This window comes from Nocardioides okcheonensis (assembly GCF_020991065.1).
Taxonomy (GTDB): domain Bacteria; phylum Actinomycetota; class Actinomycetes; order Propionibacteriales; family Nocardioidaceae; genus Nocardioides; species Nocardioides okcheonensis.
The window spans coordinates 57,672-288,357 of sequence record NZ_CP087710.1 but is presented as its reverse complement, the minus strand read 5'-3'; the positions used below and the strand labels follow the sequence as shown (position 1 = coordinate 288,357).

General features: G+C 72.7%; 204 protein-coding genes, 4 tRNA genes and 1 pseudogene (2 of these 209 only partly in view). 96 read left to right on the top strand and 113 right to left on the bottom strand.

Translation table 11 applies throughout. The annotated features are described in order from the left end of the window. The 3 genes from LN652_RS01290 to LN652_RS01280 all read right to left on the bottom strand — a co-directional run. Positions 1-622, bottom strand: partial view of an RNA polymerase sigma factor gene (locus LN652_RS01290; RefSeq protein WP_407941514.1) — the start only. It extends 905 nt beyond the left edge of the window; only the first 622 of its 1,527 coding nucleotides appear in the window; the start codon lies at positions 620-622; the stop codon falls past the left edge of the window. Between the two features lie 96 nt (positions 623-718). Continuing rightward, positions 719-1,285 (bottom strand): HhH-GPD-type base excision DNA repair protein, encoded by a 567-nt coding sequence (locus tag LN652_RS01285; protein ID WP_230442912.1) that lies wholly within the window; start codon positions 1,283-1,285, stop codon positions 719-721. 50 nt (positions 1,286-1,335) lie between these two features. Continuing rightward, positions 1,336-1,737 carry a universal stress protein gene (locus LN652_RS01280; protein WP_230442911.1) on the bottom strand — a complete coding sequence of 134 codons (402 nt, stop codon included), beginning with the start codon at positions 1,735-1,737 and terminating at the stop codon, positions 1,336-1,338. 124 nt (positions 1,738-1,861) lie between these two features. Here LN652_RS01280 and LN652_RS01275 point away from each other — a divergent pair, with 124 nt between their 5' ends. Next, complete coding sequence (locus LN652_RS01275; RefSeq protein ID WP_230442910.1) at positions 1,862-2,314, top strand: hypothetical protein; 453 nt, start codon at positions 1,862-1,864, stop codon at positions 2,312-2,314. A gap of 18 nt (positions 2,315-2,332) precedes the next feature. On the opposite strand, the gene LN652_RS01270 is transcribed toward LN652_RS01275, so the two are convergent. After that, entirely contained in the window at positions 2,333-3,796 is a 1,464-nt protein-coding gene (locus tag LN652_RS01270) for a glutamate--cysteine ligase family protein (RefSeq protein ID WP_230442909.1), read from the bottom strand. A gap of 55 nt (positions 3,797-3,851) precedes the next feature. Further along, the gene (locus tag LN652_RS01265) at positions 3,852-4,886 is read right to left on the bottom strand and encodes a DUF4192 domain-containing protein (RefSeq protein ID WP_230442908.1); all 1,035 of its coding nucleotides are present in this window, start codon (positions 4,884-4,886) and stop codon (positions 3,852-3,854) included. Positions 4,887-5,044: 158 nt separating this feature from the next. Here LN652_RS01265 and LN652_RS01260 point away from each other — a divergent pair, with 158 nt between their 5' ends. Both LN652_RS01260 and LN652_RS01255 read left to right on the top strand, forming a co-directional pair. Continuing rightward, the gene (locus LN652_RS01260) at positions 5,045-6,349 is read left to right on the top strand and encodes a DNA polymerase IV (protein ID WP_230442907.1); all 1,305 of its coding nucleotides are present in this window, start codon (positions 5,045-5,047) and stop codon (positions 6,347-6,349) included. A 553-nt stretch (positions 6,350-6,902) separates the two neighbouring features. After that, positions 6,903-7,868 carry a sigma-70 family RNA polymerase sigma factor gene (locus tag LN652_RS01255; RefSeq protein WP_230442906.1) on the top strand — a complete coding sequence of 322 codons (966 nt, stop codon included), beginning with the start codon at positions 6,903-6,905 and terminating at the stop codon, positions 7,866-7,868. Between the two features lie 160 nt (positions 7,869-8,028). Here the strand turns inward: LN652_RS01255 and LN652_RS01250 are convergent, their stop codons facing one another. From LN652_RS01250 to LN652_RS01235, 4 genes are read right to left on the bottom strand one after another with little or no spacing between them, the layout of a single operon-like run. Beyond that, positions 8,029-9,342, bottom strand: coding sequence for a glycoside hydrolase family 3 N-terminal domain-containing protein (locus LN652_RS01250; protein WP_230442905.1), 1,314 nt, complete (start codon positions 9,340-9,342; stop codon positions 8,029-8,031). Between the two features lie 40 nt (positions 9,343-9,382). Beyond that, a complete protein-coding gene (gene coaE, locus LN652_RS01245; protein ID WP_230444799.1) occupies positions 9,383-9,973 on the bottom strand; it encodes a dephospho-CoA kinase in 591 nt (196 codons plus the stop codon). Between the two features lie 7 nt (positions 9,974-9,980). Continuing rightward, positions 9,981-11,267: an aminotransferase class I/II-fold pyridoxal phosphate-dependent enzyme gene (locus LN652_RS01240; protein ID WP_230442904.1), complete on the bottom strand. Its 1,287-nt coding sequence runs from the start codon at positions 11,265-11,267 to the stop codon at positions 9,981-9,983. A gap of 31 nt (positions 11,268-11,298) precedes the next feature. Further along, positions 11,299-12,249 (bottom strand): GlxA family transcriptional regulator, encoded by a 951-nt coding sequence (locus LN652_RS01235; protein ID WP_230442903.1) that lies wholly within the window; start codon positions 12,247-12,249, stop codon positions 11,299-11,301. 93 nt (positions 12,250-12,342) lie between these two features. Between LN652_RS01235 and LN652_RS01230 the strand changes: the two genes are divergently transcribed. Genes LN652_RS01230 through LN652_RS01220 form a run of 3 tightly spaced genes read left to right on the top strand, consistent with a single transcriptional unit; the run spans position 12,343 to position 16,150 of the window. Further along, positions 12,343-12,501 (top strand): hypothetical protein, encoded by a 159-nt coding sequence (locus LN652_RS01230; protein WP_230442902.1) that lies wholly within the window; start codon positions 12,343-12,345, stop codon positions 12,499-12,501. 29 nt (positions 12,502-12,530) lie between these two features. Beyond that, positions 12,531-13,871 (top strand): class I adenylate-forming enzyme family protein, encoded by a 1,341-nt coding sequence (locus tag LN652_RS01225; RefSeq protein ID WP_230442901.1) that lies wholly within the window; start codon positions 12,531-12,533, stop codon positions 13,869-13,871. A gap of 47 nt (positions 13,872-13,918) precedes the next feature. Continuing rightward, the gene (locus tag LN652_RS01220; protein ID WP_230442900.1) at positions 13,919-16,150 is read left to right on the top strand and encodes an aryl-sulfate sulfotransferase; all 2,232 of its coding nucleotides are present in this window, start codon (positions 13,919-13,921) and stop codon (positions 16,148-16,150) included. Positions 16,151-16,156: 6 nt separating this feature from the next. Here LN652_RS01220 and LN652_RS01215 read toward each other — a convergent pair whose 3' ends face one another. The 3 genes from LN652_RS01215 to LN652_RS01205 form a co-directional block, all read right to left on the bottom strand. Then, positions 16,157-16,999 carry a patatin-like phospholipase family protein gene (locus LN652_RS01215; protein ID WP_230442899.1) on the bottom strand — a complete coding sequence of 281 codons (843 nt, stop codon included), beginning with the start codon at positions 16,997-16,999 and terminating at the stop codon, positions 16,157-16,159. Positions 17,000-17,109: 110 nt separating this feature from the next. Then, on the bottom strand, positions 17,110-18,591 hold the full coding sequence (rpsA, locus tag LN652_RS01210) for a 30S ribosomal protein S1 (protein WP_230442898.1): 1,482 nt from the start codon (positions 18,589-18,591) through the stop codon (positions 17,110-17,112). 218 nt (positions 18,592-18,809) lie between these two features. Next, positions 18,810-19,697 (bottom strand): phosphotransferase, encoded by an 888-nt coding sequence (locus LN652_RS01205; protein WP_230444798.1) that lies wholly within the window; start codon positions 19,695-19,697, stop codon positions 18,810-18,812. Positions 19,698-19,855: 158 nt separating this feature from the next. Here LN652_RS01205 and LN652_RS01200 point away from each other — a divergent pair, with 158 nt between their 5' ends. Further along, positions 19,856-22,477, top strand: a complete 2,622-nt coding sequence (locus tag LN652_RS01200) for an Ig-like domain-containing protein (RefSeq protein WP_230442897.1) — start codon at positions 19,856-19,858, stop codon at positions 22,475-22,477. Between the two features lie 84 nt (positions 22,478-22,561). Continuing rightward, positions 22,562-23,380 (top strand): class I SAM-dependent methyltransferase, encoded by an 819-nt coding sequence (locus LN652_RS01195; protein ID WP_230442896.1) that lies wholly within the window; start codon positions 22,562-22,564, stop codon positions 23,378-23,380. Here the strand turns inward: LN652_RS01195 and LN652_RS01190 are convergent. Genes LN652_RS01190 through LN652_RS01175 form a run of 4 tightly spaced genes read right to left on the bottom strand, consistent with a single transcriptional unit; the run spans position 23,318 to position 28,660 of the window. Then, complete coding sequence (locus LN652_RS01190; protein WP_230442895.1) at positions 23,318-25,552, bottom strand: transglutaminase-like domain-containing protein; 2,235 nt, start codon at positions 25,550-25,552, stop codon at positions 23,318-23,320. The genes LN652_RS01195 and LN652_RS01190 overlap by 63 nt on opposite strands. Next, complete coding sequence (locus tag LN652_RS01185; protein WP_230442894.1) at positions 25,549-26,760, bottom strand: DUF58 domain-containing protein; 1,212 nt, start codon at positions 26,758-26,760, stop codon at positions 25,549-25,551. Before LN652_RS01185 ends, LN652_RS01190 begins: the two co-directional genes overlap by 4 nt. Then, positions 26,757-27,734, bottom strand: coding sequence for an AAA family ATPase (locus LN652_RS01180; protein ID WP_230442893.1), 978 nt, complete (start codon positions 27,732-27,734; stop codon positions 26,757-26,759). The genes LN652_RS01185 and LN652_RS01180 overlap by 4 nt, the downstream gene beginning before the upstream one ends. Before the next feature lie 38 nt (positions 27,735-27,772). Beyond that, complete coding sequence (locus LN652_RS01175; protein WP_230442892.1) at positions 27,773-28,660, bottom strand: DUF3068 domain-containing protein; 888 nt, start codon at positions 28,658-28,660, stop codon at positions 27,773-27,775. A gap of 130 nt (positions 28,661-28,790) precedes the next feature. On the opposite strand from LN652_RS01175, the gene LN652_RS01170 reads away from it, so the two are divergent. Then, on the top strand, positions 28,791-30,047 hold the full coding sequence (locus LN652_RS01170; protein WP_230442891.1) for an acyltransferase family protein: 1,257 nt from the start codon (positions 28,791-28,793) through the stop codon (positions 30,045-30,047). Here LN652_RS01170 and LN652_RS01165 read toward each other — a convergent pair. Together LN652_RS01165 and LN652_RS01160 are read right to left on the bottom strand one after the other, a co-directional pair. Continuing rightward, the gene (locus tag LN652_RS01165) at positions 30,023-31,714 is read right to left on the bottom strand and encodes a hypothetical protein (RefSeq protein ID WP_230442890.1); all 1,692 of its coding nucleotides are present in this window, start codon (positions 31,712-31,714) and stop codon (positions 30,023-30,025) included. The genes LN652_RS01170 and LN652_RS01165 overlap by 25 nt on opposite strands. A gap of 5 nt (positions 31,715-31,719) precedes the next feature. After that, positions 31,720-32,571 carry a 2OG-Fe(II) oxygenase gene (locus LN652_RS01160; protein ID WP_230442889.1) on the bottom strand — a complete coding sequence of 284 codons (852 nt, stop codon included), beginning with the start codon at positions 32,569-32,571 and terminating at the stop codon, positions 31,720-31,722. A 155-nt stretch (positions 32,572-32,726) separates the two neighbouring features. Between LN652_RS01160 and LN652_RS01155 the strand changes: the two genes are divergently transcribed. The 3 genes from LN652_RS01155 to LN652_RS01145 are packed head-to-tail and all read left to right on the top strand — an operon-like array spanning position 32,727 to position 37,319. Then, positions 32,727-34,196 (top strand): bifunctional glycosyltransferase/class I SAM-dependent methyltransferase, encoded by a 1,470-nt coding sequence (locus tag LN652_RS01155; protein WP_230442888.1) that lies wholly within the window; start codon positions 32,727-32,729, stop codon positions 34,194-34,196. Then, a complete protein-coding gene (locus LN652_RS01150; protein WP_230442887.1) occupies positions 34,193-36,205 on the top strand; it encodes a hypothetical protein in 2,013 nt (670 codons plus the stop codon). The genes LN652_RS01155 and LN652_RS01150 overlap by 4 nt, the downstream gene beginning before the upstream one ends. Positions 36,206-36,209: 4 nt before the next feature. Next, positions 36,210-37,319 carry a glycosyltransferase family 4 protein gene (locus tag LN652_RS01145; RefSeq protein ID WP_230442886.1) on the top strand — a complete coding sequence of 370 codons (1,110 nt, stop codon included), beginning with the start codon at positions 36,210-36,212 and terminating at the stop codon, positions 37,317-37,319. Here the strand turns inward: LN652_RS01145 and LN652_RS01140 are convergent. Together LN652_RS01140 and LN652_RS01135 are read right to left on the bottom strand one after the other, a co-directional pair. Further along, positions 37,307-37,480, bottom strand: coding sequence for a hypothetical protein (locus tag LN652_RS01140; RefSeq protein WP_230442885.1), 174 nt, complete (start codon positions 37,478-37,480; stop codon positions 37,307-37,309). The genes LN652_RS01145 and LN652_RS01140 overlap by 13 nt on opposite strands. A gap of 23 nt (positions 37,481-37,503) precedes the next feature. Next, positions 37,504-39,306 carry a hypothetical protein gene (locus LN652_RS01135; protein ID WP_230442884.1) on the bottom strand — a complete coding sequence of 601 codons (1,803 nt, stop codon included), beginning with the start codon at positions 39,304-39,306 and terminating at the stop codon, positions 37,504-37,506. A gap of 54 nt (positions 39,307-39,360) precedes the next feature. Between LN652_RS01135 and LN652_RS01130 the strand changes: the two genes are divergently transcribed. Genes LN652_RS01130 through LN652_RS01120 form a run of 3 tightly spaced genes read left to right on the top strand, consistent with a single transcriptional unit; the run spans position 39,361 to position 42,665 of the window. Beyond that, positions 39,361-40,068, top strand: coding sequence for a class I SAM-dependent methyltransferase (locus tag LN652_RS01130; protein WP_230442883.1), 708 nt, complete (start codon positions 39,361-39,363; stop codon positions 40,066-40,068). A 24-nt stretch (positions 40,069-40,092) separates the two neighbouring features. Next, on the top strand, positions 40,093-41,349 hold the full coding sequence (locus tag LN652_RS01125) for an oligosaccharide flippase family protein (RefSeq protein ID WP_407941513.1): 1,257 nt from the start codon (positions 40,093-40,095) through the stop codon (positions 41,347-41,349). After that, positions 41,346-42,665 carry a lipopolysaccharide biosynthesis protein gene (locus tag LN652_RS01120; RefSeq protein ID WP_230442881.1) on the top strand — a complete coding sequence of 440 codons (1,320 nt, stop codon included), beginning with the start codon at positions 41,346-41,348 and terminating at the stop codon, positions 42,663-42,665. Before LN652_RS01125 ends, LN652_RS01120 begins: the two co-directional genes overlap by 4 nt. Here LN652_RS01120 and polA read toward each other — a convergent pair. Beyond that, positions 42,624-45,341, bottom strand: coding sequence for a DNA polymerase I (gene polA, locus LN652_RS01115; RefSeq protein WP_230442880.1), 2,718 nt, complete (start codon positions 45,339-45,341; stop codon positions 42,624-42,626). The two genes, LN652_RS01120 and polA, sit on opposite strands and share 42 nt — an antisense overlap. Before the next feature lie 85 nt (positions 45,342-45,426). Between polA and LN652_RS01110 the strand changes: the two genes are divergently transcribed. Then, positions 45,427-45,882 (top strand): hotdog fold thioesterase, encoded by a 456-nt coding sequence (locus LN652_RS01110; protein WP_230442879.1) that lies wholly within the window; start codon positions 45,427-45,429, stop codon positions 45,880-45,882. 27 nt (positions 45,883-45,909) lie between these two features. Here LN652_RS01110 and LN652_RS01105 read toward each other — a convergent pair whose 3' ends face one another. The 7 genes from LN652_RS01105 to LN652_RS01075 form a co-directional block, all read right to left on the bottom strand. Next, on the bottom strand, positions 45,910-46,482 hold the full coding sequence (locus LN652_RS01105; RefSeq protein ID WP_230442878.1) for a GNAT family N-acetyltransferase: 573 nt from the start codon (positions 46,480-46,482) through the stop codon (positions 45,910-45,912). Positions 46,483-46,572: 90 nt separating this feature from the next. Continuing rightward, positions 46,573-47,283: an ABC transporter ATP-binding protein gene (locus LN652_RS01100; RefSeq protein ID WP_230442877.1), complete on the bottom strand. Its 711-nt coding sequence runs from the start codon at positions 47,281-47,283 to the stop codon at positions 46,573-46,575. Next, positions 47,273-48,217 (bottom strand): ABC transporter ATP-binding protein, encoded by a 945-nt coding sequence (locus tag LN652_RS01095; protein ID WP_230442876.1) that lies wholly within the window; start codon positions 48,215-48,217, stop codon positions 47,273-47,275. Before LN652_RS01095 ends, LN652_RS01100 begins: the two co-directional genes overlap by 11 nt. After that, entirely contained in the window at positions 48,210-49,349 is a 1,140-nt protein-coding gene (locus LN652_RS01090) for a branched-chain amino acid ABC transporter permease (RefSeq protein WP_230442875.1), read from the bottom strand. The genes LN652_RS01095 and LN652_RS01090 overlap by 8 nt, the downstream gene beginning before the upstream one ends. Further along, on the bottom strand, positions 49,346-50,317 hold the full coding sequence (locus tag LN652_RS01085; RefSeq protein WP_230442874.1) for a branched-chain amino acid ABC transporter permease: 972 nt from the start codon (positions 50,315-50,317) through the stop codon (positions 49,346-49,348). The genes LN652_RS01090 and LN652_RS01085 overlap by 4 nt, the downstream gene beginning before the upstream one ends. A 96-nt stretch (positions 50,318-50,413) precedes the next feature. Next, complete coding sequence (locus LN652_RS01080) at positions 50,414-51,571, bottom strand: branched-chain amino acid ABC transporter substrate-binding protein (protein ID WP_230442873.1); 1,158 nt, start codon at positions 51,569-51,571, stop codon at positions 50,414-50,416. 244 nt (positions 51,572-51,815) lie between these two features. Further along, complete coding sequence (locus tag LN652_RS01075) at positions 51,816-52,364, bottom strand: ANTAR domain-containing response regulator (RefSeq protein WP_230444797.1); 549 nt, start codon at positions 52,362-52,364, stop codon at positions 51,816-51,818. A gap of 118 nt (positions 52,365-52,482) precedes the next feature. On the opposite strand from LN652_RS01075, the gene LN652_RS01070 reads away from it, so the two are divergent. Continuing rightward, positions 52,483-52,565: transfer RNA gene (locus LN652_RS01070), tRNA-Leu, on the top strand. Positions 52,566-52,737: 172 nt separating this feature from the next. On the opposite strand, the gene pyk is transcribed toward LN652_RS01070, so the two are convergent. The 12 genes from pyk to LN652_RS01010 all read right to left on the bottom strand — a co-directional run bounded on the left by pyk (position 52,738) and on the right by LN652_RS01010 (position 66,991). Further along, on the bottom strand, positions 52,738-54,186 hold the full coding sequence (gene pyk, locus LN652_RS01065; protein WP_230442872.1) for a pyruvate kinase: 1,449 nt from the start codon (positions 54,184-54,186) through the stop codon (positions 52,738-52,740). 91 nt (positions 54,187-54,277) lie between these two features. Beyond that, the gene (locus LN652_RS01060) at positions 54,278-55,738 is read right to left on the bottom strand and encodes a glutamate synthase subunit beta (protein WP_230442871.1); all 1,461 of its coding nucleotides are present in this window, start codon (positions 55,736-55,738) and stop codon (positions 54,278-54,280) included. Then, the gene (gene gltB, locus LN652_RS01055) at positions 55,731-60,302 is read right to left on the bottom strand and encodes a glutamate synthase large subunit (RefSeq protein WP_230444796.1); all 4,572 of its coding nucleotides are present in this window, start codon (positions 60,300-60,302) and stop codon (positions 55,731-55,733) included. The genes LN652_RS01060 and gltB overlap by 8 nt, the downstream gene beginning before the upstream one ends. 146 nt (positions 60,303-60,448) lie before the next feature. Continuing rightward, positions 60,449-61,357 carry a prolipoprotein diacylglyceryl transferase gene (gene lgt, locus LN652_RS01050; protein ID WP_230442870.1) on the bottom strand — a complete coding sequence of 303 codons (909 nt, stop codon included), beginning with the start codon at positions 61,355-61,357 and terminating at the stop codon, positions 60,449-60,451. An 8-nt stretch (positions 61,358-61,365) separates the two neighbouring features. Further along, positions 61,366-61,971, bottom strand: coding sequence for an SCO family protein (locus tag LN652_RS01045; RefSeq protein ID WP_230442869.1), 606 nt, complete (start codon positions 61,969-61,971; stop codon positions 61,366-61,368). Beyond that, positions 61,964-62,764 carry a tryptophan synthase subunit alpha gene (trpA, locus tag LN652_RS01040; RefSeq protein WP_230442868.1) on the bottom strand — a complete coding sequence of 267 codons (801 nt, stop codon included), beginning with the start codon at positions 62,762-62,764 and terminating at the stop codon, positions 61,964-61,966. The genes LN652_RS01045 and trpA overlap by 8 nt, the downstream gene beginning before the upstream one ends. Further along, on the bottom strand, positions 62,764-63,963 hold the full coding sequence (gene trpB / locus LN652_RS01035) for a tryptophan synthase subunit beta (protein WP_230444795.1): 1,200 nt from the start codon (positions 63,961-63,963) through the stop codon (positions 62,764-62,766). The genes trpA and trpB overlap by 1 nt, the downstream gene beginning before the upstream one ends. An 83-nt stretch (positions 63,964-64,046) precedes the next feature. Continuing rightward, positions 64,047-64,844 carry an indole-3-glycerol phosphate synthase TrpC gene (gene trpC / locus LN652_RS01030; RefSeq protein ID WP_230442867.1) on the bottom strand — a complete coding sequence of 266 codons (798 nt, stop codon included), beginning with the start codon at positions 64,842-64,844 and terminating at the stop codon, positions 64,047-64,049. 90 nt (positions 64,845-64,934) lie between these two features. Beyond that, the gene (locus tag LN652_RS01025; RefSeq protein ID WP_230442866.1) at positions 64,935-65,135 is read right to left on the bottom strand and encodes an HGxxPAAW family protein; all 201 of its coding nucleotides are present in this window, start codon (positions 65,133-65,135) and stop codon (positions 64,935-64,937) included. Between the two features lie 41 nt (positions 65,136-65,176). Next, positions 65,177-65,797 (bottom strand): Trp biosynthesis-associated membrane protein, encoded by a 621-nt coding sequence (locus tag LN652_RS01020; protein ID WP_230442865.1) that lies wholly within the window; start codon positions 65,795-65,797, stop codon positions 65,177-65,179. Further along, positions 65,790-66,107 (bottom strand): phosphoribosyl-AMP cyclohydrolase, encoded by a 318-nt coding sequence (gene hisI, locus LN652_RS01015; RefSeq protein WP_230444794.1) that lies wholly within the window; start codon positions 66,105-66,107, stop codon positions 65,790-65,792. The genes LN652_RS01020 and hisI overlap by 8 nt, the downstream gene beginning before the upstream one ends. Positions 66,108-66,160: 53 nt before the next feature. Beyond that, positions 66,161-66,991: an aminotransferase class IV gene (locus LN652_RS01010; RefSeq protein WP_230442864.1), complete on the bottom strand. Its 831-nt coding sequence runs from the start codon at positions 66,989-66,991 to the stop codon at positions 66,161-66,163. Between the two features lie 116 nt (positions 66,992-67,107). Here LN652_RS01010 and LN652_RS01005 point away from each other — a divergent pair. From LN652_RS01005 to LN652_RS00995, 3 genes are all read left to right on the top strand, one after another. Further along, a tRNA-Gly gene (locus LN652_RS01005) sits at positions 67,108-67,180 on the top strand. 33 nt (positions 67,181-67,213) lie between these two features. After that, positions 67,214-67,284, top strand: a tRNA-Cys gene (locus LN652_RS01000). A 17-nt stretch (positions 67,285-67,301) separates the two neighbouring features. Beyond that, positions 67,302-67,376 (top strand) — tRNA-Val (locus LN652_RS00995). A 67-nt stretch (positions 67,377-67,443) separates the two neighbouring features. On the opposite strand, the gene LN652_RS00990 is transcribed toward LN652_RS00995, so the two are convergent. From LN652_RS00990 to LN652_RS00960, 7 genes are all read right to left on the bottom strand, one after another. Then, positions 67,444-68,520, bottom strand: a complete 1,077-nt coding sequence (locus LN652_RS00990) for a GDSL-type esterase/lipase family protein (protein ID WP_230442863.1) — start codon at positions 68,518-68,520, stop codon at positions 67,444-67,446. A 173-nt stretch (positions 68,521-68,693) separates the two neighbouring features. Beyond that, on the bottom strand, positions 68,694-70,250 hold the full coding sequence (locus LN652_RS00985) for a CHAP domain-containing protein (RefSeq protein WP_230442862.1): 1,557 nt from the start codon (positions 70,248-70,250) through the stop codon (positions 68,694-68,696). A gap of 439 nt (positions 70,251-70,689) precedes the next feature. Further along, complete coding sequence (locus LN652_RS00980) at positions 70,690-72,858, bottom strand: NACHT domain-containing protein (protein ID WP_230442861.1); 2,169 nt, start codon at positions 72,856-72,858, stop codon at positions 70,690-70,692. A 191-nt stretch (positions 72,859-73,049) separates the two neighbouring features. Continuing rightward, entirely contained in the window at positions 73,050-74,672 is a 1,623-nt protein-coding gene (locus LN652_RS00975) for a nuclease-related domain-containing DEAD/DEAH box helicase (RefSeq protein WP_230442860.1), read from the bottom strand. A 136-nt stretch (positions 74,673-74,808) separates the two neighbouring features. Beyond that, positions 74,809-75,432, bottom strand: a complete 624-nt coding sequence (locus LN652_RS00970; protein WP_230442859.1) for a hypothetical protein — start codon at positions 75,430-75,432, stop codon at positions 74,809-74,811. A gap of 15 nt (positions 75,433-75,447) precedes the next feature. Continuing rightward, positions 75,448-76,536 carry a potassium channel family protein gene (locus tag LN652_RS00965; RefSeq protein ID WP_230442858.1) on the bottom strand — a complete coding sequence of 363 codons (1,089 nt, stop codon included), beginning with the start codon at positions 76,534-76,536 and terminating at the stop codon, positions 75,448-75,450. Between the two features lie 2 nt (positions 76,537-76,538). Continuing rightward, complete coding sequence (locus LN652_RS00960) at positions 76,539-77,504, bottom strand: YihY/virulence factor BrkB family protein (protein ID WP_230442857.1); 966 nt, start codon at positions 77,502-77,504, stop codon at positions 76,539-76,541. Positions 77,505-77,580: 76 nt separating this feature from the next. Between LN652_RS00960 and LN652_RS00955 the strand changes: the two genes are divergently transcribed. Continuing rightward, entirely contained in the window at positions 77,581-79,224 is a 1,644-nt protein-coding gene (locus tag LN652_RS00955; RefSeq protein WP_230442856.1) for an acyl-CoA dehydrogenase family protein, read from the top strand. 116 nt (positions 79,225-79,340) lie between these two features. Then, positions 79,341-79,655: a hypothetical protein gene (locus LN652_RS00950; protein WP_230442855.1), complete on the top strand. Its 315-nt coding sequence runs from the start codon at positions 79,341-79,343 to the stop codon at positions 79,653-79,655. 19 nt (positions 79,656-79,674) lie between these two features. Here the strand turns inward: LN652_RS00950 and pgm are convergent, their stop codons facing one another. After that, positions 79,675-81,318: a phosphoglucomutase (alpha-D-glucose-1,6-bisphosphate-dependent) gene (gene pgm / locus LN652_RS00945; protein WP_230442854.1), complete on the bottom strand. Its 1,644-nt coding sequence runs from the start codon at positions 81,316-81,318 to the stop codon at positions 79,675-79,677. Between the two features lie 133 nt (positions 81,319-81,451). Here pgm and LN652_RS00940 point away from each other — a divergent pair, with 133 nt between their 5' ends. Genes LN652_RS00940 through LN652_RS00925 form a run of 4 tightly spaced genes read left to right on the top strand, consistent with a single transcriptional unit; the run spans position 81,452 to position 83,779 of the window. Then, entirely contained in the window at positions 81,452-81,802 is a 351-nt protein-coding gene (locus LN652_RS00940) for a YciI family protein (RefSeq protein ID WP_230442853.1), read from the top strand. An 11-nt stretch (positions 81,803-81,813) separates the two neighbouring features. After that, on the top strand, positions 81,814-82,176 hold the full coding sequence (locus LN652_RS00935) for a YciI family protein (RefSeq protein ID WP_230442852.1): 363 nt from the start codon (positions 81,814-81,816) through the stop codon (positions 82,174-82,176). After that, complete coding sequence (locus LN652_RS00930; protein WP_230442851.1) at positions 82,173-82,529, top strand: YciI family protein; 357 nt, start codon at positions 82,173-82,175, stop codon at positions 82,527-82,529. Before LN652_RS00935 ends, LN652_RS00930 begins: the two co-directional genes overlap by 4 nt. Positions 82,530-82,537: 8 nt before the next feature. Next, positions 82,538-83,779 (top strand): RNA polymerase sigma factor, encoded by a 1,242-nt coding sequence (locus tag LN652_RS00925; protein WP_230442850.1) that lies wholly within the window; start codon positions 82,538-82,540, stop codon positions 83,777-83,779. Between the two features lies 1 nt (position 83,780). On the opposite strand, the gene glgC is transcribed toward LN652_RS00925, so the two are convergent. Next, positions 83,781-85,034, bottom strand: a complete 1,254-nt coding sequence (gene glgC / locus LN652_RS00920; protein ID WP_230442849.1) for a glucose-1-phosphate adenylyltransferase — start codon at positions 85,032-85,034, stop codon at positions 83,781-83,783. Between the two features lie 72 nt (positions 85,035-85,106). Between glgC and glgA the strand changes: the two genes are divergently transcribed. Continuing rightward, positions 85,107-86,291: a glycogen synthase gene (gene glgA / locus LN652_RS00915; RefSeq protein WP_230442848.1), complete on the top strand. Its 1,185-nt coding sequence runs from the start codon at positions 85,107-85,109 to the stop codon at positions 86,289-86,291. Between the two features lie 173 nt (positions 86,292-86,464). After that, the gene (locus LN652_RS00910; protein ID WP_230442847.1) at positions 86,465-87,316 is read left to right on the top strand and encodes a DUF559 domain-containing protein; all 852 of its coding nucleotides are present in this window, start codon (positions 86,465-86,467) and stop codon (positions 87,314-87,316) included. An 87-nt stretch (positions 87,317-87,403) separates the two neighbouring features. Here the strand turns inward: LN652_RS00910 and LN652_RS00905 are convergent, their stop codons facing one another. Beyond that, the gene (locus LN652_RS00905) at positions 87,404-88,765 is read right to left on the bottom strand and encodes a cation:dicarboxylate symporter family transporter (RefSeq protein WP_230442846.1); all 1,362 of its coding nucleotides are present in this window, start codon (positions 88,763-88,765) and stop codon (positions 87,404-87,406) included. Positions 88,766-88,901: 136 nt separating this feature from the next. On the opposite strand from LN652_RS00905, the gene LN652_RS00900 reads away from it, so the two are divergent. Next, positions 88,902-90,503, top strand: a complete 1,602-nt coding sequence (locus LN652_RS00900; protein WP_230442845.1) for a sensor histidine kinase — start codon at positions 88,902-88,904, stop codon at positions 90,501-90,503. Beyond that, entirely contained in the window at positions 90,500-91,183 is a 684-nt protein-coding gene (locus tag LN652_RS00895) for a response regulator (RefSeq protein WP_230442844.1), read from the top strand. Before LN652_RS00900 ends, LN652_RS00895 begins: the two co-directional genes overlap by 4 nt. 40 nt (positions 91,184-91,223) lie before the next feature. Here LN652_RS00895 and LN652_RS00890 read toward each other — a convergent pair whose 3' ends face one another. Beyond that, a complete protein-coding gene (locus LN652_RS00890) occupies positions 91,224-92,660 on the bottom strand; it encodes a glycine hydroxymethyltransferase (RefSeq protein WP_230442843.1) in 1,437 nt (478 codons plus the stop codon). A 192-nt stretch (positions 92,661-92,852) separates the two neighbouring features. Here LN652_RS00890 and LN652_RS22085 point away from each other — a divergent pair, with 192 nt between their 5' ends. The 5 genes from LN652_RS22085 (at position 92,853) to LN652_RS00870 (ending at position 96,456) form a co-directional block, all read left to right on the top strand. After that, positions 92,853-92,942, top strand: a complete 90-nt coding sequence (locus LN652_RS22085) for a putative leader peptide (protein WP_372440565.1) — start codon at positions 92,853-92,855, stop codon at positions 92,940-92,942. A gap of 72 nt (positions 92,943-93,014) precedes the next feature. Then, on the top strand, positions 93,015-94,727 hold the full coding sequence (locus LN652_RS00885; protein ID WP_230442842.1) for a nitrite/sulfite reductase: 1,713 nt from the start codon (positions 93,015-93,017) through the stop codon (positions 94,725-94,727). Next, a complete protein-coding gene (locus LN652_RS00880) occupies positions 94,727-94,888 on the top strand; it encodes a hypothetical protein (protein WP_230442841.1) in 162 nt (53 codons plus the stop codon). The genes LN652_RS00885 and LN652_RS00880 overlap by 1 nt, the downstream gene beginning before the upstream one ends. Continuing rightward, positions 94,885-95,628: a phosphoadenylyl-sulfate reductase gene (locus LN652_RS00875; protein WP_230442840.1), complete on the top strand. Its 744-nt coding sequence runs from the start codon at positions 94,885-94,887 to the stop codon at positions 95,626-95,628. The genes LN652_RS00880 and LN652_RS00875 overlap by 4 nt, the downstream gene beginning before the upstream one ends. A gap of 84 nt (positions 95,629-95,712) precedes the next feature. Then, positions 95,713-96,456: a sirohydrochlorin chelatase gene (locus LN652_RS00870; protein WP_230442839.1), complete on the top strand. Its 744-nt coding sequence runs from the start codon at positions 95,713-95,715 to the stop codon at positions 96,454-96,456. A 163-nt stretch (positions 96,457-96,619) separates the two neighbouring features. Here the strand turns inward: LN652_RS00870 and LN652_RS00865 are convergent, their stop codons facing one another. The 3 genes from LN652_RS00865 to LN652_RS00855 all read right to left on the bottom strand — a co-directional run bounded on the left by LN652_RS00865 (position 96,620) and on the right by LN652_RS00855 (position 98,983). After that, a complete protein-coding gene (locus tag LN652_RS00865) occupies positions 96,620-96,988 on the bottom strand; it encodes a VOC family protein (protein ID WP_230442838.1) in 369 nt (122 codons plus the stop codon). 145 nt (positions 96,989-97,133) lie between these two features. Next, positions 97,134-97,829: a DNA alkylation repair protein gene (locus LN652_RS00860; RefSeq protein ID WP_230442837.1), complete on the bottom strand. Its 696-nt coding sequence runs from the start codon at positions 97,827-97,829 to the stop codon at positions 97,134-97,136. Positions 97,830-97,861: 32 nt separating this feature from the next. Then, complete coding sequence (locus LN652_RS00855) at positions 97,862-98,983, bottom strand: class I SAM-dependent methyltransferase (protein WP_230442836.1); 1,122 nt, start codon at positions 98,981-98,983, stop codon at positions 97,862-97,864. 98 nt (positions 98,984-99,081) lie between these two features. On the opposite strand from LN652_RS00855, the gene LN652_RS00850 reads away from it, so the two are divergent. After that, complete coding sequence (locus LN652_RS00850) at positions 99,082-101,193, top strand: alpha/beta hydrolase (RefSeq protein ID WP_230442835.1); 2,112 nt, start codon at positions 99,082-99,084, stop codon at positions 101,191-101,193. Here LN652_RS00850 and LN652_RS00845 read toward each other — a convergent pair. The 12 genes from LN652_RS00845 to LN652_RS00790 form a co-directional block, all read right to left on the bottom strand. After that, a complete protein-coding gene (locus LN652_RS00845) occupies positions 101,130-102,824 on the bottom strand; it encodes an ATP-binding protein (RefSeq protein WP_230442834.1) in 1,695 nt (564 codons plus the stop codon). The two genes, LN652_RS00850 and LN652_RS00845, sit on opposite strands and share 64 nt — an antisense overlap. After that, positions 102,824-104,302, bottom strand: coding sequence for a bacterial transcriptional activator domain-containing protein (locus tag LN652_RS00840; protein WP_230442833.1), 1,479 nt, complete (start codon positions 104,300-104,302; stop codon positions 102,824-102,826). Before LN652_RS00840 ends, LN652_RS00845 begins: the two co-directional genes overlap by 1 nt. Positions 104,303-104,335: 33 nt before the next feature. Beyond that, complete coding sequence (locus LN652_RS00835; RefSeq protein WP_230442832.1) at positions 104,336-104,722, bottom strand: DUF3037 domain-containing protein; 387 nt, start codon at positions 104,720-104,722, stop codon at positions 104,336-104,338. After that, entirely contained in the window at positions 104,719-105,507 is a 789-nt protein-coding gene (locus LN652_RS00830) for a HipA family kinase (RefSeq protein ID WP_230442831.1), read from the bottom strand. Before LN652_RS00830 ends, LN652_RS00835 begins: the two co-directional genes overlap by 4 nt. Further along, positions 105,504-106,358 (bottom strand): PPK2 family polyphosphate kinase, encoded by an 855-nt coding sequence (locus LN652_RS00825; protein ID WP_230442830.1) that lies wholly within the window; start codon positions 106,356-106,358, stop codon positions 105,504-105,506. The genes LN652_RS00830 and LN652_RS00825 overlap by 4 nt, the downstream gene beginning before the upstream one ends. Positions 106,359-106,388: 30 nt before the next feature. Next, positions 106,389-106,877 carry a phosphoribosyltransferase gene (locus LN652_RS00820; protein WP_230442829.1) on the bottom strand — a complete coding sequence of 163 codons (489 nt, stop codon included), beginning with the start codon at positions 106,875-106,877 and terminating at the stop codon, positions 106,389-106,391. A 56-nt stretch (positions 106,878-106,933) separates the two neighbouring features. Then, complete coding sequence (locus LN652_RS00815) at positions 106,934-107,674, bottom strand: regulatory protein RecX (protein ID WP_230442828.1); 741 nt, start codon at positions 107,672-107,674, stop codon at positions 106,934-106,936. After that, positions 107,664-108,716, bottom strand: a complete 1,053-nt coding sequence (recA, locus tag LN652_RS00810) for a recombinase RecA (RefSeq protein WP_230442827.1) — start codon at positions 108,714-108,716, stop codon at positions 107,664-107,666. Before recA ends, LN652_RS00815 begins: the two co-directional genes overlap by 11 nt. A gap of 195 nt (positions 108,717-108,911) precedes the next feature. Beyond that, a complete protein-coding gene (locus LN652_RS00805; protein WP_230442826.1) occupies positions 108,912-110,165 on the bottom strand; it encodes an MFS transporter in 1,254 nt (417 codons plus the stop codon). Continuing rightward, on the bottom strand, positions 110,162-110,356 hold the full coding sequence (locus tag LN652_RS00800) for a DUF3046 domain-containing protein (protein ID WP_230442825.1): 195 nt from the start codon (positions 110,354-110,356) through the stop codon (positions 110,162-110,164). Before LN652_RS00800 ends, LN652_RS00805 begins: the two co-directional genes overlap by 4 nt. Next, the gene (locus LN652_RS00795; protein ID WP_230442824.1) at positions 110,353-110,970 is read right to left on the bottom strand and encodes a class I SAM-dependent methyltransferase; all 618 of its coding nucleotides are present in this window, start codon (positions 110,968-110,970) and stop codon (positions 110,353-110,355) included. The genes LN652_RS00800 and LN652_RS00795 overlap by 4 nt, the downstream gene beginning before the upstream one ends. After that, a complete protein-coding gene (locus tag LN652_RS00790; RefSeq protein ID WP_230442823.1) occupies positions 110,967-111,512 on the bottom strand; it encodes a DinB family protein in 546 nt (181 codons plus the stop codon). The genes LN652_RS00795 and LN652_RS00790 overlap by 4 nt, the downstream gene beginning before the upstream one ends. Before the next feature lie 212 nt (positions 111,513-111,724). Here LN652_RS00790 and LN652_RS00785 point away from each other — a divergent pair, with 212 nt between their 5' ends. After that, entirely contained in the window at positions 111,725-112,033 is a 309-nt protein-coding gene (locus LN652_RS00785) for a GNAT family N-acetyltransferase (RefSeq protein ID WP_230442822.1), read from the top strand. Between the two features lie 7 nt (positions 112,034-112,040). Here the strand turns inward: LN652_RS00785 and LN652_RS00780 are convergent, their stop codons facing one another. The 5 genes from LN652_RS00780 to LN652_RS00760 all read right to left on the bottom strand — a co-directional run bounded on the left by LN652_RS00780 (position 112,041) and on the right by LN652_RS00760 (position 116,982). Next, a complete protein-coding gene (locus LN652_RS00780) occupies positions 112,041-113,669 on the bottom strand; it encodes an AMP-binding protein (protein WP_230442821.1) in 1,629 nt (542 codons plus the stop codon). 49 nt (positions 113,670-113,718) lie between these two features. Next, complete coding sequence (locus LN652_RS00775) at positions 113,719-114,294, bottom strand: hypothetical protein (protein ID WP_230442820.1); 576 nt, start codon at positions 114,292-114,294, stop codon at positions 113,719-113,721. Between the two features lie 132 nt (positions 114,295-114,426). After that, entirely contained in the window at positions 114,427-115,224 is a 798-nt protein-coding gene (locus LN652_RS00770) for an ABC transporter permease (RefSeq protein WP_230442819.1), read from the bottom strand. A 10-nt stretch (positions 115,225-115,234) separates the two neighbouring features. Further along, positions 115,235-116,056, bottom strand: a complete 822-nt coding sequence (locus LN652_RS00765) for an ABC transporter permease (protein WP_230442818.1) — start codon at positions 116,054-116,056, stop codon at positions 115,235-115,237. Continuing rightward, complete coding sequence (locus LN652_RS00760; RefSeq protein ID WP_456238072.1) at positions 116,056-116,982, bottom strand: ABC transporter ATP-binding protein; 927 nt, start codon at positions 116,980-116,982, stop codon at positions 116,056-116,058. Before LN652_RS00760 ends, LN652_RS00765 begins: the two co-directional genes overlap by 1 nt. Before the next feature lie 70 nt (positions 116,983-117,052). Here LN652_RS00760 and LN652_RS00755 point away from each other — a divergent pair, with 70 nt between their 5' ends. Then, the gene (locus tag LN652_RS00755) at positions 117,053-117,808 is read left to right on the top strand and encodes a YqjF family protein (RefSeq protein WP_230442816.1); all 756 of its coding nucleotides are present in this window, start codon (positions 117,053-117,055) and stop codon (positions 117,806-117,808) included. 2 nt (positions 117,809-117,810) lie between these two features. Here LN652_RS00755 and LN652_RS00750 read toward each other — a convergent pair whose 3' ends face one another. After that, the gene (locus LN652_RS00750; protein WP_230442815.1) at positions 117,811-118,974 is read right to left on the bottom strand and encodes a PQQ-dependent sugar dehydrogenase; all 1,164 of its coding nucleotides are present in this window, start codon (positions 118,972-118,974) and stop codon (positions 117,811-117,813) included. Between the two features lie 159 nt (positions 118,975-119,133). Here LN652_RS00750 and LN652_RS00745 point away from each other — a divergent pair, with 159 nt between their 5' ends. Genes LN652_RS00745 through LN652_RS00735 form a run of 3 tightly spaced genes read left to right on the top strand, consistent with a single transcriptional unit; the run spans position 119,134 to position 121,308 of the window. Continuing rightward, entirely contained in the window at positions 119,134-119,496 is a 363-nt protein-coding gene (locus LN652_RS00745) for a YciI family protein (protein ID WP_230442814.1), read from the top strand. A 23-nt stretch (positions 119,497-119,519) separates the two neighbouring features. Continuing rightward, the gene (locus tag LN652_RS00740; RefSeq protein WP_230442813.1) at positions 119,520-120,803 is read left to right on the top strand and encodes an RNA polymerase sigma factor; all 1,284 of its coding nucleotides are present in this window, start codon (positions 119,520-119,522) and stop codon (positions 120,801-120,803) included. Between the two features lie 19 nt (positions 120,804-120,822). After that, positions 120,823-121,308, top strand: a complete 486-nt coding sequence (locus LN652_RS00735) for a nucleoside deaminase (protein ID WP_230442812.1) — start codon at positions 120,823-120,825, stop codon at positions 121,306-121,308. 14 nt (positions 121,309-121,322) lie between these two features. Here the strand turns inward: LN652_RS00735 and LN652_RS00730 are convergent, their stop codons facing one another. Continuing rightward, entirely contained in the window at positions 121,323-121,661 is a 339-nt protein-coding gene (locus tag LN652_RS00730) for a hypothetical protein (protein ID WP_230442811.1), read from the bottom strand. On the opposite strand from LN652_RS00730, the gene LN652_RS00725 reads away from it, so the two are divergent. From LN652_RS00725 to LN652_RS00705, 5 genes are read left to right on the top strand one after another with little or no spacing between them, the layout of a single operon-like run. Next, the gene (locus LN652_RS00725; RefSeq protein WP_230442810.1) at positions 121,660-122,640 is read left to right on the top strand and encodes an NAD-dependent epimerase/dehydratase family protein; all 981 of its coding nucleotides are present in this window, start codon (positions 121,660-121,662) and stop codon (positions 122,638-122,640) included. The two genes, LN652_RS00730 and LN652_RS00725, sit on opposite strands and share 2 nt — an antisense overlap. After that, positions 122,637-123,086, top strand: coding sequence for an NAD(+)--rifampin ADP-ribosyltransferase (gene arr, locus LN652_RS00720; protein ID WP_230442809.1), 450 nt, complete (start codon positions 122,637-122,639; stop codon positions 123,084-123,086). The genes LN652_RS00725 and arr overlap by 4 nt, the downstream gene beginning before the upstream one ends. A 45-nt stretch (positions 123,087-123,131) precedes the next feature. Further along, positions 123,132-123,869, top strand: a complete 738-nt coding sequence (locus LN652_RS00715) for a DinB family protein (RefSeq protein WP_230442808.1) — start codon at positions 123,132-123,134, stop codon at positions 123,867-123,869. Further along, positions 123,866-124,210, top strand: coding sequence for an iron chaperone (locus LN652_RS00710; protein WP_230442807.1), 345 nt, complete (start codon positions 123,866-123,868; stop codon positions 124,208-124,210). Before LN652_RS00715 ends, LN652_RS00710 begins: the two co-directional genes overlap by 4 nt. A gap of 53 nt (positions 124,211-124,263) precedes the next feature. Further along, a complete protein-coding gene (locus tag LN652_RS00705) occupies positions 124,264-125,520 on the top strand; it encodes a sulfatase family protein (RefSeq protein WP_230442806.1) in 1,257 nt (418 codons plus the stop codon). Positions 125,521-125,540: 20 nt separating this feature from the next. Here LN652_RS00705 and LN652_RS00700 read toward each other — a convergent pair whose 3' ends face one another. Both LN652_RS00700 and LN652_RS00695 read right to left on the bottom strand, forming a co-directional pair. Beyond that, entirely contained in the window at positions 125,541-125,786 is a 246-nt protein-coding gene (locus tag LN652_RS00700) for a DUF1272 domain-containing protein (protein WP_230442805.1), read from the bottom strand. A gap of 37 nt (positions 125,787-125,823) precedes the next feature. Then, positions 125,824-126,387, bottom strand: a complete 564-nt coding sequence (locus LN652_RS00695) for a TerD family protein (protein WP_230442804.1) — start codon at positions 126,385-126,387, stop codon at positions 125,824-125,826. Between the two features lie 212 nt (positions 126,388-126,599). Between LN652_RS00695 and LN652_RS00690 the strand changes: the two genes are divergently transcribed. Both LN652_RS00690 and LN652_RS00685 read left to right on the top strand, forming a co-directional pair. Then, complete coding sequence (locus tag LN652_RS00690) at positions 126,600-131,174, top strand: ATP-dependent helicase (protein WP_230442803.1); 4,575 nt, start codon at positions 126,600-126,602, stop codon at positions 131,172-131,174. Next, complete coding sequence (locus tag LN652_RS00685; protein WP_230442802.1) at positions 131,167-131,958, top strand: DNA-formamidopyrimidine glycosylase family protein; 792 nt, start codon at positions 131,167-131,169, stop codon at positions 131,956-131,958. The genes LN652_RS00690 and LN652_RS00685 overlap by 8 nt, the downstream gene beginning before the upstream one ends. Before the next feature lie 7 nt (positions 131,959-131,965). On the opposite strand, the gene LN652_RS00680 is transcribed toward LN652_RS00685, so the two are convergent. Together LN652_RS00680 and LN652_RS00675 are read right to left on the bottom strand one after the other, a co-directional pair. Beyond that, positions 131,966-132,265 carry a helix-turn-helix domain-containing protein gene (locus LN652_RS00680; protein ID WP_230442801.1) on the bottom strand — a complete coding sequence of 100 codons (300 nt, stop codon included), beginning with the start codon at positions 132,263-132,265 and terminating at the stop codon, positions 131,966-131,968. An 11-nt stretch (positions 132,266-132,276) separates the two neighbouring features. Continuing rightward, on the bottom strand, positions 132,277-132,813 hold the full coding sequence (locus LN652_RS00675; RefSeq protein ID WP_230442800.1) for a CinA family protein: 537 nt from the start codon (positions 132,811-132,813) through the stop codon (positions 132,277-132,279). Positions 132,814-132,831: 18 nt separating this feature from the next. Between LN652_RS00675 and LN652_RS00670 the strand changes: the two genes are divergently transcribed. After that, complete coding sequence (locus LN652_RS00670) at positions 132,832-134,598, top strand: glycoside hydrolase family 15 protein (protein WP_230442799.1); 1,767 nt, start codon at positions 132,832-132,834, stop codon at positions 134,596-134,598. 43 nt (positions 134,599-134,641) lie between these two features. Here the strand turns inward: LN652_RS00670 and LN652_RS00665 are convergent, their stop codons facing one another. From LN652_RS00665 to rimO, 3 genes are all read right to left on the bottom strand, one after another. Next, positions 134,642-136,927: a bifunctional metallophosphatase/5'-nucleotidase gene (locus tag LN652_RS00665; RefSeq protein ID WP_230442798.1), complete on the bottom strand. Its 2,286-nt coding sequence runs from the start codon at positions 136,925-136,927 to the stop codon at positions 134,642-134,644. Positions 136,928-137,113: 186 nt separating this feature from the next. Then, entirely contained in the window at positions 137,114-137,734 is a 621-nt protein-coding gene (gene pgsA / locus LN652_RS00660; RefSeq protein WP_230442797.1) for a CDP-diacylglycerol--glycerol-3-phosphate 3-phosphatidyltransferase, read from the bottom strand. After that, positions 137,731-139,197, bottom strand: a complete 1,467-nt coding sequence (rimO, locus tag LN652_RS00655) for a 30S ribosomal protein S12 methylthiotransferase RimO (RefSeq protein ID WP_230444793.1) — start codon at positions 139,195-139,197, stop codon at positions 137,731-137,733. Before rimO ends, pgsA begins: the two co-directional genes overlap by 4 nt. 155 nt (positions 139,198-139,352) lie before the next feature. Here rimO and LN652_RS00650 point away from each other — a divergent pair, with 155 nt between their 5' ends. After that, complete coding sequence (locus LN652_RS00650; protein WP_230442796.1) at positions 139,353-140,888, top strand: APC family permease; 1,536 nt, start codon at positions 139,353-139,355, stop codon at positions 140,886-140,888. 4 nt (positions 140,889-140,892) lie between these two features. Then, positions 140,893-141,309 carry a universal stress protein gene (locus tag LN652_RS00645; RefSeq protein ID WP_230442795.1) on the top strand — a complete coding sequence of 139 codons (417 nt, stop codon included), beginning with the start codon at positions 140,893-140,895 and terminating at the stop codon, positions 141,307-141,309. A 47-nt stretch (positions 141,310-141,356) separates the two neighbouring features. On the opposite strand, the gene LN652_RS00640 is transcribed toward LN652_RS00645, so the two are convergent. After that, positions 141,357-143,012 carry a helix-turn-helix domain-containing protein gene (locus LN652_RS00640; protein ID WP_230442794.1) on the bottom strand — a complete coding sequence of 552 codons (1,656 nt, stop codon included), beginning with the start codon at positions 143,010-143,012 and terminating at the stop codon, positions 141,357-141,359. Then, positions 143,012-145,648 carry an FtsK/SpoIIIE family DNA translocase gene (locus tag LN652_RS00635; RefSeq protein WP_230442793.1) on the bottom strand — a complete coding sequence of 879 codons (2,637 nt, stop codon included), beginning with the start codon at positions 145,646-145,648 and terminating at the stop codon, positions 143,012-143,014. The genes LN652_RS00640 and LN652_RS00635 overlap by 1 nt, the downstream gene beginning before the upstream one ends. Positions 145,649-145,946: 298 nt before the next feature. On the opposite strand from LN652_RS00635, the gene LN652_RS00620 reads away from it, so the two are divergent. Both LN652_RS00620 and LN652_RS00615 read left to right on the top strand, forming a co-directional pair. Next, positions 145,947-149,258, top strand: coding sequence for a M4 family metallopeptidase (locus LN652_RS00620; protein ID WP_329958449.1), 3,312 nt, complete (start codon positions 145,947-145,949; stop codon positions 149,256-149,258). Positions 149,259-149,465: 207 nt separating this feature from the next. After that, positions 149,466-152,684: a M4 family metallopeptidase gene (locus LN652_RS00615; RefSeq protein ID WP_230442792.1), complete on the top strand. Its 3,219-nt coding sequence runs from the start codon at positions 149,466-149,468 to the stop codon at positions 152,682-152,684. Between the two features lie 89 nt (positions 152,685-152,773). Here the strand turns inward: LN652_RS00615 and LN652_RS00610 are convergent, their stop codons facing one another. After that, complete coding sequence (locus LN652_RS00610) at positions 152,774-153,643, bottom strand: M56 family metallopeptidase (RefSeq protein ID WP_230442791.1); 870 nt, start codon at positions 153,641-153,643, stop codon at positions 152,774-152,776. Positions 153,644-153,653: 10 nt separating this feature from the next. After that, positions 153,654-154,037, bottom strand: coding sequence for a BlaI/MecI/CopY family transcriptional regulator (locus LN652_RS00605; RefSeq protein ID WP_230442790.1), 384 nt, complete (start codon positions 154,035-154,037; stop codon positions 153,654-153,656). A 92-nt stretch (positions 154,038-154,129) separates the two neighbouring features. On the opposite strand from LN652_RS00605, the gene LN652_RS00600 reads away from it, so the two are divergent. The 4 genes and pseudogenes from LN652_RS00600 to LN652_RS00585 all read left to right on the top strand — a co-directional run bounded on the left by LN652_RS00600 (position 154,130) and on the right by LN652_RS00585 (position 159,993). Next, positions 154,130-155,575 carry a cytochrome ubiquinol oxidase subunit I gene (locus tag LN652_RS00600; protein ID WP_230442789.1) on the top strand — a complete coding sequence of 482 codons (1,446 nt, stop codon included), beginning with the start codon at positions 154,130-154,132 and terminating at the stop codon, positions 155,573-155,575. A gap of 49 nt (positions 155,576-155,624) precedes the next feature. Beyond that, complete coding sequence (gene cydB / locus LN652_RS00595; protein WP_230442788.1) at positions 155,625-156,647, top strand: cytochrome d ubiquinol oxidase subunit II; 1,023 nt, start codon at positions 155,625-155,627, stop codon at positions 156,645-156,647. After that, positions 156,566-158,179 (top strand): annotated as a pseudogene (cydD, locus tag LN652_RS00590) (thiol reductant ABC exporter subunit CydD); the annotation flags it as partial. The gene cydB and the pseudogene cydD, both read left to right, overlap by 82 nt. Positions 158,180-158,970: 791 nt before the next feature. Continuing rightward, complete coding sequence (locus LN652_RS00585; RefSeq protein ID WP_230442787.1) at positions 158,971-159,993, top strand: amino acid ABC transporter ATP-binding/permease protein; 1,023 nt, start codon at positions 158,971-158,973, stop codon at positions 159,991-159,993. On the opposite strand, the gene LN652_RS00580 is transcribed toward LN652_RS00585, so the two are convergent. From LN652_RS00580 to dapA, 3 genes are all read right to left on the bottom strand, one after another. Next, complete coding sequence (locus tag LN652_RS00580) at positions 159,953-161,746, bottom strand: GAF domain-containing sensor histidine kinase (protein ID WP_230442786.1); 1,794 nt, start codon at positions 161,744-161,746, stop codon at positions 159,953-159,955. The genes LN652_RS00585 and LN652_RS00580 overlap by 41 nt on opposite strands. Before the next feature lie 68 nt (positions 161,747-161,814). After that, entirely contained in the window at positions 161,815-163,500 is a 1,686-nt protein-coding gene (locus tag LN652_RS00575; protein ID WP_230442785.1) for a ribonuclease J, read from the bottom strand. Between the two features lie 25 nt (positions 163,501-163,525). Beyond that, entirely contained in the window at positions 163,526-164,416 is an 891-nt protein-coding gene (gene dapA / locus LN652_RS00570) for a 4-hydroxy-tetrahydrodipicolinate synthase (protein ID WP_230442784.1), read from the bottom strand. 183 nt (positions 164,417-164,599) lie between these two features. Between dapA and LN652_RS00565 the strand changes: the two genes are divergently transcribed. Beyond that, complete coding sequence (locus tag LN652_RS00565) at positions 164,600-165,400, top strand: nucleotidyltransferase domain-containing protein (RefSeq protein ID WP_230442783.1); 801 nt, start codon at positions 164,600-164,602, stop codon at positions 165,398-165,400. A gap of 3 nt (positions 165,401-165,403) precedes the next feature. Here the strand turns inward: LN652_RS00565 and LN652_RS00560 are convergent, their stop codons facing one another. The 9 genes from LN652_RS00560 to gcvT form a co-directional block, all read right to left on the bottom strand. Then, on the bottom strand, positions 165,404-167,122 hold the full coding sequence (locus tag LN652_RS00560) for a M12 family metallo-peptidase (protein WP_230442782.1): 1,719 nt from the start codon (positions 167,120-167,122) through the stop codon (positions 165,404-165,406). Positions 167,123-167,219: 97 nt separating this feature from the next. Beyond that, positions 167,220-167,633: an NUDIX hydrolase gene (locus LN652_RS00555; protein ID WP_230442781.1), complete on the bottom strand. Its 414-nt coding sequence runs from the start codon at positions 167,631-167,633 to the stop codon at positions 167,220-167,222. Positions 167,634-167,880: 247 nt separating this feature from the next. Beyond that, positions 167,881-168,240: a GntR family transcriptional regulator gene (locus LN652_RS00550; RefSeq protein WP_230442780.1), complete on the bottom strand. Its 360-nt coding sequence runs from the start codon at positions 168,238-168,240 to the stop codon at positions 167,881-167,883. After that, the gene (locus LN652_RS00545; protein WP_230442779.1) at positions 168,233-168,691 is read right to left on the bottom strand and encodes a dihydrofolate reductase; all 459 of its coding nucleotides are present in this window, start codon (positions 168,689-168,691) and stop codon (positions 168,233-168,235) included. The genes LN652_RS00550 and LN652_RS00545 overlap by 8 nt, the downstream gene beginning before the upstream one ends. A 22-nt stretch (positions 168,692-168,713) precedes the next feature. Next, complete coding sequence (locus tag LN652_RS00540) at positions 168,714-169,523, bottom strand: thymidylate synthase (protein WP_230442778.1); 810 nt, start codon at positions 169,521-169,523, stop codon at positions 168,714-168,716. Between the two features lie 20 nt (positions 169,524-169,543). Then, a complete protein-coding gene (locus LN652_RS00535) occupies positions 169,544-170,323 on the bottom strand; it encodes a class I SAM-dependent methyltransferase (protein ID WP_230442777.1) in 780 nt (259 codons plus the stop codon). 190 nt (positions 170,324-170,513) lie between these two features. Beyond that, positions 170,514-171,386 carry a hypothetical protein gene (locus LN652_RS00530; protein WP_230442776.1) on the bottom strand — a complete coding sequence of 291 codons (873 nt, stop codon included), beginning with the start codon at positions 171,384-171,386 and terminating at the stop codon, positions 170,514-170,516. Between the two features lie 57 nt (positions 171,387-171,443). Beyond that, positions 171,444-171,695, bottom strand: coding sequence for a hypothetical protein (locus tag LN652_RS00525; RefSeq protein WP_230442775.1), 252 nt, complete (start codon positions 171,693-171,695; stop codon positions 171,444-171,446). A 2-nt stretch (positions 171,696-171,697) separates the two neighbouring features. Next, complete coding sequence (gene gcvT, locus LN652_RS00520; RefSeq protein ID WP_230442774.1) at positions 171,698-172,807, bottom strand: glycine cleavage system aminomethyltransferase GcvT; 1,110 nt, start codon at positions 172,805-172,807, stop codon at positions 171,698-171,700. Positions 172,808-172,874: 67 nt separating this feature from the next. Here gcvT and LN652_RS00515 point away from each other — a divergent pair, with 67 nt between their 5' ends. After that, the gene (locus tag LN652_RS00515; protein ID WP_230442773.1) at positions 172,875-174,380 is read left to right on the top strand and encodes a leucyl aminopeptidase; all 1,506 of its coding nucleotides are present in this window, start codon (positions 172,875-172,877) and stop codon (positions 174,378-174,380) included. A gap of 10 nt (positions 174,381-174,390) precedes the next feature. On the opposite strand, the gene LN652_RS00510 is transcribed toward LN652_RS00515, so the two are convergent. Then, the gene (locus LN652_RS00510; protein ID WP_230442772.1) at positions 174,391-174,756 is read right to left on the bottom strand and encodes a hypothetical protein; all 366 of its coding nucleotides are present in this window, start codon (positions 174,754-174,756) and stop codon (positions 174,391-174,393) included. Positions 174,757-174,918: 162 nt separating this feature from the next. On the opposite strand from LN652_RS00510, the gene lpdA reads away from it, so the two are divergent. The 4 genes from lpdA to LN652_RS00490 all read left to right on the top strand — a co-directional run bounded on the left by lpdA (position 174,919) and on the right by LN652_RS00490 (position 183,025). Further along, a complete protein-coding gene (lpdA, locus tag LN652_RS00505; protein WP_230442771.1) occupies positions 174,919-176,307 on the top strand; it encodes a dihydrolipoyl dehydrogenase in 1,389 nt (462 codons plus the stop codon). 39 nt (positions 176,308-176,346) lie between these two features. Next, positions 176,347-178,233 carry a 2-oxoglutarate dehydrogenase, E2 component, dihydrolipoamide succinyltransferase gene (gene sucB / locus LN652_RS00500; RefSeq protein ID WP_230442770.1) on the top strand — a complete coding sequence of 629 codons (1,887 nt, stop codon included), beginning with the start codon at positions 176,347-176,349 and terminating at the stop codon, positions 178,231-178,233. Between the two features lie 346 nt (positions 178,234-178,579). Then, positions 178,580-182,089 (top strand): ATP-binding cassette domain-containing protein, encoded by a 3,510-nt coding sequence (locus tag LN652_RS00495; protein WP_230442769.1) that lies wholly within the window; start codon positions 178,580-178,582, stop codon positions 182,087-182,089. A gap of 45 nt (positions 182,090-182,134) precedes the next feature. Further along, positions 182,135-183,025, top strand: coding sequence for a TIGR01777 family oxidoreductase (locus tag LN652_RS00490; RefSeq protein WP_230442768.1), 891 nt, complete (start codon positions 182,135-182,137; stop codon positions 183,023-183,025). Here the strand turns inward: LN652_RS00490 and LN652_RS00485 are convergent. Next, the gene (locus LN652_RS00485; RefSeq protein ID WP_230442767.1) at positions 182,971-183,549 is read right to left on the bottom strand and encodes a hypothetical protein; all 579 of its coding nucleotides are present in this window, start codon (positions 183,547-183,549) and stop codon (positions 182,971-182,973) included. The genes LN652_RS00490 and LN652_RS00485 overlap by 55 nt on opposite strands. Before the next feature lie 73 nt (positions 183,550-183,622). Between LN652_RS00485 and lipB the strand changes: the two genes are divergently transcribed. Further along, positions 183,623-184,366: a lipoyl(octanoyl) transferase LipB gene (gene lipB / locus LN652_RS00480; RefSeq protein WP_230442766.1), complete on the top strand. Its 744-nt coding sequence runs from the start codon at positions 183,623-183,625 to the stop codon at positions 184,364-184,366. Between the two features lie 15 nt (positions 184,367-184,381). On the opposite strand, the gene LN652_RS00475 is transcribed toward lipB, so the two are convergent. Beyond that, entirely contained in the window at positions 184,382-185,014 is a 633-nt protein-coding gene (locus LN652_RS00475) for a MerR family transcriptional regulator (protein WP_230444791.1), read from the bottom strand. A gap of 79 nt (positions 185,015-185,093) precedes the next feature. Between LN652_RS00475 and LN652_RS00470 the strand changes: the two genes are divergently transcribed. The 6 genes from LN652_RS00470 (at position 185,094) to LN652_RS00445 (ending at position 191,140) form a co-directional block, all read left to right on the top strand. Next, the gene (locus LN652_RS00470) at positions 185,094-185,660 is read left to right on the top strand and encodes a DUF4188 domain-containing protein (protein ID WP_230442765.1); all 567 of its coding nucleotides are present in this window, start codon (positions 185,094-185,096) and stop codon (positions 185,658-185,660) included. A gap of 54 nt (positions 185,661-185,714) precedes the next feature. After that, positions 185,715-186,206, top strand: coding sequence for a (2Fe-2S)-binding protein (locus LN652_RS00465; protein ID WP_230442764.1), 492 nt, complete (start codon positions 185,715-185,717; stop codon positions 186,204-186,206). A 1-nt stretch (position 186,207) separates the two neighbouring features. After that, a complete protein-coding gene (locus LN652_RS00460) occupies positions 186,208-187,215 on the top strand; it encodes an FAD binding domain-containing protein (protein ID WP_230442763.1) in 1,008 nt (335 codons plus the stop codon). Beyond that, the gene (locus tag LN652_RS00455) at positions 187,212-189,368 is read left to right on the top strand and encodes a xanthine dehydrogenase family protein molybdopterin-binding subunit (RefSeq protein WP_230442762.1); all 2,157 of its coding nucleotides are present in this window, start codon (positions 187,212-187,214) and stop codon (positions 189,366-189,368) included. Before LN652_RS00460 ends, LN652_RS00455 begins: the two co-directional genes overlap by 4 nt. A gap of 75 nt (positions 189,369-189,443) precedes the next feature. Continuing rightward, positions 189,444-190,382 carry a lipoyl synthase gene (gene lipA / locus LN652_RS00450; protein WP_230442761.1) on the top strand — a complete coding sequence of 313 codons (939 nt, stop codon included), beginning with the start codon at positions 189,444-189,446 and terminating at the stop codon, positions 190,380-190,382. A 50-nt stretch (positions 190,383-190,432) separates the two neighbouring features. Continuing rightward, a complete protein-coding gene (locus LN652_RS00445; RefSeq protein ID WP_230442760.1) occupies positions 190,433-191,140 on the top strand; it encodes a DUF4191 domain-containing protein in 708 nt (235 codons plus the stop codon). A gap of 69 nt (positions 191,141-191,209) precedes the next feature. Here the strand turns inward: LN652_RS00445 and LN652_RS00440 are convergent, their stop codons facing one another. Next, positions 191,210-191,593 carry an RDD family protein gene (locus tag LN652_RS00440; RefSeq protein WP_230442759.1) on the bottom strand — a complete coding sequence of 128 codons (384 nt, stop codon included), beginning with the start codon at positions 191,591-191,593 and terminating at the stop codon, positions 191,210-191,212. 181 nt (positions 191,594-191,774) lie between these two features. Here LN652_RS00440 and glnA point away from each other — a divergent pair, with 181 nt between their 5' ends. The 8 genes from glnA (at position 191,775) to LN652_RS00400 (ending at position 202,471) form a co-directional block, all read left to right on the top strand. Continuing rightward, positions 191,775-193,196 carry a type I glutamate--ammonia ligase gene (gene glnA / locus LN652_RS00435; RefSeq protein ID WP_230442758.1) on the top strand — a complete coding sequence of 474 codons (1,422 nt, stop codon included), beginning with the start codon at positions 191,775-191,777 and terminating at the stop codon, positions 193,194-193,196. 580 nt (positions 193,197-193,776) lie between these two features. Then, positions 193,777-195,087 (top strand): ABC transporter substrate-binding protein, encoded by a 1,311-nt coding sequence (locus LN652_RS00430; protein ID WP_230442757.1) that lies wholly within the window; start codon positions 193,777-193,779, stop codon positions 195,085-195,087. A gap of 80 nt (positions 195,088-195,167) precedes the next feature. Further along, a complete protein-coding gene (locus LN652_RS00425) occupies positions 195,168-196,031 on the top strand; it encodes a carbohydrate ABC transporter permease (protein ID WP_230442756.1) in 864 nt (287 codons plus the stop codon). After that, complete coding sequence (locus tag LN652_RS00420; protein WP_230442755.1) at positions 196,028-196,867, top strand: carbohydrate ABC transporter permease; 840 nt, start codon at positions 196,028-196,030, stop codon at positions 196,865-196,867. Before LN652_RS00425 ends, LN652_RS00420 begins: the two co-directional genes overlap by 4 nt. A gap of 61 nt (positions 196,868-196,928) precedes the next feature. Then, entirely contained in the window at positions 196,929-197,972 is a 1,044-nt protein-coding gene (locus tag LN652_RS00415) for a LacI family DNA-binding transcriptional regulator (RefSeq protein WP_230442754.1), read from the top strand. A 15-nt stretch (positions 197,973-197,987) separates the two neighbouring features. Further along, positions 197,988-198,965, top strand: a complete 978-nt coding sequence (locus tag LN652_RS00410; protein ID WP_230442753.1) for a glycoside hydrolase family protein — start codon at positions 197,988-197,990, stop codon at positions 198,963-198,965. Positions 198,966-198,969: 4 nt separating this feature from the next. Continuing rightward, positions 198,970-200,310, top strand: a complete 1,341-nt coding sequence (locus LN652_RS00405; RefSeq protein WP_230442752.1) for a NosD domain-containing protein — start codon at positions 198,970-198,972, stop codon at positions 200,308-200,310. A gap of 205 nt (positions 200,311-200,515) precedes the next feature. Further along, entirely contained in the window at positions 200,516-202,471 is a 1,956-nt protein-coding gene (locus LN652_RS00400; protein WP_230442751.1) for an alkaline phosphatase D family protein, read from the top strand. Here LN652_RS00400 and LN652_RS00395 read toward each other — a convergent pair. After that, positions 202,461-202,604, bottom strand: coding sequence for a hypothetical protein (locus LN652_RS00395; RefSeq protein WP_230442750.1), 144 nt, complete (start codon positions 202,602-202,604; stop codon positions 202,461-202,463). The two genes, LN652_RS00400 and LN652_RS00395, sit on opposite strands and share 11 nt — an antisense overlap. Between LN652_RS00395 and LN652_RS00390 the strand changes: the two genes are divergently transcribed. The 4 genes from LN652_RS00390 to LN652_RS00375 all read left to right on the top strand — a co-directional run bounded on the left by LN652_RS00390 (position 202,603) and on the right by LN652_RS00375 (position 204,643). Continuing rightward, complete coding sequence (locus tag LN652_RS00390; protein ID WP_230442749.1) at positions 202,603-202,776, top strand: hypothetical protein; 174 nt, start codon at positions 202,603-202,605, stop codon at positions 202,774-202,776. The genes LN652_RS00395 and LN652_RS00390 overlap by 2 nt on opposite strands. 136 nt (positions 202,777-202,912) lie before the next feature. After that, on the top strand, positions 202,913-203,416 hold the full coding sequence (locus tag LN652_RS00385) for a hypothetical protein (protein WP_230442748.1): 504 nt from the start codon (positions 202,913-202,915) through the stop codon (positions 203,414-203,416). 206 nt (positions 203,417-203,622) lie between these two features. Continuing rightward, the gene (locus tag LN652_RS00380) at positions 203,623-203,769 is read left to right on the top strand and encodes a hypothetical protein (RefSeq protein WP_230442747.1); all 147 of its coding nucleotides are present in this window, start codon (positions 203,623-203,625) and stop codon (positions 203,767-203,769) included. A gap of 268 nt (positions 203,770-204,037) precedes the next feature. Beyond that, entirely contained in the window at positions 204,038-204,643 is a 606-nt protein-coding gene (locus LN652_RS00375; RefSeq protein WP_230442746.1) for a 4'-phosphopantetheinyl transferase family protein, read from the top strand. An 82-nt stretch (positions 204,644-204,725) separates the two neighbouring features. Here LN652_RS00375 and LN652_RS00370 read toward each other — a convergent pair whose 3' ends face one another. Together LN652_RS00370 and LN652_RS00365 are read right to left on the bottom strand one after the other, a co-directional pair. Next, entirely contained in the window at positions 204,726-206,033 is a 1,308-nt protein-coding gene (locus LN652_RS00370; RefSeq protein ID WP_230442745.1) for a M1 family metallopeptidase, read from the bottom strand. Further along, positions 206,033-209,932 (bottom strand): Pls/PosA family non-ribosomal peptide synthetase, encoded by a 3,900-nt coding sequence (locus LN652_RS00365; RefSeq protein ID WP_230442744.1) that lies wholly within the window; start codon positions 209,930-209,932, stop codon positions 206,033-206,035. Before LN652_RS00365 ends, LN652_RS00370 begins: the two co-directional genes overlap by 1 nt. A gap of 145 nt (positions 209,933-210,077) precedes the next feature. Here LN652_RS00365 and LN652_RS00360 point away from each other — a divergent pair, with 145 nt between their 5' ends. Further along, positions 210,078-211,823: a choice-of-anchor I family protein gene (locus LN652_RS00360; RefSeq protein WP_230442743.1), complete on the top strand. Its 1,746-nt coding sequence runs from the start codon at positions 210,078-210,080 to the stop codon at positions 211,821-211,823. A gap of 238 nt (positions 211,824-212,061) precedes the next feature. Here LN652_RS00360 and LN652_RS00355 read toward each other — a convergent pair whose 3' ends face one another. Continuing rightward, positions 212,062-212,700 (bottom strand): NAD(P)-dependent oxidoreductase, encoded by a 639-nt coding sequence (locus LN652_RS00355; RefSeq protein ID WP_230442742.1) that lies wholly within the window; start codon positions 212,698-212,700, stop codon positions 212,062-212,064. A gap of 42 nt (positions 212,701-212,742) precedes the next feature. Here LN652_RS00355 and LN652_RS00350 point away from each other — a divergent pair, with 42 nt between their 5' ends. Beyond that, entirely contained in the window at positions 212,743-213,204 is a 462-nt protein-coding gene (locus tag LN652_RS00350; RefSeq protein WP_268932212.1) for a MarR family winged helix-turn-helix transcriptional regulator, read from the top strand. A 130-nt stretch (positions 213,205-213,334) separates the two neighbouring features. Here LN652_RS00350 and LN652_RS00345 read toward each other — a convergent pair whose 3' ends face one another. The 4 genes from LN652_RS00345 to LN652_RS00330 form a co-directional block, all read right to left on the bottom strand. Beyond that, a complete protein-coding gene (locus LN652_RS00345) occupies positions 213,335-214,438 on the bottom strand; it encodes an NHL repeat-containing protein (RefSeq protein ID WP_230442740.1) in 1,104 nt (367 codons plus the stop codon). 318 nt (positions 214,439-214,756) lie between these two features. Then, positions 214,757-215,365 carry a DUF1684 domain-containing protein gene (locus tag LN652_RS00340; RefSeq protein WP_230442739.1) on the bottom strand — a complete coding sequence of 203 codons (609 nt, stop codon included), beginning with the start codon at positions 215,363-215,365 and terminating at the stop codon, positions 214,757-214,759. A 66-nt stretch (positions 215,366-215,431) separates the two neighbouring features. Beyond that, positions 215,432-215,914, bottom strand: coding sequence for an FBP domain-containing protein (locus LN652_RS00335; RefSeq protein ID WP_230442738.1), 483 nt, complete (start codon positions 215,912-215,914; stop codon positions 215,432-215,434). A gap of 78 nt (positions 215,915-215,992) precedes the next feature. Beyond that, positions 215,993-216,589 (bottom strand): TetR/AcrR family transcriptional regulator, encoded by a 597-nt coding sequence (locus tag LN652_RS00330; protein ID WP_230442737.1) that lies wholly within the window; start codon positions 216,587-216,589, stop codon positions 215,993-215,995. 102 nt (positions 216,590-216,691) lie between these two features. Here LN652_RS00330 and LN652_RS00325 point away from each other — a divergent pair, with 102 nt between their 5' ends. Continuing rightward, a complete protein-coding gene (locus LN652_RS00325; protein ID WP_230442736.1) occupies positions 216,692-217,630 on the top strand; it encodes a CPBP family intramembrane glutamic endopeptidase in 939 nt (312 codons plus the stop codon). Next, positions 217,627-218,277 (top strand): hypothetical protein, encoded by a 651-nt coding sequence (locus tag LN652_RS00320; protein ID WP_230442735.1) that lies wholly within the window; start codon positions 217,627-217,629, stop codon positions 218,275-218,277. Before LN652_RS00325 ends, LN652_RS00320 begins: the two co-directional genes overlap by 4 nt. A gap of 17 nt (positions 218,278-218,294) precedes the next feature. Here the strand turns inward: LN652_RS00320 and LN652_RS00315 are convergent, their stop codons facing one another. After that, entirely contained in the window at positions 218,295-218,900 is a 606-nt protein-coding gene (locus LN652_RS00315) for a TetR/AcrR family transcriptional regulator (RefSeq protein ID WP_230442734.1), read from the bottom strand. A 119-nt stretch (positions 218,901-219,019) separates the two neighbouring features. On the opposite strand from LN652_RS00315, the gene LN652_RS00310 reads away from it, so the two are divergent. From LN652_RS00310 to LN652_RS00290, 5 genes are read left to right on the top strand one after another with little or no spacing between them, the layout of a single operon-like run. Next, positions 219,020-220,225 carry an FAD-binding oxidoreductase gene (locus LN652_RS00310; protein ID WP_230442733.1) on the top strand — a complete coding sequence of 402 codons (1,206 nt, stop codon included), beginning with the start codon at positions 219,020-219,022 and terminating at the stop codon, positions 220,223-220,225. Then, complete coding sequence (locus LN652_RS00305; RefSeq protein WP_230442732.1) at positions 220,225-221,469, top strand: hypothetical protein; 1,245 nt, start codon at positions 220,225-220,227, stop codon at positions 221,467-221,469. Before LN652_RS00310 ends, LN652_RS00305 begins: the two co-directional genes overlap by 1 nt. Before the next feature lie 46 nt (positions 221,470-221,515). After that, positions 221,516-222,466, top strand: a complete 951-nt coding sequence (locus LN652_RS00300; protein ID WP_268932211.1) for a CPBP family intramembrane glutamic endopeptidase — start codon at positions 221,516-221,518, stop codon at positions 222,464-222,466. A gap of 30 nt (positions 222,467-222,496) precedes the next feature. Further along, positions 222,497-223,450 carry a class A beta-lactamase gene (gene bla / locus LN652_RS00295; protein WP_268932210.1) on the top strand — a complete coding sequence of 318 codons (954 nt, stop codon included), beginning with the start codon at positions 222,497-222,499 and terminating at the stop codon, positions 223,448-223,450. After that, a complete protein-coding gene (locus LN652_RS00290; RefSeq protein WP_230442731.1) occupies positions 223,447-223,899 on the top strand; it encodes a hypothetical protein in 453 nt (150 codons plus the stop codon). Before bla ends, LN652_RS00290 begins: the two co-directional genes overlap by 4 nt. Here LN652_RS00290 and LN652_RS00285 read toward each other — a convergent pair. Further along, the gene (locus LN652_RS00285) at positions 223,896-224,270 is read right to left on the bottom strand and encodes a winged helix-turn-helix transcriptional regulator (protein WP_230442730.1); all 375 of its coding nucleotides are present in this window, start codon (positions 224,268-224,270) and stop codon (positions 223,896-223,898) included. The two genes, LN652_RS00290 and LN652_RS00285, sit on opposite strands and share 4 nt — an antisense overlap. A gap of 78 nt (positions 224,271-224,348) precedes the next feature. Between LN652_RS00285 and LN652_RS00280 the strand changes: the two genes are divergently transcribed. Continuing rightward, positions 224,349-224,756 (top strand): RidA family protein, encoded by a 408-nt coding sequence (locus LN652_RS00280; RefSeq protein ID WP_230442729.1) that lies wholly within the window; start codon positions 224,349-224,351, stop codon positions 224,754-224,756. Then, on the top strand, positions 224,753-225,682 hold the full coding sequence (locus LN652_RS00275; RefSeq protein WP_230442728.1) for an alpha/beta hydrolase: 930 nt from the start codon (positions 224,753-224,755) through the stop codon (positions 225,680-225,682). The genes LN652_RS00280 and LN652_RS00275 overlap by 4 nt, the downstream gene beginning before the upstream one ends. A gap of 70 nt (positions 225,683-225,752) precedes the next feature. Here the strand turns inward: LN652_RS00275 and LN652_RS00270 are convergent, their stop codons facing one another. After that, complete coding sequence (locus tag LN652_RS00270) at positions 225,753-226,250, bottom strand: signal peptidase I (protein WP_230442727.1); 498 nt, start codon at positions 226,248-226,250, stop codon at positions 225,753-225,755. A gap of 209 nt (positions 226,251-226,459) precedes the next feature. Here LN652_RS00270 and LN652_RS00265 point away from each other — a divergent pair, with 209 nt between their 5' ends. Together LN652_RS00265 and LN652_RS00260 are read left to right on the top strand one after the other, a co-directional pair. Next, positions 226,460-227,092, top strand: coding sequence for a hypothetical protein (locus tag LN652_RS00265; RefSeq protein WP_230442726.1), 633 nt, complete (start codon positions 226,460-226,462; stop codon positions 227,090-227,092). Continuing rightward, positions 227,089-228,099 (top strand): hypothetical protein, encoded by a 1,011-nt coding sequence (locus tag LN652_RS00260; protein WP_230442725.1) that lies wholly within the window; start codon positions 227,089-227,091, stop codon positions 228,097-228,099. Before LN652_RS00265 ends, LN652_RS00260 begins: the two co-directional genes overlap by 4 nt. A 134-nt stretch (positions 228,100-228,233) precedes the next feature. Here LN652_RS00260 and heR read toward each other — a convergent pair whose 3' ends face one another. Beyond that, complete coding sequence (gene heR / locus LN652_RS00255; RefSeq protein WP_230442724.1) at positions 228,234-229,019, bottom strand: heliorhodopsin HeR; 786 nt, start codon at positions 229,017-229,019, stop codon at positions 228,234-228,236. A gap of 320 nt (positions 229,020-229,339) precedes the next feature. On the opposite strand from heR, the gene LN652_RS00250 reads away from it, so the two are divergent. After that, positions 229,340-229,636 (top strand): hypothetical protein, encoded by a 297-nt coding sequence (locus LN652_RS00250; RefSeq protein ID WP_230442723.1) that lies wholly within the window; start codon positions 229,340-229,342, stop codon positions 229,634-229,636. A 21-nt stretch (positions 229,637-229,657) separates the two neighbouring features. Here LN652_RS00250 and LN652_RS00245 read toward each other — a convergent pair whose 3' ends face one another. Then, positions 229,658-230,686, bottom strand: partial view of an excinuclease ABC subunit UvrA gene (locus LN652_RS00245; protein ID WP_230442722.1) — the 3' portion only. The gene runs 1,380 nt beyond the window's last position; the window shows 1,029 of its 2,409 coding nt (coding positions 1,381-2,409); its start codon lies beyond the right edge, outside the window — the gene reads right to left on this strand; its stop codon occupies positions 229,658-229,660.

The following is a 230,686-nucleotide window of genomic DNA, read 5'->3' as shown; positions in this document are numbered from 1 at the left end:
TCGCACCGGCGACCATGACCTGCTGCTCGGGCTCGTCGGTCTCGTCGGCCGCGGAGACGGTGAAGGCCTGCTTCTCGTCCTCCTTGATCGTGGGATCGGCGACGACGTCCTTCTCGAACTGGTCGTCGGGGATGTCCGGCAGGACCTTCTTGCCGTCGGCCCCCACGGCCGGCGCCTCGACGGCGCCGAGGTCGACGACCTCGTCGGCGTCGGTCGCCTTGGCAGCCTTCTTCGCCGGCGCCTTCTTGGCGGGCGCGGCCTTCTTGGCGGCGGCCTTCCTGGCCGGTGCCGCGGGCTCGGCCGTGGCCGACGCGGCGGAGGACGCGGCGGCCTTCTTGGCCGGCGCCTTCTTCGCCGCGGCGGAGGTGGACGCCCGCTTGCTCGTGGCGGCGACGGCGCGCAGGCTCGAGGCGTCGAGCTGCACCGTGATGCCGAGCTCGCCCAGGTGGACGAGCAGCGCCTTCAGGTGGCGAGGCTCGACCCCCGCCTCGTCACTGGCCCGTCGCACGTCCTGGGGGGACACGGTGCCGGTCGGGGCGCCGCCCTCGACCAGGGCGGTGATGGAGGGGTGCGACAGCACCTCGGCGGGGAGCAACTTGCGTGCGTGTGAGGACACGAACACCTCTCGTCAAGCAACTTCGGGGCGCGGCGAGGCCCGGAGACGTCAAGAGCCGCTCGGTCATTCTGCCACGAGGGTCCACGGAAGCGTGGATCGCCCTCACTGCGCGTCGCGTGCGGCCGCCTTCTTCGCCTTCTTGAAGTCGCGGACCTTCTGGAGGGAGTCGGCGTCGACGACGTCCGCGACCGACCGGTGCCCCTCGAGGGCGTAGTCGCCGACGGCGGCCTCCCACCCGTCGGGCCGCACGCCGAGCTGCTTGGCGAGCAGGGCCACGAAGATCTGGGCCTTCTGCTTGCCGAAGCCGGGCAGCGCCATCACCCGCTTGAGCAGGTCCTTGCCGTCGCGTGCCTCGGTCCAGAGCCGGGACGCGTCCCCGCCGTAGGTGTCCTCGACGATGCGCGCCAGCTCCTGCATCCGGACCGACATCGACCCCGGGAAGCGGTGGATCGCGGGCGGCGTGGAGGCCATCGCCGCGAACTCCTCGGGGTCGGCGGCCGCGATCGCGCCCGGCTCGACGGTGCCGAACCGGTCGAGGACCTTGGCCGGGCCGCGGAACGCGTGCTCCATCGGGTACTGCTGGTCGAGCATCATGCCCACCAGCAGCGCGAACGCGGAGTCGTCGAGGACCTTGTCGGCGGCCGGGTCACCGGTGATCTGGAAGCCCATGGGGCGATTGTGCCAGTCCGACGTCCCGCGCGGCCGCTAGCGGGTCGGCGTCACTGGGCCTTGACGGCGAGCACCGGGCACGGGGCGTCGAGCAGGACCCGCTGGGCGTTGCTGCCCAGGATCAGCTTGCCGACCGGCGAGCGACGTCGCAGGCCGATGACGAGGAGCTCGGCGTCGTTGGCCTCCGCGATGCTGATCAGGTCCTCGGCGGGCTCGAAGCCGCGCACCAGCTGGCGTACGTCGTGCTCGACGCCGGAGGCCTCGAGCTTCTCGCGGATCGACGCCATGTCGTCCTCGGCGGCGCGGGCCCTGACCCCGTCGAACTCCTGGCCGCCGCGGTGGGAGTTCACCACGACCAGCTTGCCGCCGCGCAGCTTCGCCTCGCTGATGCCGGCTGCGAGGGCAGCCTCGCCCTCCGGCTTCGGGACGTATCCGACGACAACGGTGCCCATGGGGTCTCCTCTCGCGGCCGCAGCCCCGTGTGGCTGGCCTGCTGGCACCGTAACGGAAACCGGCAGGGTCGGACAGCCTGTGGACAGGCGCGTCGGGGCGGCCCCCGTCCGGGAGGGTGGGACGGTGATCCGCACCGCCCTCCGGGCCCCGATCGACCGCGACACCCACGCGGCGCTGCGCGCTGCCGTGCTGGGGCTGGTCGACGCGCGACCCGGTCGCCGGTTCGACCCGGTCCTGCACGCGGGCCGCCCGGGTCTCGCCGTGCACCACCCGGACCCGGGACCCCCGACCGTGCGCGCGGCTCCCGGTGACGACCCCGGCGTGCGCGCCGACCTCGCGCTCGCGCTGCTGCGCCGGGCGCTGGCGCTGCACCCCCGGCCCCTCGTCTGGCTCACCCGGCCCGGCGAGCTCAGCGTCCACGACGACGACCTGCGCTGGCTCCACCCGACGTCGTGGGCCGCCGGCGCCCTCGGCCTGCCGGTCGGGCTCGTGGTCGTGACGCCCCGCGGCTGGTTCGACCCGGTGTCCGACGTCCGGCGGGAGTGGCGGCGGATCCGGCGACGCGCGGGCGGGTGAGCCCGGCCCGGTCCGGGCTCAGTCCCAGTCGTGGACCGGCTGGTTGCTGTGCATCCGCTCGCGGTAGTCGAGGAGCGTCGCCCGGAGCGCGTCGTAGCGGTCGGCTCCCCCGCGCTCGTGGACGCGCCCGACGAACCACGCGGCGCCACTGGTCTCCTTGAGGCAGCGCTGCTCGATGATGCCGAGGTACCGGTCGCTCTCCTCGCTCGGCACGCCGTAGGAGTCGAGACCGGCGCGCGCCATCGGCAGCAACCGCCTCAGCACCAGCTCGGTGGCCCGGACCTGGCCGATGCCCGGCCAGTAGACCTGGGCGTCGACGCCCATCTGGGCGGCGACCTGGAAGTTCTCCTCGGCCGCGGAGAACGACATCTGCGACCACAGCGGGCGCTCGTTCTCCGCGAGGTGGCGCACGAGGCCGAACCACAGCGCGGCGTTGGCGATCGTGTCGGCCACGGTCGGCCCGGCGGCGAGCAGGCGGTTCTCGACCCGCAGGTGCGGCACGCCGTCGGCGATGTCGTAGACGGGGCGGTTCCAGCGGTAGATCGTCCCGTTGTGCAGGCGCAGCTCGTGCAGCTGCGGGGTGCCGCCCCCGTCGAGGACCTCGAGCGGGTCCTCCTCGTCGGTGACCGGGAGGAGGGCCGGGAAGTAGCGGACGTTCTCCTCGAACAGGTCGAACACCGAGGTGATCCACCGCTCGCCGAACCACACCCGGGGGCGTACGCCCTGCGCCTTGAGCTCCTCGCTGCGCGTGTCGGTGGCCTGCTCGAAGAGCGGGATGCGCGTCTCGCGCCAGAGCTCCTTGCCGAGCAGGAACGGGGAGTTGGCCGAGACCGCGACCTGGATGCCGGCGATCGCCTGCGCGGCGTTCCAGTAGGCGGCGAACTGGTCGGGCGAGGTCTGCACGTGGAACTGGGTGCTCGTGCAGGCCGCCTCGGGCACGATCGAGTCCGCCGACGTGGTGAGCCGCTCGCGCCCCGAGATGCTGATCGTGATGTCCTCGCCGCGGGCGTTGAGGATCTGCTCGGACAGCAGCTTGTAGCGCGGGTTCGCGCTGAGCGCCGAGACGCCCATGTGCCCCTCCGCCAGGGTGGGGAGGATCCCGATCATCACCTGGTGGGCGCCCACCTCGGCGGCCTTCTCCTCGGCGTTGTTGAGGGAGCGACGCAGGCTGTCCTCGAAGGTGGACAGGCCGCCCTCGCGCAGCTTGGCCGGGGCGAGGTTGACCTCGATGTTGAACTGGCCGAGCTCGGTCTGGAAGTCGGGGTCGGCGAGCGCCTCGAGCACCTCGGCGTTCTTCAGCGCCGGGTCGCCGGCGTCGTCGATGAGGTTGAGCTCCATCTCGAGCCCGGTCATCGGGTCGTCGGTGTCGAAGCGGGACTCGCGCAGCATCCGGGCGAAGACGTCGAGGTTGCGACGGATCTTCTCGCGGTGGCGGGTCCGGTCAGCCCGGCTGAACTCCTGCTGATCGACTTCTTCTCCCATGACCGCACCCTAGTCAGGCCGACGGTCCGCCGGGAACGCCCGCGCGGGCGACGTCTCACGCGGCGGGGTCCCCCGACCCGTCCAGCGCCGGCCGGAGGCCCTCCCACGTGGCGGGGTCGACCGCTCCCTCCAGCAGCTGGGCGACGAGCCCGGCCAGCGAGTGGTCGGGGCGCCCCTCCCGGCTGCGGTCGACCGCGCACCAGGCCAGCGCGCCGTCGCCCAGGAGCCACGCCGCGAAGCCGAGGACGGCCGCCGGTCCGGCCACGTGCTCGACCGGGAGGCGACGCACGGCGTCGGACCACAGGTCGACCGCGGCGCGCGCCCGCTCGCGCGAGAGCCACACCCACGCCTCGTCGCGGAGCGGGCCGGAGGTGACGCTCACCGCGACCGCCGCCAGCTCGTCGGTCGAGAACGAGCGGTTGCCGGCGAGACGGCGGTGGCACAGCGCGCCCAGGGCACCGGGCGCGAGCGCGACCGCGTGCGGGACCCGGGCGGCGGTGAGCGCCGCCTCGTGCGGGTCCGGTGCGATCGTGGCGCGCAGCGCCTCGCGGCTGGGGTGGGTGACGCGTCCGTCGAGGACGCCCTGGGCGGTGAACCGGTGGTCGGCCAGGGTGAAGGGCACCCCCTGGTAGGCGTCGAGGGGCGCACCGGGGAGCACCGCGAACCAGTGGGAGTCGTGCACCCGCAGGACCTGGTGGACGGTGACCCCCTCGGCGACGAGCTCCTCGTGGAGCGCCCAGGCGGCCTCGTCGGCGACGGTCGTGTCGTCGTCGTAGACCACGAGGACCACCTCGCGGACGCGGTGGCGGCGCACGGGGCGCACCAGCGCCTCGACCACGTCGTCGACGTCGTCGGGGTCGTGCGGGAGGTCGACGCGGGCGTGCAGGCCGCCGGACGCGCCGACGCTCACCAGCACCACCGAGCGCTCGGGGACGAAACCGAGCGCGAGCGGGACGAAGGCGACGAGGTCCTCGGGCGTGCGGGCGCGCAGCCGGGTGGCCGGCGGGCGGTCCGGGTGCGGCGGGTGCAGCGGGTGCAGCGGCACGGGCGGCACCGGGCGCTGCTCGGGAGTGGAGGGTGTCGGTGTCATGGGGACCACGCTTCCCGCGCGCACCGACCTCCCACGCCTCCCGGGTCGGCGGCCTGTGGACGACGGCCCCCGGGGGCGACCTGTGGACGGCTGGCGGGCTGGGACACTGGTCCGGTGACGGCGCACTCCCCCACCGACGGCCCCGGGACCCGGGGCTGATGCGCGCCACCGCCTCCGTCCTCCACGTCGACCTCGACGCGTTCTTCGCCGCCGTGGAGCAGCGCGACAAGCCGTCGCTGCGGGGCAAGCCGGTGATCGTCGGGGGCACGGGCGGGCGGGGCGTGGTCGCCACGGCCTCCTACGAGGCACGCCGCTACGGCGTGGGCTCGGCCATGTCGGGGCGCGAGGCGCGGGCCCGCTGCCCGCACGCCGCCTTCCTCAGCGGCCGGTTCCACGCCTACCGCGCCACCAGCCGGCTGGTCATGGACGTCCTGCGTGACGTGTCGCCCCTGGTGGAGCCGCTCTCGCTGGACGAGGCGTTCGTCGACCTCGCGGCGGCCGGGCTGCCCGACCTGGAGGTGGCGACCGTGACGGAGGTGGGGGCGGAGCTGCGCCGTCGCATCCACGAGGTGACGGGCGGGCTGACGGCCACGGTCGGCATCGCCTCGTCGAAGTTCCTCGCCAAGGTGGCCAGCGAGCTCGACAAGCCCGACGGCATGACGGTGGTCGCGCCGGGCACCGAGCTCGACCTCCTGCGGCCGATGCGGGTGGGCGTGATCCCCGGGGTCGGGCCGGCGACGGCCGACCGGCTGCGCCGCGCCGGCATCCACACCATCGCCGAGCTCGAGCGCACCGGCGAGGACGAGCTGGTCGCGCTCCTCGGCAAGGCCCACGGGCACGGCCTGTGGCAGCTCGCCCGCGCCCGTGACGACCGCCCGGTCGTGTCCGAGCGCGAGGCCAAGTCGATCAGCGTCGAGGGCACCTACGACTCCGACCTCACCGACCGGCGGCTGATGGAGGGCCTGCTCACCCGGCAGGCCCGGGACGTGGGCGCACGGATGCGCAAGGGCGGGCACTCGGGTCGCACCGTGACGATCAAGGTGCGGCTGCACGACTTCACGACGCTGAGCCGGTCGAGCACGCTGTCCAGCCCGACCGACGACGGCGGCACCATCGCCCGGGTCGCCCGCTCGCTGCTCGCCGACCTCGACACCACCGGAGGCGTCCGGCTCCTCGGCGTCGGCGTCTCCGGCCTCGCCGACTGGGTCCAGGAGGACCTGTTCGGGGAGACGACCGCCGAGGAGGACGAGGTCGAGGTCGCGCTGCCCACGCCGCCGCGCCGGGCCTGGCCGCCCGGTGCTGACGTGGTCCACGACGAGATGGGTCCGGGCTGGGTCTGGGGGTCCGGGTCGGGCGTCGTCACCGTCCGCTTCGAGACCGCCGACACGCCACCCGGCCCGGTGCGCAGCTATCGGACCGACGACCCGGCCCTGCGCCGGGTCGAGCCGCCCGCCGACGACTGAGCGCTCCTCCGGGCGGGGCGGCTCCGGAACGAGGTGAGGGGCTCCCGGCGGTATGAGCGCCAGGAGCCCCTCGATTCGGCCGGGTGTGGTGACGTCCGGCCCACCGGACCCGGCACCGCGTCCCCGCCGACCCCGTCACCGGGCCTGCGCGGCGAGCGTGCTCGCCGGGTGGAACTCGTGCCGTCCGATCCGATCTCCGACCCCGCCGAAGCGGTGCCGGTAGCCAGAGTTCTATGCCCGTCGTCCCCGTCGGCACAAGGGTCCCGGCGCACAAACCTGGGGTCCCACAGGGTTGCCCACAGAACTCGTGCCGTCCTCCACAGCACGGCGCCGACCGTCCACAGGGCCCGGGACCATCGGCCACCGAGGACGACCCCGCACGACGTACCCCTGAGAAGTCCCTGAGAGTTCGTCGATCGTGCAACTCACGGGGTACCTGAGTCGTCAAGGCAGGTGAAGGCACCGGCAATCGGCAGGGAACACCGCGTCGAACACAGGTGTTGGAACAGGCGTGCGACACGGGGTGGTCGCACCGGAAGCAGGAGGACACACCATGAGCACCGCACAGGCCAACCGCAGCACGACCACGACCCGCGAGATCGAGGGCCGCGACAGCGTCGGGCTCTACCTCGACGAGATCGCCCGCACCCCCCTGCTCGACGCCGAGACCGAGGTCGAGCTCTCCAAGACCATCGAGGCCGGCCTGATGGCCCAGCACCTCCTCGACACCGGACGCATCGGCCGCCGCAAGGGCGGCGCCCCGATGAGCGCCAGCGAGGCCGAGCTCGAGTGGCTCGCCGAGCAGGGCCGCCTCGCGGTCGACCGGTTCATCGAGGCCAACCTCCGCCTGGTGGTGTCGATCGCCCGCAAGTACGGCCGCTCGCAGATGCCGATGCTCGACCTGATCCAGGAGGGCAACACCGGCCTGATCCGCGCGGTCGAGAAGTTCGACTACACCAAGGGCTACAAGTTCTCCACGTACGCCACCTGGTGGGTGCGGCAGGCGATCACCCGCGGCATCGCGCAGCAGGCCCGCGTCGTCCGGCTCCCCGTCCACGTCGTCGAGGAGCTCAACCAGGTCGGCAGCGCGCGACGCACGCTCGAGCGCCAGCTCGGCCGCGAGCCCGAGCCGCAGGAGATCGCGACCGAGCTCGGCATGGACCTCGACCGGGTCCTCGACCTGATGAGCTGGGGCCGCGACCACGTGTCGCTCGACACCCCGGTCGACGAGGACGGCGACACCTCGCTGGGCGACCTGATGGCCCAGGAGACCGCCCCGGGGCCCGACCTCAACGTCCTGGACGCCGAGGCCCGCCAGCGTCTCGACGACCTCGTCGGCATCCTCGACGAGCGCTCGGCCGACATCGTGCGGGCCCGCTACGGCCTCGCCGACGGCCGCCAGCACAAGCTCGCCGACATCGGTGCCCGCCACGGCATCTCCGCCGAGCGGGTCCGCCAGCTCGAGCGGGAGGCGCTGCAGAAGCTCCGCCGCGCCGGCGACCCCGACCTGGCTGCCTGACGGCGGGACCTAGGCCCCTCCACCCTTTCAGCGATCCCCGGTCAGCCGGGGATCGCTGAACTTGTCAGGGCGTGCACGGCCTGACAAGTTCAGCGAGAGCCTGACCGAGTGGCCGTCGCGGGCCTCACCGCGCCCGGCCGACCGTGTCGCAGCAGCCCGGTCAGTACGCCGCGGACTCCAGGTCCGCGCTCGCGGCCCGTGCCCGTTCGACCACGTCGGCGGGCACGGGCCGCTGTGCTGCCAGGCGGGCCTGCCACATCTGCACCGCGACCACCCGGGCCGCCGCCTCCTCGACCCGCTCGCGGGAGACCTCGCCCGACGCCAGCGCGTCGACCACGATCTGGTGGGTCGCGGCGTTGTCGACCGGCATCAGCAGCAGGTCGGCGCCCGCCTTCAGGGCCTGGAGGGCAGGGGTGGGGCGACCGGCGACGGCGCCCATGCCGAGGGAGTCCGTGATGGTCACGCCCTCGAAGCCGAGGTCGTCGCGGAGCATCGAGTAGACCTCGGGCGCCATGCTGGCCGGTACGCCCGGCGCGATGCTGGTCAGGTCGAGGTGGCTGAGCATCACCGCGGGCGCCGCGTGCTTGATCGCCGACTCGAAGGGCGGCAGGTCGTGCTCCTCGATCTCCGCGAGCGTCGAGTCCACCAGTGGCAGGGTGTCGTGGCTGTCGGTGGTCGCCGTGCCGTGACCCGGGAAGTGCTTCACGGTCGAGACCACGCCGGCGTCGTCGTAGCCCTTGACGGCCGCGCCGACGGCCTGCGCCGCGGCCTTCGGGTCCATCGACGGCGACCGGGCGCCGATGGTCGGGTCGGCGGCACCGATCGTGACGTCCGCGACCGGCGCGAAGACCCAGGTGAAGCCGAGGCTGCGCAGCTCGAGACCGGTGGCGAGCGCGGCCGCGCGGGTCACCCGGCGCCCGAGGCGCGCGTCGGCCTGGATCGCCATCCCGGAGGTCTGGAAGTGCGGGAAGTCGGTGGCGATGCCGCGCAGGTGGGAGACGTAGCCGCCCTCCTGGTCGACCCCGATGACGGGCGGGAACGCCCGGCCGTCGGCGGCGGACGCGTCCGTGATCGCCTTCGTCATCGCCCGCACTTGGTCACCGTCGGTGACGTTGTCGCCGGTGATCGAGATGCCGGCGAGGTGGAGGTCGCGCACCATCTGCGCGGGCACGGCCGGGTCGGTGCCGTGGAAGCGGCCGACGATGACCTGTCCGGCGAGCCTCTCGTCGCTCCAGCCGGCGACCATCTCCTGCGCCTGCTCCAGCTCGCCCGCGGTCGGGCCCCACGAGGTGGGGGCGTCGGGGTCGGCGCTCGGTGACGTGGTCGGCTCGCCGGCGCTGCGGGACGACGACGCGTCCGTGCGGGTCGGCGCCTCCGACGCCGGGTCCGAGGGGGCGGCGCCGAGGGTCGCACAACCACTGAGGAGCAGCAGTCCGGTCGCGGTCACGGCCAGGCGGGGGCGGAGCGAGAGCACTCCCGGAGGCTACCGGCCGCACCCCGACGGGGCGGAAACGTCAGGGGCGGGCCGCGAGCTCGGCGTGGAGCTCCTCCACCGCACGCCGCAGCTCCTCGGGCGTGCCGGTGTTGTCGAGGACGCGGGTGGCGATCGCGAGCCGCTCCTCGCGCCCGGCCTGGGCGGCGATCCGCGCCTCCGCCTCCTCACGGGTCCAGCCCCGGTCGCGCACCATCCGCTCGACCTGCACCTCGGTCGGGACGTCGACCACCACCACCTCGTCGAACGACCCGGCGCGGTCGCCCTCGGCGAGCAGGGGGATGTCGTGGACGACCAGCGCTCCCGCCGGTGCGGCAGCCTCGAGCTCGGCGCCCCGCTGGTGCACGAGGGGGTGGACGATCGACTCGAGCCGGCGGCGCGCGTCCGGGTCGGCGAACACGACGGCGCCCAGCGCGGCGCGGTCGAGGTCACCCTCCGGCGTCAGCACCTGGTCCCCGAACGCCTCCACCACCGCGGCGAGGCCGGGCGTGCCTCGCTCCACGACCTCGCGGGCGATCAGATCGGCGTCTACCACGACGGCGCCGAGGTCGCGCAGGATCGCCGACACGGTGCTCTTGCCGGACGCGATCCCGCCGGTCAGCCCGACCCGCAGCGCCACGTCAGGACGCCCGGGCGACGGCCCGCTCGGCAGCGGCGAGCAGCACGCACGTCGCGACGGCCTCCATCGCCCCGGTGACCTCCTCGACCGGCGGCATCGTCGGCGCGAGCCGGATGTTGGTGTCGTCGGGGTCGTGCTTGTGGGGGAACGACGACCCGGCGGGGGTGAGCGCGACGCCCGCGGCCTTCGCCAGCTCGACGACCCGGCTGGCCGTGCCCGGCACCACGTCGAGGTTCACGAAGTAGCCGCCGGCCGGGGTGTTCCAGGTGGCCACGCCGCGACCGCCCAGGCGCTCGGTGAGGACCCGGTCGACCTCGGCGAACTTCGGCGCGATGATCTCGCGGTGCTTCACCATGTGGTCGCGCACGCCCTGGGGCGAGCCGAAGAACTCCACGTGGCGCAGGTGGTTGACCTTGTCCGGGCCGATCGAGCCGTTGCCGAGGTGCCGGAGGTACCACGCGACGTTGTCGGTGGACGCGGCGAGGAAGGCGACGCCCGCGCCGGCGTAGGTGATCTTCGAGGTCGAGGCGAACATGATCGGCCGGTGCGGGTGCCCGGCGGCCGAGGCGAGGGTGAGCACGTCGGCGCTCTTCGCCTCGTCCTCGGTGAGGTGGTGCAGCGCGTAGGCGTTGTCCCAGAAGATCTTGAAGTCGGGCGCGGCGGTGGGCATCGAGGCGAGCCGGGCGGCGACCTCCTGGCTGACGACCGCGCCGGTCGGGTTGGCGTAGGTCGGCACGACCCACATGCCCTTGATGCTCGGGTCGTCGGCCACCAGCGCGGCGACGGCCTCGGCGTCCGGGCCGTCGTCGTGCATCGGCACCGTCACCATCTCGATGCCGAGGCTCTCCAGCAGCGTGAAGTGGCGGTCGTAGCCGGGGACGGGGCAGACGAAGCGGATCCGCTCCTCCCGGCCCCAGGGGCGCTCGGAGTCGACGGCACCGAAGAGCACGAGGTCGACGAGGCAGTCGCGCATCATGGTCAGGCTGGAGTTGCCACCGGCGACGACCTGCTCGGGCTCGACCCACAGCAGGTCGGCGAACATCTCCCGCAGCTCGGCGAGGCCCTCGAGGCCGCCGTAGTTGCGCACGTCCACGCCCGAGGCCGAGCGGGTCGTGCTGGGCAGCTGCAGCAGGCGGTCGGACAGGTCGAGCTGCTGGGCGGACGGCTTGCCACGGGTGAGGTCGAGTGCCAGGCCCTGGCCCTTCAGCTCCTCGTAGGCCGCGCGCTGCTCCTCCAGGAGCGCGGCGAGGTCGTCGGCGGACAGGTCGGCCAGCGGGGTCGCGTTCACGGTGCCAAGGCTACCGAGGAACGCGCGGGGGTCAGGCGGGCGTCTTGAAGCTGCGTCGGTACTCCTGCGGGCTGACCCCGCGCGAGCGGCCGAAGTGGTGGCGCAGCGTCGCCGCGTTGCCGAAGCCGACCTCGCCGGCGACCCAGTCGACGGAGTGGTCGGTCTGCTCGAGCAGCTCCTGCGCGGCGCGCACCCGCTCCCCCAGGATCCAGCTGTAGGGGGTCGTCCCCGTCTCCTCCTTGAAGCGCCGCGCGAACGTGCGCGCCGACATGTGCATCTGGCGCGCGAGCGTCTCGACGTCGAGCTCCTCGGCGAGGTGGGCGCTGATCCACGCCAGCAGCGGCGCGAGCGCCTCCGACTCGCACACCGGCACGGGCCGCTCGATGAACTGGGCCTGACCACCGTCGCGGTGGGGCGGGACCACCATCCGCCGGGCGGTCGTCGCGGCCACCTTCGCGCCGAAGTGCTGGCGCATGACGTGGAGCGCGGCGTCGAGGGCCGCGGCCGACCCGGCCCCGGTCACCACCGTGCCGTCCTGGACGTAGAGCACGTCCGGGTCCACGATCGCGCCCGGGAAGGTTGCGGCCAGCTCGGCGGCGTAGCGCCAGTGGGTGGTGCAGCGGCGCCCCTCGAGCAGGCCGGCGTCGCCGAGCATGAAGGTCGCCGAGCAGTGCGCGAAGATCATCGCGCCGCGCTCGTGGGTGGCGCGCAGCAGCTCCGACACCTCCGGTGACGTGCCGCGGTGGTCGCTCTTGGGGGCGAGGCAGACCAGGTCGGCGTCGGCCGCCTCGTCGAGCCCGTGCTCGACGACCAGGTCGAAGCCGGCGCGGGTGCGCAGCCGCCCGGGCCGGGGCGTGACCACGCGGAAGTCGAAGACCGGGTTGTCGTCCTCCGGGTGGTAGGGCTCGGCCCACACCTCGCACAACGCTCCGAGGCCGAACGGCTCGGGCTGCTCCTGCACGACGACGGCGACCTTCTTCATGCCGCCAGCGTCGCCGATCACTGGCAGGATGTCAACGAATGCTGGCGTTCCTGCCACTGGTGGCAGGAACGGGGCGAGCGGAGAATTACTGCCATGAACACGATCCTCGCCCTCCTGGTCCTCACCGCCCTCGTCCCCCTGCTCGTGGGGTACGCCCGTCACGACCGGTTCGCCGGCCCGTCCGTCACCACCCACCCCCACGACGAGCTCGGCCCGGTCGAGGAGCGCCGGCACCTCGTCCCCCGCGCCTGACGCCGCACGCGGGGCGGCACAATGCGGCCATGAGCCGACCCGCCCCCGCCCCCGGACCGGGGGGCGACCCCGCGGCCCTCGGCCCCGGCTCGCGCGTCGCGCTGCTGGTCCCGGGCTCGGCGGCCTACGTGGACCTCGTGATCGCGCTGCTCGCGGACGGGATCTTCCCGGTCCCGCTCGACCCCGCGCTCACCGAGGCCGAGCGGCGGCGGGTGCTCGCGCCCATCGCACCCGACCTCGTCGTCGACGAGGTGGAGCAGGTCGCCGACCTGCTGGCCGCGCGGACCGACCGCACGCGGTCGCTGCCCCGCGGGCGACCGATCCACTGCACCAGCGGCACCACCGGGACGCCGAAGGGCGTCTTCTCCGGGCTCCTGCCGGACGAGCAGGCCGCGGCGCTCGTGGCCGAGGAGCGCGACCTCTGGGGCTTCCGGGCCGACGACGTGAACCTGGTGCTCAGCCCGCTGCACCACTCCGCCCCGCTGCGCTTCGCGACCGGGACCCTGCTGGCGGGCGGACGCATCGTCGTCCCGGGCCGCTTCGACCCGGTCCGGGTGACCGCGGCGATCCGCGACGAGCGTCCGACGTCGATGTTCTGCGTGCCGACCCACCTGCAGCGGCTTCTCGCCCACTGGGACGAGGTCGGCGTCCCCGACCTCTCCTCGTTCCGCCTCGTCGCCCACGCCGGCGCGCCGTGCCCCGCCGCGGTCAAGGAGCGCCTCGTCGCGCTGTTCCCCGCCGGGTCGACCTGGGAGTTCTACGGCTCCACCGAGGGCCAGTTCACCGCCTGCCCCTCCGAGGAGTGGCGCGAGCGCCCCGGGACCGTCGGGCGCGCGCGCCCCGGGCGCACCCTCTCCACCGACGACGACGGCCGCATCTGGTGCGCGGTGCCCGAGCACGCGCGCTTCACCTATCTCGGGGCGCCGGAGCAGACCGCTGCCGCCTGGCGCGAGACCCCCGACGGACCCGCGTTCACCGTCGGCGACGCGGGCCGCCTCGACGAGGACGGCTACCTCTTCCTCGACGGCCGCCGCACCGACCTCATCATCTCCGGGGGCGTCAACGTCTACCCGCTCGAGGTGGAGAACGCGCTGCGCGAGGTGCCGGGCGTGGTCGACGTCGCGGTCCTCGGCGCGGACGACCCCGACTGGGGCCAGCGGGTCGTGGCCGCCGTCGTCGGCGACGTCGCCCCCGAGGCCCTGCGCGCCCACGCACGCGAGGTGCTCGCACCGGCCAAGCGGCCCAAGGACTACGTGCCGGTGGCGGAGCTGCCCCTCACCCCGACCGGCAAGGTGCGGCGCGACCGGCTGGCGGACCTGCTCGCCGACCGGCTGGTCGCGCCGCCGGACGGCGGGGCGTCGTCGACCTGATCGGCCGGACCGGCCCGCTCGGGCGAGGATCCGCATAGGGTCGCCGGGTGCCCCGTCTCGTGGTCCTCGCCCTGGTGTCCGCCTCGCTGTCGCTCCCGGCCCTCGGTGCCGGGAGGTCGGAGGCGGCGGCCGATCCCGTCCACGACGTCGTGGTGGGCGTCGTCTCGGACCCGGCTGCGGAGACCTGGCCGGCGTTCGACCCGGCGATCGAGAGGTTCGCCCTCCGGACGGGGTCGGCGAGCCCGCAGGTCACGGTGACGGCGACCTCGAGCGACGTCGACGCCAGGATCCTCGTCAACGGTCGGGAGGCGACCAACGGCGAGCCGCTGGTGCTCACGGACCTCGCCAGCGGCGACGAGGTCAACGTGCAGGTCGTCGACGACGCCGGGACGTCCAACCAGTCGTGGATCGTGCTTCCGCCCGGCTTCCCGCGGCTCACCGCCTCCGGCCCGCACCCGGACCTGGCCCCCGGAGCCGTGGCGCTCACCCTCGCGTCCTTCCTCGGCGGCAACTACAGCGCCGTGGTCGACGAGTGGGGCGTGCCCGTGCGAGCGGTCGCGGAGACCCTCAACGACCTCAAGCAGTCGGCGGCCGACCCGACCCACTACTCCACGGGCATCCCCGCCGCCGGGGGCGGCTGGCGGATCGCCGAGCTCGACGAGCAGTTCCGCGAGACCCGCTCCCACCAGCTCGCGTCGGCCCCGGCCGACACCACGGACTTCCACGACTCGGTGCTGCTGGCCGACGGCGGGGCGCTGCTGATGGGCTACTGGCCCGTCACCCGCGACGGCACCGTCCTCACCGACGCGGTCATCGAGCTGCAGGACGCCGCCGGCGAGGCCACGTGGAGCTGGAACAGCAAGGACCACGTCGACCCCGCCGAGGGCCTGGTCGACCGCTCGGCCGCGGACTACGCCCACATCAACTCCCTCCAGCTGCTGCCCGGCGGCGACGTGCTGGCGTCCTTCCGCAACCTGAGCCAGATCATGCGGATCGCCGGCAGCGACGGTGCCGGCCACGACGCCGGGGACGTCCTCTGGCGCTTCGGAGGGGTCCGCAACGACTTCACCTTCCTCGACGACCCCTACGGCGGACCCTGCGCCCAGCACGCCGCGACCCTGCTGCCCGACGGTCACCTCATGGTCTTCGACAACGGCGCGCGCCGCGACGAGTCGGGCCCGATCGCGCCGCAGACCGCCGACATGTGCCCCACGCCCGGCGACCCCTCCGGCCCGCGGGTGGCGCGACCGCAGAGCCGGGTGAGCGAGTACGAGCTCGACACCACGACGACGCCCCCGACCGCCCGGCTGGTCTGGAGCCACGTGCCCCAGGGGCGCTACGCGCCGTTCGCCGGCAACGCCCAGCCCCTCCCCGGCGGCAACGTGATGGTCGGCTGGTCGCAGTCCGAGGTGCCCCAGGGGCAGCAGGCACCCGTCGCCACCGAGGTCACCCGCTCCGGCGACGAGATCTGGTCGCTGTCAGCAGGCTCGTTCTTCTCCTACCGCGCCTTCAAGCTGGACGCACCCGACGCGACCGACCCGCGCATCGCCGTGACGTCGCCCGTCGACGGCCAGGAGGTCGCGCAGGGCGCCGAGCTCCCGGTCGAGGCATCGTGCGTCGACACCGGCGGCTCCAACCTCGCCACCTGCGCGCCGGACGCACCGCCGAGCACCGACGAGCCGGGAGAGCACGAGCTCGTCGTGCGCGCGACCGACCGGGCAGGCAACCAGGCGACCACCACGGTCACCTACGTCGTCACGCCCGGGGCGCCGGGCACTCCCTCCCCCACCACGGAGCCCACCACCTCGCCGACCGCGAGCCCGACGGCCACCCCCACCGCCACACCGGAGCCCACGCCGGGCCCGGCAGGGACCGCGAAGGCGGACCTGGTCGTCCGCGGCCCCTCGGGCAGGTGGACCGGGCGAGACACCTACCGCGCCCGCCGGCAGACGGTGACGGTCCGGTCCCGCGCCGGTTCGCGCGCGGTCGTGCGGTTCCGGGTCCGCAACGCCGGCGACGCCGCCGGGCGGGTGCTCCTGTCGGCGCGGGCGGAGCGCGGGGTCCCGGGCCGCTGGTACGTCGGTGGGCGCGACGTCACGGCGCGGGTGCGCAACGGCACCTTCCGGACCCCTCGGCTCCAGCCCGGCTCCGCGGCCCGCCTCCGCCTCGTCCTGCGGTGGCCGCCGTCGGCGCGCGTGCGACCGGGCCTCGTGCGCCTGGCCGCGTCCGCGGGCGACTCCCGCGACGTGGTGCGCGTCCGGGTGCGGCCCCGCGGCTGAGCGGGGTCAGGCCTCCCAGACCGCCCGGAGCTGCTCGACGAGGTCACCCGACTGCCGGAGGCCAGCCTCGGCGGCGGCCCGTCGCCGGGCGGGATCGAGCAGGTTCTTGCCGAACGCGGCCAGCGCGTCCGCGTCGGGCGTCACGACCGACCACGCCCGCGGCGCGATGCCCTCGAGCTGGGCCCGGATCGACGTGCGCCGGCTGAACGACCTCGGCAGCGGGGCGAGCACGACGACCCGTGCGGCACCGGCCGCCACGTCGACGTTGGCGGTCGACCGCATCCCCCCGTCCACGAAGGGACGGCCGCCGACCTCGACCGGCGGCCAGACCGTCGGCACCGCACAGCTCGCCGCCACGGCCGACACCAGGTCCACGCCGGAGTCCCGGGTGAAGACGGTGAAGTCCCCGCTGACCGCGTCGACGGCGGTGATCCGCAGGTCACGGTCGGGCCAGGCGTGGACCGGGAGCCGCGAGCGGATCACCGCCTCGCGGTCGACGCTGCCGGGCGGGTGGGCGGCGAGGGCCACCCGCCCGACGCGCGACAGCTTCTGCCGGTCGGTGCCGGGCAGGACGTAGGGCGGGACCAGCCGGAGCGCCGCGATCCGTGACATCCGCCCCCCGAGCTCGGCGTCCGGCGGTTCGAGCTGGGCGGCGTGGAGGTCGTCGAGGGGGATGCCGCTGCCGAGCTGGGCGCCGACCACGGACCCCGCCGACGTGCCGACCACCACGTCGGCGTCGGTGAGGTCGACGCCCTCGCGGGCGAGGCCGGCCAGGATGCCGAGCTCCCACGCGATGCCGGTGATGCCACCGCCGCCGAGGACGAGTGCCGAGCTGCCGCTGCCTGTCATGCGCCAGTTCTAGCGGACCCACCCTGACCGGGCACGTCCGCGGACGACGACGGCCCGCCGGGAGTCCCGGCGGGCCGTCGTGTCGTGCGGTCGATCAGCGGATCAGGCGATCAGGCCTGGCCGCCGGTCAGCTTCTCGCGGAGCGCCTGCAGCGCCTCGTCCGAGGCGAGCGAGCCGCCGGTGTCGCCACCGGTCTCGGCCGCGACGTCGCCGCCGGAGGAGTACGAGGTGGCCTCGCCGGCCTCGACCTCGGCCTGCTTGGCCTCCTCCTGCTGCTTGACGTGCTGCTCCCAGCGGGCGTGCGCCTTGGCGTACTGGTCCTCCCAGACCGCACGCTGCTCCTCGAAGCCCTCGAGCCACTCGCCCGTCTCGGGGTCGAAGCCCTCGGGGTAGACGTAGTTGCCCTGCTCGTCGTAGGTGGCGGTCATGCCGTAGAGGGTCGGGTCGAACTCCTCCACGTCGGCGGCCGCAGCGGTCTCGTTGGCCTGCTTGAGCGACAGCGAGATCCGGCGACGCTCGAGGTCGATGTCGATGATCTTGACCATGACGTCGTCGTTGACCTGGACGACCTGCTCGGGGATCTCGACGTGGCGCTCGGCCAGCTCGGAGATGTGCACCAGGCCCTCGATGCCCTCCTCGACGCGGACGAACGAACCGAAGGGCACCAGCTTGGTGACCTTGCCCGGGACGATCTGGCCGATCTGGTGGGTGCGGGCGAAGTGCTGCCACGGGTCCTCCTGCGTCGCCTTCAGCGACAGGGAGACACGCTCGCGGTCCATGTCGACGTCGAGGACCTCGACGGTGACCTCGTCGCCCACGGCGACGACCTCGGACGGGTGGTCGATGTGCTTCCAGGACAGCTCGGAGACGTGGACGAGGCCGTCGACGCCGCCGAGGTCCACGAACGCACCGAAGTTGACGATCGAGGACACGACACCCTTGCGGATCTGGCCCTTCTGGAGCTGGGTCAGGAAGCCGTGGCGGACCTCGGACTGGGTCTGCTCGAGCCAGGCGCGGCGCGACAGGACCACGTTGTTGCGGTTCTTGTCGAGCTCGATGATCTTGGCCTCGAGGGTCTGGCCGACGTAGGGCTGCAGGTCACGGACGCGACGCATCTCCACCAGCGAGGCGGGCAGGAAGCCGCGCAGGCCGATGTCGAGGATGAGACCACCCTTGACGACCTCGATGACGGTGCCCTCGACGACGCCGTCCTCCTCCTTGACCTGCTCGATCGTGCCCCAGGCGCGCTCGTACTGGGCGCGCTTCTTGGACAGGATCAGACGGCCTTCCTTGTCCTCCTTCTGGAGGACCAGGGCCTCGACCTTGTCGCCCACGGAAACGACCTCGTTGGGGTCGACGTCGTGCTTGATCGACAGCTCGCGCGAGGGGATGACGCCCTCGGTCTTGTAGCCGATGTCGAGGAGGACCTCGTCACGGTCCACCTTGACGATGGTGCCGTCGACGATGTCGCCGTCGTTGAAGTACTTGATGGTCGCGTCGATCGCCGCGAGGAAGTCCTCTTCGGACCCGATGTCGTTGATCGCCACCTGCGGGGCGTCGTAGTCCGGAAGAGTGGAGAGGGTGCTCGTCATGTGGAAGGAGGTTCCTTGGATGGATGGAGTCGTGCGGACGCACACAGCCGTCTGTTTCACTGGTCCTCCCGACGTGTGGACGTCGTGGGGACTCGGCGAGCCCGGGTCCGCTCGGTACGGGAACCGGGCAGACGACTGGCGCAGCTCGCAAGCCTACGCGCGTGCGCGGGCCGCCGTCCAACCGGCGTGACCCGCCCGGACGCGGCCCCGGACCACGCTCAGCGGGCGAACGGCCACGCGTGCAGGTCGCCCGTCGCGGCGACGGCCCGCAGGAGCACCTCCGCGCGGTCCGCGACGGGGCTCTCCCCCGCCCGCGCCGCGAGGTCGACCAGCGCCCACAGGTCGGCCGCGCGCGCCCCCTCCAGCAGCTCCTCGGGGCGCCCGCCGCGCAGGTCGGTCCACGCCGACAGCACGCCCTCGACGTAGGCCGGTCGACGGTCCAGCCGGACCAGGTTGCCGACGTCGGTCCAGGGGTGTCCGGCGTGGGCGAACTCCCAGTCGACCACCCCGGTGAGGTCGGGTCCCGAGGGATCGACGAGCACGTTCTTCGGGTTGAGGTCGCCGTGCACGACGCAGGCGCGACCGACCGTGTCGAGCAGGTCCTGCGCGCGGACCGCCACGTCCTCGAGGCGCCCGAGGTCGCGCTCGGACCACGCGCCGAGGCGCAGGGCCACCCACTCGACGAGCCCGTCGCCGGGCAGCGCGCCGAGCGCGAGGTCGGCGTCGAGGAACGCTCCGGGGCGCAGCGACGGCATCCCCGCCAGCGTGCCGGCGACCGCGCCGAGTGCCCGGCCGAGGCGCGCGGCGCCGTCGTCGTCGAGCCCGGCGAGGACGAGGTCGCCACGCTCCCCCGGCAGCCGACTGGTCACCAGCAGGCCCGGCTCCCCCGCGCCCGGACGCACCCGTCGGACCTCGAGCACCTCGGGCACCGGGACCAGGCCGCGCACCAGGCGCAGGACGGCCTCGTCGACCTCCGGCGGACGGTGCCCGCGGCCGTCCACGGGCGGGTAGATCCGGACCACGGCCCGCTCCCCCGCGACCTCGGCGGCGAAGGTCCTCCCGGAGTGGCCACCGGCCAGCGGCGTCAGCACGGCCCCGTCCTCCATCACCCGCCGATCGTGGCACGGCGCCGGCTGCTCCACCCCATCGGGTGAGGTCGGTCGTTACCTGCTCGCGGCCGTCTCGTTGCCTGAATGAGTAGCAAGCACCGTTTCGTTGCTCTCTCGTTGCTCAGGGGGAGCACCACACCAGGGGGAAACTGAAGATGCACGTACGCACACCACGGCGGTCCGCCGCGGCAGGGGTCGTCCTCGCGCTGCTGGCACCGACCGCACTCGTCACGCTCGCGCAACCGGCCACGGCGCAGCCGCTGCCGGCGACCTACGGCGCCACCGCCCACGGCGACATCGTCGACCTCGACGCCCAGGTGCTCGGGACCGGCTCGCTGGCGGGTGCCGTGATCGGCCACAGCCGCAGCACCGTCGCGAGCGACTCCGGGGGCGGCACGAGCGACGCCACGTCGGCCAACCTCGACGCCCAGCTGCTGTTCGGCGGCGTCCCCATCGCGCCGGACCGGGAGACCGCCACTGCCCCGCCGTCCAGCGACCCGCCCGAGCGCACCCTCGTCGACCTGCCGCTCGACCTGCTGGCAGGGGTCGACGCGGTCACCGGCGACGTGCAGGCGGCCTGGAACGGCGCGGCCTCCTGCGTCCCGGCCACCGGCGGTGAGCGCGTGCTGTCCGACGCGCGCACCGCCCTGGCCGGCGTCACGCTCCTCGACCTGCCCGCCCCGGTGGGCACGCTCGCCGAGGTGCAGGCGTCGCAGACCCGCAGCCGCACGGCGCTCGTCGACCGCGGCACCACGTCGGACGTGGTCGCGCGCACCACCACCACCGTCGGGGACATCGACCTGCTCGGCGGCCAGGTGACGGTCGACGTGACCAACCCGGTGGTGCTGCAGGCCCGGTCGGACGGCACGACCGGCAGTGCCGGCTTCGTGAGCCCGCCGACCATCACCGCCACGGTCGGCGGCACCCCGGTCGACATCCCGCTCAACGGCCAGCCGCAGCGCATCGACCTGCCGGGCGCGCTCGAGCCGCTCGTGGACCTCTCGATCACTGCGTTCACCCCGACCGACCAGTCGTCCGGCGCGACCGGCCGCGGCACCCTCGACGCGCTGCTCCGCATCGACCTCGACGTCCTCGGCCTGCTGCCGGGTGCTCCCGCGGCGGCCGACGTGTCGCTCGCGGTCGCGCCGATGTCGGTCGAGGCGAGCGCCCCGGCCGGCGGCGTCGAGTGCGGCGCGGACGACACCACCGCGCCGGAGGCACCGGTGATCACCGCGCCGGCGGACGGCTCCGTCACCGACGACGCGACGCCCGAGTTCTCCGGGACCGCCGAGCCGGGCTCGACCGTCGTCGTGCGCGACCCCGCGGGCACGGAGGTCTGCACCGACCAGGCCGACGGGGACGGCGCGTGGAGCTGCACCCCGACGACCGCGCTGCCGGACGGCGAGGCGACCTACACCGCCACCGCGACCGACGCCGCGGGCAACACCTCGGCGCCCGACTCGACCACCGTCACCATCGACACCACCGCCCCACAGGTCACCGTCTTCACCCCGGCCGACGGGTCGGCGACGACCGACCTCACCCCGGAGGTCACCGGCGTGGGCGAGCCCGGCGCCACGATCACCGTGCGCGAGGGTGGGACCACCGTGTGCACCACCACCGCCGACGGGGACGGCGCGTGGTCGTGCTCGGCCACCACCCCGCTGGTGCTCGGGCAGCACACGTTCACCGCGACGGCCAGGGACGCCGCAGGCAACACCGCCGAGGCCTCGACGACCTTCACCGTCGTCTTCGTCGGAGGCGGCGACACCACGGCCCCCGACGCGCCGGTCATCACCGCACCCGCCGACGGTGCGAGCACCCAGGACACCACCCCGCGCATCGGCGGGACCGGGGAGACCGGTGCCACCGTCATCGTGCGCGAGGGATCGACGGTGCTCTGCACCGCGGTCGTCACCGGCGACGGCACGTGGGCGTGCACCCCGGCCCGCGAGCTCGCGGTGGGCCAGCACGCCGTGACCGCGACCCAGGCCGACGCGTCGGGCAACACCAGCCCGGCCGACACCAGCACGTTCACCGTGGTGCGGGCTCCTGCTCCCCCGCCCGGCGACAGCGACGGCGACGGCGTCGACGACCAGCAGGAGGGCACGCTCGGCACCAACCCGAACGACGCCGACTCCGACGACGACGGGCTCGGCGACGGCGCCGAGGTCAACACCCACGGCACCAGCCCGCTCGACCCGGACTCCGACAACGACGGGCTCACCGACGGCGCCGAGGTCAACACCCACGGCACCGACCCCCGCGACGCCGACAGCGACGACGACGGCCTCAAGGACGGTCGCGAGGTCAGGGGGATGAAGATCCGGGAGCGCTTCGAGGTGTGCGGGCGCAAGGCCCGGTCCTCGATCACGGTCCGCACGGACCCGCTGCGCGCGGACACCGACCGCGACGGGATCTCGGACGGCCGCGAGGTCAAGGGCTACCGGATCAAGCAGCGGGTGACCCAGCGAGTCTCGCTGCGGGGCAAGGGCAAGACCCTGCGGACCGTCGTGATCGGCAAGACGCGCACCAACCCGCGGAAGTTGGACACCGACCGCGACGGGCTGAAGGACAAGGTCGAGAAGACCGGCAAGGCCAACAAGCGGCACGGGAAGGCGAAGACCGACCCGAGCAAGTGCGACACCGACCGCGGAGGCGTGAGCGACGGGCGCGAGGTGCGCGCGGGCTCCGACCCGAGCGACATCCGCTCGGGGCCGCGGGGCGCGATGTCGCGCAGGGACCGCAGCGACCGGCTGCCGGGCTCCATGGGCTGACCGACCCCCTGGAAGAGAGGTGGGGCACCGGGCGCTCGTCGCCCGGTGCCCCACCGCCCTGCGCCGGTGGCTACGCTCGTCGACGTGGAGGACCACCTGCCGCAGTCCGTGCGGGTCGAGAGGCGACCGGTCACCGAGCGCGAGTCACGGCTGGCCAACGGGCCCGACTGGGACCGCTACGCCGACGAGTACCAGGCCACCCACGGGGCGTTCCTCGGCGACGCCGGCTTCGTCTGGGGACCGGAGGGGCACACCGAGGACGAGCTCGGCATCCTCGGCGACGTCGCCGACCGCGACGTGCTCGAGGTGGGCAGCGGTGCCGGGCAGTGCTCCCGCTGGGTCCGCACCCGCGGCGGTCGCGCGTACGGCCTCGACCTCTCCCACCGCCAGCTCCAGCACTCGCTGCGACTCGACGAGGAGACCGGGACGGCCGTCCCCTCGGTGCGGGGCACCGCGACCGCCCTGCCCTTCGCCGACGGCTCGTTCGACGTCGTCTTCTGCTCCTTCGGCGCGCTCCAGTTCGTCAGCGACATCGACGACGCGCTGGGCGAGGTCGCCCGCGTGCTGCGTCCGGGCGGCCGGTTCGCCTTCTCGATCACCCACCCCACCCGCTGGATGTTCCCCGACGACCCGGGCCCGGCCGGCCTCACCGCCACGCAGTCCTACTGGGACCGCACGCCCTACGTCGAGATCGACGACGCTTCCGGGGTGGTGTCCTACGTCGAGCACCACCGGACGCTGGGCGACTGGGTCCGGCTGCTCGCCGGCCACCGCTTCACCCTGGCCGACCTCGTCGAGCCCGAGTGGCCCGAGGGGCACGACCGGGTGTGGGGCGGCTGGTCACAGGTGCGCGGCCGGCTGACGCCCGGCACCGCGATCTTCGTGGCGCACCTCGCCCGCTGACCCCCGCGGTGCCCGGCGCCTGGCCCGACCGGCGAGCAGGGAGGACGGGTTCAGGTGGGACCACGTACGCCGTCGCCGGCCCTCGCGGTCGAGCAGGCCGCGCCGCAGCGCCGCGCAGTCCTCCCAGAACCGGGCGCCGTCCCCCGGTGCCGCGGCGACGGGTGCGAAGACGACCGCATCGGCGCGCCGCGCGAGCTCGACGTCCACCCCGAGCGCCCGGGCCTGCGCCACCCGGCTCCAGCCCTCCGGCACCGGTCGGCCCAGGTCACGCGCCGTGTCCAGCACCTCCTGCCAGGCATCGACGTGGAGCGCCGTCGGGTCGGACCCCCGCCGCCGGCGCCGCCGCACCGCCTTCACCACCGGGACGGAGGCCCACAGCAGCAGCACCGCACCCGCCAGCACGGCCGCCGCGACACCGACGACCCACCACGGTCCGTGCTGCTCCTCGATGACCGCGTCGGGCGGCAGGTCGATGTCGGCACCCTTGGGGATCTTGATCTCGGAGTCGTCGACGTCGAGCTCGCGGGTGACCCACTCACCCGCCTCGACGACCTCGTCGCTGTCGTCCTCGGTGTAGGGGTGCACGCCGGTGTAGCGGCTCGGGTCGAGGGTGCGCCACGTGCCGTCGGCGAACTGGAGCTCGACCCACGACTCGACGTCGGACTGCAGGACCGTGCCGCCGCGGCCGGGTGCGGCCCCGACCACCACGCGGGCCGGGACACCGAGCCGCGCGGCGGCGAGGGCCGTCACCGCGGAGTACTGGAAGGGTGTCGCCACGATGTGCCTGGCGCCCATCAGCCGCAGGCCGAGGTCGACGGGTGACTGCGAGGAGGTCCCGCTGAGCCGGACCTCGCCGTTGAGCCGGAGGTAGCGCGCCACCAGCAGGACGCGACGCAACGGCGTCAGGTCGGCGCGGTCGAACGGCTCGAGGAACTGGTCGAGGAACGCGCCCTCGGGCTGGCGCTGGTCGTCGGTGGGCTCCATGGTCGCGTCGCCGGCGCCGAACCCGGTCGGCGGCGCGACGGCCGTGAAGGTGTAGTCGTCGCGCGGGTTCACCCCGCCGACCACCAGGGCGCTGGAGGAGGCCTGGTTGTAGCGGACGTCCGCGAGCTGGGTGCGCCCGTCGGTCGACTCGAGGCGGATCGTGGTGAGCTCACCGAACGTCGGCAGCCAGTCGCTCGTGTAGGCCGGCCGGACCCGCACCCGGACCTCGACCTCCTCGCCGTCGTGCAGCGGGTCGACCTGCGGCGAGATCCGGCGGAAGGTGCCGGACGGACCGGCTCCCGGCGACTCGTCGGCCGCCACCCACGCACCGGGCGTGTAGGCGTCGAGCGCGCCGAACCGCACCCGCGCGCCGTCGGGCAGCCCGCTCACCCTGAGCAGCGGCGCCCGTCCCGCCGAGGGCGCGACCAGCGAGTCGAGCGTGCGCGCCGCGACACCCTCGCCCGCGGGGTCGAGACGGGTCCGGTCGGTCTGGTCGTCGTCCGGCGTCAGCAGCCCCACCAGCCCCGACACCGAGGCCACCACGACCACCGCGACCAGCGTGCCCACCAGCCCGGACCGCACCGACCCGACGACGGCCTCGAGGCGACGGCTGCGTGCCGCGGCCCAGGTGAGCAGCACCACCGTGAGCACGATGCCGCGCAGAACGTAGTGGTCGGGCACCAGCACGGCCATCGGGATCGTGGCCGCCAGCCCGCCCAGCACGGCGACCACGGGGGCGAGCGGACGCCGGGTGGCGACCGCCAGCCAGGCGGCCGGGAGCGCGGTGAAGAAGCCGATCGCGTAGGGCAGCAGCATCACGCTGCCGGAGGCCTCCACGGGAGGGAGCGTGCTGACGAACAGGCGCGGGGCCGACCACGTGTCCCCCAGCACCCGGCTCATCGTGTCGACCGTCGGCACGACCCACGGCCCGGGACGCCGCAGGGCCGCCAGGGCGCCGAGTGGCGCGTAGGCGAGGACGGCGACGAGCGCGTAGAGCCACACGCCGTCCGCGGACCGCCGCAGCGTCCAGGCCAGGACGAGGAGGAACACCACCGGCACCAGCCCGGCCACGAGGTAGGCGCGCGACCAGAAGCTCTCGTCGAGGAGGGTCAGCACCAGCGCCATCGCGCCGACGACGACGAGCGCGTCGACGACGGTCGAGCGTCCGTCCTGCGGCCCCGAGGTCATCGTCGTCCCCTCGCCATCAGCTCCGGCAGCAACGCGAGCTCGGGCACGACGACCTGGTGCACGCCCGCCGCGTCGTCGGTCGCCGCCCGGCCCTCGCTGTCGGCGCGGACCACCAGCCAGTCGACGCCCTGGCCGAACCGGCCCGCGGCGGCGTGCAGGTCGGCGACGGTGCGCGCGGCCCCGGTCACCTGGACCACCAGGCCGGTGCCGCTGACCGCGCCCGCCGCCTCCGCGGCCAGCGGGAGGTAGCGGTCGTCGCGCGCGGTGACGAAACGGCAGCTCGCGTCGGTCATCTCGGCCGCGCTCCGCCCGCGGGCGACGTGCGGCCCGCACCGCAGGTAGGTGTCGAAGTCGTCACGCACGGCGCGCAGCGCGACCGAGGCCGCCACCGACACCGCCAGCTCGAAGTCGCGCAGCCGCCGGTAGGACCCGGCGCAGTCGTCGAGGAGGATGGTCACGTGACCGCGCCTGGTCTCGTGGTACTGGCGCACCAGCAGCTCGCCGGCCTTGGCCGAGCTGCGCCAGTGGACGTGGCGCAGGTCGTCACCGGGTGCGTACTCCCGCAGGGCGTGGAACGCCAGGTCGCTCATCGACAGCTGCTGGCTGGTCGCGCCGTCCAGGTCGTTGGTGAGGCCACCGGCGAACACCGAGAGCTCGACCACGCGGGGAGCGACGAACAGCTCGGTCGGGGTGCCGGACGACACCCGCCGGCTCACCAGCCCGACCGGGTCGGCCTTCTCGTGCGCGACCGGGCCGACGGCGTGCACCCCTCGCGGCAGGGCGGGCAGCGCGACGGACGCGGTGTGCTCGGCGTAGGGCCCGAGGAACGGGAGCCGCACCGCGACCTCGCGCGGACCGACCGGCACGACGACCTTCGGGAACAGCATCGGCACCGCTCCTGCGTGGACGCGCAGCTCGGCGCTCGCCGTCGCTCCGCCCTCGACCAGCCGGCTCGGGCGCAGGACGAGGGACGTGGACGGCGCACCGGGCAGTGCCTGCCAGGCCAGCCCGACGCCCACCAGGGCGATCGCCGCGACCCCGAGCTGCACGAACTCCTGCCAGTTGAGGGCGACGGCGACGGTGAGGGTGAGCACCCCCGTCAGGAGGACGCCCCGGCCGAGCGGCGTCACCAGCCGCGGCCACCTCCGCGCGGAGGCCACCAGCGGGGCGAGCCGGCCGCCGGGGCGGACCGGGCTGCGTCGGCTCACGCGCCGCTGCGGGGCACCGGGACCTGCGCGAGCAGGTCGTCGATGACCTGGTCCGGGGTCAGGCCGCCGAACGCGGCGCCCGACGACATGAGCAGGCGGTGCACCAGCACCGGGTGGGCCAGGGTGGCGACGTCCTCGGGCACGACGTGTCCGCGTCCCTCGGCGAGCGCCCACGCCTTGGCGGTGCGGACCCACGCGAGCGCGCCGCGGGTGGACAGCCCGATGCGGACGTCGGGGAGCTCACGCGACGCCTCGGCGAGGCGCCGGACGTAGGCGATGAGCGACCGGTCGACGTGGACCATGTCCGCGAGCTGCGACATCTGCTGGATCTCGGTCGTGCTGATGACCGGTCCGAGCCCCGCGGCCCGGTCGCGCACCTGCGACTCGGCCAGCAGCATCTCCGTGGACTCAGCGTCGGGGTGGCCGACGCTGGTGCGCATCAGGAACCGGTCGAGCTGCGCCTCCGGCAGCTGGTAGGTGCCGGCCTGCTCGATCGGGTTCTGGGTCGCGATCACCATGAACGGGCGGCGCACCTCGTGGGTCCGGCCGTCGACGGTGACGTGCCCCTCCTCCATCACCTCCAGCAGTGCCGACTGCGTCTTCGGCGAGGCGCGGTTGATCTCGTCCGCGAGGACCACGCTGTGGAAGATCGGACCGGGGTGGAAGGAGAACTCCCCGTGCGCCTGGTCGTAGACGGTCACGCCCGTGACGTCCGACGGCAGCAGGTCCGGCGTGAACTGGATGCGCGCGAACGAGCAGTCCAGCGACTTCGCCAGGGCGCGGGCCAGCATGGTCTTGCCGGTGCCGGGCAGGTCCTCCAGGAGGAGGTGCCCACCCGACACCAGGCAGGTCAGCGCGAGCCGGACGACGTGCCGCTTGCCGAGCACCGCCGACTCCATGTTGCGGGCCGCGCGGTCGAACGTCTCGGAGAACCACCGGACGTCGTCGGTGTGGACGGTCGCGATGTCAGGCATGCGGTGGCTGAGCTACCTCTCGGGGCCGTGCGGCGGGCTCAGGCGGCGGAGCGGCGACGCATGAGCTGCAGCGCGATGCCGATCAGCAGCGCGGGGATGCCGACGATCCAGCCGATCAGCGGGACGGTCTTGGTGACCAGGTCCAGCGCGCTGGCGTTGGACTTGGCGTCGTCGGCGTTGCCCGCGATCTGGTCCTCGGTGAAGCCGTAGTCGAGGATGAGGAACGGGTTGCCGTCGGAGTCGATGCGCTGCTGCTGCTCGGACTGGTTGATGATCGCCCCGGTGGTGGGGTCGATCCAGATCTCGCGCTGCACCGAGTAGGTGCCCTGCACGCCGTCGCTGAGCTCGATCGGGGCGTCGGAGACGTCGATGGCGTAGACGTAGGTCTCGAGCCCGTCGACGTCCTCCGTGCGGTCGTAGACGGCGTCGACCGCCTCGCCGGCGAAGCCGTCCCAGTACTGGTAGGTCTTCTTCTCCGCCTCGAAGGGCCACTTGTTGATCAGGCCCTGCTTGTCCTCGGCGCTCGGCGGGAGGTACTTCGGGTCGTCGACGGCGAGCGCCGTGCGGCGGTCGGTCGCGAAGTTGTCCGTGCTCGCCGAGACGAGGCGCTCCTCGGGGTCGTCGGCGCTGACGCACTCGTCGATGCCGCCCTCGTCCTTGACCAGGCAGCTGGAGTTCTGGAAGACGATCACGTCGGAGTCGGAGCGCTCGGAGTCGGCGCGCGTGACGCTGAAGGCCTTGACCGGGAACTCGGTGGTGCCACCGTTGCCGTCGGAGAGCTCCGCGGTCCCGTCGAGCAGGGTGAGGCTGTCCGTGTCGAGCGGCGTCTTCATCAGCCTCCCGGGGGCCCAGAACTGGGCCAGGATGGCCAGGGTGACCAAGAATCCACCCAGCACCGACAAACCGATGCCGAAGCCCTTGCGCATAGCGTTTTTCCTCCCGGTCGCCTCAAAGTCTGGGCGACTCTAGCAGCGAAGTGACTTCCCGGTAGCCAATCTGACACGCACTTTTTCGCACACTCCTCGCGACCCCTCGCGGCGGGGTTAGAGTCCGCGCATGTCGATCGTGAGGAGTGCCCGGCCGCGGGCGTCGCGCCCCGCAGCCCGGAGCGAGGTGGGCTCCGAACGGCTCCGCGCCATGGACAGCCTGCGCGGCCTCGCGATCGTCGTCGTCGTCCTCTCCCACGGCTGGATCCTCTGGCCGATCGAGTGGATCGACGCGCACGCGTGGGTGCGGCCGGTGTTCCGCAGCGGCAACTTCGCCGTCACCATCTTCTTCGTCGCGACCGGCTTCCTCGTCCACCGCTCGCTGGCCGCGCACGGCCTGGCGAACATGAACCCCGCGGTCGGGATCGTGCGCCGCGTCCTGCGCGTGGCGCCGGTCGTGCTGGTCGCGGTGCCCGCGGTGATCGTCGCGGGTGCACTGGTCGACGACCCCAACTCCAGCAGCACCAACGCGAGCACCACCTTCCACGTCTTCACCTACACCTGGAACTGGTACCTCCAGACCGACGCGATCGACTCCCGCTGGGACCTCGGGCACCTCTGGTACCTCTCGGTCGACATGCAGGCCTTCGTCGCCCTCACGCTGCTGCTCTACTTCGTGCGCCGGCGACCGGTCGCCCAGGTGGCCAGCCTCACCGGGCTCCTGCTGCTCCTCACGTGGTGGCGCATGCACGTCGCCGACCTCGAGTCGGTGATCAACGTCCTGCTCCGCACCACCGCTCGCATGGACGCCGTCGTCGTCGGGGTGCTGCTGGGCGTCGTGCTCACCTTCGTCCCGCCCGGGCGGTTCTCGCAACGGGCGCTCACCTGGACCGGGGGCGCCGCGCTCGTCGCGCTGGTGCCGCTCTTCTGGTACTGCTCCGACGACGCCCGCTTCCTCGGCTGGGGCGTCACCCTCCTCGAGCTCGACGTCGCCGTGCTGCTCGGGTCGATCGCCCTCGGCGGGCGGGTGCTGACGACGCCGCGGCTGTCCGCGCTCAGCTTCCTGGGCCGGCACTCACTGGTCATCTACGTCTGGCACTACCCGGCCTTCGCGGCCGTCGAGGCGCGCACCCGGTCGTGGGACTGGCCGCCGCGGGCCGCGGTCGCCCTGGTCGTGACCGCCGCCCTCTGCGTGGCCACCCACTACCTGCTCGAGCGGCACGTCGCGCGCCTGCTGCGACACCCGGCCTGGCTGCGGCTGCGGCCACGGACCCCCGTCGCCCCCGCCGCCGACCCGCGCCGGGACGACCTGGCTGCCGACGACCTCTCGGTGCCGGTCGCCGCCGCACCTGCGGACGGGGCTCAGGACACGAAGCAGAACGTGTAGGTGCCGCCCGCGTCGAAGGTGACGGCGAGGTCGGCGAGCTGCGCGGTCGTCGCGACGTAGGTCCACTCCTCGGGCGCTGCCCTCCACGTCACCGGGTCCGAGGTCAGGTCCTCGTCGGGACGCGAGAGCACGGTGGTCACCGAGCCGGCTGGTCCGCGGAAGCGGAAGCCGGCGCCGAGGTAGCTGGTGAGCACCAGGGTCGGCGTCGCGTTCGTCGCCTGGAACGTCCGGCAGCCCGCACGCCCGGTCACCGCCGGCGTGAAGGAGTCGGTGTCCAGGCGTGCCGGCGGGGCCAGCTCGACCTCGTCGCCGGTGACCGTGACGTAGTAGTTGCTCTCGGCCTCGAGCCGGTCCTGCTCGGACGGGTCGAGGTCGGGGAGCTCCGAGCGCAGGGCGGGGTCGGCCAGCCGGGCCAGGTCCTCGCCGCTGATGTAGGAGCCGCGGATGGCGTCGTTCAGCAGCTTCTCCCCTGCCTCCGACGCGAGGATCGTGCCAGCCAGTCGGGACCGGGTGATGTCGCCGATGTATTCCGTCTGCTGGGTTACGCGGTACTGACCGAGCGCCGCGTGCACTACCCCGAGGCACGCCACAACACCGACCAGCACGTACGCCTGTCGCCGGCCGTGGGCGTCCACCACCCGTGCGGCCGCCCGGACGGCGACGTCGAGGAGCAGCGCCAGCCCCGGGAGCAGGAGCGCCAGCACGACGTAGCGGTAGCGGCTGGTCGTCACCTGCTCCATGCCGTACGGCACCTGCGCGACCGCGCTGACCACCGCGTGGAACAGCGCAGCCACCAGGCCGGCGACGGCCGCCTGGACCAGGATCGGGCGGCGCCTTGCCGTGACGACGATCGCCATGACGACGCCAAGCATCAGTGCGGGGCCCGCGCCCCAGCCGCCGGAGACGTCCTCGAAGGGGGCCACGACCAGGGCGGCAGCCGCTCCGGGCACCTGCAGGACCTCCTCGCGGCTGAGCAGGATCCGGGTGGATCCGCGGCCCCACACGGCGTACCACGCGAGGAAGGCGACCGCCGGGACCGCGACCACCCGCAACATGGCGACGAATCCGCGCGACAGCGCGAAGACCCCGACCCACACCGCGGCCACCACACCGCCGAGGGAGATCGTCACCGCGACGAGCAGCAGCAGGCCCGCCACCAGGCACGCGCGCCCGTCGACGTCGCGGCGCACGAGCACGAGCATCGCGATCGCGCCGAGCAGCACCGACGACGTCAGGGCGACCGGTGCCTCGACCATGAACGCCTCGGACCCTGCGCCGTAGGTCAGCAGGACGAGCGCCGCGACGAGCGCAGCCACCCTGCCGGCGCCGAGGCGGCGCAGCAGCCGGTGCAGCACGACGACCAGGGCCAGGTGCACCAGCACCGTGAGGGCGAGGTAGGGCCAGTAGGCGGTGAGCCCGACGAGCTTGAACGGCAGCAGGTAGACCAGCACCAGGGTGAGCTGCCAGTGCGACGCGTGCGGCGCCATCAGGCTCTCGGTGCCGCCGGGCGCGCCGCCGCGCTCGACGTAGTAGTGGAGGAGGTCGCCGCTGAACCAGCCCCGGCCGCCCAGCCACAGCGCGACGCCCCCCTGCACGGCGAGTGCCGCGAGGAGGACCCACGAGTCCCAGCCGAGGTGCGGGGGCCGGCGTCGCCGCCGGCCCGCCACGCCGGTCACCTGCGCTTGCGCAGCTTCGAGAGCCGCCCGAGGACCTTGTGCGCGGCCTCGTCGGAGATCCCGAGGCGACGCTTGAGCCGGTCGTAGACGTCGAGCACGGTGCGGTCGGCGGCGATCGCGGCCTTGCGGGCGCGACCCTCGTCGGGGCGCGCCTGGTAGTTGGTCGACCGGCGCACCGGCGCGGCCTCCTCGGTGAAGTAGTACATCGCGAGGGAGCGGCGGGCCACGTCGGGCGGGCAGGTCAGCCCGTCCGGGTGGCCGTGGAAGGAGTCCGCGGTGGTGGTGAAGACCAGCATCCGGTTGCCGGCCGGCGTCACGGTGCCCTGGCACGCGGTCATCGCCGGGTCCCAGAGCTCGAGCTTGCCGCCCCAGTCGTCCTCCCACTCCTCGTTGAGGTAGAGCAGGATGTTGACCCGCCGCGCCCAGTTCTCGTGGGTGTGGTGGGTGGTGAAGTCGGCGTGGATGTTGAGGTGGCCGCCGCGCTTGGTCATGTGCAGCCCGCCCCCGTCCATCGTGTAGTCCGGGATCAGGTTCGCGATCCCGGTGAGGTCCTCGAGGTAGGCGACGAACTCGGCCGAGCAGAACTCCTGGGCGACCGCCTGCAGGCTCTCGGCCCACGTGTCGGGATCGGTGTTGCTGAACTTGGTCTCGTTGACGTGGAGGTAGCCCTTCCAGAACTCGTCGTCGATCCCCGGGAAGTCACGGACCGCGGCGGCGAACGCCTCCGGCCGGAGCACGTCGTCGAGGACGACGTGCGGGAAGGGTGTCGCGGACTGGTACTGCGCGGCCGTGGCGTCGCGGCCGGCGTCGAGGCGCGTCATGTCGACGAGCTGCAGGGCGGTCTCCATGGCGCGCATCATGCCACCACGACCGGCACCGCGAGGAGCACTCCCGAGGCTTCCCCAGAACCGCGCCTGCGGAGGCTACCGACGGGTTACACTCGGCCGGTTCGTGAGGCGCTCGTCACGTGGAGCGCCCGCCTGCACGCCTTGGAGGAGTGCCCGTGAAGTCTGCTGACGTGCCGGAGGTCACCGGCCAGGAGGCCCGCACCCCTCGCGTGGGCGTGCTCGTCGTCGCCTACAACGCCGCCTCGACCCTGGAGCGCACGCTCTCCCGCCTGCCGGAGTCGTTCGCCGCCTCGGTCGACCACGTGATGGTCTGCGACGACGCGAGCCAGGACGACACCTACGAGATCGGGCTGCGCTTCCGTGACACCGCGACCTTCCCGGTCACGGTGGTCAAGCACGAGCGCAACCTCGGCTACGGCGGCAACCAGAAGGCCGGCTACCGCTGGGCCATCGAGCACGGCCTCGACGTCGTGGTCCTCCTCCACGGGGACGGCCAGTACGCACCCGAGTGCATCGAGGACCTCGTCGCGCCGCTGGTGAGCGGCGAGGCCGACGCGGTCTTCGGCTCGCGCATGCTGGAGAAGGGCGGCGCCCGCTCCGGCGGCATGCCGGCCTACAAGTTCGTCGGCAACCGCATCCTCACCGGCTTCCAGAACGCCCTGACCGGGCAGCGCCTGTCGGAGTGGCACTCCGGCTACCGCGCCTACCGCACCGACTCGCTCAGCGACCTCGACCTCGCGTCGTACTCCGACGGCTTCGACTTCGACACCGAGATCATCCTCGGCCTCGTGCGCGCCCGGAAGCGGATCGTCGAGGTGCCGATCCCCACCTATTACGGCGACGAGATCTGCTACGTCAACGGCATGAAGTACGCCCGCGACGTCGCCGGCGACGTGCTGCGGCACTGGGCGAACGAGCGCGGCTTCGGCGGCGGCGTCGCCTCGACCGAGTCGGACCTCTACGAGCTCAAGGCCACCGGCTCCCACGGCGTGCTGCTCGAGTGGCTGTCCGGGCGCGAGCCGGCCAAGGTCCTCGACGCCGGCTGCTTCGACGGCCGGTTCGCCGACCTCGCCCGGCGCCAGGGCCACCACGTGACGGGCCTCGACCGCCAGAAGCTCGACGGCGTGGCCGACCGGGTCAACGCCTTCATCGAGGCCGACCTCAACCAGCCGCTGCCCGCCGCCATCCGCGCGGAGTACGACGTCGTGGTGGCCGGCGACATCCTCGAGCACGTGATGGAGCCCCAGCAGCTCCTCGACGACCTGGTCTCCAAGCTCGTCCCCGGCGGGGAGATCCTGGTGTCGGTCCCGAACTTCGGCCACTGGTACCCCCGCGGGCGGATCGCCGTCGGCAAGTTCGACTACGACCAGCGCGGTCCGCTGGACCGCGGCCACGTCCGCTTCTTCACCCGCACCACCATCGAGCGCCTCTTCGCCGAGTCCGGTCTGCGGGTCGTCGAGCGGCGCACCGTCGGCACCCCGTTCGACGCCGTCATCGACGGGCCCGGCACCCCGCCGGCGCGGCGCAAGGTGGTCAACGGCGTGACGCGGGCCGACCAGGTGATGGTCCGGGCGTGGCCCCGCCTCTTCGGCTACCAGTTCCTCTACCGACTGGAGGTGGCGTGACCGATCCCGACCACCAGCGCCGGGTCATCAGCACGTCAGCAGGGCTCACCATCGGTGGCATCGTCCACCTCCTCACCCTCTTCAACGTCTCACGCGATCTCGGGCGCACGGCCGCGTCCGGCTTCTTCTCGGGGGTCTACGAGCTCCAGGCACGCGCGTTCCTCGACGGGCGCATCGCCGTGCCCGACGGCAGCATGGCCATCGAGGGGTTCATCCGCGACGGCGTGACCTACATGTACTTCCCGCCGTTCCCGGCATTGCTGCGCCTGCCGGTCCTGATGACCACCCGCGAGTTCGACGGCAAGCTCACGCTCCTGTCGATGGCGCTGGCCTGGATCGTGTTCGTGGTCTGCACGACCAAGCTCGTGTGGTGGCTCCTCGCCCGCGTCAGCGGGTCGTCGCAGGTCTCACGCGGCCAGGCGTGGCTCGTCGGCGTCTTCCTCGCCGCCGCGAGCGGCGGCACCTTCATGACCTACGACGCCTCGCTCCCGTGGGTCTACCACGAGGTCTACGCCTGGGCGATCGCCGCGTCCGTGGGCGCGCTCTACTGGCTGCTGCGGGTCCTCACCGCACCCGGCTGGCACGAGGTGCGCTGGCTGGGAGCGTTCTGCCTGGCCGCGATCGGCACCCGCGCGACCGCGGGCTGGGCCCTGTGCCTCACCGTCATCGCGGTCGCCGCGTGGTTCGCGGTGCGGCGCACCACCCCCGCGCGGCGGCGCATGTGGTGGGGCATCCTGCTCGCCGGAGCCGTCCCGCTCACCGTGTCGATCCTCTACAACCTCCACAAGTTCGACCACGTCTACATGTTCCCGCTGCAGGACCAGGTCTGGACCCAGGTCAACGCGCACCGGCGCGAGGCGCTGGATGTCAACGGCGGCGCCATCACCGGCCTGCAGTTCTTCCCGACCGCCTTCCACGCCTACCTGTGGCCCACCGGGATCCGGTTCGTCGACTACTTCCCCTGGATCACCCTGCCCGCCCGGCCGCCGGAGGCCCTGGCCGGCGCGTTCGTCGACCAGGCCTACCGCACCGGCAGCGCCACCGCGTTCATGCCGTTGCTGATGCTGCTGCAGATCCTGTCGACGGTGGTGGTCTGCTCGCCGCGCGCCCCCGAGCGCGTGCGGGTGCTGCGGGTGCCGATGATCGCGGCGGTGCTCATCACCGGCGGCGTGATGGCCTACGGCTACTTCGCCGCGCGCTACGCCAGCGAGTTCGTGCCGGCCCTGGTCCTCGGCGGGGCCATCGGCACGGCGCTGATCGGCCACCACGTGCGGAGCCGTCTGACGTTCCGGGTCGTGGCGGTCGCGGCCACCGGGCTCGCGGCGTTCTCGGTCCTCGCGCAGCTCGCCATCGGCGTCAGCACCGCCTCGGTGGCCGCGCGCGGCCCCGACCTCGAGCGCTACCTCGAGTGGCAGCGCGCCGCGACCCCGACCGCCCAGGCCCGGCTGGTCACCTTCGCCGACTCCCTCGACGGCGGGCGCACCGACGAGCTCCGCGTCGTCGGCGACTGCGACGCCCTCTACCTCAACACCGGCGACGCCTACGAGCCGTGGACCACCGTCCAGGCGCGCGGGCGTGCCGTCCGGATCCGTCCGGACGGGCGGCTGCGACCGGGTCGCGTCCCCCTCTTCCGGATCGAGGGCACCCAGGACACCGTCCTGCTCGAGGTGACCGACGAGCGCGAGCTGCGGTTCGTGCTCACCGGCGCGGACGGCGAGTACGGCGCGAACCCGTTCGACTTCCCGCCGAGCGGCCACGCCGACCTCGACCTGCGCAACCAGACCCAGTTCGGCTACTACGAGATCTCCGCGATGCCGTCGGGGCCGGTCGGCTTCCTCCGCTCGACCGCCACCGATGACGACTGGTACACCCGACCCGCGCCGCTGGAGTGGATCGGCTCCGACCTCGCGGCCGAGCGGGTCGGCGTCAGCCTCGAGCAGCTCGAGGGCCTGGACATGCCCCTGTGCGAGGAGCTCGCCGGCGCTGCCCGCGCGCTCGCCGGGACCTGAGGCGATGCGCATCGCCATCCTCTCCTGGCGCGACACCACGCACCCCGACGGCGGTGGCTCGGAGGTGTTCGTCGAGTCGGTCGGACGCGAGCTCGCCCGCCGCGGGCACGACGTGACCCTGCTGTGTGCCCGGCACCCCGGCGCCGCCGGGCGCGAGGAGCGCGACGGCGTGCGCCTGCGACGCCTCGGCGGCCGGCTCACCGTCTACCCGGCCGGGCTGGCCTGGCTGCTGCGGCACCGGCGCGACGTCGACGTGGTGGTCGACGTCGTCAACGGGCTGCCCTTCGCCACCCCGCTGGTGAGGCGGCGCGGCGTCGTCGCGCTCGTGCACCACGTGCACGCCGAGCAGTGGCGCATCATCTACCCCGGCTGGGGTGGGCGGATCGGCTGGTTCGTCGAGAGCCGGGTCGTGCCGCTGCTCTACCGCTCGCGCCCCTTCCTCACCGTCTCCGACGCCTCGGCGCGCGACCTCGCCTCGCTCGGCGTCCCCGCCGCCTCCATCACCGTCGTGCGCAACGGCCTGTCCACCGCACCGCCGGCGCAGCCGCCGGCGGAGTCACCCGCGCCGCGCCTCGCCGTGCTCTCGCGGCTGGTGCCGCACAAGCGGATCGAGCACGCCTTCGACGTCGTGCGACGGCTCGCCGAGGACCTGCCCGACCTGCACCTCGACGTCGTCGGCGACGGGTGGTGGCACGACGAGCTGACCGCCGCGGCCGCCGCGGCCGGCGTCACGGACCGGGTCACCTTCCACGGCCACGTCACCGAGGCACGGCGCGACGAGATCGTCGGGCGGGCGTGGGTGATGCTGATGCCGTCGGTGAAGGAGGGCTGGTGCCTCGCGATCACCGAGTCGGGCGCCCAGGGCACGCCGAGCATCGCCTACGCCGGCGCGGGTGGCGTGACCGAGTCCGTCCGCGACGGCGCCACCGGGCTGCTCGTCGACGACCTCGACGAGATGGTCGAGGCGACCCGGAGGCTGCTGGCGGACGCCGAAGCGCGCCGACGCATGGGAGCGGCGGCGCGCGAGATGGCGGCCTCCCTCACCTGGGAGGCGTGCGCCGTGCGGGCCGAGCAGGTGCTGCTGGCGGCCGGCGCGGCCGATCAGTCGCCGTAGACGAGGATCTGCTGGCTGGCAGGGTTCTTGTCGGGGGCCGTCGTCTGGCTGTAGACGAGGCTGAAGAGACCGATCGCGGCGAGGATGCAGCCGATGAGGATCGGGAGGAACATGGCGATGAAGCCGCCGAGTGCCGATCCGGAGGTGCCCGTGCTGCTCACTGATCTGTCTCCCTCTGCCGAAGTTACCGAGCGTCAGGGTACATGACCGGGGGGTCCGCGTCTCGGACTCCGCGCGCCGACTTCCGGCGATCGCCGCCCCGCGGCCGCCGACGGCGTACGGCACCTGCCAGCAGGACGCCGATCGCGACCAGCAGCACCCCGAGCGCGACGGCGTGCGCCCCCAGCACCGCGAGCCTGCGGACGGTGGTGCCGGCGCGCGCGGCCGGCTCCGCGCCGGGGACCCGGAAGACCTCCACCACGGGCGTGCGGAGCACCGGCTCGAGCCCGGACGTGTCGACCGTCGCGGCGTCCGGGTCGTCGGGGTAGAGCACGACCCGGGTGACCCCGAGGTCGGGCAGCACCGCGGCGGGCGGTCCCTGGGCGAGGGCGGCTCCGATCTCGGCGGCCAGCGGGCTCTCCCCCGGCACCAGCACCGGGCCCACCTGGAGCGAGTCGCTGGTCACCACGTCGGCGTCGACCATCCGGGTCGCCGGGTCCGACGACGTGAGGACGCCCCCGTGCGCCCAGTCGAAGGAGCGGTAGGCGCGCCACGGCAGCGTGACCACGACCCCCGGCGTGCCGTCGAGCACCTCGGCCGCACGCCCCAGGTCGTCGGGGAGGCGCACCGGGGCGACCGTCGCCCACGTCCGCACGGTCGCGTCCGGCAGCAGCAGGACCGGCAGTAGCGCGACGACCACCACGCCCGCCCAGGCGCCCTCGACCCTGCCGAGCAGCGCCACCAGCCTGGCGGCGCACGCGCCGAACGCCGCCGAGGCGAGCACCACCACCGGGGCCAGCAGCTTCTGGGTGTCGCGCAGCAGTCCGGCGCCGGGCACGGTGTCGACGAGCCCGACCAGGCCGCTCTGCCCCCACGGCGTCGCGGCCAGCAGGGCCGTCCCCCCGAGCACGGCGGACAGCACGACCCACCGCACCGCGTCACCCGGCCCCCAGGCCCGGACCAGCAGCGGGACGCCGACGGCGAGCACGACCACGACGACCACGGCCGCCACCAGCGCGACCGCCGTCGCGCGGGTGGCCGGCTCGGACGCGCGGTCCCAGATCCCGCCCAGTCCCAGGAGCGCGACCACGGGGCCGAACCTCGACTCGGTGTCCGGCGCGAAGACCGCCACCCCCGACGCGTCGGAGGTGGAGCCGGCGGGGCCGGTGACGGCGGCGACCACCCACGGCAGCTGCAGCAGCACCCCGGCCGCCACGGCCGCGGTCGTGCGCCGCAGGTGCGGGAGGCACGCGACGGCGAGGCCGGCCACGGCGAGCAGGCGGCGGCGGCCGGCATCCGCGCGGCCACCGCGGTCCACGCGACAGCCAGCAGGTCGGCGGGTCGGCCCTCGGCCCGGAAGCGCATCGCGGCGGCCACCCAGCCACGGCAGCGCCGCGCACCCGAGCAGCAGGGCCCACTGCCCCAGCGCCAGCCGTTCGACGACGTAGGCGTTCCACACCGCGAACCCGGACGCCGCGAGCTGGGCGGTGCGACCGAGCGGCACCACCAGCCGGGCGACGCCCCAGCCCAGCAGCGCGAGGGTGACCGGGAGGACGACCCGCGCCAGGACTCCCCCGTCCACGACGTGGGTCAGCGTCGCGACGACGGCGTCGAGCGGCACCGCGCGGGGTGCCACGTCGCCGAGTCCCCACGTGGCGTCGGTGAACGGCTGCCGGGGCACGAAGACGAGGTCGCGCGCGAGCGGGTGGCCGGCGCGGAGGTAGAGCGGCAGGCAGAGCACCAGCGCGAGCGCCAAGGGCCAGGCGAGCACCGCCCGGTCCTGCCACGTGGGCGCCGCCGGTGCGGTCGTTCCGGGGGTCGACGCCACCCGACCAGCCTATGCTGTGCCGGTTCCCCATGACGCCGTTCGACGAGGACCCACGTGACCGACCCGACCCTGCCGGTCCTCGACCTCGAGGCCGCGTGGACCGTCGCCCGGCAGGTGCCCGGCTGGCTCACCGAGGCCCAGGCCGCCGACCTCTATGCCGCCGCCCGCGCGGTGGCCCCGGCGCGCGTCGTGGAGATCGGCAGCCACCTCGGCCGGTCGACGATCGTGCTGGCCGCGTCGGGTGCCGCCGTCACGGCCGTCGACCCGTTCCCGGGCGACTGGAGGTACGGCCGCCCGGACACCGAGGAGCGGTTCCGCGCCCACCTCGCCGCCGCCGGTGTCGCACCGCGCGTCGACGTCCGCGTCGCCACCAGCGCGCAGGTGCGCCAGCGGTGGACCGCACCGGTGCGGATGGTCTACGTCGACGGCAAGCACGACGTGTGGTCGTGCCTCGACGACCTGCGGTGGAGCCGGTTCCTCGAGCCGGGCGACACCGTCCTGGTGCACGACGCGTTCTCCTCCGTCGGCGTCACCCTCGCGGTGCTGCGCGCCTGCGTCGCCGGCGACCGGCTCCGCTACGTCTCCCGCACCGGCTCGCTCGCCCACCTCGAGGTCGGCCGGCCCCGCGTCGCGGACCGGGTCCGGGTCCTGCGCGAGATGCCGTGGTTCGCCCGCAACGTGGTGGTCAAGGTGCTGCTGCGCCTGCGCGCGCGCCCGCTGGCGCGCCTGCTGGGGCACGACGACACCGCCGACCCCTACTGATGGGGCGCGCGAGGTGAACCTAGGATGCCGGTCGTGACGGCCCCGAGCAGCGCAGGCACGCGCCGCACCTTCGACGGCGGCGCGGTCGCCGTCGCGACCAGCGTCATGAACGTCGCCACCTACGGCTACACCATGATCGCCGCGCGCCTCGTCGGACCGAAGGAGTACGGCGCGTTCGTCGCCTGCCTCGGGCTGGCCCTCGTGGTGCAGGTGGTCGCCTACGGCCTGCAGGCGGCGGCCGCGCGGCGGATCGCCGTCGACGGCGGCAGCGTCGCCACGATCCAGCGCGTCGTCCTCGCCCTCGGGGCCCGGGTGTCGCTCGTCGTCGGGGTGGTCCTGGTGGTCGCGACCCCGCTGGTCGACCGGCTGCTCAACCTCGACGACCTGCTCCTCGCGTCGCTCGTCGGCCTCGCCGCGATCCCGCTGACCTTCGCCGGCGCGCAGGCAGGGGTGCTGCAGGGCGAGAAGCGGTGGGGCGCGCTCGCGGCGTTCTACCTCGCCGGCGGACTGCCCCGCCTCCTCGTCGGCACGGCCCTGGTGGTGTGGCGCCCCGACGCGACGAGCGCCTTCCTCGGCGTGCTCGTCGGGCTCTGCTTCCCGGTCGTGGTCGGGTGGTGGGTGCTGCGCGGGCGCAGGCCCGAGCCGGCCGTGCCCGACCCCGACCACTCGGCCCGAGCCGTGCTGGTCGAGGCGGCGCACAACATGCAGGCGCTCCTCGCCTTCTACGCGCTCTCCAGCGTCGACATCGTCCTGGCCCGCCAGGTCCTCAGCGAGCACGACGCCGGCCTCTACGCCGCGGGCCTGATCATGGCCAAGGTGATGCTGTTCCTCCCCCAGTTCGTCGTGGTCATCGCCTTCCCCGACATGGCGACCGCCGACGGGCGGCACCGCGCACTGGTGCGCGGCCTGGTGCTCGTCGGCGGGCTCGGCCTGGTCGTGGTCGCCGGCGCCAAGCTGCTCTCCGGGATCGCGATGGTGTTCGTGGGGGGCGCCGACTTCGCCGAGGTCGAGGGCGCGCTGTGGGTCTTCGCGGTCCTCGGCACGGTCCTCGCCATGCTCCAGCTGCAGGTCTACGCCGCGATCGCCCGCCAGGGCCGGCGTGCCGTCGTCCTGGTCTGGGTGGCGCTGGTCGTGGCCGTGCTGGTCGGGTCCCGGGCCACGACGGTCACCGAGCTGGTGGCGACCGTCGCCGCGGTCGACGCGGCGCTGCTGGTGGTCCTCGGCGTCCTGGGCTCCCGGGCCGGACGGCGCCCGGCCCCGAGCACGGCGTCCGTCGCGTGAGCGTCCCTCGCGTGCGGGCGTTCCTGTCCGGCACGGGCGGCATCGTCGTCGGCACCGCGGTGATGAACGTGTGCACCTTCGGGTTCACCATCGTCGCGGCCGGCCTCCTCGACACCGCCTCCTACGGCGCGTTCTTCGCCCTGCTCAACCTGCTCATGGTGGTCTCGGTCGTCAACATGGGCCTCCAGGCCACGGCCGCGCGGCGCATCGTCGCCGACCCGGCGTCGGTCGCGACGGTGGAGGCGTCGATCCTGCGGGTCGCCTACGCCACCTCGCTGGCCGTGGGTGCCGCGCTGCTGGTGCTCTCCCCCGCCGTCACCTGGCTGCTCCAGCTCGACTCGGTCGTGCCGGCCCTCGTCCTGGCGGCGCTGGCCGTGCCGACCACCCTGATGGGCGCGCACGTCGGCATCCTGCAGGGCGAGAAGCGGTGGGCCGAGCTGTCGTGGCTCTACGTCCTGGCGGGCGTGCCGCGGATCGTGGGCCTCGCGCTGCTGTGGTGGCACCCGACCGAGAGCGTCGGCCTGTTCGGCAGCGGCCTGGGCTACATCGCTCCGGTCGTGCTCGGCTGGTGGGTGCTGCGCCGGCCGCGGACCGCCGACCCGCACCGCACGCCGTCACCGGGGCTGTCACCGTCACCGGGAGCCGCGACGCCACCGCGCTCCGGCGAGGTGGTGCGGGAGGCGCTGCACAGCGCCCAGGCGCTGCTGGCCTTCTTCGCCCTCGCCAACGTCGACATCGTGGTGGCGCGGCACGTGCTCGACGCCCAGGGCTCCGGGCTCTACGCCGTCGGCCTGCTGGTCGCCAAGATCATGCTCTACCTGCCGCAGTTCGTGGTGATCGTGATGTTCCCGTCGCTGGCCACCGCGACCCAGCGGCGTCGGGCCGTGCTGCGCGGGACAGCCGCGATCCTGGCGCTGGGCGCCGTGTGCACCGCCGGCGTCGTGCTCCTCGCCGGGTTCGTCGCCGACCTCCTCGACAGCGAGAAGCTGCGGGCCGTCGAGGGGCACCTGTGGCTCTTCGCGGTGCTCGGCACCCTGCTGTCGGTCACCCAGCTCCTCGTCTACGCCACCCTCGCCCGGGAGGGCCGGCGCTCGATCCTGCTGGTCTGGGCGGCGCTCGCCGTGGCGGTGGCCGTCGGTGCGACGACGACCACCCCGACCCAGCTGCTCGCCGTGATGATCGCGGTGACGGCCGTGCTGACCGGCGTCCTCGTCGTGGCCAGCCTCCGCGCCGACCGGGGCGCGCCCCGCGACGGCGGGTCCGGGCGGCCGCCGTCAGTGGGCGGCGTCGTGCCAGCTGCGCCCCACGCCGACTGACACGTCCAGCGGCACCGCGAGGTCCGCGGCGCCACCCATCTCGGTGCGGACCAGCGCAGCGAGCGCCTCGGCCTCGCCGGGCGCCACCTCCAGCACGAGCTCGTCGTGGACCTGCAGCAGCATCCGCGAGCGCAGCCCCTGCTCGTGCAGCGCGCGCTCGACGCCGAGCATCGCGACCTTCACGAGGTCGGCCGCGGACCCCTGGATCGGGGCGTTGAGCGCCATCCGCTCGGCGGTCTCGCGCCGCTGGCGGTTGTCGCTGGTGAGGTCGGGGAGGTAGCGGCGACGCCCGAGGATGGTCTCGGTGAAGCTGGAGCGCCGGGCCTCGTCGACGATCCCGCCGAGGTAGTCGCGCACGCCGCCGAAGGTCTGGAAGTACTCCTCCATCAGGCCCGCGGCCTCCCCGGTGCTGATCCGCAGCTGCTGCGAGAGCCCGAAGGCGGACAGGCCGTAGGCGAGGCCGTAGTTCATCGCCTTGATCTTGGCCCGCTGCTCGACCGAGACGTCCTCGGCCGCCACGCCGAAGACGCGGGCCGCGGTGATCGAGTGGAAGTCCTGCCCGGAGCGGAACGCCTCGATGAGCAGCTCGTCCTCCGACAGGTGGGCCATGATCCGCATCTCGACCTGGCTGTAGTCGGCCGTCATCAGCGACTCGTAGCCCTCGCCGACCACGAAGCCCTCGCGGATCCGGCGGCCCGCCTCGGTGCGGATCGGGATGTTCTGCAGGTTCGGGTCGGTGCTGGAGAGCCGACCGGTCGCGGCGATGATCTGGTTGTAGGTGGTGTGGATGCGCCCGTCGGAGGCGACCGTCTTGAGCAGGCCCTCGACCGTCTGGCGCAGCCGGATCACGTCGCGGTGGCGCAGCAGGTGCTGGAGGAAGGGGTGCTCGGTCTTCTCGAACAGCTGCTGCAGCGCGTCGGCGTCGGTGGTCCAGCCGGTCTTGGTGCGCTTGGTCTTCGGCATGTCGAGCTCGTCGAACAGCACCACCTGCAGCTGCTTGGGCGACCCGAGGTTGATCTCCTTGCCGATCACCGAGTACGCGTCCTCGGCCGCGGCACGCACCTGGTCGCCGAACTCCGACTCGAGGCCCTCGAGGTAGTCGGTGTCGACCGCGATGCCAGTCTGCTCCATCCGGACGAGCGTCGCGATGAGCGGCAGCTCGACGTCGCGCAGCAGCGCCGTGCCGCCGCGCTCCTCGACGGCCCCGTCGAGCGCGTCGGCGAGGTCGAGGACCGCCCGCGCGGTCAGCATCCCCGCGTCGCTGGCGGTGGTGTCGTCGAGCGCGTCGAAGCTGAGCTGGTCGGCGTCGGTGGTGTCCTGGCGCAGCTCGCGCTTGAGGTAGCGCAGGGTGAGGTCGGCCAGGTCGTAGGAGCGCTGGTCGGGCTGGACGAGGTAGGCCGCGAGGGCGGTGTCGACCTCGAGGCCGTCGAGGCGCCACCCGCGCGCCGCCAGCGCGAGGCTCGGGCCGTTGGCGTCGTGGAGTGCCTTGGGGCGGGACGCGTCGGCCAGCCAGGCCGCGACCGCCGCGTCGTCGTCGGGGCCGAGGTCGGCGACGTCGACCCAGGCGGCGTCGCCGGACGCGGCCGCGACGGACAGCGAGTGCACCTCGCCGGTCCCGGCGCGCCACGTGCCGCCGACGGCGACGCCCACGCGCGCTCCGGCCGGGGCGTGCTGCTCCAGCCACGCGCCGACCTCACCGGCGGCGAGCCGGCGCCCGTCGAGCTCGAAGCCCGACTCGGCCTCGATCGCGCCGTCGGGCTCGGGGTCGATGGTGTCGAGCAGACGGGTGCGCAGCTCCCCGCGGAACTCGAGCTCGTCGAGCAGCTCGAGCCCGGCGGTGCGGTCCCACGGCCGGCGTCCGAGGTCGCCCGGGTGGACCGGCAGCGGCAGGTCGCGCACCAGCGCGTTGAGCTGACGGTTGCGGATCACGTCGCCGAGGTGCTCGCGCAGCGCCTCGCCCTTCTTGCCGGTGATCTCGTCGGCGCGGGCGATGACGTTGTCGAGGCCGTCGAACTGGTTGATCCACCGCGCGGCGAAGCCCGGTCCGACGCCCGGGACGCCGGGCAGGTTGTCGGAGGTCTCGCCGACGATCGCGGCGAGCTCGGGGTAGCGGTGCGGCGGGACGCCGTACTTCTCCTGCACCGCCTCGGGCGTGAGCCGCGCGAGGTTGCTCACGCCCTGCATCGGGTAGAGCACCGTCGAGCTCTCGGTGACGAGCTGGATGGAGTCACGGTCACCCGTGAGGACCAGCACCTCCATCCCCTCGGCCAGGGCCTCGGTGACCAGGGTGGCGATGATGTCGTCGGCCTCGTAGCCCGCGAGGTCGAGGTGCTGGATGGACAGCGCGTCGAGCACCCGCCGGATCAGCGGCAGCTGGCTGCCGAACTCGTCGGGCGTCTTGTTGCGCTTGGCCTTGTAGTCGGAGTACTGCTCGAGGCGGAACGTCTGCCGCGAGCGGTCGAACGCGACCGCGACGTGGGTGGGGACCTCGTCGCGCAGGACGTTGACCAGCATCGAGGTGAAGCCGTAGACGGCGTTGGTGTGCTGTCCCGTGGCGGTGGCGAAGTTCTCCACCGGGAGGGCGAAGAACGCCCGGTAGGCCAGGGAGTGGCCGTCCAGCAGCAGGAGGCGGGGGCGGCGGGGCTCGTCACGGGTGGGCTCGCTCGTCTCAGGCACCCGCCGACTCTAGCGGCCGCCACCGACACCGTCCGTGGCCAGCCCTGCTCCCCCGCGCCACCCTGCCGGACGACACAATGGCGCCATGAGCGACACGTCTGCGTCCCGTCCCGAGTCCCTCGCCGACCTCAGCGTCGAGGAGCTGATCGCCTTCATGCCCGAGGGCAACGGCCGGCTCAACGACAAGATGGGCGTCGAGCTCGTCGAGGTCTCGGCGGAGCGGGTCGTCGCGACCATGCCGGTCGAGGGCAACACCCAGCCGTTCGGCCTCCTGCACGGCGGTGCGTCGGTCGTGCTCGCCGAGACGCTCGGCTCGATCGGGTCGGCGATCCACGCCTACCCCGCGAAGATCGCGGTCGGCGTCGACATCAACGCCACCCACCACCGCTCGGCGACCTCGGGCATCGTCACCGGCGTGGCGACCGCGGTCCACCTCGGCCGCAGCAGCACGTCCTACGAGGTGGTGATCACCGACGAGCGCGGCAAGCGGGTCTGCACCTCGCGGATCACCTGCGCCCTGATCGACGCGCCCGGCGCCTGAGGCCGGTCGCCGGCGCCGGCCGGGCGCTCAGCCGGGGACGCGCTCGCCGCGCCGGACCCGCCGCGCGGCGAGGACCCGGTCGATGCGCTGCTTGCTCGTCGCCGCCGGGGTCGCCTGGCGTGACTTCGGCAGCCGGGCCCGCACCGCGCTGGTGGTGGCCGCGCGGAGCATCGCCTGCGGCGCGAACGACAGCCGCGCCATGAACCGGTTGGCGTCGCGCGCCTCCGCGGCCGCCGCGGTCTGGATGTGGGTGATGCCGTGCTGGTCGGCGAAGCGGCAGCCCGCCTCCATGAGCGCGCTGCCGACGCCCTTGCGCCGGAACCGGTCGAAGACGTGCGGCGAGACCGCGAGGACCGCGGGCTCGAGGTTGAGCGGGGTGAAGGTCGTGGCCTCGAGGAACACCGCACCGGCGACCTCGCCGTCGACCTCCGCCACCGCGACGCACTGGTCGTCACGCCCGGCGGCCGCGGCGACGATGCGCGCCACGTCGGCGAGCTGCTCGTCGAGCCCGCCGCGACGCAGGATGTCGCTCCACAGCTCACGCAGCGAGGCCACGTCGGCGGGGCCCGCCGCACGTACGGTCACCGGCGTCCGAGTCATCGATCCACCATTCCTGCACTCGACCACGTGGCCCCCCACCGGCCTGTCCCGGCGCCACACACCCGGGCGAGGATAGCGCCCGCGTCCCCCTCAGGCTACGCCGAGGTAGGCCTCCCGCACCGACGGATCGTCGAGGAGGTCCGCACCGGTGCCCGACTTCACGATCGTGCCCGTCTCGAGGACGTACGCCCGGTCGCTGCGCGAGAGCGCCTGCTTGGCGTTCTGCTCCACGACCAGGATCGTGGTGCCCTGCTGGGAGATCTCGGTGATGATGTCGAAGATCTGCTGGATCAGCATCGGCGCCAGGCCCATCGACGGCTCGTCGAGCATCAGCAGCTTCGGGCGCGACATCAGCGCACGCCCGATGGCCAGCATCTGCTGCTCACCGCCGGACATCGTGCCGGCCACCTGCTTCTTGCGCTCGAGCAGGCGCGGGAACAGGCCGAACACCCGGTCGTAGTCCTCGTCGATGGCGGCCTTGTCCTTGCGGGTGTAGGCGCCCATGTTGAGGTTCTCGGTGACCGTCATGCCGGGGAAGATGCCGCGACCCTCGGGGCACAGCACCAGCCCCTTGCGCAGCCGCTGGTCGGCGCGCAGCTTGGTGACGTCCTCGCCGTCGAAGACGACCGACCCGGAGGCCAGGCCGCGCACGCCCGACAGCGCACGCATCGTCGAGGTCTTGCCGGCGCCGTTGGCGCCGATCAGCGAGACGACCTCGCCGGCGTTGACCTGCACGCTGACCCCGTGGAGGGCCTCGATCTTGCCGTAGCTGAGCACGGCGTCCTTCATCTCAAGCAGCATCGTCGGGCTCTCCCAGGTAGGCGGCGATGACCTTCGGGTTGCGGGCGACCTCTTCGGGGGTGCCCTCGGCGATCTTCTGGCCGAACTCGAGCACCACGATCCGGTCGGTCACGCCGAGGACCAGCTTCATGTCGTGCTCGATGACCAGCACCGTGTGGCCGAGGTCGCGGATCCGGCGGATGAGGCCCATCAGGTCCTCCTTCTCCGCCGGGTTGAAGCCGGCCGCCGGCTCGTCGAGGCAGATCAGCTCCGGCTCGGTGGCCAGGGCTCGGGCGATCTCCAGGCGACGCTGGTAGCCGTAGGGCAGGTTGCGGGCCAGCTCGTGGGCCCGGTCGGCGATGCCGACGAAGCGCAGCAGCTCCATCGAGCGACGGCGGCCGGCGCGCTCCTCGAGCGTGTGCCGGCTGATCCCGAAGACCTTCGCCAGCGAGCGCCTCAGGCCGCCGCTCGGCAGCTCGTCCTCGCTCGGGCGGGCCCGGTAGAGGCGGAACAGCGCACCCGGCACGCTCGTCTTGTGGCGGGCGTCGCAGCCCACCATGACGTTCTCCAGGGCCGACATCTCGGGGAAGAGCCGGATGTTCTGGAACGTGCGGGCGATGCCGAGGTGGTTGATCCGGTGCGGCTTGGTGCCGGCGATCTCCTTGCCCTTGAACCGGATCGTGCCCTCGGTGGGGGTGTAGACGCCCGTCATCGCGTTGAAGCAGGTCGTCTTGCCCGCGCCGTTGGGACCGATCAGGCCGAGGATCTCGCCGCGGCGGATCTCGAAGTTCACGTCGTTGAGCGCCACGACGCCGCCGAAGCGCAGGGTGACGTGGTCGACCTCGAGCAGGGTCTCCCCCACCGCTCCGGACGTCTCGATGGCGATCTGGTCGTGGTCGGACGTGTCGGGCAGCATCTCGGCGCCCTCGATCGTGGTCTGGCTCTGCTCAGACATCGGCCGCAGCCTCCTCTGCCTCGTGTCGTCGGTCCTCGAACTCCCTCGCCCGCCGTCTGCTCGGCACCAGGCCCTGCGGACGGAAGATCATCACCGCGACCAGCGCGACGCCGAAGGCGAAGGGACGCCAGTCGACGAACTCGCGGAAGCGCTCGGGCAGGTAGGTGAGGAGGAAGGCGCCGAGCAGTGCACCGTAGATGTTGCCCGAGCCGCCGATGACGACCATGGCGACGAAGAGGAATGACAGCTGCACCATGAACGCGTTGGGCTCGACGTACTGCTGCTTCGAGCCGAACAGCAGGCCCGCGAGGCCACCCAGGGTGGCGCCGATGGCGAAGGCCCAGAGCTTGAACTTGAAGCCCGCGACGCCCATCACGGCCGCGGCGTCCTCGTCCTCGCGGATCGCCAGCCAGGCGCGCCCGACGCGGCTGTGCTCGAGGCGCTTGGCGAGGAAGATGATGAGGATCAGGACGGTGAGGGCCAGCCAGTACCAGCGCTCGGCGTCGATGGTGTTGAAGAACGCACGACCGTCGACCTCCGGGCCCGGCGGGACCGGGACCTGGGTGATGCCGGCGGCGCCGTTGGTGACGTTGTCGAGGTTGCGGGCCGTGATGCGGATGATCTCGCCGAAGCCGAGCGTCACGATGGCGAGGTAGTCACCGCGCAGCCGCAGCGTCGGTGCGCCGAGGAACACGCCCGCGACGAGGGACATGCAGATCGCGATCGGGATGCACGCCGCGAACGGCACCGCCCACGTGTCGGAGAAGCCGAAGCGCTCCTGCAGCGAGACGACGACCGGCGACGACGGCGACCCGAAGAGCGCGATCGAGTACGCGCCCAGGGCGTAGAAGCCGACGTAGCCGAGGTCGAGCAGGCCGGCCAGGCCGATCACGACGTTGAGGCCGACGGCGACGATCATGTAGACGACGACCAGGAAGAGCACGCTCGCCCAGTCCGAGCCCGTCGAGGCCAGGTCGGTGCGGATGTAGGCGAACGGCAGGATGTTGAGGTACGGCAGGTAGTAGGCGAACGCGACCACGAGCAGCAGCGCGAGCCAGCGCACCGGCTTCGGGGCGCCGTCCCAGCGGTCACCCAGGTGCAGGTTGCGGTAGGAGTCGAGGATCTGGCTCATGCGCGTGCCTTTCCGAGGGACTCACCGAGCAGGCCGGTGGGACGGAACATGAGGACGACGACGAGCACCACGAAGGCGGTGACGTTGGTCCACTCGGAGCTCCAGACGATGGAGGCGTAGACCTCGGCGATGCCGAGGAACAGGCCACCGACCAGCGCTCCGCGCAGGTTGCCGATGCCGCCGAGCACGGCGGCGGTGAACGCCTTGAGGCCGATGAAGAAGCCGATGTCGAACTTCGTGATGTCGTACTGGATCGTGTAGAGCAGCGCCGCCACGCCGGCCATCGCGCCACCGAGCACGAAGACGAGCATGATGACCCGCTCCTGGTTGACGCCCATGAGCGAGGCGGTGTCGGGGTCCTGCGCGACGGCGCGGACGCCGCGACCGAGGCGGCTCTTGTTCACGAAGGTGTCGAGCGCGAACATCATGACGATCGCGCCGACGATGATCAGCACGCGGGTGTTGCTGACCGCGAGGTCGACGCCGGGGATGGTGAAGAGCACCTTGGTCTCCAGCACCGACGGCACGTTGACCGTGACGCGACCGAACGGCGGGCCGAACACGACGCGCAGCACCTGGCCGAAGGTCTCCACCAGGACCATCGAGCAGCCGATGCCGGTGATCAGGAAGATCAGCGGCGGCGCGCCCTTCTTGCGCAGCGGGCGGTAGGCGATCCGCTCCACGGCGAGCGCGGTGCCCGCCGAGGCGAGCATCGCGGCCAGCAGCGCGAGCAGGGTGGCCGCGATGACCATCCCGAGCCCGGCGCCGCCGGTCGCACCGATCAGGGTGTACGTGCCGAGCACCGTCCAGGTGCCCACCATGAACACCTCGGAGTGTGCGAAGTTGATCAGCTTCATCACGCCGTACACCATCGTGTAGCCCAGCGCGACGAGCGCGTAGATGGATCCGCGGGTGATGCCGTCAAGCGTGTGACGGTCCAACCCGCTGATCAGGGCGTCGAAGTTCACTCAGGGCCCTCCCAGGTAGCGGCCCGGTGCGGGCCCATGGAGCGGGGGCGGCCGTGTGTCGGCCGCCCCCGCGGAGTCGTGCATGGGTGTTGCGGATCAGCCCTCGGGCTTGACCTCGACCTCGGGCGTCAGCGTGCCGCCCTCGTTCTTGTAGGCCCAGTAGGAGACCTGCTCGGCCGGGACGTCGCCATTCTCGTCGAACGCGATCGACTTGCTGAGGCCGTCGCCCTCGTAGCTGTTCACGAACTCGAGGACCTCCGCACGGGTGCGGGCGCCGTCGTCGAGAGCGGCCAGGAAGACGTTCATCGCGTCGAAGCCCTCGGCCGCGTAGGCGCCGGGAGCACCGCCGAACTCCTCCTCGAAGTCGGCGGCGAAGGTGCTGTCCTCCTCGATCGGGGCGCAGGGGCACATCACGACCGCGCCCTCGCCGGCCTCGCCGACGGCGTTGCCGAAGTCGGCACCGTAGAGGCCGTCACCACCGATGAACGGGGCGTCGATGCCGGCGTCGCGGATCTGCTTGAGCAGCGGCGCGGCCTCGGCGATGTAGCCGCCGTACATGATCGCGTCGGGCTCGGCCGACTCGATCTTCGAGACGGTCGGCGCGAAGTCGGTCTGGCCGACCTCGGTCTTGTCGCGCTCGATCATGTTGTCGCCGAGGGTCTCCTCGACGCGGTCGGCCAGCGGCTCGCCGTAGGCCTCGGCGTTGTCGATGACGAAGACCTTCGTGGCGCCGAGCTCGTCGGTGAGGTACTTGGCGATCGCCGCGCCCTGGTAGTCGTCGTAGGGGACGAGGCGGTGGAAGACCTCGACCGGCTCCTCCTGGGTCAGGTCGGTCGCGGTGGCCGACTGGCTGATCATCGGGATGCCGCCATCCTGGTAGATGGTCTTGGTCGCGCGGGTCTCACCGGAGAACGCGCCACCGATGACGCCGATGAAGTCCTCGTCGCCGGCGATCTGGGTCGCGACCGGGGTCGCCTTGGCCGGGTCACCCTCGGTGTCGAAGCGCTCGAGGGTCACGTCGCACTCGTCGTTGTCCCACTGCTTCAGCGCGAGCTCCGCGCCGTCGACGGACGGGATGACGATGCTGGCGTTCGCGCCGGACAGCGCGCCCATCGCACCGATCTTGAAGCTGCAGTCGCCGCCGTCGGCGTCGCCGCCGCCGCCGCCGGTGTCGGTCGTGCCACAGGCGCTGAGCGCCAGTCCGGCGACCGCCGTGAACGCGACGGCCTGCCACGTCTTGGTCGAGCGGATCATGGATCCCTCCATAGCTCTATGGGCTGTCCACCTCGGCAGCCTCGTGGCGGGAACCTAACACCCGAGATGTGGCGTGGGACACGATTAGTGCCGCGGATCGACAGGCCGTTGCCGTTTCGTGATCATCCGGTCTGTACCGGAAATGCAACCGAAACATGGCGTGATGCGCGCGGAATCGTCGCCCAACGGGGCCGAACGGCACAGAACGGACCGGTTCGGGCGCACCGGCACGGACCGGCGCGGGTCAGCGCGCGGCGCCGCCGAGGCCCGCGACGCCGTGCTCGACGACCCCGTCGGCCACCTGCTTCATCGACAGGCGCAGGTCCATCGCGGTCTTCTGGATCCAGCGGAACGCGTCCGGCTCGCTGAGGCCGAGCTGCTCCTGGAGCACGCCCTTGGCGCGGTCGACGGCCTTGCGGGTCGCCAGCGACTCCTGCAGGTCCGACACCTCGCGCTCGAGCACGGCGATCTCGCCGAACCGGCTCACCGCCATCTCGATCGCCGGGACCAGGTCGCCGCGCTGGAACGGCTTGACGAGGTAGGCCATCGCGCCGGCGTCACGGGCCCGCGCCACCAGCTCGCGCTGGGAGAAGGCGGTCAGGATGACCACGGGCGCGATCCGCTCGCCCGCGATCACCTCGGCCGCGGCGATCCCGTCGAGCCGCGGCATCTTCACGTCGAGGATCACCAGGTCCGGGCGCAGCTCGCGGGCCAGCTCGATGGCGCGCTGGCCGTCCGCGGCCTGGCCCACGACCTCGTAGCCCTCCTCGCCGAGCATCTCCGCGAGGTCCATCCGGATCAGCGCCTCGTCCTCGGCGATGACCACGCGGCGGACGGCGTCGGGGGCGGTGCTGGCGTCGGCGGGCTGGGTCACGGGCGCAAGGCTAGTTCCGCTACGGTGTGGCCACCTAGCCGGGTTGGCGGAATGGCAGACGCGGTGGTCTCAAACACCACTGCCCGCAAGGGCGTGTGGGTTCGACTCCCACACCCGGCACGACATCGACACAGCGACGCCGGCGGTGCCCCACCCACAGTCCGGGCACGCAGAATGTGGCTCAGCCACCGCCCACCCGCGCGTCGCAGCCCGCCACGCCCGTCGGCGGTGCCCCAGCCACGGTCCGGGCACGCAGAACGTGGCTCAGCCACCGCCCAGGACGAACCGTTGATCAGCGCGCGCGACGGTACGCGGGCGCGACGCCGTTGATCGCGTCGCCCATCTTGTGGATGCGCATCGCGTTGGTGGAGCCGGGGATCCCGGGCGGGCTGCCGGCGATGAGGACGACGAGGTCGCCCTCCTTGACCCGGCCGATCGCGAGCAGCGCCTCGTCGACCTGGCGCACCATCTCGTCGGTGTGCTCGACCTCGCCGGTCTTGAAGGTCTCGATCCCCCAGGTGAGCGAGAGCTGGGAGCGCACCCGGTCGGTGGTGGTGAAGGCGAGGGCGGGGATCCGGCCGCGGTAGCGGGCGAGCCGCCGCGCGGAGTCGCCGCTCGCGGTGAAGGCCACGATGTACTTGGCGCCGACGGCCTCGGCGACCTCGGCGGCGGCCTTGGCGATGATGCCGCCACGGGTGCGGGGCGACCAGGTGACCGCGGCCATGTGGGACAGCCCGTGGTCCTCGGTCGAGGCGACGATGCGCGCCATCGTGGCGACCGCCTCGACGGCGTACTCCCCCACCGACGTCTCGCCCGACAACATCACCGCGTCGGCGCCGTCGAGCACCGCGTTGGCGACGTCGGAGGCCTCGGCGCGGGTGGGCGCGGGGGCCGAGATCATCGACTCCAGCATCTGCGTGGCGACGATCGCGGGCTTGGCGTTGGCGCGGGCCTTGTCGACCAGCAGCTTCTGGTGGACCGGGACGTCCTCGAGCGGGCACTCCACGCCGAGGTCGCCGCGCGCCACCATGATCCCGTCGAACGCGTCGATGATCGCGTCGATGTTCTCCAGCGCCTGCGGCTTCTCGATCTTGGCGATGATCGGCACCGAGATGCCCTCCTCGCGCATGACCGCCCGCACGTCCTCGGCGTCGGCCGCGTGGCGGACGAAGCTGAGGGCGACGAAGTCGACGCCGAGGTGCAGCGCCCAGCGCAGGTCCTCGGTGTCCTTCTCCGACAGCGCCGGCACCGACACGGCCACGCCGGGCAGGTTGATGCCCTTGTTGTTGCTGACCTTGCCGGCCACGACGACCTCGGTCACGACGTCGGTCTCGTCGACCGACACGACCTCGAGCCGGACCTTGCCGTCGTCGATGAGGATCGGGTCGCCCGGGGCGACGTCGCCGGGCAGGCCCTTGTAGGTGGTCCCGCAGATCGTGGCGTCGCCCGGCACGTCGCGCGTGGTGATGGTGAACCGCTGGCCGCGCTTGAGCTTCTGCGGGCCGTCGGCGAAGGTCTCGAGGCGGATCTTGGGACCCTGGAGGTCGGCGAAGATGCCGATCGCGTGGCCGGAGTCGTCGGAGGCCTGGCGGACCATCCGGTAGACCGCCTCGTGGTCGGCGTACGCCCCGTGGCTCATGTTGAGCCGGGCGACGTCCATCCCGGCGTCGACGAGGGCTCGGATCCGCTCGGGGGTGTTCACCGCGGGACCCATGGTGCAGACGATCTTGGCTCTACGCACGGGACCACCCTAGCGGACGTTGGATCGTTCCAAGGAGGGTTCGTCCACGACCGTGCCCGGCGGGCCCCCGGCACGGGGCCCGCCGGCACGCTCAGACGGTGAGCGGGCGCTCGTGCGGCTTGATCGGCGCGGGCAGCGTCGTCGAGCCGGTGAGGAACGCGTCGACGGACGCGGCCGCGCTGCGCCCCTCGGCGATCGCCCACACGATGAGCGACTGCCCGCGGCCGACGTCGCCGGCCACGTAGACGCCCGGGACGGACGAGGCGTACGAGGAGTCGCGGCGCACGTTGCCGCGCTCGTCGAGCTCCACGCCGAGCTGCTCGACGATGCCGGGCTGCTCGGGACCGGTGAAGCCCATCGCGAGCAGCACCAGCTGGGCGGGGATGACGCGCTCGGTGCCGGCCACCGGCTGGAACGACGCGTCGACCTCGACCAGGTGCAGCTCGGCGACGTGGCCGTCGGCGTCGCCGACGAACTGCTGGGTGGAGACCGCGTAGACCCGGTCGCCGCCCTCCTCGTGCGCCGAGGAGACCTTGAAGGTCATCGGGTACGTCGGCCACGGCTGGCCCGAGGGCCGGTCCTCGCCGGGTCGCGGCATGATCTCCAGCTGGGTGATCGAGCGCGCGCCCTGGCGGATCGAGGTGCCGAGGCAGTCGGCACCGGTGTCGCCGCCGCCGATGATCACCACGTCCTTGCCGGTGGCGAGGATCTGGTCCTCGACCGTCTCGCCCAGCGACGCCCGGTTGGCCTGCGGGAGGAACTCCATGGCCTGGTGGATGCCGCCGAGCTCGCGCCCGGTGACCGGGAGGTCGCGGGCCTGGGTGGCGCCCATCGCCAGCACGACGGCGTCGTAGCGGGCGAGCAGCTGGGGCCCGGTGAGGTCGCCGCCGCCGACGTCGACGCCGGCACGGAAGACGGTACCCTCGCGTCGCATCTGGTCCAGACGGCGGTCGAGGTGCTTCTTCTCCATCTTGAACTCGGGGATGCCGTAGCGCAGCAGGCCACCGATCTTGTCGGCGCGCTCGTAGACGGCGACCGTGTGGCCGGCGCGGGTGAGCTGCTGGGCGGCGGCGAGGCCGGCGGGCCCCGAGCCGACGACCGCGACCGTCTTGCCCGAGAGCCACTCCGGCGGCTGGGGGCGGACGTAGCCCGAGCCCCAGGCGCGGTCGATGATCGAGACCTCGACGTTCTTGATCGTCACCGGCTCCTGGTTGATGCCGAGCACGCAGGCGGTCTCGCAGGGCGCCGGGCAGAGGCGACCGGTGAACTCCGGGAAGTTGTTGGTCGCGTGCAGCCGGTCCATCGCGCCGTCCCAGTCGTCGCGCCAGACCAGGTCGTTCCACTCCGGGATGATGTTGCCCAGCGGGCAGCCCTGGTGGCAGAACGGGATGCCGCAGTCCATGCAGCGGGCCGCCTGGGTGTTGATGATCGGCAGCAGGGCCCGCCCGATGCCGTCGGGGTAGACCTCGTCCCAGTCCTGGACGCGCTCGGCGACCTCGCGACGCGAGGCGACCTCGCGGCCGTGCTTGAGGAATCCCTTGGGGTCAGCCATGAAGCACCTCCATGATGCGTGCGTTTGCCTGGTCCTCGTCGAGGCCCTCCTCGAGGGCCGCGGCCCGTGCCTCGAGCACTCGCTTGAAGTCGCGCGGCATCACCTCGGTGAAGCGTGCGAGCGACGCCGGCCAGTCCTCCAGCAGCGCCTGCGCCACGGCCGAGCCGGTCTCCTCGCCGTGCTGGCGGACCAGGTCCTCCAGCTCGGCGGCCGCCTCCCCCACGACGGGCGCGAGCTCGACGAGCTCGCGGTTGACGAGCGACTCGTCGAGGTCGAGCACGAAGGCGTAGCCACCCGACATGCCGGCCGCGAGGTTGCGCCCCGTCGGGCCGAGGACGACCACGACGCCTCCGGTCATGTACTCGCAGGCGTGGTCGCCCACGCCCTCCACGACCGCGCTCGCGCCGGAGTTGCGCACGCAGAACCGCTCCCCCGCGCGTCCGCCGAGGAAGATCTGGCCCGACGTGGCGCCGTAGCCGATCGTGTTGCCGGCGATGATCTGCTCGGCGGCGTCGAAGGTCGCGGCCCGGTCGGGGCGTACGACGATCCGTCCGCCCGAGAGGCCCTTGGCGACGTAGTCGTTGGCGTCGCCCTCGAGGCGCAGCGTCACGCCCCGCGGGACGAACGCGCCGAACGACTGCCCGGCCGATCCGGTCAGGGTGATGTCGATCGTGCCGTCGGGCAGGCCGTCGCCGCGGTAGCGCTTGGTCACCTCGTGGCCGAGCATCGTGCCGACGGTGCGGTTGACGTTGCGGACCGCGACCTGCGCACGCACCGGCTCGCCGGTCTCCAGCGCCGGGGTGGCGATGGCGATCAGCTCGTTGTCGAGCGCCTTGTCGAGCCCGTGGTCCTGCTTCCTGGTGCAGCGCAGGTCCTGGTCCTCGAACTGGCCGAACTCCCCGTGGCGCGAGGCCTGGTGGAGGATCGGCGTGAGGTCGAGGCCGGAGGCCTTCCAGTGGTCGATGGCCGGCGCGACGTCGAGGGTGCCGACCTGGCCGATCGCCTCGTCGAGGCTGCGGAAGCCGAGCTCGGCGAGCAGCTCGCGCACCTCCTGGGCGATGAACTCGAAGAAGTTCACGACGTGGTCGGCCTGGCCGCTGAACCGCTCGCGCAGCACCGGGTTCTGCGTCGCCACGCCCACCGGGCAGGTGTCGAGGTGGCAGACCCGCATCATGATGCAGCCGCTGACGACCAGCGGCGCGGTGGCGAAGCCGTACTCCTCGGCGCCGAGCAGCGCGGCGACGACGACGTCACGGCCGGTCTTGAGCTGGCCGTCGGCCTGCACCACGATCCGGTCGCGCAGCCCGTTGAGGAGCAGCGTCTGCTGGGTCTCGGCGAGCCCGAGCTCCCAGGGACCACCGGCGTGCTTGAGCGAGGTGAGCGGCGAGGCGCCGGTGCCACCGTCGTGGCCGGAGACCAGGACGACGTCGGCGTGCGCCTTGGAGACGCCCGCGGCGACCGTGCCGATGCCGACCTCGGAGACCAGCTTGACGTGGACCCGTGCCGACGGGTTCGCGTTCTTGAGGTCGTGGATCAGCTGGGCGAGGTCCTCGATCGAGTAGATGTCGTGGTGCGGCGGCGGGCTGATCAGGCCCACGCCCGGGGTCGAGTGCCGGGTCTTCGCGACCCAGGGGTAGACCTTGTGACCCGGCAGCTGGCCACCCTCGCCGGGCTTGGCGCCCTGCGCCATCTTGATCTGGATGTCGTCGGCGTTGGTGAGGTACTCCGACGTCACGCCGAAGCGTCCCGACGCGACCTGCTTGATCGCCGAGCGCCGCTCGGGGTCGTGCAGCCGCTCCGGGTCCTCGCCGCCCTCACCGGTGTTGGACTTCGCGCCCAGCCGGTTCATCGCGATGGCGAGCGTCTCGTGGGCCTCCTGGCTGATCGAGCCGTAGGACATCGCGCCGGTGGAGAAGCGCTTGACGATCGCGGAGACCGGCTCGACCTCGTCGATGTCGACCGGCTCGCGCCCCGTGCCGGCGGCGTCCTTGAAGGTGAACAGCCCGCGCAGCGTCATCAGCCGCTCGGACTGCTGGTTCACCCGGTCGGTGTACTGCTTGAACACGTCGTAGCTGCCGGTGCGCGTGGAGTGCTGCAGGCGGAAGACCGTCTCGGGGTCGAACAGGTGCGGCTCGCCCTCGCGGCGCCACTGGTACTCACCGCCGATGGACAGCTCGCGGTGCGCCGGCGAGATGCCGCCGCGCGGGTACGCCAGGGCGTGCCGCCGGGCGACCTCCTCGGCGATCGTGTCGAGCTCGATGCCGCCGAGCTTGGAGGTGGTGCCGGTGAAGTAGCGATCGACGACCGTCTGCGACAGGCCGACCGACTCGAAGATCTTCGCGCCGGTGTAGGACGCCACCGTCGAGACGCCCATCTTCGACATCACCTTCAGCACGCCCTTGCCGAGGGCCTTGATCAGGTTGGCGACGGCCTTCTCCGGCTCCACCTTGACGTAGTGGGCCTCGCGGGCGAGGTCCTCGACCGACTCCATGGCGAGGTAGGGGTTGACCGCAGCCGCGCCGTAGCCGACGAGCAGCGCCACGTGGTGCACCTCGCGGACGTCGCCGGCCTCCACCAGCAGCCCGACCTGGGTGCGGGTCTTCTCGCGGACCAGGTGGTGGTGGACCGCGCCGGTGAGCAGCAGGGACGGGATCGGCGCGAGCTCGGCCGTGCAGTGCCGGTCGGAGAGCACGATGATCCGGGCGCCGTCGGCGATCGCGGCCGACACCTCGGCGCACAGCTCGTCGAGGCGTGCCTCGAGCGCGGCTCCCCCGCCCTCGACCTCGTAGAGGCCGCGGACGATGTGGACCTGGAAGCCCGGCATGTCGCCGTTGCGGTTGATGTGGCGGATCTTGGCGAGGTCGTCGTTGGAGAACACCGGGAACGGCAGCACGACCTGGCGGCACGACGCCGGGGTCGGCTCGAGCAGGTTGGCCTCGGGGCCGATCGAGCCGCTGAGCGAGGTGACGAGCTCCTCGCGGATCGCGTCGAGCGGCGGGTTGGTGACCTGCGCGAACAGCTGGGCGAAGTAGTCGAACAGCAGCCGCGGCTTCTCGCTGAGCGCCGCGATCGGCGTGTCGGTGCCCATCGACCCGATCGCCTCGGCGCCGGTGGACGCCATCGGGCTCAGCAGCACCCGCAGCTCCTCCTCGGTGTAGCCGAAGACCTGCTGGCGACGCGTCACCGACGCGTGGGTGTGGACGATGTGCTCGAGGTCGTCGAGGTCGTCGAGGTGGACCAGGCCGGCGTGCAGCCACTCGTCGTAGGGGTGCTCGGCGGCGAGCTGGCCCTTGATCTCCTCGTCCTCGATGATCCGGTGCTCCTCGGTGTCGACGAGGAACATCCGGCCCGGCTGGAGCCGCCCCTTGCGGACGATCGACGCGGGGTCGAGGTCGAGCACGCCGACCTCGGAGGCCAGCACGACGAGCCCGTCGTCGGTGACCCAGTAGCGCGAGGGACGCAGGCCGTTGCGGTCGAGCACGGCACCGATCTGGGTGCCGTCGGTGAACACCACGCAGGCCGGGCCGTCCCACGGCTCCATGAGCGTGGAGTGGAACTCGTAGAACGCGCGTCGCTGCGGGTCCATGTCGGCGTGGTTCTCCCACGCCTCGGGGATCATCATCAGCACCGCGTGCGGGAGCGAGCGGCCGCCGAGGTGCAGCAGCTCGAGCACCTCGTCGAACGACGCCGAGTCCGACGCGCCGGGCGTGCAGATCGGGAACAGCCGCTCGAGGTCGCCCGGGATCAGGTCGCTCTCGAGCAGCGCCTCGCGGGCGCGCATCCAGTTGCGGTTGCCCATGACGGTGTTGATCTCGCCGTTGTGCGCGATGAACCGGAACGGGTGCGCCAGCGGCCAGCTCGGGAACGTGTTGGTGGAGAACCGGGAGTGCACGACCGCCATGGCCGAGGCGACCCGCTCGTCGGTCAGGTCCGGGAAGACCTGGTCGAGCTGGTCGGTGGTGAGCATGCCCTTGTAGGCCAGGGTCCGCGAGGACAGCGACGGGAAGTAGACGTCGGTCTCCGACTCGGCGCGCTTGCGCAGGCAGAACGCGAGGCGCTCCAGCGCCATCCCGCCCACCCGGGCGCCCTTGCCGGCGACGAACAGCTGGGCGAAGGCCGGCATCACGCTGCGGGCGGTCGCGCCCAGCGTCGTGTCGTCGACGGGGACCTCGCGCCAGCCGAGGACCTCGAGGCCCTCCTCGTCGGCGATCTCCTCGATCCGCCGGCGGGTCGCGGCCACCGCGTCGGCGTCGCCAGGCAGGAACGCCGTGCCGACGGCGTACGAGCGGGCCGGCGGCAGCTCGAAACCGGCCTCGCGCGTGACCTCGCGGAGGAACGCGTCGGGCACCTGCAGCAGGATGCCCGCGCCGTCGCCCGAGTTGACCTCGGCGCCGGCGGCGCCGCGGTGGTCGAGGTTGCGCAGCGCCGTGAGCGCCTTGACCACGATGTCGTGGCTGGCCTCACCGGTCAGCGTCGCCACCATGGCGACGCCACAGGCGTCCTTCTCGTGGCGCGGGTCGTAGAGCCCCTGCGGAGGCGGGAAGCTCGGCGGGAACGCGTGCATCGAGGACACTGGTTCTCCCGTCGTCAGTCTTGCCCCCGGTCCACGCGGGACGGGTCGGGGCAAGGAGTGGGCACATCCGCTGGGGACGACGTTGGCCCGAGCACTGCGCAACCTATCACCGGGGCCACCGGCCGGCGCGCGACGTTTCAGGCCGTGGGATCGGCGGTCGAGCGCTCCTCGACCTCGGCCGTGGGCTCCTCGCCGAGCGGCGGCTTCGTGCGCACGACGTCCTCGCGGCCGGGGTGGCGACGGGCCGACCAGACGAACCACGCCGTGGCGAGGACGAACAGCACGATCGAGGTCCAGACGTTGAGCCGCAGCCCGAGCACGTCGTTGAGCTGCACCTCGTCGATGCGCATGTTCTCGATCCACCCGCGACCGGCGGTGTAGAGCATCACGTAGAGCGCAACCACCCGGCCGTGGCCGAGGCGGAAGCGGCGGTCGAGCCAGATCAGGACGGCGAAGGCGGCGAGGTTCCACAGGCACTCGTAGAGGAACGTCGGGTGATAGGTCGCGACGTCGAGGTAGCGCGACTCGCGGTGGGCGACGTCGATCTCGAGGCCCCACGGGAGGTTGGTCGGCCCGCCGTAGAGCTCCTGGTTGAACCAGTTGCCCCAGCGGCCCAGGGCCTGGGCCACGAGCACGCCGGGGGCGAGCGCGTCGAGCAGCGGCAGCACCTTGATGCCGCGCGCGCGGCAGCCGATCATCACGCCGACCGCGCCGAGCGCGATCGCACCCCAGATGCCGAGACCTCCGCGCCAGACGTAGAGCGCGGTCACGGGGTTCTTGCCCTCGCCGAAGTAGAGCTCCCAGTCGGTGGCCACGTGGTAGAGCCGGCCGCCGACCAGGCCGAACGGGACCGCCCAGATCGCGAGGTCGCTGACCTCGCCGGGGGCGCCGCCGCGGGCGACCCAGCGCTTCTCGCCGATCCAGATGGCGGCGACGATGCCGAGGATGATGCACAGCGCGTAGCCGCGGATCGGGACCGGGCCGAGGTGCCACACGCCCTGGGCCGGGCTCGGGATCGACATCAGCGTCACCAGCGGGGAGGTCATGGGGAGCATCATCCTTCGTCGAGCAGCACGGTGACGTCGTGGGCCAGCTGGGCCTGGGAGACGTCCTGGTCCCACATCATCGGCGACTCGTCGTCGCCGTCGATGGCGTAGACACGCGTGCCGTGGGTGACGTCGTAGCCACCGCTGGGCAGCTTCTCGCCCTTGTCGATGCCGACGGCCAGGCTGGTGCCGACCTCGACGATGTCGTCGAGGTCGCCCGTGAGCCCGATGATCGAGGGGTCGAAGGCCTCCACGTACTTCGCGGTGGTCGCCTCGTCGTCGCGGGCGGGGTCGGTGGTGACGAAGACGACGTCGAGGTCGTCCTTCTGCGCGTCGTCGAGCCGCGCCAGCGTCCCGGCGAGCGTCGCCATCACCTGGCCGCAGATGTCGGGACAGTTGCTGTAGCCGAAGAACACCAGCGTCAGCGGCTTGTCGGTGTCGTCGGTGAGGCTGAAGGCGTCGCCGGCGGTGTCGACGAGCGGGGTCGAGGAGACCTCGAACGGCGGGTCCAGCACCGTCCCGGTGAGCTCGGTCCCCTGCGCCGCCCCGGCGCCACCGCAGGCGGCGAGGAGCGGCAGCAGCGCGGCCAGGACGAGGGCGCGCGGCCTAGCCACGACGTACGCCCCCGGCCAGGTCCTCGGTGAGCGTGCGCAGCGCGGCCAGCCCGGCGGCCTCGTCGTCCGGGTGGTCGAGCAGCGCCCGCACGAACGCGGAGCCGACGATCACGCCGTCGGCGAAGCCGGCCACCTCGGCGGCCTGGTCGCCGGTGCTGACGCCGATGCCGACCGCGACGGGGATGTCGCCGCTCGCCCGGACGCGCGCGACCAGCGGGCCGGCGAGGTCGGACGTGGCCTCGCGGGCGCCGGTGACGCCCATGACGGCGGCGGCGTAGACGAACCCGCGGCTCGCGGCCGAGGTCATCGCGATCCGCTCGTCGGTGGAGCTGGGGGCGACCAGGAAGACCTTGTCGAGGTCGTGGGCGTCGGCCGCGGCGGACCACGCGCCGCCGTGGTCGGGGGTGATGTCGGGGGTGATCAGCCCGGCGCCGCCGGCAGCGGCGAGGTCGGTGGCCCACCGCTCCACGCCGTAGCGCTCGACGGGGTTCCAGTAGGTCATCACCAGCGTCGGCACACCGGTCTCGGCGACCGCCTGGACGACGTCGATGACGTCGCGGGTGCGGATGCCGCGCTCGAGGGCCTGCTGGGCGGCAGCCTGGATGGTCGGACCGTCCATGACGGGGTCGCTGTAGGGCAGGCCGATCTCGATGACGTCGCACCCCGCCTCGACCATGGTGCGGAGCGCGGCGATGGAGCCGTCGACGCTGGGGAACCCGGCGGGCAGGTAGCCGACGAGCGCCGCGCGGTCCTCCGCGCGGGCCTTCTCGAAGGCGGTGGTGGTCGACGCCATCAGGCCTCCTCCCCCGGGGCCGTCGCGACGACCGGCTCGGCCTCGCCCTCGGCGTCGCCGAGGCCGAACCACTCGATGGCGGTGCCCATGTCCTTGTCGCCACGGCCGCTCAGGTTGATGATCACCGTCGCGTCGGGGCCCTTCTCCTCGCCGAGGCGGCGCGCCACGTCGAGCGCGCCGGCGACCGCGTGGGCCGACTCGATCGCCGGGATGATCCCCTCGGTCCGGCTGAGCAGCGCCATCGCGTCCATCGCCTGCCGGTCGGTCACGGGGGTGTAGGTGGCGCGGCCCATGGCGGCGAGCCACGAGTGCTGCGGACCGACCCCGGGGTAGTCGAGGCCGGCGGAGATCGAGTGCGACTCGACCGTCTGGCCGTCCTCGTCCTGCAGGACGTAGGTGCGGGCGCCGTGCAGCACCCCGGCCTCGCCGGCGTGGATGGTGGCCGCGTGCCGGCCGGTCTCGACCCCGTCGCCGCCCGGCTCGAAGCCGTGGATCTCGACGCCCTCGTCCTCGAGGAACGCGGTGAACAGGCCGATCGCGTTGGAGCCGCCGCCCACGCACGCCGCGACGGCGTCCGGCAGCACGCCGTACTGCTCGAGGCACTGCTCGCGGGCCTCGTCGCCGATGCCGCGGCAGAAGTCGCGGACCATGCTGGGGAACGGGTGCGGGCCGGCCGCGGTGCCGAAGAGGTACGCGGTGTGGTCGACGCTGGCGACCCAGTCGCGCAGCGCCTCGTTGATGGCGTCCTTGAGCGTCGCGCTTCCGGACTCGACGGGCACCACCTTCGCGCCGAGCAGCTGCATGCGGGCCACGTTGAGCGCCTGGCGGCGGGTGTCGACGGCGCCCATGTAGACGGTGCAGTCGAGGTCGAACCACGCGGCCGCGGTGGCGCTGGCGACGCCGTGCTGGCCGGCGCCGGTCTCGGCGATCACGCGGGTCTTGCCCATCCGCTTGGTGAGCAGCGCCTGGCCCATCACGTTGCGGATCTTGTGGGCGCCGGTGTGGTTGAGGTCCTCGCGCTTGAGAAGCACGCGGGCGCCGACCTGCCGCGAGAGCCGCTCGGCGTGGTAGAGCCGGCTCGGGGTGCCGGCGTAGTCGCGCAGCACACGCTCGAACTCGGACACGAACGCCTCGTCGGCCATCGCGTCCTGCCAGGCGACGGTCAGCTCGTCGAGCGCCTTGACGAGGGCCTCGGGCATGAACCGGCCGCCCCAGGTCTCGCCGAAGTAGCCACGCTCGTCGGCCTCGTAGCGGATCGGCGCGGTGGGGCTGGTGGGGACGCTCACGGTGCGGTCACTCCTGTCATGGCTCGTACGGCGGCCTCGGGGTCGCCGTCCTTGACGAGCGCCTCGCCGACCAGCACGACGCCGGCCCCCTCCGAGACGAAGCGCTGCACGTCGCCGACGCCGGTGATGCCGCTCTCGGCGACCTTGACGACGTCGGCATGGATCTGCGGGGCCAGGCGCCCGAACACGTCGGGGTCGACCGCCAGGGTCTTGAGGTTGCGGCTGTTGACGCCCACCAGCTCGGCGTCGAGGGCCAGGGCGCGCTCGACCTCGGCCTCGTCGTGGACCTCGACGAGCACGGTGAGACCGAGCTCGCCGGCCTCGTCGTGGAGGCGGCGCAGCGTGTCGTCGTCGAGCGCCGCGACGATGAGCAGGGCGAGGTCGGCGCCCGCGGCGCGGGCCTCGACGAGCTGGTAGGTCTCGACGATGAAGTCCTTGCGCAGCAGCGGGGTCTCGACCGCGGCGCGCACGGCGCGCAGGTCGGCCAGGCTGCCGCCGAAGCGGCGCTCCTCGGTGAGGACCGAGATCGCCGCCGCTCCCCCGCGCTCGTAGGCGCGCGCGAGGTCGGCCGGGTCGGGGATCGCGGCGAGGTCGCCCTTGCTGGGGCTGCGCCGCTTCACCTCGGCGATCACGCTCGCCCCGCGGGCCCGGAAGTGCGGCATCGGGTCCCTCGGGGCCGGGGCCTCCGGGAGGTGGGCGAGCAGCTCGGTGAGCGGGAGCGCGGCCTCGCGGCGGGCGAGGTCCTCGCGCACCCCGGCGACGATGTCGTCGAGGACGGAACCGGACGCAGGCATGCCCTCAGCCTCTCACCCGGCACCAGTCGCACCGGCACCGGTGCCCAGCCGCCGGACGTCCGGCGGCCCCGGTGGTCCGGTCGGTGTGGATCAGTGGTCGGAGCTGTTGAAGCCGAGCTTCGAGAGCACCAGGAACAGCGGGAAGGCCACCACGGCGACGATGATGCCGATCCACAGGAGCGTCATCTGGGTCGGGACCTGGAGCAGCGCGACGCTGCCGAGGACGAAGCCGAGCATCGCGACCGAGACCCCGGTCCAAGCAGCGGGGGTGTTGCCGTGGCCACCAGCCATGGTTGAGCTCCTTCGTCGATCCGGTGCGTGCGCGCCGAAGTCTAGGCGGTCGGGTCACGGCCCTCGTCGAGGGCCTTCCAGATGTCGATGTTCTCGGCGGGCACCTCGCCGGTGCCCTCCCCTGCGTCCACCCGGCCGCTGCCGCGCCCGCCGGTCGGCGCGTCGTACTTGGTGCCCATCTCCGGCCAGCTCCCGACCAGTCGCACCGCCGCGGCGGTGGCCAGCACGCAGAGCACCGAGGCGACCAGCGCCGCGACGTACCAGCCGGTGGTCGACGTGGTGACCTCGTCGCTCCCCGAGGCCTCCACCAGCGCGTCGGCGAGCTTGGGCGGCAGGCTGCGGGCGGCCTCGATCGTCACGACCAGCGTCCCGAGCGCCGCGACCAGCGCGACGACCGCCACCACCCGTCGGAACCGGCCGCGGGTCACCAGCAGCACGCCCCAGCAGGCCAGGACGACCAGCGCGAGCGCACCGGCGAGCGGCGCGTCGCGCGCCGAGTCGAGCGACAGCACGGACGTCATCTCGGCGCCCTGGTCGGTGTCCACGGCGCCCGAGCGGCCGGAGACCCAGGGCTTGGTGCCGGCGGTGGCGGCGAGGCCGGCCGCGGCGAGGCCGAGCAGGACGACGGGGCCGAACGTGCGGCGCAGCGCGGGGTCAGCCATCGACGCGGTGCACCAGGTCGGCGTCGAAGCAGGTGCGGTCGCCGGTGTGGCAGGCAGCGCCCTCCTGGTCGACCAGGAAGAGGAGGGTGTCGCCGTCGCAGTCGAGGCGGACCTCCTTGACGTGCTGCACGTGGCCCGAGGTGTCGCCCTTGACCCAGTACTCGCGGCGCGAGCGCGACCAGTACGTCGCGCGGCCGGTGGCGAGCGTGCGGGCGAGCGCCTCGTCGTCGACCCAAGCGAGCATCAGCACCTCGCGGGTGTCGTGCTGCTGCACCACGACCGGCACCAGGCCTTCTGCCGTGTGCCGCATGCGCGCGGAGACGGCGGGGTCGAGCGAGGACTCCGTGGGGTTCACCGGGCTGTTCACGGGTCCATGCTCCCAGCCTCCCGGTCGGCCCACGTCGCCGCGCACCTCTCCGTCACCGGGCCGGGGGCCGGCAGGTCGCGGTCGTCCCAGCGCGAGACCGCCTGCACGTCGCGGGTCGTGGACACCAGGAACACCTCGCTCGCCCGGTCGCGCACGTCCGCGAGCGGCTGGTCGACCTCCCGGGCGCCGCACCACTCCACGACCAGCTCGCGGGTGATCCCGGCCAGGCAGCCCGAGGCCAGGCTCGGGGTGCGCAGCTCGCCGTCGAGGACGTAGAAGAGGTTGGACCCTGTCCCCTCGCACAGGTCGCCCGCGGTGTTGGCGAGCACCGCCTCGCTCCCGCCGTGGCGCTGGGCGTGGGCGAGCGCGATGACGTTCTCGGCGTACGACGTGGTCTTGAGCCCGGCGGTCGCGCCGTTCTCGTTGCGGGTCCACGGCACGGTGACGATCGTCGTGGCCGCGGGCGCGGGCTCGATCGCGCTGTAGGCGACGACCAGGGTCGGCGGCCCGCCGCCGCGACCCGAGCCCATCGGGTGCGGTCCCGCGGTCCAGGTGATCCGCAGCCGCCCCATCGCGTCGCGGTCCGCGCCGTCGGCGAGCACCGCCGCGACCCCCTCCCGGACCCGGTCGGCGTCGGGGGCGGGGAGGCCGAGCCCGGCCGCGCTGCGCCCCAGCCGGGCGAGGTGGCGGGTGAGCGCGAACGGCGTGCCGTGGATCGTCTTGACCGCCTCGAAGACCCCGTCGCCCACGGTGAAGCCGTGGTCGGTGACCGCGACCGCTCCCTGACCCGGGTCGGACAGCAGGTTCCCGTCGATCCATGCGCGCATGCGGTCACTCTAGGGGCCGCGCGAACACGCCCGGGGGGACCCGATTTTGGACCCGCGCGAGCCATGTACTACTGTTCCACTCGTTCCAAGGAGCGGTCAGCCGCTCCGGAGAACAGGCGGACATAGCTCAGTTGGTAGAGCGCAACCTTGCCAAGGTTGAGGTCGCGAGTTCGAGTCTCGTTGTCCGCTCTGAGGGGTCTCCCATCACACGTGGGCCTCCACGGTGGGTTGGCCGAGAGGCGAGGCAACGGACTGCAAATCCGTCTACACGGGTTCAAATCCCGTACCCACCTCGCACACAACTCAACACGGGCGATTGGCGCAGCGGTAGCGCGCTTCCTTGACACGGAAGAGGTCACTGGTTCAAACCCAGTATCGCCCACCAGCACGGAAGGGCCCCGGAGAGATCCGGGGCCCTTTCGCATGTCCGGACCCGTGGCCGGGCCGCTCCCTCATGGTCGAGCGCGGCGGACTCGCACCGTCACCCACGGCGACGCACCCGCGTCGTTGACCGCACGGACCTTGCACGAGGGCGCCCCGCTCCGGAGCCGAGCCGTCGTCCCCGAGGTCTTCACCTCCCGCCGCCCACACCTCACCCGGTAGGACTCCGCCGACGCGCTCGCGCGCCACCGCACCACCACCTGGTCGCCGACCTTCCGCGCCGACACGCGGCCTGGGCGAGCCGCCCGAGCGACCGGGGGCGCCGTGGCAGCGGGGGCGGTGACCTGCGGCTCGGCAGGCACCCCGGGCACGGGCTCCTGGACGACCGGCACGACCGGGTCCGGGACGGCAGCCGAGGCGACACCGAGGCGACCGAGGGCCGCGGTGACGGCGCGGGCGTACTTCCGCTCGCCCGACTCGTTGACGTGGATGCCGTCCCACGTGTCGGCCCGCGTGAAGCCCTCGACGCGGAACACCTCGACACGCGACCCGACAGTGGTGAGCTCGGCTGCGAGGTCGTCGATGAGCGCGTTGAACTCGGCGGGGCGACCGGCGTAGACCCACGCGTGGGGGATCTCGCCGATGACGAGGTCGACGTCGGGGTTCACGGCGCGAGCGTCGGCCACCCACTGGCGGTAGCCGTCGATGAGCGCGACGGCGGTCCCGTCGGACAGGTCGTTGATGCCGAGGTTGGACACGATGATGTTCGGCTGGGCAGCTGCCGCGAGGTCGCCGATCGGCTCGCGCATCCAGGAGGCGCCGAGCCGCTGCCCCCAGTACGCGGCGTGCTGCTGGTCGAACGCCGGGTCGGCGTAGGCGTCGGGCCCGTCGTAGTGCCAGTTGACGGTGTTGCCGCCCTGCGCGGGGTCGAAGGTGCTGGTCCGGGGGCCGACGAGGTCGACGGCGGTGCCGGCGCCGGTGATCGCCTGGTGGGCGAAGTAGCGCCACGTGTGGTCGCCGCGGTACCCCTGGGTGATGGAGTCCCCGACGATGAGGATGCGGGTCGGGTCGTCGGCGTGCGCGGCTGCGGGTGCGAACCCAGCGAAGACGGCTGCGGCGACCACGACGGCCGCGAGGCGGTTGAGCACGTGTTCCCCCGAACGTGATGCAGTGGCCAGATGCTAGGCGGTCCGAGGCGGTCGCGTCAGTCGCTCGACGCGTCCTCGACGTGAACGTGGAGCCGTCGTGCCACCTGGTGGCTCGAGGGCTCCACGATCCGATCGGTCCAGCCCAGGTCGCGACCTCGCGCGCGCCGCGCTGGTCAGGACTTCTTGCCTCGCGGGACGACGACGGTCGTGCGTGCGACGGCCGCCTGCACGACGTTGGTGCCGGCGTAGCGCACGACCACCTTCTTCGTGCCCGGCTTGAGGTCGCGGAGGACCAGGCGCACCACACCGTCGACGACCTCGCCCTGCACCGTCCGACCACCGACGGCGATCGTGATCGCGCCGGCCGGCTTGCGTGCCCCGACCGCCTTGACGCGGACCTCGACGACGACCTTGCGCCGCGTGGCCTCGGCGCGGACCTTGACCTTGGGCGTCGTCGTGACGGCCGGCACCGCGATCGTCTCCGTGATGGCGCGGAAGTGGCGGTGGTCGTGGGTGACCTCGACGGACATCGCGTGCCCGAGGTCGCCCTTGCGGACCGTGTAGGTGTCGTGGGTGGCCTTGGCGACGGGCTTGCCGTCGCGGAGCCAGCGGTACGTCGTCGTGGCGCCTGTGGGCCTCGTGGTGCCGGGACGCACCTGGAGGCGCTGGCCGACCTGCGGCGTGCCCTTGACGCGGGACTGGCTGCTGAGGGCGACCTGCTTGGCCAGCACCGGCGCCGTCGCCGCTGCGGTCGACCGCGACTTCTTGTAGCCCTTGGCGCTGGCGATGACGCGTGCGCTGATCGCCGCGCCGATCTGGTCGCGCGTGAGCGTGAACGACGAGCCGGTCGCGCCGTCGAGCGGCTTGCCGTCGGCGTACCACTGCGTCTCGGTCTTCGCGGGCTGCGGGGTCCAGGCCGAGGCCGTGAGCGACAGGGTCGTGCCGACCTCAGGGTTGCCCTGGATCGTCGGGAGCTGCGAGGGCGTGAACGTGCCGGGCGCCACGGGTGCGGTGGCGAGGGTCGCCTCGCCCGGGGTGTAGCCGCTCAGCGCCGCGGTCACCTCCGCCGTCAGCGTCTTGCCCTTGACGTCGGGGGTCGGGACGTACGCCGGCCCGGTGGCGCCGGGGATCGCGGCACCGTCCGCGAGCCAGCGGTAGCTCACGCTGGTGGGCGCGGGCGTCCACGCCCCGCCGGCCACCTCGAGCGGCGCGCCGACCATCGGGGAGCCCGAGATGGTGGGCGGCGTCGTGGGGGTGACCACGCGGTCGTTGAAGTGGATGAACCCGGTCGGCCAGCCACCGCCGGTCTTGGTCACCCGCCGCCAGTAGAAGTCGCCGCCCCAGTAGTCCTCCGAGACGATGATCTCGGTCGGGGAGATGACCTGCTCGACGTAGGCGACGTGGCCGTTGGAGCCGGCCGGCGTCACGTGCGGCTTGTACCAGGCGACCGACCCGACCGTCGGGGTCTGGTCGGTGATCGAGGCCATCGCGGTGCCCCAGTTGGACGCGTTGCCGTCGCCCGACCACGGACGGGCGTCGGGCATGCCGTTCTGGATCAGCCGGTAGGCGACGTAGTTGGTGCAGTTGTGCCCGGCGTACATCCGCCAGTACATCGTCGAGGACGCCTGCCGGTAGCCGGCGTTGCCGAAGCCGGCGTCCTGGCAGCCCTGGTAGCCGGTGCACAGGTACGTCGAGGTGACCAGGTCGATCCGGGTGGTCGTGCTCGGCACGACCGCGAGGAGCAGGCCGAGCACACCGGTGGCCAGCAGCGCCGTGCGCGCAGCACGGCGCGCGACGTGTCCGACCGCGGACAGGGCGACGACACGCCTCTGTGACGCGTGGGATTCATGTGGCCTTTGGTGCACGATTGGCGATCGTATGGGGCAGAAGTCAAGCGCGCCACGCCGTTGAGTGAATAACAATCGTGTAATTCACGTCGATCGCACCGGCGGGCGTGAAAAGTCGACCGACCACGGCAACCACGGCCAGCAGCTTCACTCCACTGTCAGCTACCAGCGCTCCGCCGTCGCACCACAGGTCAAGAGATCTGACGCAATTGCGCAACTAACGGAGAACCGGCAGAACCATGGTTCATCCCAACAACACCTCAGTGCGCAGCTCAGCAGCGCAACTGAACGCTCCCAAAAAAGGGAACCTCTTATCCTGATATCAGTCTAACTCGACGACGTGCTGGCAACCTTCAATAGCGCAAACTTCTTCCAACAAGTCACGAACGGTGTCTCCCAGTTGGAGAGTAGTGACGAATGTCACCGTCTCCGCGTATAGGTCGCCCGACGCACGATCGTACCGTTCGTCTCGGCCACTTTGCTTAGTAAGCAAACCGAACCTGGTTGCGGCTTTCAAAACCGTTCCGGGGTCGGCCACGCGACGGCCCGAGAGCAGCGTCTTCTGACTGTTCCAATCGCGCCGCGGCTTGCCATCCGGTCGAATGTACTTGAGCATCATCAGTCGCAGCTGCTGTGCCGCCGCGCACGGGCCCAGAACGGGGTCCCCCTCGACCTGACGTCGAATCAGCCGCACAAATTCATCCACTGCGTCGATAGCAACGTCGTCATCGACCTTGACCGAGACGAATCCAGCAAGAGAGCCGAACTCGGCGAGCGCAAGCGAGTCCTGGCAGTTCCGAAACCGCGTCTGATGAAGGCTGGCTTCGCTGAAATCGGCATCCTTGAGGTCACACGATTCAAACAGCGCACCTTCCAAGTTGGTGCCCCTCATCGAGACACCCGACAGCCTGAGATTCCGGAAAGCAACCCCAGACAGGTCCTGGCGCTCTAGCGAGACTTCGCGAAGCACCCCCTCTCCGCCTGCGATGCCAATCGCCACCTGCAAAAGATTCACAAATGCGATCGGCCTTGACGCAGCATTTGACAACTGGCTTTGAAGGCTGTTGTGCGCCCCATGGGCCTCGACATGATCTCGCAACAACCGAAGTGAGATTGAATCTGGCGGCATGCGCCTCCAGCCAAGCACCTCCGCCAACTTTCTTGGATCCGAATCAAACAGACGGACAGACCTTTTCCCTACGAGATACTCGTAGATTGTATCCTGGGCGAACCGGACGCGACCAATCTCAGTCGCCCGCTGAAATACCGAAAGTTGCGTGAACTGTAGATCGAGATCTTCTTTGATGTCATCAGAAACCTCTTCGTCGACGATCACCTGCGCCAGATCGGTGATGTCGTCAACCGGTACTCCGCGTGCACCATTCTCCAGTTCCATGATCGCGACATCCTCAATTACATCAAGCACGTCTTGGCGATCAACAAACTTCTCGAGCAGGAGGCCCTTCTCATACTCCCGGTCAACAATCGCGGTTAACGCATCCTCGACGAGTTGAGCCTCGGTCCAATCATCAACGCGGCCGTCACTCTGGCCCTTTAACTTGTCTGCCAAAAGCTCAGCGTAGTAAGGCGTCGAGCACAGTCGAAGAACGTCTGGACGGGAAAGCGCCTCACGAAATTGCGCATCCTCACCGCCAAGCCTCCTGCGACCAAACTCAGTAACTGTCGTTTCGTCCCAAGGCAAAATCTGGTACTGCTGCACGAGGCCGGCAGAATCCACGATGAAGTCTCGCAGCCCTTGACTTGCACTCAGTAGAGAATCACGAACGCAAATTAGAATTCGTGGCGACGCTGGCGTATCACGGGTCAACAGGTCCTCGAGATACTCGAAGAAGCCTTGGTCTCGCGAAATCAACTCGTCGAGTCCATCAAGGAGCAGACACGCGTAACCGTTGCCGAGCATCCATTCGAAGGTTGGCAGGCCAATTCGGTTGGCAATGTCAGATTGGATGAAGGACTCCATCAGGCCCTTCAACGTCGGACCACTTGCTCCAGCTGCATACTCAGGAAGAATTGGGAACGGACGCCGCGCTTTCGTCTGTTCCCGCTTGTCCGCCTGGAAGCTTGAATACAGATTCGCGTACAACGACCCGAACAACATGCTCTTTCCGTAGCCAGCCGGCGCCGTGACAAGGAGTACTGGAGCAGGCCAAGGTCGCGAAGACCTGAACAACTTGGTCAGTTCTTGCAGGATGTCTTCGCCTGGCTCATCCCGACCCTCAGCAATGTAGGGCTGTTTAGTTCGCTTCTTGGCCTGAGACTCGCCGTCCGATCTAAGGCGAGCCGCAGCACTGGGTGCGATGGAGCCGCCATCGCGGGATTGTGCGTCCCAGCGAAAAGATGCATCAAAAAACTGAATGGGAGTCCTGATGGTTACTTGGAAGTCGAAGCGGGCGCGCCGTTGAAACTCCTGCGACATACCCTCGCGCGACTCGACAAGTAGGAACCTCTCACCCCCGGCCTTTTCGCTCACGAAACGATTCAGGATTGCCGTGCCGCTGGCCGTCCATCCTGCCGGCGGAGTATCTGGACAGCATATCGAGACTTGATCACGGCCGCCGCCGAAGCCAGCTCGCGATGCTCTCACGAAGCCAATGTCGACTCTGGACATGTCAATAGACCATCCCTCTGCGGAGAGGTATGTCGATACTTCGTCAAACAACGTCACTCGGTCCACTCCTGCGGTTCAAAAAGATGCTGTAGCGACGTCCAGGGCGCCGCGTCTTCCACGACAATCACCAAGTGGCCACAGGCTCGGCTAACAGACAAGTAGTCGATCGTACGCATGTCGGCCGAATCGTAATCCTCGGCTAAATAGGCCACGTACTTCGCCTCGCACCCTCGGAATTCTTCTATGCAGAAAACTGAAATGCGGTCACTGCTTAGCCGAGTACTGGCGCGGAAACCTCCTCGCTGCAAAGCCTCGTACGCGCGCCGTGCGCCGGGCGCGGTACGTGTAAGAACGGCAATGTCCGACGGGGCGAGCTTTTGTAGATCGCTGGAAATAGCATTCACTGCAAAATCCCAGAAATTGCTTTTCCCGACCTTGAACACTGGCATGCCGCCAGGCGCACCGTTCGCGGGGGTTTGCATGCCAGCGACTCGCGACACAACGCGCGCGATCGGGAGGGTGTTTCGACAGTTTTCTGTCAGCCAAAAAGTTTCAAACGTCCCGGGAGGCCGCCATGTTCCGGATGAGTCCTTTTGATATGGATCCGCGAGAAGTACAACCTGTCCATCTTCCGTAACCAGCTCGCCCATGCTTTCGAGCAGGTCGCTATCGAGGCTCTGCGCCTCGTCGACGATAAGACAATCGATTCGCGGCCCGTGTTTTTCAACGAGATCGAGCGCTGTCTCCCAGAGCGAAGCACCAAGGTATTGGTTTGCAACGGCGGAACCGTATATGTCTGACAGTACATCGTACGGCTCGCCGCAGATTATGCCCTGGGAAGTCAACTTCCGGCGGGTGACCAGCCGGAGCTGAGAAGGTGTGCCAACGACGGCGACCCTCATCCCTGCGCGTGCACGCTCGCGAGCGTACGAGTATCCGACGAATGTCTTACCGGTTCCGGCTGCGCCAAGTACAAGACTCCGGGGCACGGCGGCCGTAGCGCGCACGGCCTCCAGTTGGCGGTGCGTCAATGCAACCTGCGCATTTGTCAGTCTGTCGAGCTCGCCTATCGATACGTCTACTTGGTAGTCGATGCCTGAGTCCATGACGACTGTCGGGCTTAAGGTGCGAACTGCAAGTTCGAAGTCTTGGGGACTTTTCCAAGACCCAGCTGCCCAATGACTAGTGATGGCTTGAATTCGCACTGGAACGTCGTCGAACTGGTCCCTGGTCACGACGATCTCGCTCGGAGCTTCAGGTCCCAAGCGTCCTGATGGCCTGCCAGCCGTGAAAAAGACCGCGTACCCGCTTGGGACCATCCTTACGCCAGCGTCTACCAACATCTTGTCGATTCTGTGCCGATTGTCGCGTGCCTGAATGAACGGGCTTCGATCCTTGGACTCCGCGCCAGATTTCGGCAGCCGGTACCACTGACGGCCTTCTACTCGATACCGAGCGTCCTTTACCTCCAAAAGGAGGAGCCCTCGCTTCGGGTGCAGCAAAACAAAGTCGGCTTCCCCCTCACGAAGACGAGAACCCTTTTCTCGGCCATGCAAGAACTCAAGTTCTGACAGGACGACCCAAGAGTCATCGAGATCGTGCAGCCGCTCAAATACCATCCGCTCGCCGTAGGTAACCTTCGACCCCATCAGGCGGCTCGGGAAGAAGCGCGCCACTACTGCTTGGCCGTCGATCGGGCACGAACACGCATCGTCAAACTTCTCCTCGTCAGACGCCTCTGGCTAGTGCCGTCAGCATAGTCAAGGACGCCCTGACCCTGGGTATGTATCTGCTGATCCGGGAAGACGCGCCTCAGAACTCGTAGCCGAAGTGCCGGATGGTGCGTGCGAAGCGCTCGGCGACGATCTCGGCGTCGCCGGGGCCGTAGAGCTCGCGGTAGTGCGGGCCGCTCCCCTGCTTGGCGTGCGGCAGGTCCAGCTCGAGGCCGAGGCGCGCGGAGAGGTCGGCGACCGCGGCCGGCAGGTCCTCGTAGCGGTAGACCTGGTCGACGACGATCCGCCCGTCGAGACGGTAGAGCCGCTCGTTGAGCGCGAGCCGCTCCATGCGCCGCGGGGTCCGGACGAACTCGGCGAAGGTCTTGGTGAAGGTCGGCTTGCGGGCGCTGTAGCGGTAGGACGAGGCGACCACGTCGAACGGGTTCCGCTCGACCGCGAAGGTGAAGTACGCGTCCCAGGTCTCGCGGCCGATCACCTCGATCACCCGCCGCGCGCCCATGTGGGCGTACGACGACGGGCTGGTGTCGTCGTGCTGCGGACCCACTCCCCCGGCGGCCGCGCGCAGGACCTCGTCCTCCGGGCTGATCCGGGTGACGAGGTCGTCGGGGCCGCAGTGGCGCGACAGCGCGATCTCGAGGCTGGTGCCGGCGGTCTTGCGGGTCTTGACGAAGACGAAGCGGTGGCGGTGCGAGCAGATCACGGGACCGCGCCGACCTCAGTCGTCCTCGTCGGAGGTGTCCTCGCCGTGGGTGCCGGGGCGCGGCGCCCACGGCAGCTCCTTGGCCGGGCGGACGACGATCAGCCGGTCGCCGCGGGCGAGCAGGGACACGACCGGGTCGAAGTAGCGGTAGACCTTCTCGTCGCGGATCACCGCGATGACCTGGTCCGGCAGCCGCTGCGGCTGCTTGCCGACCTCGTTGACCAGCAGGTCGCGCTCGGCGACCTCGAGGCCGTCGCCGTAGGTCATCAGGTCCTCCATGACCGAGCCGAGCATCGGCGACATCGACGACAGGCCGAGCAGCCGGCCGACCGCGTCGGAGGAGGTGATCACCGAGTTCGCGCCGGACTGGCGCATCAGCGAGACGTTCTCCTGCTCGCGCACCGACGCGGTGATCCAGGCGTCGGGGTTGAGCTGGCGCACGGTGAGGGTGACCAGCACGTTGGAGTCGTCGCGGTCGGTGGTGATGATGACGTGGGTGGCCTTCTCCACCCCCGCCTGGCGCAGCACGCCGCGGCGGGTGGCATCGCCGGCGATGCCGACGAGCTGGTCGCGGTTCGCCTCCTCCATCGCCACCACCCCGGGGTCGACGACCACGATCGCGGCACGGTCGTAGCCGTTGCTCACGAGGGTCTCGATCGCGCTGCGGCCCTTGGTGCCGTAGCCGACGACGACGACGTGCTCGTCCATCTTCTTCCTCCACCGGGAGACCCGGAACATCTCGCGGCCCTGCGAGGCGAGGACCTCCAGGGTGGTGCCGATCAACAGGACCAGGAAGCCGATGCGCGCCGGCGTGATGACCAGCGCGTTGACCAGTCGGGCCGCGTCGGAGACCGGCGCGATGTCGCCGTAGCCGGTCGTGCTGAGCGTGACGGTCGTGTAGTAGAACGCGTCGAGCAGGCTGATCTGGTTGAGGGGGTCGTTGCCGTCGCGGTAGCCGTCGCGGTCGAGCCAGACCAGCATCCAGGTCCCGACCAGGATCGCGAGCGCCAGCAGCACCCGGCGCCCGAGCTCCCACCACGGCGACCGGACCCGCTCCGGCAGGGACACCCGACCCACGCTGGGGTGGTTGCTCGCGTGCTGCACGGTCAGGAGTCTTTCACGCCCATGCGCGTGCGGAGCCGCTGCACCAGCTCGCGCCGCGCGCGCATCGTGTTCTTCTGCGGGAAGACCGTGTCGAAGGCCGCGTTGACCGCTGCGCCGATCAGCACCGCGAGCGCCAGCAGGTAGAGCCACAGCAGCACCGCGATGGGCGCGGCGAGGGGGCCGTAGATGGTCCGCGACTCCGCGGCGGTCACGGTCAGCACCCAGCGCAGGACGTACGAGCCGGCGATCCAGCAGACCAGGGCGAAGGCCGCGCCCGGGAGGTTGAAGCTCCAGCTCGTCCGGACCGGCACCGACACGTGGTAGAGCGTGGCGAGGAAGCAGATGCAGACCGCGAGCACGACCGGCCAGTAGAGCGCGTTGAGGAAGTCGAGCCGTTGCGGCACCAGCCGGTCGACCAGCGTCGGGCCGGCCACCACGAGCGGGATGCTCACCGCTCCGGTGACCATCGCGAGGACGTAGAGCACGAACGACAGCGCCCGCGTCGCGACGATCCCGCGGTGGCCGCCGAGCCCGTGCATGATCGTGATCGTGTCGACGAAGACGTTGAGCGCTCGGCTGCCCGACCACAGGGCCAGGATGAAGCCGATCGAGATCACGTCGTAGCGCCCGCCGTTGAGCACGGTGTTGATCGTCGGCTCGATGATCTTGTCCACCGCCCGCTCGGTCAGGGCCTGGCGCGACACCTCCAGGACGGCGTTGCGCACGTCCTCGACCTGGGTGTCGGTGAAGCGCTCGCTGACGAAGCCGACGGCGCCGGCGAGCGCGAACACCAGCGGCGGCACCGACAGCACGGCGAAGAACGCCGCCTCCGCCGCGAGGCCGGTGACCCGGTGCCGCAGGCACGCGCCGACCGTGGTCACGATCACGCGCCACAGGTGCTCGCGCCACCGACGCACCAGGACCTCGACCCGGCGCGGGGCAGGGATGTCCTCGCGCGCCTCGACCACCAGGCCACGCTACCGAGGTGGGGCCCCCTCCCGGCGAATCCGGGCCGTGCGCCGCCCGCCCGCCTACGGTGTGCCCATGACCTCCCCCGACCTGCGCTCGGCCACCAACCAGGCCCCGCCCCTCGTCGGCCACGACGTCGTCGCCTCCGACGCCGCGCTCACCGAGGCGCTCGTGCGCCACGGGTCCGCCGCCCTGGTCGACGACCTCGCCCCGCTCGGTCGCGAGGCCGGCTCGGCCGAGGCACGCGAGCACGGCGTGCTCGCCAACCGGCACCACCCCGTGCTGGTCCCCTACGACCGCTGGGGCAACCGCGTCGACGAGGTCGACTTCCACCCGTCGTGGCACTGGCTGATGGACCGGGCCGTCGCGCACGGGCTGCAGGCGGCGCCCTGGGAGCAGCAGGAGGCCGGCGACCCGCACGCGCACCTGCGCCGGGCGGCCGGCTTCCTGGCCTGGTCGCAGACCGAGCCGGGACACGGCTGCCCGATCTCGATGACCTACGCCGCCGTCCCGGCGCTGCGGACCGACCCCGCGATCGCGGCCGCGTGGACGCCGCTCCTCACCGCCCGCTCGTACGACCCCGGGGTGCGGGCCTCCGCGCAGAAGACCGGCGCCCTCGCCGGCATGGGGATGACCGAGAAGCAGGGCGGCTCGGACGTCCGCGCCAACGTCACCCGCGCGCGGCCGACCGCGGACGACGGGTGGTACACCCTGCACGGCCACAAGTGGTTCACCTCGGCGCCGATGAACGACGTCTTCCTGGTGCTCGGCCAGGCCGACGGCGGGCTGACCTGCTTCGTCGTGCCGCGGGTGCTCGCCGACGGCACCCGCAACCGGATCGACGTGGTGCGGCTCAAGGACAAGCTGGGCAACCGGTCCAACGCCTCCGGCGAGCTCGAGCTCGACGGCACCCTCGCGCAGCGCCTCGGCGAGGAGGGCCGCGGCGTGCGGACCATCATCGAGATGGTCGCAGCCACCCGCCTCGACTGCGTCCTCGGCTCGGCCGCCCTCATGCGGCACGCGCTGGCCGAGGCGTCGTGGCACGTCGCGCACCGCTCCGCCTTCGGCGGGCTCCTGGTCGACAAGCCGCTCATGCAGAACGTCGTCGCCGACCTCGCGGTCGAGTCGGAGGCGGCGACGGCGCTCGCGATGCGGCTCGCGGCGGCGGTCGACCGGCCGGAGGACCCGCACGAGGTCGCGCTGCGCCGCATCGCGCTGCCGCTCGCGAAGTTCTGGGTGTGCAAGCGCACCCCCGCGATGGTGGCCGAGGCGCTGGAGTGCCTCGGCGGCAACGGCTACGTGGAGGAGTCGGGGCTGCCGCTGATGTTCCGCGAGTCGCCGCTCAACTCGGTCTGGGAGGGGTCGGGCAACGTCAACGCGCTCGACGTGCTGCGCGCCCTGGGCCGCGAGCCCGAGGTGCTGCAGGCCTGGATCACCGAGGTCGGGGCCGCCCGCGGCGCCGACAGCCGGCTCGACCGGGCGGTCGACGACACCCTGTCGCTGCTCGGCGACACCGGCGGGCTGGAGTCCGGCGCGCGCCGGCTCGCCGGCCGGATGGCCGCGTGCCTGCAGGGCTCGCTCCTGGTCCGCTTCGCCCCGGCGGAGGTCGCCGACGCGTTCTGCGGCAGCCGGTTCGACGCCGGCTACGGCGGCACGTACGGGATGCTGACGAGCGGTGGGCTGCGGGCGGTCGTCGACCGCGCGACGCCGGTCGTCTGACCCGGCCGTGACCCGAACGGGCCATCGCGGGGCGACGTTCGGTCACGATCGGGCCAAGTCCACGCGGGGCGGGCGTGGCCCGGCCTAGGGTGGACGGGATCTGAGGGGGGTCCACCTTGTCGAGCCAGTCCAGCACCTTGTTCACCGTCGGCACCCTGCTGCGCCACGCCCAGGACGCCGCCGCGCCGGTGCGGGTGCTGGTGTCCGGGACCTGGCTCGACGGCGTCATCGTCGGCGCCGACGGCCTCGGCGTGATCCTCGACGACGGCAACGGCCACCAGGTGCTGGTGCGCCTCGACTCGATCGTGGCGGTGAGCTTCTCGCGCGCCGCGATCGACGGCGAGCCCGAGCCGACCGCGGACGACGGCGCCCGCGCCCACTGGGGCGCCGAGCGCCAGCCGATCGAGGCCGGCCCGGTCGGCGGCCTCTGACCGGTCGGCCCGGCGCCGGTCAGCCCAGCGCCGCGGCCACCACCTCGCGCGCCTCGGCCTGCACCTCGGCGAGGTGCTCCGGACCGCGGAACGACTCGGCGTAGATCTTGTAGACGTCCTCGGTGCCGCTCGGGCGGGCGGCGAACCAGGCCGACTCGGTGGTGACCTTGAGCCCCCCGATCTTCGCGCCGTTGCCGGGCGCCTCGGTGAGCTTGCCGGTGATCTCCTCCCCCGCCAGCGTCGTCGCCGCCACGTCGTCGGGCGACAGCGCGGCGAGCTTGGCCTTCTCCTCGCGCGACGCGGGGGCGTCGATGCGGGCGTAGGCCGGGTCGCCGTGCTGCGCGACGAGGTCGGCGTAGTGCTCGCTCGGGGTGCGTCCGGTGGCGCCGAGGATCTCGCTGGCCAGCAGCGCCAGCAGCAGCCCGTCCTTGTCGGTGGTCCAGGTCGAGCCGTCGCGGCGCAGGAACGACGCGCCCGCCGACTCCTCGCCGCCGAAGCCGAAGGAGCCGTCCATCAGGCCGGGCACGAACCACTTGAAGCCGACCGGGACCTCGACCAGGGGCTTGCCGATGGACGCGGCGACGCGGTCGATCATCGAGCTCGACACGAGCGTCTTGCCGATCCGGGCCGAGTCGGGCCAGCCCGGGCGGGCGCCGCCGAAGAGGTGCTGGATCGCCACGGCGAGGAAGTGGTTGGGGTTCATCAACCCCGCGTCGGGCGTCACGATGCCGTGCCGGTCGGCGTCGGCGTCGTTGCCGGTGGCGATGGCGTAGTCGTCCTTGCGCCCGACCAGCGACGCCATCGCGTAGGGCGACGAGCAGTCCATCCGGATCTTGCCGTCCCAGTCGAGCGTCATGAACCGCCACGTGGGGTCGACGAGCGGGTTGACCACCGTCAGGTCGAGGCGGTGACGCTCGGCGATCTCTCCCCAGTAGGCCACGCTGGCTCCGCCGAGCGGGTCGGCGCCGATCCGGACCCCGGCGTCGCGGACCACGTCGAGGTCGACGACGCCCGGCAGGTCGTCGACGTAGTGCCCGAGGAAGTCGTAGGTGCCGACCGCGGCCCGCGCCTTCGCGAACGTCACCCGCTTCACGCCGGCGATGTTGCCGCGGACGAGCTCGTTGGCGCGCGCCGCGATGACGGAGGTGGCGTCCGAGTCGGCGGGGCCGCCGTGGGGCGGGTTGTACTTGAAGCCGCCGTCGCTCGGCGGGTTGTGCGACGGCGTGACCACGATGCCGTCGGCGAGGCCGCCTCCGGTCGTACGCCCCTGGTTGGCGCGGATGATCGCGTGGCTGACCGCAGGAGTCGGGGTGAAGCCGTCGCGGTCGTCGACGAGCACGGTCACGTCGTTGGCGACGAGCACCTCGAGCGCCGTCGCCCACGCCGGCTCGGAGAGCGCGTGGGTGTCGCGGCCGATGAACAGCGGGCCGTCGTAGCCCTGCTCGCGGCGGTAGTCGCAGATCGCCTGCGTGGTGGCGGCGATGTGGACCTCGTTGAACGAGGTGGTGAGCGACGTGCCGCGGTGGCCGCTGGTGCCGAAGGCGACCTGCTGCGACACGTCGTCGGGATCGGGCTCGAGGTCGAAGTAGGCCGTCACGAGGTGGGCGACGTCCACCAGGTCCTCGGTGCGGGCGGGCTGTCCGGCTCTCTCGTGGTTGGCCATGGCCCCATCTTGGTGGGTCCGACCACGCGCGTCGAGAAACCTCGGGGTGGGGTGTCGATCCGGCACGCCGTCGTCCGTCACAGTGGTGAGGCCGCACCCGCGGCCCGACGCCTCCAGGAGGAGATCCGCACCCATGAGTCGCTACCTGATCCTGCTTCCCGCACCCGAGGCCGAGTGGGCCGAGCTGCCAGCCGAGGAGCACGACAAGGGGATGCAGTCGCACGGTCAGTTCCACGAGGACCTCAAGGCGGGTGGCCACGTCCTGGTCACCGCCGGTCCGCTGGAGCCCTCGGACCGGGCGACGTCGATGCGCCCCGGCGACGACGGCCAGCTGCTCGTGAGCGACGGACCCTTCCCCGAGACGGCTGAGCAGGTCGTCGGCTTCTACCTCATCGACTCCGAGGACGAGGCCGACCTGCGGGCCGCCTGCGAGCGCTTCGCGGCGCGGGGCGAACACATCGAGTTCCGTCGCATGGCGGAGTGAAGGAGAGCGACATGAGCGAGTACGTCGTGCTGATCGTCGGCAAGGCCGACCACTGGTGGACCACCATGACCGAGCAGGAGCGCAAGGACGGCTACGCCGAGTACGGGCGCTTCGCCCAGCAGCTCGGCGAGCGGGGCCACCGCATCGTCGCCGGCGCGGAGCTGCAGGCGAGCACCACGATCCGCACCGTCCAGCCGGGCGGGCTGGCGGTGACCGACGGGCCCTTCGCGGAGACCGCGGAGCAGGTCGCCGGCTACTTCCACATCGAGACCGAGGACCTCGACGACCTCCTCGAGTGCTGCAAGATCATCGCGGCCCTCGGCGACGCGATCCAGGTCGTGCCGACCGTCGTTCCCGAGACGAGGCCGCGATGAAGTACCTGGTGCTGCTGATCGGCGACGGGGCGGAGAAGCCGTGGTCGGACCAGACCGAGGACGAGCAGACGGCTGCGATGGCGAAGTTCGGGGAGTTCGACGCCGCGTGCCGGGCGCGTGAGGGAGTCGAGATCCTCGCCGGCGAGGCGCTGAGCGGCCCCAGCGACACGACGGTGATGCGCACGAGCGACGGGTCGGTGCAGCTGACCGACGGCCCCTACGCCGAGGTGATCGAGGGGATGGGCGGGTTCTACCTGCTGGAGGCACCCGACCTCGACGTGGTGGTGGAGCTGCTCCGGGTCCTCCCGCCCTACGACATCCAGATCCAGCCGACCGTCGACGTGACGCTCTGAGGGCACACATGGACGGCGACGGGCCCGGACTCGACGACGTCGTGCGCCAGGAGTGGGGCCGCCTCGTGGCCCTGCTCCTGGCGCAGTTCCGCCGCCTCGACCTCGTCGAGGACGCCCTCGCCGACGCGGTCGAGTCCGCGAGCCGCACCTGGCCGGTCGACGGCACGCCGGACAACCCCGCCGGGTGGCTGATGACCGCCGCCCGGCGGCGCGTCCTCGACCGGCTGCGCACCGAGGACGTCGCGCGCCGCAAGCTGCCGCTGCTCCTCACCGACGCCGAACGACACCAGGAAGGAGCGCGCACCATGGTGGACGGCGGCAGCCTGGTGGAGGACGACGTGCTCCGCCTCGTGCTGATGTGCGCCCACCCCGCGCTGGCCCCCGACGCGGCGAGCGCACTGAGCCTGCGGCTGGTGATGGGCGTGCCAACCGCCGACATCGCCCGGCTCTTCCTCGTCCCCGAGGCGACCATGGCCGCGCGGATCACCCGCGCCAAGAAGCGCATCGTCGGGGCCGGCATCCCGTTCGCGGTGCCGGACGCGTCGGTCCTCCCGGACCGGCTCGACACGGTCGCCCAGACCGCCTACCTCGCGTTCACCGCCGGCTACGCCCCCGGCACCGGCCCCGACCTGCTGCGCGCCGACCTCGCCGGCGAGGCGATCCGGCTGGTCCGCGTGGTGCTCGGGCTGCGACCCGACGAGCCGACGCTGGTGGCGCTGCTGGCCCTCACCCTGCTGCAGCACTCGCGGCGCGACGCGCGGGTGCGCGACGGCCGGCTGGTGCTGCTCACCGACCAGGACCGCACCCGCTGGCACCACGACGAGGTGGCCGAGGCGCTCCGGCTGCTCACCGGTCCCGCGCTCACCGGCCCGGTCTCCCCGCTCGCCGCGTCCTACGCCTTGCAGGCGCGCATCGCCGCCGAGCACGCCACCGCGCCGACCGCCGAGGACACCCGGTGGGACCGCGTCGTCGGCTGGTACGACCTGCTGCTGCAGGTCTCCCCCTCGCCCGCCGCGCGCCTGGCCCGCGCGGTCGCGGTCGCCGAGGACCGCGGGACGGCCGCCGGGCTCGCGGCCCTCGAGGGCCTGGAGATCGCCGACAGCCACCGGCCGGCGGCGGTGCGCGCCGAGCTGCTCAGCCGCGCCGGCCAGGCCGACGCGGCGCGGGCCGCGTACGACCAGGCGATCGCCGCGTGCCGCAACGACGTCGAGCGGGCCTTCCTCGAGGAGCAGCGCGCGGCGCTGGGGTGACTCAGTCCTCCGGGACGTGCTGCTGCTTGGCGAGCACCGTGAGCCCATCGTCGACGACGAACCCGCGGGCGCGGTCGGCGTCCTGGTCGACGCCGATCTGCACGCCCGGGGGCACGACGACGCCCTTGTCGATGATCGCGTTGCGCACGACCGCCCCCTCGCCGACCCAGACGCCGTCCATGAGGACGGAGTCGGAGACCTCGGCGCCGTCCTTGACCCACACCGCCGGGGAGAGCACGGAGTGGTTGACGGTGCCGCCGCTGACCACCACGCCCGGCGACAGGATCGAGTTGAAGGTCGACACCTTCTCGCCGCCGCCGCCCTCGACCAGCTTGGCCGGCGGGTGCGGGCCGTAGCTGGTGTAGATCGGCCAGGCGGTGTTGTAGAGGTTGAAGACCGGCAGTGGCGACACCAGGTCCATGTGGGCGGCGTAGTAGGAGCGCATGGTGCCGACGTCGCGCCAGTAGCCGCGGTCGCGGTCGGTCGCGCCGGGCACCTCGTTGTCCTTGTAGTCGTAGACCGCCGACTCGGACTTGTCGACGAACCACGGCACGATGTCGCCGCCCATGTCGTGCTGGGACTGCTCGCGGCCGGCGTCGCGGGTCACCGCGTCGCGCAGCGCGTCGGCGTCGAAGACGTAGTTGCCCATGCTCGCCAGCACCTCCTCCGGGGAGTCCGGCAGCCCGACCGGGTCGGTGGGCTTCTCCAGGAACGCCCGGATCCGCTGCGGGTTCGCGGGGTCGACGTCGATCACGCCGAACTGGTCGGCCAGGCCGATCGGCTGTCGGATCGCCGCGACCGTGCAGCCGGCGCCGGAGTCGACGTGGTCGGCCACCATCTGCGCGAAGTCCATCCGGTAGACGTGGTCGGCGCCGACGACGACCACGATGTCGGGCTGCTCGTCGGTGAGCAGGTTGAGCGACTGGAAGATCGCGTCGGCGCTGCCGAGGTACCACCGCTTGCCGACCCGCTGCTGGGCCGGCACCGGGGTGACGTAGTTGCCGAGGAGCTGGGACATCCGCCAGGTCGTGGTGACGTGCCGGTCGAGGCTGTGCGACTTGTACTGCGTCAGCACGACGACCTTGAGGTAGCCCGAGTTCACGACGTTCGACAGGGCGAAGTCGATCAGTCGGTAGATGCCGCCGAACGGCACGGCGGGCTTCGCGCGGTCGGCCGTGAGCGGCATCAGGCGCTTGCCCTCCCCACCGGCCAGGACGATGGCGAGGACCTTCTTGCGACGGGGGGTGGCGGCCATGCGATGAAACTAGCCGTCCCACGGCACCCGGTCGACCACCCACGCGCCCACGATCGGGACTAGGTTCGCCCCATGCGCATCGACGTCCTCAGCAAGGAGTACCCACCGGAGGTCTACGGCGGGGCCGGCGTGCACGTCGCCGAGCTGGTCCGCGCGCTGCGGGTGCTGCCCGACGTCGACGCCCGGGTCCGCTGCTTCGGGGCGCCGCGCACCGAGCCCGGCACCACGGCGTACGCCGAGCCGTCCTCGCTCGCCGGCGCCAACGCGGCCATCCGCACGCTCGGCGTCGACCTCGCGATGGTCGACGACTGCGTCGGTGCCGACCTGGTCCACTCCCACACCTGGTACGCCAACATGGCCGGCCACCTCGCCGCGCTGATGCACGGCATCCCCCACGTCGTCAGCGCCCACTCCCTCGAGCCGATGCGGCCGTGGAAGGCCGAGCAGCTGGGCGGCGGCTACGCGCTGTCGAGCTGGGCCGAGCGGACGGCCTACGAGGGCGCGGCCGGGATCATCGCGGTCAGCGCGGCGATGCGCGACGACGTGCTCCGCAGCTATCCCGCCGTCGACCCCGCGCGCGTGCACGTGGTCCACAACGGCATCGACACCACCCAGTGGTCGCCGATCGTCAACCCCGACCGGGTCCGCGAGCTCGGCGTCGACCCCGACCGCCCGAGCGTCGTGTTCGTCGGCCGGATCACGCGCCAGAAGGGGCTGCCGCTCTTCCTGCGCGCCGCCGCGGCGCTGCCGCCCGAGGTCCAGCTGGTGCTGTGCGCCGGCGCACCGGACACCCCCGAGATCGAGGCCGAGGTGCGCGGGCTCGTCGACGACCTCGCCGCCACCCGCTCGGGTGTCGTGTGGATCGCCGAGATGCTGCCGCGCCCGGACGTCGTCGCCCTCCTCACCGCCGCGACGGTCTTCGCCTGCCCGTCGATCTACGAGCCGCTCGGCATCGTCAACCTCGAGGCGATGGCCTGCGAGACCGCCGTCGTCGCGACCGCGACGGGCGGCATCCCCGAGGTCGTGGTCCACGGCGAGACCGGCTGGCTGGTCCCGATCGAGCAGGCCACCGACGGCACCGGCACCCCGCTCGACCCCGAGCGCTACGTCGCCGACCTCGCCGCGGCGCTGGTCGACGCCGTCTCCGACCCCGAGCGGGCCCGCGCCTACGGCCTCGCCGGTCGCCGCCGCGCGGAGGACGCCTTCAGCTGGGGCACGATCGCCCAGCGCACGCTCGACATCTACCGCTCCCTCTGACGTAGACGCGCGGACAGAAGTCCGTCCCGGGCGCGGCCGCCCGGGACGACACGCCGGGGCGCCCGACTTCGGTCCGCGCGTCTGCGGCCTGTGGAGAGGGCCTGCGGCCGGACCGCCATCTCGTCGATGCTGGGGCGGTGGACGTCGTGGACGCGGTGGAGCGCATGGGAGGCATGGCCACCCGGGCTACCCTGATCCGGGCCACCTCACGCGCGGACGTCGACCGGGCGCTGCGGACCGGCGCTCTGGAGCGGGTCGGCCAGGGGCGCTACACGCTGCCCGAGGTGGACCGCGCCGCCGCCACCGCGTTCCGGGTCAACGGCCACCTGTGCCTCACCAACGCCGCCCTCGCCCACGGCTGGGAGGTCAAGCAGGTGCCGAGCACGCCGCACGTCGCGTTCCCGCGCAACCGCAACGTGCCCCGCCCGTGGCGCGGCCTGGTGCAGGTCCACCGGGCCGATCTGGGGCCGGACGACGTCAGCGGGGTCGCCACGAGCCGGGAGGTCACCCTGCTCCAGTGCCTGCGGCAGCTCCCCGACGACGAGGCGCTGGCGATCGCGGACTCCGCGTTGCGCCACGGCGAGGACGTCACGTTGCGGAGGGTGAACGCCCAGGTGCGCGGCGCCGGGGCAGCCAAGGTGCGGCGCATCGCGCTGGCCGCCGACGCGCGGGCAGCGAACCCGTTCGAGTCGGTCATGCGGGCGATCTGCCTCACCGTGCCCGGTCTGGAGGTGACTCCGCAGATGGTGCTGTCGACCGACCACTACTGGGCTCGACCGGACCTGACGGCACCCGAGCACCGGCTGGTGGTGGAGTGCGAGTCGTTCGAGTGGCACGGTGATCGGAAGGGCTTCACCAAGGACGTGCGCCGCTACACGTTGCTGTCGGCCGGCGGGTGGACCGTGCTGCGGTTCACCTGGGAGGACGTGATGTTCCGCCCCGCATGGGTACGGGAGGTGGTCTGCCGCGCGATCGGCGTAGACGCGCGGACAGAAGTCCCCGAGGCCTGGCCCCTCGCCGCGTAGCGCGACCCGCGCGCGACCACTTCTGTCCGCGCGTCTACGCGACCGCGCCCCGGACCGAGGTGGTCCGGGGCGCGGTGGGCGGGTACGTCAGTGGGTGGCGGCGGGCTCCCGCTCGACCGGCCCGTGCCCGTGGTCGTCGTCGACCATCGTCGCCTCGTCGAAGCGGTCCTCGCCGGCGAGGACCCGGTCGAGCTGGGCCCGGTCGAGGGTGCCGGTCCAGTGGCCGATGAGGACCGTGGCGACCGAGTTGCCGGCGAAGTTGGTGACCGCGCGGGCCTCCGACATGAAGCGGTCGATGCCGACGATCAGGCCGACGCCGTCGAGCAGCTCGGGCCGGTGCGAGGACAGGCCGCCGGCGAGCGTGGCGAGGCCGGCGCCGGTGACGCCGGCGGCGCCCTTCGACGCGATGACCATGAACAGCAGCAGCGAGACCTGCTCGCCGATGCTCAGCGGCTTGTCGAGCGCGTCGGCGATGAAGATCGACGCCATCGTGAGGTAGATCGCGGTGCCGTCGAGGTTGAACGAGTAGCCGGTCGGCACGACCACGCCCACGGTGGTCTTGTCGACGCCCGCGTGGTTCATCTTCGCGATCAGGCGCGGCAGCGCCGACTCGGACGACGAGGTCGAGACGATCAGCAGGAACTCGCGGCCGAGGTACTTCAGCAGGCTCCAGATGTTGACGCCCGTGGCCAGCTTGAGGATCGCGCCGAGGACGCCGAAGACGAAGAGGAAGCAGGTGATGTAGAAGGCCACCATGATCGTGAAGAGGCTCTTGAGCGCGTCGACGCCGGTCTCGCCGACGACCGCGGCGATGGCGGCGAACGCGCCCACCGGGGCGGCCCACATGATCATCGCGAGCACCCGGAAGACCAGTCGCTGGAGGTGGCCGATGCCGGTGAGGATCGGCTCGCCCGAGCGGCCCATCGCCTGCAGCGCGAAGCCGACCAGCAGCGCGACGAGGAGGGTCTGCAGGACCTCGCCGGAGGTCAGCGAGGAGAGCAGCGAGTCCGGGACGATGCCGGTGATGAACTCGGTGGTCGAGCCGTGCGCCTCGGCGGCCTGCTCCTGGCCGACGCCCGCGACCTCCTCGGACAGGTTGAGGCCCTTGCCCGGGTCGAGCAGGTTGCCGACGACCATGCCGATCGCGAGGGCGGCGGTCGACATGGTGAGGAAGTAGGCCAGCGCGAGGCCGCCCACCTTGCCGACGCTGGCGGCGTTGCGCACCGACCCCACGCCCAGCACGAGGGTGCAGAAGATGACCGGCTGGATCATCATCTTGATCAGCGCCACGAAGGTGGTGCCGATCCACTTGAGGTCGACGGCGAAGTCGGGGACCACCAGGCCGACGATCGCGCCGAGGACCACGGCGACGATGACCGCGATGTAGAGGTAGTGCGTACGGTCGCGACGTACCGGGGCTTCCGGTGGCGCGGGCTGGGTCGTGCTCATGGAGGTCCTCCTCGCTCGGGGTGCCGGGGTGCACCGGCCGCGCTCCACATCGTGGTGCGGGTTGTGAACGTCGTCACCCTTTCGTTCGTTGTGTTCGCCGTCACAGGTGCCCGGATCGGTGAGGCACAATGCGCCCATGACGCGACGCGCCGACGGCGAGAGCCCGGTGGCCCGCCAGATCCTGCTGCTGCAGGTCGGTGTCGTCGTCGTCCTCGTCGTCACCGCCGTCGCGCTGGCGGCCCTCGACGCGCGCCGTGACCTGCGCGACGCGGCGCGCGACCAGGCCACGGCCGTGGCCCGCTCGGTCGCGGATTCCCCGTTCGTGCGCGAGCAGGTCCGATCGGCGGACCCCACCGCAGCCCTGCAGCCGTTCGCCGAGGAGGTCCGGGTCGACACCGACACCGACTTCGTCGTGGTCATGGGCCGCGACCGGATCCGCTGGACCCACCCCGACCCCGCCCAGATCGGCGGCCGCTTCGTCGGCGGCATCGGCGACGCCCTGGAGGGCCGCGTGTTCACCGAGGTCTACGCGGGCACGCTCGGCCCGTCCGTACGGGCCGTGGTCCCCGTCGTGGCCGACGACCGCGTGGTCGCCCTGGTGGCCGTGGGCATCACGGTCGACCGGATCGACGAGCGCCTGCTCGACGACCTGCCGGGGATCCTCGTCGCGGCCGTCGCGACGCTGCTGGCCGGCCTGCTCGGGGCCTGGCTGATCGCGCGGCGGTTGCGCCGCCAGACCCACGGGCTCGGCGAGCGCGAGATCACCCGGATGTACGAGTACTACCGCGCCGTGCTCAGCGCCGTCCGCGAGGGCCTGCTGCTGGTCGACTCCGACCTGCGCGTGCAGCTGGTCAACGACGAGGCGGTGCGGCTGCTCGCGCTGCCACCCGAGGTGGAGGGGCGCCCGCTCGCCGAGCTCGGGCTGCCGCCGGGGCTGGTCGCGGCCGTCGAGCGGCGCACGGCGGTCGTCGACCAGACGTTCGTCCTCGGGCAGCAGGTGCTGGTGCTGAGCACGTCGCCGGCCTACTGGGGCCAGGACGAGGTGGGCGCGGTGGTCAGCGTCCGCGACCGCACCGAGCTGCAGGCCGTCACCGGCGAGCTCGACCTCGTGCGCGGGCTGACCGAGTCGCTGCGGGCGCAGAACCACGAGGCCGCCAACCGGCTCCACACCGTCGTGTCGCTGGTCGAGATGGGTCGACCCGAGCAGGCCGTCGAGTTCGCGACCGCCGAGCTCCAGGTGGCCCAGGACCTCGCGGACGAGCTCGTCTCCGCGGTCGAGGAGCCGGTGCTGGCCGCGCTGCTGCTCGGCAAGACCGCCCAGGCGGCGGAGCGCGGCATCACCCTGGAGATCGAGGGCGAGCTGCCGGCCGTCCTGCCCGTCGGAGGCCGCGACCTCGTCGCGCTCGTCGGCAACCTGGTCGACAACGCCTTCGACGCCGTCGCCGAGACCCGGGTCCGGCGACCCCAGCGGGTCCGCGTCGCCCTCGCCGGCGACGCCGGGCACCTCAGGATCGAGGTCGACGACTCGGGGCCGGGCGTCGCGCAGGAGGACCGGCAGCACGTGCTCGACCGCGGGTGGTCGAGCAAGGCCGACGAGGGGCGCGGGCTCGGCCTGGCGATCGTCGCGCAGGTGGTCTCGCGCCACGGCGGCAGCCTCGAGCTCGCCGACTCCCCGCTCGGCGGCGCCCGGTTCGTGCTGGTCGTCGAGCCTGCCGGGACGTCGGGGGCGCTCCGGTGACCGTGCGGGTGCTCGTCGTGGAGGACGAGGAGCTCGCCGCCGAGGCGCACGCGACCTACGTGGGCCGGGTCCCCGGCTTCGAGCTCGCCGGTGTCGCGCACTCCGCCACGGACGCTATGCGGATGCTGCAGCGCGACGACGACGTCGACCTGGTGCTGCTCGACATGCACCTGCCCGACGGGCACGGGCTGGGACTGCTGCAGCGCCTGCGGGCGGAGGGACGCACCCTCGACGTGATCGCCGTGACGTCCGCGCGCGACAGCGAGGTCGTCCGTCGCGCGGTGTCCCAGGGGGTCGTGCTCTACCTGCTCAAGCCGTTCACCTTCGCGGCGTTCCGCGGCAAGCTCGAGCAGTACGCCGAGTTCCGGGCACGGCTGGAGAGCGCTCCCGGAGACGTGGTGCAGGACGACGTCGACCAGCTCTTCGGCGCGCTGAGGAGCCGCCCGACCGGCGAGGCCGTCCCGAAGGGGATGAGCCTGGACTCGCTGCGCCAGGTGGTCGAGGCGCTGCGGGAGGCACCCGACGGCCTCTCCGCGGCCGAGGCGGCCGCGGAGATCGGCATCTCCCGGGTGACCGCCCGGCGCTACCTCGAGCACCTCGCCGACGAGGGCCGGGTCACCCGGTCACCGCGCTACGGCGGGACCGGGCGGCCGGAGGTCGGCTACGTCTGGATCCGCTGAGTCGGCGCGAGCTTCGCGCCGACCCGACGGGTCGACGGCCTCAGCCGAGGACGAGCCCGGGGTAGAGCGGGTGCTTGTCGAGGAGCTCGGCGGACTGCGCGGTGACGCGGTCGGCGACGCCGTCGGCCAGGACGTACGACGCCTTGCTCGGGCCGCCCGCCTTGGTGGTGCCGGCCTCGGTGTTCGCCAGCACGTCGACGATGAGCTCGGCGACCTTGTCGAACTCGTCGTGGCCGAAGCCGCGGGTGGTGAGCGCCGGGGTGCCGAGGCGGATGCCGGAGGTGTACCAGGCGCCGTTGGGGTCGGCGGGGACCGAGTTGCGGTTGGTGACGACGCCGGCGTCGAGCAGCGCCGACTCGGCCTGCCTACCGGTCAGCCCGAAGGACGACACGTCGAGGAGCACCAGGTGGTTGTCGGTGCCGCCGGTGACCAGGGTCGCGCCGCGGGTCAGGAAGCCCTCGGCCAGCGACTTCGCGTTGTCGGCGATGCGCTGGGCGTAGCCCTGGAACTCGGTGGTGCGGGCCTCCGCGAAGGCCACGGCCTTGGCGGCCATGACGTGCGACAGCGGGCCGCCGAGGACCATCGGGCAGCCGCGGTCGACGTCGGCGGCGAACTCCTCCTGCGCCAGCACCAGGCCGCCGCGCGGGCCGCGGAGCGACTTGTGGGTGGTGGAAGTGGTGACGTGGGCGTAGGGGACGGGGTTCTCCTCGCCGGTGAACACCTTGCCGGCCACCAGACCGGCGAAGTGGGCCATGTCGACCATCAGCACGGCGCCGACCTCGTCGGCGATCTCGCGCATCTTCGCGAAGTTCACCCGGCGCGGGTACGCCGAGTAGCCGGCGACGAGGACCAGCGGGCGGAACTCGCGCGCCTTGGCCGCGACGGCGTCGTAGTCGAGCAGGCCCGTCCCCGGGTCGGTGCCGTACTGCTGCTGGTGGAACATCTTGCCGCTGATGTTGGGGCGGAAGCCGTGGGTGAGGTGGCCGCCCGCGTCGAGCGACATGCCGAGCAGCCGCTGGTTGCCGAGCTCGCCGCGCAGCGTCTCCCAGTCGGCCTCGGTGAGCTCGTTGACGTTCTTGGCCTGGAGCTTCTCGAGGTACGGGCTCTCCACCCGGTTGGCGAGGATCGACCAGAAGGCGACCAGGTTGGCGTCGATGCCCGAGTGCGGCTGGACGTAGGCGTAGGGCGCGCCGAACAGCTCGCGCGCGTGCTCGGCGGCGAGCGACTCGACGGTGTCGACGTTCTGGCAGCCGGCGTAGAAGCGGTGCCCGACCGTGCCCTCGGCGTACTTGTCGCTGAACCAGGTGCCCATCGTCATGAGCACGGCGGGCGAGGCGTAGTTCTCCGAGGCGATCAGCTTGAGCGAGCTGCGCTGGTCGGCGAGCTCCTGGCGGGTCGCCTCGGCGATCCGCGGCTCGACGGAGGCGATGACCTCGAGGGCCTGGGAGTACGCGCTGCTGATGAGGGAGTCCGTCATGGCCGACAGCCTAGAGGTCGCCGCGACCCTGACCCGGGCAGGTCGTCCGGGCGTGGACGGGTGTGACCTGGACCGCACCCGGGCCGCTCCCACGCGGCGAACGCGAGGCTGCATCTCATTACATGGACTGGCGTCTCACGATACAAGATTTCGCCTTGTGGAACGGGTGTCCAACCCCTGAGACTTCTTGACATGGTCACCGCTTCCACCCACACGCACCTCGTGGTCCGACGTCACGTCGACCTCATGCGCGTGGGCAGCGCGACCTGTTGGCATCGCTGAACGCCGCCCGAAGTCCCCACCGCGCTCACCGTCGCGCGCGGCACCCCCTCAGCGAACAGGACATCGCCTGTCATGCCCGACCTCCGGTTCAAGCCCCAGGCCGCCCAGAGCACCGAGATCCCCCGCCCCAAGCGCGCGGAGGGACAGTGGGCGCTCGGCTACACCGAGCCGCTCAACAAGAACGAGCAGTCCAAGAAGGACGACGACCCGCTCAACGTGCGTGACCGGATCCTCTACACCTACTCCCGCCGCGGCTTCGACTCGATCGACCCGGCCGACCTGCGCGGCCGCTTCCGCTGGATGGGGCTCTACACCCAGCGCGCCCCGGGCTTCGACGGCGGCAAGACCGCCCAGCTCGAGGAGGAGGAGCTCGACGACCGCTTCTTCATGATGCGGGTCCGCACCGACGGCGCGGTGCTCGACGCCGCCGCGCTGCGGGCGCTCGGCGAGGTGTCCACGGCGTACGCCCGCAACACCGCCGACATCACCGACCGCAACAACATCCAGTACCACTGGATCGAGATCGAGAGCGTCCCGGCGATCTGGGAGCGCCTCGAGGCGGTCGGCCTCACCACGCTGGAGGCGTGCGGCGACAGCCCGCGCCCCTTCCTCGGCTCGCCGGTCGCCGGCATCGCCAAGGACGAGATCATCGACGGCACGGCTGCGCTGGAGGAGATCAAGCGCCGGATCCTCGGCAACCCCGACTTCTCGAACCTGCCGCGCAAGTTCAAGACCGCGCTGACCGGACACCCGAGCCACGACGTCGCGCCCGAGGTCAACGACGTGTCCTTCGTCGGCACCGTCCACCCCGAGCACGGCCCGGGCTTCGACCTGTGGGTCGGTGGCGGCCTGTCGACGAACCCGATGCTCGCCCACAAGCTGGGCGTGTGGATCCCGCTCGACGAGGTGGCCGACGCCTGGGAGGGCGTCGCCGGGATCTTCCGTGACTACGGCTACCGCCGGCTGCGCTCCAAGGCGCGGCTGAAGTTCCTGCTCGCCGACTGGGGCAAGGAGAAGTTCCGCGAGGTCCTCGAGAACGAGTACCTCCACCGCGCGCTGGTCGACAACCCCTCCCCCGAGGCGCCCGTCACGGCCGGTGACCACATCGGCATCCACGAGCAGAAGGACGGCCGCTTCTACGTCGGCGCCGCCCCCGTCGTGGGCCGCATCGACGGCACCACGCTGAGCGCGCTCGGTGACCTCGTCGAGCGCTACGGCGCCCGCGGCGCCCGGCTCACGGCCTACCAGAAGCTCGTCGTCATCGGCGTCGCCGCGGACGACACCGAGGCCTTCGCCGACGACCTCGAGAAGATCGGTCTCACCGCGCGGCCCAGCAACTGGCGTCGCTCCACCATGGCCTGCACCGGCATCGAGTTCTGCAAGCTCGCCATCGTCGACACCAAGGAGCGTGCGCGGCGCCTGGTGTCCGAGCTCGAGAAGCGCTTCCCCGACCTCGACACCCAGATCTCGGTCAACGTCAACGGCTGCCCCAACGCCTGCGCCCGCACCCAGGTCGCCGACATCGGGCTCAAGGGCCAGCTCGTGATGGACGAGGACGGCAACCAGGTCGAGGGGTTCCAGGTCCACCTCGGCGGCTCGCTCGGGCTCAACCCCGCGATGGGCCGCAAGCTGCGCGCCCACAAGGTCACCAGCGCGGGCCTCGACGACTACGTCACCGCCGTCGTCTCGGCGTACCTCGCCGACCGCACCGAGGGCGAGCGCTTCGCCGCCTGGGTGACCCGCGCCGACGAGGTGCTGCTGCGCGGGGAGCCGGTGGCCTCCTGATGTCCGAGCGCGCCCAGCCCTTCCACTGCCCCTACTGCGGGGACGAGAACCTGTTCCCCCAGGAGGGCGCGGGTGCCTGGGAGTGCCGCTCGTGCCTGCGCGCCTTCACCGTCAAGATGACCGGGATGATCCGGCCGCCGGCCTCGGGGGGTGCGCGATGAGCGCCCGCACCCAGGCCGCCCGCGACTTCAAGGGCACCCACACCGAGGGGCGTACGCCCGAGGAGCTCCGCGAGCTGGTCTCCCACGTCGGCGCCGAGCTCGAGCTCGCCCCGGCCGAGGTCATCGTCGAGTGGGCGGTCGCCACGTTCGGCGACCGCTTCGCGATCACCTCCTCGATGGGCGACGCCGTCCTGGCCCACCTGGCCTCGAAGGTCGCTCCCGGCATCGACGTGGTCTTCCTCGACACGGGCTACCACTTCGTCGAGACCATCGGCACCCGCGACGCCGTCGAGGCGACCCTGCCGGTCAACCTGCGCACCGTCAGCACGCCGCTCAGCGTCGCCGAGCAGGACGAGCAGTACGGCAAGGACCTCTACAAGACCGACCCCGACCTGTGCTGCGCGCTGCGCAAGGTCACCCCGCTCGCCGAGACGCTCGCCGACTACGACGCGTGGGCCACCGGGCTGCGCCGCGCCGAGACCCACAACCGGGTCATCGCGCCCGTCGTCGGCTGGGACGCCCGCAAGGGCAAGGTCAAGGTCTCCCCCCTCGCCCGCTGGAGCGACGACGACGTCGACCGCTACATCGCCGAGAACGGCGTGCTGGTCAACCCGCTCGTCCACGACGGCTACCCCAGCATCGGCTGCTGGCCCTGCACGCGCCGCGTCGCCCCCGGCGACGACCCGCGCAGCGGTCGCTGGGCCGGCACCTCCAAGACCGAGTGCGGCATCCATGCCTGAGCCGACCCCGACCCCACGTTCCCGCGACACCGTCGTCGCGCCCACGAAGAACCGCTCCACCACACACGATCGGAGGCACCCCTGATGGCTGCTCCTGCTCTGGTTGCCCTGGCCCACGGAAGCCGGGACCCGCGTTCGGCCGCGACGATCAAGGCGCTCGTCGCCGAGGTCAAGGCCATGCGTCCCGACCTCCGCATCGAGACGGCGTTCCTCGAGCTGTCCAAGCCCGGCTTCGACACGGTCGTCGACCGGCTGGTGAAGGCCGGCCACGAGGAGATCGTCGTGGTCCCGCTCCTGCTGACCGAGGCCTACCACGCGAAGGTCGACGTCCCGCGGGCGATCGAGGCCGCGATGGCCCGCCACGAGGGCGTCCGGATCCGCGCGAGCAGGATCCTCGGCATGGAGTCCGCCTTCCTCGAGGTGCTCGACCTCCGCCTGCGCGACGCGCTGAGGGCGGCCCGCGTCCGCGAGCTCGACGCGCTGGTCCTCGCCGCGGCGGGCTCGTCCGACCCCCTCGCCAACCAGTCGGTCGCCCGGATCGCGCGGGCCTGGGGCAACCGCCACCACCTGCCGGTGACGGCGGCGTTCGCGTCGGCCGCTCCCCCGGCCACCGGTGAGGCGGTCCGCGCGTTCCGTGCGGAGGGCAAGCGCCACGTCGCCGTGGCGTCGTTCTTCCTCGCCCCCGGCAAGCTGCCCGACCGGGCCGCCGAGCTCGCGCTCGAGGCCGGTGCCGTCGCGGTGTCCGACCCGCTCGGCGCCCACCCGTCGGTGGCCCGCGCGATCCTCGCCCGCTACGCCGTCGGCGCGGTCGAGCTCGTCCCGGTCTGAGCCGGATCACCCGCCTCGCTCGATGGAGCGGTGTCCCACCCACGTTTCCTTCGTCGGGAGCGTGGGTGGGTCACCGCCCGTCAGCGTGTCGCGGCGCGGCGCGCCGGCGGGCGGTGGCTGAGCCACGTTCCGCCCCGGCGAAGTGTGGGTGGGGCACCGCTCGTCAGTGGGTCGGGGCGCGGAGCCCGAGCACGTTGCCCTCGGGGTCGACCAGGTCGCAGCGCGCCTCGCCGCGGTGGGTCCACCGGGCGTCGGGCGGGTCCGGCACCGCGCCGCGTGCGGTCGCCGCGTCGGCGGTCGCGTCGAGGTCCGCGACGGCGAACACCGGCTTGACCGCCGAGTCCGACCGCCGCGGCGGCGGGTCCGAGGGAGGTACGGCGTCGGGGCTGCGGACGAGGGTCAGCACCCAGTCGTCCGACTCGAGCGTCGCGAAACCGGGCTCGTCGTCGACCCGCGAGAGGCCGAGGACCTCGGTGTAGAACCCGACCATCCGGTCGACGTCGCCGACGTAGATCGCTGCGTGGCCCGGCATGCCCGGCACGCTAGCCGCCCGTCCGCCGCTCGGGGTGGGCGGTCTGGTCCGGCCGGCGCGTACGGATCGTGGAGTCGGCGGGTCACCTGGTGGCTCGGGGGCTCCACGATGTGTTCGGGATCCCCGGCCAGCCGGGGATCCCGAGTCAGGCCAGGTGCTTGAGCGCCTCGCGGCGGGAGAGACCGCTGAGCCGCGCGTCGTGGGTGCGGACGAACGCCCGGACCCACTCGGGGTCGGTGCGGGCGTGCTGGCGCAGCGCCCAGCCGACGGCCTTGCGGACGAAGAACTCGCGCCCGAACGCGGTGCCGTCGAGGTTGGCCGCGAGCACCCGCTCCAGCAGGTCGGTGTCGGTCGCCGCACCGTGGCGCAGCTGCGCAAGGACCGCCGTGCGCCGCACCCACAGGCTGTCGGGGTCCACCGACCAGCGCTCGACGACCGGGGTGGTCGCCGCGCGGTGGTCGAGCAGCACCTGGCCGACGACGTGCCCGGCGACCTCGTCCACCACGTCCCACCACGCGCCGGCGCGGACCAGCTGCTCGAGCAGCGGCAGCAGGTCGGCGTCGAGCCAGGGGCGGTACGCACGGTGGCGCAGGAGCGCGACCGCGGCGTACCACTCCTCACGGTGCGTCGCGTCGTCCCACAGCTCGAGGACCGCTGCCTCCCACTGCGCCCGGTCGACGAACCGGTGCTCGACGAGCAACGGCCTCAGCAGGGCGGCCAGCGCCGGCGCGCCGAGGCCGACGAACGGCAGCGCCGACTTCATGTAGGCCTGCTGCTGGGCGGCCCTGGCCGGATCTCCCCCCTCGGCCAGGACCGCCCGCACCGCGCCGACGTAGGTCATGCGCGCGATCCTCGCAGGCCCCGCGGCGAGGGTCAGGGACGTGCCTCGTAGACGTGGTTGAACGGTGTCTCCGCCACCTTGCGGAACCGGGTGAACCCGGCCTCGGTCACCACCTGCCGGATCGCGGCCTCGCCGGCCTGGGCGCCGAGGGCGTAGCCGCCCGGCTGCGAGACCGCGTTCGGCACGCAGAGGAAGGTCGAGAAGCCGTAGAACACGCGGCCCACGGGGGTCAGGTTGGCCTCGACGGTGTCGCCGGCCGCGGGCTCGACGATCATCCAGGTGCCGTCGGGCGCCAGCGAGCGTCGTACGCGCTGCGCGGCTCCGAGCGGGTCGCCCATGTCGTGCAGGCAGTCGAAGGTGGTCACCAGGTCGAGGTCGCGCTCCTCGAGCGCCTGGGCGCCCGCGACGTCGAACCGCACCCGGTCGCCGACACCGGCGTCGGTGGCCCGCTGCCGGGCCGCCTCGATCGACCCGCGGTGGTAGTCCGAGCCGACGAACGTGCTGGCCGGGAAGGCGTCGGCCATCAGCAGGGTGGAGGCACCGTGGCCGCAGCCGAGGTCCGCGACCCGGCCCCCGCGCTCGAGGCGGGCGGCCACACCGTCGAGCGCGGGGATCCACTCCGTCAGCAGGTGCATGAGGTAGCCGGGGCGGAAGAAGCGCTCGCACCCGGTGAAGACGTCGGTGTCGTGCTCGTGCCACCCGTAGCCGGCGCCGGTCCGGAACGCGTGCTCGATCTCCGGCAACGCCTTGAGCGCACCGAGCGCGAGCTCGAAGGCGCCCGGCAGGAAGACCGGGCCCGCCGGGTCGGTGAGCGCGAACGCCTTCTCCGGGGTCATCGAGTACGTCCCGCTGGCGGCGTCGTGCTCGACGTAGCCACCGGCCGCCTGGCCGCGCAGCCACTCGTCGACGTAGCGCGGGTCGGTGCCGGTGGCGGCGGCGAGGTCGCGGGCATCGGCCGGCGCCTGGGCCAGCGCCCGGTAGAGCCCGAGCCGCTCGCCGAGCAGCACGTTGCCGGCTCCGACGGTCGCGCCGAGGTCGCCGACGAAGGCGCCGACGAACGCCATCAGCGCGTCCATGTCGATGGTGGGCGCCGGCTGCTCGGCGGTGCGGTCGGCGGCCTGCGAGTCGATGGTGGTCATCTGGGTCTCCCTCACGAGGGCATCCCGGGTGGATGCTGTCCACGGAGCGTGTGCGGCACCGGTTGCGCTCCGGTTGCAACCGGGCTGCAACCACGGACACGGAGGGTCGCACCATGAGGGCACGGGAACCTGACAGCGAGGGCACGGTCGAGGTCGGCGGCGTGGGGCTGGCGTGGGAGTCGTTCAACGACGGCGCCGCGAGCACGGTGCTGTTCGTGCCCATCGACACCTGCGTCCACAGCGGCGCCTGGAAGGGCCAGGTGGCCTACCTCGCCCAGCACTTCCGCGTGGTCACCGTCGACCCGCCCGGCAACGGCCGGTCGGGGCGCTCGGTCGACCCGCAGGCCTACGCCGACAGCACCATGGTCGCCTCGACCGTCGCGGTGCTCCACCACCTCGGCATCGACCGGGCCGTCCTGGTGGGCGTGTGCGTGAGCGCGTGGCAGGCCCTGCTGACCGCCGCCCTCCACCCCGACCGGGTCCAGGGCGTCGTGGCCGTGGGTCCGTGGGTCCGCGACGAGACGGAGCCGTTCCCCGTGCGGCAGGACGCGATGCGTCACTTCGAGGAGGAACGGGACGACTACTCGCAGTGGAGGGGCGCGAACCGCCACTACCTCGCCGACCACTGGCAGGACTACGCCGAGTTCTTCTTCGACCAGATGCTGCCCGAGCCGCACTCCACCAAGCAGCTCGAGGACATCCTCGGCTTCACCGGCGAGACGACGGGGTCCGTGATCATCGCCGAGCACGACGCTCCGCGGTGGACCGACAGCCCGGCGGAGGCCGAGCGCCTGCTGCGGACGATCACCGCCCCCGTGCTCGTCATCCAGGGCACCGCCGACCTGTGCCAGCCGGAGGGCCGCAGCCGCAGCGTCGTGGCGTGGACCGGAGCCGAGCACCTCGTGATCGAGGGTTCGGGACACCTGCCGATGGCGCGGTACCCGGTGGTGGTCAACCGGGCGATCAAGGCGCTCGTCGACCGGGTCAACGACGTCCCGCCCCCGCGGCGTACGCCGTCGCGCCGGCGTCCCCGCGCCCTCTACCTCTCCTCCCCCATCGGGCTCGGCCACGTCCGCCGCGACCTGGCCGTGGCCGACGCGATGCGGCGGATGCGCCCGGACCTCGAGGTGGAGTGGCTCACCCAGTCACCGGTCGCGGACTTCCTCGAGGCGCGCGGCGAGACGGTGCACCCCGCGTCGCGCCTCCTCGCCAGCGAGTCGGGCCACTTCGAGGCCGAGTGCGGCGAGCACGACCTGCACGCCTTCGACGCGGTGCGCCGCATGGACGAGGTGCTGGTCAACAACTTCATGGTCTTCGACGACCTCGTCGACCGGGAGACCTTCGACCTGTGGGTCGGGGACGAGGCCTGGGACCTCGACCACTTCCTCCACGAGCACCCCTCGCTCAAGCGGGCTCCCTTCGTGTGGATGACCGACTTCGTCGGCTGGGTGCCGATGCCGGACGGGGGCGAGCGCGAGGCCTTCCTCACGGCCGACTACAACGCCGAGATGGTCGAGCACGTCGCCCGCGCGCCCCACCTGCGCGACCGGTCGGTGTTCGTCGGCGACCCCGACGACGTGGCCGACCTGCCGCTCGGCCCCGGCCTGCCGGGCACCCGGGAGTGGACCGCGGACCACTTCGACTTCGCCGGCTACGTCATGGGCGAGCGCCCGGACCCGGCCCGGCGCGACGAGCTGCGCGAGCGGCTGGGCTACCGCGACGGCGAGGTCGTCTGCGTGGTCTCGGTCGGCGGCTCCGGGGTCGGTCACCACCTGCTGCGCCGGGTCGCGGCGGCGTACGACCCGCTGGCCGCCCGCGTGCCGGGGCTGCGGATGGTCGTGGTGACCGGCCCGCGCATCGACCGGGCGGCCCTCGACCTGCCGCGCGGCGTCGAGGTGCACGGCTTCCTGCCGGACCTCGACCTGCACCACGCCGCGTGCGACGTCGCGGTGGTGCAGGGCGGGCTCAGCACCACGATGGAGCTGACCGCGGCCGGGCGTCCGTTCGTGTACGTCCCGCTGGAGCACCACTTCGAGCAGCAGGTGCACGTGCGACACCGACTCGAGCGACACCGCGCGGGGCGCGCGATGTCCTACGCCGACACCTCCGACCCGGACCGGGTCGCCGACGAGCTCGTCGCGGCGCTGGCCCGGCCGGTGGACTACCTTCCGGTCCCCTCCGACGGCGCCGACCGGGCGGCTCGGCTGGTGCTCGAGGCGCTCTGACGCAGCACGTCCACACGGCGGCGCAGCTCGGGCCACGAGCTCGACGTGGCCTCCGCCAACGGCGTCAGCACCCGCGCCGCCTCGACCTCGTCGCCGCGCGCGAGGGCGGCTCCCGCGAGCAACAGGTACGCGTCGGCGCCGAGCACCCACGCCCGGCCGGGCGGGCAGTCGACTGCTGCCAGGGCGTCGGTCGCCGCCCGGGTGTGCTCACCCGTGAGCGAAGCCAGCGCGGCGCCGCACAGCAGCCGCCCGGGCCGGGCCGTCCCGCTGTGGGCCGCCAGGCCCGACCGGGCGACCTCCGTGGCCTCGGCGCGGTCACCGGTCTCGACGAGCGTCGCGGCGAGCAGGCCGGCCGCCCACGAGTGCCACCAGGGGTGGTCCACGGACGACGTGGCCTCGACCGAGCGCCGACCCAGGTCGCGCGCGGCGTCGAGGTCGCCGGACAGGCGGGTCAGCCAGCCGCGGTAGGCGAGCAACCAGCCGGCGTAGGCGTGGAAGCCGCTGCGGAGGTTGAGGTCGAGCGCCTCGACCAGGCGGGCGTCGGCGCCGGCCCAGTCGTCGGCCGCCGCGGGCACGAAGGACGCCTCGAAGACCACCCACTGGCGCAGCCAGGGGTTCGGCAGCTGCACCAGGAGCGGCTCGAGCCGGGACACGGCGTCCGCGAGCGCCGGGGCGTCGCCCAGGTACCACGCCACCGTCTTGAGGCCGTCGAGCGCCAGGAGCGTGCCCTCGGCGGAGCCGGCCGCCTCGGCGCGGGCGAGCGCCCGGGCGGCACGCGTCCCGGCGGTCGCGAGCAGCAACCGGCTGGCGTCCATCACCGCGAGCCGGCACGCGAAGTCGGCCTCGGCGCGGCGGTCGCCCAGGCCGGCGCCAGGCGCAGCCCGTCCTCGAGCGCCCGCTGATGTCGTCCGCGGGGACCTGCGCCACGGCGACGTCACCGCCCGCGCCCGCAGCGCGGCCAGCTCGAGGCGCCGCTCGCCGCTGCTGCGCGCCCACGCCAGCGCGTCGTCGATGTCGGCGATCGCCTCGGTCCACGCGGTCCGGGCCTCGTGCACCCGGGCCCGGACCAGCAGCGCCCGGGCCCGGGTGTCGGGCGTGGTGCCGACGACGCCGAGGCACCGCTCGACCAGCAGCCGGGCGTCCTCCACCGCCGAGCGTCTCAGCGCCTCCTCGCCGGCGAGCAGCCACCCGCGGGCCGCCCGCCCGACGTCCCCGGCCGCGTGCGCGTGCGCCGCCATCACCTCGGGACGGTCGGCCGTGAGGTCCGCGGCCCGGCGGTGGTAGGCGACCGCGACCGGCTGCGGCAACGCGGCGTACACGCACTCCTGCAGCAGGTCGTTGGCGAACTCGTAGAGCGGACCGCTGCGCGCGAGCAGGCCGGAGCGGGTGAGGTCCTCGCAGAGCCGGGTGGTGGCCACCTCCGACTGCTCGGTCAACCCGGCGAGCAGGCGCGGGTCCAGCCGACGCCGCAGCACGGCCGCGGCCTCGACGACCGACCGCCGGTCGGGTCCGAGGCGGTCGACGCGGGCCAGCACGGCGGCCGACAGGGAGGCCGGCACGCCGGCGTCGCCCGTCGCCAGCGCGCGCAGGCACTCCACGACGCTGAGCGTGTGCCCGGCGGTGCGGGCCATCACCTGGTCGCCGTGGTCGGCCAGCCGGACGCGGCCGCCAGCGCGGCGACGGCGTCCGGTGGCAGCGGCCCGACGCGGACCGGTCGGGCCAGGTCGCCGAGCCGCTCGGCGACCGTCGCGTCCTCGCTGCGCACCGCGCCCACCACGAGCGCGCGGGACCCGGCGAGCCGCCGACCCAGGTAGCCCAGCAGGTCGACGGTGGCGGCGCCGGCGTCCTGGAGGTCGTCGAGCACGAGCACCGTCGGGCGCGCGAGGGCGAGCCGTTGGAGGGCCGCGAGGACGGCGTCGTAGGTGGCCCGCCGCTGCAGGTCGTGGTCGGCCGGCGGCGCCGGCGCACCGCGCAGCACGGTGCCGAGGTCGGGCAGCAGGGTCACCCACGCCGCCTCGTGGTCCCGGACCACGGTGGCGAGGGCGTCGGTCGGGAGGGACGCGAGGGTCGGGCGCAGCGCGTCGACCACCGGCTGCAGGAAGAGCGAGCGCTCGGCCGGGTGGCACCGGCCCCGCACCGCGTGCCCGCCCCCGGCGACGACGACCTCCGCCACTGCGTCCAGCAGCCGGGTCTTGCCGATGCCGCCCTCCCCCACGACCAGCACCACGCCGGCGTCCGCACCGCCGACCGCACCCCGCCAGGCGTCCGTGATGGCCGCCAGCTCGCGCTCGCGCCCGAGGAGGGTCACGGCCGGCGCCGCACCAGCGGGGCGCTCCGCCGGCGCCTCGCCGCCCGGCGCCACCGATCGCAGCAGGTCGAGGTGGAGTGCTGCCGTGGCCGCGTCGGGCTCGGTGCCGAGGTCCGCCCGCAGGACGCGGGCGAGCCGGTCGTACGCCGCCAGCGCGGCTGCTGCCTGTCCGTCGGCCGCCAGCGCCCGCATCCGGTCGCGCACCGCCCGCTCGTCGTAGGGATCGGGCGTCCCCTCGGACGCGATCGCCACCGCTCGTCCCGGGTCGAGGTGCGCCAGCGCCACGACCCGCAGGTGCCGGGCCTCGCGCCGCGCCGCGTCGACCTCGCGCCGGAGGTCGAGCACCCAGGCAGCGTCGTCCTCGTCGAGGAGGGCGTCGCCGGCCCCTAGGAGGTCCATCGCGGCGGCGGCCGCCGCCTCGGCCAGTGCGTGCTCGCCCGCGGCGAGCCGGTCGGCGGCCGCCGCGCACAGCTGCTCGGCCTCCGCGACGTCCAGGGTCCAGGAGCCCGCGAGCCGGTAGGCGCCCGGCAGCCCGGCGACGGCCTGGGCGCCGACGGTGCGGCGGATCCGGCTGACGAGCGTGGCGACGTTGGCCGACGGGTCGGCCGGTGGGTCGGCGCCCCACAGCGTCTCCACGATCCGGTCGGTGGCCACCGGCCGGCCCCGCTCCGCGGCCAGGAGGGCCAGCAACGTGCGCGCCTTGCGGCTCCCGAGCTCACGACCCGCGAGCACGCCGGCACCCGCCTCCACCCGGAGCGTGGACGCCAGTCGGACCCGGACGACACCGTCGGGGGTGCTCACGCCCTCAGTATCGCCGGGTCACCCCGCGCACCGTCACCCCACGAGACGCTCGCGCAGGTGGGCGAGCTGGCGGGCGGGGTCGTCGGTCACCCCGCCGTGCACCGGGCCGGGCTGGAGCACCGTGCTGCGTGGCGCCTTGAGGAACCCGAAGCGCTGGCCCAGCGGCTGGCGGGCGGCCTCGCCCGCCCGCGCGTCACCGCGGCACACGCGCTCGACGAAGCCGAGCGCCTCGCAGACCTGATCGACGTGGAGCCGGGGGTCCAGTGCCAGGAGCCGGTCGCGGTCGCAGGACCACTCGACGTCGAGGAAGTCGGCGGACTGGCAGTGCAGGACCACGCCGACGTTGAGGAACTCCTCGCGGTCGGGGCGCGGCACGCACCGCAGGACGACGTACTGGTAGGCCAGCCGGGAGACGCTCATCGGTCCGCCCCCGGCAGCCACTGCCGCGTGGCGAGGCGCGCGGTGAGGAAGTCGACGTAGGCCACGCGCAGGGCGTCGGGCCCGAGCGGGCCGGCGCCGTCCACACCCGGCACCGGCTCCAGCCACACGTCGGGCACGTCGGCGAGCACCTCGGCGAACACCTCGGGCCCCAGCAGTGCGCCGATCTCGTCGTCGAGCTCGCGGGCCCGACCCGCGCACGCCTCGAAGACGTGACCGGAGGCATCCCACGGCTGCGCGGCGAACCGGGCCGGATCGGTCACGCCGGAGCGCCATCCGTGGTGGAAGTAGAGCGAGGCTCCGTGGTCGATGACCCAGAGATCGCCGTTCCAGAGCAGCAGGTTGGGGTTGCGCCACGACCGGTCGACGTTGGCGGTGAAGGCGTCGAGCCAGAGCACGCGTGCGCCCTCGTCCTCGGCCGCCGTCACCTGGCCGTCGACGCCGAACGAGCCCGGCAGGAAGTCGATCCCGAGGTTGGGGCCGACGCTCGCGTTGAGCAGGTCCTGCACCTCCTCGTCGGCCTCGTAGCGGGCGATCTCGGGGTCGAGGTCCAGCACGACCAGACGCGGCGTGCGCAGCCCGAGGCGGGTGGCCAGCCCGCTCACCACGACCTCGGCGACGAGGACCCGGGCCCCCTGGCCGGCGCCGCGGAACTTGCAGACGTAGGTCCCGAGGTCGTCGGCCTCGACGACGCCGGGCAGGCTGCCGCCCTCGCGCAGCGGCGTGACGTACCGGGTGACGGTGACGCCGGGCAGTCCGGCGCTCATTGGACGGGAGCCTCCTGCGCGAGGCGCTGCTGCTCGGCCGCGACGTCGAAGTCGGCGGCCGGCCACTGCAGGTCCAGGCCGCGCAGGGTGTCGAGCAGGAGCTGCCCGACGGCGAGGTTGCGGAACCACTTCTTGTCCGACGGCACGACGTGCCACGGCGCGACCTGGGTGCTGGTGCGCTCAAGGACGGTCTCGTAGGCGGCACGGTAGGCCGGCCAGTGGGCGCGCTCGTCGAGGTCGCCGGGGTTGTACTTCCAGTGCTTCGCCGGGTTGGCCAGCCGCTCGGCCAGCCGCTCGCGCTGCTCGTCGGCGCTGATGTGCAGCATGCACTTGACGATCGAGACCCCCTCGCCGGCCAGGCGCGCCTCGAAGTCGTTGATCGCGCCGTAGCGGCGCTCGATCTCGTCGGGCTCGGCGAGGCCGCGCACCCGGGCGATCAGCACGTCCTCGTAGTGGGAGCGGTCGAAGACCCCGATGAAGCCGGCCGACGGCAGTCCCCGCTCGATGCGCCACAGGAAGTCGTGGGCCCGCTCCTCCTCCGTCGGCGCCTTGAACGAGGTGATCCGCACGCCCTGCGGGTCGACGAGGCCGATCGTGTGGCGCAGCACCCCGCCCTTGCCGCTGGTGTCCATCCCCTTCAGGACGAGCAGCACCCGGCGCTCGGCGCCGACGGTGCGTTGGGCCCACAGCCGCTCCTGGAGGTCGGCGAGCTCCTCGCCCATCGCGAGCAGCGCGGCCCTGCCGTCGCTCTTGGAGCCGTCGAAGCCCGGGGCGGCGTCGGTGTCGATCGTGGTGAGGTCGACGGGGCCGGCGGGCAGCCGCAGGGCGTCGGCGATGGCGGACGTCGTCATGGGCCCATCATGGCCCACGCCCGCGGCGCGTCAGTGCGCCAGTCCGTGCCCGACGACCGGCGGCAGCACCGACCAGGGGAAGTCGATCCACCGCTCGGTGCGACGCCACGCGTAGTCGGGCTTGATCACCGACTGCGGCTTCTCGTAGATCACCGCCGTGCGCGCCTCGGCGACGTGGCCGGCGCAGAACTCCTGGACCAGCTCGAGGGTGCGGCCGGTGTCGGCGACGTCGTCGGCGACCAGGACCTTCAGGCCCGACAGGTCGACCGCCGCCGGGGTGGGCGGGAGCATGATCGGGACGTCGAGGCGCTGGTCGACACCGGTGTAGAACTCGACGTTGACGACCGAGATGTTCTTGACCCCGAGCGCGTAGCCCAGGCCCATCCCGAGCGCCAGGCCGCCGCGCGCGATCGCCAGCACCATGTCGGGGGCGAAGCCCGAGTCGGCGACCTCCTGGGCGAGCTCGCGGGTGGCGGTGCCGAACAGGTCATAGGTGAGGACCTCGCGCTCGTTGCTCACGCCGACCATCCCACCAGAGCCGGGTCCCGGCGTGGAAGGGGGTGGTCAGTCCTCGGTCAGTCCTCGGGCAGCGCGACGTCGTCGAGGTCCTCGTCGGCACCGAGGTCGGCGAGCGCCTCGCGGACCACGGCGAAGGCCAGGCCCGGCGCGTAGCCCTTGCGGGCCAGCAGCCCGGCGAGCCGACGGGTGGCGACCTGCGGCTCGAGACCGCGCATCGAGCGGAGCTTCTTGTCGACCAGCGCCCGCGCCGCCGCCCGCTGGTCGTCGTCGTCGATCTGCCCGAGGGCCTCGGCGGCGTCGTCGTCGGTGACGCCCTTGCGGCGCAGCTCCTGCTTCAGCGCACGCGGCGCCAGCCCGCGGCTGCGGTGCCGGCTCTCCACCCACTGGCGGGCGAAGGCCGCGTCGTCGATCAGCCCGACCTCGGTGAACCGGTCGAGCAGCGCGGACGCCAGCTCGTCGGGCACGCCGCGCTTGGCGAGCTTGTCGGCGAGCTCCTGGCGCGTGCGGGCCTGACCGGTCAGCGTGTCGAGGAGGATCTTGCGCGCGACCGCCTCGGGGTCGGCCTCGACCTCGGCGGCCGCCGCCTCCGCGCGAGCGACCCGGGCCGCCTCGCGCTCCTCCCAGGTGCGGGTGCGGCCGCGGCCTCCCGACCGGCGGCCACCGCTGCGGGAGCCCGCCGGACGCCGGGCGGGACGGGCGGGCTCGTCCGGCGTGGGTGGGGTCTCCCCCACCCACGCCTGCACGCCCAGCCCGACGTCACCGACCCAGTCGGGCGCCGGACGCTGCTCAGAAGTCATCGACCCCGATGGGCTCGTCGCTCAGGCCGTCGGCGGGCGCGTCGACGACCGGCGTGACGCCGAGCTTCTCCAGGATCAGCTTCTCGATCTCGTTGGCCAGGTCGGGGTTGTCGCGCAGGAAGTTGCGCGAGTTCTCCTTGCCCTGGCCGAGCTGGTCGCCCTCGTAGGTGTACCAGGCGCCGGCCTTGCGGATCAGGCCCGCCTCCACGCCCACGTCGATCAGGCCGCCCTCGCGGCTGATGCCCTTGCCGTACATGATGTCGAACTCGGCCTGCTTGAACGGCGGCGCGACCTTGTTCTTGACGACCTTGACGCGGGTGCGGTTGCCGACCATGTCGGTGCCGTCCTTGAGCGTCTCGATGCGACGCACGTCGAGGCGCACCGAGGAGTAGAACTTCAGCGCCCGACCACCGGTCGTGGTCTCCGGCGAGCCGAACATCACGCCGATCTTCTCGCGCAGCTGGTTGATGAAGATCGCGGTGGTGCCGGCGTTGTTGAGCGCACCGGTCATCTTCCGCAGCGCCTGGCTCATCAGGCGGGCCTGGAGGCCGACGTGGCTGTCGCCCATCTCGCCCTCGATCTCGGCGCGCGGCACGAGCGCGGCGACCGAGTCGATGACGATCAGCGACAGGGCGCCCGAGCGGATCAGCATGTCGGCGATCTCGAGCGCCTGCTCACCGGAGTCGGGCTGGGAGACGAGCAGCGCGTCGGTGTCGACGCCGAGGGCCTTCGCGTACTCCGGGTCGAGCGCGTGCTCGGCGTCGATGAAGGCGACGATGCCGCCGGCCGCCTGGGCGCTCGCCACCGCGTGGAGCGCGACCGTCGTCTTTCCGGAGGACTCCGGGCCGTAGATCTCCACGACGCGGCCGCGCGGGAGACCGCCGAGCCCGAGGGCCACGTCGAGGGCGATCGACCCCGTGGGGATCACCTCGAGCGGGGCACGCGTCTCGTCGCCCAGTCGCATGACCGAGCCCTTGCCGAACTGCTTCTCCACCTGGGCGAGGGCGGCATCGAGGGCCTTCTCGCGGTCTGCACCAGCCATTGCTGTGTCCCGTTCTCTCGAGTGAGTGATGTGTAGGTACGTCTGCGACGCTAGGGCGAGCCACCGACAGCCCCTGATCAGGACCGTCACACGCTGTGGACAACCTCGCCCCTCGTCGTACCTGTGGACGCACAGTAGCCCGAACAGGTGTTCGACGGCAGGTGCCGGCCCGGCGTGTCGCCGGGGAATCGCGGCTCAGCCGTGGCGGCCGGTCACGGCACCGGCGACGACGACGGCCAGCGCGAGCAGCGCCGCGAAGAGCGCGAGAGCGGCGTAGCCCAGCGACCCCACGATCACGCCGGCCAGCGCCCCACCGCCCGCGGCGGTGAGCGCCATCGCCATGTCGGAGGTGCCCTGCACGTCGGTGCGGGCCTCGACCGGCGTGCGGTCGGCGACCACGGTGGAGGCAGCGACCGTGGCGGCCGACCAGCCCAGCCCGAGCAGGAACAGGCCGGTGAAGATCTGCCACGACGACCCCTCGGGCGACGAGCCGCACAGCGCCAGCGACACCAGCAGCACCGCTCCCCCGGCGACCAGGACGGCGCTGCGACCGAACCGGTCGGCCGCCCACCCCATCACCGGCGCGAACGCGAACATCCCGAGCACGTGGACGGAGATGACGAAGCCGATCACCTCGAGGTGTGCGCCGCCGTGCTCCATGTGCAGCGGGGTCATGATCATCACGGTCACCATCGCCGCGTGGGCGCACGCCATGGCCACGACCGCCGCGCCGACCGCCGGCACGTCGCGCACGACCGCGGCGGAGCGGGTCCACGACCGGCCGCCGGGGCCGTCGGCCACCTCGGCGCTGACGCCCGCGACCTGCTGGGCGACCAGCAGCGGGTCGGGCCGCAGCCGCCACGCGACCCACGCCGCCGCCACCACCAGCACCACGGACCCGATCGCGAAGCCACCGGTGAGCGCGGGGATCCCGAGCGAGCGCGCGACGCTGCCGCCCGCGCCGGTGAGGTTCGGCCCCGCGACGGCGCCGATGGTGGTGGCCCACACCACGACCGAGAGCGCCCGGGCGCGGTGGGCCTCGGTGGCGAGGTCGGTGGCGGCGTAGCGCGAGCCGTTGTTGACCGCCGTGGTGGCGCCGAGCAGGAGCGCGCCGAGCAGCAGCACCGCCATGGAGTCGACGACGCCCGCGACGACCGCGAGCACGGCGCCAGCGGCCCCGACCAGGTAGCCGGTGACCAGGCCCACCCGTCGACCGCGCCGACGCATCAGCCGGGCCAGCGCGTAGGCCGCACCGGCGGTGCCGAGGACCTGGAAGGTCTGGGCGAGACCGGCCTGGGTCTCGCTCCCGGAGATGTCCCGGGCGAGGAGCGAGGCCGTGGCCACGCCGATGGTGACGCCCACGGCGCCGATCGCCTGGGAGACGACGAGGGTGCGGACCGTGCGGCGCTGGAGGGCGGCGAGGTCGACCTGCTCGACCGTGCCGGTCACCGCTCGCTCGCGGGCAGCTCGAGCTGGCGGCGCACGGCTGCCCAGACCTCCTTGGGCGACATCCCGGCGTCGATCGCCTCCCGCGTGGTGCGGCCGTCGAGGTCGCGCAGGACGGTCAGCTCCGCCCAGCTGCGCGAGTAGTCGCGGCCCAGGGCGTCGTCTAGCCGCGCCCAGAACTCGGTGTGCCTCATGGGGACACGGTCCCACGCACGGCCGACAGCTCGAGCCACGACTCCGACCTCTTCCCCTCCAGACCGGACCGGACCTCGACGTCGGTCCACCCGGCGTCCGCGACGACCTGCCCCAGTGCCTCGGCGCGCCAGTACGTGAAGTGGCGGCGGCTGGTGATCGACCCGTGGGTGGACCACCCGTCGCCGTCGCCCTCCTTGACCGCGACGAGGAGCGCGCCACCGGCACGCGTCACCGAGGCCAGGCGGGCGAGCACGGCGTGGAGGTCCGCGCGCGCCACGTGCAGGAGCGAGGCGTTGGCCCACACGGCGTCGTACGCGCCGTCGGGTGACGTCAGGTCGTCGACGAGCGGGTCGAGGAGGTCGGCCTCGTGGCCCTGCTCCCGGAGCAGCGCGACGAAGGCGGGCGTGACGTCGGTGCGCCGGACCCGCAGCCCGAGCTCCTCCATCGCCAGCGCGTCACGGCCCCCGCCGGAGCCGATCTCGAGCACGCGTGCCCCCGGCCCCACCCGGGCGGCGAGGTTCTCGATCCGGGCGCGCACCGAGGCGGTCATCGTCGCGGTGCTGGCGACGTAGGCCGCGGCGTCGCGGTCGTAGGAGCGGACGGTCTCGTTCACGCGCGGTCCTCCTGCGCACCCACGTCGTGCAGGTGGTGGACCACGTCGTGGAGGTGGTAGCTGCCCAGCGAGGCGACGGTGAACTCGTCGCCGTTGGACCGCGTGCCGCGCCGGCTCGCCGCGTCCGCGTCGACACCGGCGTAGAGCCCGGCGACCGCACCGGCCGCCCCGATCAGGTCGCCGGCGACCTCCCCGGGGTCCTGCGAGCCGTAGGCGCTCTCGACGGCGGTGACGTCCTGGTCCCAGTTGTCGAACGTCGGTCCGTCCTGCTCCAGCATGAGTCGCACCCGCTCGGCGAAGAGCAGGTGCACGTCACGCACGTGGCACGCGTACTCCAGCGGCGACCACACACCCGGAGCCGGTCGCTCGCGCACGTCGGCGCGCGCCAGGACCTCCGACCAGGTCATCGCCGTGTCGTGGAGCAGCCCGGGCAGGTCGGCGAGGCCCTGGGAGGACGGGTCGAAGCCGCAGTCGGGGCACGGGCGCTCGAGGACCCAGGTCCAGTCCTTGGTGTCGGGTGTGATGTCGGGGGTGCTGCTCACGCCTGCATCCAACCAGCCCCCGCGCCGGGGACAATGGGTGGAATGGACATCCGCCGCGCAGTTCCCGCCGACCTGCCCGCCGTCGCCGCCATCTACGGACGCGAGGCGCGCGAGGGGCACGCCACCTTCGACCACGAGCCGCGACCGACGGAGTTCTGGGAGGAGAAGCTCGCCGCCGACGACCACTTCCTCGTCGCGGAGACGACGGCGAGGTGGTCGGCTGGGTCTCCGCCGCGCCCTACCGGCCCAAGCCGGCCTACGTCCACACGCGCGAGAGCACCGTCTACGTCGCGCCCGGCCACCAGGGACTCGGCGTCGGCAGGCAGATGTACGACGCCCTGCTGGCGCTGCTGCGCGCGGACGGGGTGCACGCCGTCGTGGCCGGCGTCGCCCTGCCCAACCCGGCGAGCCAGCGCCTGCACGAGGCGTGCGGCTTCGAGGAGGTCGGGGTGATGCGGCAGGTGGGCCGCAAGTTCGACCGGTGGATCGACCTGGCGTGGTACTCCCTGGTGCTCGCCTGAGCTCCGGTCAGGCCAGCCCGAGCTCGCGGGTCGACACCTCGCGCATCTCGACCTTGCGGACCTTGCCGGTGACGGTCATCGGGAACTCCTCGACCACCATGACGTAGCGCGGGATCTTGTAGTGCGCCAGCTTGCCGGTCGCGAACGCACGCACGGCCTCGGCGTCGAGCGGGGTGGAGCCCGACCGCATCCGCAGCCACGCACACAGCTCCTCGCCGTACTTCTGGTCCGGGACGCCGACCACCTGCACGTCCTCGATGTCGGGGTGCGTGTAGAGGAACTCCTCGATCTCGCGCGGGTAGACGTTCTCGCCGCCGCGGATCACCATGTCCTTGATCCGCCCGGTGATCCGGACGTAGCCGCTCTCGTCCATCACGCCGAGGTCGCCGGTGTGCATCCAGCCGTCGGCGTCGATGGCCTCGCGGGTCTTCTCCTCCTCGTCCCAGTAGCCGAGCATCACCGAGTAGCCGCGGGTGCAGAACTCGCCGGCCTCGCCGCGCGGCAGCGTCTCGCCGGTCAGCGGGTCCACGACCTTGACCTCGAGGTGCGGGCAGACCCGGCCCACCGTGCCCACCTTGCGCTCGAGCGAGTCGTCGCGGCGGGTCTGCATCGAGACGGGCGACGTCTCGGTCATGCCGTAGGCGATCGTCATCTCGTCGATGCCGGCGGCGATGAGCTTCTTCATCATCTCCTCGGGGCACGGCGAGCCGGCCATGATCCCGGTGCGCACCGACGACAGGTCGTAGGTCTCGACGTCGGGGAGCGCCCACTCGGCGATGAACATCGTCGGCACGCCGTAGAGCGAGGTGCACGACTCGTCGGCCGTCGCCCGCAGCGTCAGCGCGGGGTCGAAGCCGGGCGCCGGGATGACCATCGTGGCGCCGTGGGTGGAGCAGGCCAGGTTGCCCATCACCATCCCGAAGCAGTGGTAGAACGGCACCGGGATGCAGACCCGGTCGGCCTCGGTGTAGCCGCACACCTCGCCGACGAGGTAGCCGTTGTTGAGGATGTTGCGGTGGCTGAGGGTCGCGCCCTTGGGGAACCCCGTCGTGCCGGACGTGTACTGGATGTTGATCGGGTCGTTCGGGTCGAGCGACGCCGCTCGCTGCGCCAGGTCGTCGGCCGTCACGCGACGGCCGTCGGCCAGCAGTCCCGCCCAGCTCTCCTCGTCGTCGAGGTGCACCACGCGCTCGAGCGCGCGCGTGTCGACCCGCGTCTCCTCGATCATCGCGCGGTAGTCGCTGGTCTTGAAGGACGTCGCGGCCACCAGCAGCCGCATGCCGGACTGGTTGGCGACGTAGGCGAACTCGTGGGTGCGGTAGGCCGGGTTGACGTTGACGAGGATCGCGCCGATCCGGGCGGTGGCGAACTGCACGAGCGTCCACTCCGCGCTGTTGGGTCCCCAGATGCCGACGCGGTCGCCCTGCTGGATCCCGGCGCCCATCAGGCCGCGCGCGAGCTCGTCGACGTCACGGTCCAGCTCGGCCCAGGTCCAGCGCCGGCCGCTGGCGCACTCGACCAGCGCCTCGCGGTCGGCGTGGGTCGCGACGGTGCGCGACAGGTTCGCCCCGATGGTCTCCTCGAGCAGGGCCGGCGTGGTCTCTCCCCGGGCGTACGACGTCACGTCTGCATCCATGCCCGGAAACCTACGTGCGCCCCCGGACGCGCCGCCAGTGGGGCGCGGCTCACCGCCGCGCCAGCAGGAGGCGGGTCAGCCTGCCCAGCCCGTGCTCGTAGGCCCCTGCGCCCAGGTTGGTGCCGATGAGGAAGACGAGCGCGTCGGACGAGGAGATGGAGTCGGTCACGACGGTGGCTCCGAACGCGCCGGCGTAGTAGGGCACCTCCTTGACGACCTCCGACGCCACGTAGCCCCCGGAGGACGCCAGCCGCAGCGCCCGCGGACCGCACGACCGCGCCAGGGCCAGGTCGTGCGCGGCCTTCGACAGCACGTTGGTGCTCGTCCCCGTACGGCCCAGCAGCGCATGGTTCTCGCGCAGGTTGGTCCTGAGCCCGAGGGCCCACACCCCGTAGCTGATCCCCAGCGCGGCCAGCAGGACTCCGTGGTCCAGGCCGTCGAGGACCCCGGAGGTCGCGAGCAGGATGCCGGCCGCGGTGGCCAGCGCCTCGAGCGCGTAGGTCGACACCCCGGTGGCCAGGAGGGACAGGATCCAGGCCGCGGCGTGCCCGCCACGCGTCGTGGGCGGCCCCGTGCTCCGGGGCGTCGCCGGGTCCGGCACCCTCGGGCGAGATCCTGCAGCCATGGCACCCCACCCCCTCCCTCCCGCCGCCCCGCGAGGGCGGCCGCAGGCGTGAAGCCGCCAAGGACGCTACGCCTGTGTCGCCGCTGCCGATACCACCACCTGGGGGGGTGCGGGCCGTGAGGCCGCTCGGCCTCAGGTCAGCAGCAGCGTGTCGAGCCGCCGGCGGACGACGAGCAGCCCGATCACGCCCATCACCGCGAGGTAGACGACCGACACCGCCGACTCCCAGGTGACCACGCCGGTCGTGAGCTCGCGGCACAGCACGACCCCGCGGTAGAGCGGGGTGGCCTCGACGACCCAGCGCAGCACCCCGTCGCCGAAGGCCTCGACGGGGAAGAAGGTCGCGGAGAACAGGAACAGCGGCATCTGGGCGAGCGTGATCTTGTCGAAGTCCTGCCAGCTCTTCATCCACGTCGTCAGCGCCATGCACACGGCCGAGAACGCGAACGCGATCAGCACGGTCGCCGGCAGCGCCAGCACCGCCCACCACGACTCCACGAGCCCCATCGCGAGCATCACCACGAGGAAGGCGGCGGAGTAGACCGACCCGCGCAGCAGGCCCCAGATGATCTCGCCGCGCGCGATGTCGCCGGTCGACAGCGGCGTGGCGAGCATCTGGTCGTAGAGCTTCTCGTACTTGAGCTTGAAGAACACGTTGAACGTGCTGTCCAGCAGCGCCCCGTTGAAGGCCGAGGTGGCGAGCATGGCCGGCGCGACGAAGGCGGCGTAGGGCACCTGCTCGCCGTGGAACTCGAAGGAGTCGATGAGCTGGCCGACGCCGATGCCGATCGAGAAGAGGTAGAGGACCGGCTCGAGGAACCCGGTGAGGAACAGCTTCCAGGCCGAGCGGTAGACGAGGAAGTTGCGCAGCACCAGCAGGCGGGCGGCGCCCACCGGCGTCAGCGGAGCGGGGATCGCGACCCCGGACACGACGGCCACCTCAGACCTCCAGCCGCTTGTCGAGGCCGCGCACCGACCACACCCAGCCCACCACGGTGAGCCCGACGAGGACCGCGAGGTTGACCGCCGCCAGCGGCCAGTCGACGGTGTCGAGGCAGAACATCCGCGACAGCGAGACGCCGTGCCACAGCGGCGTCAGGCGGGCGACCCACTCCAGCACCGGGCCGAGGTTGCTGATCGGGAAGAACGCCCCGGAGAACAGCGTGAGCGGCAGCACCCCGAGCCGGAAGACCAGCCCGAAGCCCTCCTCGGAGCGCAGCCGCGCGGAGTAGCCGAACGTGATCGCGGCGAAGGCGGTGCCGACGAGCACCTGCGCCACCCACGCCAGCAGCGGTCCCCACCAGGTCTCGAAGACGCCGAAGGGGGCGAGCACGAGCATGAACACCGCGCACGCGGACGCCACCCGGAAGACCACGAAGGCCAGGAACGCGTTGACCAGGTCGCGCACCGCCAGCGGCGTGGCGAGCTGGGCGAAGAAGGTCTTGTGCCACTTGATCGCGCCCATGACGGGGTAGGTCGACTCGCTCACCGCCAGCGTCATCGCGTGCGCCGCCACCAGCCCGGGCACGATGAAGGCGAGGTACGAGGTGGCGCCCTCGAGCCGCGCGGGGTCGGCGTCGATGAAGCCGCCGAGCAGCACGCCCATCGCCAGGACGTAGAACAGCGGGGTCACGAAGGAGTTCGCCACTCCCCCGCGCCAGGTGCGCTTGTAGACGGTCAGCCAGTAGTCGTACTGGCGCGCCATGCCCTCCCACACCGAGAGGGTGCCGGCGGGTCGGGGGGCGGAGGCCGTGGACGCCATCAGTCGGCCAGGCTCCGGCCGGTGAGGCGCAGGAAGACGTCCTCGAGGGTGGAGCGGCGCACGAGCGTCGCGATCGGCTGGAGGCCGCGCTCGATGACGGCCGTGACGACGTCCTCGCCGTGGTCGCTGTAGACCAGGAGCCGGTCGGGCAGCACCTCGACCCGCTCGCCGAGGTCCGCGACCTTCTCCGCGAGCGCCTCGTGCTCACCGACGCCGAAGCGCAGCTCGGCCACCTCGCGCGTGGAGTGGGCGTCGATCAGCTCGCGGGGCGAGCCCTCGGCGGCGATCACGCCCTTGTCCATGACGACGAGCCGGTCGCACAGCTGCTCGGCCTCGTCCATGTAGTGGGTGGTGATGACGAGGGTGACGCCGGCCTGCTTGAGCCGGAACAGCTGGTCCCACAGGACGTGGCGGGCCTGCGGGTCGAGGCCGGTGGTGGGCTCGTCGAGCAGCAGCACGTCGGGGTTGTTGATCAGGCTGCGCGCGATCGTCAGGCGGCGCTTCATGCCGCCCGAGAGGTCCTCGACCTTCGCCTTCGCCTTCTCGGTGATCTGCGCGAACTCGAGCAGCTCGGTCGCGCGCTCGCGGCAGGTGGCGCGGTCGAGGCCGAAGTACCGGCCGTAGATGTAGAGGTTGTCGAAGACGTTGAGCTCGTTGTCGAGGGTGTCCTCCTGCGGGCACACCCCGAGCCGACCGCGGATCGCGGGGCCGTCGGTGGCGGGGTCCATGCCGAGGATCCGCAGCTCGCCGCCGCTCACCGGGCTGACCGAGGCGATCATCCGCATCGTGCTCGACTTGCCGGCGCCGTTGGGGCCGAGGAACCCGAAGGCCTCGCCCTGCAGCACGTCGACGTCGATGCCCTTGACGGCCTCGAAGTCCCCGAACGACTTGCGCAGCCCCCGCGCCGAGATCATGGTCTCCCTCACGTCGGTCGACCCTAGTTCAGCCGTCCGACAACGCGCCATCGACGCGCACCCTGCTCGTAGGATCGAGGGCGTGGACGCGCGCCCGGTCGAGGAGGTCACCCCGCAGGCACCGGTCATGCCCGGCGCCGTGCTGATGAACCAGCACTGGCGCGACCTGACCTTCCTGCACTGGGCCGTCGACCCGGCGCTGGTCGCCGACCGGATGCCGCCCGGTGTCCGACCCGACACCCTCGACGGGCTGACCTACGTCGGGCTGATCCCGTTCCGCATGGTCGACGCGTCGCCGTTCCGGCTGCCGGGCACCCCGTGGCTCGGCACGTTCCTGGAGACCAACGTGCGGCTCTACTCCGTCGACGACACCGGGCGGCGCGGCATCGTGTTCCTCAGCCTCGACGCCGACCGGCTGGCCGTGGTGCTCGGCGCCCGGGCCGCGTTCAACGTGCCCTACCGGTGGGCCCGCATGCGGCACCGGCTCGACGACGGCGTGCACACCTACGACGCCCGGCTGCGCTGGCCCAGCGCACGCGGCGCGACCCACCTCGCCGTACGCCCCGGCGCACGCCGCGAGCCGACGGCGCTGGACCACTTCCTGAGCGCCCGCTGGGGGCTCCACACGTCGGTGCTGGGGCGCACGCTCTACGTTCCGAACCGGCACGAGCCCTGGCCGGTCCACGACGCCGAGGTGCTCGCCCTCCACGACGGCCTGATGGCCTCGGTCGGTCTGCCCGGCCTGGCCGAGCGGGCGCCGGACCACGTCGGCTTCAGCCCGGGCGTGTACACCGAGTTCGGCCTCCCCCGCGACGCCCGCCGCCCCCGCTGCGGCTGAGGTCAGGCCGGCGTCAGCCGCAGCAGCCGGCCCGACCCCTCGTCCTCGAGCAGCCAGATCGCGCCGTCCGGTGCCTCGTCGACCGCCCGGACGCGCTGCCCGAGGTCGAAGACCTGCTGCTCGCCCGCCGTGGTGCCGTCGAGGTCGACGCGGACGAGCGCCTCGCCCGAGAGCGCGCCGATGAGCGCGTCGCCCCGCCAGTCGGGGAACATCTCGCCGTCGTAGACGAGCAGGCTGCCCGGCGAGATGCTGGGGTTCCACGACGCGGCGGGGGCGACGAAGCCGTCCCCCTCCTCGTGGTCCGGGATCTCGCCGCCGCCGTAGTCGCTGCCGTTGGACACCTTGGGCCAGCCGTAGTTGCCGCCGGGCTCGACGACGTTGAGCTCGTCGCCGCCCTCGGGCCCCATCTCGGTCTCCCAGAGCGTGCCGTCCGGCGCGAACTGCAGCCCGAGCGGGTTGCGGTGGCCCCAGCTCCAGATCTCGGCGGTCACGCCGCCGCGGTCCGCGAGCGGGTTCCCGGGGGCCGGGTCGCCGTCGAGGGTGAGCCGCACGACCGAGCCGAGGGTGTTGGTGGTGTCCTGTGCCGGGCTCCCCTGCTGGCGGTCGCCCGAGGTCACGAACAGGTGCTCGCCGTCGGGCGAGAACGCGATCCGGTGGCCGAAGTGGCCGTCGCCGTCGACCTTCGGCGTCTGTCGCCACACCACCTCGAGGTCCTCCAGCGACGCACCTCCTCCGCCGGTCTCCAGCCGGCCACGGCCGACCACCGCGCCGGTCCCGCCGTCGCCCGCCTCGACCCAGCTGAGGTAGACGAGCCCGTCCTGCTCGAAGGTCGGCGCGGGGACCACGTCGCCGAGCCCGCCCTGGCCGGCGTCCACGACCTCGGGGACGCCCGCGACCTCGACCTGGTCGCCGGTGCCGGCGTCGCGCAGGTGCAGGGCTCCGCTGCGCTCGGTGACGAGCAGGTCGCCCGTCCCGGGCAGGAAGGCCATCGCCCACGGCTCGTCGTAGCGCGCGACCTCCTCGACCGCGAACGGCCAGTCGCTGTCGCCCTCCTCCGTCGCCGGGCCGAGGGCGCCGGACGCCGCGGTGTCGCCGGAGCACCCGGCGGTGACGGCGGCGACCAGGCCGGCGAGGAGTCCGCCGAGGATGCGTGCGCGGTGTGCCATGACCCCATCCTGCGCCGGGGTGGCAAGCGGCACCCCGGCTCGCCAGACTGACCGGAAGTTCTCGGTCGTCCGATGTCGAGGCGCGCGGTGCCCGTCCGACGTACGTGCGAGACAGCAGTCCACACCCACCAGCAGGAGTTGAGAGAGATGCCGCGTTTCATGGGATTCGTCCGCATGGAGGAGAACGTCGGGATGCCGCCGAAGTCGCTGTTCGAGGCGATGGACGCCTACATCGGGGAGCGCGCGGCCGACGGTCGGTTCGTCGACGGCGGCGGGCTCTTCGGCACGGAGGACGCCGTGAACTTCGTCGTCCGGGGTGGCGAGGTCACCCGGGTCGACGGGCCCTACGCCGAGGGCAAGGAGGTCGTCGGCGGCTGGGCGATCACGGAGTACGACACCGTGGAGGCCGCGATCGCCGACCAGCAGCTCTTCGCCCAGCTGCACGCCGACCACTGGCCCGAGGTCACCGTCGTCGCCACGATGCGCCAGATCTCCGAGGGCCCCGAGGAGCCCACCGCCTGACGCTGCACCCCTACGCTGGCCGCGTGCCGGAAGGGACCACCCACGACGACCCCGCAGGGGCCGTGATCGCCGCGTGGCGGGCCGAGTCGGCCCGCCTCGTCGGCGCCCTCACCCGGATGACCCGCGACGTCGACCTCGCCGAGGACCTGGCGCAGGACGCGCTCGTCGCCGCCCTCGAGCAGTGGCCGGCCACCGGGATCCCCGACAACCCGTCCGCCTGGCTGATGACCACGGCCAAGCGCCGTGGCATCGACCACTTCCGGCGGGCGGACACGCTGCGCCGCAAGGTGGCCGAGCTCGGCGCCGGGCGCGGGGAGGAGGCGGACGTGCCCGACCTCGAGGACCAGGTCGACCACATCGAGGACGACGTCCTGCGGCTGGTGTTCCTGACCTGCCACCCCTCGCTGACCCCGGAGTCGCGCGCCGCGCTGACGCTGCGGCTGGTCGGCGGGCTCACCACCGCCGAGATCGCCCGCGGCTTCCTCACCAGCGAGGCGACGATGGGTCAGCGGATCTCGCGGGCGAAGCGGACGCTGGTCGACGCCCGCGCCGGGCTCGAGCTGCCGACCGGCGCTGAGCGGGTCGCCCGCCTCGACGACGTGATGGCCGTGCTCTACCTGATCTTCAACGAGGGCTACACCGCGACCGCGGGCGACGAGTGGGTGCGCACCGACCTCGTCGAGGAGGCCACCCGGCTGGCCCGGATGCTGTCCGACCTCGCACCGGCCGAGCCGGAGGTGCTCGGGCTCCAGGCGCTGATGGAGCTCCAGGGCTCGCGCACGGCGGCCCGGCGGTCCGCGTCGGGCGAGCCGGTGCTGCTCGACGACCAGGACCGCAGCCTGTGGGACGCGCTGCGGATCCGCCGCGGCCTCGCCGCGCTGGAGCGCGCGACCACGCTCGCAGCCTCGGGCGCTCCGGTCGGTCGCTACTTCCTCCAGGCCTCGATCGCCGCTCAGCACGCCGTCGCGCGGCGTGCGGAGGACACCGACTGGCGTCGCATCTCGGCGCTCTACGACGTCCTGGCCGGGGCAGCGCCCGGCCCGGTCGTCGAGGTCAACCGTGCGGTCGCGCACGGACGTGCGTTCGGCGCGGACGCGGGCCTGGCTGTGCTCGCCTCGGTCGACCCGGCCGCCCTCGCGGGCTCGCCCCTGGTGCCGAGCGTGCGCGGCGACCTGCTCGAGCGGGCCGGCCGGCACGCCGAGGCGGCGCTGGCGTTCACCGAGGCGGCGTCGCTGACCCGCAACGCGGGTGAGCGCGCGGTCCTCGGACGCCGGGCGGCGGACAACCGGGCTGTCGCCGACGGCTGAGGTTGCCTACGGTCGCCCCATGGAACCCACGCCACCCACCGCCGACGACCTCGTCCACCTGCGCCGCTGCGTCCAGCTCGCCCGCGAGGCGCTGGAGGCGGGCGACGAGCCGTTCGGGTCGCTGCTCGTGGGCCCCGACGGCGCCGTGCTCCGCGAGGATCGCAACCGCACGGGCGGCGGTGACCAGACCCGGCACCCCGAGCTCGACCTGGCGCGGTGGGCGGCCGCGCACGTCCCCGCCGAGGTGCGTCCGCGCTGCACGGTCTACACCTCCGGCGAGCACTGCCCGATGTGTGCCGCCGGACACGCGTGGGTCGGCCTGGGCCGGATCGTCTACGCCGGCTCCACCGCGCAGCTCGGACAGTGGCGAGCGAACGAGCCGGCCGGTCCGGTGCTGCCGCTCCCGATCGGTGACGTCGCACCGGGCGTCCCGCTGTCCGGTCCCGCACCCGAGCTCGCCGACGAGCTGCGCGAGCTGCACACGCGGGCGGCCGCGCGCGGCTGATCCCGCACCTCCGGTCAGAGACCGTCGGCGACCTCGTCGGACGCAGGCGTCCACGGTCCGATCCCCGCGGCCTCCGCCGTGTTGCGGGCGATGCCGACGAGCAGCCGCAGAGTCTGCTCGAGCCACCCGAACGTGACGTGGATCGTCAGGGCGGCGGCGAGGCCGACGAGCACGGGCGGCCACAGGCTGGCACCGGACGTCACGCCGAGGACGATCCCGACCACCAGGACCAGCACGACCAGCGCCGTGCGTGCGGTCGCGATCAGGTTGGCGAGCCTCTCGGCGGGCAGCACGTCGACGTATCCGGCGGGCAGCTGGGCGTGCGACACGCTGCTGGACTGGTGTTCCCCCATGGCCACGACCCTAGAGCAGCGCGGCGAGGTGACCGCCGGGGTGTGCCGCGCCGCTCGCCGCCGGGGTAGGAAGGTCGTCATGCGCATCTTCTTCACCGGCGGCAGCGGCAAGGCCGGCCGGCACGTAGCCCCCTACCTCGTCGAGCAGGGCCACCAGGTCACCAACGCGGACCTGGTGCCGCTCGACCGCCCCGGCGTCGCGGACCTGCGCGTCGACCTCACCGACGCCGGCGAGGTCTACTCGGCGCTCGCCGGGCTCGCGACCTTCGACGAGCTCGACCTCCCGGAGAAGCCGTCCTACGACGCGGTCGTGCACTTCGCGGCGATCCCCGCGATCCTCAAGCAGGCCGACGCCGCGACCTACGCCACCAACGTGCTGAGCACCTACAACATCCTCGAGGCCGCCACCCGGCTCGGCATCCCCAAGGTGGTCTTCGCCTCGTCGGAGACCACCTACGGCGTGTGCTTCGCGCAGGGCGAGCGCAAGCCGCTCTACGTCCCCGTCGACGAGGAGCACCCCACGGTGCCGGAGGACTCCTACGCGATGTCGAAGGTGGCCAACGAGGTGACCGCCCGCTCGTTCCAGGCGCGCAGCGGCATCGACGTCTACGGGCTGCGGATCAACAACGTGATCGAGCCGCACGAGTACGCCGAGCTGTTCCCGCCGTTCCTCACCGACCCGGCGCTGCGGCGGCGCAACATCTTCGCCTACATCGACGTGCGCGACCTCGGCCACATGGTGCAGCGCTGCCTGGAGACCGACGGCCTGGGCTACGAGGTCTTCAACGTCGCCAACGCCGACATGTCGGTGGCCGCCACGACGAGCGAGGTGGTCGAGCGGTTCTACGACGGCGTCGAGGTGCGGCGCGAGATGGGGCGCGACGAGACGTTCTACTCGATCGACAAGGCACGCTCGATGGTCGGCTTCGAGCCGCAGCACTCGTGGCGCGACGTGCTCGACGACCCGGGTGCGTCGTGAGCGACCGCCGGCCCGTGACGTTCGAGCACCACGACCACGTCTCGGGCCCCTTCCTGCACGGCACCAAGGCCGTGCTGAGCCCGGGTGACGAGCTGGTCGCCGGCTACGCGTCCAACTTCGAGGAGGACCGGGTGCTGCGCCACATCTACTTCACGACGCTGGAGAGCACCGCGGCCTGGGGCGCCCAGCTCGCCACGGCCCTCGCCGGGGTCGAGGGGGACGGACACGTCTACGCCGTCGAGCCGATGGGCCCCTTCGAGGACGATCCCAACGTGACGGACAAGAAGTTCCCCGGCAACCCCACCGAGTCCTACCGCACCCACCACGCGCTGCGGGTGCTGCACGAGGTGCACGACTGGCAGCGCCACTCCCCCGAGGCGCTGCGGGCGATGCTCGACGGCCTGGCGCGGCTGCGCGAGGAGGGCCGGGCGGTCATCGAGGACTGAGCGCGGCTCCTGTCGCCTGTCGGTGGCCGGCCCCATGATGGGGACATGACGACCTTCTCCGGTGACGAGCTCGAGGGCGGCCGCTTCGTCCGGGCCAGCCTCAAGGGCGCGACCTTCCGCGGCTCCGACCTCAGCGGGGTGACGATGCGCAGCGTCGACGTCGACGGGCTCGACATCGACAGCCACGACCTGTTCATGGGCACCCTGCTCGTCAACGGCGTCGACGTCGTGCCGCTCGTCGAGGCCGAGCTCAACCGGCGGTTCCCCGGCCGCGAGCTCCAGCACGCGAGGACGCCCGACGGCCTGCGCGAGGGGTGGGTCGCCGTCCAGGCCGCGTGGGCCACCACCGTCGCGGACACCGCCCCCGGGCTGGTGGACGCCCACGTCGAGGACGAGTGGTCGCTCGCCCAGACCCTGCGCCACCTCGTCCTGGCCACCGACACCTGGCTGCGGGGTGCGATCCTGCGCGTGGACCAGCCGTTCCACGAGATCGGGCTGGTGTTCACGGGCGCCGAGCAGATGGGCTTCGACATGTCGCCCCTCCGGACCGACGTGCCGTCCTACGACGAGGTGCTCGCGGTCCGCGCCGAGCGCCAGCGGCTCGTCACCGACTTCCTCGCCGACGTGACCCCGGAGCGGCTGGAGGAGGAGCGGGACGACCCGTGGGGGTTCGACTGGCACCCGAGCGTCGGTGACTGCGTACGCGTCATCCTCGAGGAGGAGTGGGCACACCTGCGCTACGTCCGACGCGACCTGGCGCTGCTGGGGGACGCTCAGGGATGACCACCTCCGGAGCGGCCGCCGTCGACGCCTACATCGCCCCGTTCCCGCCCGAGGTCGGCGAGCGGCTGACCGGCCTGCGCCGCGTCATCCTCGAGCACCTGCCCGGCGGCGAGGAGACCGTCCGCTACGGCATGCCGGCGGTGATGGTGGGCGGTCGCTACGGGCTGCACTTCGCGGGGTGGAAGAAGCACGTCGCGCTCTACCCCGTCCCGGTCATGGACGAGCCGCTGGAGTCGCGGGTCGCGCCCTACCGCACCGGCAAGGACACCGTGCGCTTCCTGCACTCGCAGGACCTGCCCTACGACCTGGTGGCGGAGGTGTGTGACCGGCTGGCCCGGTGACCGCGCTCGCGGACGGAGCGGGCGCGGTGCGCCGCGTGCGTAGGGTGGCGCGCATGGCCGACAACGTGTTGTGGATCGTGACGGACGACCAGATGCGCTCGACCCTGAGGTCGATGGACCGCACCTGGCGGCGCCTGGTCCGCAAGGGCGTGCACTTCCGGCAGGGCTACAGCGCGATGCCGCTGTGCGGGCCCGCTCGCGCCTCGATCCTGACCAGCCGCTACCCGCACAACCACGGGTGCGACACCAACATGACCCACCAGCCGTTCGTCGCCCGCGGGCTCGACCAGGACACGGCGGCGACCCGGATGAAGGTGGCCGGCTACGACACCGGCTACTTCGGCAAGTACATGAACGGCGTCGCCCAGGACCCGACCTACGTCGCCCCCGGGTGGGACCGCTGGGTGACGCTGCTCGACGGCATGATCGACGACCCGCGGGTGAACGTCGACGGGACGGTCCGGAAGGTCGACTCGCAGCGGGCCTTCGACCGCTTCGCCGCGCGGCGGCTGCGTCGCTTCATCCGTCGCCACCAGGACGGACCGTGGTTCGCGGTCTACTCGCCGACCGCGCCGCACGGCCCGTACACGCCCAGCCCGGAGCACGCCGACGACTTCGACGGGGTCGCGTGGGACCCGCCCGCGCTCAACGAGGCCGACATGGGCGACAAGCCCACCTGGCTGCGGGACCTCCCCCGGCAGGACCGCGACCGGATGCGGAAGCTCTACGAGGGCAAGCTCGAGGAGCTGCAGGACGTCGACGACCAGATCGGCAAGGTGCTCGACGTCCTGCGGCGCACCGGCCAGCTCGCCCGAACGTGGATCTTCTTCGTGTCCGACAACGGCTACCTCCTCGGCGAGCACCGGCTGCTGTCGAAGTCGCAGCCCTACGAGGAGGCGTCGGGCATCCCGTTCGCCGTGCGCGGGCCCGGTGTCGAGCCGCGGGGCGTCGACGCGCTGGTGTCCCAGGTCGACCTGATGCCCACCGCCCTCGACATCGCAGGCGTCGACCCGGACACCGGACGCGAGCTCGACGGCCGCTCCATGCTCGGGCCGCTCCGGTCCGGCGACTGGTCCTCGTGGCGGCGGCGGCTGCTCGTGGAGAACACCAACCTCGACTGGGCGCTGCTGCGCGAGGGGACCTTCGCCTACGTCGAGCACCGGGGCACCGCGGAGTGGGAGCTCTACGACCTCGAGCGCGACCCGCACCAGCTGACGAGCCTGCGCGACGCCGACGTCTCCGCGTGGTCGCGGCGGACCGGGGAGCTGTCCGGGACCGAGGGCGTCGCGCTGCGCCGCCTCGAGCAGTAGCCCGCGTTGCGGGTCAGCGCCTACGCGCTCGGACCGCACCCCTCCGCGCGTACGCGGACCGTCGACGCCGGGTGTCGGACGAGCGCTGCTGCCGGTCGGATCGGACGCGGGGTGAACCCGCCGCCGCAGTTGGGGCACACGCCGCGCAGGACCGTCTCGACACAGGCGCGGCAGAAGGTGCACTCGAAGGTGCAGATCATCGCGTCCGGGGCCGTCGGCGCCAGGTCCTTGTCGCAGCACTCGCAGTTGGGTCGCAGCTCCAGCACGTGCAGATCATCGCGCACGCCGGCGATCCCGCGACGCTCAGGCGAAGGGCAGGAGCGCGTCGAGCGAGTCCGTGGGTGTCTTGAGCGCGATGCCGGTGCCGATCGCGCCGAGCTTCCAGCCCGGCCCGTCGCGGAACAGCCTCGCCATCACCAGTCCGGTCTCCCGCACCCCGAGGGTGAGGGTGAAGCGCGCCAGCTCGGTGTCGTCGTCGAGGAGCCGGCAGTACGCGTTGTGGATGAACTCCAGGGTGTGCCCCTGGTAGCTGCTGACCAGGAACAGGATCGACTCGACCCTGGGATAGACCTTGGCCAGGTCGACGGTGATCACCTCGTCGTCACCCTCGCCCCTGCCGGTGGTGTTGTCGCCGAGGTGGACCACCGCGCCGTCCCGGGTCGCGAGGTGGTTGAAGAAGGCGAGGTCGAAGAACTGGCCGCCGGCGAACTGCACGGCCGAGGCGTCGAGGTCGATCGGCGGCGCACCGCTGGCGATGAAGCCGGCCGTCGGGGAGTGGTCCCAGCCGACGGCCATCGTGACCCGGGTCAGGGGCTCGCCGTCAGTCGTGGCCAGGGAGAGCTCCTGCCCCTCGGTCAGCTCGATCATGCTCGCTCCTCGGTCGTCCGGTGCTCCCGAACCTAGCGCGGCCGTCCGTGACCGCAGGCTGCCCTCCGCCGATCGCCACAGGGGTGGCCGTGTGCGCGTGGTGGTGCCGGACCGCCGGTCGAGGGGACCGTCCGCCCCGGCAGGCAGGCACGCAGAACGCCCAGCCCGACGGGCGAGGTCCGCTGTCGGACCCCGGTGACACACTGGCGCGCATGACCGCCCTCGACCGCTTCAGCGCCCCGACGCGAGCGTGGTTCGAGGCGTCCTTCGCCAGCCCGACGCCCGCGCAGGAGGGCGCCTGGGACGCCATCGCCGCGGGCAAGCACGCCCTCGTCGTCGCGCCCACCGGCAGCGGCAAGACCCTCAGCGCCTTCCTCCACGCCATCGACCGACTGCTCAGCAGCGAGCGGCCCGACGACAAGTCCCGGCGCACGCGGGTGCTCTACATCTCGCCGCTCAAGGCGCTCGGGGTCGACGTCGAGCGCAACCTGCGCGCACCGCTCACCGGCATCCGCAACACCGCCGAGCGGCTCGAGGCCACCGTCCCCGACGTCACCGTCGGCCTGCGCTCCGGCGACACCAGCCCGGCCGACCGGCGCAAGCTCGGCACCACTCCCCCCGACATCCTCATCACCACCCCGGAGTCGCTGTTCCTGATGCTCACCAGCCAGGCGCGCGAGACCCTGCGCGGCGTCGACACGGTGATCATCGACGAGGTCCACGCCGTCGCCGGCACCAAGCGCGGCGCCCACCTCGGCATCAGCCTCGAGCGCCTCGACGCGCTGCTGGAGAAGCCCGCCCAGCGGATCGGGCTGAGCGCGACGGTCAGGCCGCTCGAGGAGGTCGCACGCTTCCTCGGCGGCACGCAGCCGGTCGAGATCGTCTCCCCGCCGAGCACCAAGGAGTGGGACCTGCGCGTCGTGGTGCCCGTCGAGGACATGACGATGCCCGAGGAGTACGACGAGGAGTCCGGCGACCCGGGGCGGTCCACCAGCATCTGGCCCCACGTCGAGGAGCACGTGGTCGACCTCGTCGAGCAGCACCGCTCCACCATCGTCTTCGCCAACTCCCGTCGCCTCGCCGAGCGGCTGACCGCCCGGCTGAACGAGATCGCGTCCGAGCGGGCCGAGCGGGCGCTCGACGACCCGGGTCCCGAGACGCGCGCGGGCCGGGCCCCTCGACCGGCGGGCGCCGGGTCGCCCGCGCAGGTCATGGCGCAGTCCGGGCAGAGCGGCGGTGCCGAGACGGTCATCGCCAAGGCCCACCACGGCTCGGTCTCCAAGGAGCAACGCGCCGTCATCGAGGACGACCTCAAGCGCGGGCGGCTCCCCTGCGTCGTCGCCACCAGCAGCCTCGAGCTCGGCATCGACATGGGCTCGGTCGACCTGGTCATCCAGATCGAGTCGCCACCCAGCGTCGCCAGCGCCCTCCAGCGCGTCGGCCGTGCAGGCCACCAGGTCGGCGAGACCAGCCGCGGCGTGCTGTTCCCCAAGCACCGTGGTGACCTCGCCCAGACCGCGGTCGCGGTCGAGCGGATGCGCACCGGCGCCATCGAGAAGATGTCGGTCCCGGCCAACCCGCTCGACGTGCTCGCCCAGCAGGTGGTGGCCGCGCTCGCGATGGAGGACTGGGCGGTCGACGAGCTCTTCGCGCTCGTGCAGCGGGCCGCCTCCTACTCCCAGCTCCCGCGCAGCGCCTACGACGCGACCCTCGACCTGCTCAGCGGCCGCTATCCCAGCGACGAGTTCGCCGAGCTCCGCCCGCGCATCGTCTGGGACCGCGTCACCGACACCCTGAGCGGCCGCCCGGGCGCCCAGCGGCTCGCCGTCACCAGCGGTGGCACCATCCCCGACCGCGGCCTGTTCGGCGTCTTCCTCGTCGGCGAGAAGGCGAGCCGGGTCGGCGAGCTCGACGAGGAGATGGTCTACGAGTCGCGCGTCGGCGACGTCTTCGCCCTCGGCGCCACCAGCTGGCGGATCGAGGACATCACCCACGACCGGGTCCTCGTCACCCCCGCCCCCGGCATCCCGGGCCGCCTGCCGTTCTGGAAGGGAGACGCCCTCGGCCGCCCCGCCGAGCTCGGCGCCGCGGTCGGCAGCTTCACCCGCGAGCTCGCGGCGCTGCCCCCGGCCAAGGCCGTCGCCAGGGTCAAGGAGCGCGGCCTCGACGACTATGCCGCCACCAACCTCGTCACCTACCTCACCGAGCAGCGCGAGGCCACCCAGGTCGTGCCCCACGACACCCAGGTCGTCGTCGAGCGGTTCCGCGACGAGCTCGGCGACTGGCGCCTGGTCGTCCACTCCCCCTACGGCACCCCCGTCCACGCCCCCTGGGCCCTGGCCATCAACGCCCGGCTCCGCGAGCGCTTCGACGTCGACGGCCAGGCCGTCGCCTCCGACGACGGCATCGTCATCCGGATCCCCGACACCGACGCCGAGCCGCCCACCGGCGAGGTGATCGTCTTCGAGCCCGAGGAGATCGAGCAGATCGTCACCCAGGAGGTCGGCGGGTCCGCGCTGTTCGCCAGCCGGTTCCGTGAGTGCGCCGCGCGCGCCCTCCTGCTCCCGCGTCGCGACCCGGGTCGCCGCAGCCCGCTGTGGCAGCAGCGCCAGCGCAGCGCCCAGCTGCTCGAGGTCGCCTCGCAGTACCCGTCCTTCCCGATCGTGCTCGAGGCGGTGCGCGAGTGCCTCCAGGACGTCTACGACCTGCCCGCGCTCGTCGCGCTGCTCGGCAGGGTGCAGCGCCGCGAGGTCACGGTCGTCGACGTCGCCACCACGACTCCCAGCCCGTTCGCGCGGAGCCTGCTCTTCGGCTACGTCGCCCAGTTCGTCTACGAGGGTGACTCGCCGATCGCCGAGCGGCGCGCCGCAGCGCTCTCCCTCGACCAGGGCCTGCTCGCCGAGCTGCTCGGCCGAGCCGAGCTGCGCGAGCTGCTCGACCCCGAGGTGCTCGCGGAGGTCGAGGCCGAGCTGCAGTGGCTCGCCGACGACCGCCGGGCCCGCACCGCCGAGGGCGTCGCCGACCTGCTCCGGCTCGTCGGCCCGCTGTCCACCGACGAGGTCCGTGCCCGCGCGGTGGACGGGGCCGACGCCGTGTCCTGGCTCGCCGAGCTCGCGGCGTCGCGCCGGGTGCTGCAGGTCCGGATGGCCGGTGAGGACCGGTGGACCGCGATCGAGGACATCGGGCGGCTCCGCGACGGGCTCGGCGTGCCGGTCCCGGTCGGCACCCCCGACGCCTTCCTCGAGCTCCCCGACGACCCGCTCGGCGACCTGGTCTCCCGCTACGCCCGCAGCCACGGCCCCTTCACCACCGCCGAGGTCGCCGCCCGGCTCGGGCTCGGCGAGGCGGTCGCCCGCCAGACGCTCCAGCGCCTCGCCCACCGTGGCCGGGTGCTCGACGGCGAGTTCCGTCCCTCGGGCTCGGGCAGCGAGTGGTGCGACGCCGAGGTCCTGCGCAAGCTCCGCCGCCGCTCGCTGGCCCGGCTGCGCCAGGAGATCGAGCCGGTGCCCCAGGACGCGGTCGCACGCTTCCTCCCCGCCTGGCAGCGCATCGGTGGCACCGGTCGCAGCCAGCTGCGCGGCGTCGACGGCGTGGTCGCCGCGATCGACCAGCTCGCCGGCTGCCCGGTGCCTGCGAGCGCGCTCGAGCCCCTCGTCCTCGCTGCGCGGGTGCGCGACTACGAGCCCTCGATGCTCGACGAGCTCACCGCGTCCGGCGAGGTGATCTGGTCGGGCCACGCCCCGCTGCCCGGCAGTGACGGCTGGGTGAGCCTCCACCTCGCCGACCAGGCCCACCTCACCCTGCCCGAGGTCGAGGCCGACGAGCCCACCGGCCTGCAGCGTGCCGTCCTCGACGCGCTCGACCCCGGCGGGGCGTGGTTCTTCCGCCAGCTCGCCGACCGGGTCGGCTCGACCAGTGACCCGGAGCTGTCGACCGCCCTCTGGGACCTGGTCTGGCAGGGCCGGGTCACCAACGACACCCTCACCCCGCTGCGCGCCCTCGTCCGCAGCGGCACTCCCTCCCACCGCACCCGCCGGACGCCGCCGCGCCTGGGCCGCCCGGGCCGCGGCGGGGGCCGGATGCCGGCCCGCACCGGCCCGCCGGAGACGGCCGGGCGCTGGGCGCTGCTCCCCGAGCGCGACGACGACCCCACCCGCCGCGCCCACGCGCGCGCCGAGCACCTCCTCGAGCGCCACGGCGTCGTCACCCGCGGCGCGGTCGTCAGCGAGCGGGTCGCCGGCGGCTTCGCCGGCGTCTACAAGGTGCTCAGCGCGTTCGAGGACTCCGGTCGCTGCCGGCGCGGCTACTTCATCGAGGGCCTCGGCGCCGCCCAGTTCGGCACGGCAGGCGCGGTCGACCGGCTGCGCACCTTCTCCGACCCGGCCTCGTCGTCCGGGGGCAAGCCGGAGGTGGTCGCCCTCGCCGCGACCGACCCGGCCAACGTCTTCGGCGCCGCCCTGCCCTGGCCGGAGGCGGACGCCGAACGGTCCGGCCACCGTCCGGGGCGCAAGGCGGGCGCCATGGTCGTGCTGGTCGACGGCGCGCTCACGGTCTACGTCGAGCGGGGCGGTCGCACGCTGCTCACCTGGAGCGAGGACGAGGAGGTCCTCACCCCGGCCGTGGCCGCGCTCGCCGAGGCCGCCGGCCGCGGCGCCCTGGGCCGGCTCACCGTCGAGAAGGCCGACGGCCAGCCGCTGATCGGTGGCGGCGGCGACACCCCCATCCGGCAGGCCCTCTCGGCCGCCGGCTTCGTGGCCACCCCCAAGGGGCTGAGGCTGCGTGCCTGAGGGTGACACCGTCTTCCGGTCGGCGGCCGCGCTCGACCGCGCCCTCACCGGCCACCGGCTCACCCTCACCGATTTCCGGGTGCCCGCGTTCGCCACGCTCGACCTGTCCGGCGGCACGGTCGTTCGGACCCTGTCGCGCGGCAAGCACCTGATCACCCGCATCGACCACGACCGCGCCTGGAGCCTGCACACGCACCTGCGGATGGAGGGCTCCTGGCACGTCTACGCCGACGGCGACCGCTGGCGTCGCCCCGGCGAGCAGGTGCGGGCGGTCCTTGGGGTCGAGGGCCGCACGGCGGTCGGGTTCTCGCTCGGCATCGTCGAGGTCGTGCCGCGCCACGAGGAGGGTGCGCTCACCGCCCACCTCGGACCCGACCTGCTCGGTCCGGACTGGGACCCCGACGAGGCGGTGGCACGCCTGCTCACGCAGCCGGACCGGCCGGTGGGCGAGGCGCTCCTCGACCAGCGCAACCTCGCCGGCATCGGCAACATGTACATGGCCGAGCTGTGCTTCACCAGCGGGCTGCACCCCACCACGCCGGTCGCGCAGGTGCGCGACCTCCCCCGGCTGGTGCGCCGCGCGCACCAGATGCTCGAGGTCAACAAGCGGCGCGCCATCCAGTCCACCACCGGCGACCTGCGCCAGCGCGAGCGGCTGTGGGTCTACCGACGGGACCGGTCGCCGTGCCGCCGCTGCGGCACGCCGGTCGCGGTCGACATGGTCGGTGAGCCGGGGCGCGAGCGCGCGGCGTACTGGTGCCCCAGCTGCCAGCCGGCGCCGTGAGCGGAGGTCAGGCGGCGGAGGCGACGACGTCGCCCGCGACGATGGGCGCGCTGGGCGCCAGGCCGAGCGCGACCTCCTCCAGCGCCACCGCGTCGGCGACGTCGCGGAGCACGTCGGAGAGCGGGAGGTCCATCGCCTGGCACAGCGAGGCGAGGAGCTCCGAGGACGCCTCCTTCTGCCCGCGCTCGATCTCGGAGATGTAGCCCAGGCTCACCCGGGCCTCGGCGGAGAGGTCACGCAGGGTCATGCCGCGCTGCATCCGGGCACCGCGCAGCACCTCACCGAGCAACCGTCGGAAGAGAACCATGCGCGATGTCCTTACTCTCGCTCGAGTGGAGTCGTGGGGCCAACGCTACCCGAGGAGGGTTTCTTCCCGGGCGAGGATCCGCGCATCGTCTCGACCAGCAGGTCGAGGGCGGCGCTGCAGGTCGCCTCGCGGACCGCGGTCCGGTCACCCTCCAGGGCGAGGAGACGGGTCTCGAGCACGTCCGGACCGGCGACGCCGACCCACACCGTGCCGGCCGGGTGACCCTCCTGCGGGTCCGGGCCGGCCACGCCGGTGGTCGACAGCGCCCACGTCGCGTCGAGGCGTCGACGCACGCCCTGCGCCATCGCCGCGGCGCACTCGCCGGACACGACGCCGTGTCGCGCCACCACCGCCTCCGGCACCTCGAGCAGCGACACCTTGACCCGCGTCGCGTAGGACACCACGCCGCCGACCAGGCTACGCGAGGCGCCGGGGACGTCGGCGAGGCGAGCGGCCAGCAGCCCGCCGGTCAGGGACTCGGCGCACGCCACCGTGGCGCCGCTCGCGACCAGCAGGTCGAGCGCGCGTTCCGCCTCCGGCAGCCACATGTCGGTGACACTAGCCGCATGCCCCTCCCCATCGAGGACTACGCACTCATCGGCGACCGCGCGACGGCTGCCCTCGTCGGCAGGGACGGGTCGATCGACTGGCTGTGCCTGCCGCGCTTCGACTCCCCCGCCTGCTTCGCCGCCCTGCTCGGCAGCGAGGAGCACGGACGCTGGCTGCTCGCGCCCGCCGGTCCGGTGGTCTCGACCACCAGGAGGTACGTCGACGGGACGGCCCTGCTGGAGACGACGTTCACCACCGACGACGGCGAGCTGGTGCTGCTCGACGTGATGCCGACCGGGGACGGGCGTGCCGACGTCGTGCGCCGGATCACCTGCACCCGCGGACGGGTCCGCGTCCGCCACGACTGGCGGGTCCGCACCGACTACGGCCGGGTACGTCCGTGGGTGAGCCGCGAGCAGGCACACGACGAGGAGGTGGTGGTCGCGGTCGCCGGGCCGGACAAGCTGGTCCTGCGCGGCCCGCGCCTCCCGCGCGGCCACGAGGGCCACCACGACGACGAGTTCGACCTCGTGGCCGGCGAGGAGATGACCTTCTCGATGACCTGGGTGCACTCGTGGCACGACGTGCCGGTCCCGCTGGGCCGCACCGAGCGGATCAGGTCGACCGTCGAGCACCAGCGCGCCTGGTCGGCCCGCGCACCGCAGGACGTGCCCCACGCCGGCCTGGTGGGGCGCAGCCTGCTCACCCTGATGCTGATGACCCACCAGGACACCGGCGGGATCGTCGCCGCGCCGACGACGTCGCTGCCCGAGGACTTCGGCGGCGAGCGCAACTGGGACTACCGCTACTGCTGGCTGCGCGACGCGGCGCTGACGCTGGAGTCGCTGCTCAGCGCCGGCTACGAGGACGAGGCGCTGCAGTGGCGCCGCTGGCTGCTGCGCGCGGTCGCCGGCGACCCCGCCGACCTGCAGATCATGTACACCGTCGACGGCAGCCGCGAGCTGCCCGAGCGCGAGCTCGACCACCTCCCCGGCTACGCAGGCAGCCGCCCGGTGCGGATCGGCAACGGCGCCGTGTCGCAGCGCCAGAACGACGTCCTGGGCGAGGTGATGATCGCCCTCGACCTCGCCCGCCGGGCCGGGCTGGAGGAGACCGTGAACTCGTGGGCGTTGCAGCGCGCGCTCGTCGACGAGCTCGCCGACCACTGGGACGACCCCGACAACGGCCTGTGGGAGATCCGCGGCCCGCAACGCCACTTCACCCACTCGCGGGTGATGGTGTGGGTCGCGTTCGACCGCGCCGTGCGGGCCGTCGAGGAGCACGGCCTCCCCGGGCCGGTCGAGCGGTGGCGCGAGCTGCGCGACCGGGTGCGCGAGGAGGTGCTCGACAAGGGGTTCGACGCCGAGCGCGGCACGTTCACCCAGCACTACGACACCCGCGAGGTGGACGCGTCGCTGCTGGTGATCCCGCTCGTCGGGTTCCTGCCCGGCGACGACCCGCGGGTCCTCGGCACGATCGCGGCGGTCCAGGAGGACCTGCTGCGCGACGGGCTGCTGCTGCGCTACCGCACCAGCACCGGCGTCGACGGGCTCGCAGGCGCCGAGCACCCCTTCCTCGCCTGCTCGTTCTGGCTGGTCTCGGCGCTGGCGGCGGCGGGTCGCCGCGACGAGGCGGCCACGCTGTTCGACCGGCTGTGCGGGCTCGCCAACGACGTCGGCCTGCTCGCCGAGGAGTACGACGCCGAGCACGACCGGATGGCCGGCAACTTCCCCCAGGCGTTCAGCCACCTCGCCCTCGTGCAGGCGGCCCTCGCCCTGCGCTGAGCAGGACGAGGGCCGCCTCGGTCGATCGGGGTGCGTCAGCGCGTCAGCGGCGGCGCACCTTCACCACGACGACCTCGCGGTCGCCACGGATCTTGCGGTTGCCCGCGTAGGACACGACGATCCGCTTCTTGCCGGTGTTGGCGAAGCGGTCGAGGCGCACGAACGCCTTGCCCTTCTTGAGCTTGACCGTGTAGGTCTTGCCGCCCGCCTTGACCGTGATCTTGCCGGTCACCTTGGAGAGGCCGAGGGCCGAGGCCTTCAGCTTCAGGCGCATGCGGGTCTTGCCCTTGACGACCCGCTCGGGCTTGGTCCGGACCTTGAGCGCGCCCTTGGCCTTGCGGACGTCGATCGGCAGCGAGAACGTCGTGCCGGTCGAGGCGCCGGTGAAGGTCAGCACCTGCTTGCCGGTCTTCGTCTTGCCCTTGAGCTTCACCGACACGGCGCTGGTGCCGTAGTCGTCGAACGGGCTGGTGCCGATGGTGTTGTCGACGGCGGTGGAGCCGAGGGCGACGTCGCCCGCCTTGATCGCGAGGGCCGCGTCCTTGGCGTCGGCGGCCGTGCTCATGGCGAGCGAGGACAGCGAGAGCTTCACGTCCTGGCCGATGCGGTAGAACCGCGGCGCGTCGGCCGCCCAGGAGACGCCGACCTGGCGCTGCTCCGAGCGGACGGCCAGCGGGGTGGTCGCGGCCTTGGCCGCCAGGTAGTCGACCATCGCCTGCAGGTCGACCCGGCCGGTGTCGCGCTTGCCCGTGCCGGCGTTGAAGCCACGGAAGTTGTCGCCACCGCTGGCGAGGAACGAGTTGACCGTGACCGAGTACGACGCGGCCTTGTCGATCGCCTTGCCGTTGAGCCACATCCCGGTCACCCGGTCACCCTCGGGCCGCTTGGCGTCGTAGGTGGCGAGGAAGCCCTCGGAGACGCCGAGGCGCAGGAACGGGCGGGTCGGGACGTTGCCGCTGCCGTCGCGCTGCCACTGCTGCTCGAGGACGGTCTTGATCTGCGCGCCGGTCATCTTCATGTTGACGAGCGTGTTGGCGAACGGCTGGACCACCGCGGCCTGCTTGTAGGTCAGGTTGGCCGGGAAGCCACCCGCCACGCCGGTCATGTCCTGGCGGAGGCCACCGGGGTTCATGAACGCGATCTGCGCGCCGCCGGCCTCGGGGGTCGAGGTCGCCCAGCGCTGCACCTCGGCGACGAGGTTGCCGGCGGTGGACTCGCCACCGCGGTTCTCGGTGCCGTCCGCGAGCTTGGCACGGTTGAAGGGACCGGCGATCTTGCCGAGCACCCGAGCGCCGAGGACGTCGGCCTTGGTGACCGCGTCGCTGACGAGCGTGGTCACCGCCGCCTTGGTGTCGATCGCCGTCTGGTCGGTCAGGGTGACCGTGTTGGCCCGGACGATGTCGTTGGTCGTCACCGACACCGCGTCGGTGTCGGGGTCGACGCTCATGACGAGGCGGTTGAGGTTGGTGCCGTACTGACCGGCCGACACGACCGGACGTCCGTTGATCGTGTGGTTGTAGGCCAGGTGCGTGTGGCCGGAGATGATCGCGCTGACGTCGCCGTCGACGCCGTTGACGATGCGGCCGAAGGCGTTGGCGTTGCTCGACGCCGAGGCGGCGGTGGTGTCGGGCGCACCCTCGTGGACCAGCAGGACGACGACGTCGGCGCCGTCGGCCTTGAGCCGGTCGGCGGCGGCGTTGGTCTCGTCGATGATGCTGGAGATCTTGAGGTCGGCGATGCCGGACGGGCTCACCAGGCTCGGGAGCTCCTCGGTGACGCCGCCGACGAAGCCGATCTTCACGCCACCGACCGTCGTGGTCCAGGTGCCGCCGTCGGACGCGTCGTTGGCGTCGGGCGTCCGGGCTGTCACGTCCGGGAGGGCGTACGAGCTGTCGGACTTCTTGCGCACGTTGGCGGCGATGTACTGCCAGTTGGCGCCGCCCTCGGGGTTGGTGGTGGCGTCGTAGGGCGCCATCACGCGGCTGACGAGGTCGTTGTAGCCGGCGTCGAACTCGTGGTTGCCGGCCGAGGAGACGTCGAGGCCCGCGGCGTTGAGCGCGTCGAGCGTCGGCTTGTCGCGCTGGATGAACGACTCGAAGGTCGAGGCGCCGATCAGGTCGCCGGCCGCGGTGAAGACGGTCGTGCCGGGGTGGTCGGACTCCAGCTGCTTGACGGCGCCGGCGAGCTGGGCCGCGCCGGCCTCCTGGGCACCGTTGGAGGTGTTGGACAGGAGTCGACCGTGGAAGTCGTTGGTCGCCAGGATCTGGATCGTGACGGGCGCGGCGTTCGCCGGTGCCGCCGTCGAGATGACGGCGAGAGGGGCTGCCACGAGCCCCGTCAGGGTGGTCGCGAGGGCGATGCCGCGACCGGTTCGTGATGCTGACACGAGGTGGCCTTTCGTCCGGGTGCGTGTGAGTCGGCTCACCCTAGCGCCCGGTCCGGCCGTCCTCGTCTCGGCACGACAACGATTTCCCGACTGGTCGGTCAGTGTTCTCGTCGCGCCGTGCCGGCACCCTCAGGAGGCGTGCGCGCGCTGCTTGCGCACCTCGCGGACGAACTCCCAGCCCGACCACATCGTCATCACGACCGCGCCGGCCAGCATCACCTGGCTGAGGTAGAACAGCACCTCGCCGAGCGGACCGGGCCAGAAGTCGAACGCACCGCCGTGGGCGTCGCCGTGCGGCAGCGGCCAGGTGAGGCCGGCGAGCGCGAACGCCTGGAGCACGGTCTTGATCTTGCCGCTCCGGGCGGCGGGGATGACGACCTGCTTGAGGACAGAGAGGCGCAGGAGGGTCACGCTCCACTCGCGCAGCAGCACGACGACCGTGACCCACCACCAGACGTCGCCGACGATCGAGAGGCCGATGAAGGCCATCCCGGTGATCGCCTTGTCGGCGATCGGGTCGGCGATCTTGCCGAAGTCGGTGACCAGGCCGTGCTTGCGCGCGAGGTCGCCGTCGATCTTGTCGGTGATCATCGCGAGCGCGAACAGGGCGAACGCGACCCAGCGCCACAGCGGGTCGTTGCCGCCGTCGTGCAGCAGTGCCCAGCCGAAGAACGGCACCATCACGATGCGCAGCGTGGTGAGGGCGTTCGGCACGTTGAAGTTGGACACCCGGTCGGTCTCGGTGGTCATGCGCGGGCTCCGTCCACGGTGACATCCAGGTCGGCGACCAGGTCGACGCCGTCGGTGCCGGTCACGGTCGCGGTGAGCAGGTCCCCGACGCGCGCTCCGGCGGCGCCGACGACGACGGTGGTGCCGTCGACCTCGGGACCCTGGTGGTCGGCGCGCCCCTCGACAACACCGTCGGACACCGACTCCACCAGCACCCGCACCCGCTCGCCGATGCGCTCCTCGGCCCGCTGGGCGTTGAGCTCCTCCACGAGCGTGGACACGTGCTCGGCGCGGGCGCGCACCTCGTCGTCGTCGAGCTTGAGGTCGTCGGCGAAGCCGGCCGCCTCGGTGCCGTCCTCGTCGGAGTAGCCGAAGACGCCGGTGACGTCCATCCGGGCGGCGACGAGGAAGTCGCAGAGGGTCTGCAGGTCGTCCTCGGTCTCGCCGGGGAAGCCGACGATCACGTTGGCCCGCACGCCGGCGAGCGGGGCGAGCGTCCGGACCTGCTCGAGCAGGCCGAGGAAGCTCTCCGGGTCGCCGAAGCGCCGCATCCGGCGCAGCACCGAGGCGCTGGCGTGCTGGAAGGACAGGTCGAAGTACGGCACCACCCCGGGCGTGCCGGCGATCGCCTCGATCAGGCCCGGCCGGGTCTCGGCGGGCTGGAGGTAGGACACCCGCACCCGCTCGACGCCGTCGATGCCGGCGAGCTCGGGCAGCAGCGTCTCGAGCAGCCGCAGGTCGCCGAGGTCCTTGCCGTAGGAGGTGGAGTTCTCGCTGACGAGGAACAGCTCCTTGACGTCCTGCGTGGCCAGCCACTGCGCCTCCTGCAGCACGTCGCTGGGACGGCGGCTGACGAAGGAGCCGCGGAAGCTCGGGATCGCGCAGAACGAGCAGCGCCGGTCGCAGCCGCTGGCCAGCTTGAGCGGGGCCATCGGCCCGGCGTCGAGGCGGCGGCGCACGGCGCGCGGCCCGGTGGCCGGCGCGCCCGTGCCGATCTCGGACACGTCGGCGACGGCCGGCTCGTGGCCCGGGACCGAGATCGCGGAGGCGTCGCGGTCGACCGGCGAGATCGGCAGCAGCCGTCGGCGGTCGGACGGCGTGTGCGGGTGGTGCGTCTCCCCCGCGACGATCGAGCGCAGCCGCGCCGCGATGTCGGGGTAGTCGTCGAAGCCGAGGACGGCGTCGGCCTCGGGGAGCGACTCGGCGAGGTCCTTGCCGTAGCGCTCGGCGAGGCAGCCCACCGCGACGACGGCCTGCGCGCGCCCGCCGTTGCCGGCCGACTCCTTGAGGTCGGCGGCCTCGAGCAGGGTGTCGACGGAGTCCTTCTTCGCGGCCTCGACGAAGCCGCAGGTGTTGACCACGACGGTGTCGGCGTCCTCGGGGTCCTCGACGAGGACGAAGCCGCCCGCCTCGAGGCGCCCGGCGAGCTCCTCGGAGTCGACCTCGTTGCGGGCGCAGCCGAGGGTGACGACGGCGACCTGCAGCGGGGAGGCAGGGTCGAGGGCGGACTCGGGGGCAGCGTCAGTCGTGGTCATCGCACCCGTGAGTATGCCGGTTCCGGTCGGCACATCCCCCATTCCGGGGTTCCCGCGAGCCCCGCGATCCGGTAGACATTCGTCACGGTCGAGCGGAGCTGCCCATGACGGACACGCAGACGGGGAACAGCCAGCTGAAGGCGGGAGCCATCGGCTTCGTGGACGCGCTCGTGATCGGGCTGGCGTCCACCTCACCGGCGTACTCGCTGGCCGCGATCATCGGTGCGGTCACCGCCCTGGCCGGGGTGAGCGCACCGGGCATCCTGCTGGCGTCGTTCGTCCCGATGGCGCTGATCGCCGCCGCCTTCCTCCACCTCAACCGCGTCGACCCCGACTGCGGCACCACCTTCAGCTGGGTGACCCGGGCGATGGGACCGTGGTTCGGCTGGCTCGGCGGCTGGGCGATCATGATGACCGGCGTGCTGATCGTCGGCTCGCTGGCCGACGTGGGCATCCGGTTCGGCCTCTACGGCTTCGGCGACCTGCTCGGCAGCGACGCCCTCGTCGAGGCCGCCGACAACGCCTGGGTCCGGATGCCGCTCGCGATCGTGCTGGTGCTGGTGATGACCTGGATCTGCGTGCTCGGCACGGACGTGTCGGCGCGGCTGCAGAACGTCCTCATCCTCGTCCAGGTGGTCTCGCTGCTGGTCTTCGCCGCGGTGGCCATCGTCCGTGCCGTCGGTGGCGACAGCCCGCTCGACGAGGTGACCCCGGCGGTCGGGTGGCTGAACCCGTTCGGCGCCGGCGGTGCAGCGCTGAGCTCGGGACTCCTGCTCGGCGTGTTCGCCTACTGGGGGTGGGAGTCCGCGGTCAACCTCAGCGAGGAGACGACCGACGGTGCCCGTACGCCCGGGCGCGCCGCGATGCTGTCGACCTTCATCCTGCTGCTGACCTACGTCTCGGTGGCGGTCGCCGTGGTCGCCTTTGCCGGCACCCAGTGGCTCAGCGACAACGCCGGCGAGGAGGAGGCGGTCTTCTTCACCCTCGCCACCGAGGTGCTCGGCGGGTGGGGCTGGGTGCTGCTGCTGTCGGTGTCGACGGCCGCGATCGCCTCGACCCAGACCACGATCATCCCCGCCTCGCGCACCGGCCTGTCGATGGCGCGGCGCGGCGCCATCCCCGCGCAGGTCGGCCGGATCCACCCCCGCCACCGCACCCCCGACGTGAGCACCTGGCTGGTCGCCGTGATCGCGATCGTCTGGTACGTCGGCATGTACCTCGTCAGCGAGAACGCGCTGTTCGACTCCCTGACCGCGCTCGCGCTGCTGATCGCCTTCTACTACGCGCTCACGGGCATCGCCTGCGCCGTCTACTACCGCAAGCACCTCACCGAGAGCGTGCGCAACCTGCTGCTCATCGGCGTCGGTCCGGTCCTGGGCTCGCTCATGCTGATCTGGCTGCTCGCGCTCGCCGTGCGCGACCAGTCGGACCCCGCGAACTCCTACAGCGGGCAGGCGTGGTTCGGAGTCGGTCCGCCGCTGGTGATCGGCATCGCCGTCTTCCTCGTCGGCGTCGTGCTCATGTTCGTGTGGCGCGCCCAGGAGCGGCGCTACTGGGCCGAACGGCCCTCGCTCCCCGACCCCGACGTCGTGCGCGGCCTCAAGCCGGCGCGACCCGATCCCGACGGACTGGAGGGCTGAGCCCGTGACCGTGCTCCTGGGCTACGACGAGTCCCCCGGCGCCGACGCCGCGCTCGCGGCGGCGATCGAGGTGGCCAAGAAGTGGGGCGAGGACCTCGTCCTCGTCTATGGCGCCGCACCGCCCGGCGGGATGGGCGAGGAGGCCCACGTCCACCGCGACGCGCTGATGGAGATGGGACGCACCGCGACCGCGCACGCCCTCGAGCGCGCCACCGCGGAGGGGGTCGCGACCACCGTGCGGCTCGTCGACGCCAAGCCGGCCGAGGCGCTGGTCGAGGTGGGCGACGAGCTCGACGCCACGGTCATCGTGGTCGGGACGGCCGGCGACAGCCCGTTCCGCGGTGCGCTCCTCGGCTCGACCCCGCACAAGCTGCTGCACCTGGCCAACCGCCCGGTGCTCTGCGTCCCCGTCGAGCGCTGAGCCGCCGGGTCGGCGCGACGTTCGCGCCGACCCGGCGTGCGGGTCGCTCAGTCGGCGACGAAGGTTCCCTGGCCGGCGACGCCGGGCTCGCCGACGGGGCGGGCCGCGCCACCGGCGATCGTGACGGTCACGCCGCCGTCGGTCGACTGCACCCGCACGGGCGGCGACACGGCGAGCTCCCGGGTCTGGCCGACAGCCAGGTTGCCCTTGAAGACGATCGTGCCGGCGGCGTCGCGCACGACCACGCGCGCGCCGGACGACGGCGCCGAGACCACCACCGGGACCGCGTCGGCGACCGGCGCGTTGGCCGCGCCCTTCGGGCCGCCGGAGCCGTTGAGGACCGGCGTCGCGCCGCGCAGCTCGGGCGGGGTGTCCATGACCAGGCGGGCGATCGACCACGCCAGGACGAGCGCCATCACGACCGCGACGAGCACCGACCAGTTCGGTCCGCCGCGGGTGCCGCGGATGGAGCCGTTGGCTCCGGTGGCGAGCTCGGCCTCGAAGACCCGGCGCGGGTTGATCGGCGCGTGGGCGTAGCGCTCGTCGTAGGACGCCAGCAGCGGGGCGACGTCGACGCCGAGCACCCGCGCCAGCGTCCGGAGGTGGCCGCGGGCATAGAAGTCGCCGCCGCAGGGCTCGAAGTCGTCGACCTCGACGGCCTCGATGACGTGCGGCCGGATCCGGGTGCGGTCGGCGAGCTGGTCGACGGTGAGCCCGATGCGGGTGCGGGCCGCGGCGAGCTCGGGCCCGATGACCGGGTCCTCGGCGGGCTCGACCTCGAAGTCGTCGAGCACCAGCGGCTCCACGGGCTCGCCCGGACGGGCGATCGCCCGCACCCGGTCGCCCCACGACTGGGTCTCCTCGACGAGGCTGACCCGGCCCGGGCGGTGGTGCTCGCGGCCCTCGGGGGCGTCGTCGTCCTGGACCTCGACCTCGCGGTGCACCTCCGAGCGGCGGGCGGCGCCCGTCTCGCGCAGCGCGGCCGGCGTCGGGCTCGCGACGACCGGCGCGGCGACCCGGGTCTCCCCGGTGCCGGTGGGCTCGTCGGTGGCGACGTCCTCGACGGACGGGTCCTCGTCCACCTCCGGCTCCGGCTCCGGCTCCAGCACGACGACCTGGCTGGCGTCACGCGCGACCCGGCCGAGCGCCTCGGTGAGGTCGCCGTCGGCACCGGCGACCCGGGTGGCCAGGCCCAGCGGCACCGCCAGCGGCGCACCGTGCAGCAGGCGGGAGAGGACCGTGTGGCGCTTGCCGGCGCCGGTCAGCTCGGACTCGATCAGCTCGAGGTTGTGCGGCACGACGACCAGGCGGCCGTCGTGGAGGGGGCTGCGGCGCGGCAGGTGCTCGACGTGGTGCACCGCGGTCCACGGAAGGCCGCGCCAGGTGCGGCCGAGCCGGATCCGGATGCCCTGGACGTCGGCCACCAGCAGCGGCGTCCGGGCGTCGACCAGCCCGGCCAGCCAGTAGCCGCCGAGCAGGCCCATCACCACGACGAAGGCCCAGTCCAGGGCCGAGCCGCTCTGGGTGGCGCGGGCCAGGTAGGCGATCGCGACCGCGGAGGCGGTCAGCCCGACGCCGGCGGCGACCCCGGCGCGACGACGTACCTCGACGGCGTCGGGGGTGACCCCCAGGACGTCCCGGCCGTCCCCCGTCGCACCGTCGTGCTCGTCGATGCGGTCCTCGTGCAGTGCCTCGGCGCCCATCAGGCTCCCCCTTCCAGCGTGGCGATCACGGAGTCGATCTCGTCCGGCTTGACCAGGACGTCGCGTGCCTTGGAGCCCTCGCTGGGTCCGACGACCCCGCGACTCTCCATGATGTCCATCAGGCGGCCGGCCTTGGCGAAGCCCACGCGCAGCTTGCGCTGGAGCATCGAGGTCGACCCGAACTGCGTGGAGACGACGAGCTCGATGGCCTGGACCACGAGCTCCATGTCGTCGCCGATGTCGTCGTCGAGGTCGCGCTTGGACTCCTTCGGCGCCGTCACGTCCTCGACGTAGGTCGGCTCGAGCTGGTCCTTGCAGTGCTTGACGACCTGGTGGATCTCGGCCTCGGTGACCCACGAGCCCTGGACGCGCACCGGCTTGGAGGCACCCATCGGCAGGAAGAGGCCGTCACCCTGGCCGACGAGCTTCTCGGCGCCGGGCTGGTCGAGGATGACGCGGCTGTCGCCGAGCGAGCTGGTGGCGAACGCCAGCCGCGACGGCACGTTGGCCTTGATCAGGCCCGTGACGACGTCCACCGAGGGCCGCTGGGTGGCGAGCACCAGGTGGATGCCGGCGGCGCGGGCCAGCTGGGTGATCCGCACGACCGAGTCCTCGACGTCGCGCGGGGCGACCATCATCAGGTCGGCCAGCTCGTCGACGATGACGAGGAGGTACGGGTACGGCGACAGCGTCCGCTCGCTGCCCGGGGGAACCTCGACCTTGCCGGCGCGCACCGCCTTGTTGAAGTCGTCGATGTGGCGGAACCCGAAGTTGGCCAGGTCGTCGTAGCGCATGTCCATCTCGCGCACGACCCAGGCCAGCGCCTCGGCGGCCTTCTTGGGGTTCGTGATGATCGGGGTGATCAGGTGCGGGACGCCCTCGTAGGCGTTCAGCTCGACCCGCTTGGGGTCGACCATGATCATCCGCACCTCGTCGGGCGTGGCCCGCATCAGGATCGAGGTGATCAGCGAGTTGATGAAGCTCGACTTTCCGGATCCCGTGGCACCGGCGACCAGCAGGTGCGGCATCTTGGCCATGTTGGCCACCACGAACCCGCCCTCGACGTCCTTGCCGAGGCCGGCCACCATCGGGTGGTGGTCCGAGCGGGCGGTGTTCGACCGGAGCACGTCGCCGAGGGAGACGATCTCCTTGTCGGTGTTCGGGATCTCGATGCCGATCGCGGACTTGCCCGGGATCGGGCTGAGGATGCGGACGTCGGCCGAGGCCACGGCGTAGGCGATGTTCTTCGACAGCGCGGTGACCTTCTCGACCTTGACCGCCGGGCCGAGCTCGACCTCGTAGCGGGTGACGGTCGGGCCGCGGGTGTAGCCGGTGACGGTGGCGTCGATGCCGAATTCGTCCATCACCTGCATCAGCCGCTCGACGACCGCGTCGCTGGCCTTGGACCTGGCCTTGTGCACCGACCCCGGCTTGAGCGCGGAGTTCTCCGGCAGCGAGTAGGTGATGTCGCCGGACAGCGCGAGCTGCTCGACGCGCGCCGGGAGCGGCGTGTGCGGCGGCGGCTCGAGCGCCTCGGGTGCCGAGGGGGCGTCCGGCACCGCCGGGCCGACCTCGGTGGGGGCGTCGGCGAACAGGTCGATGCCGTAGTCCTCGAAGGGCTCCTCGGCCGCCTCCGGCTTCTTCTTCCGACGCTTCTTCAGCTCGCGGTCCGACAGCACCGGGCTGTCGTAGGCCGGGTCGCCCATCTCGGGGTCGACGTCGTCGTCGAGCATCGAGCGACGACGCGTGCGGACCGGCTTGGTCGCCTCGTCCTCGACGGGGAGGTCGTCGGCGTGCGGACGGCCCAGGGCCCGGTCGCGGAGCTCGGCGAGCCGCGCGGGCACCTGGTAGACCGGGGTCGCGCTGATGATCAGCACGCCGAAGGTCATCAGCAGCGCGAGCAGCGGCACGACGACGTACGGCGTCTGCATCAGGTCGAGCAGCAGGCTCGAGGTGACGTAGCCGACCGCGCCGCCGGCGGACTGCAGGTTGGTGGCGTCGCCGAGCACGGGCTGCGGGTTGCCGTTGGCGATGTGGACGATGCCGAGCAGGCCGAGCGCGAAGGCGGTCCACCCGATGACCTGGCGGCCCGCGGGGCCGTTGCGCTCCGGGTCGCGCAGCGTGCGCCAGCCGGCCCAGACGAGGAACAGCGGCACCAGCCAGCCGACCTTGCCGACGGCACCGGAGGTCACCGAGCGGGCGAGGTCCATCACGCCGCCGGGCAGCTGCCACCACACGGCCGCGCCGACCACCGTCGCGAGGCCCAGCAGGAACAGCCCGACACCGTCGCGACGGTGCTCGGGGTCGAGGTCGCGGGCCGACTGCCCGACCGAGCGGGCGACCGCGCCGACGCCGTGCGCCAGCCCGAGCCAGATCGCGGCGACCGCGTGCCACAACGCACCGAAGGCGCGGAACACCGGACCCGGTCCGTTGCGCACCGCACGGGGTGCCGGACGCGCGGCCGGACGGCGCTTGGACGCGCTCGATCCGCTCCGCCCCTTCGCCGCGGAGGCGCGAGGGGCGGGACGCTTGGTGCTGGTACTCCGTGATCGGGTGCTCGAGCCACTGGTGCTGCGCTTGGATCCAGACGTGCTCGAGCTCCGCGACCCCGGCGGGGAAGACGTACGGGTCGCCATGGTCCGACCCTACGGCCCCGTCACACCCGCCCCATGGATCACAGGAGTGCGTGTCGTCGGGGACGCACCCCGACGGACCCGGTGGAGGAAAGCCGCGGTCAGGGGGTTCCTGACCGAGCGGTCGGGTGCTTATGGTGACCCGGATCACTCGGGGCTGTCCCGGGTGTGCACATCATCCCCGGAGGAAGATCACGTGAAGCTTCTCGGGCAAGGGTTGTCCCTTGCACTCCTCGCCGCAGGCATCGCCGCGGTACCCGCAGCATCGGTCCAGGCCCAACCGGCCGGGCCCGACGACGTCGTGTCCCAGCTCCGCCAGGAGGCCAACACCTCGGTCTCGGTGCGGCGCTCCCCCGCCACCGGCAAGGTCACCTTCCTGACGGCCAACGGCCGCACCGGTGACCTGCTGCCCGGGATCGCGGCCACGACCGGCAAGGACGCCGTCGCCAAGGCCGGCGAGTACGTCGACCGCTACGCCGCCGCGTTCGGTGCGCGCGCCGACGAGCTCCAGCAGTCGCGCGTCACCACCGACGGCAACGGCACCACCGTCACCTACCAGCAGGTCTACCGCGGCATCCCGGTCTACGCCGGTGAGCTCAAGGTCAGCGTCGACTCCCAGGGCGACCTGGTCGGCGTGGCCGGCAACGCGGTCCCCGACCTCGACCTCTCGGTCACCCCGAGGGCGAGCGCCGACAAGGCCGGCGCGCAGGCCGTGCGCTGGGTCAAGGCCGACCCGCCGAGCCACGACGAGGGCGACGGCACGACCGACCTCTCGGGGATCAAGGCGGACCCGCAGCTGGTCGTCTACCGCAAGGGCCTCGTCAAGGGCGAGCCCGGCGAGGCGGTCCTCGCCTACCAGGTGGAGGTCAGCAACGGCAAGAACATCCGCGACATCGTGGTGCTCGACGCCCAGACCCTCAAGATCATCAACCGCTACTCCCTCGTGCACGGCGCGCTGGACCGCGAGCTCTACGAGCTCAACCCCGGCACCACGCCGGTGTGGTCGGAGGGTGACGCGTTCCCCGGCGGCCTCAACGAGGACCAGCAGAACCTCGTCAACTCCGCGGGCGAGTCGTACTGGCTCTACTCCAACGCCTTCGGCCGCGACTCCTACGACGGCGCCGGCGCCACGATGAAGACGGTCAACAACGACCCGACCATCGACTGCCCCAACGCCAACTGGAACGGCACGACCACCAACTACTGCGACGGCGTCACCTCCGACGACGTGGTGTCGCACGAGTGGGGCCACGCCTACACCGAGTACACCTCCGGGCTGATCTACCAGTACCAGTCGGGCGCGCTCAACGAGTCCTACTCCGACGTCTGGGGCGAGACCCTCGACCAGATCAACGGCCGCGAGGACGAGGGCGAGGAGTTCACCACGCCGCGTCCCGAGGGCTGCGAGGTCACCGCTCCCGCCGGCATCACGATGAACATCACCGCGCCGGCCACCCGGGAGTGCACCGCCGTCGAGGCCGGCTTCGGCCCGGGCTTCACCACCACCCCGACCACGGCGACCGTCCTGGTCGCGACCGACGCCGCCAACGTGACCGGCCCGTCCACGACCGACGGCTGCACGGCGTTCACCAACGCCGGCGCGATCTCCGGCAAGTACGCCTACGTCGACCGCGGCACCTGCTCGTTCCAGGTCAAGGTCGACAACGCGGTCGCCGCGGGTGCCACCGGCATCGTCATCGGCAACAACAACGTCGACTTCCCGATCAGCCCGGCCGGCACCGCCACCATCCCGGGCGTCATGGTCGGCCAGGACGACGGCGTCGTCTTCAAGGCCAACGGCACCTCCACGGTCAGCATCGCGGCCGAGGACACGTCGGCCCGTGCCGACTCCACCCGCTGGCTGATGGGCGAGAAGTCCACCGCCTTCGGTGGCGCGATCCGCGACATGTGGTCGCCCACCTGCTACGGCGACCCGGCCAAGGTCACCGACGCCGAGTACAAGTGCGACCCGGCCCTGACCGACGCCGGCGGCGTGCACAGCAACTCGGGCGTGCCGAACCACGCCTACGCGCTGACCGTCGACGGCGGCACGTTCAACGGCCAGACCATCTCGGGCATCGGGCTCGACAAGGCCGCCAACATCTGGTGGCGCGCCCAGTCGGCGTACCTCACCCCGGCGTCGAACTTCACCGACGCCGCGGACGCCTTCGAGCAGTCCTGCGCCGACCTCGTCGGCCAGCCGATCAACGAGCTGAGCACCACGCCCAACGCCGGCCAGGTCGCGACCACGCCGATCACCGCCGACGACTGCGCCCAGCTCACCAAGGCCGTCGCCGCGGTCGAGATGCGCACCGAGCCGGTCCGCTGCGACTTCCAGCCGCTGCTCGCCAAGAACGCCCCCAACCCGTGCGGTGAGGGCTTCGTCAGCGACGCGATCTGGAGCGAGGACTTCGAGGACGGCCTGGCCGGCTGGACCGCCTCGCAGGAGCTCACCGACCTGCCCGACGAGGGCTACGCCGGTGGCTTCGGCAAGCCGTGGGAGTCGGTCGCGAAGGCGCCCGAGGGCCACGCGACCAAGGTCGCCTACGGCCCGACGCCGGACCTCGGCGACTGCTCCGGTGACGGGGTCAACGACTTCTCCAGCCGTGACTCCATCACCTCGCCGATCGTGGAGCTCCCGGACACCCTCAGGGCGCCGCGCCTGACCTTCGACCACTACGTGGCGATCGAGGGCGGCTACGACGGCGGCAACGTCAAGGTGAGCATCAACGGTGGATCCTTCGAGACCATCCCCGCCGAGTCCTACGTCTTCAACGCCCCGGGCGAGATCTTCTCCCTGGGCGAGGGCAACACCAACCCGCTCGAGGGCCAGGACGGCTTCACCGGCGTCGACGGCGGCCAGGCCAAGGGCTCGTGGGGCCAGTCGCAGGTGGACATCGGCTCGCTCGGCATCGAGCCCGGCGACACCGTGCAGTTCCGCTTCGACATCGGTCGCGACGGCTGCGGCGGCATCGACGGCTGGTACGTCGACAACGTCCAGCTGATCCAGTGCAAGCTGGGCACCGAGATGACGGCCGTGCACCTGCCCGAGCCCTCCACCTTCGGTGAGGCCTCCGCGGTCCAGGTCAAGGTCTCGCGCAAGGGCAACGTCGGCTCGGCCCCGACCGGCGACGTCACCCTGACCAAGGCCGACGGCTCCACCGTGGCCAGCGGCACCCTCGACGGCGGGGCGGCGACGATCGCGCTCCCGACGGACCTGCCGGTCGGCGTGCACACGCTGACCGCGACCTACTCCGGCAACGCGACGCTGGCCTCGGCCACCGCCAAGGTGACGGTGACGGTCAAGGCGGCCCCCGGCGAGGAGAAGGCCGGCTCGCGGACGTCGGCCGCGGTGAAGCCCGCGAAGCCCTCCTTCCGGCAGGACTTCAAGGTCGTCACCAAGGTGAAGTCGCGCGACGGCAAGCCCACCGGGAAGGTCGTCGTCCGCATCGACGGCAAGAAGGTCGGGACCGCCAAGATCCGCAAGGGTCGCGTCGTCCTCAAGGTGACGAAGGACCTGAAGGTCGGCAAGCACAAGCTCGTCGCGATCTACCAGGGCTCCGACACCGTGGAGCGCAGCAAGGACAAGCTCACCTTCCGGGTCGTCCGCTGACCCAGCGAGGCTGAGCGACCGCACCACCGGCGAGGCCCCGACGGAACTGTTCCGTCGGGGCCTCGTCGCGCCTGCGGACGATCTCCCGTCGCTGGCGCCACGCACGGGAAAATCAGCCCAACAGGGGCTTCCCGGACCGCGCTCGCGCTCCATAAGGTGTGCCAGATCACTCGGGGTTGTCCCGGGTGCGAGCGAGAGGTAGAACTCTTGAAGCAGCCCACCCGAGGCCAGGGCCTGACCCTCGGCCTCGCCCTCATCGCCGCTGGGCTCGCCGCCCAGCCGGTCCTCTCGGCCCAGGCGGCCGAGACGGGCAAGGCGGACCAGTCGGTCATCAGCCGGCTGAAGGACGCCGCTGCGGGGAAGGTGGACCTCCGGTCCAACCCCGCCACCGGTCGCGTCGGGTTCGCCCGCGCGGACGGCTCCGACCTGCTCCCGGCCATCGCGGCCGAGGGACGCCAGGGTGCCATCGCCAAGGCGACGGCCTACCTCGACGACTACGCCGCAGCCTTCGGTGCGCGTCCCGGCGAGCTGGAGCAGACCGACGTCTACGCCAGCAAGGCCGGCTGGTCGATCACCTTCGCCCAGTCCTACCGGGGCGTCCCCGTCTTCGGCGGCGAGCTGAAGGCGTTCGTCGACGCCGACGGCGACCTCACCGCCGTCAACGGCTTCGCGGCCCCCGACCTGTCGCTCGACGTGACCCCCGGACTGTCGCGCCAGCAGGCCTCCGCGAAGGCGCTGCAGGCCGTCAGCGCGAAGCCGGCCGGCTACGAGGACGGCGGCCCCAGCGGCTTCCGCAAGGGCCTCCAGGTCCGCTCGGCCGACCTGGTCGTCTACCGCACCGGGTCCCCGCGCGGCATCGACGGCGAGGCCAGGCTCGCCTGGGCCGTCGAGGTCTGGAACAAGAAGTCGGTCCGCGAGACGCTCATCCTCGACGCCGCCAGCGGCAAGCCGCTGAACCGCTGGTCGATGATGGCCGACGCGCTCGACCGCGAGCTCTACGAGGCCTTCGTCAACGACAACGGCACCCCGGACGACCCCAACGACGACTTCGTCGACGCCGACCAGGTCTACACCGAGGGCCAGGAGTTCCCGGGCACGCTCGACCAGGACCAGCAGAACGAGGTCCTCGGCACCGGCGAGGCCTACTGGCTCTTCCGCAACACCTTCGGCTACAACGCCTGGGACGGTCGCGGCGGGAAGATGATCACGGTCAACAACGACCCGACCATCGACTGCCCCAACGCGAACTGGAACGGCGTCACCACCAACTACTGCTCCGGCGTCACCGGTGACGACACCGTCGCCCACGAGTGGGGCCACGCCTACACCGAGTCGACCTCCGGCCTGATCTACCAGTGGCAGGCCGGCGCGATGAACGAGGCGTACTCCGACATCTGGGGCGAGACCGTCGACATGCTCAACGACCGCATGAACGAGGTCGGCGAGCCGAACTCCGAGGACGGGTCGGTCAGCCGCACCCCGGGCACCTGCTCGGAGTTCACCCGCGCCGAGACGGTCATGACGATCACGGCGCCCGCCGAGGTCGCCGGACCCTGCGTGAGCATCCCGGCCTCCTTCGGCCCGGTCATCACCCAGACGCCGATCGACGCCACGGCCGTCGTGGCCACCGACGCGGCCGACGCCGACGGTCCCTCGACGACCGACGGCTGCTCGCCCTTCACCAACGCCGGCGCCGTCGCCGGCCAGTGGGCCTACGTCGACCGCGGCACCTGCGCCTTCGCCACCAAGATCGCCCACGCCGAGGACGCGGGTGCGACCGGCATCGTCGTCGGCAACACCGCCACCGGCGCCCTCGGCTCCATCGCGGGCAACTCGGGCCTCTACGGGGTGATGGTCTCCAACGCCGACGGTGCGAAGTTCAAGCAGGCCGGCACGACGGACTTCACCATCGCGGCGGTCCCGTCCGACGCCGACGCCACCCACCGCTGGCTCTCGGGCGAGTCGGACCCGGCCTTCGGCGGCGCGATCCGCGACATGTGGAACCCCAACTGCTACGGCGACCCGGGCAAGGTCTCGGACCAGGAGTACGTGTGTGGCGACGAGGACTCGGGCGGCGTCCACTCCAACTCCGGCGTGGTCAACCGCACGTTCGCCCTCCTCGTCGACGGCATGGACGGCCAGGGCACCGGCATCGGGCTCGACAAGGCCGCGTGGCTGTTCTGGCACACCCAGACCAACTACCTCACGCCCACGTCGTACTTCCCCGACCTGGCCGACGGCCTCGAGGCCTCCTGCCAGGACCTGCAGGGCGTCGCCCTCGACAAGGCCACGGTCGGCAACCCGACCGAGGCCGACGGCTCCGACGGTGCAGCCAGCGCCGGCGTGATCGCGGGCGGCACCACCGACGCCGACTGCGCCATGCTCGCCGACGTCATCGCGGAGACCGAGCTGCGGCTCGACCCGAGCGCCGAGTGCGACTGGCAGCCGCTGCTCAAGCCCGGCGCCCCGGCGCTGAGCTGTGGTGCGGGCACCACGACCTCCACCACCTGGTCGGAGGACTTCGAGGACGGACTCGCCGGCTGGACCCAGGACGAGGAGGTCGGCTCGCCGGTCTCCGAGGGAATCGCGTGGGAGGCGTCGACCGACGCCCCCGAGCACACCGGTGGGGTCGCCTTCGGCCCCGACCCGGTGGCCGGCAACTGTGGCGCGCCCGGTGACCTCACCAGCCGCAACGGCCTGATCTCCCCCGCCGTCACGGTCCCGGCCGGCACCACGCCGCGCCTGCAGTGGGACCACTACATGGCCTCCGAGTCGACGTGGGACGGCGGCAACGTCAAGGTCAGCGTCAACGGCGGCGCCTTCACCCAGGTGCCGAACGACGCGTACCTGTTCAACGCGCCCGGCGGCACGCTCGACCCCGACCAGGGCCCGATGGGCGGCGAGGCCGCCTGGACCGGCACCGACGGCGGCCAGCTCGGCGGCTCGTGGGGCACCTCGGTCATCGACCTGGCCAAGCTGGCCAAGGCCGGTGACGTGGTGAAGTTCCGCTTCGACATGGGTCGCGACGGCTGCAACGGCGTCGAGGGCTGGTACGTCGACAACGTGAAGGTCCAGGTCTGCGCCACGCCGGGCACCCCGACGCCGACCCCGACCCCGACGCCGACCCCGGGCGAGGCGCCCTCGAAGACGACGGCGAAGCTGAAGCCGGCCAAGCCCGAGTTCGGCGAGGACTTCAAGGTCGTCGCCAAGGTGGACGCCAAGGCGAAGGGTGTCCGCGCCAAGGGCAAGGTCATCTTCCGCATCGACGGCAAGAAGGTCGCGGTCAAGAAGCTGCGCAAGGGCCGTGCCGTCCTGACGGTCCGCGAGGACTACAAGGTCGGCACGCACACGCTCGTGGTCATCTACAAGGGCAGCGACGACGTCGAGCGCAGCAAGGACAAGATGACGTTCAGGGTCGTGCGCTGACACCGGTCGGCACCTGAGCACCATCCCCAGCAGGACGGTAGGGCCCCGGCGGAGCGATCCGCCGGGGCCCTCCCCGCGTCCGGTCGGCCTCAGCCCGCGCCGAGGCCGGCGAGCCAGGGCAGCACGACCAGGGCCGTGGGCAGCGCCAGCAGCCCGCACGCGAGCAGGGCGACGGCACCCGCCTGCACCGGGTGGGTGCCCTCGTCGCGCAGCGCCTCCACCCGCGCCGACAGCGCACCGGAGGCTCCCAGCGCTCCCTCGGGGGCGGCGGACCCGGCGAGCGCGAGCAGCGCGCCGAGCAGTGCCCGCCGGTCGCCGTGGCGCACGGCGGCACGGTCGGCCAGCACCTCCACCAGCACCTCCACCTCCGCCCGCGCGGCCCGGCTGGCCACCCACCGCGGAAACGCCCGGTGCAGCGCCGTGAACGCCTCCAGCACCAGGTCGTGGCGCGAGCGCAGGTGGGAGCGCTCGTGCTCCAGCACCGCCTCCAGCTCGTCGGCGTCGAGGCGGTCCATCGTCGAGCGGGACACCACGATGCGCGACCCCGACATGCCCGGCACGCAGTAGGCCACGGGGAGCTCGTGCTCGAGCACGGAGACGCCGTGGTCCATGCGGGCGACGAGGTCGACGCGCTCGCGGTGGCGGCGTCGTACGCGCCTGAGCGCGGTGCCGGTGAGGTGCCCGCTGAGCAGCAGGCGACCGGCCACGACCAGCGTCACCGCCCCGGCCAGGCCGGCGACCACCAGGTCGCCGGCGGCGATCGGCGGCTCCCAGAGGTGCTCGGTGGTGAGCGAGACGCCGGCCCCGAGCGCGGCGAGCACGGCCGCGAGCGCGGTGCTCTGCCACAGCAGCATGGCCGCGGCGGGCGTGCCCCGCAGTCCCGGCCAGCGCGCCAGGGCGGACGGCACCGGGCCCGCGAGCAGCACCGCGAGCACACCGAGGACGACGGGTGTCAGCACGGCGGCGCGCTCAGTCGAGCTCGGCGAGGGCCTGCCGCAGGGCGGCGAGGTCCTCGGCGCTGGCCTCCCCCACGAACGACACGAGGGCCTGGCGCCGGTCCGCGCCGGTGCCGTCGAGGGCCTCGCGCATCACCTCGGCGGTGAGCTCCGCGCGGGACTGGCGCGGGACGTAGCGGAAGGCGCGGCCCTCGCGCTCGCGGACGAGGAGGTCCTTGCGCGCGAGGCGGTCGAGGACCGTCATCACGGTCGTGTAGGCGAGATCGCGGTCGCGGAGCACCTCGTGGACCTCGCGCCCGCTCGCGCCGCGCCGTCCGTCGGCCGCGGCGGCGTCGAGCGCCCACAGCGCCTCGAGGACCGCCTGCTCGAGCTCACCGTTGAGGGACCTTGGACTCATGGCACCCGAGTCTAGGGGCCCTGTGCCCGGAACTACGACACGGCGTAGTATCTACTACAGTTCGTAGTAATGGCCGCGCCGAAAGGGTGCTCATGGACGTCCTCGACATCGCCCGCTGGCAGTTCGGGATCATCACCGTCTACCACTTCCTCTTCGTCCCCCTCACCATCGGCCTGACGGCCGTCATCGCCGGCCTCGAGACCGCCTGGGTCCGCACCGGCAAGCAGGAGTACCTGCGCCTCACCAAGTTCTTCGGCAAGCTGTTCCTGATCAACTTCGCGATCGGCGTGGTGACGGGCATCGTCCAGGAGTTCCAGTTCGGCATGAACTGGTCGGACTACTCCCGCTTCGTCGGCGACGTCTTCGGCGCCCCGCTGGCCGTCGAGGGACTCCTCGCGTTCTTCCTCGAGTCGACCTTCCTCGGCCTGTGGATCTTCGGCTGGGACAAGCTGCCGCGCGGGCTGCACGCCGCCTGCATGTGGCTGGTGCACCTCGGCACCCTGGCGTCGTCGTGGTTCATCCTCGCGGCGAACTCCTGGATGCAGCACCCGGTCGGCTACCGCTACAACCCCGAGTCCGGCCGCGCCGAGCTGACCGACTTCTGGGCCGTGATGTTCAACAAGGTCCAGCTGGTCACGTTCCCGCACGTCATCCTCGCGGCGTACATGACGGCGGGCGCGTTCCTGCTGGGCGTCGCGGCCTACCTTTACACCAAGAAGCAGCACGAGGCGGACCGACCGCTCTACCACCGCGCGATCCGCATCGGCGCCGTCGTCACCCTGCTCGCCGGCCTCGGCGTGGCCATCACCGGCGACCTCCAGGGCAAGGTGATGACCGAGGTCCAGCCGATGAAGATGGCGGCCGCCGAGGGGCTCTACGAGACCAGCTCGAGCTGTGCCCCCTTCTCCGTCTTCACCGTCGGCACCCCCGACGGCAAGCACGAGAAGTTCGCCGTCACGATCCCGTGCCTGCTCTCCTTCCTCGGCACGGGGTCGGTCGACGGGAAGGTCGAGGGCATCAACCCGCTGCGCGAGGAGTACGTCGAGCAGTACGGCCAGGACCCCACCTCGACGACCTTCACCGAGGGTGACTACACGCCCGTCATCCCGGTCACCTACTGGTCCTTCCGCTTCATGATGGGCCTCGGCTTCTTCGCCGCCGCCGGCGCCGCGCTCATCCTGTGGCTGACCCGCAAGGGCCGCACCCCGGGCGTGCGGTGGCTTGGCACCCTGGGCCTGTCGCTGCCGATCGCGGTCGTGCTGGCCAGCTCGTGGGGCTGGATCTTCACCGAGATGGGCCGCCAGCCGTGGGTGGTGTTCGGGCTGATGACCACGGAGAACGCGGTCTCGCCGGGCGTCTCGGTCTTCGAGGCGGCGACCTCGCTGATCGTCCTCACCCTGCTCTACGCCGCGCTCGCCGTCGTCGAGGTCGGCCTGCTCGTGAAGTACGTCAAGGCCGGCGCCGAGCCGTTCGTCGAGCCCCCGGACGTCCCGATCGGCGGCGCCGACGAGGACAAGCCGCTCACGTTCGCCTACTGACCCGACCACCTGACCCGACACTCCGAGAAGGATCAAGGACACCACCACCATGGAACTGACCACCGTCTGGTTCTCGCTGATCGCCGTGCTGTGGGTCGGCTACTTCTGCCTCGAGGGCTTCGACTTCGGCGTCGGCATGCTGCTCCCCGTGCTCGCCAGGAACGACACCGAGCGGCGCGTCATGATCAACACCATCGGCCCCGTCTGGGACGGCAACGAGGTGTGGGTCCTGGTCGCCGGAGGCGCGACGTTCGCGGCGTTCCCCGAGTGGTACGCCACGTTGTTCAGCGGGTTCTACCTCCCGCTCCTGCTCATCCTGGTCGGGCTGATCGTGCGCGGCCTGGCCTTCGAGTACCGCCACAAGCGCGAGGAGGCCGAGTGGAAGCAGCGCTGGGACCTCGCCATCATCGTCGGCTCCTTCCTCCCGGCCGTGCTGTGGGGCGTGGCGTTCGCCAACATCGTCGCGGGGGTGCCGATCGACGCCGACAAGGAGTTCACCGGCAACCTCTTCACGCTGCTCAACCCCTTCGGCCTGCTCGGCGGACTGGTCACGCTGACCCTCTTCCTCACCCACGGCGCGATGTTCGTCGCGCTCAAGACCGACGGCGAGATCCGCCACCGGGCCCGCGACCTCGCGGTCCGGATCGGGACGGTCGCCGCCGTGCTCGCCGTGGTGTTCCTCGTGTGGACCCAGGTCAAGACCGGCACCGCCGTCACCGCCGTGGTGTTCGTGGTCGCCGCGCTGGCCCTCGTCGGCGGCCTGCTCGCCGCCCGCGCCGGCAGCGAGGGCTGGGCCTTCGTCGGCACCTTCGTCACGATCGCGCTCGCGGTGGTCGGGCTCTTCCTGGCCCTGTTCCCCGACGTGATGCCCTCGACCACCGACCCGGCCTTCTCGCTCACCACCACCAACGCGGCCGCCACGGCCTACACGCTGAAGGTGATGACGTGGGTCGCGGTGATCTTCACGCCGATCGTGCTCGGCTACCAGGCGTGGACCTACTGGGTGTTCCGCAAGCGGATCTCGGTGCACCACATCCCGACCGCCGAGCTCGCCGGGAGCGGCGCGCGGTGAGGCCCCTCGACCCCGCCGTCCTCCCCCACCTGCGACCCGCCCGGGCGCCGCTCGCCGTGGTGGTGGCGAGCGGGGTCGTCGGCGGCCTCGCCACGGTCGCGCAGGCGTTCGCCCTCGGGGCGCTCGTCGTCGCGGCCGTCACCCCGCCCGCCGGCGGCTGGCAGGTCGCCGGCTGGTGGCTCGTCGCGCTGGTCGCGCTGCGCACCGCGAGCGCCTACGTCGGGCAGCGCGCCGCCGTGCGCGCGGCCGGCGAGGTGTCGGGCGCGCTGCGCGACCGCGTCCTCGAGGCGTCGCGGCACGACCCCGCCGCCCGGCCCGCCGAGCTCTCCGTGCTCGCCACCCGCGGGGTGAGCGGCGTCGAGCCGTACGTCACCCGCTACCTCCCGGCCCTCGTGCCCGCGGCGGTGCTGCCCGTCGTCGCACTCGCCGCGATCACCTGGCTCGACCCGCTGTCCGGGCTGGTCGTCGCGCTCACCCTGCCGCTGGTCCCGGTCTTCGCGGTCCTCGTCGGGCTCACCACCCGCGACCGCGCCAACCGGCAGTGGCGGGCGCTCGAGGCGCTGTCGGGGCACTTCCTCGACGTGGTGCGCGGGCTGCCCACGCTCGTCGCGCACCGCCGGGCCGAGGCCCAGGTCGACTCGATCCGCGCGGTCACCCACCGCTACCGCCGCGCGACCGTCGAGACCCTGCGGCTGGCGTTCGCGTCGTCCTCGGTCCTCGAGCTCGTCGCGACGCTGTCCGTCGCGCTCGTCGCCGTCACCGTGGGCCTGCGGCTCGCCTCGGACTCCGTCGACTTCCGCGTCGCGCTCACCGTCCTGCTGCTCGCGCCGGAGGCGTACTGGCCGCTGCGCCGGGTCGGCGCGGAGTTCCACGCCGCCGCCGAGGGCGCCGCCGCGCTCGCGCGGGCCGACGACCTGCTGACCCGGACCCTGCCGGGGACCGGCACCCGCCGCCCGTCCCGCGCCCGGCTGGCGCTCGCGCGTCTCGAGGTCGGCCACTCCCCCGACGCGTCCCTGGTCGCGCCGGTCGACCTCGTCCTCCCCGAGCGTGGCCTGGTGGCGGTCGTCGGACCCTCGGGCTGCGGCAAGTCGACCCTGCTGTCGACCCTGCGCGGCGAGCTGCCGAGCGTCGCCGGCGACGTGCTCGTCGACGGCGTCGCGCTGCGCGACGTCGACCCGACCTGGTGGCGCAGCCGCGTCGCGTGGGCGCCGCAGCGCCCGTGGCTGCTCGCCGAGACGGTCGCGGACAACGTCCGGCTCGGCCGGCCGTCGGCGGGCGACGACGAGGTCTGGGGCGCCCTGCGCGCGGTCGGTCTCGACGACGCCGTGCGCGACCTCCCCGACGGCCTCGCGACGGTCCTCGGGGAGGACGGGGCCGGCCTGTCCGCCGGCCAGCGGGCCCGCGTCGCCCTCGCCCGCGTCGTCCTCGCCCGCCGTCCCGTCGTGCTCCTCGACGAGCCGAGCGCCCACCTCGACGAGGAGACCGAGCAGGTGCTGCTCGACACCGTCGCCCGGCTCGCGCGCACCAGCCTGGTCCTCGTCGTCGCCCACCGCCCGGCCGTCCTCGACGCCGCCGACCTGGTGGTCCGGCTCTCCCCCGCCGCCAGGGTGGCGGCACCCGACACCCCGCCCGCCACCGTGGCGGCGGACGACACCCGGTCCGCCCCGGACGATGTCGTGCGCCGCCACCCACGGCCGGCCGAGCCGGTCGTCGCGACGGACGAGGACGACGTACGCCCCCGCTGGGGGCTGCGCACGGCGACCCTCCTCGGGGCGCTGTCGGTCGCCTCCGGGCTGGCCCTCACCGCGACCGCGGGCTGGCTGATCACCCGGGCCAGCCAGCACCCGCCGGTGCTCTACCTCATGGTGGCGATCGTCGGGGTCCGGCTCTTCGGCCTCGCGCGGCCCGTGCTGCGCCACGCCGAGCGGGTCCTGAGCCACGACGTCGTGCTCCGCGAGCTGGCCGAGCGACGCGCCCGGGTCTTCGCCGACCTGGTGCCGTTGGTCCCCGGTCGCCTCGGCCCTCGTCGCGGCGACCTGCTCACCCGGGTGGTCGACGACGTCGACGCCCTGCTCGACGAGCGGCTGCGGGTGCGCCAGCCGGTCGCCACGACCCTCCTCGTGGCTGGTGGCGCGACGCTCCTCACGGGGGCGGTGCACCCGGCGGCCGGCGCGGTCGTGCTGGCCGTCTCCGCCACCGGCGCGGTGTCCTTCCTGCTCGCGCGCCGGGCGGCGGCCGGCGCCGAGGACGAGGTGGTCACCCGGCGGGCGGCGCTCGGGACCCGCGTGGAGGAGGTCGCCCACGGCCTGCGCGACCTCGAGCAGTGGGGCGCCACCGACCGTGCGCTCGCCGCGGTGCGCGCGAGGCCGACGCCCTCGCCGGGGCCGTACGCCGCTCGGCCCGCGCGGTCGCCGCCGGCACCGCGCTCACCACGGCCGGCGGCACGTCGGCGTCGCGCCGGAGCGTGTCGCCCGCGATGCTCGCGCTCCTGCTGCTCGTGCCGCTCGCCCTCGCCGACGTCACCGGCGGGCTGGCCGACGCGGGTGCGCTGTCGGTGCGCTCCCGGGCCGCGCAGCGACGGCTCGACGCCCTACGCGCCACCCCGCCCGCCGTCACCGACCCGCCCGCCCCCGCCGACCTCCCGGCGGGCCACGCCGTCGCGCTGGAGCGTGCGGTCCTCGGCTGGGACGGGCACCCGGTCCTCGACCTCGGCGACCTCACCCTGCGAGCGGGCGAGCACGTCGGCGTCACCGGCCCGTCGGGGTCCGGGAAGTCGACGCTCGCGGCCACCCTGGTCCGGTTCGTCGACCCGGTGGCCGGACGCGTGCTGCTCGGCGGGACCGACCTGCGCGACCTCGCCCTCGACGACGTCCGGGGCCGGGTCGGCCTGGTCGACGACGACCCGCACGTGTTCGCCTCGACGGTCGTCGAGAACGTACGCCTGGCCCGCCCGGGCGCGTCCGACGCCGAGGTGCGCGACGCGCTCGCCAGGGCCCACCTCGGGGCGTGGGTGGACGCGCTGCCGGACGGCGTCCACACCCACGTGGGCGCCGGGTCGCGCGAGGTGTCCGGTGGCGAGCGGGCCCGCCTGGCCCTGGCCCGCTCGCTGCTGGCCGACCCGCCCGTGCTGGTGCTCGACGAGCCCACCGCCCACCTCGACGGGCCGACCGCCCGCGCGGTGGCGACGTCGATGCTGGACGCCGCGGCGCGGGCCGGGCGCTCGGTCGTGTGGATCACCCACGGGACCGTCGGCCTCGAGGCGATGGACCGGGTCGTGCGGGTGGGCGGCGCCGAGGCGCGGCCGGTCAGTCCGCCGCGTCCCGTGCGGTCCGCAGCGGGAGGGTGAACCGGAACGTGCTGCCCCGGCCGAGCTCGGAGGTCAGGCCCAGCGTGCCGCCGTGGGACTCCGCGATCCGCTCGGCGATCGGCAGCCCGAGCCCGGTGCCCGGGATGGACAGGGCGTTGGGGTTGGTGGAGCGGTGGAACGCCGAGAAGACGTGCTGCTGGTCGGCCGGCGAGATGCCGATCCCCGTGTCGGTGACGTCGACGCACACCTCGTCGTCGGACACCGTCATCCGCACGTCGACGGTGCCGCCCTCGAGGGTGTACTTCACGGCGTTGTCGACCATGTTGTCCACCACGCGCGCGAGCTCCTCGGGGTCGCCGAAGACGACGACGGGGCCCGGCGCGTCGGTCGTGAACGACAGCGCGACGCCCGCCTGGTCGGCGCGGATGGAGAGCAGGTCGACACTGGCCTCGCACAGCTCGGCGAGGTCGACGGCGCGGCGCACCGTCTCGCGCCGACCCTGCACCCGCGAGTAGTGCAGCAGGTTGGCGACGAGGTGGGCGAGCCGCTGGGCGTTGCGGATGATCGCGTCGATCGAGCTGAGGTCGGGGTAGCGGTCGGCGACCAGCTCGGCGTGGCCGAGGATCGCGGTCAGCGGGGTCTTCAGCTCGTGGGAGATGGTGGCGATCAGCTCGCTGCGGTAGCGCGCCAGCTCGCGCAGCTCCTGCACCAGCCGCTGCTCGGTCTCCAGCACCCGCGAGGCCCGCACGATCTGGCCGAGCAGCCGGCCGACCTCCAGCAGCGCGTCCGACTCCCCGGCGCTGAGCGACCGGACGGGCTCGGCGAAGCACACCACGGCGTAGCCGAGCAGGTCGTCCTGCGACACGAACGGGCAGATCACCGCGCGCCGGGCGCCGACGGTCCGCAGCACCTCCTGCAGCGACTTGCGGCTGGCCGGCAGCAGGGTGGAGGCGACGTCGTCGACGCCGAGCTCGAGCAGCCCGGGCGGCTGGGCCAGCACCACCTGGCTGAGCAGGTCGACGCGCAGCTCCGGCACCTCGTGCCCGGGCTCGAACGCCCGCGGCGTCCCGGCGCCGAGCTCGCGGCCCTGGGCGTCGCTGGGGAACGTGCGGACCCACACCTGCGCGGTGTGCAGGCACTCGTCGATCGCGGCGACGGCCGCGGTGAGCGCCTGGCCGAGGCCGGGCTGGGTGGCGGCGCCGGCGACCGAGGTCAGCATCCGGTCGAGCCGCACCCGCTCGGTGAGCCGCTCGCGCTCGCGGGCGTTGGACAGCGCGACGCCCGCCTGGACGACGAACATCTCGAGCAGCTCGCGGTCGGCCTCGCTCGGCATCCGGTTGTCGCGCGGGAGGTCGACCGCCATGTTGCCGAGCAGCTCGCCGCTGGCGGAGTAGAGCGGTGCGTAGAGCGCGTGCTGCGGGTGCCAGGCCTCGGGGTCGTCGTCGGGGGCGTCGAGGTCGGGGATCCACGCGGCGCGCAGCCGCTCCTCCGACATCCGCCCGGCGGGGACGAAGCGCAGGATGCCCCAGCGGTCGGCCTGGCGGAACTCGTCGAGGATCTGGTCCGCCGGGGTGCGCCGGTCGAGGATCTCGCGCACGACGTCGGCCGGCCCGGCGACGTTGGTCATCACGAGGGTGTCGCCGTCGAGGCGCGCGATCGCGGCCACGCCGTAGCCGAGCACGTCGACCACGCCGTGCGCGATCTCCTCGAGGATCACCTCGGTGTCGGTCGAGGAGTTGACGCGCCGCATGAGCTCGGCGAGCCGGCTCAGCGCACCCTCCCTGTGCGGCACGACTTCCTCCCTGACCACGCTGCGTTCCCCCACCACTCCCCGGCCGACCTCGAGGATCGTAGGCCGGGTCAGGCCTCGATCACCACAGGGATGATCATGGGCCTGCGACGGTGCGCACGGTTGACCCATCGGCCCACGACACGCCGGACAGTCTGCTGGAGCTGGTGCGCGTCGGTCGTGCCGTCGGCGATCGCGGCGTCGATCGCGTCGATGATCGGCTGCCGGATCTCCTCGAACGTGGTCTCGTCCTCGGCGAAGCCGCGGGCGTGGATCTCCGGCCCGGAGACCACCTTGCCGGTCACCGAGTCGACCACGACGATGACGGAGAGGAAGCCCTCCTCGCCGAGGATCCGGCGGTCCTTCATCGAGGCCTCGGAGACGTCGCCGATGGTGGTGCCGTCGACGAAGACGTAGCCGACCTCGACCTTGCCGGCGATCCGGGCGACGCCGTCGACGAGGTCGACCACGACGCCGTCCTCGGCCAGCACGACGTTCTCCACCCCGGTGGCGCGGGCGAGGTCGGCGTTGGCGCGCATGTGGCGGACCTCGCCGTGGACCGGCATCACGTTGCGCGGCTTGACGATGTTGTAGCAGTAGAGCAGCTCGCCGGCGCTGGCGTGGCCGGAGACGTGCACGAGCGAGTTGCCCTTGTGGACGACGTTGGCGCCGAGGCGCGACAGGCCGTTGATCACGCGGTAGACGGCGTTCTCGTTGCCCGGGATCAGCGAGCTGGCCAGGACGACGGTGTCGCCCGGCTCGAGGTGGACGAAGTGGTGGTTGCTCTGCGACATCCGGCTCAGTGCGGCGAGCGGCTCGCCCTGCGACCCGGTCGAGATCAGCACCTGCTTGTGCGGCGGCAGGTCGGCGAGGTCCTTGGCCTCGACCATCACGCCGGGCGGGACGGTGAGGTAGCCGAGCTCCTGCGCGATCGCCATGTTGCGGACCATGGAGCGGCCGACGTAGCCGACCTTGCGGCCGTGGGCCACGGCCGCGTCGAGGACCTGCTGGACGCGGTGCACGTGGGAGGCGAAGCACGCGACGATGATGCGCTTCTCGCTCTTGGCGAAGACCCGGTCGAGGACCGGCGCGATGTCCTTCTCCGAGGTGGTGAAGCCGGGCACCTCGGCGTTGGTGGAGTCGGTGAGGAACAGGTCGACGCCCTCGTCGCCGAGGCGGGCGAACTCGTTGAGGTCGGTGATCCGCCCGTCGAGCGGGAGCTGGTCCATCTTGAAGTCGCCGGTGTGCAGCACGACGCCGGCGCCGGTGCGGATGACGACCGCCAGCGCGTCGGGGATCGAGTGGTTGACGGCGACGAACTCCAGCACGAACGGGCCGAAGGTGATCGTCTGGCCCTCGGCGACCTCGTACTGCGCGGTCTCCTTGAGGCGGTGCTCGCGCAGCTTGGAGCCGAGCAGCGCCAGGGTGAGGCGGGACCCGACCAGCGGGATGTCGCCGCGCTCGCGCAGGAGGTACGGCGTGGCGCCGATGTGGTCCTCGTGGCCGTGGGTGAGCACCAGCGCCTCGACGGCGTCGAGGCGGTCCCGGATCGGCTCGAAGTCGGGGAGGATCAGGTCGACGCCGGGGTGGTGGTCCTCGGGGAACAGCACGCCGCAGTCGACCAGCAGCAGCCGGCCGCCGTACTCGAACGCGGTCATGTTGCGCCCGACCTCGCCGAGGCCGCCGAGCGGGATGACCCGCAGGCCGCCGTCGACGAGGGGGGCGGGCGCGCTCAGGTCGGGGTGGGGATGGCTCAAGGGAATCCTTCGTTCGGGGTGTGGTTCAGATCAGGCCGGCGGCGGCGAGGCCGGCGCGCAGCGCCGCCACCTCGTCGTCGTCCAGGGCGACCAGAGGGCCGCGGACGCGGCGGTTGTCGAGCACGCCGAGCAGCTCGAGGGCTGCCTTCGCGGTCGTGGCTCCGTAGTTGGGGACGCCCATCACGGCGTCGAAGGCGGGCACCAGCGAGGTGTGGACCCGCAGCGCCTCGGCGTGGTCGCCGCGCACCCACGCGTCGATCATCGACGCGAGCCGGTCGCCGGCGGCGTGGGCGACCACGGAGACCAGGCCGACGCCGCCGTAGGCGAGGTAGCCGAGGGTGTTGGCGTCGTCGCCGGAGTAGACCGCGTAGCCCATGTCGACGAGCTGGGCGGTGCGGGCGAGCAGGCCGGAGGCCTCCTTGACCGCGGTCACGTGGTCGTAGCGCCGCATCGCGGCGTAGGTGTCGAGCTCGATCAGCGTCGCGGTGCGACCGGGCACGTCGTAGAGCATGACCGGCAGGTCGGTGGCCTCGACGACCGACGAGAAGTGGTGGCGCAGCCCGACCTGGCCGGGCTTGTTGTAGTACGGGCTGACCAGCAGCACGCCGTCGGCGCCGGTCTTCTCGGCCTGACGGGCCAGCTCGACGGAGTGGGCGGTGGAGTTGGTGCCCACGCCGGCGACGACCACGGCGCGGTCGCCGACCGCGTCCTTGACCGCCCGCAGGACGTCGCCGTCCTCGGCCACCGACGTCGTCGGGCTCTCGCCGGTCGTCCCGCTCACCACCACGCCGTCGTTGCCGTGGTCGACCAGGTGGACGGCGATCCGCGCGGTGGCCTCGAGGTCGACGGTGCCGTCCTCGTGGAACGCGGTGGCCATCGCGGTCAGCAGGCGACCGAACGGGACGTTGGAGCTCATGGACCGAAGGTTATCGCTCCTGCTCCCCCGGAGCGTCGGCGGCGAGCCGCGTGCTCGTGTCGGGGCCTCGACGACGCCCGGCGCCGGGCCGACCGCGGCGCGGCGAAACCGATGGAGATGCGGGGCCGGAACGTGGCAGGGTGGCGGCCCTCCCGCCCAAGCCGTCCCCCTGACAGGAGCAGCGTGCCCGACCTCGACCTCGACCTGCCCGACTGGCTCACCCCTGCCCAGTGCGCCACGCTCCGGGAGCTGGCCGAGCGCAACCACGCCGCGCACGGCGACGGGCTGCTCGGCCTGGTGCTCAGCGGGTCCGCGGGCCGCGACTACGCCACCGAGCGCTCCGACGTCGACGTCTCCGTGGTCCTCACCGACGAGGCGGCCGCCGGCCGGTCGACCGTCCACTCCCCCGAGGTCGACGAGGCGGTCGACGCGTGGTCCGAGCTGACGACCGTGCCGCCGTTCGGCTCCGAGGGCTGGTGGTTCCGGTGGTCCTACGCCTGGGCGCCGGTGCTGCTCGACCGCACCGGCGGCGAGCTCACGCGGGCGGTGCGGCGCCAGGCGACCCTCACGCCCGAGGAGGCGGACGCGGTGCTGCTCGACCACGACCGGCTCGACGGCTGGGTCAACTTCGCCTACCGCGCCCTCAAGAACGACCGTGACGGGCGCCCGCTGGAGGCCCGGCTCGACGCGGCCGAGTCGGTGGCGTGGCTGCTCGACGTGGTGTTCGCGTTCGCCGGCCGGGTGCGGCCCTACAACAAGTACCTGCCCTGGGAGCTGCGCACCCACCCGCTCGACGGGTGGGACGCCGACGGGCTGGGGCTGCTCGGTCTCGTGCAGCGCCTGCTCGACGGCGACGTCTCCGCGCTGCGCGAGGCCCTCCCCCGCGTCCGGGCGGCCTGCGCGGCGCACGACGCGCGGCGTGGCCACACCCGCACGTCCTCGATGGTCGACCACTGGGGTGCCGAGCTCGACCTGTTCCGGTGAGGGTCAGCGGACCCTGATCCGGAAGCGGTGCCGCAGCGTCGCGCCGTCCTCGCCGGTGAGCTCCACGGTGACCCGGCGCACGCCCGGGGCGGGGAGCCGACCGCTGACCACGACGCGCGTGCCCCGCACGCGCCACCGCAGGCCCGCCGGGAGCCGCCACCCGACCCGCGCCTCGACGACCGGGCCGGAGAACTCGATCGCGGCGCGGTAGCGCGCCCCTGCGCGGGCCGCGGGCAGGCGCCGGGTCACGAACGCGAGCGGCGCCGCCCTCCCGCCGGGCGTCACCGGGCTGGCGGCCGGCGGCACGGTGGGCGTCGGGGTGGGCGTCGGGATGGGTGTCGGTGTGGCGGTGGAGGTGGGCGTCGGGACGCCGGGGCCGGCGGCGGTGGTGAGCGTCACCGCGTACGCGCCGAGCGAGCCGTAGTCGCTGTAGCCGCCCGGGGACGCCGGGTCGCCGTGCGAGGTGCCGTCGACGACCGCGGTGTAGGTCGCGGCGGTGGCGGGGAGGTCAGCGGTCCAGGTCGCGTCGAGCGAGGCGTCGGAGGCGCTCACGGCACTGGGGTCGACCGCTGCCACGACCTGCCCCTGGGCGTCGAGGACGGTGAGCAGCACGTCGAGGTCCGAGACGCCGGGTGGGCCGGCGACCGCGAGGGTCGTCGGACCGGCGGCGGTGAAGGTGAACGCGTCGGTGTCGGCGCGCGAGGTGACCAGGCCCGCGACCGGGACGCCCGGGGCGAGCGGGGTCGCCGCGGCGGGGCCGCCGTGGTCGTCGGCGAGGGTGGGCGCGACGGCGGCCAGGACGGCGACGTCGTCCTGGGCGTTGTTCGCCCCGGCGTACTCGCCCCGCGACCACTGCGAGGCCCGGCGGCCGTAGGAGGCGCCCATGATCGGCGCCCAGCCGTTGGCCCCGGAGTAGTAGGCGGAGGTGGCGGTGCCGTCGTGCCCGAGGCCGAACGTGTGCCCGGCCTCGTGGCTGATGACCTGGCCGACGTTGTAGCCGCCGGTCCCCGACCCGTTGGTGAAGACCCAGCCCGGCTGGTAGGGACGGTTGTCCACGGCGTCGAACACCCCGACGTAGGCCTTGCCGCCGCACGAGCAGCCGGCCCCGACCGCGTTGGTGGGGGTGACGACGACTGCCATCCCGTAGGTCGGGTCCGTCCTGCTCGTGCGCGTGAGCGCGTCGGCGCCCGGGACCTGCGTCGTGACGTTGACGTCGAAGGGCGCGAAGTCCTCCGCGACGCTGCGCCACGCGAGGTGGATCTGCTCCCGCTCGAGGGTGGAGAACGTGGTCGGGTCGGCGTCGATCGAGTACGCCGCCGACTCGATCGTCGCGCCGGACTGCCACGCCGTGCCCGTGTAGGTGGAGCCGTCGAAGTCGAGGTAGAGGGTGCGCGGCGAGGAGGGACGCGACGACAGGGCGAAGACGTCGTCGGGCACGGTCACGCCCGCCGGGTGGTCCGCCACGACCCGCTGTGCTGCGGGGACGGCCCGGTCGACGACGTAGAGCTGCCCGCACTCGTCGATCCGGAAGGTGCCGTCGTCGGCGTGCTGCTCCAGGGTCGCGCGGTCGGGGGCGACCGACCGGCCGGCGCTGCTGCACGGCGCCGTGCGTGCCTCGGAGGTCGGGGCGCCCGCGAGTGCGCCGAGCGCCAGGGCGCCGCCGAGCGCCGCCGCCACGAGGGCGCGGGCGGGACGGGCGGGCTGGAGCAGGCGGGCAGGCACGGGGTTCCTCGCGACGGGGGTTCTGGCCGGGGACGGTCAGGCCCTTCCTATCGGCCGGAAATCCACGTCCTGAGCACCGAGCGTCAACGCGCGGCCCTCAGCCGCCGAGCGTGCTCCGGATCACCGGGAGGACGTGGTGCTCGAGCATCGGGGCGAGGTCGTCGGGGTGGTCGGCGAGCGGCGTCCAGCGCACCTCGGCGATCTCCGCCGACGCCACGGGCTCGGCGTCGGTCTCGATCCAGAAGACGGTCGAGTGCAGCGTGTGGCCCGGCTCGTTCGCGGCCTCGGAGAGGAACTCGCCGAGCAGCGTGGCCTCCTCGACCCGGACGCCGACCTCCTCGAGGGTCTCGCGCAGCGCGGCGTCGCGTGGGCTCTCGCCCGGCTCGAGCTTGCCGCCGACCAGCATGAAGCGCTCCGTGCCGCGCTTGCGCACGGTGAGGACGTGGCCGTCGCGCACCAGCGCCACGGCGGCGACCACGATGTGTCGGTCGTCCGGTGCGGCGTCGGGCATGGTCCGAGCCTCCCACGCCCCGTCCGCGCAGCACGCAGCCACCCTGACCGGGGCTTACCCGGCGGGTGGCTGCGTGGTCACGCTCGCTGGCCCGTCAGCCGCCTCTCGGCGAACGGCCGCTCGTAGCGGCGAATGGTGAGGCCCGGGGGCATGATGCGGAACCAGCTGTCAGGGTCCAACGAGGTCGCCGCGGCGATCATTCCCGCCGGCACGTGGTCCCCCTCACGTCGGCGCGGGCTCCCGCCGGTCAGGGGTCGAGGGCGCGGCGGACGGCGGCGAGGGCCGCGGCGTCGTCGAGCCCGAGGGACCGGACGGTGGCGACGTAGGCGGCCGCGGCCTCGCGCGCCGAGCGCTCGACGCCGCGGCCCGTGACGAAGGTGCCGGCGCGACCGCGGGTCTCGACGACGCCGAGCGCCTCGAGCTCCTTGTAGGCGCGGGCGACGGTGTTGGCCGCGAGGCCCAGCGAGGTCGCGAGCGCGCGGACCGGCGGCAGCCGGTGCCCCGGGGCGAGGGTGCCGTCGGTGACCTGCGCGCGGATCCCCTCGCGCACCTGCTCGTACGGCGCGACGGCGCCGTCGTGGTCGACGACCAGGTCGAGGTCAGGCACGTTCCCACCAGACCCACGTGCACCCCGGCCCGGCCTCGCGGCGGGTCTCGCGCCACGCGGCGGGGTCGACCTCGGGGTAGAACGCGTCACCGGGCACGTCGAGGTGCACCTCGGTCAGCACCTGGTGGGTCAGCAGCGGCATCGCCTCGGCGTAGACCTGCGCTCCCCCGGCGACCACGACGTCGGCGTCCGGGTCGGTCATCGCCATCGCCTCCTCCAGGGAGTGGGCGACGTCGACGCCGTCGACCGCCCAGTCGCGGTTGCGGGTCACGACGATCGTGCGGCGCCCCGGCAGGGGGCGTCCGATCGAGTCGTAGGTGAGCCGGCCCATGACCATGGTCAGGCCCATCGTCTCGCGCTTGAAGTGGGCGAAGTCCTCCGGGATGTGCCACGGGATGCGGCCGTGGTCGCCGATCACCCGGTTGCGGGCGTACGCGGCGACGGCGACCACGCGGCGCCCGGCGTCGTCCCCCTCACACGGCAATGGGGGCCTTGATGACGGGGTGCGGGTCGTAGCCCTCGACGGCGATGTCGTCGAGCTCGAAGCCGTCGATCTCGGTCACGCTCGGGTCGAGCACCAGGCGCGGCAGCGGGCGGGGCTCGCGGGTCAGCTGGAGGCGGGCCTGCTCGACGTGGTTGAGGTAGAGGTGGGCGTCGCCCAGGGTGTGCACGAAGTCGCCGACCTCGAGGCCCGTGACCTGGGCGACCATGTGGGTCAGCAGGGCGTAGGAGGCGATGTTGAACGGCACGCCGAGGAACGTGTCGGCCGAGCGCTGGTAGAGCTGGCAGCTCAGCCGGCCGGGCCCGTCCGGCTGCGGGGCGACGTAGAACTGGAAGAGGGTGTGGCACGGCGGCAGCGCCATGTCGTCGACGTCGGCGACGTTCCACGCCGAGACGATGTGGCGGCGCGAGTCGGGGTTGGTCCGGATCGCCTCGACGACACGCGCGAGCTGGTCGACGTGGCGGCCGTCGGGCGTGGGCCACGAGCGCCACTGGTGGCCGTAGACCGGGCCGAGGTCGCCGCTCTCGTCGGCCCACTCGTCCCAGATCGTGATCCCGCGGTCCTGGAGCCACGTCACGTTGGTGTCGCCGCGCAGGAACCACAGCAGCTCGCCGAAGACCGAGCGGGTGTGCACCTTCTTCGTGGTCACGAGCGGGAAGCCCTCGGAGAGGTCGAAGCGCATCTGGTGGCCGAAGACGCTCAGCGTCCCGGTGCCGGTGCGGTCGGTCTTCTCCACGCCCTCGTCGAGGATCCGCTGGAGCAGGTCGAGGTAGGCGCGCACGGGAGGACTCTACGGCCTCGCTAGGCCCTGGGGACTCGCGCCTCGACGAAGGCGGCCGTCGCGGGGAACCGCAGCAGCCCGTCCTCGAGCAGCGGCTCGCAGAGCCGGTCGAGCTCGACCCGCATCCGCGTCCGGACCTCCGGCGTCTGGGCGGCCCACGCGATGCCGAGACCAGCCACACCGCCGGTGGGCGCGGCCCAGAAGTCGTCGGGGTCGACGTGCCAGACCCAGTCGACCGTGCGGGCCTCGCTCACGCGGGCGCCGGCCTCGGCCAGCAGCAGGGAGGCACCGGCGGCGCTGCGCTCGAAGTCCGCCGTCGGGTCGAGCCGCGGGAGGACCGGCTCGACAGCCCCGCTGGCCTCGAGCACGTCACGGAACAGCTGCCCCTGCGCCGAGGGCGCCGAGGTCCAGATCGTCGCGCGGACGACACCGCCGGGAGCGGCGACCCGGACCAGCTCGCGCGCGCCGGCCCGCGGGTCGTCGACGTGGTTGAGCACGAAGTTGGCGGTCACGACGTCGAAGCCGTCGTCAGCGAGCGGGAGGTCCGGCAGCCCGCCCACGATGACCTCGTCACGGAGCAGGTCACCGGCCAGGGCCGCCATCTCCGGGTCCGGCTCGAGCGCGACCGCGTCGTGGCCGCGGCGACGCGCCTCGGCGACCAGGACACCCGTGCCGCAGCCGACGTCCAGCAGCCGGGCGCCCGACGGCAGCCCGTCGAGCATGGTCGGCACCGCACCGGCGCACAGTCCCGCGAAGCTCCGGGCATACGCCCCCGCCACGCCCGTCCAGACCCCCGTCACGGTCGACGACCCTACCGGCGCGACGGCCTGTCACGCGGTGGGTCACGTCCCGCGCGCCGGCGAGCGCCGTCCTGACACGGTCCGTGTCGTGTCTCGCGGCCCGTCGAGTGCCGTCCTGACCCGGTCCGTGACAGGAGAGGGACGACCGGCTCCCGGGAGCCGGCGCGTGGTGTGTCACCACCGGAGCGGGTCAGCGGAGCCGGATCGAGCCGTCCGCACCGACGATCGTGCGCGGGGTGGAGCAGGAGCCGTCGGCCGCGCAGATCACCAGCGCGCGGCGACCCGACTCGGACTGCCGGACGGCGTCCTGCGCGCCGTCGCGCCGGGACGAGTCGACGAGGTGCGCCCAGCCGCCGTCCGGCACCTCGACGCTCTGCACCAGCACGTCGTAGGGCCCCAGTCCCGACACCGGGGGCGGCGACGGCGGCGCGTCCAGCCCGGCGGGCGCCGTCTCGGTGTCGGACACCTCGCCGTCCGCGGCGACCCGGACCAGGTCGCCCGACCGCATCCTGGCGACCACCGCGGACCCGTCGGCGACGAAGACGTCGACGTCCGGCAGCTCGACGACGACGTCGCGCAGGTGCAGGTCGCCCTCGGCGTACCAGACCACCGGGAGCGGGTTGGCCTCCTCCCGCACCGCGGGCGGCGCCGGCTGCGCGGCCCACCAGGCCCACCCGGCCGCGAGCACCGCGACGACGAGGCCCCCGACGACGCTGAGGCGCAACGTGCGTCGACGCGCGGTGCGCCGCTCCTGCTCCGCCCGGTCGAGCCAGGGCTCCGGCGCGTCCTGCGGGTCCGGGGCGCGTACGCCGTGGGGCACGGCCTCGCCGGGTCGCGGCGCCAGGCCGGCGCGCTCCCGCGCGGCCGCCCACACGACGACGTCGACCTCGCGGTCACGGACCAGTCGTGGCCACCCCCGCCGGTGGGCCAGCAGCGCGCCGGCCGCGGCGAGCCGGGCCCGGTCGGGGTCGACGCCCGCGTCCTCCAGGCCGCCGACCAGGTCGTGCCAGCGCACGGTGACGTAGCCGACGAAGTCGGCCTCGTCCTCGGAGCGACCTGCCACGACCACCGACCTCTCGTCTCGCCGGGGCTTCGGAGCGGAGGCGTGGGGCGGATGGCCTCAGGCGCTCAGGGACATGGGGCCGTAGACCTGGCGGTCGTGCTCGAACAGCGTCACCGCCGCCACGCCCTGCTCGGCGAGCTCGGCCCAGATCTCGCCGACCCACGACTCGGCGTCGCCCTGGGTGGCGAAGCGCTGGTCGGCGTGACCGGCGGGAGCGACCTCGGTGCCTGCGGCGTCCTCGAGGCGCCACCACCACGGCCGGTCGGACGACGACGGCGGACGGAAGGTCGGGGGCTGTCCGGGAAGCATGCTCACGCCTCCCGCACCGACGGGTCGACGAACGGTGGCTTGACCAGCCGGAACACCTCGCGCCTGCCACGGACGTCGACGCCGACCTCCGCGTCCTCCGCGATCGTGACGGGGAGCAGGGCCAGGCCGATGCCCTTGCGGAGCGTCGGTGAGAAGGTGCCCGAGGTGATGTCGCCGAGCGGCACGTCCTGGGTGAGGGTGACCGACATGCCGGGGCGCGGGATGCCGCGACCCTCCGCGACCAGGCCGCGCAGGCGTCGCCTCGGACCCTCCTCCCTGACCCGGAGCACCGCGTCGCGGCCCCAGAAGGTCTCCTTCTTCCAGCCGACCGCCCACGACAGGCCGGCCTCGACCGGGTTGGTGTCGAGGCTGATGTCCTGCCCGTGCAGCGGATAGCCCATCTCGGTGCGCAGGGTGTCGCGGGCGCCGAGCCCGCACGGGGTGATGCCCCACTCCTCGCCGGCCTCCATCAGCGCGTCCCACAGCTGGCCGGCCGCGTCGTTGACCACGACGAGCTCGTAGCCGCGCTCGCCGGTGTAGCCGGTGCGGCAGACGACGACCCCGACGCCGGTGTCGTAGAGCTCGGCCTCGACGAACGACATGTACTCGTGCCCGGTCGGCAGGCCGACCTTCGCCAGCACCTCGTCGGAGCGAGGGCCCTGGACGGCGAGGACGGCGTAGTCGTCGTGGTGGTCGACGACCTTCACGCCCTCGGGCGCGGCGGCCTGCAGGCGGCGCACGACCTCGGCCGTGTTGGCGGCGTTGGGGATCAGCAGCACGTGCTCGTCGTCGTGCCAGTAGGCGATCAGGTCGTCGACGATGCCGCCGGACTCGTCGAGGCAGAGCGTGTACTGCGCCTTGCCCGGTGCGATCTTGGCCAGGTCGTTGGAGAGGGTCGCGCCGACGAGGTCGACGGCGCCGGGACCCGACACCATCGCCTTGCCGAGGTGGCTCACGTCGAACACGCCCACGGACTCGCGCACCGCGGTGTGCTCCTTGACCACGCCGGTCGGGTACTCCAGCGGCATCGACCAGCCACCGAACTCCGCGAGCTTGGCGCCGAGGGCCGCGTGCCGGTCGTGGAGGGGCGACTGCTTGAGCGTGGTGGCCATGTCGCGCAACCTACCCCAGCCCGGGGAGCCGTACGGCGACCTCCCGGGCCTCGCCTAGCATGCCCGGGTGACCACGTACACGCTGCGCAGCGCCAACCCCGCCAAGACCCGAGCCGACGCCGTCGTGGTGGGGGTGGTCTCGGGTCCGAAGGGCCCGCGCCTGTGCGACGCCGCGGAGGAGGTGAGCGCGGCCTACGGGCGCCGCCTGCGCCCGTTCCTGTCCACGATGGGCGTGACCGGCAAGCCCGGCGAGGCGGTCAAGGCGCCGACCCGCGACGAGGTCAACGCCCCGCTGCTCGTCTTCGTCGGCCTCGGCGACGACCCGACCGACGCCACCGCCGTGCGCCGAGCGGCCGGCGTCGCCTCCCGCAGCGTCCCGAACGCCGCGTCGGTCGCCCTCGCGCTGCCCAGCGACACGCCCGAGCTCGTCGGCGCCGTCGTCGAGGGCCACCGCCTCGGCGGCTACACCTTCGACGCCTACAAGTCCTCCCCCGCCGAGCGGACCGCGCCCGCCGACGTCGTGGTGCTCAGCCCGATCGCCCGGCGCTCCGAGGCCACCGCCGCGCTGGAGGCTGCCGAGGTGCTCGCCGACGCGGTCGCGCTGTGCCGCGACTGGGTCAACACCCCGCCCGCCGACTGCACGCCGCCGCTGCTCGCCGACCTCGTCACCGCCGCGCACAAGGAGGCCACCAAGGGCCGCGGCGCGCCCAAGGTGAAGCTCGAGGTCTTCGACCACGAGCAGCTGGCCGAGATGGGCTGCGGCGGCATCCTCAGCGTCGGCAGCTCGTCGGTCGCGCCCTCGCGCCTGGCCAAGCTGACCTGGGCGCCGAAGGGCGCCGTCGCGCACCTCGCGCTCGTCGGCAAGGGCGTCACCTTCGACTCCGGCGGCCTCACCATCAAGCCGTCGTCGAGCATGACCAACATGAAGGGCGACATGGCCGGCGCCGCCAGCGTCGTGGCCGCCACGCTCGCCATCGCGCGCCTCGGCCTGCCGGTGAAGGTCACCGCCTGGGCCCCGATGGCGGAGAACATGGTCTCCGCCACGTCGACCCGCCCCGGCGACGTGGTCACCATGCACAACGGCCGCACGGTCGAGATCGCCAACACCGACGCCGAGGGCCGGATGCTGCTCGGCGACGCGCTGTCGATGGCGATCCTCGAGGAGCCCGACGTCGTGATCGACATCGCCACCCTCACCGGCCACATGCAGCTCGCCCTCGGCGACAAGGTCGGCGCGGTGATGGGCACCGACGACCAGGTGCCGGCCGTCCTCGCCGCCGGCGCCGCAGCCGGCGAGCAGCACTGGCCGATGCCGATCCCCGAGGAGATGAAGGAGCGGGTCACCAGCTCCAAGGTCGCCGACCTGCTCCAGCACGACTGGGTGCGCTGGGGCGGCGGGCTCTACGCCTCGGCGTTCCTGCGCGAGTTCACCGGCGGCCTGCCCTGGGCGCACCTCGACATCGCCGGCAAGGAGATGAACACCGGCGCGCCCTACGGCCACGTCCCCTCGGGCGCCACCGGCTTCGGCGTCACCACGCTGGTCGCGTTCGCGCGCTCGCTCGCCGAGGCCTGAGCCGGACCGCTCAGAAGCCGCGGGAGCGGCGCTCGGCCTTCTTGCGGGAGTTGTAGTCGCGCATCCGCTGCGGCACGCCGACGACCGCGGCGTCGTAGGACGGGACGCGGTGGCGGTTGGCGAAGTCGTGCGCCCACTTCACGCTCGGCACCCGGCGGCGCGTCCACTCCCCGTCGTGGGCGACCAGCAGGATCGTCACGTCGCTGACCGCGGTGCGCGGCTCGACGAACCCCTCCACGCCCTGACGGGTGCGGACGAACTCCTCGAGGTGGCGTACGTCCTCGCCGTCGGAGGCGCGCACGCGCGTGGAGCCGGTGCGCTCAGCGTCCCGCGCCGGCCGGCTGGTGCGACCCGAGCGCCGGAATCGATCGAACATGCCCATGCGCCCATTCTGCCGGTGCACCCCGAACCGTGTCGCCGAACCCGCCGGTGGGCTCACCCAGACCCGGTGTGGACAGCCTCGCAAAGAGTGCAAGGATGGGCGGCGCCGCACTCAGGCGTGGGTCGGCGTGAGTCGAGCAAGGTGGAGGGAACATCAGTGACGGACGGTGAGTTCGACGTCCTCGTCCTCGGGGCTGGTTCGGGCGGTTACGCCTGTGCCCTGCGAGCGGCCCAGCTGGGCCTGAGCGTCGGCCTGGTCGAGAAGGGGAACCTCGGCGGCACCTGCCTGCACGTCGGCTGCATCCCGACCAAGGCGCTGCTGCACGCAGCCGAGGTCGCCGACTCCGCGCGCGAGGCCGCCCAGTTCGGCGTCTCCGCCACCCTCGACGGCATCGACATGGCCGGCGTCAACGCCTACAAGGACAAGGTCGTCGACCGGCTCTTCAAGGGCCTGACCGGGCTGATCAAGTCGCGCGGCATCACCGTCATCCAGGGCGCCGGCACGCTGACCGGCCCGCGCGAGGTCACCGTCGACGGCACCGCCTACACCGGCAAGGCCGTCGTCCTCGCCTCCGGCTCCCACAGCAGGAGCCTGCCCGGCCTCGAGGTCGACGGCGAGCGGGTCCTCACCTCCGAGCACGCGCTGCGCCTCGACCGCGTGCCCGCGTCGGCCATCGTGCTCGGCGGCGGCGTCATCGGCTGCGAGTTCGCCAGCGTCTGGAAGTCGTTCGGCTCCGACGTGACCATCGTCGAGGCGCTGCCGCGCCTGGTCGCCGCCGAGGACGAGGCGTCGTCCAAGGCCCTCGAGCGGGCCTTCCGCAAGCGCAAGATCAGCTTCCTCACCGCGACGTCCTACAAGAGCGTCAAGGTCACCGACACCGGCGTCGCCGTCACCGTCGAGGGCGCCAAGGACGGGGAGAGCGTCATCGAGGCCGAGGTGCTCCTCGTCGCCGTCGGTCGCGGCCCCTCCACCGACGGCCTCGGCTACGCCGAGCAGGGCGTCGCGATGGAGCGCGGCTTCGTGCTCGCCGACGAGCGCTGCCGCACCAACGTCGAGGGCGTCTACGCCGTCGGCGACATCGTCCCCGGCCTCCAGCTCGCGCACCGCGGCTTCCAGCAGGGCATCTTCGTGGCCGAGGAGATCGCCGGCCTCGACCCGCAGCCGATCGACGAGACCGGCATCCCGCGGGTGACGTACTCCCACCCCGAGATCGCCTCGGTCGGGCTCGACGAGGCGCGCGCCCGCGAGCTGCACGGCGACGCGGTGACGACGGTGACCTACGACCTCGGCGGCAACGGCAAGAGCCAGATCCTGCAGACCCAGGGCTTCGTCAAGCTGGTCGGTCTCACCGACGGCCCGGTGCTCGGCGTCCACATGGTGGGCGACCGGGTCGGCGAGCTCATCGGCGAGGCGCAGCTGATCTACAACTGGGAGGCGCACGCCGAGGACGTCGCTCCGCTGGTGCACGCGCACCCCACCCAGAACGAGGCGCTCGGGGAGGCCCACCTGGCCCTCGCCGGCAAGGCCCTCCACGCACACTCCTGACCACCCCGACCCACACCACACGCGAGCGTAAGGAACCACATGGCCTCCGAAGTCACCCTCCCCGCACTCGGCGAGTCCGTCACCGAGGGCACCGTCACCCGCTGGCTCAAGCAGGTCGGTGACACGGTTGCCGTCGACGAGCCGCTGCTCGAGGTCTCCACCGACAAGGTCGACACCGAGATCCCCTCCCCCGTCGCCGGCACCCTGCTGGAGATCAAGGCCAACGAGGACGACACCGTCGAGGTCGGCGCCGTGCTGGCCGTCGTGGGCGAGGAGGGCGAGTCCGCGGGCGACGCCACCGAGTCCGCCGAGCCCGAGGCCCAGCCGGCCGACGAGGCCGAGTCGGAGAAGAAGGCCGAGCAGGAGGAGCAGGTCGCCGAGGAGACCGGCGAGCTGCCGGCCGGCGACGAGACGCCCGAGTCCGAGAAGGACGACGCCCCGGCCGAGTCCGAGCCCGCCGCCGAGCAGGCCGCGTCCGGTGGGTCCGGTGGGTCCGGCGGCTCCGGCACCCCGGTCACCCTGCCCGCGCTGGGCGAGTCCGTCACCGAGGGCACCGTCACCCGCTGGCTCAAGCAGGTCGGCGACGAGGTCGCCGTCGACGAGCCGCTGCTCGAGGTCTCCACCGACAAGGTCGACACCGAGATCCCCTCCCCCGTCGCCGGCACCCTGCTGGAGATCAAGGCCAACGAGGACGAGACCGTCGAGGTCGGCGCCGAGCTCGCGATCATCGGCTCGGGCGACGCAGGCGGCGCGCCGCAGTCCGCGGAGGCGCAGCCCAAGGACGAGGCCAACGCCGAGAAGAAGGCCGAGCAGGAGCAGCAGATCGTCGAGGAGAAGGGCGAGCTGCCCGCCGGCGACGAGACCCCCGAGGCCGAGAAGGAGGAGGCGCCGGCGCAGGAGGCCCCCGCCCCCTCGCAGCAGGCTCCCGCCGCGTCCGCTCCCACCGCGGCCGCCCCGGCCGCGAGCGAGGGCGGCCGCGACCAGTCGGCCTACGTCACGCCGCTGGTGCGCAAGATGGCCGACCAGCACGGTGTCGACCTCGGCGCGATCCAGGGCACCGGCGTCGGTGGCCGGATCCGCAAGCAGGACGTGCTCGACGCCGCCGCGGCGTCCCAGCAGGCTGCTGCCGCCCCGGCTCCGGCCGCGCCGGCCGCGCCTGCCGCCGCGGGTACTCCGCCGGCCGCCGCCGCGCCGTCCTCGGCGTCCCCGTCGCCGCTGCGCGGCACGACCGAGCCGATGTCGCGCCTGCGCAAGGTGATCGCGTCGCGGATGGTCGAGTCGCTGCAGGAGGCCGCCCAGCTGACCCAGGTCATGGAGGTCGACGTCACGGCGATCGCCCGCCTGCGCGAGGCGTCCAAGGCCGACTTCCAGGCGCGCGAGGGCGTGAAGCTGACCTACCTGCCGTTCTTCGCCAAGGCCGCGATCGACGCGCTCAAGCTGCACCCCAAGCTCAACGCCGCGATCGACGCCGAGAAGGGCGAGGTGACCTACTACGACCGCGAGAACATCGCGTTCGCGGTCGACACCGAGAAGGGTCTGCTGACCCCGGTCGTCAAGGAGGCCGGCGACCTGTCGATCGCCGGGCTGGCCAAGAAGATCGCCGACGTCGCCGAGCGCACCCGCACCAACAAGATCACGCCCGACGAGCTCTCCGGCGGCACCTTCACGATCACCAACCTCGGCAGCTTCGGGGCCCTGTTCGACACCCCGATCATCAACAAGCCGCAGGTCGCGATCCTCGGTCCCGGTGCGGTCGTCAAGCGGCCCGTCGTGATCGACGACCCGAACCTCGGCGAGACGATCGCGGTGCGCCACATGGTCCACCTCGCGCTGACCTACGACCACCGCCTGGTCGACGGCGCCGACGCGGGCCGCTTCCTCCAGGAGGTCAAGAAGCGCCTCGAGGCCGGCCAGTTCGAGGTCTGAGCCCAGCGGGCCGGAGCGAAGCGACGGCCCGCGTCGGGCGAGGAGGTCGAGGGATCGGCGTCCCGCGAGCCTGCGAGCGGGGCGCACCGATCGTCTCGAGACCCACGTGAGCCCCACCTGCACCACCGACGCCCCCGTCCGCACCTGCGGGCGGGGGCGTCGTCGTACGCCCGGCCCTCCTCCACAGCCCCGCCCGGTAGTCCGCTGCGATCGGCCGGTCGGGGCGCACACGGGACCGGCCGATCGCAGCGGACTACCGGGGAGGGGTGGGGAAGGACACCCCGGCGCGGGCGAAAACCCGAGGCGCGATGTCGGTGCCGCCGCGTAACGTCTGGTGACTGTGACGGTGACCCAGACGCAGCCCCGGACGACACCGGCACCGACCCCTGCGGAGGAGGGTCTGCCGGCGGGCCGGGTGCCCGTCGACTGGCGTCGCGTACGCCGTCCGCTGACCGTCGTGTGCCTGTCGATGGCGCTGGTCGGCGCGATCGCCTCCTCGCTCGGCAGCGTGGTCGCCGGGCGCCTGGCCGAGTCCCCGACCTCCACCCTCGTCGCGCTCCTCGCGACCTGCGTCGTGGGCGGCGCGTTCGTCGACACGGCCGCCCGGACGCTGTGGGGCGTCGTGGTCGACCGCGCCGAGGGCCGGCTGCGCGCGGACCTGATCGACGCCGCGATGGCGCAGCCGCTCTCCGAGCTCTCGGAGCAGGCCGTCGGCGAGGTCCTGGACCGGATCGACGACGACACGTGGGAGGTCGGCCAGCTGATGCGCTGGGGCGTCTGGATGGCGCTGCGCACGCTGCTGTCGGCCGGCCCGCTGTGGCTCGTCGCCGGGCTCACCTGGTGGCCCTCGGCGGTGCTGTTCCCGCTGTGCGCGGTGCTGGTGTGGTTCGCCATCCGCCGGCTGTTGCCCCAGATCGCCGAGCGCAAGGTGCTCGAGGAGGCCGCGTGGACCGACCACGCCGCCTCGACCGAGGAGGGCGTGGCCGCCCGCGACGACATCCGCACCTCGCTCGGCCAGTCCCACGTCCTGCGCCGCAACGCCGAGCTGGCCGCCGAGATCCACCGCCGGCTGCGCCGGGTGCTGGCCATCGAGGTCAGCGTCACCCGACGCAGCGGCGCGCTGCTGCACGGCGTGCTCGCCGCCACCGGCGTGGTCGGGGTGGCGCTGGTGCTCGCCGGCGACCTCACCACCGCGCGGCTGGTGACGCTGTTCCTCGTCACCACGATGTTCGTCGGCCAGGTCGACATGCTGGCTCGTCACCTGCCCGACCTGCAGGAGGGCATGGGCGCGGTGCTGCGGCTGCGCGGGATGCTCGCGGTCCCGGCCGAGCCGGTGGGCGGCGAGGCGCTGCCGACCGGTCCGCTCGACGTCGAGCTGCGCGGCCTCGCCTTCTCCTACGGCCACGGCACCTTCGCGCTCCGCGACGTCGACCTCACCGTCCCCGCCGGCCACACCTGCGCCCTCGTCGGCCGCACCGGGTCCGGCAAGTCGACGCTGGCCTCGCTGCTGTCGCGGGCCGTCGAGCCGCCCCGCGGGTCGGTGTTCATCGGCGGCACCGACGTCCGCGACCTCGACCTCCAGCTCCTGCGCTCCGCCGTCGGCGTGGTCACCCAGCGCACCGAGATCCTCGCCGGCAGCCTGGCCGACAACATCACCCTCTTCTCCGACACACCGCGGGCGCAGGTCGTCGCCGCCGTCGAGGAGCTCGGCCTCACCGAGTGGGTCGCCGGTCTCCCCGACGGCCTCGAGACGCGGCTCGGGCCCGGCGGCACCACGCTGTCCGCCGGCGAGGAGCAGCTCGTCGCGTTCGCCCGCCTCCTGGTGCGCGACGTCAGCATCGTGGTCCTCGACGAGGCGACGGCCCGGATGGACCCCGTGACCGAGGCCCGGGTCGTGCGCGCTGCCGACCGGCTGATCGCCGGCCGCACCGGCATCCTCGTCGCCCACCGGCTCTCGACGACCGAGCGCGCCGAGCAGGTCGCCGTGCTCGAGTCGGGCCGGGTCGTGCAGCAGGGGCCGCGCGAGCGCCTCGCCGTCGCCGACGGACCGTTCCGCGACCTCCTCGAGGCCGCCGCCCACGAGGTGGCGGTCGAGGAGCACCACCACGACGACACGGCGATCGGCTCGGTGCGCCGCAGCACGACGCCGCCCGAGCCGCCGCACGTCGACCCGCCGCTCGGGCTGATGCGCCAGGTCTGGCACTGCATCCGGCTCAAGCCGGAGTGGGGCCTGGTCGGGGCGGCGCTCTTCCTGGCCGCCTCGATCACCGGCGCCTACGGCGCGGTCACCGGCTTCGTCTGGGGCCACGTCGTGACCTCGCTCCAGGGCGGCGACGTCTCGCCCTGGCTGGTCGTGGCACTCGTCGCCTCGCTGATGGTGGGCCCGCTGCTGCTCTCGCAGGCGTTCTGGACCTACCCGCACTGGTGGGTCGAGGTCCGGATGCGGGTGCGGGCCGCGGTGCTGGCCGGGCAGACCTCCCAGCGCCGCCTCGTCCGCACCCCGCCCGGCGAGGTCGTCGCGCGGGCCATGGACGCCGACCGCATCGCGCGCTACACCGACCGCTGGGTCGACTTCGTCAACGGCCTCGTCGTCGCCGGGCTGACCGCCCTGATCGCCGGCACGTGGGTCGCCGGCGCGATCCTCCTGGCCGTCATGACGGCCTCGGCCCTCGCGTCCTCGCTCGGGCGCCGGGTCGCGGGCCGGTCGGCCGCCGCGGCGTCCACCGCGCGCGCCCGCTTCGGGCAGTCGCTCGTGTCGACCCTCGAGTCGATCCGCACCGTCAAGCTGGCCGCGGCCACGCCCCAGCTGCACCACCACCTCCGCGAGGTCGACAGCGGCCGGGTCGACGCCGCGGTGCGCGAGCACCGCGTCCAGTCGCTCCTCGACGGTGTGCCCGTCGTAATGGTGCAGTGCGGCGTCGTCGCCGCGTGGGCCGGGCTGCTCGCCGGGCGCTGGGAGCTCGCGACCGCGCTGCTGGTCGCCAACGCCGTCAGCGGGTTCGACTGGTTCGGCCGGGTCGCGGGCGCCGTGGTGACGGAGGCCCCGGGCACCCGCGCGTGGATGCACGCCACCAGCGCGCTGGCCGGCGGCGGCGACCTGATGGTCCTGCCCGCCGGGATGGACCTCTCCGAGGGCACCGCGGACGCGCCGCCGACCCCGGTGCGCGACCCGCTGCGCACCCTCACCCTGCGCGAGCTCTCCGCGGTCCACGACGACGGCACCCTCGGCGTCCAGGACGTCGACCTCGAGGTGCGCTCCGGCGAGCTCGTGCTGCTGCTCGGCCAGGTCGGCTCGGGCAAGTCGAGCCTGCTCGGGGCCCTCGCCGGGCTGGTCGGCAGCACCGGGGAGATCCTCTGGAACGACGTGCCCGTCGACGACCCGCAGACCGCGCTGCGGCCGGCGCGGGTCGCCCACGTCGCCCAGGTCCCGCGCGTGCTGTCGGGGACGTTCACCGGCAACGTCGGGCTCGACCACCCCGGCCGCCCGGTGGTGCCGGCCCTCGACGCCGCCCGGATGGGTCGCGACGTCGCCGAGGCCGGCGGCCCGGACTCGCTCGTGGGACACCGGGGCGTACGCCTCTCCGGCGGGCAGGTGCAGCGCCTTGCGCTGGCCCGGGCGCTGGCGTGCGACGCCGACGTGCTGCTCGCAGACGACGTCTCGTCCGCGCTCGACGCCGCCACCGAGATCGAGCTCTGGGAGGCGCTGCGCTCGCGCGGCTCGACGGTGATCGGCGCGACCAGCAAGGCCGCGGCCCTCGCCCGCGCCGACCGGGTCGTCGTGCTCGACGCCGGGCGCGTCGTCGACCAGGGTCCGTGGGAGCGGCTGACCGCGCGCTGGGGGCACCTCGCCGGCTGACCCGTCCGGGCGGGGCCGCTTTGGTCCGCATGGTTGGGTGGGCGCATGCGCGTCGTCATCGCCGGAGCGTCCGGGTTCCTCGGCACCCACCTGACCGAGCACCTGCGGTCCCACGGCCACGAGGTGACCACCCTCGTGCGCCGCGACCCCACCTCCTCGCACGAGTCCCGCTGGGACCCCTCGCGCGGCGAGGTCGACGCGGCGGTGGTCACCCGGGCGGACGCCGTGGTCAACCTGGCGGGCGCGAGCATCGCCGGCAACCCGCACTCGGGCCGCTGGGCCGAGGAGGTCCTGGAGAGCCGGATCTCGACGACCGGGCTGCTCGCCCGCACCGTCGCCGCCGCCGAGCGGCCGCCCGCGCTGCTCGCCGGCAACGGCATCGCCTGGTACGGCGACCACGGCGACGCGCTCGTCACCGAGGACGCCGACAGCCGCGGCGACGCCTTCCTCACCCGGGTCACCCGCGAGTGGTCCGCGGCCGCGGACCCGGCCCGCGACGCCGGCGCCCGGGTGTGCGTGCTGCGCACCGCGCCGGTGATGGACCGCACCTCTCCCCCGCTCCGGCAGCTGCGGCTGCTGTTCAAGGCCGGGCTCGGCGCGCGCCTGGGCTCGGGCGAGCAGTACTTCCCGATGATCTCGCTGCGCGACTGGATCGGCTCGGTGGCCTACCTGCTGGAGTCGCGCGACGTGTCCGGCGCCTTCAACCTCTGCTGCCCGACCACCCCGACCAACGCCGAGTTCACCCGCGAGCTCGCCCGGGCCGTACGCCGCCCCGCCTTCCTCGCCGCGCCCGCCGCGATCCTCAAGGTCGCCGCCGGCGACCTCTCCTCGGAGCTGCTGGCCTCGGTCAACGCCCGTCCGGCCGCGCTGGAGCGGGCCGGCTACGACTTCGAGGACGAGGACGTGCGCGAGGTGCTGGCGGCGGCGCTGTCCTGACCGGTCGCCTCCACGACCCGCCACCCGCCGTCGGCGCTCCGCGCCAGCACCACCTCCCGCGCACCGGGCCGCGCGACCGGCAGCGGCACCGCACCGTCGGGACCGACCGCGACCGCGCCGACCACCCGGTCGGTGGTGCGCAGCACCAGCCGGTCCGGTGAGCGCTCGACCACCCGCAGGGCCAGCACCTGCGTGGTGAGCCCGTCGACCCTCAGCCCACGGGCGAGGTAGCGGCGCAGCAGCGCGACGTCGGCCGCCCCCGCGCGCGAGCCCGGGACGTAGAGCCTCCGCAGCGCGCTCACGTCGCCGGTCGCCCACGCCGCCGACCGCCGCCGGTCCCAGGCGGCGAGCACCCCGCTCGGTCCCTCCGCCGCGGCGTCGGCCGTGGGCGCGGCCGGCGCGACCTCCGCCGGCGGTGGCGTGGCCCCGTCCGGGTGCGACCGGGCCCAGCCGACGACGGCCGTGAGGACGACGCAGGCACACGCGAGGGCGGTGAGGGCGGGGACGAGGCGGCGTGGGTCCACCCGGCCAGCCTCGCCGATCCGGGGCCCGGACGTCGGGCGTCGTCCACAGGCACGACGGCGTAGGCTCGCAGGCATGTCGCTGGACGTGAACGCGCTGGACTTCGAGGTCGCCGGGCTCGGCGACGACGCCGTCGACTACCTCGCCGCGTGGGACGTGCAGCGGCGGGTGCACGAGGAGGTCGTCGCCGGCACCCGCGGTGGCACCGTCCTGCTGCTCGAGCACCCGCCGGTCTTCACCGCCGGCAAGCGCACCGACCCGCACGAGCGCCCGGCCGACCCGGGCGGCGCCCCCGTCATCGACGTCGACCGCGGCGGCAAGATCACCTTCCACGGCCCCGGCCAGCTCGTCGGCTACCCGATCGTCGCGCTGCCCGACCACGTCAAGGTCGTCGACTACGTGCGGCGCGTCGAGGAGGCGCTGATCGCGGTGTGCACCGACCACGGCGTCACCACGGCGCGCATCCCCGGGCGCAGCGGCGTGTGGCTGCGCGAGGACGACCGCGGGCCGGAGCGCAAGATCGCCGCGATCGGCATCCGGGTCAGCCGCGGCGTCACGATGCACGGTTTCGCGCTCAACTGCGACGTCGACCTGGGGTGGTACGACCGGTTCGTGCCGTGCGGGATCGCCGACGCGGGCGTCACGTCGCTGAGCCGCGAGCTCGGCCGCGACGTCACCGTCGACGACGTCCTGCCGAGCGTGCGGCGGCACCTCGCGACGTACCTCGCGTGGCAGCCCTACGACGCGACGCCCGACTACGACGCCCGGCCCGAGCCCGGTCGCGGTCCGCGGATCCAGCTGGTCACCCCCGGCGCCTGAGCCCGGGACCGGGACTCAGTCGCGTCGGTCCTCGGCGAACCGCTCGTAGGAGTGGTGCTCCTCGGCGAGCCGCCGCAGCGTGGTGAGGACGGTGGCGAAGACCACCTGTCCCACGATCATCTCCTCCAGCAGCCCGACCCGGTCCTTGCTGCCGTCGAGGTGGCCGATCTCGTCGCGGGCGAGCTGGTCGGCGGCCGCGAGGTAGGGGGCGAGCTCGGCCGGGTCGCGCGGGTGGGTGTCGTAGGCGCCGAGCAGCTCGAGCGTCGCCGCGAGGTTGTCGCGGTCCACCGACTCGGCCCGGACGTGGTGCCACCCCGCCTCGGCGATCAGCCGGTCCGCCACGGCCCGGGTGGCCTCGCGGGCCGGACCGGCCGCGGGCGGGGTCGGCGCGATCGCGTCGGCCGCGACCGCGAACAGCTCCTGGACGGTGCCGCGCACCTCGGTCGCCGCGACCAGGCGGCGCAGCCCCTCGACGGGCACGTCGCCGACCTCGCGGAGGATCCGCAGCAGCTCGAGGCGGCGCACGTGGCGCTCGTCGTAGTCGGTGAGGCGTGGCGTGCGCTTCTCGCCCTCGGGCAGCAGCCCCTCGCGGACGTAGTACTTGATGGTCGGCACCGGCACCCCGGTCCGCTCCGCCAGCTCCGACATCCGCACGACGACCCCCTTGACCCACTTGCTGGATAGTGCCACTCTCCACGTAGAGACTACAACTATCCAGGAGGGTGTCATGGCAGCACCGAGCAGCCGGCGTGTCCCGCGGGCGTACGCCGCCGCCGAGGGCCGCGCGCCCCGCGGCGTGCGGAGCGGGCAGGTCGTCGCCGACCCGCAGGGCGACGACGTCGTCGTCTTCGTGATCGGGATGCGCATCAACCGCCTGCGCAAGGTCCGCAGCTGGTGGCCCTCCTTCGTCGGCATGCCGAAGATGCTGCGCGAGCTCGCCGAGGCCGACCGCGGCCTGCTCGGGGTGCAGACCTTCTGGGCCGGACGCGTCCTGCTCACCATCCAGTACTGGCGCAGCGCCGAAGAGCTCGGCGCCTACGCCCGCGACGCCTCGCTGTCGCACGCGCCCGCCTGGGGCGCCTTCAACAAGCGGGCGGCCGCGACCGGCGACGTCGGGATCTTCCACGAGACCTACGTCGTGCCGAGCGACCGGATCGAGAGCGTCTACGCGAACATGACCGACTTCGGGCTGGCGCGGGCCGTCGGGGCCGTCCCCCGCGGGGAGCGCTCCGGCACCACCGCGCACGAGCGCCTCGACACCACCGAGCCCGACTACGTCGACGCCGAGCGCTGAGCACAGGCACCGAGGGGTGATCTCCGCGACCGCCACTCCTGCTTCCATGGTGCGATGAGCCGGACGTCCGTCAACCTGACCGTCAACGGGGACCAGCACGTGGTGGAGGTGGACACGCGGCGCTCGTTGCTCGACCTGCTGCGCGACGACCTCGGCCTCACCGGCACGCAGAAGGGTTGCGACCAGGGAGCGTGCGGCGCCTGCACCGTCCACCTCGACGGCCGCCGCCGCCTCTCCTGCCTCACCCTCGCAGTACAGGCCGAGGGGCACGCGGTCACCACCATCGAGGGCATCGGGACCGGCGACGCGCTGCACCCGGTCCAGCAGGCGTTCCTCGACTGCGACGCCTTCCAGTGCGGCGCGTGCACGGCCGGGCAGGTGATGTCGGCGGTGGCGCTGCTCGACGAGGTCGAACGCCCCGGGGCCGAGGAGGTCCGCGAGCTGATGAGCGGCAACCTGTGCCGCTGCGGCGCGTACCCGCGCATCGTCGACGCGGTCCTCGCCGCCGCCGGCTCGGGCCCGGCTGCCGCCGCGACGGAGGCCTGACGTGCACCCCTTCACCCACGTCCGCGCCGACGACGTCGCCGCAGCCGCCGCGGCGCTGACCTCCGACGCCGTCGCGCGAGCCGTCCAGACGCCCGACGACGTCGTCGTCCTCGCCGGCGGCACCACGCAGTACGACCTGATGAAGGACGGCGTCTGGTCGCCCGGCACCCTCGTGGACATCACCGACCTCCCGCTCGTCGACGTCGCGCGCGAGGACGACGTCCTCGTGGTCGGCGCCGGGGTGACGATGGCCGACCTGGCGGTGCACGACGCGGTCGCGGGCCTCGACGTCCTGCGCGACTCGCTGCTGCTCGCCGCCTCACCCCAGCTCCGCACCATGGCCACCGTCGGCGGCAACCTGCTGCAGCGGACCCGCTGCCGCTACTTCCGCGACCCGGAGGTCGCCCAGTGCAACAAGCGGGTCCCCGGCAGCGGGTGCGCGGCGGTCGAGGGCACGGCCCGGATGCACGCCGTCCTCGGCGTCGACGCCGGCTGCATCTCGGCGCACCCCTCCGACCTCGCGGTCGCCCTCGTGGCGCTGGACGCGCGCGTGCGGCTGCTCGGCCCGGACGGCACGCGCACGGTGCCGGTCACCGACCTGCACGTCCGCGCCGACGACGACCCCGCTCGCGACAACACGCTCCGGGCCGGTGAGCTCCTCACCCACCTCGAGGTCCCGCTCCCCGACGCCCGCACCGGCTACCTCAAGGTGCGCGAGCGCGCGTCGTACGAGTTCGCACTCACGTCCGCGGCCGTCGTCGCCCGGGTCGAGGACGACCGCCTCGCCCACGTCGCGATCGGGCTCGGCGGCGTCGGGTCGGTGCCCTGGCGGGCCCGCCGCGCCGAGGAGGTCCTGGCCGGGCAGCGGCCGACGCTCGCGCTGTTCGAGCAGGCCGCCGAGGCCGAGCTCGCGGACGCCTTCACCGTCCCCGGCACCACCTTCAAGCCCGAGCTGGCCCGCCGCACCCTCGTGCGCCAGCTCCGCGACGTGACAGGAGCGAGCGCGTGACCACGACGTCCGAGCGCACCAGCAGCCGCACCGAACAGCCCGTGATCGGCGACGACGCGACCCGCGTCGACGGTCCCCTCAAGGTGACCGGCGGGGTCCCCTACGCCGACGACCTCGCCCCCCGCGACGCGCTGGTCGGCGTGCTGGTGGGCAGCACCGTGGCGGCCGGCACCGTCACGCTCGTCGACACCACCGACGCGCTGGCGGCGCCCGGCGTGGTCGAGGTGATCACCCATCGCAACGCCCCGCGCGTCGCCCGGCCGAACGAGTCGGCCGCCGGGCGGGCACCGGTGCCGCCGTTCCAGGACGACCGGGTGCGCTTCCGCGGCGACTACGTCGCGCTGGTCGTCGCGCAGACGCGCGAGGAGGCGGTCCACGCCGCGTCGCTGCTCCACGTCCACGTCGACGCCGACGAGCCCGTCGTCGACCTCAACGACCCCCGTGCCGTCCGCGAGGACGACGACCCGGTGGGCGCCGACAGCGTCCGCGGCGACCTCGAGCGCGGCCTCGCGGAGGCCGACGTGGTCGTCGAGGCCGACTACGCCACCGGCGACAACACCAACAACCCGATCGGCCTGTTCGCCGCCTGCGCGCAGTGGGACGGCGACGCGCTGACCATGTGGGCGACCACCCAGTGGCCGTTCAACGTGGCCGACAGCCTGGCCGAGGCGTTCGACGTGCCCCGCGAGGGCGTGCAGGTGCTGTGCCCCTACCTCGGCGGCGGCTTCGGGTCGGGCCTGCGGCCGTGGCCGTTCATCCACGCCGCCGCGATGGCCGCCCGCGTCGTCGGGCGCCCGGTGCGGGTCGTGCTCAGCCGGACGCAGATGTTCACCGGGGTCGGCCACCGCCCCGAGACGGTGCAGCGCGTACGCCTCGGGGCGCGGCGCGACGGCACCCTGACCGCGGTCGAGCACACCGCGACCGTCCCGGCAGCGCTCGACGACGACAACCCCGAGGACGTCGTCTCCGGCACCCGCCAGGGCTACGCCGTGGAGCACCTGCGCACCGACGTCGACCAGGTCCGGCTGCACATCTCACCGCCCGGCTCGATGCGGGCGCCCGGCGAGGCGCAGGGCAACTTCGCGCTGGAGACCGCGCTCGACGAGCTCGCGGTCGAATTGGGCGTCGACCCGGTCGAGCTCCGGCTGCGCAACTACGCCGAGACCAACCCCGACCAGGACGACCTGCCGTGGTCGAGCAAGGCGCTCGACGAGTGCCTGCGGCGCGGCGCCGAGCTGATCGGCTGGGACGACCGCGACCCGACGCCGCGCTCGATGCGCGACGGCGACGACCTCGTCGGCTACGGCATGGCGGCGGTGTCGTTCTTCTACTTCCAGCAGCCCTGCTCCGTACGCCTCGTGGTGCGCGCCGACGGCAGCGCCGTCGTGCACTCCTCGGCGATGGACATCGGGACCGGGACCTACACGGTGGTCACGCAGGTCGCGGCCCGCCACCTCGGGCTCGACCTGGCCGACGTCGAGGTCGTCCTCGGCGACAGCTCGCTGCCGGCCTCTCCCCCGGCCGGCGGGTCCGGGCTGGCGATGGCGATCACCAACGCGGTCGCGCGCGCGGCCGCGTCCCTGCTCGACGACCTCGGCCTCGGCGACGCCCCCGGGCGCGCGGCGCTGTCCGGAGCAGTCGGGCAGCGCGACGAGGTGTCCGCCGAGGCGACCGCCACCCCACCCGACCCCTCCGAGGTCGGCATGTCGCCCTCGGGCGCCTTCGGGGCGAAGTTCGCCAAGGTCCGCGTGGACGCCGACCTCGGGCTGGTCCGCGTCGAGCGGCTGGTGTCGGTCGTGGACTGCGGCGAGGTGCTCAACGAGCGCACCGCGCGCAGCCAGGTCGTCGGCGGCACGGTCGGCGGGATCGGGCACGCCCTGCTCGAGCACACCGTCACCGACCTGCACGCCGGCCCGCAGACCGGGCGGATCACCAACGCCCACCTCGCCGACTACCTCGTCGCCGTCAGCGCGGACGTCCCCGACCTCGAGGTCGAGTTCGTCGGCGGGCCCGACCGGCTCAACCCGGTGGGCGTCAAGGGTGTCGGCGAGATCGGGCTGTGCGGCGTCGCGGCGGCCATCGGCAACGCGGTCTTCCACGCCACCGGACGGCGCGTGCGCCGTCTGCCGATCACGCCCGACCTGCTGCTCTGAGACGGTGCCGGGCGGGCCGGGAGCGGCCCCGGAGGGCGAATTGGGCGGGCACCGGGCCCGGCGTAGAGTGACGACGTGACTGCCCCTGCACCCGAAGGACGCAAGCTCCTCCGCCTGGAGATCCGCAACGCCGAGACGCCGATCGAGCGCAAGCCCGAGTGGATCAAGACGAAGGCGAAGATGGGGCCGGAGTACACCGCCCTGCAGAACCTGGTGAAGTCCGAGGGACTCCACACGGTCTGCCAGGAGGCCGGGTGCCCCAACATCTTCGAGTGCTGGGAGGACCGCGAGGCCACCTTCCTCATCGGCGGCGAGCAGTGCACCCGCCGCTGCGACTTCTGCCAGATCGACACCGGCAAGCCCGCCCCGCTCGACCGCGACGAGCCCCGCCGGGTGGCCGAGTCGGTGCAGAAGATGCAGCTCAAGTACGCCACCATCACCGGCGTCGCGCGCGACGACCTGCCCGACGGCGGCGCGTGGCTCTACGCCGAGACCGTCCGCGCGATCCACGCGCTCAACCCGGGCACCGGGGTGGAGAACCTGATCCCCGACTTCAACGGCAAGCCCGACCTGCTCACCGAGGTGTTCGAGAGCCGTCCCGAGGTGCTGGCCCACAACGTGGAGACCGTGCCGCGGATCTTCAAGCGGATCCGCCCGGCGTTCCGCTACGACCGGTCCCTGGACGTGATCACCCAGGCCCGCGACTTCGGGCTGGTCACCAAGTCCAACCTGATCCTCGGCATGGGCGAGACCCGCGAGGAGGTCTCGCAGGCGCTGCGCGACCTGCACGACGCGGGCTGTGAGCTGATCACCATCACCCAGTACCTGCGCCCCTCCCCGCGCCACCACCCCGTCGAGCGGTGGGTCAAGCCCGAGGAGTTCGTCGAGCTCAAGGCCGAGGCCGACGAGATCGGCTTCGCCGGCGCCCTCTCGGGTCCGCTGGTCCGCTCGTCCTACCGCGCCGGCCGGCTGTACGGTCAGGCCATGGACGCCCGCGCCGCCGCGACCGTCTGACCCGCTCCTCCGCACCGCACCACCACTCACCTAGCTGGACAAGGCCACCTATGTCGACCCCCGCCTCCACGCCCACCTCGCGCCGTGGGCAGATCATGCAGACCTACCAGATGGCCAAGCGCAGCGACCCGCGCCTGGGCCTGATCATCCTCGCGACGTTCGTGGTGGGCGCGGCGGCCGGTTTCGGCCTGATGTGGCTGCTGCCCGGCGACGGCGCGCTGTCGCTGGTGATCTCGATCATCGGCGCGTTCATGATCGGCATGCTCGCGGCGCTGATCGTCTTCGGTCGCCGCGCGCAGAAGGCGGCGTACACCCAGATGGAGGGCCAGCCCGCCGCGGCCGCCGGTGCGCTGCAGATGCTGCGCCGCGGCTGGAAGGTCGCCCCGGTGGTCGGCTTCACCAAGCAGCAGGACGTCGTGCACCGCGTCGTCGGCCCGCCCGGCATCGTCCTGGTCGGCGAGGGCTCGAGCCAGTCGCGCGTCAAGGCGCTGCTCGCCACCGAGCGCAAGAAGCACGAGCGGGTCGCCTACGAGGTCCCGATCCACGAGGTCGTCTGCGGTCGTGGCGACGGCGAGGTGCCGCTGCCCAAGCTGGTGCGCCACGTCCAGAAGCTCGGTCGCAACGTGAAGCCCGCCGAGATGACCGACATCCTCCAGCGGCTCAAGGCGCTCGACGCCCAGCGCGGCAAGCTGCCCCTGCCCAAGGGCCCGGTCCCGACCTCGATGAAGGGCATGCGCTCGCAGCAGCGCGGACGCTGAGCGATCGCTGGTCGAGGTGTGAGCCTCGATGGTCGAGGTGCGAGCGCAGCGAGCCTCGAGACCCTCGGCTCAGAGGGTGACGGTGCGGGTCCCCGCGGCCAGGTCGTGGACCCCGCGCCCGTCGAAGGTCAGCAGCGGCGGGACCAGCAGCCCGACCAGCACGCTGCGCAGCAGCGACCGCAGCAGCGGCACGGGCCGCGAGGGGTCGCGGTGGTCGACGACCCGCACGCGCGTCACGAGCTTGCCGAAGGACCCGCCCGTGGTGGCGGTGAAGAGCGCCGACTCGAGCACGAAGAGCGCGAGGGTGCCGAGGCCGTTGGGGTTCGAGCCCAGCACGCCGACGGCGACGAGGCCCTCCACGACGGCCAGGCAGGCGAGCCAGTCGACGACCAGCGCCAGGATCCGGCGTCCCCAGGTCGCGCTCTCGAGGGTCGGTGTTACGGCGCTCGTCACGCCACCAGCCTAGGAGGGTGCCGGTCGGCGCCACGTGCCGGTCACCCGTAACACGCCCGAAACAAACGGGATACGGTCAAGAAACTGCCCCTGACTAGGGTCGGGGTCACGGTGCAACGAGGCTCCGTTCCCGACGCTGCAATCTCGACGGCCGCGAGAGGTCCGTCAAGGAGGACACCGAATGTTCAACAACTCCGATGAGCTCCTGAAGTTCATCAAGGACGAGGGCGTCGAGATGATCGACGTCCGCTTCTGCGACCTGCCGGGCGTGATGCAGCACTTCACGGTCCCGGCCTCCTCCTTCGACCAGAGCGTCTTCGACGACGGCCTCGGCTTCGACGGGTCCTCGATCCGCGGCTTCCAGGCGATCAACGAGTCGGACATGTCGCTCTTCCCGGACCCGACGACGGCCTACCTCGACCCGTTCCGCAAGTCCAAGACCCTCAACGTCAACTTCTTCATCCACGACCCGATCACCGGCGAGGCCTACAGCCGCGACCCGCGCAACATCGCGCGCAAGGCGCTGGCCTACCTCGACTCGACCGGCATCGCGGACACCGCGTACTTCGCCCCCGAGGCCGAGTTCTACATCTTCGACAGCGTCCGCTACTCCACCGGCGTCAACGAGGGCTACTACCACATCGACTCCGTCGAGGGCTGGTGGAACTCGGGCAAGGAGGGCGAGGAGAACAAGGGCTACAAGACCCGCCTCAAGGGCGGCTACTTCCCCGTCGAGCCCTACGACCACTACAGCGACCTGCGCGCCGACATGGTCAAGAACCTCGAGGCCAGCGGCCTGCTCGTCGAGCGCGCCCACCACGAGGTCGGCACCGCCGGCCAGGCGGAGATCAACTACCGCTTCGACACGCTGCTCAAGGCCGCGGACGACGTGATGAAGTTCAAGTACCTCATCAAGAACACCGCCTGGGAGCAGGGCAAGTCGGTCACCTTCATGCCGAAGCCGATCTTCGGCGACAACGGCTCGGGCATGCACGTGCACCAGTCGCTGTGGAAGGACGGCGATCCGCTGTTCTTCGACGAGACCGGCTACGCGGGTCTCTCCGACACCGCCCGCTGGTACATCGGCGGCATCCTCAAGCACGCCCCGTCGCTGCTGGCGTTCACCAACCCGACGGTGAACTCCTACCACCGCCTGGTGCCGGGCTTCGAGGCGCCGATCTCGCTGGTCTACTCCTCGCGCAACCGCTCCGCCTCGGTCCGCATCCCGATCACCGGCGCGAACCCGAAGGCCAAGCGCGTTGAGACCCGCTTCCCCGACCCGTCGGCGAACCCGTACCTCGCCTTCGCCGCCCTCATGCTCGCCGGCCTCGACGGCGTCCAGAACAAGACGGAGCCCGCGGCCCCGATCGACAAGGACATCTACGAGCTGCCGCCGGACGAGATGGCCGACATCGACCAGGTGCCCACCAGCCTCGGTGCCGTCCTCGACGCGCTCGAGGCCGACCACGAGTACCTGACCCGCGGCGGCGTCTTCACCGACGACCTGATCGAGACCTGGATCCACTTCAAGCGGACCCAGGAGATCGCCCCCGTGCAGCTGCGCCCGCACCCGCACGAGTTCGAGCTCTACTACGACATCTGAGCCACGCTCAGCGCCGACCTGCGGGTCCACCCGCTGATCGGCGTCTGACCTGCGAGAACGTCCCAAGACACCTTCGGTTGTCTTGGGACGTTTTCGGTTGATGAGGATGGCCTCCGACCTGCCGTCGGTGTTCTCCACCCGGATCCGTCTCCCGCCCGGGAGCACCTCCGACCACCTGGAGGTGTTGCCCGCGTTGTGGCGGATGCCCGAGGAGGCGAACCCGTGCCCGAACCCCTGATCTGCCGGTCGCCGATGACGATGACGATCCGCGTCTTGAGCGAGCAGTCGCCGGGCGGGACGTAGATCACCGCCCCGGCTGTGGACGCAGCAGCGGCCGTCGGTCAGCCAGAACACGCGACGAAACATCCGCTCGCCGTTCCCACGAGTCCGGTGAGGCCTGCGCGGGAGCCTTCCTCCGAGTCCAGGAAATTTTGGCCGCGTTTGGCAGTGGACGCGACGGTCGTCACATGGCAAGACTGTGCCAAGACGTTTTGCCAAAACGTTTCGTCACCGTAGGGTGACCCCCACTCGCATCCGCGGCGTGGCAGCCGCGCAGATCTCTAGAACGGGAGTCGAAGTGATGACGCTTCGCAACGTGCGCGGCCGCCGGGCCGCGATGGTCGGGACGGCGGTGGCGACGATCGCCGCGCTGGCCCTCTCGGGGTGTGGTGCCGGCGGTACGTCCTCCGCGGACGGCGGTGACGTCCTGACGGTGCTCGTCGAGGGTGGCGGGCTCGCCGAGCTCCAGCCGATCGCCGACCTCTACGAGGAGGAGACCGGGACCTCCGTCAAGCTGGTCGAGCTCCCCTACGACGGCCTCTACGACCGCATCCAGACCGAGCTCGGGTCGGGCAGCGTGTCCTTCGACGTCGCCGCGCTCGACGCGATCTGGCTGAGCGCGTTCGCCGACGGCGTCGAGCCGCTCGACGACCTGTTCACCGACGAGGTGAAGGGCGACCTCTTCCCCGGCCTGGTGTCCGAGGCACAGGTCGACGGCACGTACGTCGGGATGCCGATCTTCACCAACTCCGAGATCCTCTACTACCGCACCGACCTGTTCGAGGACGCGAAGAACAAGGCCGACTTCGAGAAGGAGTACGGCTACCCCCTCGCACCCCCCACGACGTGGGAGCAGTACACCGACGCCGCGGAGTTCTTCACCCGCGACACCGACGACGACGGGAAGGTCGACCTCTACGGCACCGACGTCAAGGGTGCCGTCGAGACCGAGTGGCTCGCGACGGTGTCGCAGGCCGGTGCCGAGCAGATGGTGATGGACCCCGCGAGCGGCGACGTCACGATCGACAGCAAGGAGCACCTCGCCGCGCTCGACTACTACACCAGCCTGCTGCCGTACGCCCCCGAGGGCGCGGCCCAGCTGGACTGGGCCGGGGCCCAGAACCTCTTCTACCAGGGCAAGCTCGCGATGATGCGCTTCTGGGGCCACGCCTACACCCAGACCCCGGACGACGCGGCGGTCAAGGGCAAGATCGGCGCCGCACCGATGATCGCGGGCCCCGGTGGCGTCGCCGGCGTCCCGGGTGCCTGGTACCTCTCCGTCCCGACCGCCGGGACCAAGCAGGAGGAGGCCAAGGACTTCATCGCCTTCGCCTACGACCACAACGAGCTGTCCGTCGACACCTCGCTCGGCCTGGTCAGCCGGGTCTCCGCGTTCGAGTCGCAGGACGGCGTCGAGGGGCGCGAGAACTACCCGGCGATCCTCGAGACGCTCAACTCCCCCGCCACCCGGGCCCGGCCCGCGACCCCGCAGTGGCAGGAGATCGTCAACACCGTGCTGACGCCGATGCTGCAGAAGGCCGTCGAGCCGGGCGCCGACAACGCGGCCCTGCTCGCCGACGCCAAGGAGCAGATCGAGGAGATCACCAGGTGATCGTCAGCTGACCACGGGGCGGCCGGTGACGTGCCGGCCGCCCCAGCCCGCCCCTCCCCTACTGTCCCCAAGGAGCTGACGTGCGTGTGAACGACCGCCGCTTCGCCGCGCTGATGATGGCGCCCGCGGCCGCCTTCCTCCTCGCCTTCGTCGCCTGGCCCCTCGTCCGGTTCGTCACCAACGGCTTCTACGACATCTCCCCCGTCGCCGGCGGTCCCCGCGAGTTCGTGGGCCTCGACAACTTCGCGGCCGCCTTCTCATCCGACGCCTTCCAGGGCGCCTCGTGGCGCACCGCGCTCTACACCCTCGTCGTGGTGGCGCTGGAGTTCACCATCGGCCTCGGCGTCGCGCTGCTGTTCTCCGCCCTGGGCAGCCGCTCCACGGTGTTCCGCACCCTGTTCATGTACCCGCTGATGATCGCCCCGGTCGTCGCCGGCCTGCTGTGGCGGTTCCTGCTCATCGACAACTTCGGCATCGTCAACGAGCTGCTCGGCATCGACGTCAGCTGGCTCAGCGACCCCGACATCGCGCTGTTCTCCGTGGCGCTGCCGGACGTCTGGCTCACCACGTCCTTCATCACCCTCGTGCTCTTCGCGGGCCTGCAGAACGTCCCCGGCGACGTCCTCGAGGCGGCCCGGCTCGACGGCGCCGGCTTCTGGACCATGCTCCTGCGCATCATCGTCCCGCTGCTGCGACCGGTGATCGCGGTCGCGCTGATCGTGCGCGGCATCGACGCCGCCCGCGCGTTCGACATCATCCTGATCCAGACCAACGGCGGCCCGCAGGAGAGCACGACGACGCTGAGCCTGCTGGTCTACCGGACCATGACCCGCTACGGCGACATCGGCCTCGCCAGCGCGATGGGGACGATCTACCTCCTCGCCATGCTGGCCGTCGCGAGCGTGGCGATCTTCGCCATCTGGCGCCCGGGGGCCGACGCATGAACGGCCTCGAGACCACGCGCCGGCTCCCCCGCGCCATCCTGTGGGGCGTCCTGGTGGCCGTCCTGGTGCTCTACGGGTTCCCGTTCCTCTACCTCGCGCTCACCTCCTTCAAGACTCCCAGCGACGCGATCGCGGTCCCGCCCACGGTGCTGCCGAAGGTGTGGACGCTCGACAACTACGTGACGGCGCTGGCCAAGGACGGCGTCGTCCCGGCGCTGGTCAACAGCGTCGTCACCGCAGTGCTCAGCACGGTCTTCTCGCTGGTCCTGGCCGTCCCGGCGGCCTACGCGATCACCCGCTACCGCACGCCGAGCGGGCGCGTCTTCGTGATGGCCGCGCTGGTCACCCGGATGGTCCCGACCATCGCGGTCGGCGCACCGCTGGTGGAGACGATGCGCACGCTGCACATCAACGACACGTCGTTCGCCCTGGCGATCGCGCACACCACGATCTCGCTGCCGCTGTCGATCTGGTTGCTCGCCAGCTTCTTCGAGGCCGTGCCCGAGGAGCTCGAGGAGGCCGCCAAGGTCGACGGCGCGTCCCGGCTCGTGGCGCTGCGGCTGGTCGTGCTGCCGGTGGTGTCTGGCGGCCTGGCGGTGACGGCGATCTTCGCCTTCCTCGCGTCGTGGAACGAGTTCCTCTTCTCGCTCCTGCTCACCTCGGTACGCGCCCAGACGACGCCCATCGTGATCGCCAACTTCCAGACCCAGTTCGGCCTGGACTGGGGCGCGATGACCGCGCTGGCGGCGATCTACTCCGTCCCGGTCATCCTGCTCACCCTGGTCCTGCAGCGCCACATCGTCGCGGGGCTCACCCTCGGGGCGGTCAAGGGATGATCGGCCGCAGCACCCGGTGCCCGTACGCGGCCCGGTCCACCTCGTCGAAGGAGGTCCCAGCATGTCGGTGAGAGGTGTCGGCATCAAGGACGTCGCCGAGCGCGCGGGGGTGTCGGTCACGACCGTCTCGCACGTGCTCAACGACAACCCCCACGCCCGGGTGGCGCCCGAGACCCGCGCCCGTGTGCGGGACGCGGCCGCCGAGCTCGGCTACGGTCCCAACCGGATGGCGCAGGCGCTGCGCACCAACAGGTCCGGGCTGATCGGCCTGCTGAGCGAGGAGATCGCGACCACGCCCCACGCGGGCCGGATCATCCTCGGCGCGCAGGAGGCGGCCCGCGCCCACGACCTCACCCTCGTGATCATCAACGCCGAGCGCGGGCCCGACGACCTCGCGCACGCGGCCGACGTGCAGGTGCTGATCGAGCGCCAGGTCGACGCCGTGCTCTACGCGACGATGTACCACCGCCAGGTGCACGCGCCCCCGAACCTCGACCACGTGCCCGCGGTGCTCATCGACGCCACGGACCGGGCGGGGCGGTTGCCGGCCGTGGTGCCGGACGAGCGGGGCGGTGCGGTGGCCGCCGTCACCCACCTCGTCGACGCCGGCCACACCCGGATCGGGTTCATCAACAACGACGACGACGTGCCGGCGACCCACGAGCGGCTCGCCGGCTTCCGCGAGACCCTCGCGCGTCACGGCATCGCGGTCGACGACGACCTCGTCCTGCAGGCGCCCTCCGAGGTGCACACCGGCTACGAGCTGGCCCGCACCCTGCTGTCGCGTCCGGACCGTCCGACCGCCCTGTTCTGCTACAACGACCGGATGGCGATGGGTGCCTACCGCGCCGCCAACGAGCTGGGCCTCGAGGTCCCGCGCGACCTGTCGGTCGTCGGCTTCGACAACCAGGAGCTGATCGCCGCGAACCTCCACCCCGGCCTCACCACGGTCGCCCTCCCCCACTACGAGATGGGCGCCTGGGCCGTGGAGACCGTCGTGCGCCTGCTCGAGGACGGCGACGGCACCGACCACCGGCACGACCCCGTCCTGCTCGACTGCCCACTCATCGTCCGGGGATCCGTCGCGGCCCCGCCCCAGCCCTGAAAGGCACCACCACCGATGCTCCGACTGGCCTCCTCCTGGGTGTGGGACTTCTGGCTCGCCGACGACGGCGAGCAGCACCACCTCTTCTTCCTCAAGGCGTCGCGCGCGCTGATCGATCCGGACCGGCGGCACTGGCGCGCCACCGTCGGCCACGCGACGTCCACCGACCTGGTCACCTGGACCGAGCACGCCGACGCGCTGATCCCGGACGACTCCCCCGCGTTCGACGACCTCGCGACCTGGACCGGCTCGGTGGTCCGTGACGACGACGGCCGGTGGCGGATGTTCTACACCGCGGTCGACCGCGCCGGCGACGGCCTGGTGCAGCGGATCAGCTCGGTCGTCTCCGACGACCTGTTCACCTGGCACCGCGAGCCCGACCGCCAGGTGCTCGAGCCCGACCCCCGCTGGTACGAGACGGCCGCCACCCGGCAGTGGCCCGACCAGGCCTGGCGCGATCCGTGGGTGTTCCGGGACCACTCCGGCTGGCACATGCTCATCACCGCCCGCGCCGACAGCGGCGACCCGGACGATCGCGGCGTGGTCGGCCACGCGACGTCCCCCGACCTGCTGCGCTGGACGGTGCAGCCGCCCCTGTCGAGTCCGGGCGCCGGGTTCGGGCACGTCGAGGTGCTCCAGGTGGAGACGGTCGACGGCACCACGGTGGGCCTCTTCTCGTGCCTCGGCTCCGAGCTGTCGCAGCGACGGGGCGCGAGCGACCCCACCGGCGGCGTCTGGGCGTTCCCGGTCGACTCGCCGACCGGGCCCTACGACCTCACCGCGGCCTACCGGCTGACCGACGAGCAGCTCTACGTCGGCCGCCTGGTCCGCGACCGGTCCGGCGACTGGCGGCTGCTCGCCTTCCGCAACTCCGACGGGCAGGCCGGGTGGATCGGCGAGATCACCGACCCGATGCCGGTCCGCGTGGTCGACGGACGGCTCGAGGTCGCCCAGCCCGCGGCGGCGAGGCCCGCGGCGACGGTGGGGTCCTGAGGCGATGGTGAGCCCGAACCGCTACGACGTCACCGACTGGCCCGTCGGTGACGCCGCCGACGACATCGGCGAGGTCATCAACAGCATCATCGCCGACGTGCGTGCCCGCCAGGACCGCTCGGACGACGGAGGACGCGGCAAGCCCGGCGCCGTGATCCACATCCCGCCCGGTGACTACCGGCTGCGCACCCAGGTCCTGGTCGACCTGAGCTTCCTGCGGATCGAGGGGTCGGGCCACGGCTTCACCTCCTCCAGCATCCGCTTCAACGTGCCCGAGGACGAGTGGGACGACCTGCACGAGCTCTGGCCGGGCGGCAGCCGCGTCCTGGTCGACCTCGACGTGCCCGACGGGGCCGAGCCGTCCGCCGGCGCCGCGTTCCTGGTCGCCCGCGAGGGCTCGCCCCGGATCAGCTCCGTGGAGTTCGCCGGCTTCTGCATCGACGGGCTCCACTTCGAGGCCGACGGCTCAGGTCTCGACCCCGAGAACACCTACGCCAACGGCAAGACCGGCATCCATGTCGCCAGCGCGAACGACTCGTTCCGGGTCAACAGCATGGGCTTCGTCTACCTCGAGCACGCGCTCACGGTCCACCACGCCGACGCGCTGTCCGTCCACGACAACTTCGTCGCCGAGTGCGGCAGCTGCATCGAGCTGCGCGGGTGGGGGCAGGCCTCCAAGGTCACCGACAACCTCGTGGGCGCCGGCCCCCGCGGCCACTCGATCCTCGCCGAGAACCACGGCGGGCTGCTCGTCACCGCCAACAACGTCTTCCCGCGGGGCGCCAGCAGCGTGCACCTCACCGGCGTCTCCCGGTCCAGCGTCACGAACAACCGGCTGCACTCCTTCTACCCCGGCATGGTGGTCCTCGAGGACTGCTCCGAGGTCCTCGTCGCCACCAACCACCTGCTGCGCGACAGCGAGCCGTGGACCCCGTTCGTCGGCGTGGACAACGGCCTCGACGACGACCACGGCCTGCTGCGGGTCGGTGGGACCGGCAACTCGGTCATCGGCAACCACGTCTCCGAGGTGCTCGCGGCGGCGAGCGTACGTCCGCCCGGCACCACCCCGGTCGTCATCCGCCTCGTCGACGGCACCGGCCACCACGTCGCCAACAACCACGTGGTGGCCACGGACATCGACCCCGGGACCGGCGAGAGCGCCTTCGAGGCGCAGGTCGACGCCCTGCTCGGCGCACGGTCGTCCCGTCCGCTCGAGGTCGTCACCGTCCTCGTCGACCCCGCGTCCACCGCCAACACCGTCCTCGACTCGGGCCGGCGCGACCAGGTCGTGATCGACGCGACCGTCAACGCGTTCCGTCCGACACCCGGCATCGGCGAGGGGTAGCGGCTCGCCGGGAGGTCACCGGAACTGCTCAGCTCCGTCGTGACCTCCGGATCGGCATACCTCGTGCCGGCGAGCCGTCGCCCGTTCCCGGCCTGGACGTACGGACGTGCGTGCCGCAGGTCCTGCACCACGAGGACGGCGGTGTTCCGGCGGTGTTCACCCACCGACGGATGACAACACAGGCCGACGGTGGGACCGTCACATCATGACCGGCCTGCAGACGACCCCGTCGGGCTCTGCCCTGCGTCCGACTCGGCGCACCATGCTCCAGGCATCGGCCGCCGGCGTCGCGACGGCTGCCGCCGGCCCGTTGCGCGTCTTCGACGTCGCGGCCGCCGAGGCTCCGGCACACCGGGGAGCCTTCGGTTACGGCGTCGCGAGCGGCGATCCCACCGCGGATGCCGTGGTGATCTGGACCCGCGTCACGCCCCCGAGGCGCCGCCCGAACGAGCCGGTGGCGACCCCGGGCAGCGGGCTCGGGGCTCCCACCACGGTGCGGTGGGAGGTGGCCCTGGACCACCGCTTCACCCGTGTCGTGGCCCGCGGCGTCGTGCGCACGTCGCCCGAGAGCGACCACACGGTGAAGGTCGACGTCACCGGCCTGCGCCCCTACACGCGCTATTGGTACCGGTTCCGGGCCGCCGGGCAGACGAGTCCCGTCGGACGGACCCAGACCGCACCCGACGAGGCTGGCCGGACCCACGCGCTGCGCTTCGCACTGGTGTCGTGCAGCAACTACACGGGCGGCTACTTCACCACCTACCGAGCCCTCGGGAAGCGGGACGACCTCGACTTCGTGCTGCACGTGGGTGACTACATCTACGAGTACGGCAACGGCGCCGACCGCTACGGCCCCTCCGAGCTGGCCGGCACGCGTGACCACCAGCCCGCCGGCGAGACGGTGGCCCTGTCGGACTACCGGCTGCGGCACGCCCTCCACAAGGCCGACCCCGACCTGCAGCTGGTGCACTCCCGGCACCCGTTCATCACCATCTTCGACGACCACGAGGTCGCCAACAACGCGTGGGAGGACGGCGCGGAGAACCACCAGCCCACCGAAGGAGACTTCATGGCGCGGCGCCACGCCGCGTACCAGGCCTACCTCGAGTGGCTGCCGTTCCGCCTGCCCGACCAGGCCGTGGACCACGACGGCACCCGGTTCTTCAAGCGGTTCACCTTCGGCACCCTCGCCGACCTGTCCGTGCTCGAGACCCGGCAGAACCGCAGTCGCCAGATCGACGTCCCGAGCTTCACCACCACCGGCGGCGGCTTCATCCCGACCGGCTCCTCCCCCGCCGTCGACAGCGCGCTGGCCGATCCCGGGCGGCACCTGCCCGAGCCGGAGCAGCTCGCGTGGCTCCAGGACGGCCTCACCCGACCCACGAGCTGGCACCTGGTCGGCAACCAGGTGATCCTGGCGCCCATCCGCTTCCCGGGCGCCGTCCTCGGCGCACCCGCAGACCTGCTGCTGCTCAACTCCGACCAGTGGGACGGCTACCAGGCCGATCAGGCCGCGCTCCTCGCGCGGGCCGGTGACCAGCCCGCCGACGCCGGCGACCTCGTTGTGCTGACCGGCGACATCCACTCCTCGTGGGCGATCGACCTGCCGGCCACCCTCCCCGCACCGGGGACGGCAGCATTCGCCGGCACGCCGTACGACTCCGTGGGGGTCGAGCTCGTCTGCCCGTCCGTGACCAGTGACGGCTTCTACGAGATCGTGCGAGCGAGTCAGCCGGGTGCACCCGCAGAGGCCGTCGCCGCCCAGATCGACGGCCTTGCGCAGTTCCTCGGCGGCTACAACTCCTACCTGAAGTACCTCGACGGCGTCGGACACGGCTACGTGCTGGTCGACGTGACGCCAGAGCGCGTGCAGGCCGACTTCTTCCACACGCCACGGCCCACCAGTGTGCGGCCCGACCCTCGTCTCGACCGGACGGCGGAGCCGTCGTACGCCGTCAGCTGGCAGACCCTGGCCGGCTCGCGCCGCCTGTCGACCGCGACCTCGCCCATCACCCAGCGCTCCGACGAGCCGCGCGAGCACGGGCGGCGCCACGGGCAGGAGGGCTACCCCCACCGGGTGCGGCACGCAGACTTCCGCCCCACGCGACGCACGCCGGACTTCCCGTACGGTCCGGTCGACCTCCGTAGCCTCAAGGACTGACCGCGCGGCGTCGACGGCCGGTGAGGCCCCGCTGGCGCAGCTGGTGAGCCTGAGCGAGCAGGGCGACGAGGCAGTCCAGGCACAGCTGGTCGTGGCCGACGTCCGCGAACGTCCGGTCCGGGAAGTGCCACATGCCGGAAGTGTCGACGCCGCACATCGACGTCATCGAATGCGCAGGCACGGCGTGTGCCGGTGCACCAGGCTCGATCGTGGTGTCGACCGGGATCGAGCGCCCGGCCGCGTTGAGCAAGCTGACCGGCACGCGTCGCTTCTCGGGCGAGGCAACGAAGTACGCCACGCGTTGATCGTGCATCCTCGAGGTGAACAAGGGCTCAAGACCGTGCCGACAGCGAGCAACGGTGGTGAATCCCGGACGACGTGTCGTTGAACCTCGACTAGACACCCGTCGACTCGTTCATCTTGGCGTGCTTCCATCCCCCTGTGCTCAAAGACGGTGGTGACCTCCGCGGACAGCTCGCCGAAGTGATGGTGCGTGACGCACGCGCATATCTAGCGATGCTCGCCCACCCGGACCTGTACAACCATGAGGACTGCGCGAGCAGCGCACGCGAGACCTTCGCGGCGAGCCCGCCTCTGGCCCTGGCCGCGCTGGGAAGCGTCGGTGCCGATCGCTTCTGGCGACTCTCCGCCACCGACAAAGACGTGGCGCCCTCGTTTCCCCGTGACATCCTTCAGACCGTGCCGAGCAACGGGCGCCCTGACCTGCTGCTCGCGGCCATCGACCTCGTCGAGGCTCTGGCCCGCGGGTCGCGCGTAGGCAAGCTCGTCGACGAGCTGGTCGACGGCGGCGTGAAGTCCTTCGAGACCCTCGCAGCCGTCGTGCACGAGCTCGGATGGCTCGCAGCGCGAAGCGACCCAACGATCCGTACCGTGGTCGACCTCAACGTCATCGAGACGTCGACCGGACATCGGGCACAGCACTAGCCGCCAAGCGGAGGCCCCGTTCAGCGGCTCGTTGCCCGGTGCACGGCGTCCAGCGATGTGGTTCGCGCTCGCGTCAACGACCTCGTGATGAACATTGCCCGAGGTAGGTCCCGGCATCGTGCTAGCACCATCGACCATCTCGCGGTGTTCTACGAACAGCGCGACGCTGGACGGGTCATGAACACCACCCCCGGAAGGAACCGATCATGAACGTCCGCCGCGCTTTCGCCACCCTGGCAGCCGCCATCGTCCTCGTCGCCGCGCCCACCAGCGCCGCCTTCGCCGCCCACGGCGCCGACGACGGTCCGGGACACTGCCGCCACAGCTGTGACGACGGTCCTCGTCACCGCTGAAGCCCAGCGCCCGGGGAGCTGTCCCGGGAAGACCAGGGGTCCTGCTGATGATCACCAGCGGGACCCCTCACCATTTCCTCACCCGCGTGTCGGCCTCGTCCCCGTACTGTCCGGCGGCCACCCGATGGTCCGTCGCCAAGCGGCGGCGCGATTGCTCCGCGTCGGGGGCTGATGCTTGCACGCAGGCACCGCGGACGATCCGACGATCGAGCGCCTGTGCTCAGGAGCAGGTTCGGTCGCTCTCTGGCTCGTGCGGGAGACTGGAACCGTGACGTGGCTGTGGGTGGCGTGGGCGCGCTGCGACGACGCCCACGTGGCCGAGAGGCTGCTGCGGGACCTGGCGGTGCGGCGTTACGGCTCGACCGCGGCCGGCGTGGAGACGGTACGCATCTGCCCGCGGTGCGCGAGCTCCAGCCACGGCCGCCCGGTCCTTCGTGGTCTGAGCGGGCCCGAGCGACCTGGCGTGAGCGTCGCCCGAGCGCCGGGGGTGACGATGGTGGCCCTGGCCGCCAGCGTGTCGGTGGGGGTGGACGTGGAGTCGACCGACGCGTTCGCCACGCGGGAGGTCCGCGACGTGCTGCTGCATCCGCTCGAGCGTGCAGAGACCCACGGGGAGGTGGCACGTGCGTGGGTTCGGAAGGAAGCGGTGCTGAAGGCGTGTGGGGTGGGGTTGCAGGTGGATCCCGCGTCGGTGCGGTTGGACGACTCCTCAGGAGCTCCGGAGGTCGTGGAAACGCCAGCGGCACTCAGGCGGCCGGACTGGGTGGCCGACGTGGACCTCGCCATCGGCCTGACGGCCGCGATCGCGGGCAACGGATCCCGCCCATCGGACATCACGGTCTACTCGGCAGGTCCATCGGGCCTGCTCGACTGACTCCATCATCACCAGCACGTCCGGCCGGACGGGTCGCCAGCAGCAGAGTCGGAGGAGGTCGCGAATCAGCTGTCCGTCGGGGTCAGGACCTGTGTGGCAGGTCCGGGAGGGCGGTTCGGTCGAGCCACGCGTCGAAGAGCCCAGCCAGGTCGTGGCCGGTGGACAGCTCTGCGAACTCCACGAAGGCTGCGGTGTTGACCGTCCCGTGCGCGTGCTTGTCGGTCCAACCGCGCAGGAGGGCGAAGAACGCGTCATCGCCGACGGTCATACGGAGTGCGTGCAGCGTGAGGGCGCCGCGCTTGTAGATCCGGTCGTCGAACATCAGCTCCGGCCCGGGATCTGAGAGCACCACGTCCTGGTCGAGCCCACTGAGCCGCCGGTGGTGGTCCTGCGCCCGCTCGTGTGCGGTCGGCCCGCCGGACTCCTCCGACCAGATCCACTCGGCGTAGCAGGCGAATCCCTCGTGGAGCCAGATGTCTTTCCACTGCCCCAGGGTCAGACTGTTGCCGAACCACTGGTGGGACAGCTCGTGCGCCACCAGACGAACCGAGTCCCAGTCGGAGGTGAGGAAGTTCGCGCCGAAGGCGGAGAGCCCTTGCGCCTCGAGGGGGATCTCGAGGTCGTCGTCGGTGACGACGACCGTGTAGGAGCCGAACGGGTAGGGGCCGAACAGGCGGGAGAACGTGTCGATCATGGCCCGCTGGTCGCCGAACGCGTCGTCATAGGTGGCCACCAGGCGTGGGGGGACCACGGCGTGCATCGGCACGTCGGCGTCGGCGTCGTCGGTGCGTACCTGGTAGCGGCCGATGTGGACGCTCGCGAGGTACGTCGCCATGGGCTCGGTCTGCTCGTAGACCCACGTGACCGCGCTCGAGCCACGACGGCTGCTGGTCAGCCGGCCGTTGGCCACGACGTGGTAGCCGGCCGCAGCCGTGACGGTGATGCGGTAGCTGGCCTTGTTCGAGGGCCGGTCGTTGCACGGGAACCAGCTGGGCGCTCCGTGGGGTTGTCCGGCGACGATGACACCATCGGTGAGCTCCTCCCACCCGGCGGCGCCGAGGTGGCGGCTCTTCTCCTGGGTGGGATGGCCCGAGTAGCGCACGCGGACGGTGACGGACTCGCCCGGCCCGATGCTCTTCGCCAGCCGGACGGTCAGGGATCCGGTGCGGTCGCGATACTTCACCGCGCGTCCGTCGACGCTCACCTTCGACACGTCCAGGGCGTGCAGGTCGAGCCTCAGCTCGGAGGTCTCCTCGCGGATCGTGCACTCCAGCAGCGCGGTGCCGTCGAGACGGTTCCCCTCGAGGGAGTACCGCAGGTCGAGGTCGTAGTGCGTGACGTCGTACGTCGGATCACCGTGACCGGGGACGTAGGGGTCCACGTCGCCCATCAGGTGTCCGACAGGGATGCGTCGTCGAGCCAGGGGCCGATCGGGTTTCCCACCCACCGGGTCTTGTCAGGCACCAGCTCACCCCTCATCACCAACGACACCGGGCCCACCGTAGCGTCCCGGCCGATGGTGGCCGCGGGCAGGATGACGCTGTTCGGGCCGAGCGTCGAGCCCTTCCTGAGCACCACCCGGTCGATGCTCATGACCCGGTCGTGGAAGAGGTGGGTCTGCACCACGCAGCCGGCGTTCACGGTTGCCCCGTCGCGCAGCTCCACGAGGTCGGGCTCGGGGAGCCAGTAGCTCTCGCACCACACGCCCTGCCCGACGGTGGTGCCCAGGCTCCGCAGCCAGAGGTTCAGGGCGGGAGTGCCGGTGGCGGGCCGCGCGAACCACGGGGCGGCGACCAGCTCCACGAACGCGTCCGCGAGCTCGTTGCGCCACACGAACGAGCTCCACAGCGGCCGGTCGCCGGCGTGGATGCGACCGACGAGCAACCACTTGGCCACGGTCGTGGTGGCTGCCGCGACCAGTCCGGCGGTCATGAGGAGCGCGCCGGAGGCGACAGCCGCGACAGCGAGGTTCACTCGGCTGGTCAGCGTCACCAGCGCGACGGCCAGTCCCAGCCCGATCGCGGCAGCGATGACGACCGGAACGAGCCGGCACGCTTCCACTGCGGCCCGAGCGACCCGCAGCCCGGTGGAAGGGGCGTAGGTGCGGCTGGCGTCGATGTCGTCGGCCGTACGGCGCAGCCGCGTCGGCGGGCTGCCGAGCCACGACGTGCCGGCCTGCGCCTTCTTGCGTCGAGGTGCGGCAGACAGGACCGCGACCAGCGCGTGCTTGGGAACCTTGCGACCCGCTGCAGCCATCCCCGAGTTGCCGACGAACGCGCGTTTGCCGATCTTGACCTTCTCGACGCGCAGCCAGCCGCCGCCGAGCTCGTAGCTGCCGATGAGTGTGTCGTCGGCGAGGAACGCCTGGTCGTTGACGGTGGTGAGTCGCGGGATGAGGAGCACGGTCGAGGCCTCCACGTTGGTGCCGACCCGGGCTCCGAGTCGCCGCAGCCACCACGGTGTGAGGGTGCTGGCGTAGAGCGGGTAGAGCCAGGTGCGAGCCTCGTCGAGGACCCGCAGGGTGGCCCAGGCCTGCAGGGCCGGGCGGCTGTGCACGGGGTAGTGCCCGGGCTCGAGGCCCGCTCCGGCCATCCGCACCGCCGCCAGGACCAGGGCCGCCAGCGCCACCAGCGTGATGATCGCCGCGAGTGGCAGCACGAGCAGGGCCTTCGTGGTTGCCTGCTCCAGGGACGTGGCGCCGTCCACGGCTGGGACCAGGACCAGCAGACCGCAGGCCAGGGCCGCGAGCGGCAGGAGTGAGAGGGCGAGCGCGGTGGCTCCGTAGGCGACGGACCAGGAAGTCGTCCGCGCTGGTCGCGTCGACGACCAGGGGCCGCGGGCTTCCCTCACCCGCTCGGCCGGCGACCCGGACCAGAACTCTCCCGCAGGGACGGGGCCGTGGACGGCGGAGCCGGGCGCGACCTCGGCGTCGACGCCCACGCGCGCACCCGGTCCCAGCGTGCTGCGGGTCCCGACCCGAGCGCCGGCGTGGATCTCGACCGACCCGATGTGCAGGACGTCGCCGTCGAGCCAATGGCCCGTGAGGTCGACCTCCGGTTCGACCGAGCACCCGTCGCCCAGCCTGAGAAACCCGGTCACCGGCGGCACGGAGTGCAGGTCGACGTCGCGTCCCACCTGCGCGCCCAGCGCCCGGGCGTACAGCTGGATCAGAGGAGCCCCGGCCAGGTTCACCGCGCCGCACTCGTCGGCGAGCCTCTCGGCGAGCCAGACGCGGAGATGGATACGACCACCGCGCGGGTAGGTGCCCGGCCGCACCCCCCTCAACAGCAGCCTGACGCCCACGACGGTGGTGACCATCCGCCCGACAGGCGTGATCAGCAGCAACCAGCCGATGATGACCACGATCCACGGGACCGGCTCGACGTACGTGATGTCCAGGACCTCGACGGCCAGGTTCATGCCCGCGGCGGTCCAGGTGAGCCACCGGAGCCCGGTGATGGTGCGCAGCGGGAGCGTGAACGCGAGCTGCCCGAGCTGGGTCTTGGTCGGGGTCGGGCGCACCGGCCGGTTGGTGGGCGCCGCCTGGGACACCATGACGTCCAGCGCTCCGGCCAGCCCGGACAGGGTCGGATGCTCGTAGACGTCGGCGACGGTGGTCTCGGGGTATCGGGTGCGCAGTCGGGACACGATCTGGGCGGCGGTCAGGCTGCTGCCGCCGAGGTCGAAGAAGTCGTCGTCGCCGGCCCCGACAGACGCGCCGATGACGTCCCTCCACAAGGCGGCGATCCATGTCTCGGTCTCGGTGAGGTCCCCTTGCCTGGAGGACGCGGACTCCTCTGGCAGCGGCCACGGCAGTGCGTCGCGGTCCACCTTGCCGGAGGTCTTCGTGGGCAGGGACTCCACGGTCGCCAGACGCGGGACGAGCGCCGCGGGCAGCGACTCACGCAGCCCCGCCAATGCGGTCGGGGCGTCGAACGTGGCGTCGACCTGGACGTAGCCGACCAGGAGAGCGTTGCCGGCCTTCGTCTTGCGCACGGCGGCTGCCGCACCGCGCACGCCGGGGAGGCGGAGCAGCGCACTGTCCACCTCACCGAGCTCGATCCGGCGGCCGCCGAGCTTGACCTGGTCGTCGGCGCGGCCCTCGAACACGAGCCCGTGTCCGTCGTCGCGCACCAGGTCGCCGCTGCGGTAGGCGCGTGTCCAGCCCAGCGTCGGCATCGGCGCGTACTTCTCGGCGTCCTTGTCCGCATCGAGGTAGCGGGCCAGACCGACGCCTCCGATGATCAGCTCACCCACACTCCCCTGCGGCACCGGACGGCCCGTAGGGTCGACAACTGCGAGGTCCCAGCCGTCGAGCGGCAACCCGATCCGCACGGGGCCGTCCGGACCCAGTCGGGCAGCGCACGAGACCACGGTCGCCTCGGTCGGCCCGTAGGTGTTCCACACCTCCCGACCGTCGTGCGCCAACCTGGCGCCGATCTCGGGCGGGCAGGCCTCCCCACCGAGGATCAGCAGTCGCACGCCGGCCAGGGACTCGGTGGGCCACAACGTCACCAGCGTCGGGACGGTCGACACCACCGTGATGTCGTTGGCGACCAGCCACGGGCCGACGTCCACGCCGCTGCGCACCAGCGAACGCGGCGCCGGGACCAGGCAGGCGCCGTGCGCCCACGCCAACCACATCTCCTCGCACGACGCGTCGAAGGCGACCGACAGGCCGGCCATCACCCGGTCGCGTGGGTCGATGGGATCGTCGCGGAGGAACAGTCGTGACTCGGCATCCACGAACGCGGCCGCGCACCGGTGAGACACCGCAACGCCCTTGGGAGTGCCGGTGGAGCCGGAGGTGAAGATCACCCACGCGTCGTCGTCCGGATCGGGTGCCTCGTCGCTTCGGGCGGGCCCGGCCGGGCGGCGCAGTGCGATGGCGAGCTCGTTGCCGATCACCGCGGCCACCCCGGCCTCTGCGAACACCAGGCGGGCACGGTCGTCCGGGTCTTCGGCGTCCACCGGGACGTACGCCGATCCGGCGAGCAGCACGCCCACGATGGCGACGTACAGGTCGGGGGTGCCGGACTTGAGGCGGATCCCCACCCGGTCACCACGACCCACACCCCGCGCGTTGAGCTCCTCGGCCACCGCAAGCGCGGCGTCCGCGAACTCCTCGTAGGTCAGCTGCTCTGCTCCGTTGTCGAGCGCCCGGGCATCCGGGTCGGCCTCCACCGTGGCCCGGAAGATGTCGACCAGCGTCCGCGGCGGAGCGGCCTCACCGGCCCGCAGGAGACGCATGTCGGTCGTCGACGGGTCGCACGAGGCTGGAGATGGCACGCGCGGAGTGTGGTCCAGCCAGGTGAACAGGAGGTGGCATCGCACGCGTCGCAAGCGACGTGGTCGGTCGTTCACCTCGGTGACGCTCGTCGGTCATGGCGGCTCCCTAGGGTGCGTCGAACCCCCTCAGGAAGGCCCCAGACCCATGCCTCTCATCTCCGCGCGCAGCATCGACGGACGCCCCACCGGCCGAGTCGCCCCACTCAGTCGGATCGCCCTCCTCGCGACGTCAGCGGCCGCTACCTGCCTCGCTCTTCCCCTCTCTGTTGCGGACGCCGCACTCGTCCCCGACCCGGTCCGCACGTCAGCGAGCGGTGCCACGGTCCGCCTCGACCCCCTCGGTACGTATGAGACCGGAGTGTTCGACGAGTCGGCCGCCGAGATCGTCGAGTACTACCCCGACGGCCAGCGCCTCCTGGTCGTCAACGCCGCCCAGGCGACCGTCGAGGTCCTCGACGCCTCCACCCCGACCGCGCCGACCAAGCTGTTCGACCTGCAGACCTCCGGCGTGCCGTCGGCCGACGGTTCCGTCGTGGCGGCCGGGGCGGTCGCGAACTCCGTCGCCGTGCGTGAGGACGGCCTCGGCGTCGTCGCGGTCGAGGCTCCGGCCAAGACCGACGACGGCTGGCTGGTGTTCTTCGACGCCGCGGGCGACGGCCAAGCCCTCGGTGCCGTCCGGGTCGGCGCGCTGCCGGACATGGTCACCATCACCCCCGACGGCCGCCGCGCCGTCGTCGCGAACGAGGCCGAGCCCGCTGAGGACTACTCGGTCGACCCCGAGGGAACGATCTCGGTCGTCTCCCTCCCCCGCGGCGTCACTGCCGCACCCCAGGCAGCCGTGCGGACCGCGAACTTCCACGCCTTCGAAGGTGCCGGACTCCCCGCGGGGATCCGCGTCTCCGGCGGGCGCACCGACGCGGGCACCGGCACACCGGCATTCCCCGTCTCCGAGGTCCTCGAACCCGAGTACGTCACCGTGGACCAGCAGTCCCGGACCGCCTACGTGACGTTGCAGGAGGCCAACGGCGTCGCCGTGGTCGACCTGCGACGGGCTGTCGTCACCGACCTCTGGACCGTCGGAACGGTCGACCGGGCACAGGTGCCGTTCGACGCCAGCGACCGCGACGGCGTCGACATCCGCACCTACGCCAACGTCCGGACCTTCCGCCAACCCGACGCCATCGCGTCCTACCGGGCGAAGGGCAAGACGTACCTGGTGACCGCGGACGAAGGTGACACCCGCGACTGGGACGGCTACTCCGAAGAGGTCCGGGTGGGCGACCTCGGCAAGAACGGCCTCAAGCCCGCCTGCGACGCGGTGAAGAACGGAGCCGGGTTCACTGGCCTCAGCCGGCTGAAGATCACCAAGGCTGACGGGCTAGACGCGACCGGCGCCTGCTACGAGACCCTCTACGGATTCGGCGGGCGCGGCATCTCCGTGTTCACCACCGACGGCCAGCTCGTCTCCACGACCGGTGACCAGCTCGAGCGCATCACCTCGGCGGCCGTGCCCGCGTTCTTCAACACCGACCACGGCACCTCGGCCTTCGACAACCGCAGCGACGACAAGGGCCCAGAACCCGAGGGACTCACGATCGGGAAGATCCATGGCCGCACCTACGCCTTCATCGGCCTCGAGCGCGTCGGCGGTGTCATGGTCTACGACCTCACCCAGCCGACGGTGCCCACCTTTGTCACCTACACCAACAATCGGGACTTCTCCGTCAGCGGTTCGACCGACCTCGCCGCAGCCGGCGACCTCGGACCCGAGGGGCTCACCTTCATCGACCGCGACGACTCCCCGAGCGGCCGGCCCCTGGTCGCGGTCGGCAACGAGGTCTCCGGCACCACCACGCTGTTCGACATCACCAAGGCGTCGCGGCACAAGTAGCCGGCAGCGACACGCAAGCCCCGTCGAGGGGAACCCTGCCCGCCTCCACAGGGTTCCGGTCCCGGCGGCCGCCCGCGGCCGCCGGGACCCAGTCGAGGTCGCTGACGGACAGCCCATGAACGGCCCAACCGGTCTCTCCGAGCTCCGAGCGACTGGCCGAACGCGAGCTACGACGTGAGCGGCGGGGCCAGCGTGGGCAGCTCGCGGACACGGGCCGCGTCCTCAGGACCTGCGTGTCTCACGTGGCCACGGCAAGCGTGTGGCCGAGCGCCTCGTCGCTGAGTGCCCGCTGGAGGATGGCGTGCGCGAGGCTCCACCTGCTCAACGAGCCGTCCTTGGCCAGGGGGGCATCGATGCTGACGCGGTAGTCGGTGCGTTGCTTGTCGCCCGTGAGGTAGCCGGGGCGGACGATGGTCCAGCCCAGGTCGCTGTCCTGGAGTGATCGCTCCGCGAGGCGCATGTCGCGGTACGTCGGCTCGAGGAAGTGGCGCTTGAGGACGTGCGTGTAGAACCAGCCGTCATCCGGCTGGTCCACGACTCCGCCGCTGGTGACGAGCACCACGCGGGAGAATCCGGCCCTAGGAGCTGCGGCGACGAGGGCCGCGACGCTCCGTGAGTAGACCGTGGTGCCACGCCGCGCGGCGAGCAGGCCGCTCACGCCGACGAGGTTGACGACGACCTCGCAGCCGTCGAGTCCAGAGCCGAGCGCTGCCGGGTCGGTGGCGTCACCCGACGCGACGCGGACCGACGCTCCCTTCGGGACCTGGACCGCGTCGGGGCGTCGAGCGACGACGCGGACGTCGTGGCCTGCTTCGCATGCCAGACTCAGAAGCGCCTCTCCACTTCCGCCAGTCGCTCCGAGGAGACCGATTCTCATGCGTGCCACCGTCCTCGCCGATACTTTAGATATGCAAGCAGTATGACACCTGAAGACGTTCCGCACGACCCACTGTCAACGGCGCTGCAACGAGTGCTGCTGGCACACACACGTGCTCAAGGTCATCTTGCTCGCACGCTCGGGGTCTCACGTACGGACGTGGATGCCCTCGAGCACCTGATGGTCGGACCCCTGAGTGCGGTGGAGCTCGCTGGGCGCCTCGGCATCAGTCAAGGCGCCGTGACCCACCTGTTGAGGCGCCTCGAGAAGCGTGACCACGCGCGGCGTACGAGTGACCCCGAGGACCGCCGCCGGGTGGCGATCGAGCTCACCGACACCGGCCGTGACACCGTCGTCGCTCACGTGCTTCCGCTGCTTCGAGACCTCGATGCTCTCGCTGCTCGAATGAGCCGACGCAGCGGCGAAGCAGTCATCGCCTACCTCGACGGCTCGACCACGGCACTGCTCGCGCTTGCCGGGGCGGAGGTCCCGCCCGCCCCGTGACCGGACGCGGGTCGGTGCGCTCACGTTCCCCCTGCGCCCGTCGGCAGCGCTGCAGCACAGCTGGGGCCGGGCCACGAGACGGATCAAGCGTGGTGTCCAGGCACCCGGATCCATCGCGACAGAGACGCGGTCACGCTCCGTCCAGGGAAACATGCCAGGTCGGTGCGCCCTCGATGGCCGTCACGACGATCGCCTCATCGCTGACGGCGAGCTGGTGACCAGCCACGCCCGTCGGCATCCGATAGGCGTGGAGGAGCTCATAGGTGTCGGGGTCCAGCCGGTACACCGCTGATCGCGACTGGCCGCCTCCGTCGAGGCCGTCCCCGCCGTCGAGGACGTACAGATCACCGTCCGGACCGACGGCGACGTCGTAGGGTCGGCCAACCCGCGCAGGTACGACGGTCGCGCGGCTCAGGTCGGCGTCAACCAGCTGCACTCGCGCGTTGCGGCGTTCGGCGACGACGACGCGGCCATCGGCGAGGAGGTCGATGCCGTGTGGCAGGAAGAACTGCCCGGGTGCGTCCCCGAGCTCACCGATGGCCGCGACCTGATGACCGTCGGCATCGACCTTCACCACACGGGAACCGCGATAGCCGTCGGAGATGTAGACGGACCCGTCGTCCGCAGCAACAACGTCCGTCGGACGAGCGAAGGTCAGGCCCTCGGACGGGCACGGCAGGTTGGTCAGGACGTTGCGGACCTGCATGCACTTCTCGAGCGCCGAGCCGTAGGGGCTCCCCAGCCGGAATGTCTCCTCGCCGTTGGCATCGAAGGCGACCACCTGGTTGCTGCCGACGTCGGTGATCCACACGGTCCCGTCGCTCGCGACGTCCACACCGTGGGGTGACGCCAGCGCCCCACGCCCCCACGACCCCACGACGCGGCCCGAGTCCGGGTCCACGCGGTGGACCACGTCGTGGTCGACCGGCTCGCTCCACGCGAACGGCCGCTCGTCACGGTCCACGACGATCACCGTTCCGTCCGGCGCCACCGCAACACCCGAAGCAGGGGACGTCACTGCATCGCCGAGGTCCCACATCCTGAAGCCCTCCGTGGAGGGCCCCGTGGGACGAGACGCCGACGCGATACCTGGCGGCCTGCCCCACAGGACGCCGGCAGTCGCGGACAAGACCACCGCCGCGACGATCGCCGTCACGAGGCGTCGACGCCCTTCAAGGCCCGGCGCGGCTGCAATCACGCTGCCGGGTGAATGGCTGTGCAGTTGGTCGTTCACGCGTCAAAAGTAGGACTGGAGCCATGGCTGGAAAAGGGAACGCCGCAGGATTCCATGACACCTCAGGGTCGACCCGAAGAACCCCCTGAAGGAATGCCCGGGCAGCTGCTGGACTCTCCGTGGCCGCTTCATCGTGCCGTCGTTCTGCAGACCACCGCCCAGTGGCGGCAACGAGCACCATGCGACAAGCCAGAGTGCGGGTGCGCCAGCGTTGCGCGAGTGTCGGACGTCCGCTCATGCCGCGAGAAGCGCTTGGCTTCACGTGGCACGGAAGTGGCCACGTCACTCCTCTGCGAGCCCCTGGCCTGCTCGGCGTCCTCAGAGGCGCTCGCCTGCCTCCACGCGGGCCGCGATGGTGTTCCCGGCGGGCGCGAGCGGGCAACGCCACCGGTCGTCGTAGCGGCACGAGGGGTGGTAGGCGAAGTTGAGGTCGACGACCAGGTGTCGGTCGTCACCGCCGAGCCACGCGCCCTTGGCCGAGTCGAGGAGGTAGCGACCCGCGCCGTAGCTGCCGTCGCCGGCCGTGCCGTCGCGCAGCGGGACGAAGATCCCGCCGCCGTACTGGTGCAGCCACCACACGTCGAGCCTGCCGCCCACCGGCTCGGGCAGTCGGACCAGGCCGATCCGGTGCAGCGTGACCGACCCGTCGTCCCCGCCGTCGACCTCGCGCTCGTCGGCGTCGGCCGACTCGATCTCGACCGTGAACCGCAGCGCCGGGTCGTAGGCCCAGTAGTCCACGCCCCGCTGCCTCAGCTCGGGGACACCCGCGGTCGGGCTCTGGGGATGGGTGGCGAAGAGGTCCGCGCGTCCCTCACGCCACAGGCGGTGTCCCTCGGCCGGGTCGTCGCAGGCCCGCACCTCCTCGTAGAGCGAGGAGACGCGGGCGCGCCAGTCGGCGAGAGTCAGGGCGGACGAGATGGTGGGCACCCGATCACTGTCGCACGCGCCGGGCCGCGAGACGTCGGGCGCAGTCGGGTGCGGGAGGAGCGTCGGTCAGCGGACCACCCTGGCCACGAAGGTGTCCAGGTTCGCCATCAGCCGCGCGACCTTCTGCTCGACCGTGAGCCGCTCGTCCATGACCACCGTGCCGTTGCTCCGGACGTTGCGGGCGAAGAGCGAGCAGTCGAGCGCGGCGCAGACGTAGGTGCCGACCGAGTCACCGCGCTGGCCCGCCCTGCCCGCACGGGGCGCCACCATCAGGCCCACTGACCCGACGGTCGTGCAGAGGTCGCACATCGTCCTTCGCATCCGCCCGGCACCCGCGTCCGATGCTCGCAGCGCGATGCCGCAGGGCCGGCCGTCGCGTTCGGCCACCAGGTAGTGGCGTCCCGGCGCCTTCGGGTCCTGCCAACCCAGGTAGTCGAGATCGCCCCACGGTCGCTCGTCCAGGTCCGCCGGGAGGTTGACCCTCCCCGCGGCACCCTTGCTGAGGTTCACGAACGACGTGCGGATCTGCTTCTCGGTCAGCGGGTTCACGAGACGATCCTAAACCTATTAGGCAATCTCCTACGTATGCACGCCAGCTGGCCGTGACCCTGCGGCCCGTCCACGGCGTCACGCCGCCGCAACCACGGCCGACACGGCGACCTCCAGGGTGGCCAGGTCGTGCGGCAGCCGGGCCTGGGCGCCCGGGAGTGCGCGCTCGAGCGAGAGACCGTTCACGACCGTGAGCAGGAACCGGGCCTGCTGCTCGAGGTCACCCGGCGCCAGCGCTCCCTCGTCGCGCAGGACGGCCAGCCAGGCCGACACGCGGTGCACTGCCAGGCGCTCGAGGGCGAGGAAGGCGTGCTCCGAGTCGGCATCGGGGGGCGACGCGACCCAGGCACGGTGCAGCGACGTGAGGTTGGCGCGCGCCTGCTCCCCCGCCCCCACCTCGGACAGGAGCAGCTGGAGGCAGGCCACGAGCCGTTCCGACGGGCTCGACGCGACGTCGCCCATCGGGTCGTCGGGGACCTCCAGCGAGGCGAGGCCGGCGACCACCGTGTCCACCAGCAGCCGCTGGGTCGGGAAGAAGTGCCGCAGCGAGCCGACGCTGACGCCCGCGCGCGCCGCGACCGCGCGGACGCTGAGCCGGGCGGTCGGGTCCTCGCCGAGCATGGTCGCCGCGGCGACCAGGATCTTGTCCCTCGTCGACGGTGTCCCTCCGGTCACGTGCGGTCCGCCCCTCTCCGATGACTAACACGCTGTGCTAGCGTCAGCCTAGCGCTAGTACGCCGTACTAGTAGCCGACGACCCGACGGGAGACCGAGCACCGTGACCACGACCGACCAGACCTGGCTGCTGAGGGGCGACGTGCCGTCGCCGACGCCCGGACTCCCGGCCGGGACGGAGTACCACCGAGCCTTCGCGGGCGACTCGCGTCGGGTCCCCCGGGGACTGCTGACGATCCTGCTGCTCCTGGTGGGCTTCGTCGGCTTCTCGGCGGGCTTCGTGGAGCTGTCGAAGGTCATCGACACCCGCGTGCTCGGGCGCGACGAGGCGTTCACTCCCCTGCGCCACGCCGCCGGGTCGCTCTCGCTGGCGCTGCTCATCCCGTGGTCCATGCTGCTCCAGCGGATGCTCTACCGAGTCCCGGCGGGCACCCTGCACTCGGTGACCGGACGCTTCCGGTTCGGCGTCCTCGCCAGGACCCTGCTCGTGCTCGGACCGCTCGTCCTGGTGGCGGTGGGGATCAGCGCGCTGCAGGGCGGCTCGACGACGTCGTGGACCGACGCGGACCTCGTCGCGATGGTCCTCATCAGCCTCGTCATCAGCCCGCTCGCCGTCGCCGGCGAGGAGTACGGCTTCCGGGGGCTGATGTTCCGGGTGGTGGGCGGGTGGGCGCGCAGCCCGCGCGTCGGCCTCGTGGCGGGCGTCGTCGTGACCACGGTCGTGTTCTCGCTCGTGCACGGGACCCTCGACCCCTACCTGCTGACCTCCTACCTCGTGCTGTTCGGCTCGATGGCGGTCGTCACGTGGCGCACCGGCGGACTCGAGGTCGCCGTCGTGCTGCACGCCGTCTACAACCTCGCCCTCCTGGTCGCCACGGCGCTCCACCTCGACGTCGGCGGCGAGCTCGACAACCGCGCGACGGCCGTCGGGTCCCCGGTGAACCTGGTCCCCAGCGCGGCGATCCTGCTCTCCACCGCCCTCGTCTGGTGGATGACCCGCAGCGGCCCCGTCCGTGCGCCCGCCCGGAGCGAGGACCGGTGAGCGCCGGCTGGAACGACCGACGGCTCGAGCGCCGCGCCAGGCCGGCCGACGGCCGGCCGCTGCGGCCCTTCCGCTGGTGGCAGGCGTTCCGCCGCTCCCTGCTGTCGATCACGCTCGAGCACGAGGGCCGCCCGGTCGTGCACACCGTCGAGGTGAGGCACGGTGGGGACGCCAACGGCGTGGTGCGGGCGAGCCTGTACGTCGACGGCGTCCGCCACCTCGAGTCCAGGCTGCCGGCGAGGTTCCCGGTCGACGGCGGTCACATCGAGGTCCGCAGGAGCCCGGCAGGGCTGCGGCGTTGCCACCTCGTCACCCACGACGGGACGGCGCGGGCCCTCGAGCCCGACCCCCGCTCCGCCGAGGGCCGTCGCGCGCGGTTCGCCCGACGCCACCCCGTCGCGAGCAGCCTCGTCGGCGCGGTCTCGGTGGCCCTGCTGGTCGTCGGCGTCACGCTGGGCGCGCTCCAGGCGGCCGAGCCGGTCTCGCAGGTCCCCGCCATCGCCTCGACCCTCGGCACCTTCCACTCACCGGTGCACCTGCCGACGTGGCTCAACCTCTCGCTGGGCCTGGGCGCGGTCGCAGGGTCGGTCGACCGGGCACTGCGGATGCAGTACCACTGGCTGCTGGACAGCGGGGCGGCCACGTGAGCGCGGCCGCCCTCCGCTCAGCCGAGCGCGGCTCCGGCCTGCTCCGCCAGCCAGCGCTCGGACCGCTCGTAGGTCCAGCGGTTGTCGTCGACGAGCGTGAAGAACCCGGAGTAGCCGAAGTAGAACCACAAGATGTCGGTCGCCTCGTCGACGGACAGGCCCTCGCGCAGACCCCCGACCTCGCCCAGCCGCACGGCCACGGCCCGCACCGCGTCGCGGTAGCGGGTGGTGGCGACCTCCAGGGCCTGCGCGACCTCGGCGTGCTGCGGCGCGGTGGTCAGCACCAGTCGGATGATGTCGCCGTAGTCCTCGCGCATCGACCGCACCGTGGCCGCCGTCTGGCGCAGGATCTCGTCCGGGTCGGCGATGGCCTGGTGCCGCGTCAGCGTCTCGGCCACGACCGGCGCCTGCGTCCACTGGTCGACCAGCGTCCGCAGCAGCCCCTGCTTGCCGCCGGCCACGGCGTACACCGTGGCCGGGGCGACGCGCGCCTCCGCGGCGATGTCGTCGACCTTGGTCCCGACGAAGCCGTGCCGCGAGAAGAGCCGCCGGGCCGCCTCCACGATCGCGACCCGGGTGGCCTCGGCGTACTCGGCACGCCGGCTCGGGGGCTGGTCCGTCACACGCCCGATCCTAGCCGCCTCCACTCACCAGAGTTGGACTCTGATCAATCAATTCATACTCTGACGACGTGGAGGAACCGATGACGCCAGCACCCACTGCGCCGCTGTGGAACGCCGCCGTGACCGCACGACCGAAGCTCCTCGTCCGGTGCACCAGCACGGCGGACGTGCAGGCGGCGGTCCGGACCGCACGCGAGCAGGGACTGCCGCTGGCGGTCCGCGGAGGTGGCCACGACTGGGCCGGGCGCGCCGTCGCCGACGGCGGGCTGACGGTCGACCTGACCCCGATGCGGCAGGTGGACGTCGACCCCGCGACCGCGGTCGCCACGGTGGCGGGCGGTGCCACGGCGGCCGACGTCGCCGCGGTCGCGCACCGGGCGGGGCTGGTCGCGGTGACGGGCACCGCTGGGTCCGTCGGGATGGTCGGTCTGACGACGGGCGGCGGCTACGGGCCGCTCAGCGGGAGGTTCGGGCTCGCCGCCGACAACCTGCTCTCCGCCGAGGTCGTCCTCGCCGACGGCACCCTGGTCGTCGCGGATGACGAGCACCACCGCGACCTCCTCTGGGCGCTGCGCGGGGGCGGGGCCAACTTCGGCGTGGTCACCTCGATGCGCGTCCGGCTGCACCGGGTCCCGACGATCCTCGCCGGGATGCTGCTGTTCCCGATGGACGTCCTGCCGGCGCTCGAGGACCACCTCCTGCGCGCCCCCGACGAGCTGACGGTCCAGGCAGGCTTCATGACGCCTCCCGGCGGCGAGCTGTCGCTGTTCGCGTCCCCGACGTGGTGCGGCGAGGAGGAGGCAGGGGCCCGGGCGCTGAGGCGGTTCACCGAGGTCGGACCGCCGCTCGTGGAGCAGGTGGGTCCGACGACCCAGGTCGACCAGCTCGCCGCGATCGACGCCCTCTACCCGCCCGGGCGCCACGTCCACATCGGCACGCGGACGGTGACCGCGCTCGACCGCGGGGTCGAGGCGGCGCTCCGCGACGCCGCGGGACGCATGACCTCGCCGCTCTCCGCGATCTCGCTGCACAGCCTGCACGGCGCAGCGACGCGGCCCGGCCCGGACGACACGGCGTTCCGCAACCGCGCCCCGCACCTGATGGTCGAGTCGATCGCGGTCTGGGAGGACGGGGATCCCTCGCCCCAGCGACACCGCGACTGGGCGCGCACCCTCGACCCGCTGCCGGGCGGCTACCCCAACCTGCTGGGTCCCGACGAGCGCGAGCGCACCGTCGAGGTCTTCGGACCCAACGCCGACCGCCTGCGCGCGGTCAAGGCGCACTACGACCCCGACCACCTCTTCCACGCCACCGGGAGCCTCTGATGACCACGACCGACACCGGCGCGACCTCGACGGCGCTCCGCGAGCTGGGCGCCTTCGAGAACGTGATCGACCTCTACGCCAGCCGCAACCCCGTCCAGTTCTCCCTCGTCCTCGAGCTCGCCGCACCGGTCCCGGCCGCGCGCCTGGCGCAGGCGCTCGCCCACCTGCAGCGCGTGCACCCCCTGCTCGCGGCCCGCGTCGACCGTACGGGCGGGCGTCCCGTCTTCCGCCCGGCGAGCGCGTCGATCCCGCTACGGTGCGTCCACGAGCCCGACTGGCGTGCGGCGGCGGCGGACGAGCAGACCAGTCCGATCGACCTCGCCGGCGGCCCGCTCGTCCGCGCGGTCCTCCTCACCGACGCGGGCGGCGACAGCGGCGCCGTCGTGCTGCTGACGTTCTCGCACCAGGTCTCGGACGGACGCGGCGCACTGCTGGCCGTCCGCGACCTCGTCGCCCACCTCGAGGACGAGCACCGCGCACCCCGGGCGGTGCCGCTCGACCAGGAGACCCTCCTCCGGCAGCTGCCCCCGCCCGGCCGGGACGACCGGGACGATCGGGAGGACCGGGACGACCCGGGTCCGACCGGCGCGGCGCAGCCGCCGGCCGCGTCGACCCGGCCGTTCGACGGCACGCCGCCGCGGGTCGAGAGCGCCGAGCTCGGCGCCGTGCGGACCGCCCGGCTCCGCGCCGCGGCGCGCGAGCACGACGCGACCGTCCAGGGCGTCCTCTGCGCAGCCGCCGCCGAGTCGCTCGCCGAGCTCACCGGGAGGACCACGGTCCGCCTCAACGTCCCGATCGACCTCCGCAGCGCGCTGGACCTCGAGGACGACGTCGTCAACCGCTTCACCGCGACGACCGTGACGCTCGGGACCGGCGCAGGCACCACGACGTGGGACCTCGCGCGAGACGCGTCCGGGCAGCTGCGAGCCGGCCGGCGGGCCGCCCGTGCCACGGCGCTCGCCCTCGCCTCGCTCGACCCCGCCAGTGCCGCGGAGGCCGAGGCGGCGATGCTCGCGGCCACCTCGTCCGACCTCGAGATCACCAACCTGGGCGCCGCCGGGTCCGCGCCGTCGGTCGTCGCGATCTGGGGCCCCACGATGACGACGCAGGTGCAGGGCGAACGCATCCTCGGCGTCGTCACCCACGGTGGCGCGCTGCGGATGGCGCTCACCACCCACGACCGTCCCCGCGGCCTCGCCGTGGACATCGCCGGCCGCCTCGACCGCCTCCTCGACCGCCTCTGACGTCCCTGCACGCCGGAGCACGACGCTCCTCTCGGAAAGGTGTCCCATGACCACGCCCGGAGCCAGGCACGACGGCCTGGCCGCGACCGGCACTCCCGCGCCGACCGGGGGCTCCCGGCCCGACGCGCGACCCTTCGGCGCCCACCTGCGGATGGCCTGGTGGAAGCCGCTGCTCCTCCTCGTCGCCCTGCCCGCCACCCTCCTCGTGCTCCAGGTGCTCGCCCTGCTGCTGGTCGGCGCGGTCGAGGGCAGCGACGACCCGCTCGGCGCCGACCTCACGCCGCTCAAGTCGCTGGCCGTCAACGCCAGCATCGGCCTCACCGGGGTGGTGGCCCTGCTGCTGACCGCACGGATGGCGCGGGTGCCGTGGCGCGCGCTGCTGTCGACGCGACGGACCCTCGACCGCCGGCGGCTGGTGACGTACGCCCTCGGCGCGGTCGTGCTGGTCGGCGCCGCGCTCGGCGCCACGGCGGTGGTCTCGCCGGAGTCGACGGGCTGGTCCGGCTTCGCCGTCACCGGCACCACCGTCGGCCTGCTGTGCGTCACCCTGCTCACCACGCCGCTCCAGGCCATCGGCGAGGAGCTCACCTACCGCGCGGCCCTCATGCCGGCCGTCGCCAGCTGGTCGCGCGCCGTGACCCCCGCCCTCACGGCCGGGATCACGGTCTCCGCGCTGGTCTTCGCCGCGATGCACGGGTCGACCGACCCCTGGCTCGCGGCCTACTTCGCGGTCGTCGGGCTCAGCACCGCGCTGGCGGCCGTGATCAGCGGGGGCATGGAGGCACCGATCGCCTTCCACGTGGTCAACAACGTCCTCGCGGGCGTCGTCGGCAACCTGTTCTCCGACGGGGGCACCACCACCATCGACCGGACCGCGGACACCGGTGACGCGTCGCTGTTGCTCCTCGTCGCCGCCAACGTCGCCATGGTCCTCCTCGTCGTGGCCCACGAGCGACGGCGAGCCCCCTCCGCCGGCCCCACCTCCACCCCTGCCTGACCCTCTCCCACGAACGACAAGGAACACGTCATGCACCACACCAGCACCCGCACGCGCGCCCGTGGCGTCCTCGCCGCCCTGTCCGCCCTCGCCACCGCCGCCGGCCTCGCCGGCTGCGCGCACGCACCGCCCGCGGCCGACGCCGAGGCCGTGAGCCGTGCCGTCACTGCGCGGGCCTCGTCCGCGGCCCCGGCCTCCGACCGGGGCGTCCGGTCCCGGCTCGCCGCGCTCGAGAGGCGTCGCGACGCCCGCCTCGGCCTGATGGCGATCGACACCGGCACGGGCCGGACGCTCGGCCACCGCGCGGACGAGCGGTTCGCGATGGCCTCGACCGTCAAGGTGCCGCTCGCGGCCACCGCGCTCCACCAGCTCTCGGGCCGCGAGCTCGAGCGGCGGCTGTTCTGGTCCGAGGACGACCTCGTGCCCTACTCCCCCGTCACCGAGATGTTCGTCGAGGACGGGATGACCGTGCGCCAGCTCATCGACGCCACGCTCACCCTCAGCGACAACACCGCCGCCAACGTGCTCTTCGAGCTCGTGGGCGGGCCGGGCGCGGTCGAGAGCCGGTTGGCCGAGCTCGGCGACACCACGACCTCGGTCGACCGCGTCGAGCCCGACCTCAACGACTGGGCGCCCGGAGAGGTGCGCGACACCAGCACCCCGCGGGCCCTGGCCGACACCGTCCGGCGCCTCACGCTCGGTGACGGGCTCGGCCGCACGGACCGGCGCCTGCTCGACGACGAGCTGGGCGACGCCGTCACCGGCGCCGGGCTGGTCCGGGCCGGCGTGCCGGCCTCGTGGCGGGTCGGCGACAAGAGCGGCAGTGCGTCCTACGGCATCCGCAACGACGTCGCCGTGGTCCGCCCGCCGGGACGCGCGCCGTGGGTGGTCGTCGTCATGACCTCGCACGACGACCCCGACGCCGAGACCGACGACGGGCTCGTCGCCGCGGCGACCCGGATCCTCGTCGACGGGTGGTCGTGACCGTGCCCGACGTCCAGGACACCCGCCGTCGCCCGTCCCGTCCCGTCCTCCTGCTCGTCGCCGCCGTCGCGGCCGCCCTCGCGGTCGTCGCGGGACCGGCGCTGTGGGGCGGGCTGACGGACCACCGCGACAGCCGGCACTTCGACCGCCGGGCCGACGCGCCCACCAGCGGAGACCTGGCCTTCGTCCTCCCCGACGTCGTGCCGCAGGACGCACGCGACATCACCGTCCGCGCCGGGACGGAGGACCCCGACGCCAAGATGTACGACTGGACCAGCACCAGCGGCGTGCTCGACGGCGGTGCGTGCGACGAGCGCGAGACGTCCGCGGTCACCGCTCCGTTCGACGGCTCGCAGTGGCCCGAGCAGGTCGCGGAGGGGCAGGGCCTCGCCTGCGGGTCCGTGTTCGTCCGCGAGGTGTCGGGACGCTTCTACGCCTGGATCGTCTAGCCGTGGTCGCCCGTGGCGTCGTCGAAGCGGGCGCGGGCCCGCTCGATCTCCTCGACGTGCTCGTCGCTCCACCTCAGGAGGGCCTCGATCGGCTCTCGCAGGGTCTTGCCGAGCGGGGTGATGCGGTACTCGACCGCGACCGGGCGGTCGCTGATGACGGTGCGGTCGACGAAGCCGCTCCGCTCGAGCCGGCGGAGCGTCGCGGTCAGCGACTTCTGCGTCACCGGGATCAGGCGCCGGAGCTGGTTGAACCTGCGCGGCGCCTCGCAGAGCTCCTCGAGGACGAGGACCGACCACGTGTCGAGGACCTGCCCGAGGACCTCGCGGTGCGCGGGGGTGATGTCGATCCGGCCGGAGGAGGTGTCGTCCACGACACCAAGGCTAGTTGAAGTGCCCTTCGCACACCAGGTATCACTTGGATACCGCATTCCCCACGACAGGAGACTCTTGTGACCGCTCGCCTCACCAGCCCGGACGGCATGCTGCAGCACGCCCCGTACCACCACGTCGCCGTGGCGACCGGGTCCACCCACGTCCACGTCGCCGGCCAGGTCGGCCAGGTCGGCAACGAGCCGGTCGCCGCCGACGACCTCGCCGCGCAGGTGGCGCAGGCGCTGCGCAACACCGCGACCGGCCTGGCCGGCGCCGGCGCCTCGTTCTCCGACGTGGTCCGCCTCACCTTCTACGTCGCCCGGTGGACGCCGGACCGGATCGAGACCCTCATGGCCGGTGTGCAGTCCGTCGCCGACGAGGTCGGGCTCCCCATGCCGATGCCCCCGGCCTCCCTCATCGGGGTCGAGGTGCTCTTCGAGCCCGACGTGCTCGTCGAGGTCGAGGCGACGGCGGTGCTGCCGTGACGCACGTGGTCCAGCACCTGCGCATCCCGCGCGGCCCCCTCGAGCTCGCCGCCGACCTGCACCTGCCGGCCGACCACGACCCCGCCGTGCCGCGGCGCGCCGTCGTGCTCTCGACGCCCGGCAGCAGCGTCAAGGAGCAGATCGGCGCCACCTACGCGTCGCGGCTGGCGCAGCGGGGGCTCGCCGCCCTCACCTTCGACCCGGCCCACCAGGGCCGGAGCGGCGGCGAGCCGCGAGACCTCGAGGACCCCTACCGTCGCGGCGAGGACATCTCGTACGCCATCGACGCCCTCGGCGCCGTCGACGGCATCGACCCGGAGCGGATCGGCGCCCTGGGCATCTGCGCCGGCGGCGGCTACGCCGTCCACACGGCCCGCACCGACCACCGCATCAGGGCGCTGGCCACCGTCGTGGCGGCCGACATGGGCGCCGCGTGGCGCAGCCCCGGCCTCTCCCCCGACGGCCCGGCGGCCGCGCTCGACGGGCTCGCCGCGGCGCGGACCCAGGAGGTCGTGACCGGGACCCTCGACCGGTCCGCGTGGCTCCCGGACACCCTCGACGAGGCGGACGCGGCCGGGATCGACGACGTCGACACCCGCCAGGCCGTCACCTACTACCGCACCCCGCGCGGCGGCAGCGCCCACTCCACCAACCGGCGCCTGACGCGCAGCGACGCGCTCCTGCTCGGCTACGACGCCTTCCACCTCGTCGACCCGCTCCTCACCCAGCCGCTGCAGGTCATCGTCGGCGGCAGGCGGGGAAGCACCGGTTCCTACGAGACCGGCATGAGGCTGTGGGAGATGGCGCCCCGCCCGGTCGACCTCCTCGTCGTCGAGGGGGCCGGCCACTACGACCTGTACGACGTCCCGGAGCACGTCGACCAGGCGGTCGACCGGCTCGCCACCTTCTTCGACGCCCATCTCTGACTGCGCTCGACGTGCACGGCCCCGGGCACAATCACGCCGACGAGGCGACCCACACCGAGGTCGAGCTCTTCTACGCCCTCTGAGCCACCGTCGCACGAGTCCGCACCGTGGCCAGCGCGGTCAGGGACAACAGCCCCACGAGACCGAGGGCGAGCCTGCGGTGCTCGCCGGTGTCCCGCCACATCACCAGCATGCCGATGTAGGGCACCCGGATCCGGGCGAGCCCGGTGATCTCGCTCGCGGTCATGGGCGTGGAGTCCTCCAGCGCGTTGGCGTCGCCGCGCGTCACGACCGTGCCGTCGTCGGCCACCGTGCTCACCCGGTGCAGCAGGGTCCGGTCGGGGAAGTCCGGGTCGGCGAACCGCACGACCCAGCCCGGCCGCACGTCCTCGGTGTCGACGGGGAGGGTCAGCACGACGTCCCCGGGGCTGATCGCGGGCGCCATCGAGCCCGAGAGCACCACGGTCGCGTCGTAGCCGGCCAGCAACGGGAGCACCGACCAGGCGAAGAGGCCGACCAGCGCGGCGAGCGTACCGGCGGCGAGGGCACGGAGAGGCTCGAGGACCACTCCCGACCACCTCCTCGGTCCGGACGGCTGTTGTCACCCCTCCCGATCGGTCCCGGACGTTCGATGCTGAGGCGGACGGCACACCGATCTGGCGTCGGGACGAGGTGGAGGTCCCGTTTTTCCTCAGGACTCGCTGCCGGCTGCCGACTGCATGGGTGCGGGGGGACTCACCCATCGGGGTGAGATGAGCGCGCAGACAGGAAATCCCCATGCCCCGGAACAGTCGTCACGGCGCCAGGAACCGCCGTCGCAACACCGCCGTCGCGGTGACCTCGGGCTTCCTGGTCAGCGGTGTCCTCGTGTGGCACTCCTCGTACGCCGCGTTCACCGACTCCACCACCAACCCCGGCACCAGCTGGACGGCCGGCCAGGTGGACCTCAGCGACAACAAGAACGGGACCGCGCTCTTCGCCGTCACGTCGATGGTCCCCGGCACGACCGGGTCGAAGTGCATCGTCGTGACCTACAGCGGCAACGTCGCGACCGCGGTGAGGATGTACGGCGCGTACACCGATGCCGACGCCAACGTCGTGCCGGACGCCACCGGGCTGGCGTCGTACGTCGAGCTCGCCGTCCAGGAGGGCTCGGGCAGCCAGGAGAACTGCAGCGACTTCTCCCCGACCTCGACCCTCTACGGCAGCCAGCCGACCTTCGACGCCACCAGGACCGCCGCCCACTTCGTGACCAACGTCGGCAGCTACGCGACCGGGGTCAGCTCGTGGGCGCCGTCCTCGACGACGTCACGCACCTACAAGATCAGCTACCAGCTCAAGGACAACGACCTGGCCCAGGGCCAGTCGCTGGAGCTGGACTTCGTCTGGGAGGCACGCAGCACGCCATGAGGTGGGTCATCGGGCTCGTGGCGGTCCTCGCCCTGGGCCAGCTGGCGCTCGCCGACGGCACCGGTGCGGCGTTCCACGACACCGCGGCCAACCCCGGCTCCCGCCTGGGAGCCGACACCCTGGACCCGCCGAGCGCGTTCTCGGCGTCCCGCTCGTGCGCCCTGGCGGTGCCGACGTTCCGGGCCGCGACGACGAACGCGAGCGACGGCACCGCCTCCTTCACGTTGGCCAAGCCGGCGGGGGTGGTGTCCGGCGACCTGCTCCTGGCGGTGCTGATCCACGTGGACCAGTCCAACCCCCCGGGTCTGCCCTCGGGGTGGACGGCCCTGCGGCGGGGCACCGCGAACAGCCAGTCGGTGCTGGCCTGGAAGCTGGCCGGCGGCAGCGAGCCGTCGTCGTACGTCTTCTCCGTCGACGCCTCGGACGTGACGTCGGGCGCCATGGTCGCCTACTCCGGCGTCAACCAGTCCTCGCCGATCGGCGCCCACGGCATGAACGAGTACGGCGCGAGCTCGACCTTCACCGCGCCGTCCGCGACCTCGACCGACGCCTCGACCCGGCTCGTGGTGGGCTACGCCGTCGACAACTACGCCAGCACGGTGAGCGTGCCAGCGACGACCACGAGCCGCGCGTTCGTCAACGGCAGCGGCGGCGGGCAGCCGGCGACGATCCGGATCGTCGACCGCGAGCACGCGAGCGTCGGCGCGTCCGGGACCTCCGCGGCGACGCTCACCAGCGGCAAGGACGGCGCAGCGTTCTCGGTGCTGGTCCGCTCAGGGGCGCCGAACCCGGTCACGCTGACCTGGACGGCCACCTCGGACACCTACGCGACGGGGTACGCCTGGACCCGGACCGGCTCGGGCGCCACGACCACGGTCTCGGGTCGGACGACCACGACCGGCAGCGACGCGACCCTCGCGCTGACCTCCTCGGCGACGTACTCGCTCAGGGCCTCCTTCCTCACCTGGCGCTCGGTCGCCGCGACCTCGACCGTGCCGGCCTGCTGACCGACCTCTGGTTCCGCTCGAGTCCGCGCCCGGGAACGGCTACCCGTCGACGAGGTCGCCGACGTCGTGCGGCCGGCGACGACGAGGTCGGGCTCCCGATGCCGATGCCCCGGCCTCTCCCCCGACGACCCGGTTCAGGCGAGCGAGCCCGCGAAGATCTGCCAGGCGAGGGCGGACTTGGCGACCAGGCTGAGCACGAGGTAGCTCTTCTCGCCGAAGGCGTAGCTGCGCCAGCGGCCGACCTCGCGGTACTGCAGCCACTGGTTGAGCGCGAAGCTCATGAAGAAGACGAACAGGGACACGAAGATCCCGAACACGAAGCCCGGCACGTCCTCGCGCGCGGCGACGAGGTTCCAGGTGATGGCGACCCACGGCGCGGCGCCGGCCACGCACCCGAACCAGAACGGGAGCATGGTCGTGGAGGTGCGACCCGGCGGGTTCATCAGCTCCTGGAGCCACCCGAACAGGATCATCGCGACGTTGGCGCCGATCACCCCGAAGACGGCCGACACCTCGACGATGCCGTTGTAGAAGGCGATCAGGACGATCATGATCGTGGCGCTGAACGAGTACTCGACCCAGCGGAACGCGTTCAGCCCCCGTCGCAGGTCGCTCTCGTAGCGGCGGCGACCGACGGTCGCGGTGACGAGGTGGTCGACGGCCGCGAGGGTCAGGAACGCCGCGATCGCCCACCCGACGTTGACGTCGACGACGGACTCGGGGTCGGCCAGGGCGGTGCCCGGCGGGCCCTGGGCGTAGGACGCGATCACGGTGATGGCGAAGTCGCTGGCCAGCACGAGGACGGCGACGGCCTGGGCCGCGTGCAGCACCGTCAGGCCGAGGTTCCAGTGACGGAGCCCCCTCAGCGAGGCGTCGTCGACGCCGGCGGCGGTCGGCGGCGTGGACGTGGTGGGGGCCATGGTCGCCAGCGTACGCACCGCCAGCGGTCGCGGGTGAGGTTCGACGTCGTGCTGGCGGGCTGTCGTACGTCTCACACCCCGCGAGGTCGTGGTTGTCCGCGTGCGGTCGCTATCGTCCGACGCACACCTCCACACGTCCCGCGTGCCGAGGGGAAGCCGGTCCGAGTCCGGCACTGACGCGCAACCGTGGTTCACCCTCGTGGTGATGAGTCGGAGTGCCTCGCACGCGGAGTCCACCACATGCTGTCGCGATCGAGCAGCGGGTCGAGGCGCCCGGCGCCCCGTTCCCCTGCCCCTTGCAGCAGGAAGGAACCGACCCCATGACCGCCACCGGCAGCACCCGACCCGCCGACACCGGGACCTACGTCACGCTCGCCGACTTCCTGGTCGCCCGGCTGACCGAGGAGCTCGAGGCGTTGTGGGACCGCGACGCACGCGGCACCGGCGTGGACCGGCCGGGCCTCCCCGCGCAGGTGGCGGTCGTCGACGAGATGCTCGTGACCCTGGACTCCGGCCGGTTGCCGGACCGGCGCGACCTGCGGATGCTCCTCTTCGCCTACGGGACGCACCCCGACTACGACCCGTCGTGGACGCGACACCTGGTCGGGTCCGGCTGACCCTCCCGGACCGGGCCGTGCTCAGGCGTCGAGGTGGCGGCGCAGGTGCTCCGCCGTCGCGCCCGTGCCGGAGCGCGCGACGTCCTGCGGCGTCCCGGTCGCGACGACCCGTCCGCCCTGGTCGCCCCCGGCCGGGCCCAGGTCGATCACCCAGTCCGCGCCGGCCACGACCGAGAGGTCGTGCTCGACCACCACCACGGTGTTGCCCGAGTCGACGAGGCGGTGCAGCAGGCCGGCGAGGACCGCGACGTCGGAGGCGTGCAGGCCGGTCGTCGGCTCGTCGAGGAGGTAGAGCCCGTGGCCCCGGTCGGCGCGCTGGAGCTCACTGGCGAGCTTGATCCGCTGCGCCTCCCCACCGCTGACCTCCATCGCGGTCTGGCCCAGCCGGACGTAGCCCAGACGCACGTCGCACAGCGCCCGGAGCCGTCGCGCCACGGCGGGGACCTCGTCGAAGACCTCCAGCGCCCGGTCGACCGACAGGGCCAGCACGTCGGCCACGGTGTGGCCGCGGTAGGTGATCTCCAGCGTCTCGTCGTTGAACCTGCGCCCCTGGCACGCCGAGCACGGCGTGGTGACGCCGGGCAGGAACAGCAGCTCGACGTTCTGCACGCCCTCGCCGCGGCAGACCTCGCAGCGCCCGCCCGCCACGTTGGGCGAGAACCGGCCGGCGCCGTAGCCACGCCGGCGCGCCTCGGGAGTCTCCGCGAAGAGCTTCCGGACGGTGTCGAAGAGGCCGACGTAGGTCGCCACGTTGGAGCGGGGCGTACGGCCGATGGGCCGCTGGTCGACGACGACGAGCCGGTCGACCTGCTCGGCACCGCGCACCTCGCCGATCTCCGCCGCCTCCCCTGCGTGGCCGTCGAGCAGGTCACGGACGGAGCGCCCGAGCACGCCGTGGAGCAGGGTGGACTTGCCGGCCCCCGAGAGGCCGGTGACGACGGTGAGCGCGTCCAGCGGGACGCGGACGTCGAGGTGCTGGAGGTTGTGCACGGCGACGTCGTCGGCCTCGAACCAGCGCGACGGCGTCCGGGTCGCGTGGCCGTCGGGCCG

What these genes read in the sequence shown, in the direction of transcription:
- LN652_RS01285 (WP_230442912.1), bottom strand. Translation starts at nt 1,285, where the DNA reads ATGGGCTTCCAGATCACCGGTGACCCGGCCGCCGACAAGGTCCTCGAC.
- LN652_RS01280 (WP_230442911.1), bottom strand. Translation starts at nt 1,737, where the DNA reads ATGGGCACCGTTGTCGTCGGATACGTCCCGAAGCCGGAGGGCGAGGCT.
- LN652_RS01270 (WP_230442909.1), bottom strand. Translation starts at nt 3,796, where the DNA reads ATGGGAGAAGAAGTCGATCAGCAGGAGTTCAGCCGGGCTGACCGGACC.
- LN652_RS01265 (WP_230442908.1), bottom strand. Translation starts at nt 4,886, where the DNA reads ATGACACCGACACCCTCCACTCCCGAGCAGCGCCCGGTGCCGCCCGTG.
- LN652_RS01260 (WP_230442907.1), top strand. Translation starts at nt 5,045, where the DNA reads ATGCGCGCCACCGCCTCCGTCCTCCACGTCGACCTCGACGCGTTCTTC.
- LN652_RS01255 (WP_230442906.1), top strand. Translation starts at nt 6,903, where the DNA reads ATGAGCACCGCACAGGCCAACCGCAGCACGACCACGACCCGCGAGATC.
- LN652_RS01235 (WP_230442903.1), bottom strand. Translation starts at nt 12,249, where the DNA reads ATGAAGAAGGTCGCCGTCGTCGTGCAGGAGCAGCCCGAGCCGTTCGGC.
- LN652_RS01230 (WP_230442902.1), top strand. Translation starts at nt 12,343, where the DNA reads ATGAACACGATCCTCGCCCTCCTGGTCCTCACCGCCCTCGTCCCCCTG.
- LN652_RS01225 (WP_230442901.1), top strand. Translation starts at nt 12,531, where the DNA reads ATGAGCCGACCCGCCCCCGCCCCCGGACCGGGGGGCGACCCCGCGGCC.
- LN652_RS01215 (WP_230442899.1), bottom strand. Translation starts at nt 16,999, where the DNA reads ATGACAGGCAGCGGCAGCTCGGCACTCGTCCTCGGCGGCGGTGGCATC.
- rpsA (WP_230442898.1), bottom strand. Translation starts at nt 18,591, where the DNA reads ATGACGAGCACCCTCTCCACTCTTCCGGACTACGACGCCCCGCAGGTG.
- LN652_RS01205 (WP_230444798.1), bottom strand. Translation starts at nt 19,697, where the DNA reads ATGGAGGACGGGGCCGTGCTGACGCCGCTGGCCGGTGGCCACTCCGGG.
- LN652_RS01200 (WP_230442897.1), top strand. Translation starts at nt 19,856, where the DNA reads ATGCACGTACGCACACCACGGCGGTCCGCCGCGGCAGGGGTCGTCCTC.
- LN652_RS01190 (WP_230442895.1), bottom strand. Translation starts at nt 25,552, where the DNA reads ATGACCTCGGGGCCGCAGGACGGACGCTCGACCGTCGTCGACGCGCTC.
- LN652_RS01180 (WP_230442893.1), bottom strand. Translation starts at nt 27,734, where the DNA reads ATGCCTGACATCGCGACCGTCCACACCGACGACGTCCGGTGGTTCTCC.
- LN652_RS01175 (WP_230442892.1), bottom strand. Translation starts at nt 28,660, where the DNA reads ATGCGCAAGGGCTTCGGCATCGGTTTGTCGGTGCTGGGTGGATTCTTG.
- LN652_RS01170 (WP_230442891.1), top strand. Translation starts at nt 28,791, where the DNA reads ATGTCGATCGTGAGGAGTGCCCGGCCGCGGGCGTCGCGCCCCGCAGCC.
- LN652_RS01160 (WP_230442889.1), bottom strand. Translation starts at nt 32,571, where the DNA reads ATGGAGACCGCCCTGCAGCTCGTCGACATGACGCGCCTCGACGCCGGC.
- LN652_RS01145 (WP_230442886.1), top strand. Translation starts at nt 36,210, where the DNA reads ATGCGCATCGCCATCCTCTCCTGGCGCGACACCACGCACCCCGACGGC.
- LN652_RS01125 (WP_407941513.1), top strand. Translation starts at nt 40,093, where the DNA reads ATGCCGGTCGTGACGGCCCCGAGCAGCGCAGGCACGCGCCGCACCTTC.
- LN652_RS01110 (WP_230442879.1), top strand. Translation starts at nt 45,427, where the DNA reads ATGAGCGACACGTCTGCGTCCCGTCCCGAGTCCCTCGCCGACCTCAGC.
- LN652_RS01105 (WP_230442878.1), bottom strand. Translation starts at nt 46,482, where the DNA reads ATGACTCGGACGCCGGTGACCGTACGTGCGGCGGGCCCCGCCGACGTG.
- LN652_RS01100 (WP_230442877.1), bottom strand. Translation starts at nt 47,283, where the DNA reads ATGCTGCTTGAGATGAAGGACGCCGTGCTCAGCTACGGCAAGATCGAG.
- LN652_RS01095 (WP_230442876.1), bottom strand. Translation starts at nt 48,217, where the DNA reads ATGTCTGAGCAGAGCCAGACCACGATCGAGGGCGCCGAGATGCTGCCC.
- LN652_RS01090 (WP_230442875.1), bottom strand. Translation starts at nt 49,349, where the DNA reads ATGAGCCAGATCCTCGACTCCTACCGCAACCTGCACCTGGGTGACCGC.
- LN652_RS01080 (WP_230442873.1), bottom strand. Translation starts at nt 51,571, where the DNA reads ATGATCCGCTCGACCAAGACGTGGCAGGCCGTCGCGTTCACGGCGGTC.
- LN652_RS01075 (WP_230444797.1), bottom strand. Translation starts at nt 52,364, where the DNA reads ATGGACCTCGCGGAGATGCTCGGCGAGGAGGGCTACGAGGTCGTGGGC.
- LN652_RS01060 (WP_230442871.1), bottom strand. Translation starts at nt 55,738, where the DNA reads ATGGCTGACCCCAAGGGATTCCTCAAGCACGGCCGCGAGGTCGCCTCG.
- gltB (WP_230444796.1), bottom strand. Translation starts at nt 60,302, where the DNA reads ATGCACGCGTTCCCGCCGAGCTTCCCGCCTCCGCAGGGGCTCTACGAC.
- lgt (WP_230442870.1), bottom strand. Translation starts at nt 61,357, where the DNA reads ATGACCTCCCCGCTGGTGACGCTGATGTCGATCCCGAGCCCGGCCCAG.
- trpA (WP_230442868.1), bottom strand. Translation starts at nt 62,764, where the DNA reads ATGGCGTCGACCACCACCGCCTTCGAGAAGGCCCGCGCGGAGGACCGC.
- trpB (WP_230444795.1), bottom strand. Translation starts at nt 63,963, where the DNA reads ATGCCCGAGGCCCTCGTCAAGGCGCTCGACGAGCTGACCGTCGCCTGG.
- trpC (WP_230442867.1), bottom strand. Translation starts at nt 64,844, where the DNA reads ATGCCTGCGTCCGGTTCCGTCCTCGACGACATCGTCGCCGGGGTGCGC.
- LN652_RS01025 (WP_230442866.1), bottom strand. Translation starts at nt 65,135, where the DNA reads ATGGCTGGTGGCCACGGCAACACCCCCGCTGCTTGGACCGGGGTCTCG.
- LN652_RS01020 (WP_230442865.1), bottom strand. Translation starts at nt 65,797, where the DNA reads ATGGCTGACCCCGCGCTGCGCCGCACGTTCGGCCCCGTCGTCCTGCTC.
- hisI (WP_230444794.1), bottom strand. Translation starts at nt 66,107, where the DNA reads ATGCGGCACACGGCAGAAGGCCTGGTGCCGGTCGTGGTGCAGCAGCAC.
- LN652_RS01010 (WP_230442864.1), bottom strand. Translation starts at nt 66,991, where the DNA reads ATGCGCGCATGGATCGACGGGAACCTGCTGTCCGACCCGGGTCAGGGA.
- LN652_RS00955 (WP_230442856.1), top strand. Translation starts at nt 77,581, where the DNA reads ATGACCTCCCCCGACCTGCGCTCGGCCACCAACCAGGCCCCGCCCCTC.
- pgm (WP_230442854.1), bottom strand. Translation starts at nt 81,318, where the DNA reads ATGGCCAACCACGAGAGAGCCGGACAGCCCGCCCGCACCGAGGACCTG.
- LN652_RS00940 (WP_230442853.1), top strand. Translation starts at nt 81,452, where the DNA reads ATGAGTCGCTACCTGATCCTGCTTCCCGCACCCGAGGCCGAGTGGGCC.
- LN652_RS00935 (WP_230442852.1), top strand. Translation starts at nt 81,814, where the DNA reads ATGAGCGAGTACGTCGTGCTGATCGTCGGCAAGGCCGACCACTGGTGG.
- LN652_RS00930 (WP_230442851.1), top strand. Translation starts at nt 82,173, where the DNA reads ATGAAGTACCTGGTGCTGCTGATCGGCGACGGGGCGGAGAAGCCGTGG.
- LN652_RS00925 (WP_230442850.1), top strand. Translation starts at nt 82,538, where the DNA reads ATGGACGGCGACGGGCCCGGACTCGACGACGTCGTGCGCCAGGAGTGG.
- glgC (WP_230442849.1), bottom strand. Translation starts at nt 85,034, where the DNA reads ATGGCCGCCACCCCCCGTCGCAAGAAGGTCCTCGCCATCGTCCTGGCC.
- glgA (WP_230442848.1), top strand. Translation starts at nt 85,107, where the DNA reads ATGCGCATCGACGTCCTCAGCAAGGAGTACCCACCGGAGGTCTACGGC.
- LN652_RS00910 (WP_230442847.1), top strand. Translation starts at nt 86,465, where the DNA reads ATGGCCACCCGGGCTACCCTGATCCGGGCCACCTCACGCGCGGACGTC.
- LN652_RS00905 (WP_230442846.1), bottom strand. Translation starts at nt 88,765, where the DNA reads ATGAGCACGACCCAGCCCGCGCCACCGGAAGCCCCGGTACGTCGCGAC.
- LN652_RS00900 (WP_230442845.1), top strand. Translation starts at nt 88,902, where the DNA reads ATGACGCGACGCGCCGACGGCGAGAGCCCGGTGGCCCGCCAGATCCTG.
- LN652_RS00890 (WP_230442843.1), bottom strand. Translation starts at nt 92,660, where the DNA reads ATGACGGACTCCCTCATCAGCAGCGCGTACTCCCAGGCCCTCGAGGTC.
- LN652_RS22085 (WP_372440565.1), top strand. Translation starts at nt 92,853, where the DNA reads ATGGTCACCGCTTCCACCCACACGCACCTCGTGGTCCGACGTCACGTC.
- LN652_RS00885 (WP_230442842.1), top strand. Translation starts at nt 93,015, where the DNA reads ATGCCCGACCTCCGGTTCAAGCCCCAGGCCGCCCAGAGCACCGAGATC.
- LN652_RS00880 (WP_230442841.1), top strand. Translation starts at nt 94,727, where the DNA reads ATGTCCGAGCGCGCCCAGCCCTTCCACTGCCCCTACTGCGGGGACGAG.
- LN652_RS00875 (WP_230442840.1), top strand. Translation starts at nt 94,885, where the DNA reads ATGAGCGCCCGCACCCAGGCCGCCCGCGACTTCAAGGGCACCCACACC.
- LN652_RS00870 (WP_230442839.1), top strand. Translation starts at nt 95,713, where the DNA reads ATGGCTGCTCCTGCTCTGGTTGCCCTGGCCCACGGAAGCCGGGACCCG.
- LN652_RS00865 (WP_230442838.1), bottom strand. Translation starts at nt 96,988, where the DNA reads ATGCCGGGCCACGCAGCGATCTACGTCGGCGACGTCGACCGGATGGTC.
- LN652_RS00860 (WP_230442837.1), bottom strand. Translation starts at nt 97,829, where the DNA reads ATGACCTACGTCGGCGCGGTGCGGGCGGTCCTGGCCGAGGGGGGAGAT.
- LN652_RS00850 (WP_230442835.1), top strand. Translation starts at nt 99,082, where the DNA reads ATGAGGGCACGGGAACCTGACAGCGAGGGCACGGTCGAGGTCGGCGGC.
- LN652_RS00845 (WP_230442834.1), bottom strand. Translation starts at nt 102,824, where the DNA reads ATGGCCCGCACCGCCGGGCACACGCTCAGCGTCGTGGAGTGCCTGCGC.
- LN652_RS00835 (WP_230442832.1), bottom strand. Translation starts at nt 104,722, where the DNA reads ATGAGCGTCTCCCGGCTGGCCTACCAGTACGTCGTCCTGCGGTGCGTG.
- LN652_RS00830 (WP_230442831.1), bottom strand. Translation starts at nt 105,507, where the DNA reads ATGAGCGCCGGACTGCCCGGCGTCACCGTCACCCGGTACGTCACGCCG.
- LN652_RS00825 (WP_230442830.1), bottom strand. Translation starts at nt 106,358, where the DNA reads ATGACGACGTCCGCCATCGCCGACGCCCTGCGGCTGCCCGCCGGCCCC.
- LN652_RS00815 (WP_230442828.1), bottom strand. Translation starts at nt 107,674, where the DNA reads ATGACTTCTGAGCAGCGTCCGGCGCCCGACTGGGTCGGTGACGTCGGG.
- recA (WP_230442827.1), bottom strand. Translation starts at nt 108,716, where the DNA reads ATGGCTGGTGCAGACCGCGAGAAGGCCCTCGATGCCGCCCTCGCCCAG.
- LN652_RS00800 (WP_230442825.1), bottom strand. Translation starts at nt 110,356, where the DNA reads ATGAGGCACACCGAGTTCTGGGCGCGGCTAGACGACGCCCTGGGCCGC.
- LN652_RS00780 (WP_230442821.1), bottom strand. Translation starts at nt 113,669, where the DNA reads ATGGATGCAGACGTGACGTCGTACGCCCGGGGAGAGACCACGCCGGCC.
- LN652_RS00775 (WP_230442820.1), bottom strand. Translation starts at nt 114,294, where the DNA reads ATGGCTGCAGGATCTCGCCCGAGGGTGCCGGACCCGGCGACGCCCCGG.
- LN652_RS00765 (WP_230442818.1), bottom strand. Translation starts at nt 116,056, where the DNA reads ATGGCGTCCACGGCCTCCGCCCCCCGACCCGCCGGCACCCTCTCGGTG.
- LN652_RS00750 (WP_230442815.1), bottom strand. Translation starts at nt 118,974, where the DNA reads ATGGCACACCGCGCACGCATCCTCGGCGGACTCCTCGCCGGCCTGGTC.
- LN652_RS00745 (WP_230442814.1), top strand. Translation starts at nt 119,134, where the DNA reads ATGGGATTCGTCCGCATGGAGGAGAACGTCGGGATGCCGCCGAAGTCG.
- LN652_RS00735 (WP_230442812.1), top strand. Translation starts at nt 120,823, where the DNA reads ATGGAACCCACGCCACCCACCGCCGACGACCTCGTCCACCTGCGCCGC.
- LN652_RS00725 (WP_230442810.1), top strand. Translation starts at nt 121,660, where the DNA reads ATGGCCACGACCCTAGAGCAGCGCGGCGAGGTGACCGCCGGGGTGTGC.
- LN652_RS00730 (WP_230442811.1), bottom strand. Translation starts at nt 121,661, where the DNA reads ATGGGGGAACACCAGTCCAGCAGCGTGTCGCACGCCCAGCTGCCCGCC.
- LN652_RS00715 (WP_230442808.1), top strand. Translation starts at nt 123,132, where the DNA reads ATGACGACCTTCTCCGGTGACGAGCTCGAGGGCGGCCGCTTCGTCCGG.
- LN652_RS00710 (WP_230442807.1), top strand. Translation starts at nt 123,866, where the DNA reads ATGACCACCTCCGGAGCGGCCGCCGTCGACGCCTACATCGCCCCGTTC.
- LN652_RS00705 (WP_230442806.1), top strand. Translation starts at nt 124,264, where the DNA reads ATGGCCGACAACGTGTTGTGGATCGTGACGGACGACCAGATGCGCTCG.
- LN652_RS00695 (WP_230442804.1), bottom strand. Translation starts at nt 126,387, where the DNA reads ATGATCGAGCTGACCGAGGGGCAGGAGCTCTCCCTGGCCACGACTGAC.
- LN652_RS00690 (WP_230442803.1), top strand. Translation starts at nt 126,600, where the DNA reads ATGACCGCCCTCGACCGCTTCAGCGCCCCGACGCGAGCGTGGTTCGAG.
- LN652_RS00680 (WP_230442801.1), bottom strand. Translation starts at nt 132,265, where the DNA reads ATGGTTCTCTTCCGACGGTTGCTCGGTGAGGTGCTGCGCGGTGCCCGG.
- LN652_RS00675 (WP_230442800.1), bottom strand. Translation starts at nt 132,813, where the DNA reads ATGTGGCTGCCGGAGGCGGAACGCGCGCTCGACCTGCTGGTCGCGAGC.
- LN652_RS00670 (WP_230442799.1), top strand. Translation starts at nt 132,832, where the DNA reads ATGCCCCTCCCCATCGAGGACTACGCACTCATCGGCGACCGCGCGACG.
- pgsA (WP_230442797.1), bottom strand. Translation starts at nt 137,734, where the DNA reads ATGACCACCGAGACCGACCGGGTGTCCAACTTCAACGTGCCGAACGCC.
- LN652_RS00650 (WP_230442796.1), top strand. Translation starts at nt 139,353, where the DNA reads ATGACGGACACGCAGACGGGGAACAGCCAGCTGAAGGCGGGAGCCATC.
- LN652_RS00640 (WP_230442794.1), bottom strand. Translation starts at nt 143,012, where the DNA reads ATGGGCGCCGAGGCACTGCACGAGGACCGCATCGACGAGCACGACGGT.
- LN652_RS00635 (WP_230442793.1), bottom strand. Translation starts at nt 145,648, where the DNA reads ATGGCGACCCGTACGTCTTCCCCGCCGGGGTCGCGGAGCTCGAGCACG.
- LN652_RS00605 (WP_230442790.1), bottom strand. Translation starts at nt 154,037, where the DNA reads ATGAGTCCAAGGTCCCTCAACGGTGAGCTCGAGCAGGCGGTCCTCGAG.
- LN652_RS00600 (WP_230442789.1), top strand. Translation starts at nt 154,130, where the DNA reads ATGGACGTCCTCGACATCGCCCGCTGGCAGTTCGGGATCATCACCGTC.
- cydB (WP_230442788.1), top strand. Translation starts at nt 155,625, where the DNA reads ATGGAACTGACCACCGTCTGGTTCTCGCTGATCGCCGTGCTGTGGGTC.
- dapA (WP_230442784.1), bottom strand. Translation starts at nt 164,416, where the DNA reads ATGAGCTCCAACGTCCCGTTCGGTCGCCTGCTGACCGCGATGGCCACC.
- LN652_RS00555 (WP_230442781.1), bottom strand. Translation starts at nt 167,633, where the DNA reads ATGCCCGACGCCGCACCGGACGACCGACACATCGTGGTCGCCGCCGTG.
- LN652_RS00525 (WP_230442775.1), bottom strand. Translation starts at nt 171,695, where the DNA reads ATGCTTCCCGGACAGCCCCCGACCTTCCGTCCGCCGTCGTCGTCCGAC.
- gcvT (WP_230442774.1), bottom strand. Translation starts at nt 172,807, where the DNA reads ATGGCCACCACGCTCAAGCAGTCGCCCCTCCACGACCGGCACGCGGCC.
- LN652_RS00510 (WP_230442772.1), bottom strand. Translation starts at nt 174,756, where the DNA reads ATGTTCGATCGATTCCGGCGCTCGGGTCGCACCAGCCGGCCGGCGCGG.
- sucB (WP_230442770.1), top strand. Translation starts at nt 176,347, where the DNA reads ATGGCCTCCGAAGTCACCCTCCCCGCACTCGGCGAGTCCGTCACCGAG.
- LN652_RS00490 (WP_230442768.1), top strand. Translation starts at nt 182,135, where the DNA reads ATGCGCGTCGTCATCGCCGGAGCGTCCGGGTTCCTCGGCACCCACCTG.
- lipB (WP_230442766.1), top strand. Translation starts at nt 183,623, where the DNA reads ATGTCGCTGGACGTGAACGCGCTGGACTTCGAGGTCGCCGGGCTCGGC.
- LN652_RS00475 (WP_230444791.1), bottom strand. Translation starts at nt 185,014, where the DNA reads ATGTCGGAGCTGGCGGAGCGGACCGGGGTGCCGGTGCCGACCATCAAG.
- LN652_RS00470 (WP_230442765.1), top strand. Translation starts at nt 185,094, where the DNA reads ATGGCAGCACCGAGCAGCCGGCGTGTCCCGCGGGCGTACGCCGCCGCC.
- LN652_RS00465 (WP_230442764.1), top strand. Translation starts at nt 185,715, where the DNA reads ATGAGCCGGACGTCCGTCAACCTGACCGTCAACGGGGACCAGCACGTG.
- LN652_RS00445 (WP_230442760.1), top strand. Translation starts at nt 190,433, where the DNA reads ATGTCGACCCCCGCCTCCACGCCCACCTCGCGCCGTGGGCAGATCATG.
- glnA (WP_230442758.1), top strand. Translation starts at nt 191,775, where the DNA reads ATGTTCAACAACTCCGATGAGCTCCTGAAGTTCATCAAGGACGAGGGC.
- LN652_RS00430 (WP_230442757.1), top strand. Translation starts at nt 193,777, where the DNA reads ATGACGCTTCGCAACGTGCGCGGCCGCCGGGCCGCGATGGTCGGGACG.
- LN652_RS00420 (WP_230442755.1), top strand. Translation starts at nt 196,028, where the DNA reads ATGAACGGCCTCGAGACCACGCGCCGGCTCCCCCGCGCCATCCTGTGG.
- LN652_RS00415 (WP_230442754.1), top strand. Translation starts at nt 196,929, where the DNA reads ATGTCGGTGAGAGGTGTCGGCATCAAGGACGTCGCCGAGCGCGCGGGG.
- LN652_RS00410 (WP_230442753.1), top strand. Translation starts at nt 197,988, where the DNA reads ATGCTCCGACTGGCCTCCTCCTGGGTGTGGGACTTCTGGCTCGCCGAC.
- LN652_RS00405 (WP_230442752.1), top strand. Translation starts at nt 198,970, where the DNA reads ATGGTGAGCCCGAACCGCTACGACGTCACCGACTGGCCCGTCGGTGAC.
- LN652_RS00400 (WP_230442751.1), top strand. Translation starts at nt 200,516, where the DNA reads ATGACCGGCCTGCAGACGACCCCGTCGGGCTCTGCCCTGCGTCCGACT.
- LN652_RS00390 (WP_230442749.1), top strand. Translation starts at nt 202,603, where the DNA reads ATGCCGGAAGTGTCGACGCCGCACATCGACGTCATCGAATGCGCAGGC.
- LN652_RS00395 (WP_230442750.1), bottom strand. Translation starts at nt 202,604, where the DNA reads ATGTGGCACTTCCCGGACCGGACGTTCGCGGACGTCGGCCACGACCAG.
- LN652_RS00380 (WP_230442747.1), top strand. Translation starts at nt 203,623, where the DNA reads ATGAACGTCCGCCGCGCTTTCGCCACCCTGGCAGCCGCCATCGTCCTC.
- LN652_RS00370 (WP_230442745.1), bottom strand. Translation starts at nt 206,033, where the DNA reads ATGGGCGACGTGGACCCCTACGTCCCCGGTCACGGTGATCCGACGTAC.
- LN652_RS00360 (WP_230442743.1), top strand. Translation starts at nt 210,078, where the DNA reads ATGCCTCTCATCTCCGCGCGCAGCATCGACGGACGCCCCACCGGCCGA.
- LN652_RS00355 (WP_230442742.1), bottom strand. Translation starts at nt 212,700, where the DNA reads ATGAGAATCGGTCTCCTCGGAGCGACTGGCGGAAGTGGAGAGGCGCTT.
- LN652_RS00350 (WP_268932212.1), top strand. Translation starts at nt 212,743, where the DNA reads ATGACACCTGAAGACGTTCCGCACGACCCACTGTCAACGGCGCTGCAA.
- LN652_RS00305 (WP_230442732.1), top strand. Translation starts at nt 220,225, where the DNA reads ATGACCACGACCGACACCGGCGCGACCTCGACGGCGCTCCGCGAGCTG.
- LN652_RS00300 (WP_268932211.1), top strand. Translation starts at nt 221,516, where the DNA reads ATGACCACGCCCGGAGCCAGGCACGACGGCCTGGCCGCGACCGGCACT.
- bla (WP_268932210.1), top strand. Translation starts at nt 222,497, where the DNA reads ATGCACCACACCAGCACCCGCACGCGCGCCCGTGGCGTCCTCGCCGCC.
- LN652_RS00265 (WP_230442726.1), top strand. Translation starts at nt 226,460, where the DNA reads ATGCCCCGGAACAGTCGTCACGGCGCCAGGAACCGCCGTCGCAACACC.
- LN652_RS00260 (WP_230442725.1), top strand. Translation starts at nt 227,089, where the DNA reads ATGAGGTGGGTCATCGGGCTCGTGGCGGTCCTCGCCCTGGGCCAGCTG.
- heR (WP_230442724.1), bottom strand. Translation starts at nt 229,019, where the DNA reads ATGGCCCCCACCACGTCCACGCCGCCGACCGCCGCCGGCGTCGACGAC.
- LN652_RS00250 (WP_230442723.1), top strand. Translation starts at nt 229,340, where the DNA reads ATGACCGCCACCGGCAGCACCCGACCCGCCGACACCGGGACCTACGTC.